This window comes from Niabella hirudinis (assembly GCF_051201075.1).
GTDB classification, from domain to species: Bacteria; Bacteroidota; Bacteroidia; order Chitinophagales; family Chitinophagaceae; genus Niabella; species Niabella hirudinis.
In genome coordinates, this window is record NZ_JBPEHJ010000003.1 from 115,343 (window position 1) to 346,028 (window position 230,686).

178 protein-coding genes, 1 tRNA gene and 1 riboswitch (2 of these 180 cut by a window edge) are annotated in these 230,686 nt (G+C 46.8%); of the genes, 101 read left to right on the forward strand and 78 right to left on the reverse strand.

The window, feature by feature from the left end; all coding sequences use genetic code 11:
- Together GGU45_RS07070 and GGU45_RS07075 are read left to right on the forward strand one after the other, a co-directional pair.
- A protein-coding gene (locus GGU45_RS07070; RefSeq protein ID WP_435223309.1) for a MarR family winged helix-turn-helix transcriptional regulator crosses the window boundary here: on the forward strand, positions 1-227 show its 3' portion. The gene continues 223 nt to the left of window position 1, outside the view; only the last 227 of its 450 coding nucleotides appear in the window; the start codon falls outside the window, past its left edge; the stop codon is at positions 225-227.
- 45 nt (positions 228-272) lie between these two features.
- Positions 273-1,493: a glycoside hydrolase family 10-like protein gene (locus GGU45_RS07075; RefSeq protein WP_435223311.1), complete on the forward strand. Its 1,221-nt coding sequence runs from the start codon at positions 273-275 to the stop codon at positions 1,491-1,493.
- Positions 1,494-1,553: 60 nt separating this feature from the next.
- On the opposite strand, the gene asnS is transcribed toward GGU45_RS07075, so the two are convergent.
- Complete coding sequence (gene asnS / locus GGU45_RS07080) at positions 1,554-3,005, reverse strand: asparagine--tRNA ligase (RefSeq protein WP_435223312.1); 1,452 nt, start codon at positions 3,003-3,005, stop codon at positions 1,554-1,556.
- 101 nt (positions 3,006-3,106) lie between these two features.
- On the opposite strand from asnS, the gene GGU45_RS07085 reads away from it, so the two are divergent.
- From GGU45_RS07085 to GGU45_RS07095, 3 genes are all read left to right on the forward strand, one after another.
- Complete coding sequence (locus GGU45_RS07085) at positions 3,107-4,159, forward strand: CapA family protein (RefSeq protein WP_435223946.1); 1,053 nt, start codon at positions 3,107-3,109, stop codon at positions 4,157-4,159.
- Between the two features lie 169 nt (positions 4,160-4,328).
- Positions 4,329-6,035 carry a transcription termination factor Rho gene (gene rho / locus GGU45_RS07090; protein ID WP_435223314.1) on the forward strand — a complete coding sequence of 569 codons (1,707 nt, stop codon included), beginning with the start codon at positions 4,329-4,331 and terminating at the stop codon, positions 6,033-6,035.
- A 194-nt stretch (positions 6,036-6,229) separates the two neighbouring features.
- Positions 6,230-6,937, forward strand: coding sequence for an NUDIX hydrolase (locus tag GGU45_RS07095; protein ID WP_435223316.1), 708 nt, complete (start codon positions 6,230-6,232; stop codon positions 6,935-6,937).
- Positions 6,938-6,951: 14 nt separating this feature from the next.
- On the opposite strand, the gene GGU45_RS07100 is transcribed toward GGU45_RS07095, so the two are convergent.
- Both GGU45_RS07100 and GGU45_RS07105 read right to left on the reverse strand, forming a co-directional pair.
- Positions 6,952-7,278, reverse strand: a complete 327-nt coding sequence (locus GGU45_RS07100) for a hypothetical protein (protein ID WP_435223318.1) — start codon at positions 7,276-7,278, stop codon at positions 6,952-6,954.
- A 56-nt stretch (positions 7,279-7,334) separates the two neighbouring features.
- On the reverse strand, positions 7,335-9,506 hold the full coding sequence (locus tag GGU45_RS07105; RefSeq protein ID WP_435223320.1) for a S46 family peptidase: 2,172 nt from the start codon (positions 9,504-9,506) through the stop codon (positions 7,335-7,337).
- A gap of 572 nt (positions 9,507-10,078) precedes the next feature.
- On the opposite strand from GGU45_RS07105, the gene nadA reads away from it, so the two are divergent.
- The 3 genes from nadA (at position 10,079) to GGU45_RS07120 (ending at position 13,401) form a co-directional block, all read left to right on the forward strand.
- Positions 10,079-11,089: a quinolinate synthase NadA gene (gene nadA / locus GGU45_RS07110; protein ID WP_435223322.1), complete on the forward strand. Its 1,011-nt coding sequence runs from the start codon at positions 10,079-10,081 to the stop codon at positions 11,087-11,089.
- 175 nt (positions 11,090-11,264) lie between these two features.
- A complete protein-coding gene (gene fabG / locus GGU45_RS07115) occupies positions 11,265-12,020 on the forward strand; it encodes a 3-oxoacyl-[acyl-carrier-protein] reductase (RefSeq protein ID WP_435223324.1) in 756 nt (251 codons plus the stop codon).
- 142 nt (positions 12,021-12,162) lie between these two features.
- Positions 12,163-13,401 carry a chromate transporter gene (locus GGU45_RS07120; protein WP_435223326.1) on the forward strand — a complete coding sequence of 413 codons (1,239 nt, stop codon included), beginning with the start codon at positions 12,163-12,165 and terminating at the stop codon, positions 13,399-13,401.
- Here GGU45_RS07120 and nadD read toward each other — a convergent pair.
- Positions 13,386-13,958, reverse strand: a complete 573-nt coding sequence (gene nadD / locus GGU45_RS07125; protein WP_435223328.1) for a nicotinate (nicotinamide) nucleotide adenylyltransferase — start codon at positions 13,956-13,958, stop codon at positions 13,386-13,388. The two genes, GGU45_RS07120 and nadD, sit on opposite strands and share 16 nt — an antisense overlap.
- A gap of 9 nt (positions 13,959-13,967) precedes the next feature.
- A complete protein-coding gene (locus tag GGU45_RS07130) occupies positions 13,968-14,210 on the reverse strand; it encodes a FeoA family protein (protein WP_435223330.1) in 243 nt (80 codons plus the stop codon).
- Between the two features lie 51 nt (positions 14,211-14,261).
- On the opposite strand from GGU45_RS07130, the gene ybeY reads away from it, so the two are divergent.
- The 4 genes from ybeY (at position 14,262) to GGU45_RS07150 (ending at position 19,595) form a co-directional block, all read left to right on the forward strand.
- Entirely contained in the window at positions 14,262-14,702 is a 441-nt protein-coding gene (gene ybeY / locus GGU45_RS07135) for an rRNA maturation RNase YbeY (protein WP_435223332.1), read from the forward strand.
- A 987-nt stretch (positions 14,703-15,689) separates the two neighbouring features.
- On the forward strand, positions 15,690-17,558 hold the full coding sequence (gene mnmG, locus GGU45_RS07140; protein WP_435223334.1) for a tRNA uridine-5-carboxymethylaminomethyl(34) synthesis enzyme MnmG: 1,869 nt from the start codon (positions 15,690-15,692) through the stop codon (positions 17,556-17,558).
- A 51-nt stretch (positions 17,559-17,609) separates the two neighbouring features.
- On the forward strand, positions 17,610-18,344 hold the full coding sequence (locus GGU45_RS07145; protein WP_435223335.1) for a DUF2490 domain-containing protein: 735 nt from the start codon (positions 17,610-17,612) through the stop codon (positions 18,342-18,344).
- A 126-nt stretch (positions 18,345-18,470) separates the two neighbouring features.
- Complete coding sequence (locus GGU45_RS07150; protein ID WP_435223337.1) at positions 18,471-19,595, forward strand: glycoside hydrolase family 88/105 protein; 1,125 nt, start codon at positions 18,471-18,473, stop codon at positions 19,593-19,595.
- A gap of 49 nt (positions 19,596-19,644) precedes the next feature.
- On the opposite strand, the gene GGU45_RS07155 is transcribed toward GGU45_RS07150, so the two are convergent.
- The 3 genes from GGU45_RS07155 to recQ all read right to left on the reverse strand — a co-directional run bounded on the left by GGU45_RS07155 (position 19,645) and on the right by recQ (position 23,848).
- Entirely contained in the window at positions 19,645-21,060 is a 1,416-nt protein-coding gene (locus GGU45_RS07155; RefSeq protein WP_435223339.1) for an AAA family ATPase, read from the reverse strand.
- 355 nt (positions 21,061-21,415) lie between these two features.
- A tRNA-Phe gene (locus GGU45_RS07160) sits at positions 21,416-21,488 on the reverse strand.
- 92 nt (positions 21,489-21,580) lie between these two features.
- Positions 21,581-23,848: a DNA helicase RecQ gene (gene recQ, locus GGU45_RS07165; RefSeq protein ID WP_435223341.1), complete on the reverse strand. Its 2,268-nt coding sequence runs from the start codon at positions 23,846-23,848 to the stop codon at positions 21,581-21,583.
- 184 nt (positions 23,849-24,032) lie between these two features.
- Between recQ and GGU45_RS07170 the strand changes: the two genes are divergently transcribed.
- Genes GGU45_RS07170 through GGU45_RS07185 form a run of 4 tightly spaced genes read left to right on the forward strand, consistent with a single transcriptional unit; the run spans position 24,033 to position 27,144 of the window.
- A complete protein-coding gene (locus GGU45_RS07170; RefSeq protein ID WP_435223343.1) occupies positions 24,033-24,995 on the forward strand; it encodes a KpsF/GutQ family sugar-phosphate isomerase in 963 nt (320 codons plus the stop codon).
- A 10-nt stretch (positions 24,996-25,005) separates the two neighbouring features.
- Positions 25,006-26,085 carry a mannose-1-phosphate guanylyltransferase gene (locus GGU45_RS07175; protein WP_435223345.1) on the forward strand — a complete coding sequence of 360 codons (1,080 nt, stop codon included), beginning with the start codon at positions 25,006-25,008 and terminating at the stop codon, positions 26,083-26,085.
- Between the two features lie 2 nt (positions 26,086-26,087).
- Complete coding sequence (locus GGU45_RS07180; RefSeq protein WP_435223347.1) at positions 26,088-26,810, forward strand: 3'-5' exonuclease; 723 nt, start codon at positions 26,088-26,090, stop codon at positions 26,808-26,810.
- Between the two features lie 7 nt (positions 26,811-26,817).
- Positions 26,818-27,144 carry an MmcQ/YjbR family DNA-binding protein gene (locus GGU45_RS07185; protein ID WP_435223349.1) on the forward strand — a complete coding sequence of 109 codons (327 nt, stop codon included), beginning with the start codon at positions 26,818-26,820 and terminating at the stop codon, positions 27,142-27,144.
- Between the two features lie 162 nt (positions 27,145-27,306).
- Here the strand turns inward: GGU45_RS07185 and GGU45_RS07190 are convergent, their stop codons facing one another.
- A complete protein-coding gene (locus tag GGU45_RS07190; protein ID WP_435223351.1) occupies positions 27,307-28,842 on the reverse strand; it encodes a GH3 auxin-responsive promoter family protein in 1,536 nt (511 codons plus the stop codon).
- Positions 28,843-28,979: 137 nt separating this feature from the next.
- Between GGU45_RS07190 and GGU45_RS07195 the strand changes: the two genes are divergently transcribed.
- Complete coding sequence (locus tag GGU45_RS07195; RefSeq protein WP_435223352.1) at positions 28,980-31,268, forward strand: GH92 family glycosyl hydrolase; 2,289 nt, start codon at positions 28,980-28,982, stop codon at positions 31,266-31,268.
- Positions 31,269-31,336: 68 nt separating this feature from the next.
- A complete protein-coding gene (locus GGU45_RS07200) occupies positions 31,337-32,215 on the forward strand; it encodes a glycoside hydrolase family 16 protein (protein ID WP_435223354.1) in 879 nt (292 codons plus the stop codon).
- Here the strand turns inward: GGU45_RS07200 and GGU45_RS07205 are convergent.
- Positions 32,212-32,982 (reverse strand): DeoR/GlpR family DNA-binding transcription regulator, encoded by a 771-nt coding sequence (locus GGU45_RS07205; RefSeq protein WP_435223356.1) that lies wholly within the window; start codon positions 32,980-32,982, stop codon positions 32,212-32,214. The two genes, GGU45_RS07200 and GGU45_RS07205, sit on opposite strands and share 4 nt — an antisense overlap.
- 178 nt (positions 32,983-33,160) lie before the next feature.
- Here GGU45_RS07205 and GGU45_RS07210 point away from each other — a divergent pair, with 178 nt between their 5' ends.
- The 10 genes from GGU45_RS07210 (at position 33,161) to GGU45_RS07255 (ending at position 50,653) form a co-directional block, all read left to right on the forward strand.
- On the forward strand, positions 33,161-34,726 hold the full coding sequence (locus GGU45_RS07210) for a glycerol-3-phosphate dehydrogenase/oxidase (protein ID WP_435223357.1): 1,566 nt from the start codon (positions 33,161-33,163) through the stop codon (positions 34,724-34,726).
- A gap of 23 nt (positions 34,727-34,749) precedes the next feature.
- Positions 34,750-36,087: a glycerol-3-phosphate transporter gene (gene glpT / locus GGU45_RS07215; protein ID WP_435223359.1), complete on the forward strand. Its 1,338-nt coding sequence runs from the start codon at positions 34,750-34,752 to the stop codon at positions 36,085-36,087.
- An 82-nt stretch (positions 36,088-36,169) separates the two neighbouring features.
- Positions 36,170-39,454 carry a SusC/RagA family TonB-linked outer membrane protein gene (locus tag GGU45_RS07220; protein WP_435223361.1) on the forward strand — a complete coding sequence of 1,095 codons (3,285 nt, stop codon included), beginning with the start codon at positions 36,170-36,172 and terminating at the stop codon, positions 39,452-39,454.
- 11 nt (positions 39,455-39,465) lie between these two features.
- Positions 39,466-41,037, forward strand: a complete 1,572-nt coding sequence (locus tag GGU45_RS07225) for a SusD/RagB family nutrient-binding outer membrane lipoprotein (RefSeq protein WP_435223362.1) — start codon at positions 39,466-39,468, stop codon at positions 41,035-41,037.
- Positions 41,038-41,063: 26 nt separating this feature from the next.
- Complete coding sequence (locus tag GGU45_RS07230; RefSeq protein WP_435223363.1) at positions 41,064-42,695, forward strand: DUF5689 domain-containing protein; 1,632 nt, start codon at positions 41,064-41,066, stop codon at positions 42,693-42,695.
- Positions 42,695-43,606 carry a glycerophosphodiester phosphodiesterase family protein gene (locus tag GGU45_RS07235; RefSeq protein WP_435223365.1) on the forward strand — a complete coding sequence of 304 codons (912 nt, stop codon included), beginning with the start codon at positions 42,695-42,697 and terminating at the stop codon, positions 43,604-43,606. Before GGU45_RS07230 ends, GGU45_RS07235 begins: the two co-directional genes overlap by 1 nt.
- A gap of 21 nt (positions 43,607-43,627) precedes the next feature.
- Positions 43,628-45,349, forward strand: coding sequence for a calcineurin-like phosphoesterase C-terminal domain-containing protein (locus GGU45_RS07240; RefSeq protein ID WP_435223366.1), 1,722 nt, complete (start codon positions 43,628-43,630; stop codon positions 45,347-45,349).
- Positions 45,350-45,634: 285 nt separating this feature from the next.
- Entirely contained in the window at positions 45,635-47,131 is a 1,497-nt protein-coding gene (gene glpK / locus GGU45_RS07245) for a glycerol kinase GlpK (RefSeq protein WP_435223368.1), read from the forward strand.
- A 92-nt stretch (positions 47,132-47,223) separates the two neighbouring features.
- Positions 47,224-47,934 (forward strand): MIP/aquaporin family protein, encoded by a 711-nt coding sequence (locus tag GGU45_RS07250; RefSeq protein ID WP_435223370.1) that lies wholly within the window; start codon positions 47,224-47,226, stop codon positions 47,932-47,934.
- Between the two features lie 22 nt (positions 47,935-47,956).
- Positions 47,957-50,653, forward strand: coding sequence for a GH116 family glycosyl hydrolase (locus tag GGU45_RS07255; RefSeq protein WP_435223372.1), 2,697 nt, complete (start codon positions 47,957-47,959; stop codon positions 50,651-50,653).
- Positions 50,654-50,773: 120 nt separating this feature from the next.
- Here the strand turns inward: GGU45_RS07255 and GGU45_RS07260 are convergent, their stop codons facing one another.
- Positions 50,774-51,481, reverse strand: a complete 708-nt coding sequence (locus GGU45_RS07260) for a Crp/Fnr family transcriptional regulator (RefSeq protein ID WP_435223948.1) — start codon at positions 51,479-51,481, stop codon at positions 50,774-50,776.
- Positions 51,482-51,608: 127 nt separating this feature from the next.
- On the opposite strand from GGU45_RS07260, the gene GGU45_RS07265 reads away from it, so the two are divergent.
- Both GGU45_RS07265 and GGU45_RS07270 read left to right on the forward strand, forming a co-directional pair.
- On the forward strand, positions 51,609-52,199 hold the full coding sequence (locus tag GGU45_RS07265) for a methyltransferase domain-containing protein (RefSeq protein WP_435223374.1): 591 nt from the start codon (positions 51,609-51,611) through the stop codon (positions 52,197-52,199).
- 37 nt (positions 52,200-52,236) lie between these two features.
- On the forward strand, positions 52,237-53,874 hold the full coding sequence (locus GGU45_RS07270; RefSeq protein WP_435223376.1) for a SulP family inorganic anion transporter: 1,638 nt from the start codon (positions 52,237-52,239) through the stop codon (positions 53,872-53,874).
- On the opposite strand, the gene GGU45_RS07275 is transcribed toward GGU45_RS07270, so the two are convergent.
- Together GGU45_RS07275 and lysS are read right to left on the reverse strand one after the other, a co-directional pair.
- A complete protein-coding gene (locus GGU45_RS07275) occupies positions 53,863-54,921 on the reverse strand; it encodes an aminotransferase class V-fold PLP-dependent enzyme (RefSeq protein WP_435223378.1) in 1,059 nt (352 codons plus the stop codon). The genes GGU45_RS07270 and GGU45_RS07275 overlap by 12 nt on opposite strands.
- A 95-nt stretch (positions 54,922-55,016) precedes the next feature.
- Complete coding sequence (gene lysS / locus GGU45_RS07280) at positions 55,017-56,540, reverse strand: lysine--tRNA ligase (RefSeq protein WP_435223380.1); 1,524 nt, start codon at positions 56,538-56,540, stop codon at positions 55,017-55,019.
- A 253-nt stretch (positions 56,541-56,793) separates the two neighbouring features.
- On the opposite strand from lysS, the gene GGU45_RS07285 reads away from it, so the two are divergent.
- The 6 genes from GGU45_RS07285 to GGU45_RS07310 all read left to right on the forward strand — a co-directional run bounded on the left by GGU45_RS07285 (position 56,794) and on the right by GGU45_RS07310 (position 67,619).
- A complete protein-coding gene (locus tag GGU45_RS07285) occupies positions 56,794-57,972 on the forward strand; it encodes a Pycsar system effector family protein (RefSeq protein WP_435223382.1) in 1,179 nt (392 codons plus the stop codon).
- A 16-nt stretch (positions 57,973-57,988) separates the two neighbouring features.
- Positions 57,989-60,013, forward strand: coding sequence for a polyphosphate kinase 1 (ppk1, locus tag GGU45_RS07290; RefSeq protein WP_435223384.1), 2,025 nt, complete (start codon positions 57,989-57,991; stop codon positions 60,011-60,013).
- Positions 60,006-60,842 carry an SdiA-regulated domain-containing protein gene (locus tag GGU45_RS07295; protein WP_435223385.1) on the forward strand — a complete coding sequence of 279 codons (837 nt, stop codon included), beginning with the start codon at positions 60,006-60,008 and terminating at the stop codon, positions 60,840-60,842. The genes ppk1 and GGU45_RS07295 overlap by 8 nt, the downstream gene beginning before the upstream one ends.
- A gap of 114 nt (positions 60,843-60,956) precedes the next feature.
- Positions 60,957-64,556 (forward strand): BamA/TamA family outer membrane protein, encoded by a 3,600-nt coding sequence (locus GGU45_RS07300; RefSeq protein ID WP_435223387.1) that lies wholly within the window; start codon positions 60,957-60,959, stop codon positions 64,554-64,556.
- Positions 64,557-64,607: 51 nt separating this feature from the next.
- The gene (locus tag GGU45_RS07305) at positions 64,608-66,914 is read left to right on the forward strand and encodes a GAF domain-containing protein (RefSeq protein WP_435223389.1); all 2,307 of its coding nucleotides are present in this window, start codon (positions 64,608-64,610) and stop codon (positions 66,912-66,914) included.
- A 327-nt stretch (positions 66,915-67,241) separates the two neighbouring features.
- A complete protein-coding gene (locus GGU45_RS07310; RefSeq protein ID WP_435223391.1) occupies positions 67,242-67,619 on the forward strand; it encodes a GxxExxY protein in 378 nt (125 codons plus the stop codon).
- Between the two features lie 364 nt (positions 67,620-67,983).
- Here the strand turns inward: GGU45_RS07310 and GGU45_RS07315 are convergent, their stop codons facing one another.
- The 6 genes from GGU45_RS07315 to GGU45_RS07340 all read right to left on the reverse strand — a co-directional run bounded on the left by GGU45_RS07315 (position 67,984) and on the right by GGU45_RS07340 (position 73,191).
- The gene (locus GGU45_RS07315; protein ID WP_435223392.1) at positions 67,984-68,316 is read right to left on the reverse strand and encodes a phosphoribosylpyrophosphate synthetase; all 333 of its coding nucleotides are present in this window, start codon (positions 68,314-68,316) and stop codon (positions 67,984-67,986) included.
- Between the two features lie 102 nt (positions 68,317-68,418).
- Entirely contained in the window at positions 68,419-68,790 is a 372-nt protein-coding gene (locus tag GGU45_RS07320) for a DoxX family protein (RefSeq protein WP_435223394.1), read from the reverse strand.
- An 80-nt stretch (positions 68,791-68,870) separates the two neighbouring features.
- A complete protein-coding gene (locus GGU45_RS07325) occupies positions 68,871-69,689 on the reverse strand; it encodes a sugar phosphate isomerase/epimerase family protein (protein WP_435223396.1) in 819 nt (272 codons plus the stop codon).
- Between the two features lie 10 nt (positions 69,690-69,699).
- Positions 69,700-70,977 carry a Gfo/Idh/MocA family protein gene (locus GGU45_RS07330; RefSeq protein ID WP_435223398.1) on the reverse strand — a complete coding sequence of 426 codons (1,278 nt, stop codon included), beginning with the start codon at positions 70,975-70,977 and terminating at the stop codon, positions 69,700-69,702.
- 159 nt (positions 70,978-71,136) lie between these two features.
- Complete coding sequence (locus tag GGU45_RS07335; protein ID WP_435223400.1) at positions 71,137-72,483, reverse strand: Gfo/Idh/MocA family protein; 1,347 nt, start codon at positions 72,481-72,483, stop codon at positions 71,137-71,139.
- A gap of 6 nt (positions 72,484-72,489) precedes the next feature.
- Positions 72,490-73,191, reverse strand: coding sequence for a 3-keto-disaccharide hydrolase (locus GGU45_RS07340; protein ID WP_435223402.1), 702 nt, complete (start codon positions 73,189-73,191; stop codon positions 72,490-72,492).
- A 629-nt stretch (positions 73,192-73,820) separates the two neighbouring features.
- On the opposite strand from GGU45_RS07340, the gene GGU45_RS07345 reads away from it, so the two are divergent.
- Positions 73,821-74,558, forward strand: coding sequence for a bestrophin-like domain (locus tag GGU45_RS07345; protein ID WP_435223404.1), 738 nt, complete (start codon positions 73,821-73,823; stop codon positions 74,556-74,558).
- Positions 74,559-74,578: 20 nt separating this feature from the next.
- Positions 74,579-75,214, forward strand: coding sequence for a Pr6Pr family membrane protein (locus GGU45_RS07350; protein WP_435223406.1), 636 nt, complete (start codon positions 74,579-74,581; stop codon positions 75,212-75,214).
- 7 nt (positions 75,215-75,221) lie between these two features.
- Here GGU45_RS07350 and GGU45_RS07355 read toward each other — a convergent pair whose 3' ends face one another.
- From GGU45_RS07355 to GGU45_RS07375, 5 genes are all read right to left on the reverse strand, one after another.
- Positions 75,222-75,650 carry a phage tail protein gene (locus tag GGU45_RS07355; protein WP_435223407.1) on the reverse strand — a complete coding sequence of 143 codons (429 nt, stop codon included), beginning with the start codon at positions 75,648-75,650 and terminating at the stop codon, positions 75,222-75,224.
- A gap of 677 nt (positions 75,651-76,327) precedes the next feature.
- Positions 76,328-77,071: a LytR/AlgR family response regulator transcription factor gene (locus GGU45_RS07360; protein WP_435223409.1), complete on the reverse strand. Its 744-nt coding sequence runs from the start codon at positions 77,069-77,071 to the stop codon at positions 76,328-76,330.
- The gene (locus GGU45_RS07365; protein ID WP_435223411.1) at positions 77,037-77,858 is read right to left on the reverse strand and encodes a sensor histidine kinase; all 822 of its coding nucleotides are present in this window, start codon (positions 77,856-77,858) and stop codon (positions 77,037-77,039) included. The genes GGU45_RS07360 and GGU45_RS07365 overlap by 35 nt, the downstream gene beginning before the upstream one ends.
- Positions 77,848-78,513: a hypothetical protein gene (locus GGU45_RS07370; RefSeq protein WP_435223413.1), complete on the reverse strand. Its 666-nt coding sequence runs from the start codon at positions 78,511-78,513 to the stop codon at positions 77,848-77,850. Before GGU45_RS07370 ends, GGU45_RS07365 begins: the two co-directional genes overlap by 11 nt.
- Positions 78,514-78,532: 19 nt before the next feature.
- A complete protein-coding gene (locus tag GGU45_RS07375) occupies positions 78,533-79,492 on the reverse strand; it encodes a hypothetical protein (RefSeq protein WP_435223415.1) in 960 nt (319 codons plus the stop codon).
- Positions 79,493-80,397: 905 nt separating this feature from the next.
- Here GGU45_RS07375 and GGU45_RS07380 point away from each other — a divergent pair.
- The 5 genes from GGU45_RS07380 (at position 80,398) to GGU45_RS07400 (ending at position 85,388) form a co-directional block, all read left to right on the forward strand.
- Positions 80,398-80,622 (forward strand): hypothetical protein, encoded by a 225-nt coding sequence (locus tag GGU45_RS07380; RefSeq protein ID WP_435223417.1) that lies wholly within the window; start codon positions 80,398-80,400, stop codon positions 80,620-80,622.
- 20 nt (positions 80,623-80,642) lie between these two features.
- Positions 80,643-80,735: a LuxR C-terminal-related transcriptional regulator gene (locus GGU45_RS07385; protein ID WP_435223949.1), complete on the forward strand. Its 93-nt coding sequence runs from the start codon at positions 80,643-80,645 to the stop codon at positions 80,733-80,735.
- A gap of 58 nt (positions 80,736-80,793) precedes the next feature.
- Positions 80,794-81,585 (forward strand): trypsin-like serine peptidase, encoded by a 792-nt coding sequence (locus GGU45_RS07390; RefSeq protein ID WP_435223419.1) that lies wholly within the window; start codon positions 80,794-80,796, stop codon positions 81,583-81,585.
- A gap of 6 nt (positions 81,586-81,591) precedes the next feature.
- Entirely contained in the window at positions 81,592-83,199 is a 1,608-nt protein-coding gene (locus GGU45_RS07395; protein ID WP_435223421.1) for a hypothetical protein, read from the forward strand.
- Positions 83,200-83,459: 260 nt separating this feature from the next.
- Positions 83,460-85,388 (forward strand): M64 family metallopeptidase, encoded by a 1,929-nt coding sequence (locus tag GGU45_RS07400; RefSeq protein ID WP_435223422.1) that lies wholly within the window; start codon positions 83,460-83,462, stop codon positions 85,386-85,388.
- A 226-nt stretch (positions 85,389-85,614) separates the two neighbouring features.
- On the opposite strand, the gene GGU45_RS07405 is transcribed toward GGU45_RS07400, so the two are convergent.
- The 3 genes from GGU45_RS07405 to GGU45_RS07415 form a co-directional block, all read right to left on the reverse strand.
- A complete protein-coding gene (locus GGU45_RS07405; protein ID WP_435223424.1) occupies positions 85,615-86,544 on the reverse strand; it encodes a M20/M25/M40 family metallo-hydrolase in 930 nt (309 codons plus the stop codon).
- A 397-nt stretch (positions 86,545-86,941) separates the two neighbouring features.
- Positions 86,942-88,471: a SusD/RagB family nutrient-binding outer membrane lipoprotein gene (locus tag GGU45_RS07410; protein WP_435223426.1), complete on the reverse strand. Its 1,530-nt coding sequence runs from the start codon at positions 88,469-88,471 to the stop codon at positions 86,942-86,944.
- Between the two features lie 33 nt (positions 88,472-88,504).
- Entirely contained in the window at positions 88,505-91,609 is a 3,105-nt protein-coding gene (locus GGU45_RS07415; protein WP_435223428.1) for a SusC/RagA family TonB-linked outer membrane protein, read from the reverse strand.
- 296 nt (positions 91,610-91,905) lie between these two features.
- Here GGU45_RS07415 and GGU45_RS07420 point away from each other — a divergent pair, with 296 nt between their 5' ends.
- The 6 genes from GGU45_RS07420 (at position 91,906) to GGU45_RS07445 (ending at position 98,849) form a co-directional block, all read left to right on the forward strand.
- The gene (locus GGU45_RS07420; RefSeq protein ID WP_435223429.1) at positions 91,906-94,803 is read left to right on the forward strand and encodes a triple tyrosine motif-containing protein; all 2,898 of its coding nucleotides are present in this window, start codon (positions 91,906-91,908) and stop codon (positions 94,801-94,803) included.
- 95 nt (positions 94,804-94,898) lie between these two features.
- Complete coding sequence (locus GGU45_RS07425) at positions 94,899-95,342, forward strand: IPExxxVDY family protein (protein WP_231005670.1); 444 nt, start codon at positions 94,899-94,901, stop codon at positions 95,340-95,342.
- 10 nt (positions 95,343-95,352) lie between these two features.
- Positions 95,353-95,583: a 4a-hydroxytetrahydrobiopterin dehydratase gene (locus GGU45_RS07430; RefSeq protein ID WP_435223432.1), complete on the forward strand. Its 231-nt coding sequence runs from the start codon at positions 95,353-95,355 to the stop codon at positions 95,581-95,583.
- 323 nt (positions 95,584-95,906) lie between these two features.
- Positions 95,907-97,487 (forward strand): F0F1 ATP synthase subunit alpha, encoded by a 1,581-nt coding sequence (gene atpA, locus GGU45_RS07435; protein ID WP_435223433.1) that lies wholly within the window; start codon positions 95,907-95,909, stop codon positions 97,485-97,487.
- Between the two features lie 180 nt (positions 97,488-97,667).
- A complete protein-coding gene (locus GGU45_RS07440) occupies positions 97,668-98,381 on the forward strand; it encodes a LytR/AlgR family response regulator transcription factor (protein WP_435223435.1) in 714 nt (237 codons plus the stop codon).
- A gap of 96 nt (positions 98,382-98,477) precedes the next feature.
- Positions 98,478-98,849: a hypothetical protein gene (locus GGU45_RS07445; RefSeq protein WP_435223437.1), complete on the forward strand. Its 372-nt coding sequence runs from the start codon at positions 98,478-98,480 to the stop codon at positions 98,847-98,849.
- A 186-nt stretch (positions 98,850-99,035) separates the two neighbouring features.
- On the opposite strand, the gene mtgA is transcribed toward GGU45_RS07445, so the two are convergent.
- The 4 genes from mtgA to GGU45_RS07465 all read right to left on the reverse strand — a co-directional run bounded on the left by mtgA (position 99,036) and on the right by GGU45_RS07465 (position 103,394).
- A complete protein-coding gene (mtgA, locus tag GGU45_RS07450; RefSeq protein WP_435223951.1) occupies positions 99,036-99,725 on the reverse strand; it encodes a monofunctional biosynthetic peptidoglycan transglycosylase in 690 nt (229 codons plus the stop codon).
- 127 nt (positions 99,726-99,852) lie between these two features.
- Positions 99,853-100,473, reverse strand: a complete 621-nt coding sequence (locus tag GGU45_RS07455) for a LysE family translocator (RefSeq protein WP_435223439.1) — start codon at positions 100,471-100,473, stop codon at positions 99,853-99,855.
- 39 nt (positions 100,474-100,512) lie between these two features.
- Complete coding sequence (locus tag GGU45_RS07460; RefSeq protein ID WP_435223441.1) at positions 100,513-102,042, reverse strand: GH3 family acyl-acid amido synthetase; 1,530 nt, start codon at positions 102,040-102,042, stop codon at positions 100,513-100,515.
- Positions 102,043-102,251: 209 nt separating this feature from the next.
- Entirely contained in the window at positions 102,252-103,394 is a 1,143-nt protein-coding gene (locus GGU45_RS07465; RefSeq protein WP_435223443.1) for a glycosyltransferase family 2 protein, read from the reverse strand.
- A 160-nt stretch (positions 103,395-103,554) separates the two neighbouring features.
- On the opposite strand from GGU45_RS07465, the gene GGU45_RS07470 reads away from it, so the two are divergent.
- Positions 103,555-104,358: an inositol monophosphatase family protein gene (locus GGU45_RS07470; RefSeq protein WP_435223445.1), complete on the forward strand. Its 804-nt coding sequence runs from the start codon at positions 103,555-103,557 to the stop codon at positions 104,356-104,358.
- Here the strand turns inward: GGU45_RS07470 and GGU45_RS07475 are convergent.
- Positions 104,326-104,967, reverse strand: a complete 642-nt coding sequence (locus GGU45_RS07475) for a hypothetical protein (protein WP_435223446.1) — start codon at positions 104,965-104,967, stop codon at positions 104,326-104,328. The two genes, GGU45_RS07470 and GGU45_RS07475, sit on opposite strands and share 33 nt — an antisense overlap.
- A 267-nt stretch (positions 104,968-105,234) precedes the next feature.
- Between GGU45_RS07475 and thiL the strand changes: the two genes are divergently transcribed.
- The 4 genes from thiL to GGU45_RS07495 all read left to right on the forward strand — a co-directional run bounded on the left by thiL (position 105,235) and on the right by GGU45_RS07495 (position 108,552).
- Positions 105,235-106,266 carry a thiamine-phosphate kinase gene (gene thiL / locus GGU45_RS07480; protein WP_435223448.1) on the forward strand — a complete coding sequence of 344 codons (1,032 nt, stop codon included), beginning with the start codon at positions 105,235-105,237 and terminating at the stop codon, positions 106,264-106,266.
- A gap of 162 nt (positions 106,267-106,428) precedes the next feature.
- Positions 106,429-106,647 (forward strand): hypothetical protein, encoded by a 219-nt coding sequence (locus tag GGU45_RS07485; RefSeq protein WP_435223450.1) that lies wholly within the window; start codon positions 106,429-106,431, stop codon positions 106,645-106,647.
- Positions 106,648-106,655: 8 nt separating this feature from the next.
- Positions 106,656-107,132, forward strand: a complete 477-nt coding sequence (locus GGU45_RS07490) for a hypothetical protein (protein ID WP_435223452.1) — start codon at positions 106,656-106,658, stop codon at positions 107,130-107,132.
- The gene (locus GGU45_RS07495; protein ID WP_435223454.1) at positions 107,083-108,552 is read left to right on the forward strand and encodes a S41 family peptidase; all 1,470 of its coding nucleotides are present in this window, start codon (positions 107,083-107,085) and stop codon (positions 108,550-108,552) included. The genes GGU45_RS07490 and GGU45_RS07495 overlap by 50 nt, the downstream gene beginning before the upstream one ends.
- A 156-nt stretch (positions 108,553-108,708) precedes the next feature.
- Here the strand turns inward: GGU45_RS07495 and GGU45_RS07500 are convergent, their stop codons facing one another.
- The 11 genes from GGU45_RS07500 to GGU45_RS07550 all read right to left on the reverse strand — a co-directional run bounded on the left by GGU45_RS07500 (position 108,709) and on the right by GGU45_RS07550 (position 119,221).
- A complete protein-coding gene (locus GGU45_RS07500; protein WP_435223456.1) occupies positions 108,709-108,864 on the reverse strand; it encodes a hypothetical protein in 156 nt (51 codons plus the stop codon).
- 115 nt (positions 108,865-108,979) lie between these two features.
- Positions 108,980-110,347 carry an alpha-L-fucosidase gene (locus GGU45_RS07505; RefSeq protein ID WP_435223458.1) on the reverse strand — a complete coding sequence of 456 codons (1,368 nt, stop codon included), beginning with the start codon at positions 110,345-110,347 and terminating at the stop codon, positions 108,980-108,982.
- Positions 110,348-110,950: 603 nt separating this feature from the next.
- Complete coding sequence (locus GGU45_RS07510; protein ID WP_435223459.1) at positions 110,951-111,700, reverse strand: hypothetical protein; 750 nt, start codon at positions 111,698-111,700, stop codon at positions 110,951-110,953.
- Positions 111,701-111,910: 210 nt separating this feature from the next.
- Positions 111,911-112,597, reverse strand: a complete 687-nt coding sequence (locus tag GGU45_RS07515) for a hypothetical protein (protein WP_435223461.1) — start codon at positions 112,595-112,597, stop codon at positions 111,911-111,913.
- A gap of 1 nt (position 112,598) precedes the next feature.
- Positions 112,599-112,931, reverse strand: a complete 333-nt coding sequence (locus GGU45_RS07520) for a PadR family transcriptional regulator (RefSeq protein ID WP_435223463.1) — start codon at positions 112,929-112,931, stop codon at positions 112,599-112,601.
- A gap of 108 nt (positions 112,932-113,039) precedes the next feature.
- The gene (locus GGU45_RS07525) at positions 113,040-114,392 is read right to left on the reverse strand and encodes an ATP-binding protein (protein ID WP_435223465.1); all 1,353 of its coding nucleotides are present in this window, start codon (positions 114,390-114,392) and stop codon (positions 113,040-113,042) included.
- Positions 114,393-114,551: 159 nt separating this feature from the next.
- A complete protein-coding gene (locus GGU45_RS07530; protein WP_435223467.1) occupies positions 114,552-115,346 on the reverse strand; it encodes an amidohydrolase in 795 nt (264 codons plus the stop codon).
- 18 nt (positions 115,347-115,364) lie between these two features.
- Positions 115,365-116,285 (reverse strand): sterol desaturase family protein, encoded by a 921-nt coding sequence (locus GGU45_RS07535; protein WP_435223469.1) that lies wholly within the window; start codon positions 116,283-116,285, stop codon positions 115,365-115,367.
- Between the two features lie 8 nt (positions 116,286-116,293).
- Positions 116,294-116,776 (reverse strand): regulatory protein RecX, encoded by a 483-nt coding sequence (locus GGU45_RS07540; RefSeq protein ID WP_435223470.1) that lies wholly within the window; start codon positions 116,774-116,776, stop codon positions 116,294-116,296.
- Positions 116,777-116,778: 2 nt separating this feature from the next.
- Entirely contained in the window at positions 116,779-117,879 is a 1,101-nt protein-coding gene (locus tag GGU45_RS07545) for a trypsin-like peptidase domain-containing protein (RefSeq protein WP_435223472.1), read from the reverse strand.
- Positions 117,880-117,889: 10 nt separating this feature from the next.
- Positions 117,890-119,221 carry a type III secretion system chaperone family protein gene (locus GGU45_RS07550; RefSeq protein WP_435223473.1) on the reverse strand — a complete coding sequence of 444 codons (1,332 nt, stop codon included), beginning with the start codon at positions 119,219-119,221 and terminating at the stop codon, positions 117,890-117,892.
- A 204-nt stretch (positions 119,222-119,425) separates the two neighbouring features.
- Here GGU45_RS07550 and dnaN point away from each other — a divergent pair, with 204 nt between their 5' ends.
- The 5 genes from dnaN (at position 119,426) to GGU45_RS07575 (ending at position 123,412) form a co-directional block, all read left to right on the forward strand.
- Complete coding sequence (gene dnaN, locus GGU45_RS07555; protein WP_435223475.1) at positions 119,426-120,541, forward strand: DNA polymerase III subunit beta; 1,116 nt, start codon at positions 119,426-119,428, stop codon at positions 120,539-120,541.
- 99 nt (positions 120,542-120,640) lie between these two features.
- The gene (locus GGU45_RS07560) at positions 120,641-121,888 is read left to right on the forward strand and encodes an NAD(P)/FAD-dependent oxidoreductase (RefSeq protein ID WP_435223477.1); all 1,248 of its coding nucleotides are present in this window, start codon (positions 120,641-120,643) and stop codon (positions 121,886-121,888) included.
- Positions 121,889-121,935: 47 nt separating this feature from the next.
- Positions 121,936-122,508, forward strand: a complete 573-nt coding sequence (locus GGU45_RS07565; protein ID WP_435223478.1) for a TPM domain-containing protein — start codon at positions 121,936-121,938, stop codon at positions 122,506-122,508.
- 278 nt (positions 122,509-122,786) lie between these two features.
- Entirely contained in the window at positions 122,787-122,981 is a 195-nt protein-coding gene (locus GGU45_RS07570) for a helix-turn-helix domain-containing protein (RefSeq protein ID WP_435223952.1), read from the forward strand.
- Between the two features lie 296 nt (positions 122,982-123,277).
- Complete coding sequence (locus tag GGU45_RS07575; protein WP_435223480.1) at positions 123,278-123,412, forward strand: hypothetical protein; 135 nt, start codon at positions 123,278-123,280, stop codon at positions 123,410-123,412.
- 923 nt (positions 123,413-124,335) lie between these two features.
- On the opposite strand, the gene GGU45_RS07580 is transcribed toward GGU45_RS07575, so the two are convergent.
- The 7 genes from GGU45_RS07580 to GGU45_RS07610 all read right to left on the reverse strand — a co-directional run bounded on the left by GGU45_RS07580 (position 124,336) and on the right by GGU45_RS07610 (position 131,850).
- Entirely contained in the window at positions 124,336-124,659 is a 324-nt protein-coding gene (locus GGU45_RS07580; RefSeq protein WP_435223481.1) for a hypothetical protein, read from the reverse strand.
- A gap of 608 nt (positions 124,660-125,267) precedes the next feature.
- Positions 125,268-125,939 carry a response regulator gene (locus GGU45_RS07585; RefSeq protein WP_435223483.1) on the reverse strand — a complete coding sequence of 224 codons (672 nt, stop codon included), beginning with the start codon at positions 125,937-125,939 and terminating at the stop codon, positions 125,268-125,270.
- A 22-nt stretch (positions 125,940-125,961) separates the two neighbouring features.
- Complete coding sequence (locus GGU45_RS07590; protein ID WP_435223485.1) at positions 125,962-126,708, reverse strand: sensor histidine kinase; 747 nt, start codon at positions 126,706-126,708, stop codon at positions 125,962-125,964.
- Positions 126,657-127,310: a hypothetical protein gene (locus GGU45_RS07595; RefSeq protein ID WP_435223486.1), complete on the reverse strand. Its 654-nt coding sequence runs from the start codon at positions 127,308-127,310 to the stop codon at positions 126,657-126,659. The genes GGU45_RS07590 and GGU45_RS07595 overlap by 52 nt, the downstream gene beginning before the upstream one ends.
- Positions 127,311-127,319: 9 nt before the next feature.
- Positions 127,320-127,685: a hypothetical protein gene (locus GGU45_RS07600; protein WP_435223488.1), complete on the reverse strand. Its 366-nt coding sequence runs from the start codon at positions 127,683-127,685 to the stop codon at positions 127,320-127,322.
- Between the two features lie 367 nt (positions 127,686-128,052).
- Positions 128,053-130,191, reverse strand: coding sequence for a peptidylprolyl isomerase (locus tag GGU45_RS07605; RefSeq protein ID WP_435223489.1), 2,139 nt, complete (start codon positions 130,189-130,191; stop codon positions 128,053-128,055).
- Between the two features lie 135 nt (positions 130,192-130,326).
- Entirely contained in the window at positions 130,327-131,850 is a 1,524-nt protein-coding gene (locus GGU45_RS07610; protein WP_435223491.1) for a GNAT family N-acetyltransferase, read from the reverse strand.
- A gap of 279 nt (positions 131,851-132,129) precedes the next feature.
- Between GGU45_RS07610 and GGU45_RS07615 the strand changes: the two genes are divergently transcribed.
- The 4 genes from GGU45_RS07615 to GGU45_RS07630 all read left to right on the forward strand — a co-directional run bounded on the left by GGU45_RS07615 (position 132,130) and on the right by GGU45_RS07630 (position 140,562).
- Positions 132,130-133,407 carry a DUF3472 domain-containing protein gene (locus GGU45_RS07615; protein ID WP_435223492.1) on the forward strand — a complete coding sequence of 426 codons (1,278 nt, stop codon included), beginning with the start codon at positions 132,130-132,132 and terminating at the stop codon, positions 133,405-133,407.
- Between the two features lie 730 nt (positions 133,408-134,137).
- A riboswitch (SAM riboswitch) is annotated at positions 134,138-134,241 on the forward strand.
- Between the two features lie 303 nt (positions 134,242-134,544).
- Positions 134,545-137,718 carry a SusC/RagA family TonB-linked outer membrane protein gene (locus GGU45_RS07620; protein WP_435223493.1) on the forward strand — a complete coding sequence of 1,058 codons (3,174 nt, stop codon included), beginning with the start codon at positions 134,545-134,547 and terminating at the stop codon, positions 137,716-137,718.
- A 10-nt stretch (positions 137,719-137,728) separates the two neighbouring features.
- Entirely contained in the window at positions 137,729-139,171 is a 1,443-nt protein-coding gene (locus GGU45_RS07625; protein WP_435223495.1) for a SusD/RagB family nutrient-binding outer membrane lipoprotein, read from the forward strand.
- A gap of 143 nt (positions 139,172-139,314) precedes the next feature.
- Entirely contained in the window at positions 139,315-140,562 is a 1,248-nt protein-coding gene (locus GGU45_RS07630; RefSeq protein WP_435223497.1) for a peroxiredoxin family protein, read from the forward strand.
- 141 nt (positions 140,563-140,703) lie between these two features.
- Here the strand turns inward: GGU45_RS07630 and GGU45_RS07635 are convergent, their stop codons facing one another.
- The 4 genes from GGU45_RS07635 to GGU45_RS07650 form a co-directional block, all read right to left on the reverse strand.
- Positions 140,704-141,717, reverse strand: a complete 1,014-nt coding sequence (locus GGU45_RS07635; protein WP_435223499.1) for a zinc-binding alcohol dehydrogenase family protein — start codon at positions 141,715-141,717, stop codon at positions 140,704-140,706.
- Between the two features lie 499 nt (positions 141,718-142,216).
- Positions 142,217-143,236, reverse strand: coding sequence for an aldo/keto reductase (locus tag GGU45_RS07640; RefSeq protein WP_435223501.1), 1,020 nt, complete (start codon positions 143,234-143,236; stop codon positions 142,217-142,219).
- Positions 143,237-143,341: 105 nt separating this feature from the next.
- Positions 143,342-144,379, reverse strand: a complete 1,038-nt coding sequence (locus GGU45_RS07645; protein ID WP_435223502.1) for a nucleoid-associated protein — start codon at positions 144,377-144,379, stop codon at positions 143,342-143,344.
- Positions 144,380-144,442: 63 nt separating this feature from the next.
- Positions 144,443-145,039 carry a transposase gene (locus GGU45_RS07650; protein WP_435223503.1) on the reverse strand — a complete coding sequence of 199 codons (597 nt, stop codon included), beginning with the start codon at positions 145,037-145,039 and terminating at the stop codon, positions 144,443-144,445.
- Positions 145,040-145,173: 134 nt separating this feature from the next.
- Between GGU45_RS07650 and GGU45_RS07655 the strand changes: the two genes are divergently transcribed.
- Positions 145,174-147,093: a peptide-N-glycosidase F-related protein gene (locus GGU45_RS07655; protein ID WP_435223505.1), complete on the forward strand. Its 1,920-nt coding sequence runs from the start codon at positions 145,174-145,176 to the stop codon at positions 147,091-147,093.
- A gap of 150 nt (positions 147,094-147,243) precedes the next feature.
- On the forward strand, positions 147,244-147,693 hold the full coding sequence (locus GGU45_RS07660; protein WP_435223506.1) for a styrene oxide isomerase: 450 nt from the start codon (positions 147,244-147,246) through the stop codon (positions 147,691-147,693).
- Positions 147,694-148,121: 428 nt separating this feature from the next.
- On the opposite strand, the gene GGU45_RS07665 is transcribed toward GGU45_RS07660, so the two are convergent.
- From GGU45_RS07665 to GGU45_RS07675, 3 genes are all read right to left on the reverse strand, one after another.
- Positions 148,122-148,787 (reverse strand): response regulator, encoded by a 666-nt coding sequence (locus tag GGU45_RS07665; RefSeq protein ID WP_435223508.1) that lies wholly within the window; start codon positions 148,785-148,787, stop codon positions 148,122-148,124.
- A 6-nt stretch (positions 148,788-148,793) separates the two neighbouring features.
- Positions 148,794-150,446: a tetratricopeptide repeat-containing sensor histidine kinase gene (locus GGU45_RS07670; RefSeq protein WP_435223509.1), complete on the reverse strand. Its 1,653-nt coding sequence runs from the start codon at positions 150,444-150,446 to the stop codon at positions 148,794-148,796.
- A gap of 179 nt (positions 150,447-150,625) precedes the next feature.
- Positions 150,626-150,790, reverse strand: coding sequence for a hypothetical protein (locus GGU45_RS07675; RefSeq protein ID WP_435223511.1), 165 nt, complete (start codon positions 150,788-150,790; stop codon positions 150,626-150,628).
- Positions 150,791-151,131: 341 nt separating this feature from the next.
- On the opposite strand from GGU45_RS07675, the gene GGU45_RS07680 reads away from it, so the two are divergent.
- A complete protein-coding gene (locus tag GGU45_RS07680; RefSeq protein WP_435223513.1) occupies positions 151,132-152,076 on the forward strand; it encodes a hypothetical protein in 945 nt (314 codons plus the stop codon).
- Between the two features lie 42 nt (positions 152,077-152,118).
- Here GGU45_RS07680 and GGU45_RS07685 read toward each other — a convergent pair whose 3' ends face one another.
- The 4 genes from GGU45_RS07685 to GGU45_RS07700 form a co-directional block, all read right to left on the reverse strand.
- Positions 152,119-152,274: a hypothetical protein gene (locus GGU45_RS07685; protein WP_435223514.1), complete on the reverse strand. Its 156-nt coding sequence runs from the start codon at positions 152,272-152,274 to the stop codon at positions 152,119-152,121.
- Positions 152,275-152,278: 4 nt separating this feature from the next.
- Positions 152,279-154,678, reverse strand: coding sequence for a S9 family peptidase (locus GGU45_RS07690; protein WP_435223515.1), 2,400 nt, complete (start codon positions 154,676-154,678; stop codon positions 152,279-152,281).
- Positions 154,679-155,083: 405 nt separating this feature from the next.
- Positions 155,084-157,285, reverse strand: coding sequence for an alpha-galactosidase (locus GGU45_RS07695; protein ID WP_435223517.1), 2,202 nt, complete (start codon positions 157,283-157,285; stop codon positions 155,084-155,086).
- 49 nt (positions 157,286-157,334) lie between these two features.
- The gene (locus tag GGU45_RS07700) at positions 157,335-166,022 is read right to left on the reverse strand and encodes a glycoside hydrolase family 94 protein (RefSeq protein ID WP_435223519.1); all 8,688 of its coding nucleotides are present in this window, start codon (positions 166,020-166,022) and stop codon (positions 157,335-157,337) included.
- A 240-nt stretch (positions 166,023-166,262) separates the two neighbouring features.
- Between GGU45_RS07700 and GGU45_RS07705 the strand changes: the two genes are divergently transcribed.
- A complete protein-coding gene (locus GGU45_RS07705; RefSeq protein WP_435223521.1) occupies positions 166,263-167,216 on the forward strand; it encodes an Rpn family recombination-promoting nuclease/putative transposase in 954 nt (317 codons plus the stop codon).
- Positions 167,217-167,223: 7 nt separating this feature from the next.
- Here GGU45_RS07705 and GGU45_RS07710 read toward each other — a convergent pair whose 3' ends face one another.
- Positions 167,224-168,462, reverse strand: coding sequence for a trans-sulfuration enzyme family protein (locus GGU45_RS07710; RefSeq protein WP_435223523.1), 1,239 nt, complete (start codon positions 168,460-168,462; stop codon positions 167,224-167,226).
- Positions 168,463-168,599: 137 nt separating this feature from the next.
- Here GGU45_RS07710 and GGU45_RS07715 point away from each other — a divergent pair, with 137 nt between their 5' ends.
- The 5 genes from GGU45_RS07715 (at position 168,600) to GGU45_RS07735 (ending at position 178,378) form a co-directional block, all read left to right on the forward strand.
- Positions 168,600-170,000 carry a M60 family metallopeptidase gene (locus tag GGU45_RS07715; RefSeq protein ID WP_435223525.1) on the forward strand — a complete coding sequence of 467 codons (1,401 nt, stop codon included), beginning with the start codon at positions 168,600-168,602 and terminating at the stop codon, positions 169,998-170,000.
- Positions 170,001-170,315: 315 nt separating this feature from the next.
- The gene (locus GGU45_RS07720) at positions 170,316-173,432 is read left to right on the forward strand and encodes a SusC/RagA family TonB-linked outer membrane protein (RefSeq protein WP_435223527.1); all 3,117 of its coding nucleotides are present in this window, start codon (positions 170,316-170,318) and stop codon (positions 173,430-173,432) included.
- Between the two features lie 10 nt (positions 173,433-173,442).
- Complete coding sequence (locus GGU45_RS07725; protein ID WP_435223529.1) at positions 173,443-175,401, forward strand: RagB/SusD family nutrient uptake outer membrane protein; 1,959 nt, start codon at positions 173,443-173,445, stop codon at positions 175,399-175,401.
- 25 nt (positions 175,402-175,426) lie between these two features.
- A complete protein-coding gene (locus GGU45_RS07730; RefSeq protein ID WP_435223530.1) occupies positions 175,427-176,698 on the forward strand; it encodes a DUF4959 domain-containing protein in 1,272 nt (423 codons plus the stop codon).
- 21 nt (positions 176,699-176,719) lie between these two features.
- On the forward strand, positions 176,720-178,378 hold the full coding sequence (locus GGU45_RS07735; protein ID WP_435223532.1) for a DUF4998 domain-containing protein: 1,659 nt from the start codon (positions 176,720-176,722) through the stop codon (positions 178,376-178,378).
- Positions 178,379-178,445: 67 nt separating this feature from the next.
- On the opposite strand, the gene GGU45_RS07740 is transcribed toward GGU45_RS07735, so the two are convergent.
- From GGU45_RS07740 to GGU45_RS07750, 3 genes are all read right to left on the reverse strand, one after another.
- On the reverse strand, positions 178,446-178,811 hold the full coding sequence (locus GGU45_RS07740) for a DUF6686 family protein (protein ID WP_435223534.1): 366 nt from the start codon (positions 178,809-178,811) through the stop codon (positions 178,446-178,448).
- A gap of 106 nt (positions 178,812-178,917) precedes the next feature.
- The gene (gene recA / locus GGU45_RS07745; RefSeq protein WP_435223535.1) at positions 178,918-179,946 is read right to left on the reverse strand and encodes a recombinase RecA; all 1,029 of its coding nucleotides are present in this window, start codon (positions 179,944-179,946) and stop codon (positions 178,918-178,920) included.
- Positions 179,947-180,162: 216 nt separating this feature from the next.
- Positions 180,163-180,846, reverse strand: coding sequence for a hypothetical protein (locus tag GGU45_RS07750; protein WP_435223537.1), 684 nt, complete (start codon positions 180,844-180,846; stop codon positions 180,163-180,165).
- Between the two features lie 95 nt (positions 180,847-180,941).
- Between GGU45_RS07750 and GGU45_RS07755 the strand changes: the two genes are divergently transcribed.
- The 3 genes from GGU45_RS07755 (at position 180,942) to GGU45_RS07765 (ending at position 182,775) form a co-directional block, all read left to right on the forward strand.
- On the forward strand, positions 180,942-181,307 hold the full coding sequence (locus GGU45_RS07755; protein WP_435223539.1) for a DUF3127 domain-containing protein: 366 nt from the start codon (positions 180,942-180,944) through the stop codon (positions 181,305-181,307).
- Positions 181,308-181,644: 337 nt separating this feature from the next.
- Entirely contained in the window at positions 181,645-182,355 is a 711-nt protein-coding gene (locus tag GGU45_RS07760) for a hypothetical protein (protein ID WP_435223541.1), read from the forward strand.
- Between the two features lie 42 nt (positions 182,356-182,397).
- Entirely contained in the window at positions 182,398-182,775 is a 378-nt protein-coding gene (locus GGU45_RS07765) for a pepsin/retropepsin-like aspartic protease family protein (RefSeq protein WP_435223543.1), read from the forward strand.
- Between the two features lie 138 nt (positions 182,776-182,913).
- Here GGU45_RS07765 and rpoN read toward each other — a convergent pair whose 3' ends face one another.
- Complete coding sequence (gene rpoN, locus GGU45_RS07770) at positions 182,914-184,398, reverse strand: RNA polymerase factor sigma-54 (protein ID WP_435223545.1); 1,485 nt, start codon at positions 184,396-184,398, stop codon at positions 182,914-182,916.
- A gap of 286 nt (positions 184,399-184,684) precedes the next feature.
- On the opposite strand from rpoN, the gene GGU45_RS07775 reads away from it, so the two are divergent.
- The 6 genes from GGU45_RS07775 (at position 184,685) to GGU45_RS07800 (ending at position 194,032) form a co-directional block, all read left to right on the forward strand.
- Entirely contained in the window at positions 184,685-185,293 is a 609-nt protein-coding gene (locus GGU45_RS07775) for an RNA polymerase sigma-70 factor (protein WP_435223546.1), read from the forward strand.
- Between the two features lie 80 nt (positions 185,294-185,373).
- Entirely contained in the window at positions 185,374-186,462 is a 1,089-nt protein-coding gene (locus GGU45_RS07780; RefSeq protein ID WP_435223548.1) for a FecR family protein, read from the forward strand.
- A 177-nt stretch (positions 186,463-186,639) separates the two neighbouring features.
- Positions 186,640-189,891, forward strand: a complete 3,252-nt coding sequence (locus tag GGU45_RS07785) for a SusC/RagA family TonB-linked outer membrane protein (protein WP_435223549.1) — start codon at positions 186,640-186,642, stop codon at positions 189,889-189,891.
- A gap of 11 nt (positions 189,892-189,902) precedes the next feature.
- A complete protein-coding gene (locus tag GGU45_RS07790; protein WP_435223550.1) occupies positions 189,903-191,438 on the forward strand; it encodes a RagB/SusD family nutrient uptake outer membrane protein in 1,536 nt (511 codons plus the stop codon).
- A 17-nt stretch (positions 191,439-191,455) separates the two neighbouring features.
- On the forward strand, positions 191,456-192,283 hold the full coding sequence (locus tag GGU45_RS07795) for a LamG domain-containing protein (RefSeq protein ID WP_435223552.1): 828 nt from the start codon (positions 191,456-191,458) through the stop codon (positions 192,281-192,283).
- A gap of 63 nt (positions 192,284-192,346) precedes the next feature.
- Positions 192,347-194,032, forward strand: a complete 1,686-nt coding sequence (locus GGU45_RS07800) for a glucoamylase family protein (protein ID WP_435223554.1) — start codon at positions 192,347-192,349, stop codon at positions 194,030-194,032.
- Positions 194,033-194,085: 53 nt separating this feature from the next.
- On the opposite strand, the gene GGU45_RS07805 is transcribed toward GGU45_RS07800, so the two are convergent.
- Both GGU45_RS07805 and GGU45_RS07810 read right to left on the reverse strand, forming a co-directional pair.
- On the reverse strand, positions 194,086-194,343 hold the full coding sequence (locus GGU45_RS07805) for a Txe/YoeB family addiction module toxin (protein WP_435223556.1): 258 nt from the start codon (positions 194,341-194,343) through the stop codon (positions 194,086-194,088).
- On the reverse strand, positions 194,336-194,605 hold the full coding sequence (locus GGU45_RS07810) for a type II toxin-antitoxin system Phd/YefM family antitoxin (protein ID WP_435223558.1): 270 nt from the start codon (positions 194,603-194,605) through the stop codon (positions 194,336-194,338). The genes GGU45_RS07805 and GGU45_RS07810 overlap by 8 nt, the downstream gene beginning before the upstream one ends.
- Before the next feature lie 249 nt (positions 194,606-194,854).
- Between GGU45_RS07810 and GGU45_RS07815 the strand changes: the two genes are divergently transcribed.
- From GGU45_RS07815 to bglX, 4 genes are all read left to right on the forward strand, one after another.
- Positions 194,855-196,153 (forward strand): glucoamylase family protein, encoded by a 1,299-nt coding sequence (locus GGU45_RS07815; protein WP_435223560.1) that lies wholly within the window; start codon positions 194,855-194,857, stop codon positions 196,151-196,153.
- Between the two features lie 2 nt (positions 196,154-196,155).
- Positions 196,156-197,403 (forward strand): glucoamylase family protein, encoded by a 1,248-nt coding sequence (locus tag GGU45_RS07820; protein WP_435223562.1) that lies wholly within the window; start codon positions 196,156-196,158, stop codon positions 197,401-197,403.
- 169 nt (positions 197,404-197,572) lie between these two features.
- Positions 197,573-198,229 carry a GDSL-type esterase/lipase family protein gene (locus tag GGU45_RS07825; RefSeq protein ID WP_435223563.1) on the forward strand — a complete coding sequence of 219 codons (657 nt, stop codon included), beginning with the start codon at positions 197,573-197,575 and terminating at the stop codon, positions 198,227-198,229.
- A gap of 12 nt (positions 198,230-198,241) precedes the next feature.
- Positions 198,242-200,566 (forward strand): beta-glucosidase BglX, encoded by a 2,325-nt coding sequence (gene bglX, locus GGU45_RS07830; RefSeq protein ID WP_435223564.1) that lies wholly within the window; start codon positions 198,242-198,244, stop codon positions 200,564-200,566.
- A 382-nt stretch (positions 200,567-200,948) separates the two neighbouring features.
- On the opposite strand, the gene GGU45_RS07835 is transcribed toward bglX, so the two are convergent.
- Genes GGU45_RS07835 through GGU45_RS07865 form a run of 7 tightly spaced genes read right to left on the reverse strand, consistent with a single transcriptional unit; the run spans position 200,949 to position 206,044 of the window.
- Positions 200,949-201,431 (reverse strand): hypothetical protein, encoded by a 483-nt coding sequence (locus tag GGU45_RS07835; RefSeq protein WP_435223566.1) that lies wholly within the window; start codon positions 201,429-201,431, stop codon positions 200,949-200,951.
- Positions 201,432-201,444: 13 nt separating this feature from the next.
- Positions 201,445-202,641, reverse strand: a complete 1,197-nt coding sequence (locus GGU45_RS07840; protein ID WP_435223567.1) for a leucine-rich repeat protein — start codon at positions 202,639-202,641, stop codon at positions 201,445-201,447.
- A gap of 12 nt (positions 202,642-202,653) precedes the next feature.
- Positions 202,654-203,424 (reverse strand): hypothetical protein, encoded by a 771-nt coding sequence (locus tag GGU45_RS07845; protein ID WP_435223569.1) that lies wholly within the window; start codon positions 203,422-203,424, stop codon positions 202,654-202,656.
- The gene (locus tag GGU45_RS07850; RefSeq protein ID WP_435223570.1) at positions 203,421-203,819 is read right to left on the reverse strand and encodes a hypothetical protein; all 399 of its coding nucleotides are present in this window, start codon (positions 203,817-203,819) and stop codon (positions 203,421-203,423) included. Before GGU45_RS07850 ends, GGU45_RS07845 begins: the two co-directional genes overlap by 4 nt.
- Before the next feature lie 17 nt (positions 203,820-203,836).
- The gene (locus tag GGU45_RS07855) at positions 203,837-204,412 is read right to left on the reverse strand and encodes a hypothetical protein (RefSeq protein ID WP_435223572.1); all 576 of its coding nucleotides are present in this window, start codon (positions 204,410-204,412) and stop codon (positions 203,837-203,839) included.
- A 23-nt stretch (positions 204,413-204,435) separates the two neighbouring features.
- Positions 204,436-205,674: a hypothetical protein gene (locus tag GGU45_RS07860; protein ID WP_435223573.1), complete on the reverse strand. Its 1,239-nt coding sequence runs from the start codon at positions 205,672-205,674 to the stop codon at positions 204,436-204,438.
- Positions 205,675-205,711: 37 nt separating this feature from the next.
- Positions 205,712-206,044: a hypothetical protein gene (locus GGU45_RS07865; RefSeq protein ID WP_435223574.1), complete on the reverse strand. Its 333-nt coding sequence runs from the start codon at positions 206,042-206,044 to the stop codon at positions 205,712-205,714.
- A gap of 317 nt (positions 206,045-206,361) precedes the next feature.
- On the opposite strand from GGU45_RS07865, the gene GGU45_RS07870 reads away from it, so the two are divergent.
- The 12 genes from GGU45_RS07870 (at position 206,362) to GGU45_RS07925 (ending at position 222,139) form a co-directional block, all read left to right on the forward strand.
- The gene (locus tag GGU45_RS07870) at positions 206,362-209,418 is read left to right on the forward strand and encodes a ligand-binding sensor domain-containing protein (protein WP_435223576.1); all 3,057 of its coding nucleotides are present in this window, start codon (positions 206,362-206,364) and stop codon (positions 209,416-209,418) included.
- Positions 209,419-209,425: 7 nt separating this feature from the next.
- Complete coding sequence (locus GGU45_RS07875; protein ID WP_435223578.1) at positions 209,426-210,193, forward strand: LytR/AlgR family response regulator transcription factor; 768 nt, start codon at positions 209,426-209,428, stop codon at positions 210,191-210,193.
- 156 nt (positions 210,194-210,349) lie between these two features.
- Positions 210,350-213,082 carry a DUF1553 domain-containing protein gene (locus GGU45_RS07880; protein WP_435223580.1) on the forward strand — a complete coding sequence of 911 codons (2,733 nt, stop codon included), beginning with the start codon at positions 210,350-210,352 and terminating at the stop codon, positions 213,080-213,082.
- 23 nt (positions 213,083-213,105) lie between these two features.
- On the forward strand, positions 213,106-214,614 hold the full coding sequence (locus tag GGU45_RS07885; protein ID WP_435223582.1) for a DUF1501 domain-containing protein: 1,509 nt from the start codon (positions 213,106-213,108) through the stop codon (positions 214,612-214,614).
- A gap of 31 nt (positions 214,615-214,645) precedes the next feature.
- Positions 214,646-215,581 carry a sugar phosphate isomerase/epimerase family protein gene (locus GGU45_RS07890; protein WP_435223584.1) on the forward strand — a complete coding sequence of 312 codons (936 nt, stop codon included), beginning with the start codon at positions 214,646-214,648 and terminating at the stop codon, positions 215,579-215,581.
- 6 nt (positions 215,582-215,587) lie between these two features.
- A complete protein-coding gene (locus GGU45_RS07895; RefSeq protein WP_435223585.1) occupies positions 215,588-216,988 on the forward strand; it encodes a c-type cytochrome domain-containing protein in 1,401 nt (466 codons plus the stop codon).
- Between the two features lie 89 nt (positions 216,989-217,077).
- Positions 217,078-217,275 (forward strand): hypothetical protein, encoded by a 198-nt coding sequence (locus GGU45_RS07900; RefSeq protein WP_435223586.1) that lies wholly within the window; start codon positions 217,078-217,080, stop codon positions 217,273-217,275.
- Between the two features lie 38 nt (positions 217,276-217,313).
- A complete protein-coding gene (locus GGU45_RS07905) occupies positions 217,314-218,852 on the forward strand; it encodes a family 16 glycosylhydrolase (protein ID WP_435223588.1) in 1,539 nt (512 codons plus the stop codon).
- Positions 218,853-218,911: 59 nt separating this feature from the next.
- The gene (locus tag GGU45_RS07910) at positions 218,912-219,208 is read left to right on the forward strand and encodes a hypothetical protein (protein WP_435223589.1); all 297 of its coding nucleotides are present in this window, start codon (positions 218,912-218,914) and stop codon (positions 219,206-219,208) included.
- Between the two features lie 172 nt (positions 219,209-219,380).
- Entirely contained in the window at positions 219,381-219,599 is a 219-nt protein-coding gene (locus tag GGU45_RS07915) for a hypothetical protein (RefSeq protein WP_435223591.1), read from the forward strand.
- Between the two features lie 18 nt (positions 219,600-219,617).
- On the forward strand, positions 219,618-220,718 hold the full coding sequence (locus tag GGU45_RS07920; RefSeq protein ID WP_435223593.1) for a metallophosphoesterase: 1,101 nt from the start codon (positions 219,618-219,620) through the stop codon (positions 220,716-220,718).
- A 68-nt stretch (positions 220,719-220,786) separates the two neighbouring features.
- Complete coding sequence (locus GGU45_RS07925) at positions 220,787-222,139, forward strand: flavin monoamine oxidase family protein (protein WP_435223594.1); 1,353 nt, start codon at positions 220,787-220,789, stop codon at positions 222,137-222,139.
- A 929-nt stretch (positions 222,140-223,068) separates the two neighbouring features.
- Here the strand turns inward: GGU45_RS07925 and GGU45_RS07930 are convergent.
- Positions 223,069-224,094 carry a beta-ketoacyl synthase chain length factor gene (locus GGU45_RS07930; RefSeq protein WP_435223596.1) on the reverse strand — a complete coding sequence of 342 codons (1,026 nt, stop codon included), beginning with the start codon at positions 224,092-224,094 and terminating at the stop codon, positions 223,069-223,071.
- A 133-nt stretch (positions 224,095-224,227) separates the two neighbouring features.
- Between GGU45_RS07930 and GGU45_RS07935 the strand changes: the two genes are divergently transcribed.
- Complete coding sequence (locus GGU45_RS07935) at positions 224,228-224,926, forward strand: SDR family NAD(P)-dependent oxidoreductase (protein ID WP_435223598.1); 699 nt, start codon at positions 224,228-224,230, stop codon at positions 224,924-224,926.
- 77 nt (positions 224,927-225,003) lie between these two features.
- Entirely contained in the window at positions 225,004-226,431 is a 1,428-nt protein-coding gene (locus tag GGU45_RS07940; RefSeq protein ID WP_435223600.1) for a BatD family protein, read from the forward strand.
- A gap of 35 nt (positions 226,432-226,466) precedes the next feature.
- Here the strand turns inward: GGU45_RS07940 and GGU45_RS07945 are convergent, their stop codons facing one another.
- Together GGU45_RS07945 and GGU45_RS07950 are read right to left on the reverse strand one after the other, a co-directional pair.
- Positions 226,467-227,333 (reverse strand): AraC family transcriptional regulator, encoded by an 867-nt coding sequence (locus GGU45_RS07945; RefSeq protein ID WP_435223602.1) that lies wholly within the window; start codon positions 227,331-227,333, stop codon positions 226,467-226,469.
- A 257-nt stretch (positions 227,334-227,590) separates the two neighbouring features.
- The gene (locus GGU45_RS07950) at positions 227,591-228,277 is read right to left on the reverse strand and encodes a zinc metallopeptidase (RefSeq protein ID WP_435223604.1); all 687 of its coding nucleotides are present in this window, start codon (positions 228,275-228,277) and stop codon (positions 227,591-227,593) included.
- 417 nt (positions 228,278-228,694) lie between these two features.
- Between GGU45_RS07950 and radA the strand changes: the two genes are divergently transcribed.
- Positions 228,695-230,080 (forward strand): DNA repair protein RadA, encoded by a 1,386-nt coding sequence (gene radA, locus GGU45_RS07955; protein ID WP_435223605.1) that lies wholly within the window; start codon positions 228,695-228,697, stop codon positions 230,078-230,080.
- A gap of 123 nt (positions 230,081-230,203) precedes the next feature.
- Positions 230,204-230,686: the 5' portion of a hypothetical protein gene (locus GGU45_RS07960; RefSeq protein WP_435223607.1), read on the forward strand. 45 nt of this gene lie beyond the right edge of the window; only the first 483 of its 528 coding nucleotides appear in the window; the start codon lies at positions 230,204-230,206; the stop codon falls past the right edge of the window.

The following is a 230,686-nucleotide window of genomic DNA, read 5'->3' on the forward strand; positions in this document are numbered from 1 at the left end:
TGAGCGATACCAGCCGCATTGTAGACCGGCTGGTATTGAAGAACCTGGTTACTAAATGCATCAACAGTGTTGACAACCGGCTGGTAGACATCCTTATAACCCCCCAGGGGCTCGAAAAGCTGGCCCTGCTCGACAAAACCGAGGATCGCATCGCAGCGTTTTTTAACCAGGTTACTACCGAGGAGGCAGAACATATCAGTCTGATGCTGGACAAATTACACGGCTGATAACGGGATTTTTTATTCCCCTCCATTGGGCTACATTTGTAGACTATGACATCGATCCGTTTTTCCCTCTTTGTTATTTTCACCCTTCTTTTGAGTAGTACCTGCATTGCCCAGCAACCTCAATATGAATTCCGCGGTGTTTGGATTGCTACAGTATTGGGTATTGATTGGCCTCCCCAAAATGTAAGTGTAGCGCAACAGAAAGCCGAATTTATACGCCAGCTGGATTTACACAAACGCAATGGAATGAACGCCATTATTGCCCAGGTGCGGCCCAGCGGCGATGCTTTTTATCCATCGCCTTACGAGCCCTGGAGCCAATGGCTGACGGGGGTGCAGGGGCGGGCGCCGGTACCATTTTACGATCCTCTGGCCTTTATGATACAGGAAACACATAAACGGGGCATGGAGTTTCACGCCTGGTTAAATCCATACAGGGCGGAGTTTTCTATTGGAAGATCCTCTGTCGCTTCGGATAATATGATCCGCAAAAGGCCGGACTGGTTTGTGACCTACGGTACTACCCGCTACTTTAACCCGTCCAATAAACAGGTACAGCAATTTGTGATCGATGTGGTAAAGGATATCGTACGGCGTTATGATATTGATGGCATCCATATGGACGACTACTTTTACCCTTATCCCATCGGCAATAAACCGTTTCCCGATGACTATGCGTACAAAAAATCGGGAACAACACTCAGCAAGGCAGATTGGAGAAGAAGCAATGTGGATTCCATGATCCGGAACCTGGACATTGCCATAAAAACACTTAAACCCTGGTGCAAGTTTGGAATCAGCCCCTTTGCCGTTTGGAGAAACGCTTCACAGGATCCGGATGGCAGCAATACGAAAGCCGGCATGACCAACTACGATGATCTTTACGCAGATATCCTGCTTTGGCTGAAAAAGGGATGGATTGACTACGTAACCCCGCAGCTGTACCGGGAGATCGGCGACCACCTGATCGCTTACGAAACCATGGTGGACTGGTGGAGCAAACACAGCTACGGACGCCATGTGTACATTGGACATGGCATTTACCGGTATTATGAGAACAATACGAACTGGAAAAAACCTGCACAGATCCCGGAGCAGATCCGGATATTACGAAACAACCCCAGGATCCAGGGTAGCGTTTATTTCAGCAGTAAGAGCTTTGATCGCAACCCTGCAGGATGGAATGATTCACTCCGTAATAATTATTACCGGCTCCCGGCAAAAATTCCACCGATGCCCTGGCTTCCGGAGCGACCAAAAAATTAGTGTATAAAAAAGGCAAGTTTATTAAGAACTTGCCTTTTATTTTTAAAATATCCTGTTCTATTAGAACTCTGCACTTTTGGGGGTCCGGGGAAAAGCGATCACATCCCGGATATTGCTCATACCGGTCACAAACTGGATCATCCGCTCAAAACCAAGTCCGAATCCTGCATGCGGAACAGTTCCAAAACGCCGGGTATCCAGATACCACCAAAGCTCTTCCTCGGATATGCCCATTTTCTCCATTTTTTCCAGTAACACATCCAGCCGCTCTTCCCGCTGCGAACCGCCTACAATTTCACCGATGCCCGGAGCCAGGATATCCATGGCTGCCACGGTTTTTCCGTCCTCATTAATGCGCATATAAAACGCCTTAATGGAAGCCGGATAGTTCATCAGGATCACCGGTTTTTTAAAATGTTTTTCCACCAGGTATCGTTCATGTTCACTTTGCAGATCCATGCCCCAGCCGGTGATCGGGTACTGGAATTTCTTTTTCTTATTATGATTGCTATCCTTCAGAATATCGATGGCTTCTGTGTAAGACAGGCGTTGAAAATCGTTGTTCAGTACAAACTCCAGTTTTTCGATCAAACCCATTTCACTCCGCTTGTCCTGTGACAATTGTTTTTCTTCATCGGCCAGGCGCTGAGCCAGGAAATCCAGATCTTCCCGGTTGTTTTCCAGCACATAGCGAATAATATACCTAATAAACTCTTCGGCAAGATTGGCGTTGTCTTCCAGATCATAAAAAGCCATCTCCGGCTCAATCATCCAAAATTCCGCCAGGTGTCGGGCGGTATTGCTGTTTTCTGCACGGAAAGTAGGCCCAAAGGTATAGATCTCACCAAAAGCAGTAGCACCTAATTCTCCCTCTAACTGACCACTTACTGTTAAATTGGTCGATTTTCCAAAAAAGTCTTCTTTAAAATTAACAGAACCGTCCTCGTTTTTTGGAGTGCTCTCGAACGGGAGTGTGGTTACCCGGAACATTTCGCCCGCGCCTTCAGCATCACTGGCGGTAATGATAGGAGTATGCAGATATACAAATCCTTTTTCATTAAAAAATTTGTGCACGGCAAATGCCAACGCATGCCTTACACGAAAAACCGATCCGAAGGTATTAGTCCTGAAACGCAGGTGCGCCTTCTCCCTCAAGAATTCCAGCGAGTGTTTTTTGGGCTGTAAAGGATATGCTTCTGCATCCGAATCGCCCAATATCTCAATGGTCTCTGCCTTTACTTCCAGCCTTTGCCCCTTTCCTACAGAGGGGACAACAGTTCCTGTTATTTTCAGCGATGCCGATGTAGTGATCCGTTTCAATAAGGACTCATCAAACATCCCCAAAGTAGCCACTACCTGCAAATTGGTATTGGTAGATCCGTCATTCAAAGCTATAAACTGGTTATTCCTGAAGGTACGTACCCATCCCATTACGGTTACTTGCTCTGCTTCCCGATAGCTATCGGGATCCTGCTGCAGGAGTTCTTTGATTTTGATCCTTTTGTTAAACATAATACTTTTCTTGAGCGGCAAAGATAATCACAAGATCCGTTCTTGCTATCTTTGTATCAATGACGCGCCTGCTTTTTGTTATAACAGCTAGCTTTTTGATTATGGGATGCAATGATCCCCGGCCAACACCAGCTACACCCGTTACTGCACAAAAAGAGTTACCCGCAAAAAAAAGAGCGTTAATAACCATTACTGCCGTTGGCGATATGATGCTGGGCTCCGATTTTCCAAATGCTTTGCGGATGCCTCAGAAAAATATATTGCTGCCTCTGGCAGATTCATTAAAATCCGGCGATTTCCTCATCGGTAACCTGGAAGGTGTGATTACCGATGCCGCTGTTCCCGAAAAAAAATGCAGCAATCCAAAAAACTGTTATGCGTTCCGGATGCCTCCGGGTACTGAAAAATATTTTAAAGACGCAGGCTTTGATTTTCTCAGCCTGGCCAACAATCATTCCGGCGATTTTGGAACCATCGGGCTAAACCAGACGATGTCCCTCCTGAAAAAGGCCGGGATTGGTTTTGCCGGTGTCAAATACCACCAGGCACACCGGATCATCCATAAAAATGGTCTTCGCTATGGTATCATCGCAGCAGGGTTTGGCTGGCGGCATCTTCATATAAGTCGCCCCCGGCAAATAACAGCGCTCATTGGCAACATCAGGGATAGCGCAGACCTCGTAATCATTTACTTTCATGGCGGCGCAGAAGGCGATGGTATGGATCGCGTATTAAAGCAAAAAGAAGTGTTTCATGGAGAAGACAGGGGCAATGTACATGCATTTGCCCGGGCCTGTATCGATGCAGGCGCCGATCTTGTTTTAGGAAGCGGCCCCCACGTTGCCAGGGGGATCGAATTGTATAAAAACAAGCTGATAGCCTATAGCCTTGGAAACTATGCTACCTATGGTTCTATAAGCCTTAGAGGACCGATGGGAGTAGCCCCCATACTCAACATACAGCTAAACCAAAATGGAGACTTTGCCGCAGGAAGGATCATTTCGACCATTCAATTACCGGCAAACGAACAGACACCAAGGCTGGACCCGGCAAAAACCGTAGCTATCCGGATGGAAGCATTAAGCCAGGCCGATTTTCCGCAGAGCCCGTTAAGAATTACCAAAAATGGGGAGATAATTATTAAAAATTTTTGATTTTACTGAAAAGATAGTAATTTTGCTGAAGAAATGACCTTATAACATATGATCATCTCTGCTGAATGATAATATCAATTATCGTTTGTCAATCCAAAAAACTTGAATTCTTTACCAAATTATTACCCCATTTAAGATTTAATCTTTTGATTAATCCCACACATTTTTTATGTATGATATTTTACAATTGAACGACATGCTCGTTCCGGAACTGTTGGACATTGCCGAACAGCTAAAGATTTCTAACGCCAAAAAATTGAACAAACAGGACCTGATTTACAAAATCCTGGATAGCCAGGCTGTAACAGGATCCAAAGCTTCCTCTGAAGAACGCCCCAAAAGAAAACGTATTGTAAAAGCTACCACCTCTATTGGTACAGAAGAAGCCTTTGTTGAAGAAGAAGGTAAGGAAGAAGAGGCCGATAAAGCAGCAAAAACACCAGCTAAACCGGCCCGGTCGGCTGGTACAAAAGCTCCGGCCAAAAAAGCAGCTCCTAAAAAGAAAGCAGCAAAAACACCGGTTAAAAAAGAAGAGCTACCAGCCGCAGAAGAAGTACCGGCTACCAATGATCAGGGTGAAGCAGAAGAAGAAACAGTCTTTAAAACAGATGCCGCTACGGAAGCCTTTATACTACAGGCTTTGAAGGCAACCGAGAAGTATGACGCGCCTCCCCCTGCCGCTATAGAAGAAACCGATTTTCCGGTAGAGAATAAAGTATATGCCACAAAGAAAGATCAGAACCCTTCATTCAATGTGGAATTTGACGGAATGATCCTGAGTGAAGGCGTTTTGGAAATGATGCCGGATGGATATGGGTTCCTGCGGTCCTCCGACTATAACTATCTTTCCAGCCCGGATGATGTATACGTTTCTCCATCGCAAATAAAATTATTTGGTTTAAAGACCGGCGATACCATCCATGGCGCCGTACGTCCTCCAAAAGAAGGCGAAAAATATTTTGCTCTTCTGAAAGTAGATACCATCAATGGCAAAAAACCGGATGAAGTAAGAGACCGGGTTCCTTTCGACTACCTGACTCCATTATTCCCCTACGAAAAACTAAATCTCTTTACCCGTCCTTCGGATCTGTCTACAAGGATCATCGACCTCTTTACACCCATTGGTAAAGGGCAGCGCGGATTAATTGTGGCTCAGCCAAAAACCGGTAAAACCATGTTGTTAAAAGCGGTAGCCAACGCCATCGCCGAAAATCACCCGGAGTGTTACCTAATGGTGGTATTGGTTGACGAGCGTCCGGAAGAAGTTACCGATATGGAGCGTAGCGTACGGGCAGAAGTAATCGCTTCCACATTTGATGAGCCCGCTGAAAAACATGTAAAGGTTTCTACTGTTGCATTGCAAAAGGCAAAACGGTTGGTAGAGTGTGGTCATGATGTGGTAATTCTTCTTGATTCCATTACCCGGCTGGCGCGTGCGCACAATACCGTGTCACCCGCGTCTGGCAAGGTATTGAGCGGTGGTGTGGAAGCCAACGCCATGCAGAAACCCAAACAATTCTTTGGTGCCGCCCGTAAAATTGAAAACGGCGGATCATTAACCATCCTGGCAACCGCCTTAATTGATACCGGTAGTAAAATGGATGAAGTGATCTTTGAAGAATTTAAAGGAACCGGTAACATGGAATTGCAGCTGGATAGAAGGCTCTCCAACAAAAGAGTTTACCCGGCCATCGACCTTACCGCGTCTTCTACCAGAAGGGATGACCTGTTGCTGGATAGAGACGTTTTACAACGGATGAATTTACTGCGCGTGTACCTGGCTGATATGAAGACGGAAGAAGCAATGCAGGAATTGCTACGCCGGATGAAAGGTACAAAGAGCAATGAAGAATTCTTGGCAAGTATGAATTCATAAGCTTACGCTTTTAATATTTTTAAGAACGAATGCGATGACTTTGGGTCATCGCATTTTTTTTGCATATTTGGATTTTTCGTGGAGCCGGACTTCCATATTTTGGAATACACCCTTTTTATTCATCTGCAGAACCGTTACATTTGCCGTTACAATAACATTAATTGTCATATTGAAAATTATAACCCGGTGCATTTATGGCGGCAAAATACAGTAACCAATCGCGTTATACCGTTGCAGTGGACTGCATCGTCTTCGGATATGATGGACAAAACCTGAAGATCCTGCTTGTAAAACGTGCACTAACACCACTAAAGGGAAGATGGAGCCTGATGGGAGGTTTCGTTTCAAAAAATGAGAGTGCCGACCAGGCGGCTGGCCGTATCCTTGCTTCCTTAACCGGCTTAAAAGATGTATACCAGGAGCAGTTTTATACCTTTACAGATCCCGGAAGAGACTCTCAGGAGCGCACCATTTCTATCGCTTATTTTTCGCTAATCGATATTAAAAAATATAAGGAATTTATAAGCGATGCTTACGAGGCCGAATGGTTTTCAATAAAAGATTTTCCAAATCTGATATTTGACCACGAAGAAATGGTAAAGACCGCGCAAAAACGGCTGCAGTATAAAGCCACGTCCCACGCTATTCTTTTTGAGCTGCTTCCGGATAAGTTTACACTGCCGCTCTTACAAAGTCTTTTTGAAGATGTTTATGAATCCAGTTTCGACAAAGGCAACTTCAGCCGTAAAATGCTCTCGACCGGGCTGTTGCTGAAACAGCGCGACAAAGACAAAACCGGATCAAAAAAAGGGGCCTATTTCTACAAACTGGATCGTAAACATTATCAGCAGAACCTGCATAAAATTTTAAAGCTGGTACCCAACCCTAACAATATTCTATAGCTTTTTTTCGGAGCCTATGAAGGTGAGGCCTCTGTTTTTCCCGCATCTGCAGCCGTATCAGAGGTATCAGCGCTCTTACTTCCAAAAAGGTCATGCATCCATTTTTCAGCACCCGGAAAATGTTCCTTTAAAGAATCCATTCCTTTTGTTGCCAGTTCAGAAAAATAATCCTTTGCCTGATCGGCAGAATTTGATGCGTCCTCTTTTAATTTGTTCGCCTTTGCTTTCAGATTATTCATCATCTGTTCCTTCTCCTCATCACTCATGCTGGTATACTTTCCTGCAGCCAGGCCCGCAAGTGCCCCCAGTATAAAAGTGGCAATGTGTTTGTTATTTACCATGAAGAATCGGTTTTAAATGAATCAATAGATATTTAAATATACAAAATAATGTCGGTCTACTTTCCGGCATCAACAAGCTTCATTTCCCGGATCAGATGACCGGCTCCGGCATACTTTTCAATAATAAACAACACATACCGGATATCTACCATAATGTTACGGCAAATGGAAGCGTCATAGCTGATGTCGCTCATAGTACCTTCCCATACCCGGTCAAAATTGATGCCAGTCAGGTTACCATTTGCATCCAGCGCCGGGCTGCCGCTGTTGCCTCCCGTAGTATGGTTTGAGGCAATAAAACATACCGGCATCCGGTAGCCACCCAGGCTGTCCCTTACACCATAGTGACCAAAATCTTTTTCCCGGTACAGCCGGCGTAGTTTTTCCGGAACATCAAATTCATAGTCTCCCGGAATATATTTTTCTATAACTCCATCGAGATAGGTATAATAGCCATAGGTGACACCATCTGCCGGGTTATAGCCGTCAACCTTGCCAAAACCCACACGCAGTGTGCTATTGGCATCCGGATAAAAAGTTTTATCGGTAAACACCTCTGTTTGCGCCTGCATGTATCTTCGCTGCAAACGGTTGATGCCTGCCTGCAATTCATTTAATTTTGGAGTTACTGTATTATTATACAGATCTGCCATTCCAATGATCAGTTTCGCTGCAGCGTCTTTTTCAAATAATTCGTAAAGCACCGAAGGATCAGATCTTACGCCTTCCAGTACTTTTGCAGGATCCAGAAAAATACTGTTTGCATACAGCGCCGCCGCCCATTGCTGATAGTCTTTTCCATACTGTTCAAATTGCTGCTTTGCAACCGGCGCTATATATAAGGGTTTCTGTTTTTCCATATAAACCGGCAATAATTCTGCAAAAATGTCTTTATCCACATCAATATTCAGGTTTTTATATAGAGCGGTCAACTTTTCTAATTGTGCAGCACGTTCTTTGGCATAATCAGGTTTATTTGCTGCATCCTTCAAAGTTCTCAAGCGGTTGATGATGCCAAATAATTCAATTTTCCCGGTAATTTCAAGATAATAATCGCGCGTAAGCGCATAAGGTTCTATTGCCTTATATACCTTGTTCAGCTCCCCTAAAACAGTACGGTACTTGCCCAGGTTACCAGCTTCCAGCCGCTTTTGAAAATCGGCTTCATAGTTCAGCTTTTTTTGAACCCCGTTCGTGCGGGTGAGCCCCAGTATTTCTCCCTGCCACTTTTTCCAGGCATTGGCAATGCCGGCATATTTGGAAGCATACTTTATCTTTAATGCCTCATCCGCCTGCATATATTTTTTCATGATGGCCAGGGTCTTATCCCTGATCATAATTTTTGCGGGATCATTTACTTCCACGATCTGGCGTACTGCTTCACTGGGAAGGTATTCAGAGGTACGTCCGGGAAAACCAAAGATCATAGTAAAATCGTCCTGTTTCATTCCCCTTAGAGAAATTGACAGCGCTTTCTTAGGTACATAAGGAATATTATCCGGTGCATATTCGGCCGGCCGGTTATCCCTCCCCGCATAGATCCTGAAAACACTGAAATCGCCGGTATGCCGGGGCCACATCCAGTTGTCAGAGTCTTGCCCGAAATTGCCTATGCTGGAAGGAGGAGCGCCTACCAAACGCACATCTTTAAATGTTTCCGTTATAAAAAGATAGTATTTATTACCTTCAAAAAAAGGACTTACAAAAGCATTTTCAAAATTGCTGAGCTTTGTTGTTTTCTTAAGCATATTGATATTCCGGTCGACCATACTCTGGCGTTCATTTTCCTTCATATCATCGCGTACGCCATTCAATACCTGGTCTGATACATCATCGATCCGCACAATAAAAGTTACAAAAAGCCCTTCATTAGGCAATTCTTCCGCCTGATTGCGTGCCCAAAAACCATCCCGGATATAATTGCGGTCAAGTGTGGAATGCTTTTGAACAGCCTCAAAACCACAATGATGATTAGTAAGTACCAACCCTTTTTCAGAAACAACCTCACCTGTACAAAAGCCTCCAAAACTTACAATTGCGTCCTTTAAGCTTCCTTTATTAATATCATAAATATCTTTTGCCCCGATCTTCATACCAAGCTGCTGCATTCGCTTCTCATTCAGGTTTTCAAGCAGCTGGGGTAGCCACATTCCCTCATCGGCCTTTGCCAGTCCCATACATAGTAATCCGGCCGCCAGGCCGAAAAATTTTTTTAAAAAACTCATCATTTTAAAATTATTGATGGGGCAAGATAAAGCAAATTTTATCGCTTACTTACATTCGTTTCTAAATAATCTTTCTTTATTTTTTCCGTTATCCGGGGCCTTTTTGTCCCCAATACCCTGTGAATTACCACTACATAATGTGTATAACCCTGCGTGAAACGTGTATGTGAAATGTATTACTGGCTGAAAGATTGAACGAAAAATTGCTTTCTTCCATTTTCGGTGAACAGCCATCATTTTATACCAAGAATATTAACATAGTGTAAATTTAATATGTCTTAAATTTCTTGTAAACATTCCTTAATTCACATTTCTGTTAATAAGCCGGCGTAGCTGCAAGATCTATGCTTTTCATTATGTGGATATCTGTATTTTTATTGTGAGTAAGTGATAAAATAGAAAAACAGAACCTTTTTTAAATTGAGGTTATCCACTAATACACAGCCGTAATAATAATAGGTTATTTTAAATAATTAATTAATATAAATATTATTAAAAGAAAAAAGGAAAATAGAAAAAAGTTTGATTTTTTGTTTAGCTTGGTTGTATCATTGCAACGATAAATTTTTTCAACTATGAATTCAGGTATTTTGGAAACAGCGAAGAATGATTTGGATCAGAATGGTTTTTTAGACCTGGCCGTTGATCCTAAATTGGATTTGTTTGTTGAAATTGAAAAATTAAAACGGGAGAAGAATGCGGTGGTGCTGGCGCATTACTACCAGGAGGCAGACATCCAGGATATAGCGGATTATATCGGCGACAGTTTGGGATTGGCTCAGGAGGCGCAAAAAACCAATGCCGGTATGATTGTTTTTGCAGGAGTGCATTTTATGGCCGAAACTGCAAAGATCCTGAATCCCACAAAAAAGGTGGTGATCCCCGATTTTAAGGCCGGCTGTTCATTAAGCGATAGCTGCCCGCCTCCTTTGTTTCAAAAATTTAAAGAGCAGCATCCGGATCATGTGGTGGTAAGCTATATCAACTGCAGTGCGGGAATTAAGGCATTGAGCGATGTAATCGTTACCAGCAGTAACGCCCGGATTATTGTTGAGAGCTTTCCAAAAGAGCAGAAGATTATTTTTGCGCCCGACAAGAACCTTGGCGCTTATATCAATAAAGTAACAGGAAGGAATATGTTGCTTTGGAATGGTGCATGTATGGTGCACGAGATCTTCAGTCTTGAAAAAATAACAAGGTTAAAACACCTGCACCCGGATGCTAAACTGATTGCACATCCGGAGTGTGAGGAGCCCTTGCTGCGGTTGGCAGACTATATTGGTTCAACCACCGGGTTATTGAAATACACGAAACAGGATGATGCAAAGAAATATATTGTAGCAACAGAAACGGGAATTCTGCATCAAATGGAGAAGGAAAGCCCTGATAAAACATTTATCCCTGCTCCTCCTGATAATAGTTGCGCCTGTAACGATTGTCCGCATATGAAACGGAATACTCTGGAGAAGCTTTATCTCTGCATGAAGTATGAATTGCCCGATATCATTATGGAAGAGCCACTGCGGCTTGCAGCTAAAAAGCCCATCGACCGGATGCTTGAAATCAGTGCTGCTGCAGGGCTGTAAGTTTTTGCAGCGATATTATGCACCCTGGGGTGCGTATTTATTTTTTATAGCTGATGATAAAAATGGGGTGATTTGTTTTTCGATAAATGGTAAAGTAATACCCTTGTGCTTTATTAAACTTTATTGTAACAAAATAATTAACTTTATTTGCAGCTGTTAATAAACCATTTGTTTTATGAAATTACTGGAGAATAAAATTGCCATTGTTACAGGTGCAGCGCGGGGAATTGGGGAAGCGATTGTTGAAACCTTTGCGGCGCAGGGTGCCGCTATCGCTTTTTCTTATGTCAGCGATAGCAGTGCAGATAAGGCAAATGCGTTGATAAATAAATGGAGTAGTAAAGGAGTGCGTATTAAAGCCTGGCAAAGTAATGCCGGCGATTTTTCCGCCTGTGAAACTTTCGTTTCTGAGGTTTTGAAGGAGTTTGGAACCGTGGATATCTGTGTTAATAATGCCGGAATTTCAAAAGACAACTTGTTGTTAAGGATGACGCCTGAGCAGTGGGAGTCTGTTTTACAGGTAAATCTGAACAGTGTGTTTTACATGACAAAACAGGTAATCAGACCGATGATGAAGGCGAAAAGCGGAAGCATTATTAATATGAGTTCTGTAATTGGTATGATGGGAAATGCAGGACAGGCCAGTTATGCGGCCAGTAAGGCCGGGATTATTGGGTTTACAAAAAGTATGGCAAAGGAATTGGGAAGTCGGAATATACGTTGTAATGCTATTGCGCCGGGATTTGTAGAAACGGATATGACGAGTTATCTGCATGATGGTGAGGGATCTTCCAGGTATCTTGCAGATATTCCACTGGGAAAATTTGCAACGGCTACGGATATTGCAAATAGCGCTTTGTTTCTTGCTTCTGATATGGGGTCTTATATAACCGGGCAAACTATTAGCGTTTGTGGCGGGCTCAATATTTAATTTTTTATCCGGTTGTTTTTTGCCGACACGTTGGTGTAGCTTTTAATTATTGCAATCTCAAGTGTAATAGCTTTTGAAATAGTTTGGTTGTGGTATCTTGTTGTTTGTAAAGTTTCAGAACTGAATATTTGAATTATTGGAAATGTTGTTAAGGCATTTGCATTTTTTAAAACTGGTTTTGCTGCATGGCCTTACAGCTTTTGGCGGTCCGCAGGCGCATCTGGCCATGATGATGAAAACATTTGTGAAGCAAACTCCTTATGTAACGGAGAAGGAATTGATGGAGTATAATGCATTTTGCCAGTTGCTTCCGGGAGCTTCGTCTACACAAACATTAACATTGATCGGGTTCAAAAGGGGAGGAGTGCCGTTGGCGATCCTTACATTGTTGGTGTGGATTCTGCCAGCTTGTGTAATCATGGGAGCCCTTTCTTTTATTGTAAACTATCTGACGGGTGAAGAGAGCCTCAATGTTTTTCGGTTTATTGTTCCAATGGCGGCTGGATTTTTAATTTACGCCTGCGTTTCAGCTTTTCCTTATTCTGTTAATAATACGATTACGCTTGTAATTGCGCTTACCGCGGGGTTGGTTACTTTCTTCTTTTTTGGACGGCCTTTTATAGTTCCCTTGTTGATCATTGCGGGGGGAGTTATTACCAATTTGAGCAGGAAGCGGATTCCGCAAATGGAGGTAAGGCCGGGGAAGATCCAATGGTGGAATATCTGGCTTTTTGCAATCATTTTTATTTTTGCGGGTATTTTTAGTGAACTGGCACGTAAGAATGAATGGCAATACCGCAAGCCGGTGAATCTTTTTGAAAACACCTACAGGATGGGAAGCCTGGTTTTTGGTGGAGGAAACGTGCTCATGCCGATCATGTATGAGCAATACAGCGTAAGGCCAGACGAAGTAAAAGAGAAGAATCCCAACGCCATAAAGATTGATAAAGGAGAAATGCTTACGGGTATTGGCATGGTGCGGGCTATGCCTGGGCCTGTTTTTTCTATTGCTTCTTATACGGGAGGGTTGGCGTTAAAGGATATGGGCTATTCCATGCAGGTGTTGGGTGCGGTTATTGGAATGGTTGGAATTTTTTTGCCAAGCGCCCTGCTGGTATTATTTTTCTTTCCGATATGGAATATGCTAAAAAAGTATTCGGTAATCTACCGGTCGCTGGAGGGTATTAATGCAGCTGTTATGGGCATAATGATGGGTTCTACGGTTTATATAATAAAGGATCTTTCCATACTTAGTTTTCAGCCAGGAGCATTTATCAACCTGGGTGTGCTGGCGGGTACTTCTGCAGTACTGATATTTACAAAAATACCGGCGCCTGTTCTGGTATTTGTTTGTTTGCTATTGGGCTATTTTCTGAAATAACCTGCTTTTTCTATTTCTTCAATTACAGTTTCGGGAAGTAAATACCGGATTGATTTTTTTGTTTTAATCAATTGGCGTATTAAGGTTGCGGATAGCTCCAGCAGCGGAGCATTGAGAATGGTAAGCCGGGTGCTTAAACGGCTGTCTATATTGAAACCAGGTCGGTTATAAATTAATATATTAAAATTTTCTAATATATATTTATAGTTTTTCCATTTTTGGATGTTTTGAAAGCTATCTCCCCCTAATATTAAGGAGAATTCATGTTGCGGGTATTTTTCGGTTAGGTGAGCCAGTGTTACAGCGGTATAAGAGGGCCGTGGTAAGGTAAATTCAATATCAGTTGCCTGCATGCGGGTATCATTATCAATGGCAAGTCTTGTTAAGTGCAGGCGTTGGTTTTCATTGAGCAGGGAAGCGGTTTCCTTTAAAGGGTTATGAGGAGAAACCACAAACCATACTTTGTGTACCAATGCCTCGTTAAGGATATGACTGGCGATGATGAGGTGAGCGTGGTGAATGGGATTAAAGGAGCCAAAGAATAATCCAATTTTCATAGTTTGGGTTTAGTTAATGGTGTTAACAACAATAAACCGTGCTTCATCTAAGCGTAGACTGAGGATGTAGCCGGCAACGGCGATGGAGATAGGATCGTTGAGGGGAGCTACTTTAATAACTTCGATTTCTTCGCCAGGAAGGCAACCCATTTCCATTAGTTTCAAAAAGATTTCTTCTGTTGTGAATTTTTGAATACGCGCACGTTGCCCCGGCTTTAGATCTGATAGGAGGCGTTCTTTTTGTTGTTCCATATTGCAAATCTAACTATTGTCGGTTGTCTTTTATTTACGAATTTTGAAAATATGACAGTCAATCAATCACCATCGGTCGGTTTTTCTTTTCATAAAGCGGTTGTGCTTAAAGACCGGAAACGTCTAAAGAGTTTTTTAACAGGCTTGTTTCGGGATAATAAACAGGAACTGGAGCGGCTGCACTATGTTTTTTGTAGCGATGAAGAAATAATAAGGATAAACCGACAGTACCTGGAACATGATTATTACACAGATATTATAACTTTTGATTTACGCGAGAAGGCTACTGACGCCATGAACGCCGATATTTTTGTAAGCGTTGATACGGTGCGCTCTAATGCACATGGGTTAGGAGAGCGTTTTTATAAGGAATTGCACCGGGTTATTTTTCATGGGGCGCTTCATTTGTGTGGGTATAATGATAAAAATAGTAGGGAACAGCGGATTATGAGAAAAATGGAGGATCAATGTCTGTTGGAATATGGGTTTTAAAATGTTTCACGTGGAACAAGTGTGTGTTTAATAATAAAGACCCCTTGGTTTTAGTGGTAGATGTTTTATGGCAGATTGCGTGGGATTGTTCCACGTGAAACTGAGGTAGATTTATTTTCTGATAGTCTTTATGTAAAGGTTTCTATGTGAAACGCCAGGGATGGGCTGAAAAGAATGAATCTGTTGATTATTAGTTGAAGAGAGTAGGTATAATAGGAAGATAGGTTTTTGCCAAGCCAGGATAAATCTTGAATCTTTAATACCGCTTCTTTAGTTATGTTACATTGTGGAGAAAGCAATAATGCTTGAAAACTGAGACCTCTATTGGAGGACGGGCCTTATGATGTTAGAGACGGCGGTAAGCAATATCTGTATACCGGAAGATATATTTTAGTCGCTTTTTGTTGTTTTGGGAGGGCTTAATTTAATCTTAGGTTTTGTTTCACGTGGAACAATGAGATGCAGGGAATGGGGAGTTTTTAGAGGGTTATTTGATTACGGAATGTTCCTGCTACCCCATTGTTGGAACTGTTGGAATGTTTGCTGGAAATTTAGCGGTTAAAGGATCAGTGTTGCTGCTCTGTGTTTGCTTCTACGAATACACTAAAAGAGATTTGATTGGGGGCCTTTATAAGAGTGATGTTTAGAAATGATGGTTTATCATGTAGAGAATTAGCCTCAGAGTTGTCTTCAAGACCGTCTGGTATCTGTTTTTCTTTTTTTATACTGTAAAGCAGATAATTTCTCTTTGTTGTTATTTTAAAGTGGGAATGCATTCCTTGTATTTTTATGAACTTATCAGATATAAAGAAGTTTTTAACGCGCTTATAAAGTGTACACTTTCGGGAATCTCCATCCCAGTCGATCAGAAAGAGTATAAAAATGGATACTGTTTCACGTGAAACAACTATTTCTGAGGGATATCTATAATAACAGAACTACCGGCAAGAGTGCAGTAAGACAAGGGAATGGCGTAATTTTGCACCCATGTTTCCAGAATATGATGTAATTGTTGTGGGTGCCGGACATGCAGGCTGTGAAGCAGCTGCGGCTGCAGCCAATATGGGTTCAAAAACCTTATTGGTAACCATGAATATGCAGACTATTGCCCAAATGAGTTGTAACCCGGCAATGGGTGGTATTGCAAAGGGACAAATTGTACGGGAGATAGATGCATTGGGAGGATACTCCGGTATTGTGACGGATTTGTCTATGATCCAATTCCGTATGCTGAACCGGTCGAAAGGGCCGGCTATGTGGAGCCCAAGGGCTCAAAGCGACCGTATGTTGTTTGCCGCAAAATGGCGGGAGATGCTGGAGCAAACCGCAAATCTCGATTTTTATCAGGATATGGTGAAGGGACTGGTTGTTAAAGATGGGAGAGTTGCCGGCGTGATAACTGGTTTGGGACATGAAATACGGGGCAAAGCCGTTGTACTAACCAATGGTACCTTTTTGAACGGAATTATTCATATTGGCGAAAAGCAATTCGGAGGAGGACGGGTTGCGGAAAAAGCTGCCAGCGGCATTACCGAGCAATTGGTGAGTCTTGGGTTTGAAAGCGACCGTCTGAAAACAGGCACCCCGCCAAGAGTTGATGGACGAAGCCTGGATTATTCAAAAATGGAAATCCAGGAGGGAGATGAGGAAATTGTAGGTTTTTCATTTGCAGATACGCCCAAGATAGATCCTAAAAAACAACGGGGCTGCTGGATTACTTATACCGACCATAAGGTTCATGATATGCTAAAAACGGGCTTTGACCGGAGCCCGATGTACGCGGGTAGGATTGATGGAGTGGGCCCCCGGTATTGCCCCAGCATTGAAGATAAGATCAATCGTTTTGCAGATAAAGAACGCCACCAGCTTTTTGTAGAACCTGAGGGATGGAATACGGTGGAAATTTATGTAAATGGTTTTTCTACTTCTTTGCCGGAAGAAGTGCAGTATGCCGCTTTACGAATGGTTCCTGGCTTTGAAAATGCGCGCTTGTTTCGACCAGGATACGCTATTGAATATGATTATTTTCCTCCAACCCAGCTTAAAAACACATTAGAAACAAAGATAATACATAATTTATACTTTGCAGGTCAGATCAACGGAACTACGGGTTATGAAGAAGCGGCCTGCCAGGGAATTATGGCGGGCATTAATGCACATTTAAAAGTACAGGAAAAAGATCCGTTTACACTTCGGAGAAGTGATGCCTATATCGGCGTACTCATAGATGACCTTATCAACAAAGGAACCGAAGAACCCTACCGTATGTTTACCTCCCGGGCAGAATATCGTACCCTGCTGCGCCAGGATAATGCCGATGCCCGGCTAACTCCTCTTAGTTATAAACTGGGATTGGCTTCAGAAGAAAGAATGAATAAAATAAGGCAAAAAAATGAAAATATTGCCAATATAAAAACAATATTAAAGAATTTATCGATACGGCCCGATGAAATAAACGAATTTCTTTCAGATCATGAATCATCGCCCATACAGGAAAAACAACGGGTAGAAAAGATCTTGCTGCGTCCGGATATTGAACTGGAGAACCTCGTGAATGCTATCCCCTTTTTAAAGGAGCAGGTTAAAAACTATACAAAAGAAGAACTGGAGCAGGCCTCTATCCTTACCAAATATGAAACGTATATTGAGAAGGAACGGGAGCTCGTAAACCGGATGAGTGAAATGGAAAATCTAATAATACCTCCCGGGTTCGATTATTTCCGGTTAAGCTCTCTTGGAAATGAAGCCCGCGAAAAATTGAACCGTATCCGGCCCCAAACCCTGGGTCAGGCCAGCAGAATTTCAGGAATCAAGCCCAGCGATATCCAGATCCTGATGGTGTATATGGGCCGCTAAATTTCTTTCAGGCTTTGTAAATAATTAATGAAGTAGTAGTAAAAAACAATTATGTTCCGCAACATTATAGTATTTACATTTATATTAATGATCAGTGGCAGGGCTATTGCCCAGTCTCAGAATAATGAAGAACACCTTTCGGGTTTTCTGATGACTTCAATTACCTACAAGTTTAGTCCCAAATGGATGGCCTATACCGAATTGCAGACGCGTTCCATTGAACATTTTTCGCCGCTGGATTATACGGAAACCAAGGGAGGAATCGGGTATAATATTAATAGGGGCAATCAGGCTTTCGTTGGTTTTGGCCGGTACGCCACACGCCGGCAGCAAGAGCTTTACCAACGGGAGTTGCGCTTGTGGTTGCAGTATACATTTACCAACAACATTGGAAAGCTGAAACTGGATCACAGGGGACGTGCCGAACAGCGTTTTTTCCATTTCCCGCAAACAGCGGATAATAAAACAGATCAGCGATTCCGTTACCGGCTGAGTGCAACATTACCCATCAATAAAAAGAAAGTGGAAGCACAAACTTTTTTTGTAAATGGGTTTGAAGAACTTTTTTTGGGCCCTAAAGCAGACCTGGTAAAACGAAACCGTCTCTTTACAGGTTTTGGGTACCAGTTTACCAAAGCAGTGGGAGCTTCTACAGGCTATATGTGGCAGCGGGAGCTTGCACCCTCCGGAAACAGGAACCTGCATTTTATGTACCTGGCCTTAAATTTTATATTGGATAGAAAAAGTGATAATAATCGACATATTGATATTCCAGTTGCCGATTAATAGAAAAATACGATACATGTCGTATTTTATATATACTTTTTGATCAGCTTTTTTTGATGCCGAATGGGGCTTTTCCCCGCCCTTTTCTTATTTTCATTCTTTTTAATAACGATTAATACTGTACAGATGCTTAGTTCCCTATTCAAAAGTTTGCCCGTTTTTTGTGCCCTGTTCTTTATTTCGATAACGGGCCGTTCGGCACGTGCACAGGATCCCCGGCCCAAAGATGTTTTGAAGATTATGCACCGGGTGGCCGACTGGCAGCTGGACAACTGGAAAACCAAGGGTTTTAAATATGCTAAATCCGACTGGACAAACGGTGCCTGCTATACCGGGTTATATAGTGCGGGTACACTCAAAGGAGGAAAAAAATACCTGCAGGCCCTGGTGCACATAGGGAGTGAACTGGGGTGGAATACCGGCCGCCGCCGTTTTTTTGCGGATGATTATTGTGTGGGTCAAACTTATGCACAGCTGTCTATGAAGTATCATGATAAAAAAATGATTGCCCCCTTTGTGCTGCTGGCAGACAGTATTGTTGCAAAACCGCATGACGAACCATTGAACTGGAAAAACAGCATACAGTTAAGGGAGTGGGCCTGGTGCGATGCATTGTTTATGGGGCCGCCTTCGCTGGCCTATCTAAGCTCGGCAACAAAGGACAGCCGGTATCTGGATATGGCGGCAAAGCTCTGGTGGAAAACGACCGATTTTTTGTACGATCCATCTGAACAACTGTATTTCAGGGATGAAAGCTATTTTAATAAAAAAGAAAAGAACGGACAAAAAACATTTTGGTCCCGGGGCAATGGCTGGGTATTAGGAGGGTTGGTACGCATGCTCGAAAACATGCCGGCAAATTATCCTGATAAAGCAAAATTTGAAAAGCTTTATAAAGACATGATTGCAAAGGTTGTTTCGTTACAGCAACCGGATGGCAGCTGGCATGCATCGCTTCTGGATCCGGAGAGTTTCCCGATAAAGGAGATGAGCGGCACCGGTTTCTTTTGCTATTCCATCTTGTGGGGATTGAATCATGGTTTGCTGGATAAAGCTGTTTACTGGCCCGCAGCAAAGAAAGCATGGGCGGTTATGGTGTCCTCAGTAAATGCGGATGGAATGTTGGGTTATGTGCAACGCATAGGAGCAGCGCCGGACAAGGTAAATGCGGAAAGCACAGAAGTTTATGGTGTTGGAGCTTTTTTGCTTACGGGAACGCAGTTATATCATTACCTGAAAGGCGGCCGGTAAAAAATGTAACTGTTCGTTTAGCTGAAAGGGCCTGTTTTTTAATGCCGGTTTATTGGTCTGCACCAGGGTGGAAAAGTACATCCATACTTAAACTGTTTTGAACCAGGGCACCTGCATATTCGTTTGAAGCCAAACCATAGGTGGTAATCATCGTTATAAATAGTGCTTTCCGGGTGTTTGTTGTTTCGCGGAACGCAGCAATTTTATTTCTCAATTCTCCGGCGTATTTTTTTGTGATCTTAAAGTCATTGACTGAAAATTTCATTTCACAAAGATTGATCACCTGGTCCTTACGGTCGATTACCAGGTCTATTTGTGCACCATTCCCAATCCAGGAAGAAGCGGTTGTTTGCACCCCGCTAATACCAAGTGCCTGTTTGATTTCTTTTATATGTGCAAGGCATACCTGTTCAAACGCATAGCCGCTCCAGGCGCGGTGTTTAGGATCGTCCAGCCCATTGATCCAATTATTTTCATCCCGCCGGTTTACAATAAAACGGAGATAGAAAAGGGAATAAAAGTCAGACAACTGGTACAAACTATTTCGCTCCTTTTTACCAAAGGAATAATATTTGCGGATAAAGCCGCTCTCCTCCAGCTCTTTTAATATACGGGTAGTGCTGCCGGCATTCGGCAGTTTTGTTATGACAATAATTTCATCTCTTGTAAGACCTTTTGCTTTTTTACTCAGGGCTTCAATGATCAGGATATGTTTTTCAGCTTTATTAAACAGGGAGCGGTAAAGGTCATCGAACTCTGTAACCAGGAGGCCGTTTTCGCTAAAGCAGATCCGGTCAATGTTTTGGGCAGCACTGCTGCCTGGCTCTACCTGGTTCAGGTAAAAGGGAATACCTCCCATGACCATATATAATTGTATGACCTGGTACCGGTCAAATACAGTGTTCCGGCTTTTTAAAAAGGTCTCGCATTCTGCCAGGGTAAAGGGTTCCAGTTTTATGCGGTGGGTGACCCTGTTGTGCAGACCTCCGGTATTATGGATCAGTTTATTGATCATCCAGGAAGCCGCCGATCCGCAAACGATCAGTATAATATCCTTTCTGCTGCTTGCCCAGGAATTCCAGAAATGCTCCAGTGCAGACATAAAGCCGGATTGGGCGGTATCGAGCCAGGGCAATTCATCAAGGAACACGGTTTTCTGATCGTTAGCTTTTAGCTCCAACAGGGATATCAACCGTTGAAAAGCCATCAGCCAATTCTCCGGAAGTGCATTTTCCTTTGCTGCAGGATCGTATTTTTTAAGGGCCAGGTGAAAGTTCAGCAGTTGCTGCCGGGTATTTACATTGGCCATGCCGGTAACATAAAAATCAAAATAGCCATTAAAAGCTTCCCGTATTAAAAATGTTTTTCCTACGCGGCGGCGGCCATATATGGCGACAAATTCCGATTGCGTGGATCCGCAGATCTTCTTTATCTGCTCCAGCTCCTTTGTACGTCCGATAAGCATGAGGGTATATTTAGCTTTAAGTTATATAAACGGCTATATAAAGCCAAATTTATTTATTAAATTGGCTCTAAGTATAAATTTAATACTATTAAAGCCAAATTTAATATACTGGTTGCCGGTAAGAGCCGTATCCGATACAGCGTAAAACCCTGTATTATATATTACAGCAATTTTTGTTCAGGACAAATAGTTTCTCCGACATAGAACCGGTCGTAGATCGTGTTGTATAAAATATATACGAAGTGCATAGCGTAAAGGTCCCTCGATTTTGAATTGTCCTAATCCCGGATCCTGACGGGATAGTATCAACTATTTTTCATAAAAAATCCCGAAGTAAAAAACTCCGGGATCTCTGTGGTGTGGGCCGGGATCGAACCGGCGACACAAGGATTTTCAGTCCTTTGCTCTACCGACTGAGCTACCGCACCATCCTTTCCGCCTTAGCGGGGTGCAAATATAGCGGATATACAGTATATTGTCAAAAATATGTGGAAAAACTTCAAAAAAGTCTTAAACCGGATCACATACCGTATTCGCTCAAAAATTTGATCCGCATAATTTTAAGCTGTTCCCAATTAAAGTCGAAATCGGCCAGTTCTTCCTGCGCCAGCTGCAGGGATGAGGTTTCACAGCTTTTGAAGTATTCAATAATCTCGTCCTGTTCTTCTTCATCCAGCATTTCATCGATGGCATAACCCAGGTTGAGCCTGGTACCACTGGCAGCGATAGTTTCCATTTCTTCCAGTAATTCATTCATCTTCCAGCCTTTGTTTTTTGCAATGGTTTCCAGCGGGATCTTTTTGTCGGTTTGCTGAATGATATAAACCTTGTTCCCGCTTTTATTTACCACGCTCTTCATCACAAAATCGTCTGGTTTTTGGATATTGTTATCCTCTACATAGCGGGCAACTAACTCAACAAAAGGTTTACCATAGCGGATCGCTTTCCCTTTGCTGACCCCCTGGCATTTTTCCAGTTCAGCCACGGTGGTTGGGTACAGGGTGGCCATATCCAGTAATGAGTTCTCCAAAAAGATAACAAAAGGAGGCAGGCTTTTTCGTTTGGCTTCTTTCTGACGCAGTTCTTTCAGCATTTCGAAAAGCTGTTGATCGGTTGCAGCGCCGTCGTTATCTTCTGTACCGGTTGCCTCATCATCATCCCAGGCTTCTTCAAATTTATTATTAAGAACAATGGAAAAGGTTTTGGGCTTCTTTAAAAACCCTGTTCCTGCGGTCGTTATTTTTAATACGCCGTATTCTTCGATATCCTTTTTGAGCAAGCCTTCCAGCAGCATCTGGCGAATGAGGGAATTCCAAAACAGGGGATCCTGACCCTTTCCGATGCCAAAGGAGGATAATCCCTCATGACGAAACATCTTAACCTGTGGCGTTAACTTGCCAATAAGAATGTTTACGGTGTAGTCGGTTGCAAAACGCTCATCCAGCTCCTTAATCGTTTTTAACACCAGTACGGCCTGTGCCTTCGCTTCCATGCGTTCCTTCGGATGTTTGCAATTGTCGCAAAGTCCGCAGTTTTCCACTTCATATTGTTCGCCAAAATAACTGAGGATCACTTTCCGGCGGCAGACTCCGCTTTCAGCATAGGCAACGGTTTCATTTATGAGCTGGGCGCCAACTTCCCGTTCGCTAAGCGGTTTATCGCGCATCAAATGCTCCAGTTTGCTTACGTCTTTATGTGAATAGTAGAGCAGGCATTTTCCTTCCAGCCCATCGCGTCCTGCGCGTCCGGTTTCCTGGTAGTAGTTTTCGATGGATTTGGAAATATTATAATGAATTACAAACCGGATATCCGGTTTATCGATCCCCATTCCAAAGGCGATGGTGGCCACAATAACCTGCACGTCTTCATTCAAAAACTGGTCCTGCCGCTCTGCCCGCAGTTTACTGTCGAGCCCCGCATGATAGGCCACTGCTTTAATGCCGTTGGCCATCAGTATTTCGGCAAGTTCTTCGGTTGTTTTCCGGTTTAAGGTATAGATGATACCGCTTTTGCTTTTCATACTTTTAATAAAGCGGACGATACTTTCATTGGTCTGCTTCTTATTAACCTTGGGCACTATTTCATAGTAAAGATTATCTCTGTTAAAAGAAGACACAAAAATATTTGCGTCTTTAAGCACCAGGTTCTTAATAATATCGCTTTGTACTTTTGGGGTGGCCGTAGCGGTTAAGGCAATAACGGCGGCATTGGGGTTGATTTGATTCATCATTTCCCGGAGGCGGCGGTATTCCGGCCGGAAGTCGTGTCCCCATTCCGAAATACAGTGTGCTTCGTCAACGGCAAAAAAGGAAATATCCAGATCGCTGAAAAAAGCAAGATTTTCCTGTTTGGTAAGCGTTTCCGGCGCCACATACAACAACTTCGTTTTGCCGGATAGCAAATCGTCATGAACCTCCTTTATTTCTTTTTTATTTAATGTAGAGTTTAAAAAGTGCGCGATCTCATCATTGCTGTTATAGCCCCTTACCAGGTCCACCTGATTTTTCATCAACGCGATCAGCGGAGACACAATAATGGCAACGCCATCCATGATCACAGCCGGCAATTGGTAGCAGAGGCTTTTACCGCCTCCGGTGGGCATAATAACAAAAGTATCTTTTCCTGATAAAAGCGATTGGATGATGGCTTCCTGTTTCCCTTTGAATTTTTTAAAACCAAAATTTTTCAGTAATGCACTATTTAAATCTGTCTTTGTTTCTGTTTTCTTTGAGCGGCTGACCGCAGGTTCCTTTTTTGGGGTGGCCTTCTTTTCGCTTTTCACTGCCATTTCTGTAATATAAGATTTAATTGTCGTTCAATATCCTTAAAAGATACGCAGGATATTCAAAAAAAAAAAATTTTCGGGTAGCGAATTTAACTAAGCTTGGTCTGCTTTTAAAATATTAATGGTTAAAGTTTTTTGTGCTATATAAATAATACATTTGTGTTTTCTTAACGAGGCTGATATATAAATGAGTGACAATATTTTACAACGCGCCAGAAAGACATTCCAGTTAGAGGCCGATGCGCTTGGCGAAGTACAGTTGTTATTGAATGATGATTTTAAGCAGGCTGTTTTGCTGATTCAGGATTGCGTGGGGCGTGTGGTATTTAGTGGAATTGGCAAGAGCGCCCTGGTGGCGCAAAAGATTGCGGCTACGTTTAACTCTACCGGAACGCCGTCTATTTTTATGCATGCCGCCGATGCCCTGCATGGCGATTTGGGAATGGTACAGGAAGCGGATGTGGTGATCATTCTTAGTAAAAGTGGTTACAGTCCGGAAATAAAGGCCCTGGTACCCCTGGTGAAAAATTTCGGAAATAAGTTGATTGCGATCGTGGGCAATACAGGTTCTTACCTGGCCCAGCAGGCGGATCTTATATTAAATACCACCGTTAGCCAGGAAGCCTGTCCTAATAACCTTGCACCTACGTCGAGCACCACCGCCCAGATGGTAATGGGTGATGCCCTGGCTGCCTGCCTGATGGATCTGAAGGGATTCAGGGATGATGATTTTGCAAAATTTCATCCCGGGGGTACATTAGGAAAGAAATTATACCTGAGTGTTGCAGATGTTTTTCCGGGAAATGACCGGCCCCTGGTTTATGAAAACCAATCTTTGAAAGAGGTTATTGTTGAGATTACACAAAAAAGATTGGGTGTTACGGCTGTTGTAAATGAACAAAAAGAGCTTGAAGGAATTATTACTGATGGAGATCTCCGGCGGATGCTGGAAAAGAATACGGACATTGAAGGCACTGTGGCACGGGATATTATGACGCATAACCCCAAAACCATAGAGCCGGGTGAGTTGGCTGTTTCGGCTCTTGATATGATGCGGAAAAACGCCATAACCCAGCTGGCTGTAGTTGAGGGAAAGAATTATTTGGGAATTATTCACATTCACGACCTGTTAAAGGAAGGGTTGATTTAAAAAAGAAGGTATGAGTAACCGCTATGTGGCAATAATGGCCGGTGGCATTGGAAGCCGGTTCTGGCCCAAAAGCCGGACCGACTATCCGAAACAGTTTTTAGATATTTTGAATACCGGCAAAACGCTGATCCAGTCTACCTTTGTACGGTATAACCAGGTTGTTCCCGCCGAAAATATTTTTGTAGTCACTTCTGAAGAATACAGGAATATTGTAGCGCAGCAGCTGCCGGAGTTACCGGTAGAAAATATTGTAACCGAACCCTTCCGGAAAAATACGGCGCCCTGCATTGCTTATATTGCGTTTAAGATTCAGAAAAAAGATCCCGAAGCTATTATGATAGCAGCGCCTTCGGATAATTTAATACTGGAGGATGATGCTTTTAATGAAACCGTTGAAAATGCATTTCAGTTTGTGGAATCCGTAAATGCGCTGGTAACCCTGGGCATAAAGCCCCGGACCCCGAATACCGGCTACGGTTATATACAACATGAAACCAACGAAGCGGCACCAGGGATATTCAAAGTAAAAACATTTACAGAAAAGCCCAACCTGGAGTTGGCAAAGGTATTTGTAAAAAGCGGGGACTTTTTGTGGAACTCAGGTATTTTTACATGGAAGGTAAAGAACATCATTGCCGCATTTGAAAAATACCTGCCGGAGATCCACGAAGTATTTGCTGCCTACCAGGATCAGTTTAATACGCCGGAGGAAGCAAAAGTTATCGGGGATATTTATGCACAGTGCTCCAATATATCGATTGATTTTGGGATTATGGAAAAAGCATCCAATGTGTATGTAATACCGGCTTCATTTACCTGGAGTGATCTGGGAACATGGAAGAGCGCTTTTGAAAATATGAGCAAGGACTATTTTGACAATGCCGTTGTAGGGCAGGATGTAATGGTGTATGATACGCACAATTGCATGGTGCATGTACCTGAAGGAAAATTAGTGGTACTGCAGGGGTTAGAAAATTTTATTGTTGTAGATACCGATGACGTGCTGTTGATTTGCAAAAAAGACCAGGAGCAGGAAATTAAGAATTACGTTGCGGATGTGAAGCGCAACAAAGACGAAAAATATCTTTAAATATGCTTTCGCAATATCCCATTCACTCCATTCTTTTTCTCGACATCGAGACGGTGCCGCAGTACGCTTCCTATAATGAGGTTCCGGAAGCCTGGAAGCAGCTGTGGGAGCGAAAAGCAGGCACTTTATTACGTAACAGGGAGGAAGAAACGCCGGAAGGTATTTATGAACGGGCAGGCATCTATGCCGAGTTTGGCAAGATCGTTTGCATCAGCTGTGGCATCGTTCAGGGCAGCCCCGGCCAGCGAAAGATGGTGATGAAATCTTTTTACGGAAACGATGAAAAACAATTGCTGCTAGCCTTTTCCGAAATGCTGCAGAAGTTTTCTGCAAATGAACAGAAATACCTGTGCGCGCATAACGGCAAAGAGTTTGACTTTCCCTATTTGTGCCGGCGAATGCTGATTAATGATGTTTCCATTCCGCTGGTGCTGAATACGGCGGGAAAAAAGCCCTGGGAGGTAAGCCATCTGGACACCATGGAGCTTTGGAAGTTTGGGGACTTTAAAAGTTATACTACGCTTAACCTGCTGGCCCACGCATTGGGCGTACCAACGCCAAAAGATGATATTGACGGAAGCATGGTGGCCGATGTTTTTTATAAAGAGCAGCAGATCGAACGGATTGTAACCTATTGCCAGAAAGATGTGATTACCGTAGCGCAGATTTTTTTGAGAATGAACGGAGAGCCGCTGATCAGCGAACAAAACATAGAATACAAATAACCAGGGTATGAACATTGAAACGCTTCGGGAGTATTGCCTGCAGCACCCGTTTGTGGAAGAGGGGTTCCCGTTTGGGCCGGACACCCTGGTGTTTAAGGTAAGGGGTAAAATATTCCTGCTTACCGGGCTGGATAATGATCCGCTGCAGTTCAACGTAAAATGTGATCCGGAAAAGGCGGAGATGTTGCGGGAGCAATATTCATCCGTATTACCCGGCTACCATATGAATAAAAAACACTGGAACACCGTTGTGGTAGACGGATCAGTACCGGGCCGGTTATTAAAGGAATGGATAACGGATTCGTATAACCTGGTGGCAAAGAACAAAAGGTAAATTTCTAGAATCCTAAAAAGGGATTAAAAATAAGTTTATTAAAAACCATTGAGGAATTAAGCATAGTTTAGTAGTCGCGATTCTTAATGAATCTTAACTTAATGGTTTTTGAGGGCACTAATGTCGCTACACGGAATTGAATAGTGAAAATTTAAACAGCGTCTAAGACAGAGAGGGCTCTTCTTTCCTGCTTTTGTAAAAAGAAAGAACTTCTTCGAGCAATGTACGGTCGTTGCTTAAACGCGGCACTTTGTGCTGACCACCCAGCTTGCCTTTATAGTGTAACCAGTCTATAAAAAAGCCTTTTGGCAATGCATGAACCACCGGCATTTTTAAAGCAATATCTTTATGGCGTTTGGCCTCATAATCGCTGTTGATGGATTGCAGCGCCGCATCAAGATGTTGCACAAACGCCTCCAGGTTTTCAGGCGTTTTTTCAAACTCGATCAGCCACTCGTGTCCGCCATTTCCTTCATTGGAAAAATAAACCGGTGCAGCGGTGTAGTCGTTTACAATGGCACGGGTTTGCTGACAGGCGATCTGTATGGCCTTGTCTGTGTTGTCAATGATTACTTCTTCGCCAAAAGCATTGATAAAATGCCGAACTCTTCCGGATACAACGATCTTGAAGGGGTCCTTGGAAATAAACCGGATCGTATCCCCCAGCAGGTATCGCCAAAGCCCACCGTTGGTGCTTATTACGGGGGCATAATTGGTATGCAGGTCTACATCTTTTAAACCAATGGTGAGGGGCTGGGCGCTGCCATATTCGCTTACCGGCATAAACTCCATAAAAATGCCATGGTCGGTAAATAACAGCATCCCTTCTTCACCCGGCGCCTGCTGGGCGGCAAAAAACCCCTCGCTGGCGTTATAGGTTTCCAGGTAATGAATGTCTTTACCAATGATCTTTTTAAACTGGTCGTGATAAGGAGTAAAAGAAACACCTCCATGCATATACAGTTCAAGCCCCGGCCATACATCGGCAATGGATGCTTGTCCGGTAATTTCAAGAATCCGTTTAAATAACACCAGGGTCCAGGTAGGCACACCGCTTACAGAGGTTACATTTTCATTAATGGCCTGTGCCGCTATTTTTTCGAGCTTCGTCTCCCAGTCGTCCATTAACGCAATACTTAACTCGGGAGTCCGGAGCCAGTGCCCCCAAAAAGGGCTGTTTTGTAACAGCACGGCGCTGAGATCGCCAAACTGGGCTTCTTCATTTAGCGCATTGATATTATGGCTTCCTCCAAGTACCAGCCCCTTGCCGGTAAGCATGGTGCTATCCGGTTTAAACTGGTAATACATGGTTAGCACGTCTTTTGCCGCCTTGTAATGACAGTCTACCAGGCTTTCTTCGCTAATGGGGATGAATTTGCTTTTATCGCCGCTGGTGCCGCTGCTTTTGGCAAACCAGACAATCGGCGAGTTCCAGAGCAGGTTTTGTTCACCGCCCATGCAGCGCTCGATGTAGGGCTTCAGATCGTTGTACTCATGAATGGGTATCGCTTTTTTGAAGTCGCGGATATTAAACAGGCTGCCAAAATTATATTTTCTTCCAAACTCGGTATATTGTGCAGAGGAGACAAGATTTTGCAATACCTCCCGCTGCGCATCCAGCGGGTGGCTGCGCCAGCCATCGATGCGCCATTGACGCATGCGGGCAAGAGATGATATGGCCGGACTTAACAGGGGCATCTGAAAGCTGCAAAAATAATCACAAAGTAATAAAAAAGAACCGGGTGTCTTTTTTTTCCCGGCTGCCCCAACCGGGACTCACCCAAAAATCAGCGTATTGTTTTTAAATGATCTCCACAGGCTGTAATTTTATGAAAATGAAAAATCGATTTTACCTTTGTACGCTGATCGTTTTGCTGGCGCAAACCGGGATGGCCCAGAATCAATGGATCCAATATGTAAACCCCCTGATCGGAACCCGGAAGATGGGGCATACTTTTCCGGGGGCTACGGTTCCTTTTGGCGCCGTGCAGCTTAGTCCGGATACGGACACCCTGCCTTATGATATTAATGGAAAATATAACGCGGATGTGTATAAGTACTGTGCGGGTTACCAGTATGATGATCCCACGATCGTGGGGTTCAGTCATACCCATTTTAGCGGTACCGGTCATTCGGACCTGGGAGATTTCCTGATCATGCCCACCACGGGGGCGCTTCAGCTCAACCCGGGTACTGCCACTGATCCCGAATCAGGCTATCGCAGCCGGTTCCGGCATGCTGCGGAGACCGCAGAACCCAACTATTACAAAGTAAAGCTGGATGATAACAACATCCTTGCAGAGTTGACCACCACCACCCGGGTAGGGGTACACCGGTATACCTTTCCGCAATCAGACGATGCGCATATTATCCTTGACCTGATGCATGGGATCTATAATTATGAGGATAAAAATGTATGGACCTTTGTGCGGGTAGAAAATGATACGCTGATTACCGGTTTTAAACAAACGAATGGCTGGGCGCGCACCCGTACCGTATATTTTGCAATGGTTTTCTCAAAACCCTTCCGTTCTTATGGATTTGCCAATTTTAAAAATTATCCGTACAAGGGATTTTATAAACGGTTTGATCAAACAAAGAACTTTCCCGAGATGGCCGGGGAACAGATCCGTGCACATTTTGATTTTAAAACCAGTGCAGGAGAACAAATTGGGATCCGCTTTGCACTATCTCCTGTGAGCACCAACAATGCCTTTGAGAACCTTCGGGCCGAGACCTCGGGCCAGGATTTTGAAACGATCAAAAAGAAAGGGCAGGACCAATGGAATAAAGAACTGGACCGGATCAGGATAGAAGCGCAGGACCGGGAAGCGCTCGTAAATTTTTATACGGCCATGTACCATGCTTTTTTAAGCCCAACGGTTTATATGGATCAGAATAAGGAGTACAAGGGCCTGGATCAGAATGTTCATAAAGCAGATGGGTTTACCAACTATACAACCTTTTCGCTTTGGGACACTTACCGGGCATTACACCCGTTTTTTAACCTGGTACAGCCTCAACGGAATAGCGATATGATCCGCAGCATGCTGGCACACCAGCAACAAAGCGTGCATAAAATGCTGCCCGTGTGGAGCCATTATGCCAACGAAAACTGGTGTATGAGCGGGTACCACAGCGTGCCGGTGATTGCCGATGCCATTGTGAAAGGAATCGCGGGTTTTGATGCTAACAAGGCGTTGGATGCCTGTATCCAAACGGCCAACGTAGTCTATTATGATGGACTGGAGGCCTACCTGCAAAAGGGCTATGTACCGGATGACGTAAGGCCCAATTCCGTATCCACCACCATGGAATATGCCTTTGACGACTGGAGCCTGGCGCAGGCCGCAAAAAAGCTGGGAAGGATGGAAGTCTATGAAACATTTATGAAACGATCGCAAAGCTGGAAAAATGTGTTTGATGCATCCATTGGGTATATGCGGCCGCGGCTCAGCGATGGAAGCTTTCGTAAAGAGTTTGATGTGCTTTCCACGCACGGACAAGGCTTTATTGAAGGGAATGCCTGGAACTTTAGTTTGTTTGTTCCCCAGGATCCGGAGGGGATGATCCGCCTGATGGGTGGCGAAAGGCGGTTTTTACCGCACCTGGATTCCCTGTTTACCATGCACCTGCCGGATAAATTTTTTGAAGAAACGGAAGACATTACCCGCGATGGCATTATTGGCAACTATGTACATGGAAATGAACCTTCGCACCACGTGGCCTACCTGTATAATTTCACCAGCCAACCCTGGAAAACGCAGGAGCGGGTGCGCATGATCCTGAAAAAACAATACCAGCCGGCGGTTGACGGGCTGGGCGGAAATGATGATTGCGGGCAGATGAGCGCCTGGTATATTTTTAGTACGCTTGGGTTTTATCCTTTTGCCCCGGGATCCGCATCGTACCAATTGGGAAGTCCGGCTATTAACAAAGCCGTGCTCACATTAGAGAATGGGAAAACGTTTACGATTGATGTAAAAAATCAAAGCGATAAAAATGTGTATGTATCAAAAGTGTTTTTAAATGGAAAACCGGTTAAAGGAACTGCCATAAAACACAGCGATATCATGAACGGCGGAGTACTGCAATTCGTAATGGCGGCACGGCCTGTTAAATAGGGATTATCCAACTTTATTATCTTTAAGTTTGACGGGGTATGATCAATGAAATGTTTAATAACAGCAAAATGATAAAACACAGGACAGGTATTATACTTATTGTATCGTGTTTACAGCTGGTAGCCGGGGCAGTATGGGCACAAAAAAGGAGCGTCAGCTCCGGACAAAAGGTTCAAAAGGGGTATAAGTTAGTATGGGCCGATGAGTTTAATAGGGCCGGTGCGCCGGACAGCGCCAACTGGAATTATGAAACCGGGCTGGAGCGCAACGAGGAATTACAATGGTATCAAAAGGAAAACGCCTGGTGCGAAAACGGCAAACTTGTCATTGAAGCCCGGAGAGAATTGCGGCCCAACCCGCTGTATAAAGCGGGCAGTACCGGGTGGAGAACAAAAAGGGATTCGATCCATTATACCTCCTCCTGTATTAAAACACGCAATAAACAAAGCTGGTTGTACGGCCGGTTTATAATGCGCGGTAAAATCGATATCCGGGACGGCTTATGGCCCGCCTGGTGGACCCTGGGTGCGCATCGCCCCTGGCCGGCCAATGGGGAGATCGATATTATGGAATACTACCGCCATAAGCTGCTGGCCAATATTGCCCATAAAGGCGCCGATGGAAAAGCCCGCTGGTTCAGCACCATTAGTGACATCGATTCTTTGGGCGGCGCCCGCTGGGCGGCACAGTTTCATATATGGCGTATGGATTGGGATGAGGAGGGTATTGCTTTATATGCGGATGATCAGTTGCTGCTGCAAACACCTATGGACAGCCTGGTAAACCAGGACGGCAGCGGAGAAAATCCATTTAAGCAACCGCATTATATGCTGCTGGATTTTGCCATTGGCGGGCAGCAGGGGGGAGATCCTTCAAAAACAACCTTCCCTGCAAGATTTGAGGTAGACTATGTAAGAGTGTATCAAAAAAGCAACGGGGTGCGTTAAAGTGGTAACACGGTTACTTCTATTCCGCCGGCCCTCAGTTCATCAACAATATGGGGCGAAATATTGCTGTCCGTGATGATCTGTTCAATGTCATCGAGCCCACAGATTTTTCCAAAGCCCCGTTTTCCAAATTTGCTGGAATCTGCCAGTACGATTGTTTTACGGGAGGCGGCAATCATTTTGCGGTTGAGTTGGGCTTCCATCATATTGGTGGTGGTCAATCCAAATTCGGTGTCGATGCCATCCACTCCCAGGAAGAGCTTGCTGCAGGAGAAGTCCTCCAGTATTTTTTCTGCATAGATGCCTGTAACGGAAGACGATGTTTTGCGCATGATACCCCCCAGCTGGATCACTTCAATTCCCGGGTGATGGGCAATTTCCATGGCCACGTTTAGTGCTGCGGTAATAACGGTTACATTTCCTTTCGGTTGAATATGTTTGGCAAAATAAAACACGGTAGTGCCGGATGCAATCAAAATGCAATCATTAGGTTCAATAAGACCCGCCGCATATTGTCCAATTTTTTCTTTTTCGGTCGATTGTATGCTAACTTTTTCCATCACCGGCCGGTCACCAATATAAGGATTGCTAAGCGTAGCCCCTCCGTGGGTACGAAAAAGCTGGTTTTTATCTTCCAGGAATTGCAAGTCCTTTCGGATTGTTACGGATGAAACATCCAGTTCCTGGCAAAGATCCAGCACCTGTACCATTCCCTTTTTCTTCAGGGAATTCATTATATGCTGGTGGCGTTCAATCAGACTACTCATAGAGCCAAAAATAACCATTTCTTTTATTTTAAACGAAATAAAAAACCCTTTAAAACTGCGATAAAATAATTATTTAATTTTTCATTTTACATGGAAATGTATTATTATTGCTTTCGAATTCTTTTTGTTTTGTTTTGAAACGGAGAATCTCGAAAATAAAAACGGCTGATTGTATAATATGGAGCGCGGAATTATTGATAGGGATCAATTGGTAAAACGGGCAACAGAAGCCGGTGTGCTTTGGGATGTGCTGGTGATCGGGGGCGGGGCCTCCGGTTTAGGTATTGCCCTGGAGGCGGTTACCCGCGGGTATAAAACATTGCTGCTGGAACAATATGATTTTGCAAAAGGCACTTCCAGCCGCAGCACCAAGCTGGTGCATGGCGGCGTGCGGTACCTTGCCCAGGGCGATATTGCCCTGGTGCGGGAAGCGAGTATTGAGCGGGGGCTGCTGCAGCAGAACGCACCGCACCTGGTAAAGAACCAAACCTTTATTGTACCAGTTTACTCGTTTTGGGATCGTATTAAATACACCATCGGTTTAAAGGCCTACGACTGGATTGCCGGCCGGCTGTCATTGGGCGCTTCCGTTTTTATTTCACGAAAAAAGACCATGGCCGCTATTCCGGATGTACAATCGAAAGGGCTGGTAGGCGGCGTGCTGTATCATGACGGGCAGTTTGACGACTCAAGGCTGGCGCTGAACCTGGCGCAAACAATCATTGAACAGGGCGGTGTGGCCGTAAATTATATGAAGGTAGTGGGGCTCCAAAAAGGCCCCGGCAATAGACCCTCCGGCGTGGAGGTAGAAGATACGGAGCAGTCGGCATTGTATACCATCCAGGCAAAAACAGTTATTAATGCTACGGGGGTATTTGTAGATGATGTGCTGCGGATGGACAATCCTGTTGCCTCCAAAAGCGTGGTAGCCAGCCAGGGTATTCATCTTGTTTTGAATAAGGAATTTTTTTCCTCTTCCCATGCATTGATGATCCCCAAAACCAACGATGGCCGTGTGCTGTTTGCCGTGCCCTGGCATAATGAGGTGGTGGTGGGCACCACGGATACGCTGGTAGGCGCACCATCCGTAGAGCCCCGCCCGCTGGAAAAAGAGATCGAATTTATACTGGAAACAGCCGGAACCTACCTGGTAAAAAAACCGGTGCGGAAGGATGTGCTGAGTGTATTTGCCGGCCTGCGCCCGCTTGCGGCGCCAAAAGAAGGCGCGCAAAAAACCAAGGAAATATCCCGCAGCCATAAGATCATGATTTCTGAAAACGGGTTGTTTACCATTATCGGAGGAAAGTGGACCACTTACCGGAAGATGGGTGAAGATATGATCGATTGTGTGGAGAACAAACAGGGGTGGATAAAGAGGGGCTCAAAGACCCCGAATCTGCGGATTCATGGTTTTGCCACCGGCATGGATTGGGCCGATCCTTTTTATTTCTACGGCAGTGATGCTCCCTTTATAAAGGAAAAGAGCAATGGCCACTGGATTAGCGAACGATTGAAAATTAACAGGGCCCAGGTAGAGTGGGCGGTTACCCATGAAATGGCCCGCACGGTAGAAGATGTGCTGGCCCGCCGGACGAGGGCTTTATTGCTGGATGCCCGCGAAAGCATCAGGGTGGCCGGGGAGGTAGCGGCAATCATCGCCGGAATCCTGAACCGGGATGTACACTGGGTAGAAGAAGAAGCCAAACGATTTGAGCAACTTGCGCGGCAATACATTTTAACCTGACTTTATTTAACGATTGATATGCCATGAAAGCGATGAAATTTTTAAGGCCTGCGGCGCATAAGGAATTATTACCGGAGAGTGCCGTTGACCCCGCTTACCGGAAATTAAGGCTCCAGGTTTTTCTGGGTATTTTTATCGGGTACGCCGGTTACTACCTGGTCCGCAAAAACTTTTCGCTCGTCATGCCCGACCTGGAAGAAAGGGGATTTAGCAAAGGGCAGCTGGGGCTGGCGCTTTCCGCCATTTCGATCGCTTACGGATTGAGCAAATTTGTAATGGCCACCATCTCTGACCGGAGCAATGCAAGGGTCTTTCTGACATTGGGACTGGTTTGTTCTGCACTGACCCTGATCCTGATGGGACTCCTTCCTTTTGCTACGGCTTCCATTGGTATGATGTTCGTGTTCTTATTTATCAACGGATGGTTCCAGGGGATGGGCTGGCCGCCTTGCGGAAGAGTAATGGTACACTGGTTTTCTGTAAAGGAGCGGGGCACCAAAATGTCTATATGGAATGTTGCCCACAATGTGGGCGGAGGCATCATGGCTCCGCTTGCTATTTTGGGCTTTTCGGTTTTTGGAGTATGGCAGGGCAAGTTGTATTTTCCTGCTATTGTAGCGCTTTTGGTGGCCTTCATTACTTATATGCTTGTGAGAGATACCCCCCAATCCTGTGGGCTACCCTCAATTGAATCTTATAGCGGCACACAATCGCGGGAATACAATCAATCTCATGAAAAGGAGCTGAGCACAAAGCAGATCCTTATGGATTATGTTTTGGTTAACAAACTCATCTGGTATATCGCCCTGGCCAATGCCTTTATATATTTGGTGCGTTATGGTGTATTGGATTGGGCGCCCACCTACCTCAAAGAGGCCAAAGGCTTTTCTTTAAAAGAAACCGGGTGGGCCTATTTCCTTTATGAGTGGGCAGGAATTCCGGGAACGCTGTTATGTGGGTGGTTAAGCGACAAAGTGTTTAAAGGCCGCCGGGCCCCCGCTACGGTCATTTATATGGCCCTGGTAGCAGTGGCCGTATTGGTGTACTGGAAAAATCCGCCCGGGAACCCCCTGGTAGATAATATTGCGCTTATCGCAATAGGGTTCCTGATATATGGACCCGTTATGCTTATTGGAGTTCAGGCGCTGGACCTGGTTCCCAAAAAAGCTGCGGGAACAGCGGCGGGTCTTACCGGGCTTTTTGGATACCTCGGGGGCGCCCTTTTTGCGAATGCGGCAATGGGGTATGTGGTGGACCATTGGGGTTGGGACGGCGGGTTTCTGGTACTGATGGCCAGCTGTGTCCTTGCGATCCTGTTTACTGCCATGACCTGGCGCAAAGAAAAGACGAACCTGTCCTGAATGACTATACTTTGTCCCGGATAAAATCCGATGCTAAGTATAAACGGGGCGTTGCAATTATTGAGTAAAACTGCAAAATAATATGACAGAAAACAGCAAACTGAAGACCTGGCTCAAAGCACACATGACCTGGTGTGCGCTGCTGCTCTTACCGCTGCTTGCACAGGCCCAGCAGAAAACGGTAAGCGGGCTGGTCACTTCCCGGGAAACAACGGAGCCTGTTGCCAATGCCTCTGTGGTGGTAAAAGGTACTTCCCGGGGGACTACTACCAGGGCAGACGGACACTATTCTATTTCAGTAAATGCCAATGAAACGCTGATATTCTCCGCGATTGGGTTCAAGGAAACGGAACACAACGTGGGTAATCAAACAACCATTAATGTTTTACTGGAAAGCATCGGAAAACAGGAAGAGGAAGTAGTGGTAACGGCACTGGGCATCAGGCGGCAGGAAAAATCGCTGGGCTATGCGCTTACAAAAATTGACAGTACACAGCTTACGGACGCCGTGTCTTCGAACTGGACGGATGCGCTTTCCGGGAAAGTGGCGGGTTTAAACCTGATACGCTCCGGCGCTGGCCCTGCGGGGTCCAATAAAATTATTCTGCGCGGGGAAAACAATCTTACCGGCGATAACGAAGCCCTGATTGTAGTGGACGGCGTGGTGATTAATAACAGTAGCGGCAAACGCTCTGCCAACGGATCGGATAATGTATATGCAACAGGATCGGATAACCTGCCGGCGGACTACGGTAGCTCGATGAATGACCTGAACCCACAGGATATCGAAAGCGTTTCGGTATTGAAGGGGCCCGCCGCCGCCGCCCTGTATGGGCAGCGGGGTGCCAATGGCGCCATTATTATTACCACCAAATCGGCGTCCGCAAAAAAGAAAGGAAAACTAAACATCCGGTTTACTTCAAACGGATATATCGAAATGCCCAACAGGTATCCCGATCTGCAATATGAGTATGGCCAGGGGCTGGATGGCGCGCTTTATTACTCTTATGGTACAACCCCGGATGGGGCCAGTACCAGCGGTACCAGCTCGGCCTATGGTCCAAAATTTGACGGGCAGTCATTTTATCAATATGACCCGGTACGTCAGGCGGTGGGCTTAGAACGTACACCTTGGAAGGCGTATGATAATATCAACGATTTTTGGGATATGGGAAAAAACCTTACCAATAACCTAAGTCTGAGCGGCCATATTGGTACTACAGCGTTCCGAGTTTCGGGCGCCATCCAAAATAATCGGTGGGTGATCCCTAATACGGGTTTCGATCGTAAGTCGGCCAGCCTGTCGACCAGCACCGATATTACTAAAAAACTAAAATTAGCCACCAAAATCAATTATGGTTACCGCTCGAGTGACAACCTTCCTGCAGCGGGCTATGGAAATCAGTCGCTTATGTATTGGTATATTTTTTGGCAGCCCAATGCCGATTATAACTGGCTGCGCAATTACTGGATGGGCACACCGGGCAGCATTTACAGCAGCGACAGCTTATACCGGCGGATTCGTTATCCCTACTCCTCCTTCCCGGAGAACCCCTTTGCCATTGTAAACGAATTTATAAACAAAACAAGGAGAAACAATGTAACGGGAAATGTGCAGTTGAATTACGAGCTTAGCAAAGAGTGGAGCTTTATGGTGCGCGGAAACCTGGATTGGTCCAAAGATAAACGGGAACAGGACCGGCCCTATGATGCCGGCTCCAGGCTGCCGCTGGGATCCGTAAGAAAACAAGATGTTTATGCGAGGGAGTTGAGTTATGACTTTTTGGTGCGTTATCATAAGGATCTGTCAAAAAACATCAAAATAGGCGCTTCGTTTGGAGGAAGCCAGCTTCGGAATGAATATAATAAATCGGATATAAGAGCGGATGGGTTAAAGTTTCCGGTTCTAGATTCTTTGAAAAATTCACCCTACCCGGGTATGTATAATTTAGACAGCAGCCTGTACGGGCTCACCTATTTGCCGGACACCAGCCGTTACCAGATCAACAGTTTTTATGGCATACTTAATTTTAGCTACAAGAACTACCTATTTGCCGAACTGACGGGCAGGCAGGACTGGAACAGCGTGCTCGCTACAGCCAACCGGACTGATAATGTGGGCTTTTTTTACCCCTCTTTAAACACCAGTTTTATACTATCTGATTTTACCCAGTTGCCCTCCTTTATCAGTTACGCTAAACTGCGGGCCTCAATCGCCCAGGTAGGAAGTGGTGCTACGGTGCCCTATAGGACGGCCTATACCTACCTCCTCGCCAGAACCAACGGGTTGTATCCGGATAGCGCCGTTGCTAACCCAAGAACCCTGCCCAATGATAACCTGAAGCCTTTAAAGACCACCACCTTTGAGCTTGGAACGGAAGTGCAGCTGTTTCGTAACCGGCTGAGCTTTGACCTGGCCGTTTACTGGGGCAACACTAAAAACCAGATACTTACCAGAACTCTGGACCGGTCATCGGGGTATGACTATGCAATTATTAATGCCGGAAGGGTGAACAACAGCGGGGTTGAACTGTCGCTGACCGGAAAACCCGTTGTAAGTAAAAACGGGTTTAACTGGGAGGTGTCTGCTACTTTTGCTTCCAATAAAAACAGGATCGTATCGATGCCGGACAGCGTGGTATTGCTTCGTGCCGGTCAGATTGCCAGTGGCCAGATCGTAGCTTCCATCGGCGGCAGCATGGGCGATTTGTATGGGCTGGGCTATCAGCGCGCACCAGACGGGCAGGTGATCTTTGATCCGGCTACCGGCTTCCCAAAAATTACCAGCAATATTATTTACCTGGGCAATACAACGCCCCGCTATAAAATGAGCATCGGGAATACGTTCCGGTACAAACAATTTAATTTAAAAGTATTATTTGATGCACAGGTGGGTGCTGTGGGCTACTCGCTGACCCACTATAAAATGATTGAACAGGGAAAACTGAAAACCACCCTGCCGGGAAGGTATAACGGCATCATCGGCAATGGGGTGCTGGAAGTGCTGAATGACAATGGCGAGGTTACCGGTTACCGCAAAAATGATGTGGTGGCTTATGATGTAGATCAGTATTATCAAAACAGCATGGGCTCGCTGAATGCGGAAGGAAGTACTTTTAGTACCGACTTTATCAAATTTCGTGAAGCATCCTTAAATTATGCCTTTAAACCCCGGCTGTTGAAAAAAATAGGACTGAGCTCCGCGACTATTGGTGTTTTCGGACGCGATCTGTTCATTTGGAGCCCCTGGCCCATATTTGATCCCGAGTTTGGCACGCTGAGCGGATCGGATATTGTTACGGGGTTTGAAGTAGGGCAGTTCCCCTCTACCCGTACCATTGGCTTTAACTTATCTATCGGACTTTAATTGATATCGAAATGAAAAAACAACTGATAAGCACAGGTCTTCTTTTGTTGGTGTTAATAACCATCTATTCCTGTAAAAAAGGGTTTGAGAAATTAAATATCGATCCCATTAATATCCTGCATACCAGCGCCGACAAGCTGCTGGCGCCCACGCTGGTAAGCTCTATATGGCCGGGCATGACCCGGAACCGGAGCTTTAATAATGAACTGATGCAGGTTACGGTGAGCCTGAGTGATGGCGAAAACACGGTGTTTCGCTATGCCTTCCGGGCCAGCCAGTCGGACTATTTATGGAACGCCTGGTATGTGCAGCTCACCAATTTCCGGGATATCGACAGCCTGGCAAGCCGGGGCGATAGCATGAATACCTCTTACCAGGGTATAGCCCGGATTGGAGAAGCCTGGTTGTTTTCGAACCTGACCGATACCTACGGAGATATCCCTTACACCGAGGCGCTCAAAGGAAAGGAAGGTAATATGCAGCCCGCCTTTGACCGGCAAAAGGATGTTTACGAGGGCCTGTTTAAAAAACTGGAAGAAGCCAATGAATTGCTGGCTAAAAACCAAGCCATTGTGGTAACCAGCGACCCTGTTTATAATGGGGATATTTCAAAATGGAGGAAGTTTGGAAACTCGCTTTATTTAAGGCTATTGCTCCGTGTGTCGGGAAAAGCGGAGGTGGCGCAGCAATGCCAGGATAAAATCAAGGAAATTATACAAACCCCGGGCCGCTATCCCATTATGACCTCCAATGACGATTGTGCAAGAATTCTTTGGAATGGAGGCACCAGCAGTACCGATCCTTATACCTCTCCCTATGTATATAATGTAAGGGTGCAGGATTTCAGAAGCCCGGCTATCTGTAGTTACTTTCTGGATAGTTTGGTGAGCTGGACGGACCCGCGGTTCGCTTCGGGCAAACCTTTTGGGTCGGGCTCCATCGGCAGTATTGGTATTGCGCAAGCCAGCGGCGGCGGCTGGCGCGGTGTAGAAAGCGGGTATGAACCGGGCAAAGGCGAGGTAAAAGGCTGCTATTTTCAAAGCTATGATGATAAAACTTCCGGCGGAGTATGGTCCCTGCAGCAAAACCCCAAAACCGGCATCATTATGCAGTATGCCGAAGTACAACTCATCCAGGCCGAAGCGGCCTTAAAAGGCTGGATCGGCAGTAATCCCAAAGATCATTTTTACCAGGGAATTGCCTCCGCCATCAATTATTGGGTAGCTGCTTTTCCGGAAGATACCGCTTCCGCTGAATTTGATTTGCATCTGGAGAACCTGGCGGCAGGCGGCGTTGTTTGGAATGATACGCTTTCTACAGAAAGAAAAATGGAGATGATACAGGTACAAAAATACTATGCCCTGTTTTTAACCGACCTGCAGCAATGGTTTGAGTACCGGCGCACCGGGTATCCCAACCTGCATTTGTCCCAGCTGCATGGCCTGCAAAATGGCGGTGTAATGCCGGCCCGCCTGGTATACCCCGTGTATGTACAATCTGCCAACCCCACCAGTTATAAGGCTGCAGTAGCCGCACAGGGGCCGGACCAGATCAATACCAATATATGGTGGCAAAAGCCTTAAAGCAATCACGTTTAAAAGAATTACTGATGAAACATGTATTCAACCTTTTTTTAGTGCTCGGCGCAGTTGCCACAATCAGCAGCTGTACTAAAAACACGTACGAAAATTATCCGGGTGGTGTGCCCTACGATGTGGTATCCATTTTGGATGTGCGGCCAATTTATAAAGGACAGGATGTAACGCTCACCAAAGAAATGTTATATGGGGGCACCCGGCTGGAGGCCGTTGTAATATCGGACCATACGGAAGGAAATTTGCCCGAAGGCCTGCTGGTGGTACAGGATAACCATCGGCTCAACACACTGCGGGGCATTGCAATCGATTTGGGTGCGGCCGCAGCGGGGTATCATCCCGGCGATTCGGTAATGATCGATATTCTCGGCAGCACCCTTACCCGTAAAAATGGCATTTTAACGCTTACGAATATCGTGGAATCGAAAGTGACTCCAAAAGGGAAGGGCATTTTAAACGTGAACATCATAACCACAGCACAGCTGGAAGCAGATCCGAATAGCTACGAAAGCTCGCTTTGTGTTATTAACAAATCCTGCTTTAACCCCGCTCCGCAACCCGGCGATGAAATTGGAGGCGTCAAAACGATCAATGATGGTTTTGGAGATCTTACGCTGTATACCGACCCATCTGTTAGCTATGCCCAGGATGCACCGTACCTACTGGCGGCTTATGTAGGGATACCGTTTTCGAAAAGAGATGGATCGATAGAGTTGAGGACAAGGGATGGGGATGATATCTTGAACATGGGATCTTCCAGGCAGGATTTGATCATTTCCGGGTTTATGGGGGATCCGAAAGGGGGCGATGGAGGTAATGAATATGTACAAATGATCGCTACCAGGGATATCGATTTTTCGATTACTCCCTACAGTATTGTATTTTGCGCCAATGCCGGTACTTCTACCCCCGCTCACCTGGATAACGGCTGGGCTACAGGGGGCCAGAGGACCATTAAATGGAATATTACTTCGGGGAGTACAAAAAAAGGCGCCTATTTTTATTTTGGTTTTCAAAACAAGAAAATTAATGGGAATGCGGGCACGGTTTCGTTTCCGGCAGAAACCAACTGGTATCAAAAAAACTTTGCTACCAGTGGCACCAATAAAGGCGATGGCGGATTGTTTCGCGCTAGCTCGTTTTCCACCTCAGGGCCCTGGCCCAATAATGGCAACGCCTGTGGGGTGGCGTTGTTTAAAGGAACAACGGTTAACAAAACCTCTGTGCCCGAAGATGTATTATTTGTAAGCGGCGGCGGAACTATTTATGAGCCCAACAATGACCCCGTATATGGTTACCTGATCTGTAATAATGATTGGTATTCTATGTATTCAATCGCAATAGACCAGACTACCTATAAACCAAAGGTTGAGAACAGCTTCTATTATCGATCCCTTGGAAACGCCACCAATATGCCCTATGCCGTAAATGAAGCCCATCCCACAGCTCCGGCAGATGGAGGATTGTTCAATATGATGGGAGGCGTATATAATATTCCTCTGGGTAAATGGACCACAGCCCGAAAGCAGACGGTGGTAGAGCTATTCCAGAAAACGGAAGATGACCACGAAGCGGCTACTATTGCTAATATAGAAGCCGGCCGTGGAGGTCCCAATGATTCGCTGATTACAAAAATTGTGGAATAATGAAATTACAACTATTAGGTACCACATTATTGCTGGCGGCCGCTATGGGAGCCCATGCTCAAAAAAAGATCAGCCTGCCGGCAAAGTACCGTCACTTCGATATGGAAGCTCACCGGGGCGGTAAGGGCCTGATGCCGGAAAATACCATCCCGGCCATGCTGCATGCCATCGATATGGGAGTTACCACCCTTGAAATGGATATGCAGGTAACAAAGGACGGGCAGATCGTTGTATCGCATGATGCCACGTTTAACTACGGGTTTACAACCACCCCGGAAGGAGATACGCTTACGCCCGCGGCGGCAAAAAAGCGGATCCTTTATAGCATGACCTACGACTCCATAAAAAAATATGATGTAGGCAAAAAGTTTTATGACGCTGTTCCGCGCCAGCAAAAAATGGCGGCTGTAAAACCGCTGCTCAAAGACCTGCTTGTTACTACGGAGGCCTATGCAAAAAAGAAAGGCGTAAAGATCCAATACAATATTGAAATAAAATCCAACCCGAAAGGAGAGGGCGTTTATTGCCCGCCGGTAGCGGAGTTTACCGATCTGGCGATGAAAACCATCCTGCCCTTTAACATTGGCAAGCGCATGATCATTCAGTGTTTTGACGAGCGGGCATTAAAGATCATGCATCAGAAATACCCGCAGGTGCAAACCTCTTTTTTGGTGGGCGATAAGGAAACGGAACCTCTGGAAGCACAATTGAAACGCATTGGCTATACCCCCGAGTATTACAGCCCCAATTATAAAATTGTAACTCCCGAACTGGTTAAAGAATGCCACCGGCGTAACATCAAAATAGTACCCTGGACGGTAGATGACATTGAAACCATTAAGAAACTGGCGGATATGGGCGCCGATGGTTTGATAACGGATTACCCGGATTTATTTTACCAGCTGAAATAATTTTTGCAAAGCGCGGTGAACATGAAAAACAAAATGATCCGGGCCGCCGGAATGTTTTCGAGGCGACAGTTTATCCATGCCGCCGCACTGGCTGGCGCCGGCTTCGCTGCCACGGGGTGCAGCAAAACCAATGCTGCTGCAGATCCGCAGGATCCTGCCGGAGACGGAAACAGTGCCCTGCCCGATATGGCCGGTATGACGGTTAAAGGCCGGGTAACCTGTGCGGGTACCGGTGTGCCCGGCGTAGTTGTATCTGATGGGGTGGCGGTTACTACTACCAACGCCGATGGTATCTATTACCTGCCATCGGCAAAAACAAAAAATTTTGTTTTTATCTCCGTTCCGGGAGGCTATGAGGTAGGTGCCGCCAATACCATACTGCCGGCTTTTTACCAGGCCTTTAAGGCTGCGGCATCCGTGGTGGAAACCATGAACTTTACATTAACAAAAACGGATAATGACCGCCATGTGGTGCTGGCCCTGGGTGATATGCACCTTGCAAACCGGAATGATGATGTGGCCCAGTTTCAGAACGGCTTTTTGCCGGATGCAAAAGCCACCATCGAGCGGTACCGGCAACTGGGATACAAAGTATACGGGCTTACCCTGGGCGATATGACATGGGATGCTTATTGGTACGCCAACAAGTATGGTTTTGCAGAATACCTGTCGGTAATGAAAAACATCAACATCCCGGTTTTTCATACGATGGGTAACCATGATAATGATCCTTATGTGGCCGCCGATTGGGCTGCCGAAGCCGGTTTCAGGGCATCGCTGGGCCCCACGTACTACTCATTTAATCTTGGAAAAGTGCATTATATTGTACTGGACAATATTGAGTATGTAAATACCGGGGGCGCCCGGGGCACCGTGGGCGACCGGTCCTACAATGAAACCCTTGTTGCCAGCCAGCTGGCCTGGTTAAAAAAGGACCTGGCTGCCGTTGCCGATAAATCGGCCCCGGTGATCCTGGCCATGCACATTCATTTAAACAACAACCCCTCTGCTTCGGAAACAGCATCGCTGAATTTAACCAATGCCGCAGATTTGATCAGCTGCTTTTCCGGGTTTAGCAATGTACATGTACTAACGGGGCATACGCATATCTGCTATGCTTACGAAAACACGCCAACACTGATGGAGCATAATTCCGGCGCCGTTTGTGCCACCTGGTGGTGGACTGGGAAAAACGGGTATGCCGGAAACCAGGTTTGTAAGGATGGCGCCCCTGGCGGATATGCCATCTGGAAATTTGACAACACTGATTATGACTGGCGGTATAAAGCCATTGGCTATGATGAGCAGTACCAGTTCAGGGCTTACGATCTGAACCAGGTTCATATTACAGCAGCAGATTATGCACCTAAAACTACCGATGCCCTCCTGGCGGGTTATGCGGATGGCTACGCCACCAAAAACGCGGGGAACGAAATACTGGTAAATGTTTGGGGTTATGATAAGCGCTGGAAGGTGGAGCTTTTTGAGAACGGAACAACCCCATTGGCTGTTACGCGTGTAAAGGTAAAAGACCCGTTGCATATTATTTCCTACGAGGCCCTGCGTTTAAATGCCGGGGCAACGCCCACAAGTGATTTTTGTACTACCACATCGGCGCATCTGTTTAAGGCAACTGCTTTGAGCCCGGTATCGCCGGTATTGATAAAGGTAACCGACCGCTTTGGCAACGTGTACTCCGAAACGATGACGCGGCCCAAAGCGCTTACCCTGTCTATGAAATGATGGGAAAAGGCGGTTGTTCTTTACCACAAAGATTCTGTGTCGTTGCCACTGAAACGCAGAAACACCGTTTTTTTAGAAAAGCTTAAGCCCTCCGTGTTTCAGAGCCTCTGAGGCAAACATAGGGGGAGGCAGTGTAGTAGAAAAATGTTATGCATACTAAATTACAGGGATGACTATTTAAAGCGTATTTTTAAGCGGCGATTTGTGGTAGTGGTTTGTGAAGGCACAAACCACCCACTACACAATAACCAGATTTTTTTAGATAAAATATATAAATGATTCGCTATGCCAGCATACATTCTCTCTTTTGATGCGGGTACCACCAGTTCCCGTGCTATTATTTTCGACAAAAAAGGATCGATCGTGTCCGTTGCCCAGAAAGAATTTACCCAGATCTTCCCCCAGCCCGGCTGGGTAGAGCATGATGCCAATGAAATATGGAGCACCCAATTGGGCGTAGCCACCGAGGCCATCGTAAAGGCCGGGCTCACAACCCAGGATATTGCCTCCATCGGAATCACCAACCAGCGGGAAACAACGGTGGTGTGGGATCGCAGTACATCGCAGCCTATTTATAACGCCATTGTATGGCAGGACCGGCGCACTTCGGATTATTGCGACAGCCTGAAGAAAGATGGTTCTGCAGAAAAAATAAGGGAAAAAACCGGGTTGGTTACTGATGCCTATTTTTCTGCCACCAAAATAAAATGGATCCTTGATAACGTGGATGGCGCCCGTGCAAAAGCGCAAAATGGCGAGCTCTGCTTTGGAACCATCGATTCCTGGCTGCTGTGGAAACTGACCAATGGTAAAGTACATGCAACGGATGTAAGCAATGCTTCGCGTACCATGGCATTTAATATTCATACGCTGCAATGGGATGAGGAGTTGCTGCGGCTGTTTGGCATTCCGCAAAGCATGATGCCCGAAGTGCGCTCCAGCAGCGAAGTGTATGGTCACACCCAGCAGCTGATTACAGCGGTGCCCATACCCGTAAGCGGCATTGCCGGCGATCAGCAATCGGCCCTGTTTGGGCAAATGTGTACCCAGTCCGGGATGGTAAAAAACACCTACGGTACGGGCTGCTTTATGCTGATGAATACCGGCAATCAGCCGGTACCTTCAAAAAACAACCTGCTTACCACCGTGGCCTGGAAAATTAATAACGAAGTAAGTTATGCCCTGGAAGGGAGTGTATTTATTGCCGGTGCTGTGGTGCAGTGGCTCCGTGATGGATTAAAGCTGATTCAAAAATCGGGCGATATTGAAGCCCTTACGGCAACGGAGGCCGACAATGGCGGCGTATATATGGTGCCGGCTTTTACCGGGCTGGGGGCTCCTTACTGGAACCAGCACGCCCGGGGCACTATTACCGGGCTTACCCGGGGCAGCTCCGATGGACATATAGCCCGGGCGGCGGTTGAGAGCATCGCCTACCAGGCCATGGATGTGCTGAAGGCCATGGAAGCAGATGCCGGGTTGCGAATTAAGGAAGTGCGGGTAGATGGGGGTGCTACGGTAAACAATTACCTGATGCAGTTTCAGGCCAACCTGCTGAATACTGCGGTGATACGCCCAAAAATTACAGAAACAACAGCCCTGGGCGCGGCTTATCTCAGCGGGCTGGCCGTTGGTTTTTGGAAAGACCTGGATGAGATAAAACAATACTGGCAGGAAGATAAGCGGTTTGAACCTTATATGAGTGAGGATGTGCGGGAACAACTGAGCCAGGGCTGGAAGCGTGCCGTACGTGCGGCCCAGGTTTGGACGGAAACAGTCTAATTTGAAAATGTGGGAAACCAACTTGAAACTTTGAACCTGGAACGTTAAACAAAAACCTTCGGCGTTTAGCATGAAGCGATAAATAAAACCATATGAATATTTTTACAAGTGAATTGGTGGGTACTTTCTTCCTGATCATTCTCGGGAACGGGGTGGTGGCCAATGTGGTATTAAACAAAACAAAAGGAAACAGCAGCGGCTGGATCGTTATCACCATGGGCTGGGCCATGGCGGTTTTTGTCGGAGTGTTTGTTGCTTCAAAAGCCAGCGGGGCGCATCTGAATCCTGCGGTTACGGTGGCGCTGGCCTATCTTGGAAAAATTGGTACGGCAACCATTCCGCAATACCTGGGGGGGCAGTTGCTGGGTGCTATGCTGGGTCAGCTGGGCGTTTGGGCGGCCTACCGGCAACACTTTATCGAAACGGACGATACAGCGGCAAAGCTGGCGGTATTCAGCACCGGGCCGGCTATCCGCAATGCGGGGCATAACCTGGTAACCGAGGCCATCGGAACCTTCCTGCTCATTCTTTCCGTACTATTTATTATTGCGCCTTCCAATAGCCTGGGCGCGTTGGATGCATTACCGGTAGCGTTTATCGTGCTGGCCATCGGGCTTAGCCTTGGCGGCCCCACGGGGTATGCCATCAACCCGGTGCGCGACCTGGGCCCGCGCATTATGCATGCGCTGTTGCCCATTGGTAAAAAAGGCAGCAGCGATTGGAGCTACTCCTGGGTTCCCATTGTTGGTCCCCTGATTGGGGCGCTGCTGGCAGCCATTGTTTTTCAGCAGCTGAATCCATAAAAGATAACACGTATATTAGCAAATGAAGCAGCAGCACCCATCGCGCAGAAAATTTTTAAAACAAGCAGGATTAACTACTTCAGCCTTGCTGGCGTTTAACGGGCTTTCCTGGGCAAAGCAGCTTTCGGCACTGGCAGGGAGCCCCCTTCACAATATACCGGCAGATAAGGGCCTTGATCCTAAATGGGTGCAGTCGCTTTATGAAAGAGGCATGCCCGGCACCTATTTAAAAAGCAAAAATGAACTAAAGTATATTGGCATGCCCGCCGGCGGGCTGCATACAGGAACCGTTTACCTGGGGGGTGATGGGCGGCTGTGGCTTTGGGGCATCTATAATGATGACCGGGAAGGCGTTGATCCAAAGACGGTATCGTGGAATGATGGCAGCAAAGAAGTGCCGGTACGAAACCGGGATGGAGCCAATTATGTAGAACCTACTATTGCCGATAACAAACGCGTGCTGGCACAGGGCTTTGCCATAATGGTAAAACACAACGGCCAAACCCTGATAAAAGAACTGAAGGAAACCGACTGGGAAGAGATCCGGTTTGAAGCCACTTATCCTGTAGCCACCATCCGCTACAGCGATTCAAAATTTCCGGTAGATGTAATTGTAAAAGCCGGCGGGATCTTTATCCCGCTGGATGCCGAAAATTCCGGCCTTCCCTGTACCGTGTATTCCATAGAAATGAAGAATAAAACCGGTAAGCCGGTGCAGGCATCTGTAGCCGGCTGGTTGGAGAATGGTGCCCATAAAATAAGCGGCACGGAAAAAAATGGCAGCCGCTACAATACGGCGCTGAAGGATCCGGAATTTGTAAGTGTTTATGCGGCGTTTAAACCTGCCCGGCCGGAGGCCCCCCTCCAACGGGACGCCGGCACTACCTGCCTTACCTACGTGGGTAGCAATGCCCTTGCAAATACCGATGCCCGGCCCTGGCCGCTTTCACCGGGGCTGTTTACGAGCTCAAATGATACAGCAACATCCCGCGAGGCGGAAAAACTGGTTGGCAGCATCGCAACGGCGCAGGCAATACCTGCGGGAAAAACCACTACCCACAATTTCGTGATCAGCTGGCATTTTAACCACCCCCTGCAAAAACTCAACAAGCTGAAGGAGGTAACCAGCAACGAAGGATATTATTATGGGGCGGCCTACAAAAACGCGGCAGATGTAGGCGCTTATGTGGCACGAAATTTCAAAATGCTTCACGGACAAACCCTGCTCTGGTGCAAAACCTATTACGATGCAACCCTGCCCTGGTGGTTTTTGGAGCGCACCCTTTTAAATATTGGTACCCTGGCTACCGCCAACACCTACCGCTTTGCCAATGGCCGTTTTTGGGGCTGGGAGGGGGTAAATGCTTGTGAAGGCACCTGTACCCATGTATGGCAATACGCGCAGGCTATGGCCCGGATGTTTCCCTCCCTGGAGCGGGACACCCGGCAACGGACAGACCTGGGCATTGCGATGAAAGAGGACGGAGGCATTATTTTTCGTGCCGAATACGAAAGCCGGCCGGCCATTGACGGACAGGCGGGAACCATCCTGCGCATTTACCGTGAGCACCAGATGAGCCCGGACGACCGCTTTTTAAAAGAAAACTGGGACCGGATCAAAAAAGCCACCCGGTTTATGCTGGCACAGGACCGCAATGGTGATGGTATGACGGATACTCCCATGGAAAACACGCTGGATGCCGTGTGGGAGGGAGAAATTGCCTGGATCGTGGGCCTCTGCATTGCGGCGGCAAAAGCAGCACAGCTGATGGCAGAAGAAATGAATGACCAGGAATTTGCCGACACCTGCAGCGCCTATGTGCAAAAGGGCGGCAGGAATATGGAGGAACATTTGTTTAATGGCGAATATTTTATACACCGGCCGGATCCTGTACAGGGAAGAAAAAAACTGGGATCCTATAATACCTGTCATATCGACCAGGTGTATGGTCAAAGCTGGGCCCACCAGGTAGGTATGGGCCCGCTCTGGAACCCCGAAAAAACACGGCTGGCCCTGCGCGCATTGTGGAAATATAATTTTACCCCTGATGTAGGTCCGTATATTCAAACACATACCGGCGGCCGCCCCTACGCGTTGGCGGGCGAAGGGGGAATGATCATGAATACCAATCCAAAAAACGAAGCAAAACCCTACGGGGACCATGTTACCTGGCAGCTGGGATATTTTCATGAATGTATGAGCGGCTTTGAGCATCAGGTGGCCAGCCATATGATGGCGGAGGGAATGACGGATGAAGCCCTGGTGCTTACCCGGGCCATTCACGACCGCTACCATGCCGCCAAAAGAAACCCCTTTAATGAAATTGAGTGCAGCGACCATTATGCCCGCGCTATGGCCAGCTACGGAACCTTCATCAGCGCCTGTGGTTTTGAATACCATGGTCCCAAAGGATATATGCGCTTTGCGCCACGTTGGAATGACGGCAACTTTAAAGCTCCCTTTACTGCTGCCGAAGGCTGGGGTACTTACCGGCAGCAGGATAAAAACGGCAAAAGAATTCACTCCATACAGGTGCTTTATGGAACCCTGCAGCTGCGCACCCTTTCTTTCGCGGGTAAATCCGGAGAGGCGGCCCTGGTACAATGGGGTGCAAAAAAAATACCGGCGCGCTTTAGCCGTCAGGGAGCAGATATGACCATTGAACTGGAAACGCCGGTGAGGATTGCAGCCGGTGAATTATTAACCGTAATAATTTAAAACAACCAATGAAAAATATAAAATGAAAGAGGAGTATTCTTTAATGAAAGAGAACCTGCCGGTTTAAACGGGATCTGCTTACACACCCCTCCCGGCCAGAGTGGCGTTGCCGGGCTGGCGTCACCGGTAATCCGCAATCTTTACCAGCCGGGTTACGTCATGGATGAATATCTTCCGGCCTTTGGTTTCAAGGATGCCCGCTTCTTTAAATTCAGTCAGGATTCTTATTGCGTTTTCCGTAGCCGTTCCCACCAGGTTGGCAAGGTCCTCACGGCTTATATTGATTATGACAGGTTTATCCGGCTCAAAATTTACTTTAAATTTTTCCCTCAGCACCACCAATTGAAGCGCCAGGCGCTCCCTTACTGATTTTTGAGTAAAAAGACTCAGACCGTTAATAAGCACCGCAAACTCATGGCTTAGTGTTTTCAATAACCGGCCATTCAGACTCGGAGAAGATTGCAGCACGTTTAAAAAATCTTCCTTGGGTATAAAAGCAATCCTGCTTTCCTCCAAGGCAGTAGCCGAATCTGGATACCTGTCTTCCGATAGCAGGGCATGATAACCGATCAGCTCGCCGGTATGCGCCACATAAAAGATCTGCTCCTTTCCGGCATCGTTCATTTTAAATTTTTTGACAACGCCATCTGTGATATAGAAAATACCCTGGGGAAACCGGCCTTCTCTAAAAATAGGCTCCCCCTTTTTATATACCTGCTCCAACCGGTGCGCCATCAGGCATTCCAGGTCCTCCGGCGACATTCCCGCAAGGATTGAATCGCTTCTGAAATTCCATTTTTCAATTGGGAAAAGCCCGTTAATACTCATGGAGTACAAAGGTACTTCATTTTAGACTGAGCGGGGGGCGAAGTATAAGACTGATAATTTTTAGTTTTCAGGATGATATAATGCAGCCCTTTCTCAATAGGTAAATCCGATCTTTGTAAAATTGTACATGGAGCATACTATAACAAACTATTTTGAGTCGGATGAAAAATTTCATGAATTATATCCAATGCCGGTTACCGCATTGGCCAGCCGGCATTGGAGTCCTCTGGAGGTATCGCACAAAGCGGCAGCCTTCCTGGCAACACATAAAGGGGTGCGTATATTAGACATTGGTTGCGGAGTAGGAAAATTTTGTCTTTCGGCAGCTCATTATGCTCCCAACGCTACCTTTTACGGTGTAGAGCAAAGGAAAAGATTGTTGGAGTATGCCGAAAATGCAAAAGACGTTTTGCAGGTTGAAAACGTCCATTTTTTGCATGCCAATTTTACCCAACTGGACTTTAAGCACTACGATCATTTCTACTTCTTTAATTCCTTTTATGAAAACCTGGGAGTGGCCGACAAAATTGATGACAGCATCGATTTTTCCGAGGGGCTGTTTAACCACTATAACCGGATGTTATACTATCAGTTAAAACAAAAACCCAAAGGTACCAGGATCGTTACCTATCATAGCATGGAAGATGAAATTCCGCCAGACTATTATGTAGTAAAAACTGTTTCGGGCAACCTGTTTAAATGCTGGCAAAAAGTATAACCCCCGGAGTGCTATAAAAAAATAATCCTAAAGAACCATGTTTACGCCGAAGCTTTTTACAACGCTAAAAGACTACAATCCACAGCAATTGGGCAAAGACCTGATGGCCGGTGTTATTGTAGGCATTGTAGCGTTGCCGCTGGCGATAGCATTTGCCATTGCCTCGGGTGTCTCTCCGGAAAAAGGGCTATATACCGCCATTATTGCGGGCTTTATCATCGCGGCCCTCGGCGGCAGCCGGGTGCAGATCGGCGGGCCTACCGGAGCTTTTATCGTTATTGTATATGGGATTGTACAAACCTATGACGTTAGCGGTTTGATCATAGCCACTTTTATGGCGGGTATTATGCTGATGTTGATGGGCTTTGCGCGCCTGGGCTCTGTAATAAAGTTTATCCCCTATCCGTTGATCACCGGTTTTACCAGCGGTATTGCGCTCATTATTTTCGCCTCACAGATAAAAGATCTCCTGGGGTTGCAGATGGGCGTTGTGCCGGCAGATTTCGTGGAAAAATGGATCGCTTATTTCAGGCATATTGGCTCTGTCAACTTTTACGCGATACTGATTGGGCTTGTTACGATACTACTCATCTGGCTTTCGCCAAAATTCATCAAAAATATACCAGGCTCATTACTTGCGCTGCTGCTTACTACAGCCGCCGTTCACCTTTTTCGCCTTCCGGTGGAAACGATAGGGTCCCGGTTTGGAAAAATTGCGTCAACGCTGCCCGCCCCGTCAATTCCGCCGTTGGATTATGAGACCATAAAAAACATGATACGGCCAGCGTTCACGATAGCCCTGCTGGGAGGTATTGAGTCGCTGCTGTCCGCAGTAGTAGCGGACGGCATGATCGGCGCCCGCCACAAATCCAATATGGAACTGGTGGCACAGGGAACCGCCAATGTTTTTTCTTCGGTATTTGGCGGTATTCCGGCTACCGGAGCTATTGCACGTACCGCCACCAATATTAAAAACGGGGGGCGCACACCCGTAGCCGGTATCGTACATGCGCTTACGCTGCTGATCATTATGCTTTTTGCCGGAAAATGGGCAACGCTGATACCGATGTCAACCTTAGCCGGGATATTAGTAGTGGTGGCTTACAATATGAGCGAATGGGAAAGCTTTGTTTCTGTGCTTAAAGGTCCTAAAAATGATCGTGTCATATTGCTGGCCACCTTCCTGCTCACCGTTTTTGTGGACCTGACGGTAGCTATAGAAATAGGAATGATACTGGCTGCATTTCTTTTTATGCGCCAGATGATCCGTAGCAGCAACGTGAGCCGGGGGTTGGTAGAAAACGAGGACGATGACATTGAAGAAACCATAACGCTTCCGCCGGGGATTGAGGTTTTTGAAATATCAGGGCCTTTATTTTTTGGTGCCGTTTATAAATTCAGGGACGCTATGAAGTTTATGGGCCATCCGCCAAAAGTATTGATCATCCGGATGCGTCAGGTGCCCATTATTGACGCTACGGGCATTAAGGCACTCCGTGAAATTCACAGAGATGCGCTGCGGCACGGAACCCGGCTCATACTATCAGAAATAAACAGCAACCAGGTTATTGAAGAATTGAGGGCAGCGCGGCTTCTTTTTGCCATAGGAAAGGCGAATGTAACGGCCAGTTTTGAAAAGGCCGTACAAAGAGGCGCTGATTGTTTAAAGGGATAAACAGGATACCAGCATTTGGATATCCGCCTCCGTATTGTAATAATGGATACTGATGCGGACCATACCGTTGCGGCCGGTGGTAACAATATTGTTTTGTGTTAAACGCTGGTGCAGGCCCCGCTCGTCTTTTAATACCAGGATGGAACAGCGGTTTTCCCAGGCCGCAGGCCCCACCAATGTTACCGGAAGGCCGGAGATATGATGCAGCAGTAGTTTTGCAAGCCCGGTATTGTGCGCTTCAATGTAAGCCAACCCGGTTTTGTTTTTTTCTTCAATAGCTTTGTTAAGAAGGGTGAAGCCCAACATATTCAAACTTCCGGGCTCATAGTTGGCGATACCCCGGTCAAAGCTAAAGCCGGTTTCCGTCATCCTAAGCGTGCCGCTGTTAAATCCGTTTATTTTGGCCGGATACCGCTGCGCAAAGGCGTCATTCATATATAAAATGCCGTTGCCAAAACCCGCATTCATCCATTTGTAATTGCTGGCTATTAGAACATCGGGCTGTATTTCGGGAATCTGAAGCTCCATCGCACCCAGGCTTTGGGTTGCATCAATAATGCTCAGCGCCTGGTGCTGCCGGCAGATGGAACAGAGGTCCCCCAGGTCCAGCCTGAACCCGCTATGCCATTGCACATGACTGATGGCAATAATATCTATTTGCTGTTTTTTAATGATCGATGCTATCTGGTTCAGATCAATGGTGAACCCATCGGTGTCATCGATCCAGACGATATTAAAGTTATTAATAACAAAGGGCGCGTAAACAGAGGGAAAATCTTTTTTGTACAGGAGTATCTTTTCCTGCCCGGTCAATGCCTGCACAATACTGTTTAGCGCGTGTGAAAAATTAGGAACCAGGGCAATATTGCCCGGAGCGGCGCCCATAAATGCCGCTACGTTCTTTTTTATTTGCAGCACTTCCACATCCCGCCAGTGTTCGGCGGCAGCGGAGCTATTTTGTTCAAACCCCTGGTACAATTGTGTGCCCGCAGCCGATACTGATGGCGGAATAAGGCCGCAGCCGGCAGTGTTGAGGTAAGATGTCATATCAAAGCCTTTCCTCCAAAGTTAGGAGATAAAAAGACAATTAAAAAAGCGCCCGCAACAGGCGCTTAAATAAATGGATCGGCTAGCCCATCTGTTTAGTCCATCTTCTCCGGCCGCATTTGCGGAAAGAATAACACATCCTGTATAGATGGCTGATTGGTCAGCAGCATCACCAGGCGATCTACTCCAAAGCCGATGCCGGAAGTAGGCGGCATGCCATATTCCAGTGCCCGTAAAAAATCGTAGTCGATATACATGGCTTCTTCATCGCCCCGCTCCAGCAGTTTAGCCTGCTCCTCAAAGCGGGCGCGCTGTTCTACAGGGTCATTAAGCTCAGAATAGGCGTTGGCTATTTCCTTTCCGTTGATCATCAGCTCAAAGCGCTCTACCAGGCCCGGTTTGCTGCGATGCTTCTTGGTAAGCGGGCTCATTTCTACCGGGTAATCAATAATAAATGTAGGCTGTATATAATGCGCTTCACATTTTGCGCCAAAGATCTCATCGATCAGCTTGCCCTTACCCATGGTTTTGTCTACATGAATATGCAGCTCGCCGCAAACGGCACGCAACCCTTCTTCATCCAGCGCGCTTACATCGTGACCTGTATGTTCTTTAATAGCATCATAAATGGATACGCGTTGGAACGGAGCTTTGAAAGAAATGGTTTTTTCCCCAACCGGAACATCCGTGCTACCGCAAACATCCAGGGCCGCTTTTTCCAGTAGCTTTTCGGTGGTTTCCATCATCCAGTAATAGTCTTTATAAGCCACATAGAACTCAAGGATGGTAAATTCCGGGTTGTGTGTGCGGTCCATCCCCTCGTTGCGGAAGTTGCGGCTGAATTCATATACCCAGTCGAACCCGCCCACGATCAGTCTTTTTAAATAGAGCTCATTGGCGATGCGCAGGTAAAAAGGTACATCCAGCGCATTATGGTGCGTTTTAAACGGGCGGGCAGCAGCGCCTCCGGGAATGGATTGCAGCACCGGCGTTTCTACTTCTAAGGCGCCCTCTTTGTTCAGGAACTCCCGGATGGAGTTCACCAACCGCGTGCGCTTCAGGAAGGTTTCCCGCACGGCCGGGTTAATGATCAGGTCGGCATAGCGCTGCCGGTATTTGAATTCCGGATCGGTAACTTCATCAAATACGTTTCCTTCCTCATCCCGCTTTACTACAGGCAGGGGCTTTAATGATTTTGCCAGCAGGGTAAGGGTTTGTGTATGGATCGAGGTCTCCCCGGTTTTAGTAATAAATACGAACCCGGTTACGCCGATAAAATCACCCAGGTCGAGCCCATGCTTTACCACGTTCTCCCAAAACGATTTATCCTCACCGGGGCAAAGCTCATCCCGTTTTACATAAAGCTGGATCAATCCCTGTTTGTCTTGTATCTTGATAAAAAAAACCTTGCCTTTGTCATTAATACTCATAATACGGCCGGCAACACATACCTGGGCAAAAGCTTCCTTGTTTTCCTCGGTAAACTGATCTTTTATATCGGCAGAAAAATGACTTACCGGAAACAAAGCTGCAGGATAGGGATCAATGCCTGCGTCTATCAGTTTTTGCAATTTTTCTCTTCTTATTTTTTCCTGTTCGGAAATGGTTTGTACACTCATGATACGGCTCCAGATTTTTATGAGCGGCAAAGATACTTTATCATTCCGGAATACTTCTTAATAGTTACGCTGCATTCATTTGAGCAATCTGCGGAAAACAATCGCCATTGTTATTTGATGCTTTACAGGCGGTCTTCTCAGCTATATTGTGGGTTTGAATGAGCAACGGACTTTTACAACACTGTCCTCCCTTTTTTTGAGCGCGGCATCGTATCTTTAACTACTATATCAGCGGTATATTTAAAAAAATAGAATGGAGTACACTGCCTTATTGCCCGATGTGGAGCATTATGTGAAGCAATACATTGCCGATCATGCTCAGCCCGGGTTGTATTATCACAACCTGGAGCATATTACCCACGCGGTTGCCGCAGCAAAACAAATTGCCGATCATTACCAGCTTCCGGAATCAGCGTATGCGATCGTTGTGGTTGCCGCCTGGATCCATGATCTGGGCTATTATGCCGGCGGGCGGGATGGACATGAGGAAACGGGTGCCCGCATGGCGGCCGGTTTTCTTGCTTCAAAAAATGCGGATCTCTCATTTATTAAAGCCGTTGAGGGTTGCATACGGGCCACAAAAATGCCGCAGGCGCCGGCCGGCCAGCTGGAGGCCATCGTGTGCGATGCCGATCTTTTTCACCTGGGAACCGCCGGTTTTGAGGCGTTTAACAAACGGATGCGAAAGGAAGAGGAAGCTGTTTTCCAGAAAAAGATCTCTAAGGAGGAGTGGCGCAGCAGCTCCATCCGGCTGCTGCAGCAACACCAGTATCAAACGGACTACTGCCGGTTGCTCTTAAATGATAAAAAACAGGAGAACCTGGAAAAGCTGCTCGCCAAACAGCAGGAAACAACCTTGCCGGCAGCGGATCATAATGCGGAGCCCGGCAAAAAGAACCCAAAGGATCCGGGCCGTGGTATCGAAACGATGTTCCGGATTACCTCTACCAACAACCAGCGGCTGAGTGATATGGCCGACAATAAAGCTCAGATCCTCATTACCGTAAACTCGATCATCCTTTCGGCGATCATTACGCTGTTGCTACGGAAACTGGATGCCGATGACCCCCTGGTTTACCCAACATTCCTGATCCTTGCCACAGCGGTGGTCACCATGGTAGTGGGCATCCTGGCCACCAGGCCCAGCCTGCCCAACGGCGTTTTTACACAGGGGGAAGTAGATTCAAAAAAAATAAACCTTCTGTTCTTCGGTAACTTTTACCGGATGCACCTGGATGAGTATGCCTCGGGTATGCGGAAGATCATGGGCGACAGGGACTTTCTGTATGATACGCTGATCAAGGATGTGTTTTCGCAGGGTGTGGTTTTGGGAAGGAAATACAAATTACTGCGACTGGCATACAATATTTTTATGTTCGGGATCATTTTTTCGGTGATCGGTTTTGTGATTGCCATGACTCTGAATGATTAACGGTCAATAATACCTGATGAAAATTTTGCAACAATGGAACGACCGTGATATCAGCTGGCTGCAGTTTAACGGCCGCGTGCTGGAAGAGGCTGCAGGACCGGAAGTTCCGTTGCTGGAACGGATCAATTTTTTGGCTATTTACTCCTCTAACCTCGATGAATTTTACCGGGTACGCATGCCGGTGATAAAAGCGATCGGAAAGCTGGAACCTGGCTCGGCCACGCAGATAACGGATGTGGTAAAAGAGCTGATCAACCAGCAACAGCAACGGTTTGGCGCCATCCTGGGGGAGCAGATCCTTCCCGCGCTCCGGCTTCAGAAGATCAATCTTGTGTATAACGAACCCCCGCCCGAAGGGATTCGCGCAATGCTGCAGGCCTGTTTTTTTGACCTGCTGGCCGCTTATATTGTGTTGGTTCCGCTAACGGCCGCGCAACCGGCATTTCTTGAAAACAACAAACTGTATATGCTGGCAGACCTGGAAGAGGATGCCCGCCGGAGCTGCTACCTTGTAAGCATTCCTTCAGACAAAACGCCCCGTTTTTTACATACCGTTTATGAAGGGATTACCTATGTGGTTTTTATCGATGATATCATCCGGATGCACCTGGGCCTGATTTTTAAAAATGCGGTGATAAAAGGCGCCTATAATATAAAAATTACCCGTGATGCGGAGCTGAACCTGCAGGATGAATATGAGGGTGACATTGCCGTAAAAATAGAAGAAGAGATCAGGAAACGGGATTTCGGTCTGGCCACCCGCCTTTTATACCCACCCGGTATGCCTCCGGAGCTATTGCATACCATTGTTGATACTTATGGACTACAGGGCGCCAACACCACCGCTGGCGGCTATTATCACAACCTGAAAGATTTTTTTTCATTCCCGGTAAAGCCGCCCGCACTGCTTTATCCTCCGGAGCCCCCTTTTTCGCTGGTATCAAAATGGACCTCCCTGTTTGAGCTTATTGCCCGTAAGGATTTTATCGTACACACACCCTACTGCTCCTACGATGCTGTATTACGGTTTTTTAATGAGGCAGCCATCAACCCGGAAGTGCGGGAGGTATATACGACCCTATACCGGGTGGCAAGGGATTCAAAGATTGCGAATGCGTTGATCACCGCTGCAAAAAACGGCAAAAAAGTAACCGCCTTCGTTGAACTCAAAGCCCGTTTTGATGAAGAAAACAATATCCGTTGGGCCAAAACCATGAAAGCGGCAGGTGTCAAAATCATTTACAGTATTCCCGGGCTTAAAGTACATGCTAAAGTAGCCCTGGTGCGGATCCATAGGGAGGGGCGGCTAAAGGATTTTGGCCTTTTCTCCACCGGTAATTTCAATGAGGCCTCCGCCCGGGTCTATACCGATCATATCCTGTTTACCGCAAGGCCGGAGCTGCTCCGGGAGCTCGAACTGCTTTTTATCTTCCTGGCAAAACGGCGTAAACCATTGCCGGAAGAACAATCGCTGTTTAACACACTGCTGGTAGCGCAGTTTAACCTGAAGCAGCAGTTCCTGCACCGGGTTGATGTGGAGATCAATAATGCGAAAAGAGGCCTTCCTGCCGGCATTACCATAAAATTAAATAACCTTGAGGAGGAGGCCATGATCTCCAAGCTCTACGAAGCCAGTTGCGCCGGGGTAACCGTCAACCTGATCATACGTGGTATCTGCCGGCTGGTGCCCGGTGTGGAAAACTTAAGCGGGCGGATTAAAGTAAAAAGGATCGTGGATCGTTATCTGGAACATGGGCGCCTCTTTTTGTTTGAGAATAACGGAGACCCGCAGCTGTACCTGGGATCGGCCGACTGGATGAACCGGAACCTGTACCGGAGGATCGAAGTTTGTTTTCCCGTGTACGATCCTGGGCTTAAAAAAGAGCTGATAACAATTCTGCAGATGCAGTGGGAAGATGAGGCCGCCGCGGTTTGGATCGGGGACGAAGCGCAGGGTATACCCTTACGGGGCAATAAAACTGCCTTCAGATCGCAGACGGCTATTTACCTTTACTTAAAAGAAAAATACGAAAATGAATAAGCTCGGTATGCTGTTCTTTACCCTTGCAGCAGTTGCCTGTATGGGTCAAAAGGAATATACAAGCCCGGCGGGATACGATCTTTCCCACCCATCCACCCTTGAACTGCCGGCCGTACTGGATGAAATTTCCGGTATCTCCTTTGCCGCCGAAAGCGATACGGTTTATGCCATCCAGGATGAGCGTGGTGTTGTTTTTCATTTCAAACCAGGGGATAAAAGACTGATAGCTGCAAAATTTGCCAAAAAGGGAGATTATGAGGATGTTTCCCTTTTTAATGATCAGCTGGTGGTGCTGCGCAGTGATGGCAGCCTGTACCTGTTTCCGGTGGCGGAAACCAACCAGGAGGAGGCCGCTCAGGTAAAAGAATGGAAAAAGATCCTGCCGGAAGGGGAGTATGAAGCGCTGTATGCCGACCCGGAAACCCATGAAATGGTAGTATTGTGTAAACAGTGTGCGGCCGATAAAAAAACGGGCAAGGTAACCGGGTATGTGCTGCAATGGGCCAATGATTCCCTTTTTATAAAAAACAACATTACGCTCGATGCATCCGCCTTCAGCAAGGGCTCTTCGGGATATAAAGGGGCTTTCAAGCCAAGCGCCATCGCCCGGAACCCCCGTAGCGGTCAGTGGTATATTTTATCATCTGTAAACAAAATGCTGGCGGTGGCAGATAAAAACTGGCAGATCACAGAAACGCATACCTTACGTCCCTCATTGTTTTCGCAACCGGAAGGAATGGCGTTTGATAAGGAGGGAAACCTGTTCATCAGCAATGAAAGAGGCGGCGCTGGTAATGCAACGCTCCTGAGGTTTGAACGTAAGTTATAGCCACACAAAAGACATCGCCCCTGAAGAATATTATTGGATGTTTTGGCGCACTTTGCGAGGTCCTGGCGTTCCTTGCGGTAAAATAGCTAAGAGCAAAAAAGAACAAATTGGTACATGTTTAAAAGAACCGTTATCTGCCTGGTATTGTTCCTGCCGCTGTATAAGATACAGGCCCAGGACACCCTCATCAGCCGCCTTATTTTTATTGGCGATGCCGGTGAGATCAATGCGCATCAATCCGATGTGATCGGGGCCGCCGCTGCACAGGTTCGGAAAAATAAAACAACGGTTTTTTTCCTGGGAGACAATATTTATCCCAGTGGAATGCCGCTGGAAAATGAGGTAAAAATCCGCGCTGCGCAAAAAATCCTGGAAGCGCAATATGAACCCGTGCTCCGCAGCGGCGCAAGCGTATTCTTTGTACCCGGTAATCACGACTGGGACCGGATGGGTAAAAAGGGGTATCAAAAAATCCTGGCCCAGGGAGCCTTTATTAACGGGCAAGGCAATCCTGGCCTGAAACTGGTACCCGGCGCAGGCTGCCCCGGACCCGTAGAACTCCCCATCTCCAACGAAATAACGGTGGTGGCCTTCGATAGCGAATGGTGGCTTTTTCAACACGATAAAAGCGCTGCTGATTGCGAATGCAGCACAAAAGAGGATTTCCTGGAAAAGCTTTCGGAGATCGTAAACCGTAACCGGGATAAAATGATCTTTCTTATTTGCCATCACCCATTTCAGAGCTATGGTGTGCATGGAGGGTACTATAATCTTAAAGACCATATTTTTCCGCTTACCAGCCTGAACAAAAACCTTTTAATACCGCTGCCGGTGGTAGGATCGCTGTATCCGCTGCTTCGCAGCAGCATTCCCAACCCGGAGGACCAGGGGCACCCGGACTATAAGGAAATGATTGCGCTTATCGACAGCGTGTTCAGCGGGCACCAGCAACTGATACATGTGGCTGGACATGAACACGGGCTGCAGTTCATAAAAGGAAAGCAAATCCAGGTTGTTAGCGGTGCCGGGGCAAAAAATGCCTATGTAAAAAAGGGCCGAAACAGCCTTTTTGCCAAAAAGAACAGCGGTTTTGTTGTGGCGGATCTTATGGCCGGAAACCAGCTGCAGATCCGTTATTATGCACAGGAAAAGGGAAGACTGCAGCAGGCATTTGTCTACGATCTGCCATTTATTTCGCTGCAGCAGCAACGCGCGCATGTACAGGACAATAAGCTGGCTGCAATGGATAGCGTGGTGGTGCGCACCAATGCTGCGCTGGATAAGCCGGGGCGCGGACACCGGGCCTGGTTTGGAGAAAATTTTCGTAAAGAGTGGGCTGCCGAAACAAAATTGCCGGTACTAAAGATCTCCGCTATAGAGGGCGGGCTCACCCCCTTAAAAGAAGGAGGCGGTTCTCAAACCAAATCACTGCGACTGGAGGATTCTTCCGGTAAAGAATGGGTGCTGCGCAATGTGAATAAAAATATGGAAATCCTGCTGCCGGAGGCCCTGCAACAGACTTTTGCCAAGGATGCTATTACCGATGCGCTAAGCGGGCAGCATCCTTTTTCGGCACTTATTGTACCGCCCATTGCCAATGCGGTGGGAGTGCCCCACGCCAATCCCATTATCGGAGTAGTGGCGCCGGATACCGCCTTACTGCCCTATGCAGAAAATTTCTTCAATAAGGTTTGCCTGCTGGAGGAGCGGGAGCCTCTTGGAAAATCGGACAACACCCCCAATATGTACAAGGCCCTGCTGAAGGATAATGATAATACGGTGGATACGGCTACCTATTTTAATGCCCGGCTGCTGGACCTGCTCATTGGCGACTGGGACCGGCATGAGGATCAGTGGCGTTGGGCCTACAATAAAAAGAAAAAGGATCATCGCTATATACCGGTGCCCCGCGACCGCGATCAGGTATTTCATGTGGTACAGGGGGTATTGCCCACCATCGCTTCGGGCCCTTCGCTGATGCCGCGGCTGCATGATTTTTCCGGAAGGATCAAAAAGATCAATGCTTATTTTATGGCGGGCCGGGGGCTCAACGGAAATTTCTTTAACCAGTATGATTATGACCAGTGGATGCAACGGGTACATGCGTTTACCGCAGCCGTTACAGATTCGGTGCTGGAGGCGGCCCTGCAGCGGCTGCCGGCCGCTTCTTACAACATCCGGCACGATAAATTGTTAAAGATCCTTAAAGAGCGGAGAAAAAATCTCCCGGAGGCAATGACAACCTATTATCGTTTTTATAGCAGGGTGGTAGATATCCAGACGTCTGACAAAAAGGAACTGGTACAGATAACGGATGCGGAAAACAAGGGCCTTGAAGTGCGCATCCATAAAATAAACAAGGAAGGTGCCGTTGCAGACCAGTTGTTTCAACGGGTTTTTTCGCCTGACGTTACCAAAGAGATCCGGTTGTATATTCATTCCGGTAAGGATAGTATAGTCATCAACAGCCACTCCGGAATCCGGCTTCGTATTATCGGCAACAATGATGAAAAGCAGTATAACGTCATCAGCGGAAGAAAAAATATAAGCGTATACGGGAAGAAGCAGGGGGTATCCTTTACGGGAGCCGCTGAACAGGTACGGAAACGGCTCTCAGACGACAGCAGCAATACTGCATACGTACCAACCGATCTTTATAACCGGTACTTTATCCACCCCAATCTCGGGTTCAACCGGGATGATGGCATCCTGCTGGGCGTTGGTGTAAAATTTGTAAACCAGGGCTTCCGGAAAAGGCCCTATGCCAACTCGCACCAGTTCTCTTATCTGCATTCATTTTCCTCCGGGGCCAATAGTTTTCGCTTTAAAAGCGATTGGCTGCACGCATTGGGCCGGGCCGATGTGGTTGTTGCCGGCAACCTACTGGCTCCTGATAATGTGCAGAATTTTTTTGGCCTCGGCAACCAGACGGAATATGATAAATTGAGGGGCGTGGGCTACTACAGGGCAAGGTTTACGCTTTTTGAAATAGCGCCTGGTCTGCGCTGGCGCTATGGTAAAACAAAAACCATTTCAGTGGCGCCTTTTTATCAGTTTTACAGGTACCACCGGGATGATAACCAGGGCAAGCTTATTGCAATGCCTTCACTGGTAGGCAGCTATGATAGTGCCCTTGTGGATAAAAGCAAAAGTTATACAGGGGTTATTTTGAATTATGAACTGGACGCAAGAGATGATAAAATGCTGCCGGCCTCCGGGGCTCTTTTCAATATAAAGCTCCGGGGCTTCAAAAGGCTTAATACTGCGGCAAGAGACTTTGTTCAATTGCAGGCAGGACTTTCTGTTTTTAAAAAACTGGAGGAAGGAGGAAATGTGGTGCTCTCCGACAGGGTCGGCGGGGGGGCCACCTTTGGTAATGCGCCCTTTTATCAATCCCTGTTTTTGGGTGGCCAGGAAAATCTTCTGGGGTACCGGAAATTCCGGTTTGCGGGAGCACAGCTATTGTTTAACAACCTGCAGCTGCGGATCCGGATAGCGGATATCGGGAGCTATATACTTCCCGGACAACTGGGCTTTTCGGGCTTTTTTGATGCCGGAAAGGTTTGGGCAAAAGGATATAACAGTAATAAAGTGCATACCGGGGTTGGGGGCGGCCTGTATTTCGTGCCGGCGCAAATGGCCGTAGTACAACTCCTGGCCGGCTACTCAAAAGAAGGCTGGTACCCCCATTTCAGTATTGGATTCAGATTTTAAACTACCATGCAAACCAAATTACTTGATTTAACAAAATGGCAGGCTGTCCGGATGGAAGGAATTGAAAATGTACTTTCATTTGGCCCGCTTATACAATACCTGAAAGAAAGGATTGACCGGGAAACGACTATAAAGAAACATTTCTTCGAATTTGTGCTCAACAAATTGCTGGCAAACCCCCACCTTAAAGAGGAGCTGACCGTGAACGAAATGGGATATTTCAAAGATGAACTGGAACTCATTTATTGCCTGGTGGAGCCGGCTTTTGCAGAGGAGGAAAAAACGATCTGGGCCATCAGCGTACCATTGGATCCGCTGGTGATCTGTGGTACAGATGCTTTTTATGAGATGATGCAGGGAGGCAATGACCTGCTGCACCGGTCGGTGATCCAGTCAACACAGGATAAGTCCGTGGTGCAGACAAGGATGGAGTTTGTTTATTCCGTGATCTTTGAAAAGCTGTACAACCAGAAAATCCCTGTTGGCAATGACGTGAGCTATGCGCTTTCCTTTTTGGAAAAAGGGCTGCCCCGCTATTTTAAAATAAATATTGATACCCGTTTTATAGAAGTGGTGGCCCGGGGTCCGCTACCGCCGTTAAACCTGATCGAATGGGCAAAGGATATAAGAGGAGAGGATTACGACTGGGGCCAGGGGATCAAACAACTGCCGCTTTCATTGTTCAGGTTCCGGGGGCTGGCCATTATTACGGTTACGGATATTACACAGGAGCAGGCGGTGGATAATATTAAAGAAATAGCGCTTAGCCGGCACGGGTTTGCCTTAAAAGAAGATACACAGCAGGTGATCCATTCGCTGAAAGTGCTGATGGGCAGTCCTGAAACAGAATTCGGACTGCTGCCCAATTTGCGGGTAAATAATAAACTGGTTTTTACCCTGGAAAGCGGAAACAACAGCATTCTGCTGCAACCGAATCATTGTATCGACAACGGCAAGAGTTTCCAGAAACTTGCAGAGGAATACCTCAATCATCCCAAACCGGTGCTTATTGATGACTCCGTGCAGGGAGAAGATCCCCGGCAGCTATTACAATTCCTGAATATGGCCGGTATCCAGGCCTATGCGTTATTTCCGATTTTTCATAGTAATGAAGTGGCCGGAGTGCTGGAGATTTATTCCTATAAGAAGGGGGTGCTGAATTTGCAGAGCCTGGTAAAACTGAAGGACGCATTACCGGTGATTGCACAGTTGCTCAAAAACGCTATTGACGAGTTCAACAATCACCTGGATAATATTGTAAAAGATAAATTTACAGCGTTGCAGCCGGCGGTACAGTGGAAGTTCAATGAAGCCGCCTGGAACTACCTGCGGGAGAACCGCCTGTCGAACCAAAAGCGCCCTATTGAGAAGATCGCGTTTAAAAGTGTGTTTCCATTATATGGAGCAATTGATATACGGAATTCGACTATTGCGCGTAATAAAGCGATGGCGGCAGATGCGGCCTTTCAGCTGGAACTTTTGATCAAACTGCTGGAGCGTATCCGGCAGCAGACCGGGCTGGTGCTGGTAGATGATATGATCGTAAAATGTAATAAATGGCTGTCCGGCATCCACGGGGACATCCGGGATTCAGAATACGGGAAACTGAATGAGTTCCTGGATAACAAGATCACCCCGTTTTTACAGGATCTGAATGAAAAGGATAGCACCCTTCAACCCCTTATCCGGCCTTACCTTGAAGAAACGGAGGCCAGTACCGGAAGAGCGCTCAATAATATAAGGGTATTTGACAATGCCCTGAAAATACTCAATAATACGATCAACGGCTCCCTGGAGCAGTTTAACAACGAGTTGCAGACCTTTTATCCGTATTATTTTGAAAAGTTCAGAACCGATGGTTTTGAGTTTGACATTTATGTGGGTCAGGACATTGCCCCACAAAGACCCTTCAGCAGGTACTACCTGCAAAACCTGCGCCTGCGGCAGCTGCAGGTGATGGCAGAAATTGCCCGGGCAACCCATGCGCTTTTACCAAAACTGGAGATACCGTTGCAAACGACGCAATTGATCTACATCCGATCGGCACCCATCGATATTGTTTTCAGGCAGGATGAGCACAAGTTTGATGTAGAAGGCAGTTACAACATCCGCTACCAGGTTATTAAAAAGAGGATCGATAAGGTGCGGATCCTGGGTTCAGACGAGCGGCTTACGCAGCCCGGGAAGATCGCGTTGGTATACCTGAATGAAAGCGAGGTCCGCGAGTACAGGGATTATATAGCCTATCTGCAGGATCAGCAGTTGCTGCTGGATGATCTTGAGGTGGTTGAGCTGGAAGAACTACAGGGAATAACCGGGCTGCGGGCGCTGCGGGTAGGGGTAAAGGTTGACGTTTAACCGCAAAGTTCGCCAGGAATCCGCAAAGCCCGCGGAGAATATTAGCCAAAGTGTTAGCGCCCCTCGCGTGGCCGTTGCGCTCCTTGCGGTAAAAAAATCTGCGGTAGACGCCAAACCGCAAAGTACGCAGAGGATCCGCAAAGCCCGCGGAGAATATTAGCCAAAGTCCTAGCGAACTTAGCGTGCCCCTTGCGTTCCTAGCGGTAAAAAATACTTCGGTAAGAAATCCTGCATCTTTTGCGTTTTTTAAATTACATTTACGATGCTGCGCGAGACCCACCATCGCATTAGCGCAAACCTATTTGTTTAACACTAAAATTGCAACCTATGACAGAAAATGAACTATCCCGAATTGTATTTGATGCGGCATTAAAAGTTCACCGGAATTTAGGACCAGGGTTATTGGAAAGTGCCTATGAAGCATGTTTGTTTTATGAGCTATGCAAAACCGGACTTTTTATACGAAAACAAGACGCATTGCCGCTCATTTATGAAGAAGTGAGGCTGGATGCGGGTTATCGCGTGGATCTGCTGATCGAAAATAGACTGATTGTGGAAGTAAAAGCCGTAGAAGCGCTAAATGATATTCATCTGGCGCAGGTGCTTACATATTTAAAACTTTCGGGCTGTAAACTTGGACTATTGATCAATTTTAATGTAACGCTTATTAAAAATGGAATAAAAAGGATTGCGCATCATTTATGATCTGATGGGCATTTTATTCCTTTGGAATTTAACCGCAAAGTACGCAGAGGATCCGCCAAGCCCGCGAAGAATATTAGCCAAAGTGTTGGCGCCCCTCGTGTGGCCGTTGCGCTCCTTGCGGTAAAAAAATCTGCGGTAGACGTCAAACCGCAAAGTACGCAGAGGATCCGCCAAGCCCGCGAAGAATATTAGCCAAAGTCCTAGCGAACTTAGCGTGCCCCTTGCGCTCCTTGCGGTAAAAAACCCTGCGGTTAACACCTAACCGCAAAGTGCGCCAGGAATCCGCAAAGCACGCGGAGAATATTAGCCAAAGTGTTAGCGCCCCTCGCGTGCCCCTTGCGGTAAAAAACCTGCGGGTTAAACACTAACCCCTGTGCTGTTTCAAATGTGCTACCAGCTTGGATGAACGGTACCCGAAATCAGCGCCAAAGCTGTTGATCACCGTTCCCTTGATGTTGTGCTTTTGAGAAGAGATCGCAAATACAATGCTTTCATCTGCAGGATCCGTCATTCCTTCAAAACGGTAGATCTCATCAATCTCAAAATCTTCCGGTGACAGTTCAAGGGAATGCTGATTGCAGTAAAGGCAATCTTTATCTTCCATTGCCAGGAAGTCTTCTGTATATCCCCGGCGGCCCAGGTCATCCACTGCTTCACTCAATGTGTCGTAACTATAATGCGGTTTTTCGGTATTCATAACAAGGAGCTTTTGTATACCAAAGTTACTCCTTTTATACGTAGCCCTGAAATGCAATGCCGGCAGCAGGACTACGCAACTGCCTTTTGCTATACGGATACATTATTGCACCATCGGCAGATACTTTCTCCTGTTGTCGGTGATGATCCAGACCAGGATCACGGCCAGTACCAGGGCCACCGGTAAGCCGGAAGGATCCATTGTGGCATGATGCAGGCAGATGCCCGTCATGATCGGAAACAGGATCAATGCACCCAATGCCCGTGTTTTGGGAATGATCACCAGTATACTGCCCGTGGTTTCCATAGTTGCCAGCAGGGGCATCAGCCATTTGATTTTCATAAAGGCGCCAAATGCTTCCATTTGCCCCGGGGTAAGCTTGGGGGACGGCATATAATTAAAGAACTTGTTGAGGCCGGCATTGAGGAACATCAATGCAAACAGAGTAAAGACGATCTGTTTTACAATTTTCATTTTGCTGGTTTTAGAGGCTCAAAACTAAAATTGCCCGTCTGCAAAAAGAGCATACTACCGGCTGCTATAGTTAGTATACTCTAGTAAAGCTGCTCTCTCCTGATATAGTTAAAACTGGCGATCACGCGGTTCAATCCATCGGCGGCGGCCGAGGGCGTTTCTACAATTCCGTACAAAAACCCGGCCTGTTTTTTCAGCGGCTGCAGCGAATGAAAATCTACAATGCCATCGCCGGCATTTACGGGTGTTCCATCAGCGTTTACGTCCCGCAAATGCCATAGCGGAAAGCGACCGGGGTATCTGTTAAAAAGCGTCTCCGGGCTTTCACCAGCCTGTACTACCCAGCCGAGGTCCACTTCAAAAGCTACCAGCGCCGGATCGGTGTTTTTCAGTAGGATATCGACAGGGCGCTCACCCTGCAGGGGGGCAAATTCAAAATGATGATTATGATATCCGAAATGAATGCCGGCATTTTGGGCAATACTCCCAATATGATTATAACTTCTTGCGATCCGGTAATAGTCGTTTGCATTCCGGTTTTCATCGGGATGCATGTAGGTAACGAGGTAGGCAATAGGCATGGGCGAAAGATCGTTCAATATCTGTTCGATGCTATCCGCTGCAACAGGAGCGTGAACCCCGATGCATTGCATCCCGGTTGCTTCAATTTTTTGTTGAAAAACCCCGGGTTTTAACCCGAAGAGGGTGCCGCTCTTCAGATCATAGCCCGCTGCTTCTACATAGCGGTATCCCGTATCCGCAAGGGCTTTCAGCGTGGCATCAAAATTCCGGAACAGGTCATTTTTTACCGACCAGAGCTGAACGCCCAGGGGGATGGATGTGCTATTTAAAAAACCGGATCCCTGGGATCCGGTTTCTGAAAATGGTGCTGCTGTCATTTTACTACTGCTAAAATTTGTTGAAATCCCATTCACCCCGGTACGCGCGGCTGCGCATCATGTTGGCATAGGGATTGTCGAAAGCTTCTTTTGCGGGATCCCATTTCAGATCCTTTTGCAGTTCGTAAGCGATATTTACCGCATTGCAAACTGAAGCGGTCCGGTGCCCGACTTCCACATCACAAATCGGTTTGGAGCGTTTTTTAATAGCATTTACCCAATCCTGATAATGGTTATCGCTAAAGTACAAACGTTTATCACTGGTTTTGAATTTTAGCGATGCCAGGTTTTCGGGGTTGCTTCTTATAAATCCTCTGCTTACCTCTATCTTGCCCTTATCACCTATAAACTGGATGGCATTTCCACTGCCCCAGTTTTTATGATTGACTTTGATCCCGTTTGCGTAAACGAAGGACAATCCCTCTTTTGCGCCCGGCTCTTTTGGCGGAATAAATTTCACGGGTCCGGAATTGTCCATGCCCAATGCCCATTGTACAATATCAAACATGTGTGCGCCCCAATCGGTAATCAGGCCGCCGCCAAAGCCATAATATCCGCGCCACCAGGCCCAGTCTTTGGATTCCAGGGGCGGAGCAAGGATGGCATTGTACCCGCGAAACAGGGAAGGCCCTACCCAAAGATCCCAGTCCAATCCCTCGGGAACCGGTTCGGCAGGCAGGTCGCATTGCTTAACGGGTTCGCCTACAGAAACATTGATTTCACTCACCTTCCCGATGTATCCGTTGGAAACCAGTTCTGCTGCCTGCCGGAAATTAAAGGAAGAACGCTGCATGCTGCCGGTCTGGAACACGCGTTTGTATTTACGGGTGGCATTAACCATGGCGCGTCCTTCGGCAATGGTGAGCGCCAGTGGCTTTTCGCAATAAATATCCTTGCCGGCCCTGGCTGCGTCTATTGCAATTTGTGCATGCCAATGATCCGGAGTAGCAATTACGACTGCATCAATGTCTTTACGATCCAGCAGCTCCCTGTAATGTTTGTACCCTTTTACATCAGCAGCTACTTTTTTTTCATTGGCCTTCCGGGCCAGCCCCATAAAGTGTTCCAGCTTTTTTTCGTACACATCACAGGCGGCCAGCACCAATGTTTCCTTTGGCCCATTAATGGCATTCACCAGGCCATAAGACTGTTTCCCCGTTCCAATGTATCCCAGGTTGATGCGATCACTGGGCGCAACAAACCCGTTACCTCCCAAAACGGAGCGGGGAATAATGGTAAATGCTAATGCGCCTTTAGCAGTTTGGCCAATGAAGTTTCTTCTTTTCATACAATCTGTTGAATTTTTTAGATGAACAATCAACCGCGTTTCAAATATATAATATAAAATGAAACCGTGTCCATTTTCAAACGCGGCGTCTTTATGAATCAACCAAAGGGGCGGTTATTTTTTAGGAAGAGTTATTAATAAATCCTATAGCGGCCTTTATTAAAGTTTTGGTTCCCATCCGTTCTGGTAGGTCCGTTTCCAGAGTTTTTGAGCTTCCGCATCGTTGATAATATGCCCGTTCTTCGCATCAAGTTTAATATCCCGCCCTACACGCCAGGAGATATTTCCCAGCTGCATGGCCATAGTACTTTTATAACCGGCTTCCACATCGCAATTAGGTCGTCTGTTTTCCCTTATCGCATTAAGAAAATCGGCTACGTGCAGGTTATCAAGACCCAGGCTGGGGCTGGAAGTGTTCCTTCCATCCATTTGTGCTTCGCCGGAGCCGGGTTTTACTTCTTTTACCAGTTTCCCGTTCAGGTCGTACACCTTGTATGCATCGCCGCCGGTGTCCAGGCTTCCGTTTTCCCCATAAAAAATAACACCCCGGTCGCCACCCTCAATCTTTCGTCCATTGGAGCTCCGGTTTTCCCATAGCAGCATAACGCGTCCGGGGTATTCCAGCGTTACAATTTGTGTATCGGGTGTTTCCCAATCATCTTTATACTGGTAGCGCCCGCCCATTGAAGACACCCTGATGGGGAAGTCTACCCCCAATCCCCAGCGGGCCACATCCACCTCGTGCGTACCGTTGTTAAGGGCTTCCCCCGTACCCCAATGCCAGAACCAGTGCCAGTTGTAATGGATCAGGCCGTCTTTATAGGGCACACGGGGTGCCGGTCCCTGCCACAGGTCGTAATCCAGCCAGGAGGGCACTTCCGCCGGTTTTAAAAAATTGGTTTTACGGGTATTGGTGTACCAGGTTTTGGCCATGTATACCCGGCCGATAATGCCCTTATGCAATTGCTCAATACCCTGTGTAAGTATGGGGGCAGAACGGCGCTGGGCGCCCATCTGAACCACCTTTTTGTACTTGCGGGCTACAGCTACCGCCAGCTCTCCTTCATGAGGGTTATGGCTCAATGGCTTTTCTACATACACGTGTTTTCCTGCCTGGCAACCCATGATGGTTAACGGTGCATGCCAGTGATCGGGGGTGGCAATATAAATGGCATCAATATCCTTGTTTTGAAGTAGTTTGCGACAGTCTTTTTCCGTTTTGGGCGTTGTTTTCTGATTGCTTGTGCCCAGGGTCTTAATCGCTTTTGAAAAAGTACGGTTGTCTACATCACAAAGCCAGGATACTTCAGTGTTCTTTTGATTGGCAAAAACTTTTGCCATTCCGTTTCCTCTTCCGTTTATACCAATACAGGCTACAGAAATGCGGTCATTGGCGCCGATAATGTTCCGGTAGCTTTTGGCAGACATTCCCAATACGGAGGGACTGAGGCTGATCCCTACAGCCCCGAGGCTCATATTTTTAATAAAATCTCTTCTGCGGGTCATAAAAATTTATTTTAAAATTAAAAGTTTTATATTTTTAAAAGAAGCGGTTCCTCCATGTTCCTGCAGCAGGATCTTTCCTTTGTCAAAGGATCCAAAAGCGGGTAAGGTTTTACTAAATTTACTTTTACTAACGGAGCTTAAAAAATTTTCATCGCCACGGGTAAATTTGAGAATGCGTTTACCGTTTAGCCAGTGTTCTACGGATTTGCCTTTACATACAATTTTGATGGTATTCCATTGCCCGGGAGGGTTTACCTGTTTTTTGGAATTATCGGGCGCCATTACATCATAAAACGATCCGCAAAGATGGTTGTCCTTTTTATTGTCTTCTGCTTCGGCATCATCCAAGATCTGGTACTCAAACCCCAGGTTGCCGCCTGTAGCGTATTTCGTATAAAAGTACTTAACTCCGCTGTTGCAGGTTTTTTCAATAGTAAAATCCAGGGTCAGTATGAAGTTGCTGTATTCATTTTCTGTAACAATATCTCCACCGCCGCCACCGCTTTTTGTAGACAGGAGTCCGCCGCCAACCTGCCATCCTTTTGCTACGGGTTTCCCCTGTGTTGTGGTCCATCCGTTGGTTGTCTGGCCGTCGAAAAGCAGGATCCAGCCCTGTTTTTGTTCTGCCTTTGTAAGCGTGTTATCAGCCTTCTGGCAAAAAGCAGTGTGAACAAAAAGAAGAAAAAGCAATGTGTAACTGGTTTTCATTGTACTGATTATTTTAGTTTTTTAGTTTTAAACGGTTTAAAGTGTTCCGGTTGTGTTTGTCTGCTGCTGCAAACAGCAGCTCCGGACTTCCGCCAACGTTGCTGTTGTCCTGGTATATAAAGATCTCGTTTGGTGCGTGCCATGGATGTTGATTGCTTTTAGCCCAATGGCCGGTTCCCACAGAGGGGGAGGACAAGAGGGTATATTGAAGCGTAGCAGAGTAGACAAAATCGTTATTGTGAATCGCTGATATAAAAATAGAGCAGGCGGCTATACGGATGCTGAATATCTACGAAAACGTTATAGGGCGGCACCATCGGACCGCTATTTTTTTAGAAAGCTTTCTGCCGGCAAAAGTGCTGCGTGAGGACTTCTATCAAATGAAAGGATTTAAACAGATAAGGAGTATTTACAGAGCCCGCCGGGCTGCCGGTATCTTCGCACTTTGCAGTAAAAGACTACAATGTGGCTGAGTAAGCGGCCCCGATGTATACCGGTTCATCCGGTTTGACGAATACGGCGAATTTTTGTAAATTCGGAAAATACATATCACAGGGGAGGAGCCGCGAAGGACGGTACCGGCTTCAGACCTTTTCGTTTTTATTGTAACGATCAAATCCTGTCAGGTTATGTTGGACTCTCTATGGGTGATCAGTCTTTATATTGTTTTATTATTCTTCAGCATTGCCGGAGGCATCTGGTATGCGGCGTACTACCGGAAAAGATCACGTTGGGAGAGCTCCGGCGTTGAAAATTCCATCGTTGGTATATTTGGCCTGATCATTTCGTTCACGTTCCTGCAGGCAGGAAATGCCCACCGGGAGCGGTATGCCTATTTGCATAAAGAAGCCAATAGTGCAGATGCGCTTTACCGTTACAGCCGGGATATGCCCGATTCCTTCCGCTTGTATACAAAAAAAATGCTCCAGGTATTTTTAAACGATCAGCTGGCTTACGAGCAATCCGGCGATATCCGTTTTTTTTATGACGCAAAAAAGCAAAGTGATACGTACTGGGCAAACCTCACTGCCTTGAAAAAGCAGGGTTATAATGGCCCGGTTGATAAAATAGAAGAATATTTTGACCAGTTGCAGGACACGGTGTCCCTTTTTGCCTATTCCAATTATGAAAGAACCCCTGCATTTGTGATCTTCCTGCTGGTTATTGTATCGATGCTGATCGGGATTTTAGTTGGGTTTATGAATGGGGTGAGAGAAAAGATCCATTATATGGTTCCCGTTATTTATTTTGTAACCGTTTCGCTGACCATGCTCGTCATTAGCGATCTGAATAATCCCCGGCTGGGATTGATAAAGCCCAGCTATTATCATCTTCAGTTAACACTGGAATACATCCGCAACAACTAAACGCTCATGCATCTGCTGTTATGAATAATCCAATAAAAAGAAAGTGGCTGGTGGTCCTGGTAGCGGCCGTTGCCTGGTTTGCGGTGATCCTCCAGCTTTACCTCATGTTGCTCCATACAAAGAACCCCATAGGAGAAACGCTGCTGCGCTTTTTTAGCTACTACACTATCCTTACCAATGTACTGGTTGCCGTTTATTGCACGGTGCTGCTTCTGAAACCATCGGGCCGGCTGGGTCGCTTTTTTTTAAAGCCGGCATCGGCAACAGCTATTACTGTTTATATAACGATTGTAGGACTCGTCTATAACCTGGTGTTGCGTCATTTGTGGAACCCGGCTGGCTGGCAATGGATGGTGGATGAGTTGCTTCATGTAGGGGTGCCGCTGCTATTTATACTATATTGGCTGATGGTAATACCAAAGTCCGGCCTGCGCTATAAAAACGCCGGAGCCTGGCTCATCTACCCCGCGGTATATGCTGTTTGCATCTTTGTCCGTGGTGCAGGCTCGGGCTTTTATCCCTATCCTTTTGTGGATGTTGTATCGCTGGGCTATCCGCGTGCTTTGCTGAACAGTGCTTTGCTGGCCGGCGGTTTTCTGCTGGTGTCGGTCCTGTTTGTAGCGTTGGGCCGGTTGTTATCCAGGGGTGGTCGCTGACCGGGATTTACAGTTGTACAACGGTAAGCCCCTCGTGGGTAAGCTCCAGGCTTTCCATTGCCGGCTGTCCCGTTCCTGCATAAAGCACGGGCCCTGTGTATTTTACCGGGAAGGCATTTTTAGCCCGCCATACAACGATGGGCTCGTGATTTTCATTCAACAGCGAAATGGTAATATCCCTTCGCTGGATATTGTTCATTTGTTTGGTATTGATCCAGTCAAAAAAATCATTATCGCCTTTGAGGATATTTCTTTTTAGTACGATGTTGGAGTAACTGCGCAGACCGGGTATTTTACGCATCTGATCTTCGGGGCTGGCACCTTCGCGGAAAAGAACGGGTTCTATTTCAATATTCAATCCGGATATTTCGGCAAAGCCATTGCGGGAACCGCCCCAGTCGGCAGTAAAGTGATAGCGGGAAATGGGTTGTTGCATGGTATGTTGTTTTTAAACCCGGCTCTCCGGGCAAATAAAAACCCAATATACAATAAACAGGAACGGTTGGGGATCGCTAATTTTATGGATATACCGGCAGAAGGGAGAAAGTTTTACGTTTCACGTTTAAAGTTTGACGGTGGTGTCTTGTTTATACTTGATGAGAGGTATTTTTATATAGCTGTTTGTGCAGGGGTTAAGTCTCTGTTCTCTCAAATCTCCCCCGAAGTTTCGCATAAGCGTCAAGTTAATTTTGCTAACAAGAAAGCTGCAGCGCAGCGTTACTCTCTTTAGCAACGAACACAAGAGAAAATGGAGGTGCAGCGCACCGGCAATAACGCTCCGTGCATGAGCTTACCGCCGCGCTGCGGCTGGGAATATCCGTTGTGTTGCTTCAAGTTACAGATGCAATCGGCGCTCTGCGCCTTGGCCAAACTACCCAAACAACTAAAACTGCCCGTTGCCTGAGCATTTTATGTCAAAATAGTCTTTCTTGACCTGACGTAAATGCGAAGTTTGGGGGTTCATATCTCTCTGCTTCGGGCTGAAGGCTTATAGCTAAAAGTTGATAGCAGGCAGCTGAAGGGGGTGGACGTACTCCTACCCTTATAGAAGAAATGCTTTTAGTCCGCAGACCGTCCCCCTCCGGAAGGGGATATTGTAATTTCCTTTATCCGCTACAATTTGCCAAAGCGGGCCAGCAGCTTTTCTTTTTGCGCGCGGGCAACCGGCAGCTGCACATTGTTATCAAGGGTAATAATAAAATCCACCCGGTCAAAGTGTTTTATCTTGTTAAGATTAATGATGTATTGGCGATGAATACGAAAAAAATGCGCTTCTTCTAAAAGGTCCTGTACTTCTTTCAGCGTTTTAGACACTATAAAGCGGGAGCCATTTTCCAGCAGAAATACGGAGTAATTACTGCTGGCTTCGGCATATACAATCTCGCTTAAGCTGATAAATGAAATGCCTGTTTGGGTAGAAACGGCAATTTTGGTAATGGCATCGCCCAGCACCTGGCGCTGTACCAGGCCAAGCTGGGCATCAGAGGGCGCGCCTGCGGCAACGGCTTTATCTACTGCTGCCATCAGGTCGGTAGCCAGCACCGGCTTTACCAGGTAGTCCAGCGCATTGTACCGGAAGGCCCGGATGGCATATTGATTATACGCCGTCACAAAAATAACCGCGGGACGAAAAGGGGCCAGCTTTTCCAATAGCTGGAAGCCGTTCAGCCGCGGCATTTCAATGTCCAAAAAAAGCAGCCGGGGCTGTAAGGCAATAATGGCAGACAATGCCTGCTCCGGGTCGTTCTCTGCGCCCAATATCTGCAGCTGCGGGCAATGCCGGCCCAGCTGCAGCGCCAGCAGATCGGTGCTGTCTTTTTCATCATCCACCAATAGGGCGGTCAGTTGCGGGTTCATTCAGCGGAAGTTTAATAGTTACCAATGTGCCGGCCGGCCGGTTATTCGTATCATATAAATCGGTAGTGGTTACTGTGGCGCCCATACCATATTTTTCGTTGATCAGTGCAATGCGCTCCCCGGTTATTTGTGTGCCGTAGGATTTATGCGGCTGTCCGGCAGCCGCTGTCTTTATTGCGGCAGATCGCTCCCTTCCGATGCCGTTGTCCTCAACGGTTATTTGCAATACGGCATTGTCTGCCACCTGCAAAAAGCCGATTTTGATGGCGCCGCCCTCCTTCCGGTGCATCAGCCCGTGCCAGATGGCGTTTTCAATATAGGGCTGCACCAGCATGGGCGGTATTTCTATAAACTCGCTGTCCACCTGATCGTCTACCAGCAGTTCATAGGCCAGTTTTTCTTTAAATCGCATGGCTTCTAATTTAAGGTAGAGCGCCAGGGTATCGATCTCCTCGCTCAGGGTTACTTTTTCCCTGCGGGCATTGTGCAGGGTAACGCGTATGAGGCGGGCAAACATACCCAGGTATTCGCCCGCCGCCTCGCCGTTGTTTTGCTCCGTGTATAAACGGATACTGTTAAGACAGTTAAAAATAAAATGCGGGTTCATCTGACTGCTCAGTGCGGCAAAGCTTACATCGGTAATACGGGTTTGCAGCTGCGCCTCCTTCAACTGTTGCGATAGTTTTTGCCTGCGGGCAAGGAGGATAACGGCTACGATACCTATTACAAGTACAAATATCACCAGTGTAATGGCAATAATGGCAGAAAAAAAGCCGCTAACCTGCATTTGACCAATGTTGTTTTTTATCACTATTGCGAAACAGGAAGAATGCATAACCTATAAAAAGATACCGGATTGCCGTTATATAATTGAGGCACACCAGCAATATCCTGTTTTGATCCCTATCCAGATAAACCGGTAAATAATCCCGCACAGAAAAATAGACAAAGCTGCATCCGTAAAATAAAATGGAGCCCACACATAACCAAAAAACCGCTCCTCTGTATAAGGGTCCGCGCTCTTGCATTGCATAAAAGTACAGCAGGATAATAAATCCAATAAGCAAAAACAGGAAATCCGCAATAAAGGCAAATTTTAAATACCCGTTTACCCCCTTTGCCCATACGGTATTAAGCGCCCATACGATCATAAACAGGGCTGCAAACCCATTGCTTGTTTTCCTTACAAAATTATTCGGGACCAATCCTTTTATTATTTTCAACTGCAGCAGGTTGTCGGCAACTAAATATAAGTTATAGGTCCAAAAAATATTTATCCCTGCCCTTGTTGTAAAAAGTCCCAGCAACTCTACCGTGCAGGTGATGGCCACATACAGGAGCAACAATTTAAACGGTTTGTTTAGCAGGCGGTAGCAGACCAGCCCTGCTAACAACGCAATTAACTCGCTGATCAGGCCTAATAGTGCGTTAAACGAGAGCATAAATTAATTCCTTAAGTAACTATTTTGCTGCATTTAAATTAATAGTTTTTACTCCTTCCGGAGGCATTTGCGTAAAATCGGCCCCGTAGTTCTTAGCTCCGATGGTTATAGGTTTGTTGCCTTTACCATCAAGGTTATAATGGGCTATAACGTGTAGTTTGTGGTTCTTGGCTTTCGTCCTGTTTTTTCCGCCCCAGTAGAAGTAATTCGATGCAACAATTGAAAATGTAATGGCCGGATCACCTTCATTTTTAATTTTTAGTCGTTTCATCATTTGCGTAAGATGGCTAAATGTAAAAAGACAGTAGCTTACATCTTCTTCTTCTTTTTCAAGCCTTGTTCTGCTTGGAGTATAAGCCCCAACAAATTGAGTAATATCCTTTGTGCTATCTGTATTATGTATAATATACATATCAGAAGAGTTGGTATAATTTCTAATTATTGAGTCTCTTTTTGCGGTATCTAAAAATTCCTCAAATTTATTGCTGTCCGGATTAATCCAATAATAGGCGTTCGTTGGATGTTCATCAATGCTAAATTTACGTCTTTTATCACCGATACGGGTAAAAGCTACGGGCTGGTAAAATATGACCAATTTTTTATTAACTCTGCCGAATATCATTTTTAACAGGCCGATCGAATTGGGTTTATCTGCCATATTTAAAGAGTTGTATAGCTTGGTCAAATCGCTTACTTTGATCTGATCATGCGTAGCGTCCAGTTCGGTGTCTTTATTTTTATATTTAAAATGTGCATGAAAACCGTCCAAAGCTTTTTCCAGTTCTTTGGATGTATAATAGTATTTCCATTTTTTTGACAGGCGCGTTGTAATTTTAGGGTTTCCAAAATTCAACGTTATTTCTTCATTCTTTGGAAGGCCTGAAAATATGGTTAATGATGCCTGGCACAAAGATTTCATAGGCCAGGACAGCAGTATGAAAAATACAATAAAAGTGAGGCCTGCAAAAATTTTCTTCATAACAATTGTTTTAAAGGTTTAAGGAAATACATATAGTTCTGCCAGGATCAATCAGGGTGCTTTTCATGGCCAATCGATTCAGCTTTTATACAGAGCAGCCTGACGAAATATATCCCTTGCTCAGCATAAAATTATGGCGGCAGCACTCAGGCCTAAGAGCATATTGAGCAGAACCCTTGTTTTTAATGATCAACGGTGCCATTGGTATATTGGAGTCAAAGGGGTATACGCAGTACATGGTTTGGCTTTTAATCTATACAGGAAGTTACAATTGAAAAATGCAAGCACCAAAAATCCTTTTCTCAGAGGCAAAAAATCACCCTTTGTGGGTATCAAAATTCTTTTGTAGTCCGGTTTTAACCGCAAGGAACGCCAGGATTTCGCGAGGTTCGCCAGGATGTTCAACCGCAGGAGCCCACCATTGCGGCCGTTGCGGACCCATCGCGCACTTTGCGGTAAAAGGAATGCTCCATTAAAGAACGGAAACTTCCGCTTTTATAGAACGCAATTCTACATTTTACATTGGATATTTAATGTTCTGCATTCCCCTACGGGCTTTTTACACACCGGATCCTGCACTTCATCCGTTAAACGCCCGGCCTCGCTCAATGGCTTCCAAACCCGGCAGCACGCAATAGTATCTTAGCATTGAGTATAAAAGGAAGCATACCCACAAAATACCCACCAGGGGGTATTGCAGGTAGACGCGGCAAAAAATACTTTTGAACAGGAATGATGACCCGGACTAACTGCTTATGAGATTGTTTGAAAATTCGGATACAGTTCCTGCTGAGCAAAGACGATACAGAGCAAAGACGAAGTATAAAACCTGTATTCCTGCGTAAATCTGGGTGATCTGCGGGAAACGTTGGCCATATCAACCAGATAAAACCAAAACCTTACAAATGGAACCCCGGTGGAAAATAGAGCGCCTGAGCAGTAACGATATTTTAAGAGTGACCATCGATATCCGTGTGGAAGATATTGCCACCCTCCTGGTAAACGACCGGAGCAAGATCGACCTGGCAAAAAAAATGATCCGCATCCGGCAGCCCTTGTTTGATACGCTGTCTGTACGGGAAAAAGAGATCCTGCGCCTGCTCATACGTCCCCGTCCAATAAGCAGGTAGCGGTAGAGCTCAACATAGCGCTGGACACGGTAAAGACCCATCGCAAAAACCTGATGCGGAAGCTGGAGTGTAAAAACAGCGCAGAGCTGATGATATATAAGGTGTTTATATAATACCCGGATGGCAAAGGGGGGATTTTGAGTAAGGAAGCAACCTTTAAAAATTAAAATTATGAGAGCCGAAATTTTGTTTACAGGAACCTTGTTATTGTTTGCTGCGACAGTCAGCGGACAGAAATGCGTCTGCATGCCTGATGCTCTGAAAGATAAAAGGATAAACATTATAGGAGAAGATTTAAAGAAAAGGCCCAATAATGCGATTTGTAAGATACAGGTATCTCGATGGTACAATTTGGGGATTTGTAAAGGGGTTGGAACAGCCTCATTTATTAATGATTCCGTTTTAATAACAGCTAATCATTGTTTGCTTAAAAGCCTCTTTATTTATAGAATCGTCTTTCTGGGACGGGGAAAAGCGGATAGTTCTTTTAGCCGTAAGGATTTTAGAATTTATCACTACCCACGATCGCTTTTCGCAAAAAAGTATAAGGACATAGCGATACTGGTATTAACAAAACAAGGTAAAGATAAGATTAGAGGCTTAGAACACTCAGCTTTTGAAATAAGTGATTTTAAAACTCTAATCGGAAGGGATGTGGATGTGCACGTGACAGGCTTTCCCTGTGATGTGCCGGAAACGCTTGTGGATAAAACCTGCAGCGCCAGGTCGCTAATTTTCAATGATGAAAAAGGAGGAGGAGGTCGTATAGATAAAACTGCGGTAGCATATCCAAAATTATGTACGGTAAGTGGAGATAGTGGTGCGCCATTGTGGTATGAAGCAGATGGCGTTTTCAAAGTTGTGGCAATACATCATGGCCGGGATACCCGCAGAGGAAATTGGGGGGTCAGGATTTCTGACGATGTAGTAGCCTGGATTGGCAATAAAATTTCAAAAAAATAGATAGCAATGAAAACAAAACTGCTTTTTGCAATTGGATTGCTGATGATTTCTGTTGGAGGTTTGGGGCAAACATTTAATGGCTCCGGCATTAGAATAACTGACAAAGATTCTGCCTGTAGGTACATAAAACAATTTTTCAAATCCATTTCAATAGATTCAGCATTGTTTAATAATTTGAGAAGAGCATTAGATGCAAGTGATATACGCTTGCATGCGCTTATTACAAAAATAAAAAACCAAGAATATCATATTGGTTATACAAGTGAAAAATCATCTGATGGGCATGAGTATTTAATCGTATGCAGAAGAGATAATGATAATATCTCATTTTACCAAGAACAATGCAATAGAATAAATCCGATTAATTTATCCCGTTGGATAATGTATCAGTTAATCATTGTATCTAAGCCAAATCAAATGTTAAATATAGATAGTAGTCGTAATCCAATTGTTGCTGAAAAAATTACAGAAATCTATACTGACTACCTAAACACTATCATAATCCCAAAACCTAAATTAAGTCATATTGATTTTGAAATTGAGTGTAATCATAAAATGATACCTTCCGATGATTTTGATGCTTTAGTGATAAGAGATGCCTCTTATTTGATGGGAGGGGAAAGCGGTAAACTAAAACAATCAAAAGTAGCTCTAAATTTGTTTAACCCTACTATTCAAAGTTTTGTTCAAACTTTAAATTCAGCAAACAGTCTTTCTCTTCAAATAGGTGCAACAGCAAAATTAGACCAACCGGTAGATTTTTCTAATTGGAATAGAGCAAACTTTAAAGGCATATTCTCATTGCAATTGGATAAAGTGCTTGGTAAGAATATATATCATTTTTATGCAGATAGTTGCATTAATTGTATTTTAGATAGCTACGGTAATTACAATTTAAACAAAAGCAATGCTTATGATTCATTATATAGTAAAATAGAATGGAATGCAAAATGTGTTACTTGGATTAGCTTCAAAGCAGATGGTATTTTCAAGTCATACAATATTTATTCTCCATCACAAAATGATACATTGCTGAAAGGAGCGCAGGGCGGATTTTCTGGAGAGTTAAGTTACAATATACACCATTATATAAATCCTAAATTTAAAAAGAGGAGCACAGGAAACAGCTACTTAAAAATTGGAGCAGCTTTTTCATTGGCGAATAAAATAGACAATGAGAATTTAAAAGCGGTTGAATTTGAGACTTATGAAAATGCTGCCGATTCAACAAAAAAAATCACAACACGATTAAATGCGTTTGATGAAAATGATTTTAAAAATCAAACTTTCACACTTAGTCCATTTGCGGACTTTTATATTATGAATAAGAAACGAAATTTAGGCGCTCACGTTTTCGGGAAATATAATATGCCGTTTGACAAAGGCTTAAATCAAAATCAATCTTTAATAACAGCATTCGGAATTTTTACAAGTATACCCCAAAAATTCACTACTGAAATGTTTCGTAAAACCGAAGGTTCTGTTTTGAATATAGAGCTGCTATTTACAAGCGGAAATTTGTTTGATAAAAGCGTTAAAACCCAATCATTCTTTGGAGGAATTTTTAGACCTGAAATGAAATTTGAAATTCCATTCAAACTTCTTGACCATTAGATATAATCACTGTTTCCGCCGTTGTTTGTTTTGTCTCCAATTACAAAATGACAGAAAAGTCCTTGTTTGCTATAAGATACAATAAGGACGGAAAGAAATATTCCCGCTCCGGTACGTTTCCTCATGCATTGTAATCAAAAGTCTTGTGAAGGATACGAACCATAGCGAAGGTTAATAGAAATTATGAACAAAATACATCAACGATCTCTCCCGCACAGGTCTCCCTGTTTGTGCGCATTCATTCAATCAAAACAATTAAAATGAAAACCAATTTTTTTTTGGGGCTGATGATTCTTTCTTTGTTCATTTCCTGTAAAAAGACCGATGACAGGAAGATCATAAAAATTCTTCCGGTTCTTACAACGAATGTAGTTAATGTTTCGATCACAACAGCTACCCTTGGCGGAAACATTACAGATGCCGGAACGCCGGCATACACCGAACGTGGCATATGCTATGCTACCACCGAAAAGCCTACAACAGCTAATAATAAGCATGTTGTTGTCGGTTCCGGAACAGGAAACTTCAGTGTCATTGTAACAGGATTAACGGAGAACACAACCTATTATGTGCGGGCCTATGCGGTTAACAGTGACGGAACGGTTTATGGAGAACAGGTGAGTTTTAAAACCAATGCATTCGTTTTGCCCTCGCTTGTCACGAATGCCGCAGCAGATATTACCACCAGCTCAGCAACTGTGGGCGGTAATATTGCCAATGCCGGGGTGCCTGCATACACTGAACGGGGAGTGTGCTATGGTACCGCCGAAAATCCTACAACCGCCGATAATAAGGATATTGTTGCCGGTTCCGGAACGGGAAACTTCAGTGTCATTGTAACCGGGTTAACGGAAAACAAAATCTATTATGTGCGGGCCTACGCCGTTAACAGTGCCGGAACGGTGTATGGCGAACAGGTAAGTTTTAAGACCAATCCTTTTGTACCGCCTGTGCTTACTACTGAAGCCGTAAGCAATATCAGCTTCAGAACGGCAACCTTTGGGGGAAATATTACGAATGCGGGAACGCCCGCATATACTGAGCGCGGGGTATGTTATAGCACCAGCCCCAACCCAACCATTGGTAACAACAAGAAAACGGTTGCAGGTAACGGCATGGGTGTCTTTAATATCGGTGTAACAGGATTAACGGAAAATACAGTTTACTATGTGCGGGCCTATGCCACTAACAGCACAGGAACGGTTTATGGCGAACAGGTGAGTTTTAAAACGGAGATTCTTGACTTTCATCTAAACGGGGATGTAAATAGATTGTCCTATGTTGGAGAAAATGCAGTAAACCTTGTGATATTGGGCGATGGCTTTGTGACTGAGGATTTAAAAAAGGATGGATATTTTGATAGTAAAGCAAAAGAGCTGGTAGAATACCTTTTTACTGTAGCCCCGTTTAAGCAATATCGTAAATATTTTAATGTTTATATTGTATATGCAGTCTCCGCCAACCGGGGGGCGGCCCAGGGAAATATGGTGCCGGGACGAACAACTTTTGGGTCCTATTTTTACGGTCCAACCGACCGGCTTTTAGTAACCGGCAGTTACGATTCCTGTATGGTTTACGCTCGTAAAGCGGTACCGGCAAACAAGGAGCACATTGTGCTTTTAGTGGTAAATGAGGATCAATACGGGGGCTCGGGAGGTAGTGTTGCCGTGGCATCCACCAACAAATATTCCAAATACGTTGCGGTACATGAAATCGGTCATAGCTTTGCGGCTCTGGGAGATGAGTATATTGAAGAAGCTGTTGCAAATAACTACCCATTGTCTCGCTTGCCATATATGGCAAATATTGATGATAAAAACGATCTCAATACCGTTAAATGGAAACACTTTTTTAAGTACCCTGTTTATAACGGAAAGATAAGTGCTTTTAATGGTGCATATTATAGAGAAAATTTATACCGGCCCGAGCAAACCAGCCTCATGCGGGATCTTAATACAATTAGCTTTAACGGCCCGAGCAGAGAAGCTATTGTGAAAAAAATATGTGCTACTGTTGGGGTGCCTTACGACCAGGAGGCTTTTTTTGCGGAAGATGCTGTTAATGTTAATCCTATTAGTATCCAAATGAGCGCAAAATGGAATCCCCCGCCCCTTATTAATGATTTTATTATCACTCCAGTATTTCTGCAAAAACATCAAAGTATTATGCAGAAATTAAAGGTTAAATAAAACCCATCTCGCGCAGGTCTCCCTACTCTTGCGATGGCTTTCCAACAATTATCGCCCCTTGCAGGTGAGAACTTAACCGCAATGAACGCAAAGAATCCGCAAAGGGCGCGAAGGGGGAATAAAAATCTTAGCGTACTTCGCGTGTCCCTCGCGTCCCTTGCGGTAAAAAGTCCAAATGGTGAAAAAACCGGAACTCACACCGGTTCTGTTTAAAAACTCATGGTGTTTAATTCGTCCAGATAAAATCCATCTTCGGCACATTCATAGACCGGTCAATAACCCGGATCTCTAATTCCAAAATAGATTTGAGGGCTTTAAAGTCTATTTTACTTGCATCATCCCCTGTTTTGTGATAGTCGGGGTGACCCCCTGTATGAAAAAACAGCACGGGGATATTCTTTTTGTAAAATGAGGTCTGGTCCGAACCGCCGTTCCCATCCCTGCCGGTATAGAATTTTATATCGGAGGTAATTCCTTTAAAAATTTCAGGGAAACAGGAGCTGGTGCCGTATCCTATTACCGCCACTCCATTGCCTGGGTTATATCTCCCGATCATATCCATATTCAGCATCCATTGAATGGTATTTAAAGCAACCGTAGGATGCTCTGTAAAATATTTTGAACCCAGCAGCCCCAGTTCTTCGGCTCCAAAGGCAATGAAAAGGAGGTTGAACCGTTCTTTGATCTTGTTTTTAGCATAGTGTTTGGCAAGTTCCAGGAGCCCGGCTACCCCTGATGCATTATCGTCTGCGCCATTATGTATTTTGCCAATATTCAGCGAGTCTTTACTATTGCCCAGGTCTCCATACCCGATATGGTCGTAATGCGCCCCCACCACAATGGTATACGCAGCACCGTTATCTAAAAACCCGATGATATTAGCGGCTTTCCGGATGCTGTCCGCGACCACCACTCTCCTAACCCTTGCTTCAAAGGGCTGGCGGTATCCGTCTGTACCCTTTGGCGTGAGACCGTATTTTTTAAAATACCGTTCAATATAGGTTGCAGCTGTTTCAACTTCCTTACTTCCCGTTTGGCGCCCTTTCATATTATCTGCTGCCAGGTAATGGATATGCTTTTTCAATTTTTTTTCAGACGGCTGGGCATTGGCAACTGAAACGGCCAATAAGAAAATAAGCAAAAAATACCTGTTCATAAATCCTGGTTTTAAAAGCGCCCATGAAAAAGCCACAGGCATTTTGATCATTTCGCACGAAGATCGGGAAATAGCGCCATCAACGGCTATTGCCATGCCGCCAAAAAGATCGCATCTTTTAATGGCAAACAGGCGCAGCGCGCCGTTGACCCTTATAACGATGAACCTCCAAAACCTCCCGTAGCCGCAGCGCGGCGGTAATTTCCTGTGCACGGCTTGTACAAACCGCAATGATTACCGGTGCGCTGCACCTTTATTACCCGTATTGTCGTTTACTAACAGGATCAGCGCTGCGCTGCAGCTCCCGGAGCAAAAATTAACCTGACGCGCATGCGATCGCCATCGGGACGGCATGACAAAACAGCGACTTTTGATACAGCCTTTTTTTATTGCCTGTTTATTTTAGAAGCCACATTACTTTATTGATTTCATCTACGCCACTGTACTGGCGGTTCAGTGCCTCAATCAGGTTGGCCTTATTGTAACTGACCTCAGACGAAGGATATAACCAGCGTACCGGGATGGCATTTTTGTTATTTTCATTTAAAGAGGTAGCGGGGTTTATGGGAAACGCCGGGAATTTTGTTCTGCGGTATTCGAAGAAGGCTGTTCGCGGATCCTGCATAAAATTGAGCAGGTAACGCTGCGCCCAAATCTGTTGCAGCTGATCATCGGGGTTGGATTTAAACGCGGCCTCACCGGTAAAATACCCGTCAATATATGCTTGTGTAACGGGCATACCGTGTGCATAGGAGGCTTTTGCGTTCAGCATTGTTGCCAGGGCGGCTTTTACACCGGATTCATAGTACTCTTTAGCAGTGCCGGTGGTAATCCAGCCCAGTATGCGGGCTTCGGCCAGTACCAGCTGTTGCTCTGCATAGGAGATCAGTATCCGGGGATCACCCACTGCTTCTTTGAGATAGCGGGAATTGATCAACGCATATTTATTGGCAATGAGGTTGGCCGTAATATCGTTATAATCGGCAGATACATCGGCTCCCACATAGGCTGCCGGGTCCGATTCGGGAACCCCATTGGTGATCTGGGCCTTTGCCGGATCAGCAAAATAATAGAGCCGGCGGTCGTTCAGTTGCTTCAGCTGGTTGATGACCAGGGAGCTGATGATGGTACGGCTGGTAAAAAGATCGTTGGTCCCGGATAGCGGATGTACATTGGTGGTGGAGTAATTAAGCCCGAGGAAACCGGTATTGTTTTGCAGTAGCGCACCGCTGTTGGCAATGGCGGCAAAACGGTTTTTGATATCAAGCGATGCCGTACCGGCTTTCGGACTAAGGGATAGCAGTACTTTCAATGAAAAGGCGTTAACAGCGCGGCGCCATTTATCCGGGTCGCCGGCATAGGGACTGGGGTCCCCATCGAACTTAACCCCCCGGGCAAAATGCTGGTCGGCCTCTTTGAGCTCGTCCAGGATCCCGAGCAATACTGCTTCCTGTGTATCGTAGGTTACCCGGATATTCCCCGAGCCTCCCTGTCCTGTGGCACTATAAGGAATATCGCCCACCTGCATAGTGAGGTTGTAAAACATATAAGCCCGGGAAAACTTTGCAAGACCTTTATAGGAATCTTCCATTACACTTCCCGCGGCATAATTTACCATGCTGGCCGCGTTTGTAACCAGGAGCATGGGACCAAAGTCCGCTGCACCCAGGTAGTTGTACTGGGAGGCAAGAATGGTTTCATTGCCATAAGCAATGTATTTTGCCAGCCCGTTATCAGAAAGATAGGCCTTGGCATCACGCCCCTGGAATTTCAGGTTTTGTAAAATAATATTGGTGGCCAGCAGGGTGGCATTCACTTTTTCCGTTGCATCGGGGTTGGTATTGATCTCACCAAACTTGCTGCAGGAGCTTAGCAGGAGGATGCCGGATAAACAGAACAGCCCTGTCTTTTTTAGTATTTGTTTCATATCTATTCTTTATGAAGAAGGATCAAAAAAGATTTAAAAATCAAGTTTAATGTTCAACCCGATGTAGCGCATAGACGGATCTGTAAAATTTTCTGTTCCGCCGTCGATATCAGAGTACTTAAATTGTTTGGCCCAGTACACCAGGTTCTGTCCGATGGCCGCAACCGAAACTCCCTTTGAATGGATCTTTTGCGTCCAGGCAACCGGGAGGCGGTAAGTAAGCGACACCTCTCTCAGTTTTAAAAAGGTAGTGCTGTAAAGGTCGGCTGCAGAAGGTGCACCACCCCAGGCGGTTCCTTTATGAAGCCCTTCCAGGTACGATTTGTAGGTGGTATAAACATCGTTCGGCGCAAACTCGCGGGTATCGCTTACTACATTATTATTAGCATCGTAGGTAATGCTGCCGGAAATCACTTTTACGCCCTGCCCCAGGTAGTTCTTGGTGCCCGGCTTGGTTGCATCCAGGTAACGCTCTTCTGTTAAGGATAGGGGGTGGTTGCCGGAGCGCCACATATACATTTCGGTAACGGACTGTGCCAGGCCGCCAACTCTTCCATCCAGTGAAACGGCAAAGGAAAGGCTTTTATAGTTAACGCTGGTATTAAATCCCCAGATCCAGTCGGGATCAGCATAACCTGCTATAGAGGAAATGGGCTGATAGGTGGGCACGCCGTTATTGAATACCATATTGCCGGCATGGTCTGTTTGATAGGCATTAATAAGGTAATAGTCTGCCCGTTTGCCCACGTCTGCCCAGGACCGGTTATTTACAGAGTACTGGGTATCGATCTTTGTAAAATAGGTTGCATATTTCGACCAGTTCAGCCCCAGGTTCCACGAAAAATCGGCTGTTTTTACCGGAGTGGCATTCAGGCTGATCTCAACACCTTTGCGGGTCCGTTCTTCCCCGCTGTTGGTGTAAACGTACTGGTAGCCGGTGGTTGGGCTGATGGGCGCCTTTACAATATAATCAAAACCCCGCTTGCGGTACAGGGCCACATCAAGGTGAATGCGGTTGCGCAGGAAACTGAGGTCGGTACCCAATTCGGTTGTGGCAGACCCTTCGGAGAAGATGTTGGAGGGGCGGATGCTGGTAGGAAAGGCTGCAGAGCTCAGAGATCCCCATTGATTGGTGGCAATGGTATATACATTATTGATATCATAGATGTCGGCCGGTATGCGGTAGGCCGTCCAGGATCCTCTTAACTTCCAGTAAGAGAGCCAGTTATTGCGGGGAAGCAGTTCACTGGGTATAAAACTTCCGGCCACGCTGGGATAAAAGAAGGAGCGGGTATCTTTGGAAAGGGTAGATGCCCAGTCGTTCCGGAATGTTCCTTCAATAAAGGCCAGGTTGCGCCAGCCGGCACCCAGCTTTCCGTAAATGCTGTTGACCTGCTTTTTCGAAATAAGGGAGGCCACGCTGGCTGGACCAACAGATGCTTTTAACGAATAGTAGGCGGGAATGGACAGGCCGCTTTGGGTACGGGCTTCCATTCCTTCGTCCTGTTTGTAAAAAACGGAAGTTCCAAGAAACCCGTCAAAGGAAAAATCGCTCCATTTTTTTTGCGCCATCAGCATAGCGTCCGTGTTGGTGCTGAATCCACGGCCGATACCAATATTGTAGGAACCTTTCTGCGACTCGCCCCAGATCTCGGTACCGCCGGCCAGTACCTTACTGCTGCCCCCTCCCTGGAAAGAACCTTTGGATACCCGTACTTCCTGCTTATTGCTATAAGTATCATATCCCGTTCTTACCATTGCTTTGAGCCAGTCGGTAAATTCGTAGTTCAATGTAAGCTGACCATTGAAAATGTCTTTTTTATAAGGGTGAAGCCGCTCATAGCGGTCGAAGTAGGGGTTGTTATTTCCCGCGGTATAGCTGCTGTTCTGCACTTCATTCGGCACCAGCCAGTAATCCTTATAATCCCTGATATCCCAGTCCGGAGATCCCCATACCAGCATACTGTACATCGGGTCATACCCCGTATATCCGTTAAACCCGATATTGGGTGAAGCGTGGTTATTATAGGAAAGGGTTGTTGAAAGGGAGAACCGGTTGATCTTTATATCACCGCCAACACTGTAAGTGATCTTATCAAAACGGGCATTGGGATAAGTGCCTTTGTTTTCCATCCAGGATGCGGAGGCCCTCAGGCTACCCAGGTCCCCGGTTTGGACGATGCTCAGGTTATTATTTAAGATATAGCCCTGTTGCTGGAAATTTTTAAAGTTGTCTTTACCGGTTGGCAAAAAGGGCATGGGCTTCATGGTTTTGCTGACAGGGTCCCACTGGGTCACTTCCCGGCCATCGAGTGGCGGCCCCCAGGAGCCGTCTGCAGACCGGACATAGGCGTTGGTTGCGGTATTTACCACCCGGCCGTACCTGCTTTGCATTTCCGGTATAGCCAGGTAGCCTGCTTCAAACAGGGTGCTGCTGTTTAATGTTACTGCCAGCCCTTTCTGGCCGCCGCCTCTTTTGGTGGTGATCATTATGGCCCCGCTTCCTCCCCTTTCTCCATACAATGCGGAAGCGGTAGCTCCCTTCAGAAAGTTAATGGATTCGATATCATCGGCAGGAACATCTCTTAATGTCATGTTGCCATAAGGGATCCCATCGATTACTAAAAGTGGTTTTTCACCACGCAGCGTTAGTTCGGGTTCCGATAGAAATTCCGCGCTGTTCTTTACCATAAGACCCGAAACTTTTCCGGTGAGGGAGGTCCCCACATCAATGCCTTTAACGGTTTGCAGGGTGTTGCCCTTTACCTCCTGTGTGGAGTAGCCCAGCGAGCGGCTCTGCCGTTTCAATCCAAGGGCCGTAACAACCACAGTTTCCAGTTTCCGGTCATTTTCCACGCGCATTACGATCCGGATATCCTGCGTTGCTCCGATGGTGTGCAGTTGCGTCTCATAACCAATATAAGATACCTGCAATTGCTGGCTGGCATTGGCCACAACTGAAAAGATCCCTTTTTCATCTGTTTGTGTACTCATTCCTGTTTCCACTACCATTACGGTGGCTCCGGCCAGCGGCTCCTCCGTTTCATTTACCACTTTGCCGGTAATTTTTCCCGCCTGCGCCGCCGCCAGGTTACAAAACAGAACAAGTCCCAAAAGAAACCCTGAAAATTTACTCATAACATTTAAATATTAATAAATGGCCAACTTTTTAAACCCGGAAGAGCAGGCAATCATTTTCTGAAACATACATGAAGCGTACGCGTTTTGTTTTCAATTGCTGGCAAAAGCTCCCCGCAGGCAATAATAATGCGCTTACAAAAATGCAATAGAAAGGGCTGTTTATAAAATCCGCTGGCCCTACATCTACACTACATACGGAAAAAACATTATTGATTATCAATTGTTTAAATCCCCACAAAAGCAGTTGTAGAAAAAGAACGATCTTTAACGATTAAAAACAAGACCTTGAACTTTTGAAAAAATTATCAGCTTGCTTTTTTGTACTTTTTCCCTTGCTTGTGGCTGCTCAAAACATTATCGGGTTGCCCAATACCGTCAATTTTTCTCATAAATCAATAGGCGCGGGTGCACAAACCTGGCAGGCAGCACAGGACCGTTTCGGAACCCTTTATTTTGCCAATAACTCGGGGCTGCTGTCCTACAATGGCAAGGAATGGAAACTATATAAGCTTCCTAATAAAACCATTGTCAGGTCCTTATTGATTGCCGCTGATGATAAAATATATATAGGAGGGCAGGGGGAGTTTGGTTATTTCTTTCCGGATCAGGCCGGCAATCTGGTATATCATTCATTAGTTGAGCAGATCAGGCCGGAAGACCGCTTATTTGGAGATATATGGAAGATCGTATTGTTTGAGAACTGCATTTTTTTCAGAACATATAATAAAATATACCGGCTGGATCTCAGAAACAACAAGGTAACCGTTTTTTCCACCCCCCATCAGTCCAGGTGGGATTTCCTGGAGGCCGGCCACGGATTGCTGTATGCGAAAAACGATGAGAACGGGCTGGTAGTGTTCAGGGATCAGCAATGGCAGCCGCTCAACGGGAATGATCTGAAAAAATCGGTCATTACCTCCATGCTGACATTTGGCCGGGATTCACTGCTGGTGGTTACACTACGCGAGGGTATTTTTTTGCTCCGGGATAACCGGCTGACACCCCTGCCGGTGAACCCGCTGGTTAAAAAAGCCCAGATATATACCGCCTGTAAAATAGATGAAGCATCGTATGCCGTGGGTACGGTTTCGGGGGGCGTTTTTTTCCTGGACCGGTCCGGGGCCCTGTTGCGCCATTTTTCAGTTAACAACGGCCTTCAGAACAATAATGTGCTAGCGCTGTTTAAGGACCGGCGATCGGCGCTTTGGGTGGGGCTGGATGAGGGGATTGACCTGATCAATTATGATGCCCCGCTCCAGTTGATCAGTCCTGATGCAAAAGTTCCCGTTGCGGCCTATACCGCTGCCGTGCATGAAGGCAATTTATATATCGGAACTTCTGATGGGGCCTATTTCACAAAGCTTTCCGTTCCGGAGTTGGCCGATCAAAGCTTTTCACAAAATGAGTTTCAAAGACTCGGCCCTACGGCCGGGCAGGTATGGAGCATCAGTACGCCGGCAAACCAGGTATTGATTGGTATGAATGACGGGGCTTTTATGGTAAAAAACGGCCGGGCGCAATTGCTGAACAATGGGATCGGGGGTACCTGGCTTTACCGTACGATACCGGGACAGCAAAAAGTGGTTGCGGGCACCTATGCCGGCATAGAGCTGTTTATACCGAAAAATGGGGGGCTTCGTCGTGATCTTTCCTTTAAGACCACTCTTAAACAATCGCTCCGGTTTATTGAAACGGATTCCCTGCATCATACGATCTGGGCTTCACATCCGTACCGGGGTATCTACCGCATCCGGATGGATGCCGGTTATGAGCGGGAAATGGCAGTGGATCAGCTAACCACACGTGAAGGGCTGCCCAGCAACAATAATAACTTTGTTTTTAAAATAGACGGGAATATTGTTTTTGCCACGGAGCAGGGAATTTATGAATGGGATGATTCCGGTAACCGGTTCCGGCGATCAGCCCGGTATCAGCCTGTTTTTGGATCACTTTCCATAAAATTTATGACCCAGGATGCTGCCGGCAGGATCTGGTTTGCTACCGAAAAAAGAATGGGTGTGGCAGTGCACAACAAGGTGCACTATTTTTCAGAGCTGGATGGGCAACTGATTGCCGGTTTTGAGAATATATACCCGTTTAACGACAGGAATATTTTTATTAACTCTTATAAAGGGATCCTGCACCTTAATTATGAACAATACCTGCGGGAACAACCCGGTATAGCTGTTCTGCTCAGCAAAGTACAAACGATCGGACAAAATGATTCGGTTCTTTTTAATGGCTATTTTATGTTAAAAGGAAGACCGGCTGCCCGGCAGGATACAGAGCAGTTTTTAAAACTGCTCCCCCGCTACCGCTCTGTTCATTTTGAATTTGCTGCGGATGATTATGCCTATGCCGATAAGACCCAGTACAGCTACCAGCTAAAGGGGTTTGATGAAACCGCCTCTCTCTGGTCGTCAAAAACAGATAAGGATTATACCAATCTGCCATACGGGCGCTACACCTTTGAGGTAAGAGCAATGGACCACAGGGGCCGCATCAGCGCACCGGTGGCGTATACCTTTGAAATACTTCCGCGCTGGTACCAGACCTGGCTGGCCTATAGCAGCTACCTGTTACTGCTGTTACTACTGTTTTTCCTGGTGCATAAGATCTACCAGCGCCGCCTCCGGAAACAGCAGCAGGTGTATGAGTATGAGCAGGAGCAGCTCCGGTATATTCATGAGCTGGAGCGGGACCGCAGCGATAAGCAGATCATACAGCTTCAGAAAGAGCGGCTGGAGACCGAAGTGATGTATAAGAACAAAGAGCTGGCCACCACTACCATGCACTTATATAAAAGAGGCCGGTTGCTGGGCAAGATAAAAGAGGAGGTTTCTGACGGCATCAAGAAGATCAGTAACCATGAAGAAAAAAAAGGCTTTAACAAGCTGCTGAAGCTGATCATGGAAGAAGAAAAAAAAGAAAGCGACTGGAACCAGTTTTCCATTCATTTTGACCAGGTACACAATAACTTTCTTCATAAGATAAAAGCGGCCTATCCGTTGCTGACGCCCAGCGATATGAAGATCTGCGCCTATGTAAAAATGAACCTTTCCTCAAAAGAAATTGCACAGCTGCTGAATATTACGTTAAAAGGAGTGGAAATAGCCCGGTACCGGCTGCGCAAGAAATTTGGCCTGCCCCAGGAAGTGCCGCTCTCCGGCTTTATACAGGAGTTTTCGTAAACGAACATGCAGCCGGCGCATTATTTGCTACCTTTACGGCGTCATTTCGGCAAGAGACTACTTTGTTGTGCTCTTACCGGAAAAACCGATCATTCATGGCCACCGTAAAATTATCTTTAAATACCGAGCAGATCACCGAAGAGTTTTTTGAAGACACAAAACTCCTGGGGATCGTAACAACGGTAAAGGATTATAAGTTTTGCTGGAACCTGAACAATTTACTGGAGCTGGATTTCCGGATCAACCATGATATTGAGATAAAACTCAAGCGGAAACGGCGGCTCTACTTTTTTTCGGTATATGAATACCGCGATCCTAATAGCTCGTTATGTCATTATTTATATAATAACCTATATGATGGGGAGTTTTTGCTGCCGGAATTTAAACACCTCGATTTTCTGTGGCTGATGAAGAACGACACCGTAACCGATGAGTACCTGGAACAGGTAAAAGCCTGGTTGCGGGAGATCCCCGGGGTGCAGTTGATTACTGAGCTCACCAACGAAAAAATAAAGAACAAGGATTATCTGATCTTTTAAAACATTTGTTATGTGGACAGAAAACGACAACAAACTCTACCGGAAGTTCTCCTTTAAGGACTTTAGTGAGGCCTTTGGCTTTATGACCCGCGTGGCGATGGCCGCCGAAAAAATGGATCATCATCCAAGCTGGACCAACACGTATAATGTGGTGGAAGTCTGGCTTTCGACCCATGATGCCGGAGATGTGGTCACTGAAAAAGACCATAAACTGGCAAAAAAGATTGATAATTGTCTTTAAGCTTTAATTTGAGAAAGCTCTTTGTTAGCCACGGCAGCTGTTTGCGGGAATATTTATTACTTTACATTTCCTGCAGCCTTTTTGAAAGAACGGTCTTTTATAGCAGATCGATTCACTTTTTTATCCCCTGACCAGTATAAAACCCGGTTTTCTCATAGCCAGAAAGCGATAAGATGCCCCCGGCTCCCGGAATCATCGTGCCCGGGCGAAAATTTTCGCCTCCTTATTTTTTGTTAGGAATGTGGTAATACACTACTTTTGCAGCCTGAAAACGGGCGTTAGGCCGCGTTTGTATACAACAATCGTATTAAATATCAGTATTTATGCCGGAAATAAAACCAGACGAAATAAGTGCCATCCTTCGGGAGCAGCTGAGCAACTTTAATGCCCAGGCAGATTTAGAGGAAATTGGCACCGTACTACAGGTGGGTGATGGTATTGCCCGTGTTTATGGCCTTGGAAATGTAAGGTATGGTGAACTTGTTGAGTTTGAAGACGGTGTACGCGCCATTGCCCTTAACCTGGAAGAAGACAATGTGGGTGTGGTATTGATGGGTGAAGGCAAGGATATTAAGGAAGGATCCAAAGTGCGCCGCACCAATCAGATCGCCTCTATTAAAGTAGGTGAGGGCATGACCGGCCGTGTGGTAAACACACTGGGACAGCCGATCGATGGTAAGGGCCCTCTTTCCGGAGAGCTTTATGAAATGCCGCTGGAGCGGAAAGCCCCGGGGGTTATTTTCCGGGAGCCGGTAAAGGAACCGCTGCAAACCGGTATTAAAGCCATTGATGCCATGATTCCCATTGGCCGTGGCCAGCGGGAGTTGATCATCGGCGACCGCCAGACCGGCAAAACCGCGATTGCCATTGACACCATCATCAACCAGAAAGAATTTTTCAAAGCAGGCAAACCTGTATATTGTATTTATGTAGCCATCGGGCAAAAAGCATCCACTATTGCTGGTGTTATGAAAACACTGGAAGATAACGGCGCCATGGAATATACCACTATCGTGGCCGCTTCTGCTTCTGACCCGGCTCCGCTGCAGTTCTACGCTCCGTTTGCAGGTGCCGCCATTGGCGAATACTTCCGTGACACTGGTCGCCCGGCGCTGATCATTTATGATGATCTGTCCAAGCAGGCCGTAGCTTACCGCGAAGTATCCCTGCTGCTGCGCCGCCCTCCTGGCCGTGAAGCTTACCCTGGTGACGTATTTTACCTGCACAGCCGCCTGCTGGAAAGAGCTGCGAAAGTGATCAATAATGATGAGATCGTAAAGAACATGAACGATCTGCCGGACTCCATCAAGCACCTGGTAAAGGGCGGTGGTTCTTTAACAGCACTCCCGATCATCGAAACACAGGCGGGTGACGTATCGGCCTATATCCCCACAAACGTGATCTCCATCACCGATGGCCAGATCTTCCTCGAATCATCCCTGTTCCTCTCCGGCATCCGTCCGGCTATCAACGTGGGTATTTCGGTAAGCCGTGTGGGTGGTAACGCACAGATCAAATCCATGAAAAAAGTAGCCGGTACCCTTAAGCTGGATCAGGCATTGTACCGCGAGCTGGAAGCCTTCTCAAAATTCGGTGGCGACCTGGATGCTGCTACCAAAAATGTAATTGACAAAGGTGCGCGGAACGTAGAAATCCTGAAGCAGCCGCAGTACTCTCCATATTCCGTTGAAAAACAGGTAGCTATTATTTACCTGGGAACCAATGGTCTTATAAAGGAGGTGCCGGTAAATAGAGTAAAAGAATTTGAAGAACATTTCCTGCTGGAAATGGAAAATAAATATCCCGAAATTTTGGCGGAGTTTAAAAAAGGAAACCTGCCGGAAGAAGGGCTGAAGAGCATGGTGGACCTGGCAAACAGCATTATCCCCCAGTTCAAAAAATAAGATCAGCATTAAGGAACTACTTTCTGGGCCATCCAAACGGATGGCCCTTTTTAATGGGCTAAAACCGTATTGATCCTGGCAGATTCGCCCATTTATGACCTGCCTCTTCCTGAATTTAACCCGAATCAATTTTTCAAATGACAAATTTTTCGTATCTTTAGGCTACCTTAGACTACATAAATGAACATAAATGGCCCTCTTATATGCTTATTAGTTGACGATAACAAGGTAGCGCGGGTCCTATTGAAGAAGATTCTTTTAAATGTAAATAGTATAAACGTTATTGGCGAATGTGAGAGTGCATTGGAAGCCAAGCACTTTTTGGAGACCAACCATGTTGATATTATGTTTCTGGATGTTGAAATGCCGGAAATGAGCGGACTGGATCTGTTAAAGTTGTTGCCTAACCGGCCGCACACCATTTTAACAACCGCAAAAGAAGAATACGCAGTAGAAGCATTTGAGTTAAATGTGCTGGACTATCTGGTAAAGCCGTTTACACTTACCCGGGTACTGGCTGCTGTAGACAGGGTGCTGGAACTGATCCGGTTTAAGCAGTCGCAACAGCCCGAAGCCATAACACCCAAACATCTTTTTATAAAAGAAAACAAGGTGATCCGTAAAATAAATGTAGACGATATTTTATGGATGGAGGCAAAAGGAGATTATGTGCAGTTTAACCTGCCGGATAAGATGTATATGGTGCATGGCAGCCTCAAGACGATTGAAGACAAGTTTTCGCCCGATAAGTTTGTAAGAGTACACCGGAGTTATGTGATTGCGATTGACAAAGTGGAGTATATTGAAAACCGGCTTGTGTATATAAAGAATCAACCAATACCCGTTTCAGAAAGCTATAAGGATGCACTGCTGGCAAAGCTGCACCTTTTGTAAAGATCCCGATGCAGACAACGCTTTTTACACCTGTTTGCAAACACGCCCAAAGAACCCGTAACCATAATAAAAGAGATTGACAAAATGCCCCTGATCATGACAGAACCCGTTTTGGAGAATGCGGAACCCTCCTATAATAATCTTACTTATCTAAAAGAATTGCTGGGCAATGATGCCAGTGCCATAAATGATATTCTAAGAGAAATAAAACTGCAGTGGAAGGAAGATCAACTTCATTTAGGACAGGCGCTGGCGTTGGAAGATCTGTCTGAGGTAAAACGGTTATTACATCGCATTAAATCTACATTTTCTCCTTTAGGCCCTGGTCATGTGCTATACCTGGAGGTTGTTAATAAGGGAGAAGCCTTTTTGGAAAAAGAGGAAAACTTCGATGGCGCTGCTGACTATTGGCAAAATTTCATTGGCGATATTGAGCAAATGGTAGGCGATTTGCCCCTTCATATTTAGGCAGGAGCTGCCGTTTACTAAACAAGGTGTAAAAAAAGGATTACAAAAAATGTTATGCACCCATCCCAACTTTAACGTTCATCCCGGTTGAATGAAGTACAGCCTCAAACCGTACCTTTTTTCGTCAATTATCCGCCTTCAGCGGGATTCGTGCAATCGATCAAACCAAAAGCCTTCCCGTCCAAATTATTGAATGAGTTTTTGTATATCCCGGTCGGGCTTTAGAAAGTTCATTTGCTGTACGATTTCCCTGGCCCGTTTTGCCACTTCGGGGGCCATGGGTTTTATCTTACGTTTCAGGGGGTTGGGCAATACAGCGGCAATAGCAGCGGCTTCAAAAGCGGTCAGCGATTTGGCTGGTTTATTAAAATAGGTTTGTGCCGCCTGCTCAATTCCAAAAATACCACTGCCCATTTCTGCAACATTCAGGTATACTTCAAGGATCCTTTTTTTGCCCCAGACGTTTTCGATCATAAAGGTAAAATATACTTCAAGGCTTTTTCTTATCCAGCCACGGCCCTGCCACAAAAACACATTTTTAGCTGTTTGCTGGCTAATGGTGCTGGCTCCGCGGATCCTTCCGGGTTTTCGCTGGTTGTATTCAATCGCTTTTTGTATCTGCTTCCAATCGAAACCATTATGATCCGGAAACAGCTGGTCCTCCGATGCAATTACCGCCAGGCGGGCGTTTTCAGAAACGGAGGCCGCCGGCCTGTTTTGCTGATGAAACCCGCGGCCATGCAGCAGGCTGCCAATTTGCGTAAAAGTAATGGGCGGGTTCACCCATTTCAGCAATACCACATACACCAGCTGGCCCACAAACAGTATAACAAATATTCTCCTGCCCCATTTCCATATGCCTTTCAGAACCTTCATCTTATTCAAACAGATCCATTATTATATAAAAATAACAGATTATTCTTTACTTTTTATATACGGGGAAGAGATCATTCCGATAACAGATCAGAATCGTAAAGGAATTAAGGAAATTTTAAGAATCGTTTTATATGGCCAGCCTTATGATCAATGCAATACCAAAGCTGATCAGCACAAAACCGTTGACGCGGTTCATCAGATGAATATTACGGGGCGTAAGCCGGGTCCGGATCTTGTTGGCCAGCATTACCTTAACAATATCGGTGGCCAAAACGATGGCCAGCGCCGTTACAAAAATAACAATACGCTCATTGATGGTATGAGTGATAACGGAGGAAGACGCGGTGAGCCAAACAAGAAAAATACCGGGATTGAGGGTATTTAGGAAAAACCCCGAAAGAAACAGCTGCAGATAATCCCGTTTCCGGAATACCGGCGGCGTCCTTTTGATACGGTCCCGGATGCGGATCTTTTTAAAAAAAGCGTAGTAAATACCCAGTACAATAAGAAAGGTACTTCCTATAATACTGATGGCCACTTTTTGGGAACTGAGACTGATAAAAAACTGCGAAAAGAAATTACTGATGAAAGCAAGGGTGGTATCGCTGGCCGAAACGCCCAACACAAATGCCAGCCCTCCCCGGTGACCTACATTGATGCTGTGCTTGATGACTGAAAAGAACACGGGCCCTACTGCAAGACAGAGGATCAAACCCATGGATGCTCCTTTAATAAAGGCTTCAATCATAATTGGATAACAAGATAGCCGAAGTTTTTAAAAAGGGCACTAAATCTGCCCGGTTTTTAAAAAATTTTCCCAGTCTAAAAGCATCCGCCCCTTCATTACCCGTGGAAATTTGTGCTGGCTACCTAATTTTCCTTTTAGCTCCATAAATTTCATAAAAGTTTCGGGAGGTAATACTTCAATAAATACTTCTTTAAGAGCACTGGTGCGCTCCGTTGCATAGTCATCATTGATTTCCCGGAGCTTATTATCGATGAAGGCAATCAGCTCACCGGGGTTTACCGGGTCGCTGGTGGCCACATACCATCGATGTGCAAAGTAGTCCTTATGGGGTAAACCGATAACGGTATATTCCTGGATGCTGATATTGAAATGATCGTTGGCATCCTGTATGGCCCGGTTCATATTCTCTACGCTCAGATGTTCGCCCACCAGGCTTAAAAAATGCTTGGTGCGGCCGGTAATGATCACCTCTGCCTTGTCTATATCAAGGAATTTAATGGTATCTCCAATCAGGTAACGCCAGCTGCCGGCATTAGTACTCATCAAAAGGGCGTATTCTTTTCCAACCTCCACCTCATCAATCAGTTTTGCTTCTGGTTGATCAATCATGGTACCTTCCGCATCAAAATTGCAATTGTCGAAGGGGACAAATTCAAAAAAAATATTATTGTCCGTCACCAGCTGAATACCCCGGTCTTCCTTCATTTTATATCCGATGAAACCTTCGCTGGAGAGGTAGTTTTCCACATAAACGATGGGTTTACCAAGAAGCTTGTCAAAAGATTTTTTATAAGGTTCAAACGCGACTCCTCCATGAACAAAAATGCCAAAATTTGGCCAAATTTCATGAATATTGGCCAAATTGTAACGTTCAATAACCATTTCCATACACATCTGACACCAGGCCGGCACTCCTACAATGTAACCGATATCCCATTTATGTGCATTATCAACGATCTCATTTAATTTCTGGTTCCAGTCGGCGATAGCAGCAATCCGGCCTCCGGGTTTATAAAAGGTTTGAAACCAAAAGGGGCGCTTTTTTGCCAGGATGCCGCTCAGATCGCCGGCAAACCAGCCCGCTTCTCCCCGTTGAAGGTTGGTAGCACCGCCGATAATCAGGAAGTCTTTTGTAAGGGATTTTTTGTTGGCCTGTTTGTAACCAAAAACGCTGATCAGTTGTTTGATGTAATTGATCGTATTGCTTTTCAAAAGGTCGTTGGTAACGGGAATATATTTGCTGGCGGCCTCCGAGGTGCCCGAACTCAATGCATAATATTTGATTTTGCCCGGCCAGGTAATGTCGGACTTGCCCTCCAGGGTTTTAACCCACCAGCGGTCATAGATCTTGTTATAATCATATACCGGAACCAGCTCCTGGAAGCTTTTATCTATATTTTTGGAAAGCAGGATCTCGTCAAACCGGTATTCCTGACCAAATTCTGTAAATCTTGCCTTTTTTAATAATTTTTTTAATACTTTCTGTTGCTGTGTTTTTGCATTACGCTTGGGAAGCCGCAGTGCACTGGCAATCGATCGCGGTAATTTAATATCTATTATTGATGCCATATTCTACTAACTACTGTAACCTGCAAAGATACGCATTTGCCGGCCTGCAAGGTAACAATAAAACCAATAGTAACCGTACGGTTGTTAGCGACGCTATTGGGGCTGTTTCAGGTTTAATGTTCAAAGTTCAACATCCGATGCAGGATCTCCGGGCCCAGAATTAATCGGCTGATTGCTGAAGGCTAAATGCTGAACGCTGAATGTTAACTTCAGCTTCCTGAAATGATGCTGTTGCCGCTGAAGAAATATAAACAGGAATGCCGGCTTTGACCAACAATGCGGATCAGTTCGACAAAGCGGAGGTCCTGCTCGCAGATATATATGGGAACGGAGGAATGTTCCCTAAGAACCTTTATCAGCTGCGTGTCCCCGGGAGCAAGGAGGGTAAAGGAGTTGTTTTCCGCTGCCGGCAATAAAGGGATAAGGGCGTTTGCCGATGCCGGGGTGCCAATGATGATCCCTGAACTTTCCGGCCGGGTTGTTTTTTGCTGCCGGGCCCGGAGCAGGTCCGCAATATATTTGAAGGGGGCGTGTACTCCAATGCCGGTATGCACCAGCAGGCGGAACCCCAGCTTTTTAAATCCCGTATAATGCTTTTTTACGAAGATGCTCATGGCTCCATAAAAGTTCCGGATATAGGCCAGGCTTTTTTTGGAAGTGCTTTCGCCTTTAAAATGAATAATGGACGGGGACGACAGGTAGTAGTTTTTATAGCCGGTTTTATAAACCCGGTAACTAAGGTCTATATCCTCTCCATACATAAAAAAAGCTTCATCAAACCCCCCTGTTTTTTCCAGCACCCCCCGGGAAATCAGCATAAAGGCGCCTGCAAGCGCTTCGGTAAACTGGTCCTTTTGGGCATTCAGGTGTCCCATATAATACCGGTTAAAAAAACGGGAGCGTGGAAAAAGCCGGTTGATACCGGATAGTTTGAAAAAGGCGGCCGAAAAGGAGGGAAAACCCCGCATGGATTCCTTCAGAAAAATACCCTGCCCGTTGATCATGCGGATGCCCAATGCGCCCACTTCTTTATGCCGTTCAAAAACCTGCAGGCATTGGGAAAAGCAATCCTCCGGAACCAGTGTATCCGGGTTCAGAAACAAAACAAACCGGCCGGTGGACTGGTGTAACCCCTGATTGCAGGCCCTGCCAAAGCCGGTATTTTCCTTGTTGGCAATAAATAATACCCGTGGAAACAGGGGCTGCAGGTACTCCAGGCTGCCATCGGTAGAGCAATTGTCGACCACAATCAATTCTGTTGCTATATTCCTGGCAGCCCGTTGTGCGGATAACAGGCAGTGCTCCGCAAAATATTTAACGTTATAGTTGACTATGATGATGGACAGGGTCATTTTTTTAAAAAGCAGGAGCTGGTGCAAAAATAACTGAATTCGGCCATCAGTCTCAGGTTCCGGAATGAAAGTACTGTCCGCCATTGAGAAATTCCTTACTTTAAAATTTTATATTTCATATTGGATATTTTAAATTCCCCGATGGGGTATCTTTGAACCTATGTTAGCAACTGTTTTAGAAGAAGCCGTGCGGGCGGGCGCGGCGGAACTAACCCGATATTTTCAGCAGTCCTTTTCGATACAACACAAAGAGGGCCGCAATAACCTGGTTACGGATGCCGACCATGCATCGGAAAAAGCGATCATCGAGGTGATCCGAAGGCATTACCCCGATCATTTTATACTGACCGAGGAAAGTGGGGCCCTGGCAAAGGAGTCTGATTATAAATGGATCATCGATCCGCTGGATGGCACTATTAATTTTGCACACGGAGTACCCATCAACTGCGTATCCGTTGGGGTAGAATATAAAAAAGAGATCATTTTGGGGATGGTGTACAACCCGCACATGAACGAGTTGTTTTTTGCGGAAAAAGGCAGGGGGGCCACACTAAACGGACAGCCAATAAGCGTAAGTAAGGAAACGGAGGCGATGCGCTCCTGCCTTGTAACCGGTTTTCCGTACGTCTATATTAACATGGAAAATGGTCCGCTGCAGGTTTTTGAACGGCTGATAAAAGAGGGCGTCCCCGTGCGCCGGCTGGGTGCTGCGGCCATTGACCTGTGCTGGGTAGCCGCCGGCCGGTTCGATGGGTTTTATGAGCATAAACTGGAGGCCTGGGACAGCGCTGCGGGCTTTTTGATTGTGGAAGAAGCCGGGGGCAAAGTGACTGATTTTAATGGGGATCATTACTCGCCCTATCAGCATCGCATATTGGCAACAAACGGATTGATACATGAACAGATGCTGAACATTATTAATGACAGGGTACTATCTCCGGGCGTAGGGAAATTTTTTGGATAAGTTCCGCATCAGGTTATCAACCAATTTTCCGGTTGAAGATCCCACACCACCATTGGCTTCATAATCGTATTTCCATAACAGGTTGCCATTACTAGCTTCTTTTATATTTACAGAAGTTTCCACCTTATTGGTGCTGCCGTATGCGCCCACCAAAACAGCCACAACAATTGCGGCTCCGTCCGACATAGGCTTATCTGATCTGATATTGGTTTGAATCAATGCATCCACGCCCAGGATCTTAGCGATTTCTTTAGCCTGTTTTTCTGTTAGCCCGTTGTAATCGATTCCTGCCTTTTTCAATAATACATTGGTTTCAGCGGCATCCTGGATCGTTACCGAGTAATTTTTTTTGTCGGAACGGCGCAAAAACCAGGAGTACATTTTATCCTGTACATCATAGCCGGTTTTTTCCTCCATATTCCTTAGCTGTTCTGCACTGGTTTTTTTCATTTCGTTTGGCCGTAGTTTTATCGAAACATTGGCCGGTAAAATGGCTACTACCCGGTGATTTTGAATCGTACGATTCAGATCGGTTGATTTGTAGATGGCAGGTCCGCAGGAGCTGAACAGGGCCACAAGGGCCGCAGCAATTACTAATAGTTGTTTCATATGTTTATTTTGTGTTCAATTTAGTTTTAGTAGGCGATAGGCGTTAGTCCATGTTTTCCAAACTCATCAGCTGTTTGTCGGATTTTGAAATTTCTGGCAAAATAGTAAAATAAAGTCAAATTTCTCTGCAAACCGTTTAAATTTGAGCCCGTATAACATTTAGTACTGGTGATTATTTTCCCGTTCCCATGGGAGTCATCGGGATGCAGGAAAAGAACGCATCGGCGGGCAAAAATCAGGGTCTATAAAGATGGTAATTACATTGATATGAGCACAGAACGCACAGAACTATCCGAATTGGGTGAATTTGGTCTGATTGATCATTTGACCAAAAACATAGAATTGCAGAACGTTTCCTCCCTGCTGGGCGTGGGCGATGATGCAGCCGTGATTGACCATTTTGGCAAGCAAACGGTCATAACAACCGACCTGCTTTTGGAAGGGGTTCATTTTGATTTGATGTATACCCCGCTGAAGCACCTGGGTTACAAATCGGTGGTGGTAAACCTCAGTGATGTATATGCGATGAATGCCGTACCTACCCAAATTACCCTGGGCATTGGCATCAGCAACCGCTTTAGCCTGGAGGCCCTGGATGAATTTTATGAGGGGGTATATGCCGCCTGCAGTCATTACGGGGTGGACCTGGTAGGGGGCGATACCACTACCTCTCAAAAGGGGCTGGTGATTGCAGTTACCGCCATTGGGGAAGTTGCCCCCGATAAATTTGTAAAACGAAGTACCGCAAAAAAAGGGGATCTGCTTTGTGTAAGCGGCGACCTGGGGGCGGCCTATGTGGGCCTGCTCTTCCTGGAGCGCGAAAAGAAAATATTTCTCGAAAGCCCAAAAGTGCAGCCGGATCTTGAGGGGGAAAACTATGTAATCGGGCGCCTGCTGAAACCCGAAGCCCGCAAGGATATCGTTGAGTTTTTTGCGGAAAGCTCCGTAATGCCCTCCGCCATGATGGACATCAGCGATGGTTTAAGCTCAGAAATTTTGCATATTTGCAAGGACAGCGACCTCGGCTGTGTGTTGTATGAAGATAAGATACCTGTTGCGGAAGAAACCCGCAATGCGGCATTTAAATTTGAAATAGACCCCACGGCCTGTGCCCTGAGCGGAGGAGAAGACTATGAATTGCTGTTTACCGTTCCCCAGTCGGATTATGAAAAGATCAACGCAAACCCGTCCATTAGTATTATCGGGTATATGACGGAGGCAACCGAAGGAGCGCATATCATCACCAAGGGCGGCAGCCGGCATGAAATAACGGCCCAGGGCTGGAACCCGATCGGGTAATAATTTAATGCCAATCTTCTCCTGCCAATTATTATTATGAGTTAATTTTTCAAGGCAATACGAAACTTTTTTGAACACCTTGTGTCGTTTTTAGAAACAATTGCTGTAACTTGTATTTGAATTGAGTGCACGCTCATTTTGATATTGAAATCTTCTTTTATTATGTACAAAATCCTGAAACAAATATTCTTTGCTGCTGAGGGTACTTTACAAGAATTGTTTGGCTCAGATTCCGACGTAGTGAGTCCAGAGGTAAAGAGGATTTTATCGAACCCCAAAGACCGGGATGAATACATTGAAGCTCTGCAAAAACTCGAAAAAGAAAAAAAAGAGGTAACTATACAACTTTCTGATGGAGATACGCTAACTTTAGTTAGCTAATATTTCTTATGGAAGTACCTGTTACTCTTTTTAGTATAATTACGCTTGTTTTAACCTATGTTCCGGGATTAGTTTTTAAGCGCTTTTATTTTACCGGCGAATTCACCAAACAATTTGGGGCAGGGATCTTTATTGAGCGTTTTATAACTTGTATTTTTACAGGCATTCTTATCCAATTAGTTACCTTTTTACTTGCCAGGAACGTTTTGGACATTGATACGAATTCAACTATTGTATTGGTGAAATCGTTTTACAGGCAATTGACATCAAACGATATTCCCGGAACATTCGAAGATTATAAATCCATAACACTGTACCTTCTAATCTCGTTGTTGATTGCAGGTTTCTTAGGAATTGTTGCCCACAAATTGGTGAGGCTTTTAAAGCCGGATAAAAAATCTATTTTTAGAGCATCAATAAAAAATAGTTTCCTGCATGAAATGGTGGATGAGTTTGTTTATGGGCGTTCTACTGTGTTCCTGTAAAACGGGAAGGGAGGCTTTTAACCCCCATAAAAAATTCAGTCCGCAGCAGCTGCAGTCGGACTACCGGCTCTTTAGAAAGATATTGGAAGAGCGGCACCCTTCTTTGTATTGGTATACCACCAGGCCCGCGATGGATAGCGCCTTTGAAGCCGGAAGCCGCCAGTTGAAGGATAGCCTTACAGAACAGGAATTCCGCAGGGTGCTGGCAAAGGTTATTGCTGCAGTCCGGTGCGGACATACTTCTGTAAGGGCTTCCAGGGGCTATACAAAATATATGGATACATTGAAGACAAAAACGCTGTTTCCTTTGTATATAAAGACCTGGAATGATACAGTGGCGGTGGCGTATAATATTTTTAAAAACGACAGCAGCCTGGTCCGGGGGGCACTGATCGATTCGATTGGAGGCAAGCCCGTAAAAGCAGTGCTGGACAGCTTGCGCGGCTATATACCGGCAGACGGCGGGAACAGGATTGCACAGGACCAGCGCCTGAGTACCGGCACCTATTTTGGATCATTATATACCTGGATCAATGGATGGCCAAAGGACCTGAGCATCCGGTTTCGCGATAGCTCCGGGGTGCCTGGCACCCGTGTGATAAGGCCCTACAAACCCCCGGCGGATACCAGCCATAAACCGGGCCGTATATCCCAACGTAAACAAAGGGAGCCCCGCCGGAAGCGGTTGCAGGAGGAGCGCTCCCTGCAAATAGATAGCAGTGGGCGCTTTGCAGTAATGGAGCTGAACAGCTTTTCCGAAAAGCTGCAACTGCGCTCGTTTTTCCGGCGCTCCTTCCGGAGGTTGCGTCGAAAAAAAGTAGAAAACCTGATTGTGGATCTGAGAAGCAATGGGGGTGGAAGGGTCAGCAACTCTAACCTGTTTATGAAATACCTCAGTAACCAGCCGTTTAAACTGGCCGATTCATTGTATGCGCTTACCCGCAGCTCTGTTTATAGCAGGTATATCCGCAATGACCGGGCATTGAAGTGGTTCATGCGTTTTGTAACACATAAAAAAGCCGATGGCCGGTTTCATTTTACCTGGTATGAAAAGCATTATTTCCGCCCCAGGAAAAAAAATCACTACGAGGGCGCCGTTTACCTGCTAAGCGGCGGCAACTCGTTTTCGGCTACCGCGCTGGTAATGGGGGGCTTGCGCGGCCAGGAGCATATTATTGTGCTGGGTGAGCCCACTGGCGGCGGCGCCTATGGCAACAGCGCCCTGCTGATACCGGATGTAACCCTGCCTGCTACCCAAATCCGGTTCCGGCTACCGCTTTTCCGGCTGGTTACGGATAAAAGTATTTCTAAGGACGGACAGGGTGTACAGCCGGAGATCCTGGTGCAGCCTACGGTTGAGGATATCCGCCAGGGGAGGGATTATAAAATGGAAAAGGCAAAGGCGCTGATAAGGAGGTAGTTGTTGTCAACTTTAACGCAAGGTGGATTAGGTAATGCTATGGTCCTTTTTTTGCGGTTTTATTGAGCTAACAGATAAACAGGTTTTGCGATTATCGCAATTTCCGAAAATGGGACGTTCCCGCAATAACAGATATCCCAATATCAGCTTTTTATTTTATGAATTCGGGTATTGCCCGGCTTTTTTATTATAGACTTTGATCGCTTTTTTTAGATTATCATTACCTGCAATTTTTTCCGCCCTGGCGTTGCCTTTAACTAAATCGAGTACGATACGTTTGTTTGCAGGAACAATTTGCCCCTTATACTCCATGGGAAAGTTGTTCCAGGTATTGGTGGGGTTAAATAAAAAATATCCCTCCAACGCACGATACGTTTTTATTTTATCATCAGGATTATCAAAAAGTGGTTTAAGGAAATAGTTATTGTTAAAATACACCGTCTATCTGGTATACCCACGCATAGGGACTGGGATTATTGGCCGGCGTAACATGCGGCGCACGAATGGTAATGCCCCCGGCTGCCGACCGAAAGCTGAGTTTTTCGGGGACGCCCAGCATTTTGATACCTGATGCCTTTTTTATGCCTTTGATGGTCAATGTCTCCTTCCAGGTGGTGGCAATGGCATAAAGGGTGCTGCCTTTCCGGGTAAAACGGATAGTGGAATCGGCCTGCAGGGGCTTATCCTTCCAGGCGGTGGTACCGTAAATGGCGGCCCCGTTCACTTTGAGCCAGTCGCCCATATCCTTTAAGCGCTGCTGCATGATAACGGGGATTGTGCCATCGGCTGCGGGCCCTATATTGAGCAGCAGGTTGCCCCCGCGCGAAACAATATCAATAAGCATCTGCACCAGGCTTTTACTGCTTTGATATTGCTCCAGGTTTTCGTTACGGTTAAAACCAAAGGACTCACCAATACCCCGGCATTCTTCCCAGGGCTTATGCAGGCCCGCATTTCCTTTTCCGTATTCGGTAGAGTTAAATGTGCCATAATGTTTGTTGCCGGTTCCCCAGCGGTCGTTGGTAACTACCGTATTTTTTACCGGCGATTCGTTATACAGCCAATCGATAAAGGAACGGCTTTTCCATACCGTGTCGGAGTGGTCCCAATCCCCATCGGCCCAGATAACATCCGGCTGGTACCGGGTTACAATATCTTTTAATTGGGGCAGCATGTGCTGGTCTACGTATTTTGCAACGTCCGTTTTATACAGCGGGTTGTACCATTCGTACAGCGAATAGTAAAAGCCCATGTGCAAACCGGCGTCTTTTACGGCTTTGGAAAGATCCCCGGCCAGATCGCGATGCGGTCCCATATCCACGGCATTCCAGTTCCAGGCTTCACGGCTGGGCCAAAGTGCAAATCCATCGTGGTGTTTGCTGGTAAGCACCACATATTTTGCCCCGGCGTCTTTGAAGATCTGTGCCCATTTTGAAGGCTCAAATAATTCCGCTTTAAAAAGCGTGGCAAAATCGGGGTATTTAAAATTGGGGCCATAAACCCGGTTCTGGAAGTCGACGAATTCCTTATGGATCTTCAGTTTGGTATTGTTGAGCCGTTCCCAGTACCATTCGGCATAGTTACTGCCAAAGCCATCGGCATTGGAATTGGTGGCCCAGGCCGGAACGCTGTACAGGCCCCAATGGATAAAGATTCCGAATTTGGCATTGGTATACCATTCCGGTACGGGCCTCGATTCGAGCGACTCCCAGGTAGCCTGGTTTTGCTGGCTGCTGGCCGTAAAAGCGATGAGTATTGCCGGGAGCAGGGCAAATTTTGAAAGGATCCTTTTCATGCCGGCAAGTTAGGAAAGCCCGGCGAGAATTTGAAAATTTGAGAATGTGAAGATGTGGAAATTTGGAAACAGTCAATGGTTAACCAATGCCGTTTCCTTAAGCCAGATGTTGAGCCCCGAAGACGTAAAACCGGGAAGCGTATTGGGTTTTGGCGCATCATGCGTGTCAAGTAAATTTTGCCCCCGGGGGAAGCTGCAGCGCAGCGCTGATCCTGTTAGTAAGCAACAATACGGGTAATAAAGGTGCAGCGCACCGGTAATTATTGCAGTTTGTATAAGCCCGGCGTACGAAATTACCGCCGCGCTGCGGCTGCGGGAGGTTTTGAGTGCTCATCATTATAAGGTTTAACGGCGCGCTGCGCCTGTTTGCCACTGGAACATCTTTCTTATCTTGACGTCTATGCGATGCATCGGGAATGAGCCATATAATTAGACATCCGCGCGCTAAGGAAACGACATTGAATGGTGAATGGTCAATAGATCATCGGGTATCAAAACGGATCTGACGTGAAACGTTAATCCTTATCAGAATTTGAAAATATGGAGATGTGGAAATGGAGATCGATTGCCGTTCGATATGCTTTGTTTTGAGGAGAACATAAATTAGTATCGTTTAAGATCAACCCCTTTAAACAACTGCGGTTCTTTTCGTACTATTTCGTGTAAAATCTGTTCTGCAGTATATTCGCTATCATAACTGGGGTATTTGTCTTTTGTAGTGCCAAGCTCCTCCTCGCCCCTGCTGTCTGTGTATTTTTTTATTCGGTACCTATGATATCCAAAATGGCCATCATCACCCGATCCCCATATCCCATCTAAGAAAATAATTTCGTTTTCGTCCTTACTATGCACGGCGAAAGTAAGTTCATTACCCTGAGAAATTTCGGATATATGAATGTTTTGATAATCGTAGGTGACCTCAAAAATATCTTTTAAATACCCCGACCCGCCGGCTGTTTTGATACGCTTAATATACAGGCGGCCAACATCGCTCAATTTGCGCCCGTTTGCTTTAAAAAGGATGCAGGGCTGGCTCCAGTTTTCGTTGTCCGAACTCAGGCGGTACGCATAAAACGCAGTGTCTTCTCCCATTTTAGTAAAAACCAATGTGGGAGTGGAAAGCCCATCATCTTCTTTGAATTGGGACGAAAACTGAAAATAATTGTTGAACCGCTCCCGTAATATTTTTACAGAAAATGGTTGCAGGCCAAGCACTACAGTTTGGTAAACCGTGTCCACATCAAATAACTCCCGATCGTTGTAAAAAGCCAATAATTTTTGTTTGGGACTGGGGGCCGGTTTTTGACAGCCTGCAAAGAGTGTGATGGCACAAAGAAAAAGCAGCGGTTTCATCTCTTAATCGTTTTGATATCTTATGCGAGAGACGAAAGTTTCGCAGTATTTGTTGCATTAGTTTTCAAAGGACAGCGGAAAGCCCGGCGAGAATTTGAAGACGTGGGAATGGGCAATCGTGAATAGTTAACAGGCAATGGTTAACAGATCATCAAGTGTAAAACAGGATGTGCGTGAAACCTTGAACTTTAAACGTGAAACAACTCTGTACTAAAACGCCAGCGGGTATTGCCGGCGCGCATCTGCATAAATGGCCCTGTAGGCATGGTACCGGGCAAGGGTAAACAGGATGGCGAGCGTGCAGAATGCAGCCATCGCCAGGTTGAACCAGGGGGTATGGTTCACATCGATGTCAAAACCGTTCACCGCCAGGTTAAAATAAAGGTTGGGCACCTGGAAGAGGCCCACAAAGACGGTAAAACTGCCGGTATGTTTTAACAACAACAATTTTTGCACAGGGCGTTTAAACCGGATGCTTACAAAAATGATCGCAAAAAGAGCAAAGGCGAATAAAAAAATACAATAAGCCTTGTAAACCGCGGCGGCATCCCGTATTTTAAATAATGCAACAGGTGCGCTTAGCAGCAGGAAGAGCAGGAGCGACAGGGCGATTTTTGGAAATGTAAAATAAGCCTTGAAATACTGGCGCTCCTTTTTCCGGGCGCGTTTACACGATGCTTCTTCCCGCTGCCGGATCACGTTGGAGAAACCCGTAATGCCAAAACCACTGTATACCTGCTGCAATGCAGTTTTAAAGTCTGTTTTGGGATCTGCAGCTATCCGGCCTTCTATACCTTCGGCCAGGTGATCAACCAGCTCCTGCCGGAGATCGTAATAGTGTACCCCTTTCTTTTGACAAAAGGAATCAAGCGTTGTTATTTGTTCATCAGTAAGCATCTTATGCCAGTTTAGGATTAAAGATCAGTTGCAGAGTATTTTTAAAGGCTTCCAACTCAATCATGGCCTTTGCCTGCTCTTTTTTACCGGTTGGTGTCAGAGAGTAGTATTTACGTACCCGGTTGCCCAGGTTTTCCATTTCCACTTCCAGTATACCTTCCGCCTCCAGCCGGTGCAGCAGGGGATATAAAGCGCCTTCCGTGATCTTTAATTCGCCGGCAGTAAGTTCCTTTACCCTTTGAGTGATCTCATAGCCATACATCCGCCCGTTTTCCTTTAATAGCTTCAGCAGGATGGGCTCCAGGCAACCTTTATATAAATTGGTTTTATTCACAGTAAAACTGATTTCTCTATAAAGATACATAAGAAATCAATACATAAGTAATTTAGGTATGTGCTTTTTCCACTCACTGCAGTACTATAACCAGAAAAGTAGACAATCTTAGTTTTTGAAGATCTTTGTCCAGCTCAGATATTCTTCAATTCGTGAGGCCAGATAATACGGAAGATTTAACAGGGTATATTCTTTGCCGTTGGGAGTGATAACTTTATCACGCTTTATTTTACCGTTGTATAATCTTACAGATAGGTGGTGAGGGGCAGCATCCATGAAAAGATGGAGTGAACGTAATGTGCCGCTGGCTCCGGATTTTACTTCAACAGGAATAATTTTACTATCGTGCTGGATTACAAAATCAACTTCGGCAGTGGCGTCTGTTTTTTGTCGAACCCAGAAACTGAGGTTATTTAACAAATGAGGTTTGGCTGCCAACAACTCTTGTCCTACAATGTGTTCGGCTATTCTACCTTGATATATATTGTCCAGGTTATTGGTTCCGATAATTTCCTTTTGTAATCCGGCAAAATGATTCATCATGCCCGTATCTAATACCTGTAACCTGGGAGATTTTTTGAGATCGGGGATTATGGGTATACTCGTATTGGTGGTAGGATAAATGAGCTGAAGAAGCATCACTTTCTCAAGCGCACGCATGGCCTCGCCTACTTCCTTTGAAGCGTAGTTCGAATTACCAAAATGGTTGAATTTTATGCGGCTTCCCGCTTCCAGATACGTGGATTGTATAACATGCCGGATAACCCGAACAAGGTTGGTAGTACGTCCATATTTTTCAACATCACTGATGTAAGAAATGATCAATGACTCATAAATGCTACGCAGAGCGGTAAGGTTTCTGTGCTTGAGGTAGTGATCCACAATGGCTGGCATACCTCCAATCAGGGTATATGTATGAAAAAGGTCGAGTAGTTTCTCATGCGCGTATGCATCTCCCGGCGTTTTCCTGAATTGTTCTAAAACAGCCTTGTCTCCATTTGCTTGCAGGAACTCATCAAAGCAAAGGGGACGTACAACTTTGTATTCAACTCTTCCCACAGGAATTTTTACGTCGCCATTAAGTGCTGTTTCCAGAAGGGAACCGGCGGCGATCACATGAAGCTCCGGAATCTGTTCATAGAAGTACCGCAGAATATTGATGGCCGCAGGTACTTCCTGAATTTCATCAATAAATAGTAAGGTGTCATTGATTTTATTCATGTCCTGGTCCCTTAGAAAAAAAAGTTGTTCTACCAGTTGACGAATGTTCCTGAATGTTTTGAAAGGGTTGGCATCCTCCTGCAACTCCAGGTTGAGGCTAATGAACTGGGCATAATTTTGACTAAAAATTTCTACAACGGTGGTCTTCCCTACCTGCCGGGCGCCTCTCAATATCAATGGTTTGCGTAAGCTGCTGCTTTTCCATTGATCCAGATCCTTCAGAATATTCCGGTATAACATTTCCTTGTTTTGGGGGTAAATTTATGAATGTTTATACTCATTTTGGGGGTAAATTTATGAATATTTATACCTGTTTTGGGGGTAAATTGTTTTCAAAGGACAGAAGGGGGCTTTTTAAAATGAGAATTCCGGTTGCCCTTAAGGGGCTAAATGTTCAATTTAAGAAATCAGGAACCTATCCGCATCCCTCCAGAAAGGAAACCGGCTGCGTACTTCTTCCAGTTTTGTTTTGTGCAGGGTAATCGTAAAAACGTCTTCCTCATCTGCTTTATGATAAAGCGTTTCGCCCAAAGGATCAATAACCATACTATCCCCGCCATGGTAAATGCCGTTGCCATCATCGCCTACCCGGTTTACGCCCGCTACGTAACACTGGTTTTCAATAGCCCGTGCCTGTAGCAGGGTTTTCCAGGCCAGGCTGCGCCGTTGAGGCCAGTTGGCTACATTAATAAGCAGGTCGTATTCGGGTGCAGTTTCGGAGGCTTCCGGGTTGGTATTTTGCCGGCCCCAAACCGGGAACCGGAGATCATAGCAAACCTGCAGGTTTATCTTCCAGCCATTTACCGAGGCAATCAGCCGTTTATTGCCTGCGGCATAATGCTGGTCTTCCCCCGCAAATGCAAACCGGTGGCGTTTATCATACACACCGTATTGACCATTGGGCAGCATCCAGATGAGGCGGTTAAAATAATCGGTACCTTCCCGGATAATGAGGCTGCCGGTCAAAATGACCTTTTGCTTTGCCGCTACTTCCTTCATCCATTGAACGGTGGGGCCATCCATGGTTTCGGCCAGCGGTGCCGGGTTCATGGAAAAGCCGGTGGAAAACATCTCGGGCAATATCACGATCTGCGTTTGCGGAATGCTTTCAATTTTTTGCCCAAGCATGGCAAGATTGGCTGCTTTATTTTCCCAGTGGAGCCGGGTTTGTATCAAGGTAATACTAAGCGACATAAGAAACCTAAAGTTCGGTTATTTTGAAGAAAGTTGGGCCTGCTCTTCTTCTTTTTCCATCTGTCTGCTGGTTTTGCGGCTGCCGTCATGGCTGTAGCCCGGAGGTCCAAAAAGGTAGCCCATCCGCTGTTTCCAGTTCAGCCCTTTTTTAGATACGTCTTTACAAACCTGTATCCATTCGTGAAAAATCAGCGTGAACGGATTGGGATTTTCCAGGTTTTTTGTAAGGCCGTATTGAATGGGGGCGTATTCATTTTCCGACAACTCTTTTTGAAATGTGCCAAACAACCTGTCCCAGATGATCAGGAACATGCCCATATTTTTATCAAGATATTTTGGGTTGGAACTATGGTGCACCCGGTGGTGCGAAGGAGTAACAAATACAGCCTCCAGCCAGCCCAGTTTGCCTACCAGCTCGGTATGTACCAGGGTTCCCCATATTTGTGTGGCGGAATACATAAGAAAAATATCCAATGGCCTGAAGCCGATCCAGGCAAGGGGCATAAAGAAGATAAACCGGTACAGGGGCTCAAAAACAGAGGAGCGGAAACCTACGCTGAAATTGAATTTTTGCGAACTGTGGTGGGTGACGTGTACGGCCCACAGAAAACGGGTGGTATGATCAAAGCGATGCAGCCAGTAATAAACAAAGTCCTCCAGAACCAACAACAGGAGCCAGTAAACGATCCCGTTCTCTAAAGGCGGGAACAGGCGGTGGTTGTACACCTGCACCAATACCCACAGGTAAGAGAGCTTAAACGCCATATCAACGAGCCCGTTGGCCATGGTAAGATAAATATTGGTAAGGGTATTCCTTAAGGTGTAGGTTTTTTTATGAAAATGGAAATTAGACAACAGGATCTCTGTGCCAATGATAATGATATAAAACGGAGTAGAAAATAACAGCAGTAATTGTTCGTGGTAACTAAAACCGTGCATGACGATGGTTATTTGATGGTATGAAGCAGCGGCTGAAACAATTCCGGCTCATACCCCCGCTGAATAAGGAAAATGGAGGTTTTTTTCATTTTTACAAAGCGGTTGCGCTCTCCTTTGAGACTATCCCATTTTTGCTGCAGTAATCCGGTCATAATCTGTTCGTATATTTCTTCATCAATCTCCTTCATTCCCGCTTTAATGCAATACGGGCTGATTTGCTTTTGCTGCAAGGCCGTTTTTATCTTAATGCGTCCCCATTTTTTTTGACGGAAATGGCCCCCGGCGAAGGCCCTGGCAAAGCGTTCCTCATTTAAATAGTTTTCCTCAATCAGTGCAGCAATGATGGCGTCCTGCTCTTTCTTCCATACGCCCAGCTCAAAAAGTTTATTGACCACATCGCTGTGGCAACGCTCGCTGTAGGCGCAGTAGTGCTGCAGTTTTTTGAGTGCCTGTTCCGGGGAAAGTTTGATGTTTGAAGTTTCAGGTTTCATGTTCACTCCTCTAAACGCGCGGTACAGCCAAATTCGTTTTTGAGATAATCGTCATAATGATCGGCCTGCTCAAACAGGGTCTTAAATTCTTCAATACCCGATTCCAGGGTCATATCCAGGTCGTACAGCAGGCGGCTTAGCACAATGTTGTTTTTTGTGCAGCTCAATACCAGGCCGGTCGATTTGTTGTTTTCCTGCAGCAGGTATTGGTACAGGGGCTTTATTTTAGTGGCTTCCAGCGGCATCTGGCACAGGTAGGCATCGCCGGCTATAAAATAGTTATCAGCGTTATAGCTGATGTTGATCTTTGCCGACCCCTGTTTTACGCTCCATTGGTTGGCGCCATCGCGGGCCAGCCGCACGTCCTTGCCCAGGTCCTTTAATATATCTTCAATGAGCTTGGCAACACCCATTAATTCTGCTTCCTTTTCCGGAACCTGGAGCAGTGTTACCTCCGAGCCGCAATTGGGACAGTATTTATTATTGTCGATATTAGCTGCAGTAACCAGGGAGTCGCAGCTGGAGCAGCGGGTGGCTTCCCCGCCTTTAAACGGCATATAAAGATCGATGGCTTCTTCCAGGTAGCTGGCGGGGAGCGCAAAGCCCAGGTTGTCGCCGCCTTTTATGATAAAAGAGTTAACGCCGATTACATCCCCGGCATAGTCTACCAGCGGACCGCCGCTGTTGCCGGGGTTAATGGCTGCGTCAATCTGGATGTATTTAAGGCCATCGCGGATACGGTCTACCTTGGAAATAACGCCCTGGGTTGCAGAGTAGCTCAAATTATAAGGATGACCAATGGCAATAACATAATCGCCATCCTTCATGGCTTCATAGTTGCCGATGTTGATTTGCGGCAGGTCAACGCCGGCCGGCGATTGTAAAAATGCCAGGTCGTGTTTCTGATCGGTATACAAAACCCTGGATAGCTGTTTTTCAAACAGTTTTCCCTGTATGGTTACTTCCGGGGTATTGTTCACAACGTGATTATTGGTAACAATCAGGTCGCAGGTTTTCAGATAAAACCCGGTACCGGTGCCCGTTTGGGTGGCAATCTGTATAATGGCCTGCTGGTATTTGTTAATGATTTCCTGCGTGTTCATAAATGCTTCGTTATGCCGGTATGTCCATATTCAGTTTCTCTATCTGGGTGGTAAAGCTATTATTAAAGGCGGTAAGACCCGAAAAATTCAAGGCCTCCGTTCCAAAACTCATATAGGGATAGCGCTCCCGCCACTGCCCCTCCACATTACGGATATATTTGATCACTGCATCTTCTTTAAAGCGGTTGGTTGCCGTATCAAAATAGGGCTCGTTATAACCGAGCGCTTTAAAAAAGGAGGGATAGTTCACCTCCATAAACAGCTTTATCAGCAGGGTAATGGGCCTTGGCAGGCTATAGGAGTACTGGCAATAGGAGAGGCCGTATTCCATCAGCCGGTTGGCAAAATACTCGTACCCATTGTCGCGGTACCAATGCATGTTTTCATTGGCCTCATGAATGGCGTCTGCCATTACCTTGTGCACCTGGGGCGTAACAATAGAAAAGGTATACTTGGACCGAAACAGGGTTTTAAAAATCTCTTCCTTCGACCTGGCCTGCAGCTGCCGGAGTGTTTCAATCATCTCCCGGTTTTTATCAACAATAGAGCGCTCGTCCTTTTTAAAATAGATGGCCCCGATTTTTTCCAGCTGGTTCAGCAGCTGCCCCTCGGGAGTGATCAGGAAGTCGATCCGGTAAACGAGGCTCAGCAGGAGGTAGGAGATGCCCCCTGAAAATTTATCGGCATCCACTGCTGCAATTTTATCCAGCGTTTCTGCAATCCAGTGCTGCAGGAAATCATACTTCACCTGTTTCTCCGCATCCGACAGTGGGGTAATATGCTCCAGGTCCACCGCCTCAAGAAGTGCAAAATCTTCTATTAAAAGGTCGTCCTGTTTATCCGATTTGGTGGCCAGCTCCTTCAGGCCATAATAAAGTTTGTTGGGGTTGGCGGTGTTCAGGTCGGTATCAAAACGCATACACAGCTCCTTGTTATTGAGTGCAAAACGGCTGTAGTAAAGCCCAAAGTTCATTTCCAGCAAACGGCGCATTACCGGCACGGAGGGCTCTGGCATCAACGCCAGTTTTACATCGGCGGAAAGCCGGTTTTCCCGGATGGCTCCCCGGATGATCTTAGAGCCCTGGTATAATTCAAAAGTGGCCGTGTCACCGTTGCGGGTGTAACGCACATTCTGGATTCCATCGTCTTTCAGGTAATCAAAAAATGCGTCTACAGATGCGGCATAGTTCTTTTCCTTAAACAGGTTGTCGGCCTCCTTCCAGCGGCGCACTTTTCCGGGCACCTTATTATTATCAGAATACCGGCCAAAATCGACGGCAATATTGTTTTGTGCCGCCGGTTCTTCTTTACCCCTGACCCAATTTAAAAATTTATTCAACATAGGCCCCTTTTTTAAGTCGGGGAAGTTACTAAACCTTATCAAACTACCTAAAAAAATTTGCTTCGGGGAAAATCTTCGTTTTACCCCTATATTTACCAAAAAATGGGCATAGATTTTTCGAAACTTTAGCTAATAAAATAGTAGTTTCGCTACCTCCATTTTGCCTAAAAAGGAAACAGAAACGTAAAAATTAATATATAACGGATGAAATTTATTGCATCATCATCGGCTTTACTGAAACAGCTTCAAAATATTTCAGGTGTCATTAATGCGAATAATGTATTGCCCATTTTGGAAGATTTCTTGTTTGATATTGATAAAAACCGTCTGACTATTGTGGCTACAGACCTGGAAACGGTTATGAAAACAGAAATGCAGATAGAGGCAAAGGACAGCGGCCGCGTATGTATTCCTGCAAAAATCCTGATTGATTCGTTAAAAAATATCCCCGAGCAGCCGCTTACGTTTAATATTGATAAAAATTACAGTGTTGAAATTACCAGCGACAATGGTAAGTACAAAGTAATGGGCGAAAACCCCGATAATTTTCCAAAGGACCCCACGGCCGATGATGCTTCCAGCTTTACCATGACGGCTTCTGCGCTGGTAACGGCCGTTAACAAAACCCTGTTTGCCACCAGCACCGATGACCTGCGCCCGGCCATGACCGGCGTTTATTTTGAGCTGGATCAAAAAGGGATACAATTTGTGGCTACCGATGCGCACCGCCTGGTTCGCTATAAAAGAACTGATGTAAGCTCGCCCAACACGGATACGTTTATTGTGCCGCGCAAACCGCTGAACCTTTTAAAATCGGCCCTGCCGGATAATAATGACGAAATCACTATTAATTATAATACCAATCATTTTTTTGTGATCCATGGCACTACCCAAATGAGTTGCCGGCTTATTGATGCCCGGTTTCCGGATTACAAGGTAGTGATCCCCACGGAAAACCCTTACCGGCTTACTGTAAACAGGACCGAATTTTTAGGAGCGTTGCGGCGGGTAAGCGTATTCAGTAATAAAAGCACCTACCAGGTGGCGCTGAACATCAGCGGCAGTGAGCTGCAGCTGGCGGCGCAGGATGTGGATTTTAGCTTTGAGGGAAATGAGCGCATGAAATGCCAGTATAATGGCGAAGACCTGGTAATTGCCTTCAACGCCAAATTCCTGATCGAAATGCTGAACGCCACCGACAGCGATGAAGTATATATGGAGTTAAGCACGCCTACAAAAGCCGGTTTAATAAAACCGGTGGATCAGGATGAAAATGAGGAACAGCTGATGCTGGTAATGCCCCTGATGCTGAACCAATAAAAAGATATTATTTTTTAACCGGCCTTTTAGGGCCGTTGGGCCTGACTGATTTATGCCTTTGGCAAAGTGGTCAGGCTTATTTTTTCAGAGCCTTTTGTAATGATTGTTACCAACGTTTGTATTATTGGCGCCGGCCCGGGAGGGGCTACTGCGGCCCTGCAGCTGAATAAGGAGGAGATCGGTTGCGTGGTGATTGACAAAGCGGTTTTTCCGCGGGATAAGGTTTGCGGCGATGGGCTGAGCGGCAAAGTGCTCACCTGCCTTAAAAAGATTGATCCCTCCGTAGCCGAAAGGCTCAGGCAGGCCGGCTTTAAGCTCAACAGCTGGGGCGTTAGTTTTATAGCGCCCAACCGCCGGGTGCTGGAGGTTGGCTACCGGCCCGATTTTGATGCAGCAGACCTCCGGCATAAGGAAGTGCCCATCGGCTATGTATGCAAGCGTTTGGACTTTGATCATTTTCTGGTGCAGGAGCTAAAGCGTTGTGCGCATGTAACCCTTTATGAGGGCGTTGCTGTAACGGAGTATACGTCCGGGGCGGATGGGTACCTGGTAAGTGATGGAAGGGGCTTTGTGGTAAAGACCAGCCTGTTGATTATTGCAAACGGCGCGCATTCCTCTTTTACAAAACAAGTGGCCGGCATCCGGATGGAGCCGGAGCATTATGTGGCCGGCCTGCGGGCCTATTATAAAAATGTAGAAGGCCTGCACCCTCAAAATTTTATTGAGCTGCATTTTTTAAAAAGCCTGCTGCCGGGCTATTTCTGGATTTTTCCGCTGCCCAACGGGCAGGCCAATGTTGGGGTAGGCATGCTTAGTGAAACCGTAGGCCGTAAAAAAGTAAACCTTAAAAAAGAGCTGCTCCGTATAGTGGCGGAGGACCCCGTATTTAAGGAGCGGTTTAAGAATGCGCAGCTGCAAGGGGGTATTGAAGGGTACGGCCTGCCGCTGGGGAGCAAAAAAAGAGTGCTTACCGGCGAGCGGTATATGCTGGTGGGCGACGCGGCATTTCTTATAGACCCGTTTACCGGCGAGGGCATTGGCAATGCGATGGGCTCCGGCCGGCTGGCGGCATTACAGGCGGTAAAAGCCATCCGGGCCGGCAATTTTTCGGCAGCCGGCCTGGCGGCCTATGATGAGGATATAGAACGGGTGCTGGGGCCGGAGCTGCGGCTGAGCACCCGCATTCAAAAACTGGTTAATTATCCCCGGTTGTTTAACCTGCTTATCAATATCAGCGCCCGCAACAAAAAAGTGCAGGAGCTGCTCTCCTGTATGTTTTACGAGGTAGACCTGCGAAAAAAATTAACAAAGCCATCGTTTTATATGGGGCTCCTGTTTAACAAATAAAAACGGCGTTAATTTTGCAGTGTTACAGTATACTTAAAAAGATTTAAATGCTGCAGAAACTATTTTCGGGTATGTTGTTATTGCCAATTCTGTTGGCGCTGGCCTGCAGTTCCGGCAGAAACCTGGATACGCAGGTACATAAAAGAGATGGGGATGGGAGGGATGTGCACATAAAATATCCGCAGCAGCCCACCGAAACCCCGCAAAACATCAATATGTCGTACGATTTTGAGCAACTGTTTACTGCTGCTCAAAATAAAAAGATCGACAGCCTGTTACGGGTATTTGAAAAAAGCAACCTGATCGCTGTTAAGCTAACAACTATTGGGGCCAATAGGGTTACGGCGGCTTCTTTTAATACGAATAATAAAACCCTTTTAAAGGACTGGGCGGCGGTGCATGGCAACACCGGTAAAGCCATCACAATTTCCATGAGCAGGGAGCTAAACAAGGTAGCCATTGACTATGGCCCGTTTGTGGGTAAATTATTATCCGCCGGGGAGGCAGCGCATAGCATCAGCAATGATTTTCTTCCTGCCCTACAAAGCGGCTCTGTTTATGAAGGTACAGTAAAGGGGCTCAATAACCTGATGGATGTAATCCGCAGCAATATTAAATGATGAAAGGAGGGCTATGCCTCCTTCCAAAAACGCTCCAGATCCCGGGCCTCATTCCCCGTTTTAAAGGTTTCGTCAAAGTTTCGTTGTACAAAGTTATACGGTGTCCGGCTACTGTACAAATCGGATCGTGGATGGGGACAAGCAGATATTATTGCCAAAGGCAATAGCTTAACGACACGAGGCTACAAGCCTCATGCAGCGGTATGCTGAATGGCGATATGCTTCGAAGAGCTTGACAGACCGACCTTGGCAAGGCCGCCGGCGTATCCCGCGAGATCATCGGACGCTACGAACGCTACGAAGCCTCTCCATCTATTGAAGTGGCTGCCAAAATCGCCGATACACTCGATGTGTCTTTAGATTACCTGGCCGGCAACACCGACCTGCTGCTCGAAAAAAATGTAGTCAATAAAATTATTCGACATCCAAAAACTCGGAGCCGAAGACAAAGCCCATGTGTTCGCTATACTTGACGCATTTCTGCGCGATCATAAAACCAAAAGGCTTACGCGCAATAAGAATAAAAACACACTGAGAAGCCATTAACAACGGAACGCCCGAGCAATTTGGCCACTAGCCTTGGCTCTTCGAAGCATGTCGCCCTGCCCAATGTCGCTGCATGAGGCTTGCAGCCTCGTGCCATTCGTCATTGCCTTGGGCAATACTATTGTTTTGTTCTTCGTAGTTTTCCATTTGATAAAAAATTATTAGTCGAACAATCCCGCTGAAAGCGGGAACGATCCATTTGGTTCCGATAAATCGGAAGGAAATGGGCGGCCAAAACTACACCGATGCGGATGGATATCGATACGGTTACCAGAGCCTGTCCTGCCAGCGAAGCTGCGAAGCGTGGTGGGAGCAAGTACGCCGAAAAGGATCCGGAAACGGGCTGGAGCAGTTTTGAGTTAAGGATGCCTGCCCGTCCGTAACGAAGTGGAGATGGGCATGGTAGCAGACTGGGTAGATGGTCCTTCTCGCGCAGGTCTGCAGCCGGGCGGTATGTGTTAGCTGACCTGTGCTTCACTGTTACTGATTACTCTTGGCGCTGCCGGCGCGGAGACCCAGAACTATGAGTACAATGTACGGGAGGCATGAACCGGGGCTATGTCAACAGTGTATTCTGTGACACGTATGTAACTCCCGATCATTGGCATGCGCGTCAGGTTAAGAACAGATCATGTTGCCATGGAATGTAGTAGGGGTAAGCCTTTCACGCCAAAAAGATGGCAGCTTTTAATGGCAAACAGGCGCAGCGCGCCGTTGACCCTTATAACGATGAGCGCTCAAAACCTCCCGTAGCCGCAGCGCGGCGGTAATTTCCTGTGCACGGCTTGTGCAAACCGTAATGATTACCGGTGCGCTGCGCTGCAGCTCCCAGGGCAAAAATTAACCTGACGCGCATGCGATCATTGGGGGCCATACTATGCTGGCGGGAGCCTTTATGTTGAAGTGTCTGTTCCCCATAACGGAAATTTTGATTTCCCCTCTTGCGCAGGTTTGTAGCTTTGGGCAGGCAGTGGAGATGCAAATGGCTTACCAATTTTAAAATAGTGCCCAATTACATCAACGTAAAAGAAAAGGTGTTTGTATATAGAGAAGATTTGAAAAATGTAACCTCTGAAAAGGATATGAAAGTGAAAAAAGAAATTGCCTGCACGATAGATTCTGAAACAAGAATAGATCCCGCGTCAGGCCCGGGATGACATCTTCAGAACGACATCATGCTGTAAAGCTCATCCAGGCTGGGAGGGGTAACTCACTAAGTTGGCTATGGGTACATGGAACGTTTATGGGATTTCTCAACCCGTTTTTTTGCGAAACAGGGCTTTATATTTCCTTCTTATTATGCGCCCTTAGCTGCTGCTGTTTTTGCTGGTAGGCGATAAATTTTTTTTCATCCGCTTTGGAAACGCCCTCATAATAGGTGGCAAGTGCTGTATAGGAAATTTTTAGTCCTTCGGCAATAGCAATTTGAGTGGATAGCGTTACATTCCGGTTTCCGTTGGCAATAAGCTGCATGTGCGATTTTTCTATACCACATTCCAGCGCCAGTTTGGTGGGGTTTGTTTGGGCGTCAATCATTGCTTTATGGAGGCCAACGGCAAACTGAAACAGGATCCTGTTCTTTTCTTCTTTTGTATACGCTTTCATTGAAGCAAGCTGAGCGAATTTCTAAAAAAACGTGGCCTATTATAATAGGTCTATTGAATTTTTTATTATATTTGTCTCAGAGTATTAGTTTTGCGATTACTTCATAAAAATATTTGAAGCATTCGCTTTGAGTCTCGCTTTTGAAACCTGAGAAATTTCTGTAGCAACGAGATGAAGAGTAGAATAGCTCACGTTAAGGCGTGAGCTCTCTTATTCGTTGCTGGGCTTCTCAGGGCCTCAAAAGCGGTAAGTTGAGTGTCACGCCTTCTTATTGCTTGTGGCGTAAAATAACTTGCCGGCAGACTCGTCCAACCCAAAACGGATGCGTATTTTTTTGTCATATTATTTATTAACCGCATCACCCTGCTATATCGGGTGCAGGGGTGCTGCTAATCATAACCACCGGTACGCAACCCGGATTAAATTTTTGCCGGGCGGCGGGCCGGGTTACTCCAATTAAGCAACGGTCCTGCCAGCTCCGGCATTTTGTTGGGCGTCAAAAGCATAGCCTTCCAGCGTGTATTGCAGTCCGTTAAAGGGCCGGGTACATTGCAACTCCGGCACTGCAGGCTCCGTTACTTTTATATTTATTTTATAAACCGTATCTATTATTTCCGGAGCTGTTTTTCATTGTCTTTATCTGGCCGGCAAAGCCCGTTTTTGTAGGCATACGCTACCAATTCAGCCGCATTCTTTGCCCCGGCCTTCAGGAAAAGGCCCGCCCGGTATTTCTCTTCTGTTTTAGTGCTTATAAATAGGGCAGCGGCTATTTGCTGCGATGTGCACCCTTCACTAATGAGCCGGAGCATGGCCTTTTCTACATCTGTAAAAGGGGCGGCTGCTGCGGTATAGCTGCGGGTATGTCTTTTAATAAAATGCAGCATGGTTTCCGAAGCGCTGCTGCAATAATAAGTGCCGCCCTCCATAACCGTAAAAATGCCCTGTACCAGGGAGCTGCTACCGCCTGTTTTCAAAACGTATCCTTTAGCCCCCGCATCCATCATTTCAATAATCCGGTCTTCCTCGCCAAAAATGGTATAAGCCAGTATTTTAAGATGAGGGTATAATTGCAGGGCCAGCCGGGTGGCTTCCACACCGTCCATCACCGGCATATTTATATCCATAAGTACTACATCCGGGTTTAGGGTCAACAACTGTTCCAACAGGTCAACGCCATTGAGGGCGCTGCCGGCTATCTTTATTTTTCCGTAGTCATTTAGCAGCAGGCTGATGGCCTGGTGGCAAGCCGGCTGATCATCTACCGAAAGAATTCTTATCATAGAAGTTGAGTACATAAAAAAATCAGGGGGTTAAAGGGATAGTAATAAAGTAGCGGAGTCCTTTTCCGGCCTCGGTTTTAAAAGTACCACCCAGCCGGGCCGCCCGGTTCCGCATGCTTCTAAGCCCAAGACCGGTTCCTGAAGTTTTTGGATTCATGCCATGACCATCATCTGCATAATACAGGTAAAGCAATTGCTGATGCTGGCGAATCCTTAATTGAATATTCCGGGCGCCTGAATGCCGGAGGGTATTGGAAAAAAGCTCCTGTACCATCTGAAAAATGGTATAGGTTACCAGTGGGGGCACCGGAGCAAGCATTTTATAATCAAAATCGATGACAGGCAGGGTATTCGTGTTTTGGTAGCGGCCAATCATTAACCGAAGACTGTTTTGCAGGCCCTGCCGGATGATTTTTTCATCGTTCATATTTTGCACAACATGGCCCATGCCTGCAATTGCTTCCCGGATAAGGGCACTGACCTGCTCCAGGGGTTGCCCGGGGTTTTCCTTTTTTATGGATTCCAGCATGACCAATGCCAGGTAGAGCGTGGAGTTTGTGGTGTCATGCAGATCCGTCATAATGCGCTTGCGTTCTTCGGTCAGCAAAGAAAGATGCCAGTCGTAAAAGTGCTGATTGCTACGGAATTGACTTTGCTGTCTTCGTATGACCACCAAAGCAAATCCACCCAGGGTTACACCCATGATGACGCAACTGATCAATACCGGAATATATACCGGAAGCTGAACGGAATAAAACAGATAGCCCATGTAAACAGCAGGTTGGTTAAAAAATTGATGACAGACAGTACCACCATAACCAGCCCCCCCATTTGATGATCGTGCATCACTCCAAAAATTAAAAAGAGTTCGGCTATAGCAGCGCATGTATGAAACAATATCAAACCGATACAGATAACAAATATCGCATTTTTATACAACGCGGGTAAAACAGGAACCAGCTGCTGCGTGAGCATAATCATTGCAAAAAACACAATGCAGAGGGCAAAAATAACGGTAGCAGGAGAAACAGTGTACCGGAGCGAGCCCCAATATGCCCACTCACTACCCCATAACAACAAAAATAAAAGCACCCAAAAAAAATACCAGAGGCTGTTTTTTCTCCACAGTTTCCAGCAATAGAACTGTAAAAGCAACAATTGACTTTCCACCAGGCCAAATACATTGTAAAGCACGGTATTGTTGTGGTTGCGGTAAATAAAAACGATGCTGACAGCCTCTTGTACAAAAGCCAGTGTAAGTAATAGCAGGAATGGCATAAAGGAACGGTCGATACGATAAATCCGGCTCCATCCTAAAACGGCACCGGCTCCTACAAGCAGACTGGCAGCAGCGTTGAGTTGAAAGATCATAACATTAAATTATGATCCGAAAGGTGTGTCAGGATCCGGGCAAAGAGGCGGGCAACGATTAGCCCGATCAATAATAACAGCCTGGCCTTCTTCTGCATTGGCGTCAGCAACGGCGGGTGGCAGCAGATTCTTACCTGCGGCATCAACAGCTACAAGGATCGCATGTACTTTCAGCGCTTCATCCATACCATAATAGATACGTATTTTGCTACAGCCTGTTACCTGCAGCAAGCTTTCAATTGCCTGGCGGGGCAGGGTTTCGCTGATGGCAAGCAAATCCTGGTTTTGGTGCTCAGGCAGCAGGATGGAATTGCGGTTGGCTGCATAGCGGCTCGTCATAGCAGTGGCTTCTTCACGTGAAATGTTGTGAGACATAGTATTATTTTTTAATTGCAGCTAAGTAACGTTTTTCATCCGGAACGACCGTAGGGATTTCCCTATTTTTTCCGCAGCCTGTTTTTAATGCGTTAACAATGCTCCGGTGCCGGTATAGCTGAACAATGCAGTTTGAGTACCGTTACAAACAAGCTGAAAATTATTTTGGATTTGTGCGGGGTGCTGTCTGAAATAATTTGTACCATGGCTCATGGTAATTTTTAGCGCGGTAACTATTAAACTACCAAAAGGGGCGACTTAACAGCCGCCCCTTTAAATTTTTTGTTGGATAACAGTGGAATTTTTATAAAAAAACGCTAAAAGTCAGTACATTGATGTCGAACTCCCGTTATCTTAAATTCTGCTATTAATAAAACTTGCTCCTGTAATCTTTGATCGTGGCAGCTTCCCGCAGGGCCTGAATCGATTGAAACTGGGCCTGCTGCTTGGCTTGCATGTAACGCATGTTTCGGATTTCTGTTACATTTTGCACCGGAGCGGGGGTGCTCATCAGATTGTCTACGCGTACCACATAAACGCCTTGCGACCCGGCTATGGCCTCAGGCACCACCTTTTGCAGGCTGGCTTTATTAAAGGCTGCTCCAATTACTTTGGGCTCAAAACCAATGGCAGAAGGGCTTTGACCATTAAAGCGGATGCTGTCAGCTGTTTCAACCTGCTTTTTCAGTGTAGCCGCCACAGCTTCCAATGTGCTGATCTTTCCTATCTTATCGGTAATGATTTTTGCCTTTTTTTGATTGATGAGCAGCGGCTCTACCATCATGCGCGCTTTTGCAACGCTCATGGTGCCTTCCCCGTTAATTTCGGTAACCAGTCCTACAACATAATAGTCGCCTACTCTTTCGGGCTGTACCACATCACCCAGTTCTGCCTTGTAAACATTTTTTACAAAAGCGCGGGAAGCGCCCAGTCCCTGGATCATGGCGCCGGTGGGCGGAATGTCAGAAGCGATGGATTTCAGGATCCCTTTTTCTGCCTGCAGCTTTTCGGCTGCGGCGTTAAAGGTTTTTTGATTGGTAGCCTGCGCTGCAAAATGCGTGGCTGCATTGCTGGCCGTATTATCCGTTTCCTGGCTGGCTTCAATGGGCTTGGTTACATAAGCAATTTTATAACCGGTAGCACTTCCTTTGGTGCTCAGCACTTCAATAATATGATATCCGTAATCTGTTTTTACAATGCCCTTGCTGCCGGCAGGATGCGTAAAAATATAATCATTGAAAGAAGGCATCATTTGTCCCGAAGGCACATTGTCATAAACACCACCGGTTTGTATGCTTCCCTGGTCGGTAGAAAACTTTGCCACAAGCGTGTCAAAATTGGAACCATTCTGTATTGCGGTAAATAAGCTATCGGCCAGTTTACGCGCTGTAGTGGAGTCTCTCAGTGGAATCTGCTGACCCGTTTGGGGGTCCTGGGTGGCTAACCCGATAAGGATATGCCGAACTTTTACCGTATCGGGCATGCTGGTAGTAGCAACAATTTTTGCCAGGGCATAACTATTGGCGTCTACATAAGGGCCATAGATATTGCCGGTTCCCACTCTAAGGATGGAATCCTTCATGGGTACCTGGATGCGGTTGCTGCTGATAAATCCATCATAATAATTATTGATGCCCTCGCTTACCAGGAAGTCTTTTACATTATGTGCGCTATCAAAAGCTGGTTTCAGATCCAGCAGGCGCTGGCGGGCTGCAGTGCTGTCGGCGGCATTGGGCTGCGCATTAAAGGCAACATAGGATATGCTGCGGCTCTCCTGTTGTTTGAAGTCGCTCTTATGTTTGTTAATATAGTCCTGTATATCGCCATCGGAGATCTTAACGGCCGAATCGGAAATGCTGGTATAGGGCTCTCTTACAAAAGAAACCTTCGACATCAGGGCATCATCGGCATTTTGTTTTTCAATCATCCATTTGGGAAAATTGATGCTGGTGGTTAACAGGGCATCGTATTTTTCTGCCTTGCGCTGCAGGGCCAGCTGATCCAGGAAGAGGTTGATCTCTGTTTTTTGTTCAGGTGTTCCCTTGGTCCTGATTTGATCAATCTGGCTTTGTGCCGCGGCGGCATTGAATTTTCCCGTTTGGGGGTCTGTAAAACCTTGTGCCAGCTCCCGGGGTGGGTTGGCGCCAAAAAGCAGGTCGTTCAGTTCTTTGCGACCAACTTCAAGCCCCAGCTTACCAGATTCCTGCGAAAGCAGGATGCGGGATACTTCCTGACCCCAGGCCATTTCGTTGGCCTGTTGTGCAGCGCCTTCACCGCCGCTCATACCCTGGGATTGCATCCGCTGTGTTTGCTGTTCCACTAAAGCGCTGAATTGGGGGAATTCAACTTTTTCTCCATTCACTTTTCCAATGGTGCGTACGTCTCCGGTAAAAAGGCTGCCGCCGTTCTCAAAAGCAAGCATCACTACAAATATGACTAACGCAAGCCCAATGATTACGGCCATTACCTTGCCATACTTGTCCTGGATCTTCTGTATTACTGACATGTTATATAAGATAGTTAATTAAAAGGTTGGCAAAAATAGCGTTTTTAAAGATATTAACAAACTGTGGAAAAACGGCGGTAAACGGCCTGCGAACCGGCCGTCCGGAAACGGAAAATAAAGGGATAAACTGCCTTTTTAGCCTTTCCGGACCACTTCGTATACGTCTTTTCGCCGGTCTGCCAGGTTTTTAACACTTCCGAACCTGTGTAAGTGCCGCAGGAGGTCGATATCCACATCGCCGATCACCACCATTTCTGTATTAGGGGTGGCTTCTGCCTCAATGCCATTGGATGGAAAGGAAAAGTCGCAAGGGGTCAGGATCATGGATTGTGCGTACTGGATATCCATGTTCTGTACCTGGGGCAGGTTACCCACATTGCCGGCAATGGCCACATAACATTCATTTTCAATAGCACGGGCCTGTGCACAATGCCGTACGCGGAAGTAGGCGTTTTGTGTATCAGTAAGAAAAGGTACAAAAAGGATGTCCATGCCGTCATCTGCCAGCAGACGGCTTAGCTCAGGAAACTCGGAGTCGTAGCATACCAGGATGCCCACTTTGCCGCAATCCGTATCAAAGGTCTTTACCTGGTTGCCGCCCACCATGCCCCATACCCGCTCTTCATCCGGCGTTACGTGGATTTTTTCATATTTATCTATGGAGCCATCGCGTTGGCAGAGGTAGCCCACATTGTAAAGGCGGCCGTCCACTACCTCCGGCATACTGCCGGTAACAATATTTATATTGTAGCTGATAGCCAGCGCCGCAAACCGGTCCCGTATAGCGGCGGTATATTTTGATACTTCTTTTACCGCATCAGCAGCAGAAAGATGATTGTACGCTGCCATCAGCGGAGCGTTAAAAAATTCGGGAAACACTGCAAAATCACACCGGTAGCCGGAAACCGTATCTATAAAATATTCCACCTGGGTCATCATTTCCTCCAGGTTCTTATAAAGCCGCATCTGCCATTGTATGAGCCCCAGCCGCACCACCCGCTTTAGCGGAAAGGCCTGTTCGCTCTGGTCCTCGTAGTAAATATTATCCCATTTCAGGAGCACACCATATTCGTTCGACTGCACATCGCCATGCAGGTAGTTTTTTATAATACGCACCGGGTGAAAATCATTGGAAAGCTGAAAGTCCAGGACCGGATCGTGTAGCTCTTTTTGCTTTACTTTCTGAATATACTCGCTGGGAGTCATTTCCCGGGCATATTTGTGGTATCCGGGTATCCGCCCGCCAAATACGATACCTTTCAGGTTCAGGCGTTCCGCCAGTTCCTTGCGATAGTCATATAAGCGCCGCCCCAGGCGCATGCCACGGAACTGCGGTTTGATAAAGACATCAATACCATATAAGATCTCGCCTTCCGGATCATGCGAGTTAAAGGAATAATTGCCGGTAATACTTTTATAATTATGCCGGTTGTTCACCTTTTTTTCATCCACGATGATCGAAAGCGCACAGGCGGCCATTGCTCCATTTATATAGATTACGATCTGACCTTCGGGAAAAAGGTTGATGAGCCGGTTGATCTGTTCCCGTTGCCAGTAGCTTTCGGGCATGCTGGGGTAGGAGGCAATCAGGGTTTCTTTAAGGGCTTCGTACTGGTCCTTTTCAAGTGTTTTTATTTCAATATTGATTGGGTCTGTCATACCAACAAATTTACTATAAATATCTGCCTGATACGGTATGCATCAGGGCAACGCATAAATCTAAAAGATCGCCGCAAATGCGCGAATTGAATTAGCTATTGTATCCCTCACCCAAAGAAAATAAACACGAATTCCATGCGCCGCCGACGCTATTTCACCGTTTTACGAACAAAATAATCATTTTATTCGTGCATTCGTGGCTTCATGAATGCAATCGGTTGTGCAGCCGAATCACCGGGTTTCACAATATATTCGCATACACACGAAAAATTACGCTTTATGAACCGTTCCATAAAAGGATTGTTTGCAGGATTGCTGCTTTTTGCTTCTGTTATCAATGCCCAAACCATAACCGTTCCTATGGGAGGCAACGCCTGGGCTCTGGAAAGGACCGGGGATGGAGTGAGGGTTCGCAATAACGGGGTGTCCAACTGGACAAAAGCCGGTGATGGTTTTACGGCTTATATACGGGTAACACAGCCCGGCACCCTTAAATTGTGGTTGGAAACCGGCGCGGTTACCGGCAACCCCGAAATTGCCGTATCGCTGTTTAAGCAAACCCGGAAAATAATCCTAAAGGGAGATGCCAGTTCCTTTTATATGGGCGAATGGAATATAAAAGACAGTGGCTATGTGCCCATTGTAGTAAAGGGATTAAAGAAAGAAGGCTGCTGTTTTCCGGATGTTACGGCTATAAAGCTGGAGGGAACTGCCCTTACTGATAAAGCCAGTTATACAAAGAACAACGATGGCAGCTTTTTTCATTGGGGAAGAAGAGGACCTTCTGTACACATGGGTTACCAGCTACCCAAAGATGTGGATGCCGAGTGGTTTTATAATGAAGTAACCGTGCCGGAAGGTAACGATGTGATCGGATCTTATTTTATGGCAAACGGCTTTGGAGAGGGCTATTTTGGAATGCAGGTGAACTCCGCAACCGAACGCAGGATCCTGTTTTCTGTTTGGAGCCCCTACCAGACAGATGATCCCAAAAAAATTCCGGAGGAGCAGAAGATCAAAATGCTGAAAAAAGGCGAAGGCGTTTATAACGGTGAGTTTGGCAATGAGGGATCCGGTGGTCAAAGCATTCTGCGGTACAACTGGAAGGCCGCTACTACTTATAAGTTCTTGCTGCATGTAGTGCCGGATGGCGATAGCCATACCATTTATACGGCTTATTTTTATGATGGGGCAAAGAACACCTGGTTACTGGTGGCCAGCTTCCGGCGGCCCAAACTGGCTACCTACCTGAAGCGCCCCCACTCCTTCCTGGAAAATTTTAGTCCTGACCAGGGAGATATTGAACGGAAAGTGTTTTTTGGAAACCAGTGGGTACGGGATACAAAGGGCAACTGGCATGAGCTCACCAAAGCACGCTTTACTGCCGATAACACAGCGCGCGTGGGCTATCGCAAAGATTATGCTGGCGGTGTAAAGGGGCAACAGTTCTACTTAAGAAACTGTGGCTTCTTCAATGATTATGTTCCCTATGATACCATGATAGAGCGCCGGCCTACCGGCAAGGCGCCCCAGGTGGATCTGAATGCATTGCCATAGGCGGATCTTATCTTTTTATCAGAAGGCTGTATCAAAAGTCGCTGTTTTGTCATGCCGTCCCGATAGCCATCGCATGCGCGTCAGGTTAAGAACAGATCATGTTGCCATGAAATGTAGTAGGGGTAAGCCTTTCACGCCAAAAAGATCGCATCTTTTAATGGCAAACAGGCGCAGCGCGCCGTTGACCCTTATAACGATGAGCGCTCAAAACCTCCCGTAGCCGCAGCGCGGCGGTAATTTTCTGTGCACGGCTTGTACAAACCGCAATGATTACCGGTGCGCTGCACCTTTATTATCCGTATTGTCGTTTACTAACAGGATCAGCGCTGCGCTGCAGCTCCCAGGGCAAAAATTGACCTGACGCCTATGCGAAGGCTCGGGATTATTTCAGCATCTATGCATATTGTCGTTCAATAGACCCTGAAACAAGAATAGATCCCGGGTCAAGCCCGGGATGACATCTTCGGCCCCGGGATGACATCTTCAGAACGACATGATGCTGTAAAGCGACTTTTGAGACAGCCCTTTTTTATGCCACTTACCAGGGTTATGGAACATTGCACAATAGGAGCGGGCAGATCTTTTATCCATAAAAAAGATCCGCGCTTATCTGCAGCGATGCTGCAGGAATAAACGAACATTCTGCTTTTCAATAATAGTCTACCTGTTTTGTAGAAATTTATTTTGTTAATAATCTTTTAGCAATTACCTTTGCCCTGTCTTAACGGACAACTTATCAAGAAAGACTGAGGGAGATGGCCCTGGGACGTCTTAGCAACCGCCTTTAAAGGGACTGGTGCTACATCCATCCGCCAGAAGGCGGAAAGATAAGTGGTCGTCAATGTTTCTGCATTGTCTTTATCCACGATTTTCTTTCCATAACTAATTTTTTAAACGGCAATTTTTGAACATGAACACAAAAATGCAATCGTCGGGGTATGGCCATGCGTCTCCCAATTGCCGGCAGATGAACTGTCGTAACATACAAGCACTGCAATCCACAGCCATAATGATGGCGTGTTGTTGCTGCTGATCTTAACTCCTTTCATTATAGTTTCAAAATAACGGCCTGGAGCCGAAAGGGATTTTTATGCTTCGGCCGCAACCATCCAAATATTTCTAAAACATAACGTAACGATGAACCAATTTCTAAAAAGACTTATTTATGCAGCGCTCGTTCTTTTTCCCTTGCTGGGGGCTGCACAGTCGGTAACGATCACAGGCACTGTAAAGGAGCTCCAATCGGGCGCACCGCTGGCCGGGGTAACAGTGGAAGTTTCCGGAACCAACCGGCGCACACTCACCGGCGAACAGGGAACGTTTTCCATTGAGGCCAAACCGCATGCGATCCTGCTCTTTTCCTACGTAGGATACGCTAACCGCCAGGTAAATACTGATACCATTAAAGGGAGCCTGCTGGTACAATTGCAAAGTTCAAATACGGCGCTTGACGAAGTAGTGGTAACGGCGCTGGGTGTTTCCAAGTCCAAAAAATCCCTGGGATATGCCACTCAGGAATTAAAAGCAAAAGATATTTCCGAAGCCCGCGAAACCAATATCGTAAATGCAATGGCGGGAAAGATTGCCGGGGTGCGGATTACCAATACGCAGGGCGACATGGGATCCTCGCGGATCGTAATACGGGGTGAAACCTCCATCGCCGGAAATAACCAGCCCCTTTTTGTGGTGGATGGAGTACCTGTGGACAACTCACAGCTGGGTGCCGGAGGATCACGGGATTTTCGCAATGCTATTGCAGACCTTAACCCGGAGGATATTGAAACGATCAGCGTACTGAAGGGGCCCAATGCGGCGGCACTTTATGGCTCGCGGGCTGCACAGGGAGTAGTGCTGATCAAAACGAAAAACGGAAGGAGTAAAAAGGGGCTGGGCGTAACCCTCAACTCCAATGTAAATATTGCCAAATTACTGATCCTGCCGGAATACCAGAATGTTTTCGGACAGGGATCTGAAGGCAAGTTTAGTTATGTAGACGGTAAGGGTGGTGGCACCAATGATGGCGTTGATGAAAGCTGGGGCCCGAAGCTGGATGGCCGGTTGATTCCGCAGTTTTATTCCAACGGTCAGCCCGTGCCCTTTGTAGCCCATCCCAATAATGTGCGGGACTATTTCCGGACGGGGCTTACGTACAGCAATGGAATTGCATTGGCCAATGCCGGGGATAATTACGATTACCGCATCTCTTATAACAACGAGAAGCAACGGGGTGTGGTGCCCAACAGCGAGGCTAAAAAAGACAATGTTTCCTTTAATGCCAATTACAATGTAACACCTAAATTAAAGGTAGGCGTGAATGCCAATTACGTAGTAAACGATGCACCCAATCTGCCGGGAGCAGGTGGTAAAAGAGCCACCAGCACCATGCTGCAGTTTACCTGGTTTGGCCGGCAGGTAGACGTGAACCAACTGAGGAATTACAAAGACGCCAATGGTAACGGCATCAACTGGAACAATAGCTACTACAGCAATCCCTATTGGATCGCTTATGAAAATACCGTAAGCCAGCGCCGTAACCGCATCATCGGAAATGTGAATATTAATTATACGATCCTTGACGGGTTAAGTGCCAACTTCCGCTCCGGTACCGATTATTATAATGACCGGCGCAAATTAAAAGTGGCCTACGGTACCAGTGGTACGCCATTCGGATCTTACGGGGAAGATGCCTTTGCGGTGAACGAAAACAATACAGAGGCAACGTTGCGCTACAATAAAAATATCAATAGCGATTTCAGTCTGGATGCATTGGCCGGATGGAACCTGCGTACCAGGGTATACGAGGAGAATATTCAGCAGGCGCCGCGTTTGGCTGTGCCGGCGGTATATACGCTGGCCAACTCCAGGGATCCGCTGGTTTCTTCCAACTATTATTCGAAGCTGAAAACATATAGCGCCTTTGCTTCGGCGCAACTGGGGTATAAAAATTTCGCTTTTATAAACCTTACGGCGCGTAATGACTGGTCATCAACATTACCGGAACAGAATCTTTCCTATTTCTACCCCTCTGTAAATGCCAGCCTGGTATTAACCGAAGCATTGGATATCAAAAGCCATGCGTTAAACTATCTGAAATTAAGAGGCGGCTGGTCTAAAGTGGGCAGTTCGGCGGATCCATATCAGCTGATCAACATTTTTAATTTCAACGCTCCTTTCTTAAGCAGCCCGGAACTGGTGACTTCGGGGGTGGATCTGAATCCGAACCTGAAATCAGAAAGTACCAGCTCTACAGAAGCCGGGTTGGAAGCAGCATTTTTTAATAACCGGGTGCGGCTGGATCTGAGCGTGTACAATACCAATAGCGTAGACCAGATATTGAAGGTGGATGTTACCGCAGCAACCGGATATAACCAGAAATTAATGAATGCAGGAAAGATCAATAATAAAGGGATTGAAGTACAACTGGGTATTATCCCCGTAAAAAAACAGGACTTTCAATGGAATATCGACCTGAACTATGGTGCGAACAGAAGCCGCGTACTGATACTGGATTATGAAAAGCGTTTGCAGAATTATGTGCTGGGATCCTATCGGAGTGTACAGGTGCTCGCTTCTGTAGGAAAACCCTATGGTACCTTATTTGGCAACGCTTATCTTAGGGATGCCCAGGGTCATATTGTGGTGAACAATAGTGGTATTCCGCTGGCGGATCCGAATAAAAAAGTACTGGGTAAATTTACACCCGATTGGGTGGGTGGCATCAGCAACAGTCTCTCTTATAAAAATGTCAGCCTTTCCTTTTTGGTGGATGCCAGCATCGGGGGCTCGCTGTTTGCAGGAACCAACTCTACCGGCAGCTACACGGGCGTGTTGGCACTTACGCTTCCCGGGCGGGATGCGGAGCATGGAGGCCTTAGTTATTATTACCCCGATAACAAAAAGACAAATGGTATAAAGGCTGGTTCCAGCGGACCCAACGGGGAAACCGTATATGACGATGGAATGATCTTTAACGGGGTAACCGCCGATGGTCAAAAGAATACCGCCATTATTCCGGCTTCCCAGTATTATAAAGCAGCGCGGAGTATTGAAGAGGAGTACGTGTATGATGCGTCCTATGTAAAGCTGCGCGAAGTAAAGCTGGGATATAACCTGCCCGCGCAGTGGATCCATAAGATTGGTTTTCAGGGAGCTTCCTTTTCTGTGGTGGGCCGTAACCTCTGGATCATTCATAAAAATGTACCCAATATCGACCCAGAAGTGGCTTTTAATACCGGCAATGCACAGGGACTGGAAGACCTGACGCTTCCTACTGTGCGCAATATCGGATTTAACCTGAACCTTAAATTTTAAAACGGCAGTCATGTATAAAAATATATTCAAACTATTTGTGCTTCTTCTTACGCTTTCTTTTACTGCCTGCAAAAAGAACCTGGCGGAGATCAACCGGAACCCCAATGCGGTGGAAGATCCGCAACCGGATTATTTGCTGACCGCAGCCGAGAAGATTGCGGCTGATGCCTACTGGGGGGCAGATAATAACTTCAACTCAAGCCTGCTCATCATTCAGCATTGGGCTAAAATACAATACACAGAACCCGATCGCTATATTTTTAGTAACAGCAGTTTTACCTCACTTTGGAATACCGGTTATGCGCAGGTGATCACCAACCTGAATACGATCATCCGGTTTCCGGATGAGAAGGCGAATGCGAATTATAAAGCCGTTGCCACCATCCTGAGGTCCTGGATATTCCAGTTGCTTACCGATGCTTATGGAGCAATACCGTATAAAGAATCCGGAAAGATCAAACAGACCCTCACGCCTGTATATGATTCGCAGAAAGAGGTCTATTTGGGCCTGCTGGATGAACTGAAATCGGCCGCGGCTGCACTGAATCCTGCTGCCGGCAGTGTTGCCGGGGATGTGCTATATGGGGGAGGGTTAGCCAACTGGAAAAAATTTGCGGGAGCGCTCCGGTTGCGGATCGCCTTGCGGATCGCCGACCGGGAACCGGAAAAGGCCAAACAGGTGATTAGTGAAGTAACCGCTGATCCTGCATTGCTGATCGGCAGCAATGCAGAGATTGCGCAGCAATCATACGATAAGCCGCCCTTGCAAAACCCGGTGGCAGCCTGGTTTTCCACCAGGGATGATTACCGCGTGGGGAAGACGATCATCGACAAACTGTATGCATTGAATGATCCGCGCCTGGCTGTATTTGCCGATAAACCCACCGATCCTTCTGTTGCCAGCTATGTGGGTGTACCCAGCGGCCTCACCAACAGTGATGCCAATAACCTTGGGTTTTCTAAAACGTCCAAACCGGGGTTCACGTTTTTTCGCTCAGATGCCAATCCTGCGGTGATTATAAGCTATGCAGAAGTATTGTTTGCAAAGGCAGAGGCGGCAGCCCGCGGTTTACTGGCCGCTGATGCAGCAGATCTGTACAAGCAGGCGATTACGGCATCGCTCAATCAATACCAGATCCGGGACAATACGGTGATCAATAATTATCTCAATCAGCCGGCAGTGGCATATAATCCTGCTAATTTTAAGAAGTCCATTGGTGAGCAAAAATGGATCGCATTGTATGGCCAGGGCCTGGAGGCCTTTGCTGAATGGCGCCGGCTGGATTATCCGCAACTGACGCCCGGAGCTTCCGGTGTATTGGATGGGAAGATTCCGGTACGGTTTATTTACCCGGGTACGGAACAATCGTTGAATGGTGTGAATTATAAAGCCGCAGTGACCGCCCAGGGTACGGATAACCTGTTGACAAAATTGTGGTTTGATGTAAATTAATGTTTAAATAAAATTTTTGCTACAGGAACATTGAGGTGTCGTTCTTTTGTTGCTGTGGCAAAACTGTGATAACCGTACAAATGCAGCAAGCCGGCGAACTTTGCGCTAAAGGATTTTGTTGTATTTCAACAGATTTTAAAAGCATGCAGAAAATATACCGATACCGTTTTTTGATACTGGTTTTGCTGGGGGCATTTACAACCGGTAATGCCCAGCGTGTGAAGCCCGGCATCTGGCAGGGCGTATTACAGCGGCCGGATGGGCAAAACATCATTTTTAATTTTGAATCAGCTGCACGTAAAGGCAAGCCGGTATGGTATGTAATTAATGCCGGAGAGCGCCTGCTGGTAGATGATATCCGGCAAAAAGGCGATTCGCTCTGGATCCGGATGCCGTTTTTTGCCTCCGGTTTTGCATTGCAGGTAGCAGAGGACGGCAACCTGAAGGGGCTGTATATAAAAAACTACGGAGCACGTAAAGAGGAGATTCCGTTCTACGCGGTGCACGGAGTAGCTGAGCGGTATCCTCTTGCCCAACCGGCAGCGGTGGATATCAGCGGGCGCTGGGCGGTAGCCTTTAATTCCGGCAATGGCAAGACCCTGCAGGCTATCGGCGAGTTTGCACAGGAGGCCAGCGGACGGGTTACGGGTACCTTCTTGACCCCTTCGGGCGATTACCGCTATCTGGAAGGATCTGTCAATGGCGATTCGCTACACCTTTCCGGTTTTGATGGCGGACACGCCTTTGTATTTACGGCTTTACTGGATGACAAAGACAGGATAAGCAAGGCGGCGGTATACTCCGGGCTAAAAGCTACGCAAAGCTGGACGGCCCAACGGAACGATACGGTGCAGCTCCCCGATGAAAATACCTATACTAAATTAAGGGAAGGCGAAAGCCGGCTGAATTTCCGCTTCCGGTCAACCTCCGGTGAATGGATATCCATTAATGATGCCCGGTATAAAAATAAAGTGGTCATCGTACAGATCCTGGGCTCCTGGTGCCCTAATTGTATGGATGAAACCGCCTATCTCAGCGATTTTTATGCCCGTAATAAAGCACGTGGAGTAGAGATCATCGGGCTGGCCTATGAGCGTACCGGGGATTTTGAGACCTCGCGGAAGGCGCTGGTCCCTTTTCAGAAACGTTATAATGTAAAATACCCCTTCCTGGTAACGGGCGTTTCGGTTTCGGATGAACAGCGGACAGAAAAAACATTACCGCAATTGGAAAGTATTAAGGCTTTTCCTACTTCCATTGTGATTGATAAAAAGGGAAATGTCCGTAAAATCCACTCCGGGTTTAACGGACCGGGTACGGGAAAGCATTACGAAGCGTTTAAAAAGGAATTTGAGGCCTTTATTGACGGGTTGCTGAAGGAACCATCTTAGAAACTGTTTAAATTTTCACAATTAAAATTCCGTATAACAGACATTAAGGCCCTCAAAAACCATCAAGTTAAGGTTCATTAAGGACTGCGGTCACTAAACTATTCTTAATGGTTTTTAATCATTCTATTTTAAAACTGCTTCTTAAAACTGCACCATCGCCTTGATCACACCCGTGGCGGGGTTGAGCCAGTTTTCAAACTGCGCGGGTACTTCATCAAAAGCCACAGTATGCGTAATATAGGTCTGTGGCCGGATGGCACCCTCCTTCATAGACCGGATCACCAGCTCAAAGTCTTCTTTTACCGCATTGCGGCTGCTCATCAGGGTGCTTTCCCGTTTGTGAAATTCCGGGTGACTGAATGAAAAAGCTTCTTTCTGCAGACCGATCAGTACATAGCGGCCACCATGCGCCAGGTACTGAATGCCATTGTTAATGGCCCGCAGGTTACCGGTAGCATCAATAACCACGGTAGGGAAATCGCCGTTGGTGATGGCTTTCACCTGTTCCACCGCATCCGGATTTGTTCCTTTTACAACGGCATGCACCGCCAGTTGTTCTTTGCAAAAACGCAACCGATCGGTATTAATGTCCAGGGCAATTACATGGGCGCCCGCAATACGGGCCAGTTCCATAGCGCCCAGTCCGATAGGCCCGGCGCCGATCACCAGCACATATTCGCCAGGTTGTACACCAGCCCTATTTACTCCGTGGGCGCCGATGGCAAGAGGTTCCACTAATGCCAGTTCGTCTGCGCTCAAACCCTGGCTGTGCAGCAGACTGCTGATTGGCACCACAATCTCTTCCCGCATGCCGCCGTCAATATGCACTCCAAATACATTGATAGTGACACAACAATTGGGCTTGCCCATCCTGCAGGCGATACAGGTGCCACAGCTGAAGTAAGGGATGATGGTGACCAGTTCTCCCGACTCAAAACCTTCGGCTCCGCTGGTATCAAGCAGCTCCCCGGATAGCTCATGTCCCAGGATGCGGGGGTAGCTGAAGAAGGGCTGGGTGCCTTCAAAGGCATGGAGGTCTGTGCCACAGATACCTACCCGTTTCAGGCGGATACGGGCCATACCGGCACCCGATTCCGGAACTGCGTCTTCACGGAACTCAAAATGACCGGGTGCTGTGCAAACAAGAGTTTTCATGATGCAAAATTAATTGTTATTTTGACGATTGATAACGAGTTGTGCATTTAATGAGACTGATCTGATGATCGTGTCAGAAAATCAAAAACCTGGCAGGAAAATCATCGTTTTTGTTGTTCTGCATAGAGCGGAACAACGGCCCCTCCAACAAAGGCGACATCATCGCGTAGATTTGCCAGCCCTTTTGATACGATACGTATCCTGTACAGGCTATCCTGCACTATTTAAGTATTTATCCAGTTCTTCAATAGCAGCTTTAACTTCTCTTGCTTTTCCCATACGCAATGTATCTATGATTACTAATAACTCGTAAAGCTGGTGGTCTTCTTCAATAATTTTCGGAACCGTTTTGTAAAGGGGCGACAAAGAGAATCCTCTGGCAGTCCCTTTTGAAAAGGGCCAAACATATATATCCTGATTATTTCTATGCCAATATTTACGATTTACAAATTGTAAATATTTCTCATAAATATATAATATGCATTGTATTAAATATGAATCATAAATACGGATAATCTTCTGCGATCAGCCCATCTTCCTTCAGCCTGTTCCAGAAATCAACGGGAATTTCCAGCTGTCCCATTTCCACGTTCTTACGCACCCGGGCGGGATTGCTGCTGTTTAAGGCAATGCTTTTTACCCCTGGTACATGCAACCCAAAATAAATAGCGGCGGCGGCGGGGTCAATTTCAAATTTCTTGCAAATTTCATAGTACCGGTCGCGCCAATGGTAGTAGTGCGTATGCTCGGGGTTATTGCGGTCCAGCAGGATATAGTTAAAATAGTCACTTCCCATCAGGAAACCACCATGAAATACGGCGGAATTGATGATGGTGATGCCCTGCCGGTGCAGGCTTTCCATAAAGGCGATCAGGTCTTTGGGATGCTGGTATATGGTAAAACTGTTGGCGATCATCACCCAATCGAGCTTTACATCTTTTGCAATTTTTTCAATGGCCTTCCAATCTTTTGCACCGATCCCGATCCCGGCCACTTCGCCCTTTTCTTTTAATTCCGTAAGCGCCTGGTAGGCGCCGAGGATATCATCGTATCGTTTCTGGTAATCGGCCTCATCCGCAGCGGCGGCCAGGTACTCATCCGGATCGTGTACAGAAACCAATTGCGGTATATAATGATCCAATAATTCATTTCCCTGCCGGAAACACTCCAAAATTCCTTCGTAGCTGATCTTTTGTTCAGCATCGTTTTTCAGGCCATGCCAAATGCCTTTTTCAAAAGTGGGCTCGGGCGTTATTAAGGGCTTTTGCACCCAGGCCAGTTTATTGCTGATCAGCACCTCATCTTTTGCAATGCCGAGGTCTTTCAGGCATTTTCCCAGTTCTTCCAAAGCCAGTCCCGCGCCGTATTTGCCGGCAGAGTCAAACAGGGGTGTATCCCCCGCGGGTGTGGCGGCAATATATTCTTTTACAATGGCCAGCTTCTCATCATAAGGCAGTTCCCTATACAGGTTGCCCAGCAGGCTGGTGCCGGAACATACAACGGGTAATTTTATTTGCATCCTTCAAAATTATCTGAAATGGAGAATATTAAATATTCTATATTGACTGATTTCTATATTTTATTAACCTTTTTAACATCTTTTGAGGGAATGAAGCCTTCCGCCTTATTCTTCATTATGGAAATATAATTTATAGAACCGCCCTTTGTCATCCTCCCCATGCTCAATCATGTTCCGGTCGCCGTGAATGTAGATATGGAAATTCTTATCCAGCTTAATTATACTTTTATACGCCCGGTTCTGGCGTTTTACCGCTGCCGGCGAGATAGAAAAATTGTCTGCTATTTCAATATCCCGCTCGGCGGAATAGTGTTGTTTGTAACGGTCAAAGCTTTCTACATATTCTTTATGATGCAATACCTCGTTATTAAAGGTTTCCTGGTCAAAATGCTGTTTCTCTTTAAAAAAATTAAGACTCCGGTTCAGCAGGTCGGCCTGATCTGCCCGGGTCACATTGTATTGCTCGGGCAGGTGGTCTACTACGTAGGATTTGTACAAAGCCATGGTACTTTCTGTATTAAAATACTGGTCCTGGCGCTGTTGGATGCGCAAAAAACTGTCTGTCCAGTAACGGGCCTCCGGCGATTTGTTCTTCGTATCTACAATAGAAATAATATAACCGTTTTCCTTGTCGGTATTAAAGATCATGCAGCCCTTGTCCAGTTTATTGATGTTGATGCCTTCCTCGCTTTCCACTTCAAACGCATCTTCTATGGGGAGTACTTTTAAAAAGGGTTCCTTATTTTCGGATTTGAACAACCCGATAGCATCCACCGTTTCACCATTCAGCAGCCCCTCCTTAAAATACACTATGTAAAATTCACCCCCTTTGATGCTGGGGTGGGTGCCCTGGTTGTACAAGTGCTGGGCCAGGTTTTTGGACTGGGCCAGGGTTTGCTCCGGGTTTTCAAAAATGGCGGAAACATAGTTCCATGCCTCGTTGGCGCTGATATGTGTTTCGTTGTAAAACTGGAAATATTCTTCTGATTTGAAGGGATTCAGAAAATAACGGGTCATCAGCTCCTTTACCTCCGGGTCTACCGCCAGTTCTTTTTTAGAAAGTGTCAGGTACTCGTCTTCCGACTGGTTGCCTACTTTATGTACGGCAATATGGGTAATGGCCGATCCTTCGAAATACTGCATGCTGCTATTTTTAAACGGGCCGTAAAGTAATGCAAAATGCGGGAAATTGGATATTTGCGCCAATTAATGGCTAAACCGGTCCTCTTTCCAATTCGCAGGATTGGAAATAATATATTGCGCAATGCGCTGATATGCTGCGTTGCTGCGGATGATGTGATCATAATAATCGCGTTGCCATACCCTGATGTTGGGTGTAAAATCATTTTCCGGACTGTGAAACCATTTGGTAACGCCGATTTTGAATCCGCGGACGATGGAACCAATGGTTTGTGATGGTGAACGAAATGGGGTAACCCGTTGGGGTGAATCAATATTCACCCCAATATCGGGCGAACGTTGATTCGCCCCGATTCCGGGCGAAATGTTTTTCACCCCAATATCGGGCGAATGTTGATTTGCCCCTGCGGTTATTTCAATAATACCATGGATATGATTGGGCATTACCACCCATTCGTGCAATGTTGTTTGTGGAAAATGTTCGGGTATGGCCTGCCAACAATCTGCGGCGATTTGCCCCGCCGTGTTTAATACCATTTGTTGTTGAATAATCTGGCCAAACAAATGGATCCTGTCTTGTGTGCAGATGGTAATAAAATACAATCCTGCCTGTGCGTAATCATATCCTTTCAGGCGAATGGACCGGCGGTTATTAGTGCTCATAATTGATAGGTTAGAACACTATAAATATACAAAAAATGGTCATGTATTTATTGTCTGATTGGATTTAACCGGTAAAAAATTGCTGAATTATTCTACCTTCGGTTCTGACTATAAAATCGTTATTCTACCAGTTTATGAAGTTAAAATCGATCTTATTCCTGCTGCTGCTTACAACTGCGCTGATAACCCGGGCACAAAAACCTGTAGTGCATCATGTCATCACCCATAACCGCACAACGGTTATCTGTGATCCGTCCAAAGGGGAAAAAGCGTATCCTGCCTGGGGCGTATTTCCTAAGGAAAATGCGCCTGTACGTAAAATAACCATGCATCTTACGTTGGGAAGTCCGGATAATTTGCTGACTGCACATTGGGATTACCTCGATCATATTACGTTGCGCAGGAAAGGAGGAGCGAAGGGTACGGAACTGAATTATGAGCTGGGCAGAATGCTTACTCCCTATGGAAGCATCTATAATAAAGGCTGGAGCTGGCAGTGGCAGGTTGATGTTACCGACTTCTCGCCCTGGCTGCGCGATAGCGTGGAGATTGTATACACGCATTCCGGTTACGAAGGCAATACCGTGGGCTGGGCCCTGACCATTGATTTTGAAATTGTATCCGGTCCCCCGGTTGTAACACCGCTGGGTATGGTACCGCTCTGGAACAAGGGGTATAAATATGGCGATCCAAAAGCGAAGATCGAAGACAGCCTGCTTTCGGTTAGCTATACATCGGCAGCAGGTTCCGCTATTAACCGCATCCGTATCCAGCATACGGGGCATGGGATGGATCGCCCGCGTGGATGCAGCGAGTTTTGCAGCCGGTGGCGGGATTTGAAGCTGGATGGGAATATAATTGATCATCGCAATATGTGGAAGGATTGCGGCGGTAACCCATTGTATCCCCAGGGAGGTACCTGGGTTTATGACCGTGCCTACTGGTGCCCGGGTGATCTGCAGGAGCCTGATGTGATTGATGTATTTACAAAACCCGGCCGGCATGAAGCGGCGCTGCAAATGGAACCCTATACGGCCACCGGCAATATACAGGCAGTGGAAAATATTTCGGCATACCTGTTCCAGTATTCCGCGCCCCGTCAAAAAACGGATGCGGCGGTGGAAGCCATTATGGTTCCCAGCGATGAGCAGCGTTTTTTCCGGCTGAACCCGGCAAGTTTCAATCCGCGGATCTCCATCCGAAACCTGGGAGCCGATCCGCTGCGGTCGCTCACTGTTGTGTACGGAACGGATGGCTTTGAAAAAAAGACCTTTCGCTGGAAGGGCTATCTTTCATTTAATAAAACAGAAGAAATAATACTGCCTGGCGAGATCCGGGAAAAAGACGGCCTTAATACCTTTAGTGTAGTACTTGAAAATCCCAATGGGAAAAAAGATGCCTGGGTTGGTGATAATGCATTGCAGGCAACCTTTACTGCCCCGGTAAAACTGCCTTCGGAATTTGTAGTGCAACTGCTTACCAATAACAAGCCGAAGGATAACGGGGTATACCTGCTTAACAATAAACCGGACACCCTTTTTCAAAAAACGCCGGCGCAACTGGAGCCAAGAACGGTTTATACAGATACCCTTCGTCTTGCCGAGGGTAAATATTCCTTATATCTTACGGATACTGCGGGTGATGGACTGGAGTTTTGGGCGGAGCCCCGGAACGGCGATGGTTACCTGCGCCTGTTTGATATGAAGGGAAACCTGATTCATGCTTTTGAGAGCGATTGCGGCAATGGTGAAATGTTGAGCTTTAAAGCGGTGCCGGGCTTTGTGCCGGATACTACCCAGGCAAAACATGCGTTCTCTCTTTACCCCCGCTCTGTAGTTGATCAAACGCAGCTGAGTGTGGTGTCTAACAAGCTGAGTGATATGAAAGTGGTGATTACCGTTGATGGCGTGGTTTGGCAAAAGCATGAGTATAAAGGCATAAAAAATGCCCTGTTCAGCTATGACCTTACCCATATGCCGGCCGGTAGAATTGTATTGGAAGCCTTTATGGATGGGGTAAGCTGCTTTAAAGGAAGGATCAATAAAAGAAAGTAGCGCAACGGAACAGGATATATATACAGGTTGACAGGGATAAATTTGTGAATGTTAACAGGATGGGATCACGCTCTTTTTATCCCCCGATTTATCGGGGCTCAGTATAAAAGAAAAATGTGTAAATTCACATTGTCCAAAACCTGATCACAAATGGAACGTCATGCTTCGCCAAAACAATCCGGCAAACTCCTGTTTTTGGGGTTACTATTGTTTTTATTAGGACTTATTATCGGGCTCTTTGTGCATCAAACAGCTAACCCTCGTATGGCGCTTTCTGCGCATTTGGAAGGAGTGATGAACGGGATCTTTTTAATGGTCCTCGGATTGATCTGGAAACGGGTCCGGCTTTCAAAAAGAGCACTTGCCATAACCTTTTGGTTGGCGGTGTATGGGACCTTTGCCAATCTTGCGGCTGTGATCATTGCAGCCATTACCGGTTTTGGCAAAATGATGCCCATTGCGGGCGGGCAGGCCGGGCCGGCATTTTTAGATGGGGTCATTTCGTTTTTGCTGGTATCTCTTTCGCTATGTATGATAGCGGTTTGCATTCTTTCACTGATTGGTATTTACAGGCATTTGAAAGAGGATGATGCGGGGTAAATGAAATAGATAATCAACACTGATTTTAGCATCGAGAAAGAGGTTCACCGCTCCCACTTGCAAAGTGTTCGCTCACTTCTTTGGGCACTATCCAGCGTTATTTTTATAATATGATAGTTGCAATTGCTTAACCCCCGGCAGTTTTCCCTGTAATGATATCTTATGGAGGTTTTGCTGCTGCAGATATATACAGTTGGTGAAGTGCAGCCGGAACTGCTCATGATCAATAAGGGTATAAAAATAAATCGCACTTATCCGGTTTTTTTAATCCGATCACCAAACGGGTTGATTGCGTCCGTAAAACTCATAAGCAGATAATTTTGGCTGCGCCCCCAATCGATGCTGTTTGATTGCCACTCAAAAATACGATCGGGGGTCGGATGTTTTTTACGGGAAACCGTAAAGCAATAATTATTTTAACCAGGGACTTAAACGATCCCCATTTTTACGCAATGTGCAATCAGCTGCTCATTGGTAGTAAAATGGAGGGCCTCTTTTATGGAATTCAGGCGTTTTTCGATGGTGCTAAGCGCAGAGGGCCGGATATTGTTTTTTTTGAGGAACTCCGAAATCTCCTGTTGCCGCATTCCCTTTGTCATTAAGGATAAGATCTCTATGTCGAAGTTAGAAAACTCATAGGCATTCCTTTGTTTCACCTCCTGTACAAACTGGCGTGGAAGGTGACGGCGATTTTCTGAAATGGCATCGATCGCCTGCTTTAGCTCTTTGGTATCGTTTCGCCCTTTGTACACATAGCCATCGATGTCCTGTTGACCAAAAAGCGCTTCAATAGTGGAAGGCCTGCCCGTTGCTGAAAAGACAAGGATCTTCAGGTCGGGCTGTATTTTCCGTGCTGCGGCAATCAAGGCTTCACCATCGGTGATCTTTTGTTTGCGATGATCTTCTTCAAAATGCAGGTCGGTGATCAGCAGGTCGTACGACTGACGGACCTGCAATGCTTTCTGAAGGCGTATCAGTGCGTCATCGCAATAGTATACGTAGTCAGGATCATGAATCCCGAAAGATTCAAGGGTTTTCTGTAGCGAAAGGTTCACGCTTTCATAATCTTCGGCGATGAGTACTTTTTTAATCATTTTTATTCAGGTCAGTGGAAGACATAGTTCCAGTTTCAGCCCTTGGGTAACTGAGGTGTCAAAAATAAGACGCCCGCCGATACTCTTGATACGGTTTTCCGTATTCTTTAGCCCGTTCCCATAGGTGAAGCCCGGCGGTATGCCGATGCCGTCATCGGTATACCGGATCCTTAGCTGTGTTTGCTGTTGCTCAAACCGGACCACAACATTTCCGGCCCGGCTATGCTTTTTCATATTGATCATCAATTCCTGCAAGACATGCCTCAATTCTTTTTTGGCCTTTGGCGTTATACGATCCCATAGTTCTTTTGAATGGCCTACAATGGAAACCCGTATATCCGGAGCGCTGAAGGAGGATAATAAGGCAACGATGGACTCGTGAAACGGAACCGTAGTGGTTTCGGGAGATTCATAAGAGATGTTGCGTGATTGTTCATACAGATCCGCCATTTCGTTTAATAAGGACTCTTTACCGCCCGTCTTATCGTGCTCTATTTTTGACATCAGGTTGTAAATGCCGTTGGCCACAATGTCATGAACTTTTTTTGATGTTTTCAGCCGCTGTTCTTGAATTGTCCGCTGTTTCTTCTTTCTATACCAGATGAAAAAAACCAGGGTGAAAAGAATGACACCGCTTATTATGGCCCAAAGCTGAATGATCCGGGTTTTTTTTTCGATGTTCTCTTTCTGTAAAATAAGATTCTCGGCCTTGTTTTTTTCTGCTTCGTAGCGGATAAGGATAAACTGGTTTTTGGCATTGTTGCGGGCTGTTTGAATGCTGTCGTTAAGGAACTGGAAGCGGAGAAAGTATTTTTTTACCGCAGTCGCTGATCCCAGCACCATAAGCCTTGTAAGCGCCTGCAGCTCATCGCCCGGGCTATTGATTTTTTGCGCAATGCCAAGCATTTCATCAGCGTAGATCAATGCAGAGTCGGAATGCAGTCGGGCGTAATAGTCTGAGAGATGGGCATAGCTTGCATTTAACCCCGTATCATCGCCCCCGGCTTTGCGGATCTGCATAGCGGTTAATAGTTCCGCTGCCGCCGGGTAACTGGAATCCTGTAACCACTTTAGCCGGGCAATATTGGACAGAATGCGGGCATATTCAATTTTGTTGTTCTGGCTTTTATAGAGGATGGAGCGGTAGATGGCAAGGGCCTGGCTATACCGTTGCTGTCGCTGGAAGGCAAGTGCTTTATTGTTGAGGATCACTGCCCGGAAGCTATGATTGCTGAGTTTTAATGCATGATCATAATAGCCGATGGCCGCATCAAAATTTCTCAGATCGGCGCTGCTGTACCCCAGTTCATTGTAAACGGAAGAAAGGGTTTGCCAGTTGCTGTTCTTTTTTTCATCCAGAAATTTCAGTGCCTGCAGCAGACTTTCCTGGCAACCAAAGGGATCGCCGGCGCCGGACTGGATTATTGCCTGGTAGGTATATGCTTTTGCAACCAGGAGGCTATCGCCGGGGCTGGCCGTTACTTTGTTAAAATAATAGAAAGCCGAATCGTTTTTTTTGCCATAAAAGGACTTCCCCTTTTCATAATCCGCGGATGAAGGCAACGGGCGCTCTTTGCGCAAGGAGTTACAGCTGGCAGCCAGGGCCAGGAACAGCAACAGTAGTAATAGCTGGCTAAAATCGTTATTTGACTTTGTCATGCGAATGGAACAGACGCATAAAATTAATAAAATAAGGCAAGCCAAACGCTTGCCTTATGAGGAGCAGCCCTATTGTACTGAACAAGGGATATATGCTATCCTGTTGTTCTGCATAAAAGGGGCGAATGGGCTGGCTATAAAAAAACACTAATTTATCCCAGCCGAGGTATAACCACCTGCTATGGCCGGGGGGGAACATGTCCCTTTTCTCCGCCGATATCGGTGGAATCTCCCAGGCTGATGTTGGTGGTGTAGGTAAGTACCGGCCCCGTATTTTTTGCCGGCATGGTATCCGCGTGGCCAGGCCATATAGACATGAAAACTGCGATCATGAATGAAATCATAATAATATTTTTTAAAATTTTTAATGAATCTGCATCCGGGTTTCAATCCTCCGGAGCAGCTGATGAAATGCGGTAAGAAGCGCTTCTTACACGTTGGGAAGGGGTTTGAAACAGAATCGCGGAAGCCGGTAAACGCTTCCCAAACCGGTTATCTGCCGCCGCTTTTGCTGCTTCGTAAAACCAGTTTTGTCTCTTAGCAAAGGAGAAGGCCGCTGGTTTCGGGGATGAAGGTAGATTGATGTAAGAGGCTGGTTAACAAACAATTCCAATAATTCCGGACATTCATCCGGAATTCCAGGAATTCCCCGAAATCCAGTAGTTTTACCGGATAATTGTTGAAAATGTTTCCGGATTACACCAAACTTGTTTTGCGGGATTATGAGAAGAAGCGGGCTGCAAACCAGCTCACCTTAAGACTGAGTCAGCCCACTACCAGCCGTCTCAAAGAGGAATGTATTGAGGTTTGTACGAGAAGATACTCCCGGAGGGACGGCGGAGCATTGAATCTTTTTTTTGGAGAGGGGGACGATCCTGCGGTGGTTTTGAAGAAGATTGAAAGATGCGATCCCGACCGGCTAAAACCCCTGTTGAATTTTATAAAGGGGAAAACGGCAGGTACGGATCACAAAAATGTGGAGCTGCTGGCCTGGCTGATTGATTTTGAGCTCCGGCCCTTTCAAATAGGGCGGCGGTATGATACGGATGTGCAGGAACAAAAGGGGGTTGAACTTACGGAAAGGAACGGGAATGATGGTACAGAAGCGGAAGATCCGCCAACGACGCCCGTAGAAGCAGGGCTGGCCGTGGCGGTAAAAGAACAGGATACTGCTGAAAGCCCGGAGCCGCCAAAACCGGTGGCAGCCAAACCCCGCTTTAATCTTAAACCGGCAGGCGCCGTTATTGTGGCGGCCTTGGCGGGCATCGCTATTTATTGGCTCGTAAAAACTAAAGAAGCACCCATACCCATGAGGTTGGGCATGGAAGCCTGCATGTACTGGACGGGCGATTGCTACCGGCAGGTGCCTTGCAATCAAAAACGGGGCGATACTTTAATTGTAGCCCTGGATCCGGAAAAACTTAAACACTTTAGAAAAATAACCCGTCCGGATACGATCACAAAAAATGCAAAAGGAAGGGTATGGTATTTAAAAATAAATGGCGCCATTGAGTTTTACACCGGAGGCGGCTACCATCCGGTTGACCCGCGGCTGCGGTTAAAACCCGTAACCGATTATATCATCCGGAAGTATATTGTGGGGGATCGGGAGTCAATGTTGTTGCATTAGCACACAGATATCCAATATCTTGTTCACCAACTACACAGATTTTCACGGAACCGTTGCAGCTACCGGGGAATTTATGACCAGGCGTTGTTTATAGCTGATGGGCTGCCGGGCGCGGAGGGGCAGCCCATGCAAAGCAGGGCCGTAGCCCGCAGCGGCCGGAGCTGCTGATGCCTCCTGCATTGCAGCTGACAGCCCCAAAAAATCATTGCCCTTTTTTCACATATTTTTCCAGCCATTGATATTCCTCCCAAAGCAGGTGCAGCCGGTTTTCCCTGGCCGCATAACCATGCGATTCAAAAGGAAGCTGCACAAAGCGCACGATGCCGCCATGGCCCTTAATGGCATTGAAGAGCCGTTCGCTTTGAACCGGGAAGGTACCCGGGTTGTTGTCCGCCTCGCCGTGAATAAGTAAGAGGGGTGTTTTTATTTTATCGGCATAGCTGAAGGGGCTCATGCGGTTGTACACCTGCGGAGCCTGCCAGTAAGTACGCTCTTCGTTCTGAAATCCAAAGGGGGTAAGGGTTCTGTTATAGGCTCCGCTGCGCGCGATGCCTGCCTTAAACAGGCTGGTATGGGCCAGGAGGTTGGCCGTCATAAATGCACCATAGCTATGACCTGCAACAGCTACCCGTGTGCTGTCTCCGATGCCCATGGAGGCGATTTTGTTAATGGCTGCTTTGGCGTTCCACTCCAGCTGCTCCACAAAATTATCGTTGGGGTAGTTGCTGCCCTCGCCCACAATGGGAAACTCGGTATTGTCCATAACCGCATAGCCTTCCAGCGCAAAGAATACAAAACTTCCGTAGTTGATCTGTGTAAAAGTGTTCTTACTGCCGCGCACCTGGGCGGCATCGGAGGCCTGTTTATACTCCCGCGGGTAGGCTACAATGATTACCGGGAGTTTGCCATCTTTTGCGGGATCGTAGTTTTTTGACACATATACATTGGCGGTAAGCTGGATGCCATCCCTGCGGGTATAAGTGATTTTTTCTTTTTTAAGATCGCGCAGCTCCGGCTGTGGGTCGGGGAAGTTGGTGAGCGGTGTTTCTTTTTTGCCGGTAGTAATAAAATAATTGGGTGGCTGGGTATTACTTTGACGGCTGGTTACAAGGGATAGGCCTTTTTGCTGCGGCAACAATTTAACCGGTACTTCATAGTATGGATCTTTTGCCTGCCATAGCTTTTGTTTTTTTAAGGAAGTAAAATCGAAAGTACCCACAAAGGGATAATCGCCTTTGGGTGAAGCCCCCTGTCCGCTCATGATGAATTTTGTTTTCTGGTAGATGAGCGGTACCAGCCGCCCGTATTCGTTTCTTATGGTGAAGGGTGCACCCGGGTCATTATACGCATCATTGGTACTGCGGTCGTCGAGCGTAGTGAGTGTTTTGGTTGGCAGATCCAGCCGTTGCCAGATGCGTTTTTGTTTTGCAGAAGAGCCCTGGGTTACCAGCGCCATATCTTTATTGACGAAGCTGACATTGTACATGCGCATGGGTGTGGCCACCACAGTTTGCGGGGCATCGGTAAATGGCGCCTTGAGGGTTACATACTGGTCGTGATTGGGCACATCGTGTTTGATAAAGCCACTGTCCAGCGGCTCGATCCAGCCCAGGGTGGCGGGTTGGGTGGCGATCCAGTTATGACCGCGCGGGGCGTTCAGTACGTTATCAAAGCCACTGGGGGCCAGTTCGGATGAGGGGATCTTTGCGATGGTTTTTACCAGGTTGCCTTTGGCATTCCATATTTCAATAGTAGATGCAAAACCATAATAAGGCACCAGGTAGGAAAGGTCGCCCGTAAGGCGTTCTACCAGCAAATAATTTTTGTCGGGCGAAAGCTGGATAGCGGCATACAGGTCCGGCTTGCCAATAGGGGTTTCTACACCATTGTTGTTGAGCATGGGCTGCGCTGTTGCAAAAAAGCGGAACAGGGTTTCATCGTATTTATTTTTGATGAGGTCCTGGTAGGTGCGGGAGGCTGCCACTTTGCCCAGGTTCTGCTGGATGACCGGTCCGTCCGGTGCAGCTGGCTTTTGAGGCAGGGCTGAGGGAGCGGCTGTAGTTGCCTGATAGAGCAGCTGGTCATTGTCCCACCAGCTAAAATCGTGGCCTGTAGCGGTGTTGAGCGGCGTACGGTTTATTTTAACGGCCTGTGCCGTCTTCGTGTCCACCACGTAAAGATCGATTGCTGTCCGTGTTTCCTGCAGGAAGGCCAGTTTATTGCCGGCGCGGTTCCAGGAAACGGAGGAAGCTCTTAATGGCTCCGGCAGCCCGCTGATGGCAACCTCTTTGCTGGTGCTCAGGTTTTTTAGCGTGAGCCCGGTATAGTAGCTGCCCCTGCTGGGGCTAAAATTGGCTGGGTTGATGCGCAGCCCGGCGATCCTGAGCTCCGGCTGTGCCAGGTCTTCTACAGTAGGGCCGGTACTGCGCTGCATGAATATCATCCAGGAGCCATCGTCGTTAAAGCTGACACCGGGATTAAAGGTGGCAAGGAGCAGCTTTTCTATGAGAGCGGGGGGCTTTTGATAGCTGCTGCTTTCCTGGGCCGGCAAAGTGGTAACATAAAAGAGCAACGCTAAAAGCGGCAACAGGCTTCGTTTCATTATTTTGAAGGTTTGGTATTCCTGCCGAAAATAGCAAAAAAAACCGGGGAACGGAGCGTAGAAAAACCGGGGTCTGTTTCTTCAAAATTATCGGGAAGGCTGCGCGGGTGATACTAACGGAGCAGGTCGAGTAAAACATAGATAAACAATACGACCGTAGCTACTGTACCGCAGATAAAAAAGCCGCCTAAAAATTGGAGGTATCCATTTTTTTTGTGCTTTAACGAAAATTGATGTTTAGGAGACATAATGCTTTTGTTTTTTTCTGGTATAAAGTTCCCATCACCAGCAGGCTTATCCAAGCGTAAAAGCACGTTTTTTTATAGGGTTTTTACGGTAATGGAACTTTTGACTGTGAGCAATCAGGTAAAAGGCAACGGCTGATTGCTCACAGCGAAGGGCTGACTACAACGCCTCAATACTCAGTACCACGCTGGAGCGGCCTGATGTTACATTGGGATTAAACCCGATGGTCATCAGGAAATCACCGCTGTAGGTTTTGCTTTCATCCAGCGTTGTTTTCTGCTTATCATAGAGATTGAGCTCTTTGATCCGGTATTTTCTGGCAGGATCAAGGCCCTGGAGCTTAATGGGATTCACAGCGGCTTGGCTGATATACCTGGCATTTGTAAGATAGTTGAACATAATGGCTCTATCCCGTTCTTTGTTAACAAACATCAATGAAGCCAGGTCCTGTTCATAAGGATTGGCCAGCCGGTACAGGTCGCCGTGCCATACAATGTCTTTAAAAGCATTGTAGTTCTTAACCGCCTGCTGGCAAAAAGCGCGGTCTTCGGGCTTAAGCTCATTGGCGCGGATGTCGAACCCGAGCTTACCCATGGAAGCCACATCCACCTTGTATTTCAGGGGTTGCCTGCCCCAGTCGGTTACATGGTTGCACATAGCAATAGCCGGGTAATAGTAGGAATAGTTCCATTGAATAAACACCCGTTCCAGCGGGTCGGTATCATCGCTGAGCCAGAACTCGGTAAAATATTTCAGGGAGCTGTAATCCGATCGGCCACCGCCGCCGGAGCAAAGCATCATGGGTACGGTGGGGTATTTGGTGCGAATGCGCTGTAGTACTTTTTCCAGTCCGCGGGTGTACTCCACATATAGATTCGATTGCGGAATCTTGTTCTTTTCCAGGTATTGGGAGTGTCCGTTAAAGATGGGCGCGTTGCAATCCCATTTTATAAAGGCCAGGGCCGGGTTCTTTTTAAACAGGCCATCTACCACGCCAAATACAAAATCCTGTACCTGCGGGTTTGTAAGATCCAGTACCAGCTGGTTTCGGTAGTAGATCTCCGGGCGTTGCGGCTCGCGCAGCACCCAATCCAGGTGTTTTTCATATAGTTCGCTTTTAGGGTTGACCATTTCCGGCTCGATCCAGATGCCGAATTTGATGCCTTGTTTGCCGGCTTCGTTCACCAGGTACGGAAGGCCATCGGGCAGCTTCTTTTTATTCTCCTGCCAGTCGCCCAGTCCGGCCTTATCCCCGTTCCTCGGGTATTTGTTGCCAAACCAGCCGTCATCCAGCAGGAAGAGATCTACCCCCAGGTCTTTAGCGCCTTTAAAGAGGCCCACCAGTTTTTCCTGGTCAAAATCAAAATAGGTAGCTTCCCAGTTGTTCAGCAGGGTAAGCCGCTGGCCTTTGCCATCCAGCAACTGGTGGTTGCGCAACCATGCCTGCAGGTTACGGCTTCCGGTACCGGTGCCGGTAAAAGACAGGGTATAGGTGAACCGGGGCGTTTCAAACGGCGTATTGGGTTTGAGGTCGTAGGCCGACTGGTAGGGGTTGATGCCTGCTACCAGGTGCATTTTTTTATTGATGTCGGTTTCAAACTGTATGGAATAATTGCCGTTCCAGGCGATCTGGCCCAGCATAACGGTACCGCTGGTTTCTGTGGCCGGTGCATCCAGCGCCAGCATAAAATTGGGTGAGCCGATGAGGTTTTCGCGGGTCCCCAGCCGGGATTGGATGGTATGCATGCCCTGTTTTAGTTGCGTTTGTTCCGGCTGCATTTCTTTTGCCCAGTTGCCGTTATAGCTGGTGAGGTAATAGTCCCTGTTGTAGAAATAAAGATTGGCAGAGGCGTATTTATTGAGCGTGACAGCTCCTTTTTCCGCATGCCGGATCACGCTCCATTGTTCAATAACGTCTTCATCCTTCCAGGCTTTGAAAAAAAGATCCACATAAAAGGGATATACTGCATCCTTTAGGGTGATCTTCGTGAGTGTGGCGCCGCCTTCACTGGTAACGGTTTTGTTCTCATAGCGGAGATCGAGTGAGTTATTACCGTCTGTATGAACCACGGCTATAGCGGGTTCCGAAAAATTATTATCAATACCCGCTACCGCAAAGGCGCTGTTATTGGAGCTGCCGCCATCGCCTGTAAGACGGTACATCCGGCCGGCAGCAGCATATTCATCGGAAGTTTGCAGGGCTTTGCCGGTATGGATGATTTTAAGATGGTTGTTTTTATCTGTTTGCAGTACGATGGCTACATTCCTGGTTTCGACAGGGATGATGGTTTGTGCGGCAATCGTTGCAGTAAGGGTATTGATGATGGCAATACCAATAGTTAGTAAGCATATTTTTTTCATACGAACGAATTCAGTATTTGTATACCGTGCGAAAATACTTTATTCGTGGTTATAACAGTACGTCTATATGGTGCTCGTTGCCATCATCCTGTAGTGTGATAAACGGATCGCTAAAGGTCTTTCCGTTTTCGCTGTAGCGGATTCCGCCCGCTTTTTTTTCGTTTTTAACCTGTAAATAATAGTAGGTATTGCCAAAACGGTATCGCACCTCGTACCCGGGCCACGCATCGGGAATACAGGGATCCAGGTAAAGGCGATTGCCTTCCCTGTGAATGCCAAGTATGGAACCGATTGCCAGCTGGTAGGTCCAGCCTGCAGAGCCGGTGTACCAGGTCCACCCGCCGCGGCCTTCGTGGGGCGGCGCTCCGTAAATATCTGCTGCCATTACATAGGGTTCTGCCTTGTATTTTTCTACGTCCTGCGCCGTGCTGGTATGATTAACGGGGTTTACCATGGAAAACAGCTCCCAGACCCGCTCTTTATCTTTCAGTGCGGCAAAAGCCATAATGGTCCAGATGGCTGCATGGGTATATTGCCCGCCGTTTTCCCGTACGCCGGGCACATATCCTTTGATGTAGCCGGGGTATAGGTCCGATTTGTCGAAGGGTGGTGTGAGTAACTTGATGATTTTATTTTTTCGATCGATCAGCTGTTCGTTTAATGCCTCCATGCCCTGCAGGCTCCGTTCGGGATCTCCGCCACCCGAAAGCAACGACCAGCTTTGTGAAATGGAGTCGATCCTGCATTCTTCATTAGTGGCGGAGCCCAACGGTGTGCCATCATCAAAATAAGCGCGGCGGTACCATGCCCCATCCCAGGCATGCTGATGGATATGATCTTTTAATTTTTCACTTTCTGTGTGGCACAATGTTGCAAAGTCCTTGTCGCCATAGTCTGCGGCGATGGTGGCAAAATGCGTAAGCACATCATAGAGGAAAAAGGCCAGCCAAACGCTTTCGCCTTTGCCATGCTCCCCTACTTTATCCATACCATCGTTCCAGTCGCCGGACCCGATCAGGGGCAATCCGTGTTGTCCGAATTTTAACCCATAATGGATGGCGTGCTTACAGTGATTGTAAAGGGTTTCCCAATGATTCAGGAATACCGGCAGGTCGTAATAGGATTCTTCATCAGGCTGCAGGGGGCGCCCGTCAATAAAGGAAACATATTCATTCAGCACTTCTTTGTCGCCGGTGGTAACCAGGTAGCGGGAGGTAACATAGGGCAGCCATAGATAATCATCGGAGCAGGTGGTGCGTACCCCGCGCCCGGTAGGTGGATGCCACCAGTGCTGGACATCGCCTTCCTTAAATTGCCTTGAGGCTGCCAGTAGCAGTTGGGCCCTTGTAATTTCGGGGGTGGTATGCATGAGGGCCAGCACATCCTGCAGTTGATCCCGGAAGCCAAAGGCGCCCCCGGACTGGTAAAAACCGCTGCGCCCCCATACCCGGCAGGCCAGCGCCTGGTACAGCCACCAGCCATTGGTCATAATGTTCATAGCATCATCCGGAGTGTTTATCAAAACGGCACCCAGTATATGGTTCCATTGATCATGAACTTTCAGGCGGGCCTCATGGGCATAAGCGCGGCCTTTTATGGCCGTTACCAATTCCCTTGTTTCCTGTTCGTTCTTACCGGCGCCTAAGCGGAACACGAGTTCCTTTTCCTCATCGGGCGCCAACTGCACCAGCACCTGCAAGGCGGTGCAGGGGTCAAGGCCGGCCCCGGCTCTTCCGGATAAGTGTTTTCTTAACAAGGCCTCGGGGTTGCGGAGGCTGCCGTTTCTCCCGATAAACTCACTGCGGTCGCAGGTAAATGTTTTTTCGCTGGCATCCGTATCGAAAAATGCGGTCTTTTCAGTAAACGCGGTATTATAGCGGTTCCTGGCAAAAAGCACATTTGTTTGCGGATCCTTGTCCACTACAACAAACATTTTGTTTTTGTGTACCAAATCGCCCAGTACCCATTCCACGTAGCCGGTTACAGAAAGATTACGGTTCTGGCTGGTAAGGTTGTGCAGCTTTAGCACCATGTATTTTACAGGCAGGTCTTTATCCACATATACCCATAGCTCAGAAGCAATACCCTGGTGGATGTGCTCATAAACGGAATAACCGAATCCGTGCCGGGTAATATAGGCGTTTTTACCGGGGGCGGGCAGCGGGGTGGGCGACCAATAGCTGCCGGTTACCTCATCGCGGATATACCATGCTTCGCCACATTTGTCCGATACCGGGTCGTTCTGCCAGGGGGTAAGGCGGAAGGCCTGGGCATTGTCTACCCAGGTGTAGGCCGATCCGCTTTCGGAGAGCATCGATCCGATTTCGTTATTGGCAATGATATTGCACCAGGGAACGGGCGACTTTTTTTGCTGATCTGTGATCTGAATATATTCTTTTCCATCCTGGGTAAAGCCTCCCGTTTCATTGTTGAACCGGAGATAATCCGGCAATACAACCCTGTGCTCCGGCAGCATTTTAAACGCGGACGTTTGTACGGGGAGTAGTTCGGGCAGCCCCTTAGCCGCTTTCTTTTTCAGCACCTGTTCCGACAGGCTGCCTTTATCATCATCAAAAATAACCCGGGCAACGGTCTGGAACAGGATGCGGTCTTCATTGGATATCTGGTCACCGGCTCTCACAAAAATACCTCCCGGCTGATCCAGTACGCCTCCGCTGGTTGCGGTAATAAAACCAATCACCTGGTCGTGGAACACCTGCCGGTAGGAGCCAAAATCATCGTTCCAGATAACAAGGTCTACCCGCAATGCTTTCAGCGACCAATAGGAATGTGCTTTAATCAATTGTTTAACGAGGTCGATATTATTGCTGTCTTTTACCCGCACCAGCACAATGGGCAGGTCGCCCGAAATGGCATAACTCCACAGGCCCGATTGCCCTTTCAGATTGCTTTCGATCACCGATGGTGCTGCCCGAAAGCTGTTATTGGCATAGATAATAGAACCTGCAATGGCATTGAAGAGCTGTGCTTCAACTTCCGTGGCGTTGATCTGGCGTAACAGAACCTGGCTATGGGTCCAGGCCAGCTCAAACACCCGGTTTTTGATATAACGATCCCGGTATTTGACGAGCAGGGATTTGCAAATGGCCTCTGATTCCCCAATGCCAACGACAAGGTCGAGTGTTATGGTTTGCCGTGCCCTTAGTACGATCCGGTGCCGGATGGCCATTACCGGGTCCAGCACAGAACCCTCTGTACCGGAAAGCGGGCCGTCCTGCTGCAGGGCGGCAGGGGTTGCTATGGACCGGCCGCGGCCGATGAACCGCATCCGGTCGGTTTCGTAGGACACCGACTCGCTATTGCCCCCCTGCAAAATAAGGGTATGAAACATCCAGGGCGGGGTTTCCTGCCGGGCCCTGGGTCTTCGCGAACAAAGGATAGCATCTGTATCCGTGTCAATTTCCGTTTGTACAAATAAATTGCTGAAAGCCGGGTGCGCTTCATCCGCTCCCTGATCCGTAAGGACCACTTCGCCAAAGCTGGTTACTTCGATGGTTTTTGACGAGGCAGACCGGTTGGTGATGCGGATGCGGCGGATCTCCACGTCGTCCTCGGGAGAAATAACCACATCCGTTTTAGTTTCAAACCCGTCATCTACCCGGCGAAATACCACGTGCCCCTGCGAAAAGATGGTTTCATAGGACTTGCTTTTTCTTAATGTAGGCTGGTAGGTGTTGGACCAGAAGTGACCGGTGCTCAGATCCTTTATATAACAAAACAGGCCCCAATCGTCTTTAATGGTATCTTCCCGCCAGCGGTTGAGCGCCACGCCCTTCCAACGGCTATAGCCACCCCCGCTGTTGGTGATGGCCAGGGAATAACGGCCATTAGAAAGTAGCTGTACCTCGGGTATGGACGTGTTGGGAGTGCTGAGCACCCGCATATGTGATTCATGAGACACGGTTTGCCGGGCGCTTTCATCCTCTGTATGCTCATAAAAATTAGTGGAACGCGGCGCTTTTTCCTGGAGCAGCAGGAGGGCCGACTGAAATTGCGGATCCCGTGCAAACCGGTCGTGCATCTTCCGGTTCAGCAGCAGGTAGGCCAGCGAAAGAAAGCTCATGCCCTGGTGGTGCACCATAAAGGATTTGATGATGGCGTAAGATTGCCCTCTTGGCATACGGGAGGGGGTATAGTCGATGGCTTCATAAAAACCATAGCGGCCTTCAAATCCTTTTGAAGACAGGGTTTTAAGATTGTCCAACGCCTCTTCGGGCGCTACCATCAGGGCCATCATGGTGGCATAGGGCGCAATAACAAGGTCATTGGCCAGGCCCCTTTTTAAGCCAAGTCCGGGAATGCCAAAGGATTGGTATTGATAATTCAAACCAGTGTCTACCAGGTTATAACCCGATTCCGAAATGCCCCAGGGAACATTGTTCTTATTTCCGTAATAGATCTGGTTCTTAACGGCGCCCTTCGTGCTGCGCTCCAGCAGGGTATTTTCATAAACGGGCATCAGCAGTTGCGGCATCAGGTATTCAAACATGGACCCGCTCCAGGAAAGCAACACGGGGTTATTGCCCAGGTTGGTTACCAAACGGCCCAGGGTAAACCATGCAGCCTGTGGAATCTTACCCTGTGCAATGGCCGTATAGATACCGATGCGGGCTTCTGAAGCCAACATGTCATAATAACTTTTATCTGCAACGTCCTCACTTACATTGTAGCCAATATGAAAAAGATTTTGCGATTTATTATACAGGAATTCATAATCTGCCGTGGCAAAGTCTGCGCATCGCTGTTTCATTTTTTCAACGCCTGCTAAAAGGCTGGTGGCAGCGGATGCTCCTGTTTCGAGGCTTTTTTGCAGGAGGGTCAGTAATTCTTTTTCGTCATGGTCGCTTGCTTCACCCAGGTATTCGTTTATATGTGCGGGCAACACCCGCTGTAATTCCAGTATGTTATTGAGCGAGGGGATTTCATGGAGTACCTGCAGCCGGGCAAACCGGTCCGGTACCGGAAGATGGGCTGCCCATGGGCAAAACATGCGGATACAGCTGAGCAGGTCTGTTAACTGAAGGTCCAGCCGCCCTATCCAGTTTAATGCTTCTGTGTTTTGGGAAATACCGGGGCTGTTTTTAAGAGCTTCGGTTTGGTCCCGGAGCGTAATTAGCTGAAATAAAAGTTCTTGCAGCGTAAGGGGATACCCGGCTTTAAGCCCGTTGATGATTTTATCGGGCACGCCGGCCTGCTCCACCTTTTTACCAATAAGGCGTTTGATTACAGAAAAAGTATCCAGGAGGCCATTTGCATGCTGCTCCTTAAATAATTTTTCCTGCCGGATCTCATCAAGCCCTTCTCCCAGCAGAACCATGCCGGTAATAAAGTTTCCGCTGTCAACGGTAGAAACATATTTGGGATGCAGGGGTACCAGCGACACGGTATCATACCAGTTATAAAAATGTCCTTTGTAGCGCTCCAGTGCCGCCAGTGTTTCAAAAGTGTTACGTGTCCGCTCCGCCAGCTTGTTAACAGAGAGGTAACCAAAATCGTAAGCCGCCAGGTTGGAAAGCAGTGCAAGGCCGATATTGGTTGGAGATGTGCGGTGGGCCAGCACTTCAACCGGGTGCTCCTGGTAATTGTCCGGCGGCAGCCAATTATCACCCCGGGTAACAAAATCTTCAAAATAAGCCCAGGTTTTACGGGCGTAAAAGTGAAGCGTATCGATGTTCTTTGAAGAAAGCGCAACTATTTTTTTATACGAGGGAATACTAAAACGCCAGGCTATCACCGGAGCCAGTGCCCATGCCGCCAGCAAAGGCGCTGCCAGCCATAGGGCGGAGGAGTTGGTTGCAATCAGCAAAGCGATAACGCCCACGGGAAGGAGCACCGATGGCCACATATACAGGTATGCCTGGATGAGATTTTTTTGTTTGCTACCGCCGGATGCGCCGGAAGGGGTCCATTGCAGCAGCCGCCGGTGAGAGATGAGCATGCGCCAGTTGGCACGAAAGATAGCATCAAGGTTTTTGACGGCTTCAAAGGGAAGACAAATAATCCCAAGCAAGATATGGGTAAGACCCGAAAGCACATGATCCTTTGCTTCGGAAATATGTGCCCGCCAGTGCATGCTTTCAGGCTTATGAAATAACTGCCAGAGCGTGGTTGCTACCAGCGGCAGCAGCCATGTTGCCAAAAATAATAAGGTCCATAGCCAGGCATCCGGCAGCAGGGCCCAGCCCATAGCTAAAAAAGCAACCATGGCCGGGGCTACCAGACTTCGGCGGATATTGTCCCAGATTTTCCAACGGGAGAGACTGGATATAAAATTTTTACGAAGTTTGTTTTCCCTGCCTGGTACAAAAGGAGTGCCCCAGCTGGCAATCTGCCAATCGCCCCGGATCCAGCGATGGCGGCGGCTTATATCGGCCCAGTAGGTTTCGGGATACTCTTCAAACAACTCCACATCCGTTAGCAGGCCGGAGCGTACATACGATCCCTCCAGCAGGTCATGACTTAAAATGCGGTTGGGTGGAAATGTATCGCCCAGCACTTTTTCGAATACATCGATGTCATAGATACCTTTGCCAACAAAGGAGCCTTCAGAAAAAAGATCCTGGTACACATCAGAAACCAGTCTTGTGTAGGGGTCCAGGCCGGAGTCGCTGCTGTGCATCCTTGCGTAATAGCTGCTGTTGGTACGGGGAATACTTACCGAGGTACGGGGTTGTAAAATACCATAGCCTTCTACTACACGGGTTTCGGGGGCATTCAGCACCGGCTTGTTGAGCGGGTGGGCCATCGTGGCCACAAGCTTCCATGCAGCTTCACGTGGAAGCTGGGTGTCGGCATCCAGGGTAATAACATAACGAACCTGTTTTAGGGCATTGGTATTGCCGGTGATCGTCATAAAATCATATTGCCCCGTATTTCTCAGGAAGCTGTTCAGCTCGGCCAGTTTACCCCGTTTACGCTCCTGGCCCATCCATATTTTTTCACGGGGATTCCATTTACGGGGCCGGTGAAACAGGAAGAACCGGCTTTCCTCCGTGTTTTCCTTATCGTAACGATGGTTCAGCGCCTCAATGCGTTTAACGGCATAGGTGAGCAATGCCTCATCTTCAGGCATTTTTTCTTCCGGTGCATCGGTAAAATCGGTCAGCAACGCAAAATACAGATAGGCTTCGGGGTTGGCGAGGTAACGTACTTCCAGTTCATCGGCCAGCTCTTCAATAGCCTTTTCGCCGGAGAGCATGCTGGGTACGGCAACCAGGGTACAACCGGATTCGGGGATCCCTTCCGAATAATCCATTTTGGGCAACGGGCGGGGTTTTACAATCAGCGTTGCGGCCCAGTTAGTAAGGATCACAATGGCCTGGCTCAATGCAATAAAGGATACGAGGCCAAACGCAATGGCGCGGTAAATGCCCGGTATCTGCTGGTGCACATAGATGCTGGCCCAGATGCTGAGCAGGAGGGTAAGCACCAGGGCAGAGCCGGCGTAGGACAGGAGCCGGTTGTACTTCAGCAGGTTTTTAAGACGGTGTTTTACCGTTATCCGCATGCCCGATTTTTTGATTAGTACACGTTGCCCTTTTTCGTCAACCAGGTAATACCCCACATGGTGTTGCCGGGAGGGATCTTCTTTTTGGGCGCTTTCTTTTGCCAGGTCAATGGCCAGTTGTGCTACCTGGTATTCCTGCAGGCTGCTGTTTTTGCCCACCCATTCCACAACGTGGCGGTAGCGGTCGCGGGTTACAAAATCCATCTGTTTGTAAATGCCATCTATATCGGTACCCAATACCCGTTCCACAATGCTGACTTCCTCAACAAAACTGCGCCAATCAGTACTCCGGATCAGCCGGATACTTTCGATAGAATTCCGGATGGATACCTGGTCGGTGGCCTGCTTCTGGTTTTCGATATTGACAAGTTCAACAGAGGAGCTCCCGGTTTCTGCCAGCCGGTCTTCCAGCCAGGTAAGCGGCAGGGCCAAACCCTGCCCCCTGCCTTGCAGCCGCCGGATAAATTCCGCCACAAAAGCACTGTCCAGCTTCAGTTTTGACCGTGCCATATCAGCGATAATGATGATAATATCGCGTGGTTTTTTTTGAGCGGTTTCCAGTAATTGTTCTGCCCAGTAAACCGCCATATTCTTGTCCAAACGGTCAAGGGCAACGCGGGAGGCGATGCGGCGGATATTTTCAATAATAGCCAGGCGCAGCATAATGGGTATGGCCCACAACTCTCCCAGGGTCAATTGTGTTACGGTCTGGTACGATTCGATAAACGCGGTGAGGGTGGCAATGCTGATGTGCCCATCGCTGTGGGCGATCAGCTCCAGTGCTATATCATAAACACGCGGAAACCCGGCCGATCTTCCTTTTGCAAGGATGGGGAGGGTTTCGCTATATCCTTTTGGTAAATGGGTGCGCCCCAGGGCTATCTGCTCTTTAACCAGGTAGTAATTATCAAGAAACCATTCGCTGGCAGGGGCAACTGGCTGTTTGGAATTTGCAGAATCGTTGAGCAGGTCATATACTTTTGCAATAACGACTTCGTTGTCGTCCAACCTGGGTAATACTTTGTCTGGCGGATGGCCGCGGGTTACCAGGTGTGCGTGTGCTACTGTTGCGCCATGCTGCCGCATCTGATCATGGCTGAACAGCTCTAACCGGAAGGGCTCTTCTTTCTGAAATTCAGGTGTGGCGTCTCCTGTAAGGAGTTCGCGCATGCGCACTACGAAATCATCAACGGGTTTCGAAATTTTCATAGTATGCCAGGTATAAAAAATTAAAGACCCCAAAGGGGGTATAAAGTTAATTTTTATTCCACAGAAGCCGGGCAAAATACAAATAAGCCCCACGCAATAGCCGCCGCGGGCAGTCAACGGCCTGTTGAAAAAAATATCTGTGTACAACAACCAAGAAGCATGCCATAGGGTGTGAATGCTTGTGGTTTATTTATAGTTGTTTTTTTGTATATTTGAAATGCGCCTTTAAATAAAACAGATATGAAAAACACTATGGAAATACCTTTGAATCGGTACATCGACCCCTTAACTGATTTTGGTTTTAAGCGAATTTTCGGATCGGAACCGCATAAAGAGTTACTTATTGCATTTTTGAATGAATTATTTAAGGGACGTAAGATAATACGGGACCTTGTATATGATCCGCAGGAAAACGGCGGCCCGGCGAAGCATTACCGCAAGGCCATTTTTGACTTAACCTGTACGGGTGCAAATGGGGAAGTCTTTATTATTGAAGTACAAAGAGTTGATCAGAAGTTTTTTACGGATCGGGCCCTGTTTTACACCGCCAGCAAATTACATGAGCAGGGTCCAAAAGGAAGTAAACATTGGAATTTTGAATTGAGGGAAGTGTATTTTATTGGATTGATGAATTTTTATTTAGACAATACCACGCCTGGCAAATACCTGCATTGGGTACGGCTGACTGAAGAAGAAACCGGGGAAATATTTTATAAAAAACTGGGTTTTATATTTTTAGAAGTACCTAATTTTAGTCTGGAGGAAAAGGATATAAAAACGGACCTGGAACGCTGGCTCTATGTATTGCGCAATATGGCTAAACTAGAAAAAATTCCGGTAATTTTACATAAGAGAATATTTCAGAAACTATTTAAAATTGCTGAGGTAGCCAATTTAAAACCGGAGGAATTTATGTTGTACCAAAAAGATGTTTTAGACAGATGGACGGAATATGCAGTGCTAGAAACTTTGAAAGAAAGAGAAATGGCCAAGGGCTTGGCGGAGGGCATTGAACAAGGCATTGAACAAGGCATTGAGCAGGGAATTGAGCAGGGAATTGAACAAAAAAGTCGCGAGGTTATAAAAAAAATGCTGATCGCAGATCGGTTTACTATTGCCGAAATAGCAAATTTCGCAGGAGTTGATATTTCGCTTGTAGAAAAAATAGCACAGGCTCCAGACAAGGAAAAATAGCATTGAGCTAAGCCGGTGACCCCGAAAGAGCCTGCTCCAGGTCGGCAAGAATATCTTCTGCAGCTTCAATACCTACGCTCATCCGGATCAATCCATCGGTGATGCCTGCTTTTAGTCGCTCCTCAGGCTTCATGATAGCGTGCGACATGGAGGCAGGGTGCGAAATCAGCGTGTCTACGGTGCCCAGCGATACCGCCCGGGTGCACATCTGCAGACGGTTGATGAATTGTTTGCCGGCGGCAATGCCTCCCTTTAATTCAAAGCTGAGTACCGCACCGGGGTGCCGCATCTGGCGGGTACTTAGCGCATAGTCAGGATGTGTTTTCAGTCCGTTATAGTTCACTTTTGCTACGGAGGGGTGTGCATCCAGCCAGGCGGCAATACGTTCTGCATTAGCGCTGTGCTGGCGCATTCGCAGGGGAAGGGTTTTGATGCCGTTGATCAACAAAAAGGCATCAAATGCGTTACTATTTGCACCCAAGAGTTTATAGACCTTTGTGGCAGTGGTGTTCATAAAATCCAGGTCTTTTCCTACCAGGGCGCCTCCAATAGCCGTGCCATGGCCATTTAAGAATTTGGTGGTGGAGTGGTAAACAAAGTCGGCCCCAAAGGCGAAAGGCTGTTGCAGATAAGGAGTGGCAAAGGTATTGTCCATACTCACTTTGATACCGTAAGGAGCCGCCAGTTTGCAAAGGGCTTCAATATCGGTACAGCCCATCAGCGGGTTAGTAGGCGACTCAATATGAACAAGGCGGATCTGCGGATGCTGTTTTAATGCCTGGTCTACGGCATGCAGGTCCGCAAGATCGATGAACAGGGTATCAATGCCGGACCTGGCCAAAAGGTAGGCAAAGAACTCATGCGTGCCACCATAAAGCGCAGTGTTGGTTAACACCATATCCCCGCTTTTTAATAAAGAAAAGCAAAGCGTAGAAAGAGCCCCCTGCCCGCTGGCATGAAGCAATGCTTTCAGTTGCAGCGGTTCGCCTGCTTCATTTTTTAATCCAAAAGCCTCCAGGGAAGCAACCAGCTTTTCGGCAGCCGTAGTAGTAGGATTGGCAAAGCGGGAATAAATATAGCCCGGCTCCTTTCCGGCAAAGCGGTTCATACCCTGCTCGGCACTGTCAAACACAAAGGTAGATGTGGCATGGATGGGGATTGCGTGGCTATGCAGGCTTCCTTCGTCCTGAACTCCGTGGATAGCCGCGGAGCAAAAGTCTTCGAAACGGGGTTGATCGGAACTCATCTTTTTATATTCATGTTTTAAATCCGGAGCCACTTTTTTATACATGCTTCCTATACTTAGGAAAACTGTGCAATCGTTTGTTCGATAGTTAAGCACAATTTTTGTTGAATCATTATTCAAAAAACTGCATGTCAAGTATGAAATTAACGGTAATTCAGATGCCCTGCCTTATCTTCTGCTTTTTGATGTTAACAGCCCCTGGTTGTCAAAAGGCCGCCCCGGTAAAAACGGAAAATACCCTGGCTAAGGGTGGGGAACCCGCTAATTCTCCAAAACGGGATGTTCCGGTGAAGGTAGCAAAAAATGCCATTGGCTCCAATGTACAGGAGTTTAATGAAAAAACCGATGCCTTTAAAGAGTCCATAGACCGGCTGCGACAGGGCAACCCCTGGTCTGATTTTGAACCTACGGGATTTTACCTGCCACCGAATACAGCATTGACGTTAAAAGTGGAGCAGCTTGCCGGAACCACGCTTCCAAAGCTGCTGATAGGGACCTACTCTTTTGATACGCTTCGCTGGGATCCGTTATCGGTGCAGCTAAAATCCGGAGCCAACACCATTACCGCCGATCCGCTGGGAGGATTGCTGTGGATCCGTTATACTACCACCGGCACTCCTTCGGCAAAAGTGCGCGTTACGTTTCAAGCAGGTATGGTAAGAACTCCCATATTTATAAAAGACCAGACTACCGATTGGCAGGCGCAGCTGAATACCTATACGCAATCGCCGGCCGTATTGCTGCTCAACAAAAACGTGTACCTCGTTTTTAAAAGAAACCGGGCGCTGAACACCAGCGGGGATGCTGCGAATTTTATTTTGCGCACCATCGACAAAGGAGTCGATGCGGGCGAAAACTATATCAGCGGGTTAGATGGTTCTGCACCCGAGCACCAGTTGCCCGTACATAAAATACTGATGACCGAGTCCAACAAACGCAATATATGGGGTGTGGCGAGTTATTACCGCACCTGGTTTGCCCCCGGCTTAATGGATGAGGCATTAAACGCTCAAAAGATCATCGCAAGCGGCTGGGGCGCCTGGCATGAGCTGGGGCACATGCATCAGCAGCAGGCCTGGAAATGGTCGGTATTGGGAGAAGTAACTGTAAATGTATATACGATGGCTGCGGAGCGGGCCATTAATGGTGGCGGTGCCACGCGGCTTAAAGGGACAACGACAACAAATGCGATGAATTTCCTGGCGCTAACCAACTCCGACAAAGATTTTAACTCCAATATCCAGATGGCGGATGGCAATTTTACCCGGCTGTTTATGTTTCATCAGTTGTGGCTGGCATTTGGCGATAATTTTTATATTAAACTGCATCAGCAAACCCGTATGGAAAAACCCAATTTATCTGTGGATGCCGATAAGATGCGTTATTTTATGTTAAAAGCCTGCACGATTTCCGGTAAGAACTTAAGCCGGTTTTTCAGGAAATGGGGCTTCAGGGTCAATGAATCCGTCTATACCGAAATGGCAGGTCTGGGTTTGCCCGAACCCGAAACGGATCCTGCTTCTCTGAAAGACAGCTGATGCTTGCGTTAGGTTTTCCCGGCGAAAGCGATTTAAAAAGATTTTATAAGCTTATCTGTTTTTTGGCTGGTAATAATTCAATCGCAGGCAATATACCCCCTCATTATTGTTGAAAAATCGATTTTTCAACAATTTCTTCAATTTCATTTAACAATGGGTTAACATTCATGAAATATTTTTAATTTTTATTTAATTCTTAAAAATATTTCATTTTGTTTCATTTTATTTTAGTTATTTGCAGCTACGATTGCATCACCTTCGCCGGTGTGCGAAATCTGACCAGTATATAATAAGTAAACTTAAACTAAACAGTCAATGTTTCTAAAGAGATTATTGGGCGCTCTTTTGCTGTTCTTTTGCTTTGCAACAGGATTTGGGCAAAACAGGAGCATCACAGGAGTCATTAAAAGTGCAGATGATGGTACCGTTATTGTTGGCGCTACCATTACCAACCTCAAAACAGCCTTTCAGGCGGCTTCCAACCAAAACGGTGAGTTTAAAATTGATGCGGCCAAAGGCGATTCTGTCTTGTTCTCCCATGTAGGAAGAAAAGACCTGACGGTTGTGATTGGCGAAAAAAGCATCCTCGAGATTATCCTGTATGCCGGTAAAAGCGAAATGGATGAGGTAACAGTAGTTGCCTTTGGTAAACAGAAAAAGAATACCGTGGTGGGTGCGGTTACTACGGTTAATGTAAAGGATCTGCGGATCCCATCTTCAAACTTCACCAGCGCATTTGCGGGCCGGGTGCCGGGGATGATATCCTTTTCCCCTTCAGGCGAACCGGGCGCAGATAATGCCCAGTTCTTTATCCGGGGGGTAACCACCTTTGGGTACCAGAGCGCCCCCCTGGTTTTGATTGATGGGTTTGAGTCGACCACGGATGTGCTGGCCCGTCTTCAGCCGGACGATATTGAGTCCTTTTCTATTTTAAAAGATGCAACGGCCACGGTGCTTTATGGCGCCCGGGGTGCCAACGGTATTGTTATGGTAAACACCAAGTCCGGGAAAGAAGGCCCGGTGCGGATGAATGTTCGTTTTGATGTGAACTCATCTGTTTCAACCCAGATTCCTAAGATGCTGGATGGTATTTCCTATATGAAACTCTATAACGAAGCACGTATTTCCCGCGACCCGGTTTTGGGTACTTATTACTCCGAGCAAAAGATCCAGTCAACGGCCAGCGGGGAAAACCCGATGATCTTTCCCAATGTGGATTGGTATAACACTTTGTTCAAAAGCACAACGATTAACAAAAAGCTGAATGTAAATATTTCCGGCGGCGGTCAGGTGGCTACCTACTTTGTTTCCATGGGGTATGATAAAGATATGGGATTGCTGAAGGTAGATAAGCGAAATAATTTCAACAATAATATTGATATCAACCGGTTCTTTATCCGGTCCAACGTGGTTTTTAAATTGACGCCTACCACCAAGCTTGACACAAGGATCCAGGGCCGTTTTGAACGGTACAACGGGCCTTTTGTATCGGCAACCGATGTGTTTAACATGGTGATGGATGCCAACCCGGTAGATTTTCCGGCCACCTACCTGCCGGACGAAAAGCGCTCCACGGCCGATTATACATTATTTGGGAATACGTACCTGAGCGGGTCCATCAAAAGAAATCCCTATGCGGAAATGGTAAGGGGCTACGAAGGACGTAATGAAAGCGATATCACTACCAATGCAACGCTTTCCCAGGACCTGAAATTTATTACGAGAGGGTTAAAGGCCGAAGTACGTGCATCGGTTGATACCTGGAGCAAGTACACCGGGCGCCGGAGTTATAATCCCTATTATTTTGACCTGCAAACCTATAACCAGGTTACGGGCGCCTATACCCTGTTTGCACTGAACCCCAACAGCGGCAGTCCTTATCTTGGAGATGTGATTCCCGGCAGAGATGCGAACGGGCATTATTACTTCCAGGCACTCTTAAGCTATGATCGCACCTTTGGAAAGCACAATCTTGCTCTGATGACGGTTGGTATGTCCGATGAAAAACTGCTTACCGCCGGTAACAGCGAATCGATTTATGAAACCCTGCCCGAACGCAACCTGGGCAATTCCGGACGGGCCACCTATAACTATGACAGCCGATACTTTTTTGAGTTTACCTACGGCTACAATGGCTCCGAAAAATTTGCCAGCTCCAAACGATACGGGTTCTTCCCGTCTTTTGGACTTTCCTGGATGCCCTCCCATGAGCGATTCTGGGAGCCGGTAAAAGATGCCGTTAGCTCTATGCGGCTGCGGGCCACCTGGGGATCCGTGGGCAACGATGCCATTGCGGGCCGCAGCGGCCGGTTTTTTTACCTGTCGGATATATCCCTTGGCGGCGGCGCCTACCGGTGGGGCGCTTCATTTATGAACGCTTACCCCGGCTATAGTGTAAACCGCTATGCTAACCCGGATATTACCTGGGAACTATCGCAAAAATGGAACTTTGGAATGGACGCCGGCTTTTTGAATGAAAAGCTGAAACTGGTAGTGGATGCCTACCGTGAAGTGCGGAGCCGGATTTATATGCAACGCCAGAATTTTCCGGCCACAGCGGGCCTGGAAGCCTCTATTAGCGGTAACGTAGGTAAAGTGATCTCCAAAGGAATGGAAGCCCAGCTTGATTATACAAAGGATATCAATAAAGACCTTTGGCTTCAGCTGCGGGGAAATTTCACCTACGCCACCAATAAGCTCGTAGAGATTGATGAAAAAAATTACCCGGATGCCTATCTCAAACGTCTTGGGCATAATATCAACCAGCAGTGGGGCCTGATTGCAGAGCGTCTTTTTGTAGATTCAGCTGAAATCGTAAACTCGCCCAAGCAGGACTTTGGCCGATATATGGCGGGCGATATCAAATACAAGGATTTAAACGGCGATGGGGTTATTAACGACAACGACCGGGTGGCCATGGGATATCCTACGGTACCCGAGATCCAGTACGGGTTTGGCGCCTCTCTTATATATAAGACTGTGGATTTTGGCTTTTTCTTCCAGGGAAATGCCCGTGTGTCGTTCTTTATAGACCCAACAACCACCCGTAACTCAAGCACCGCAGGGATAGCGCCGTTTGCCGGTCGCAGAAACGCCCTGGCCATTATTGCTGAAGATCATTGGAGCGAAACCAACCCCAATATTCACGCCTTTTGGCCCCGGTTGTCTACAGACCCGTTGGACAACAATACACGGCAGTCCTCCTGGTGGCTGCGCGATGGATCCTTCCTGCGTATGAAATCAATAGAGATCGGTTATAATCCCAAGCACCTGGCGCGCTTCGGTATTAAGCCGGGAGGCCGGATATATTTAAGCACCGAAAACCTGGGTGTTTTTGGTCCGTTCAAACTCTGGGATCCGGAAATGGGACGTAAGGGACTGGGATATCCTCCCAACCGGAGATTTAACCTTGGATTTCAATTGACTTTTTAAAAAACGAATTATGAAACTATATAAAACGATCTTATCTGCGGTATTGGTGGGGGCCCTGGTTTCCTGCTCCAAGTTCCTGGATGTAGTTCCGGACAATACCATGCGGCTTGAAAATATTTTCCAGAAAAAGGAAGATGCCTGGAATGCGCTTGCAAAAGTATACAGTTATATACCCCAGGATGATAAAACGCATAACACTTCCTGGCTGCTGGGTGATGAGTGGATCGGGCGCCTGGATCTGAATGATGACGCCAACCAGCTGCACGGAATCCGGGTGATGCGCGGATTGCAATCAAAAAGCTCGCCGCAGCTGGGCTACTGGATGGGCAGCAATGGCGGCAAGCCCCTGTACCAGGCCATCCGTCAATGTGATGTGTTTTTGCAGAATATAGGTAATGTGACTGACATGACCGAACCCGAGCGGAACGACTGGATTGCACAGGTAAAAATGCTGAAAGCCTACTATGTTTTTTTATTAATCCGTTATTACGGCCCGGTAGTGCTGCCCACCAAAATGGCTACGCCCGAATCTTCCAAGGATGAACTTTTTGTTCCACGCTCCAAAGTGGAGGACTGTTTTAAATATGTGCTGGACCTGATGGACGAGGCCATTCCCCAGCTGAAGGAACGGGCTGCGGTAAACGACCTGGGCCAGATTGACAAAATGGTGGCGCTGGCAATAAAAGCAAGAGTTCTGTTTTTCCGTGCCAGCCCTTTTTACAATGGCAACCGGGAGTATTTTGGCGATTTCCTGGATAGCGATGGAAAGCCCTTCTTTTCTATGGAGTTTGACAAAGAAAAGTGGAAACAGGCCATCGATGCTATCAATGCCGCCATCCAGTCGGCCGAGGCAAACGGACACGCTTTGTACACCTACGAGAAGCAGCCTTATCTATACGATTCTGCCGCAGTACGGCAAAATCCGGATCTTATGAAGACCTTGTATGACCTACGCATGGTAATCTGCGATCCCTGGAACAAGGAAGTGGTTTGGGGTTATTCTAACCTGGACTATTACGCCCAGGGTGAAATTGCACATGCTTCCAATATCCGACTTCCGGTGGGTTACGGAGATGGGGTTACCAATACGGCCACTTTTTCCTGGCAATGGCTGGCGGCCACCTACCAAATGGCGGAACGGTACTATACAAAGAACGGATTACCCCTGGATGAGGACCGCACATTTGATATGAACCTGAAGAGTGAAGTGGTAACCACTCCCGGCGAATTGGATCAAACATATAATCCCTTAAGAGGATATATGCAGCCTGGCGCCGAAACCATCAACCTATACCTGGACAGGGAGCCGCGTTTTTATGCAAACCTCGGCATTACGGGAGGCTATTGGAGGGCGCATACGGTACGGATCAATACCAAAATGTTTGCCAACTCAGATGGTGGATTTAATTCATCGGTAAATGCTACGGATTACCTTACCACCGGGATCGGCGTTCAGAAATTTGTGCACCCCGAATCGCAGTCCGGAGCCTGGCAGCGTACCGTAAAGTTTCCTTACCCGTTGATCCGGATGGCCGATCTGTACCTGATGAAGGCAGAAGCATTAAACGAATATTCCGGGCCCGGCGCAGAAGTATATGCTGAAATTAATAAGATTCGCCGCCGTGCAGGCATCCCCGATGTGGAAGTTGTATGGGCCGACCCCAGCCTTACGCGCGACCCCGGTAAACATTTAACAAAAGAAGGGCTCCGGGATATTATTCTTTACGAACGCTCCATTGAACTGGCTTTTGAAGGGCAGCATTACTGGGATATGCTTCGCCAGAAACGGGCGCCAAATTCTTTTTCAGCTCCTATTTGGGGATGGACAGTTACCGGTGCCGACTCCAAAACCTTCTTTAACCTGGAAGTAAAACAGCAGCGGAAGTTTACAATTACGGATTGCCTGTGGCCCATTGATCTGAACGAAATGAACACAAATGGAAAATTGATTCAAAACCCCGGATGGTAACCCGCCACTGAAAACTGAAAGTAACATGAAAACAAAACTCCTTATTATACCGATACTGTTATCCATCGGACTGATAACTGCCTGTAAAAAACAGGAAGGCTTTAAAACCCAGGGAAACGATAAAACGCCCCCCGGCGCCATCACATTAAAAACGTATACACCCCTGTATGGAGGCGCCCGCTTTTTCTACAATATCCCCTCTGATGAAGACCTGGTAGGGGTGGAAGCCGAGTACACCAACTCAAGAAACCAGGTGTTTAAGTTTATGGCCTCCTATTTTCAGGATTCGCTGGATGTTTATGGATTTGGCAGCGCAGGAACGCATAATGTAAAGCTATACGCCGTGGATCGTTCGGGAAACCGGTCGGCGCCGCTGGATGTAAGTGTAGAGCCCCTGGAACCTGCTTACTCAAGGGTGGCCAATTCTATGACGGCAAGAGCCGGGTTCAGCTCGTTTTTTGTGGATTGGAAAAATGAACTGAAACAAAACATCAATGTGTACGTGGATTATGAGTTTCAACAGGGTGGTGCAGATCGTAAGCTTACCACGGTATTTTCTTCCAACCTGGAAACAGACCGCCGGTTTGTGAACGACCTGGTCCTGGGTACCAATGGCAAAGTGCGGGTAAAAGTACGGGTAGAGGATAAATACGGAAATATGACAGACCCGATCGACAAGGGAGAATTGGTGTTATTGGAAGACGAGCTAATCCCCAAATCCGCCTGGAGGCTCCCCAATGCCAATGATACTATCGGAGGGGTACCCATGATGTTTGGTGATGGTTTGGAAGGCCGCACCGCCAAGGTTATTGATGGCATCATCGACCAGGGCGATAATCTGAATTTCTTGCATACCCATAGCAGGGGACGTACCGGGAGAGCGGCAGATGGAAACATGCCCTGGAACCTGATGATTGACCTGGGCGATTATTATGAGATCAGCCGTATTGTAACCGTGCAACGCCATTCCGGTGGTTTAGCCAATATCGCAAGGGGACAGTATTACCGCACAGAAAATGTGGGTATTTACAGGGTTTATATATGGGATGAAACCAAGAGCGCCTGGGATAGTGTAACGCAGAACAAAATTGACGTTCCGCTGGGCCTTACCGATCTTGAATTTGTAAAGAAGGGGGAAGCCGGCGATATGGCGTATATGTATCCGGACAATCCGCAATATACAAAGCCAACCCGGTGGATCCGTTACGAAGCCGTAAAAGGGTTCTCGGGTAATTATACGCTGGAGGATGCCAACTGTCTTTCGGAAGTTACTTTGTTCGGCAGAAAAAAGAAATGATCATTACCAAAATAGAAGGTTATGTTTAAAAAAAGTTATATAGGTCTTCTCATCGGGCTGTTGGCTATTACTGCCTGCAGCAGGATGTATGATAATATTGAACAGTATGCCGGTGAACTGGTTTATCCCGGTAAATTTGATACCATTGCGGCGCGGATCGGGTACGAGCGGGTAGAATTAGACCTGGTGAAGGCAGGCCGGATCCCATCGTCCCAAATGAATATGGGAAAATCAAAAAAAACCATTGTTGAATACGATGACAAAAAAATTGTGATCGACTCCCTGGTTTCCTGGGTAAATGTAACAGAACTGACCCAGTCAAAACTATATCGCATTAAAGTATATACGCTGGATGAGTTTGATAACAAATCGGTACCACAGGAAATTGCAGTGATCCCCTATACAAAACAGGATCTGGATCAGCTGGAGGTATCTGCCCCAAGGGTGCTGGCCTCGCCATCCAATGTGGTGCTCGACTGGCCGGCCGGCCTGTCATCCATTTTGCTGGACTACTATGGAATGAACTTTTCCTATAAAGATAAAGACGGGGCAGCAAGAGATGGCGTGCGGGCGCAAAAGCCCCGTATATTTATGGGTAACCTGGCCCCGGGCTCAACCGCACAGGCAAGCCTGCATTATAAAATAGTTCCCAAAGTAAACAATGCCCCTATTTTAGATACGCTGATACTGGACCGGACCGTGCAGATCAACACGCCCACTGCTACTACTGTATTTAAGCCGGCGGAGCTGGACATTCTTAAGGCCAATGGCGTTACAGAATTTACGGCAAACGGAACAGCGTCCACTCAAAAGCTTACTTTCCCTGCGAATACCGGTTCATTGCAGGATCTTTTTTATTTTCCCGGTGTAAAAGAAATTGATCTTACCGGGGGAACCCTGTTTCAAATGACCACGACTACGTACAACGCCAATAGCGTTAAAGATACCGTTGGTGGCGGCGATATGGTTTATTTTGCAAGGCGCGTGGGCGATATGCCCGAAGCCAATGCCTCTTTCCTGGTAGATCTGCTGGAACTGGGGCAGGTTACCAAAGTGAAGTATATACCCAATTCTCTTGGTATTGACGCCTTGCTACAGCCTTATGTAGACAAAGGTGTGGTAGAGCTGGCAACCATGCCGGATGAGCCGCTGATACCTTTTGATCGCTTTTTTGTTGATGGAAGGATACAGACCAATAATTTTAATACAGAATCCAAAGCACTAAGCTCCGGTTATCCGGCGGGAACCGATTTGCAAAATGTGTTTCAGGCGTCAATCAAAGCCAAAGATGCTTCTGTTGTAATGATGCTGCCCAAGGAGTATGAGTTTAATGTGAGGGAGTACCCTTACATCCGCTTTAGTATATACTGCCCGCCCAAGAGCAGTTTATCCGGCAGTTACGCGCCGTACCAGTCTCTGTGGCCCCGGTTTATGAACTACCTGTGGAATTTCAAAACGGAAAGTCCGTTTGGACAACAGGGCTGGGATCTTGGAAAGGCCAACAAAATACCGGATGCATCGCTCCAGACCTGGTACGAGATGAAGCTGGATCTTTCCCAGGCATTAAGCAGGCATAACCGGGTATTGGTGCTTAATATTGGCGGAGAACCATCTTCGTTTACGGCACCCGCTCAGCCATTGGTGTATTATTTTGCCAATTTCAGGTTCAGTAAGAACTAAGGACTACTATATTTTTATCAATTTTCTGCCGCAGCAAAAACGCTGCGGCAGTTTTTTTTACAGCCTCTCAGCTGCCGGCTGTTTTGAACAGGTTTAGCAGGCACTCAGCTTTGAAGTTTACTTCTGCGGTTTCGAGCAGCTGGTAGAGGGCTTCCAGTTCTTTGCCGTTCAAAATAATACCATGGCCTTCCAGCGGGGTAGGGATGTAGATGTTTTTCCGGCCTGTATGGGTCTCCGGAGGGTTGTATTCCCGGTTTTCTTTCACCAGGGTGTGAAATACCTGCAGGTCCCGGGCCGTCATGGTCAGCAATGTTGTTTGAAATGCCAGTTGAAAATGCCGGCATTCATTGCAAACGATCAGGTATCCATCGGGTGCATAGCAAAGTGTTTTAAAGTTGCACATGGGCTTTTTTTCAAAAATAGCGCTGTGCATCCTGTCCGGTTTTCAAAAACGGGAAAAGTGATTACGCGATCAGGAAAAATAAAAACGCCCCCGCTACAGCGGGGGCGCACTTACTAACCTGTCTATATTCAAAAAATCATCCCTGCATTTCTTTGATCTTTTCACGGATCTTTGTTTCCACTTCGGCGGCCATTTCGGGGTTGTCCAGCAAAAGGGCTTTTACGGCGTCACGCCCCTGCCCCAGCTTATCATTGTTATAGGCGTACCAGGAACCGCTTTTTTGCAAAATGCCCAGTTCAACGCCCATATCAATAATTTCCCCGGTTTTTGAAATTCCTTCGCCAAAGATGATATCAAACTCGGCAGCGCGGAAGGGGGGCGCTACCTTATTTTTCACCACTTTTACTTTTACGCGGTTGCCAATTGCGGCGTCCCCGTCCTTGATCTGGGCGGAGCGGCGGATGTCCAGCCGTACCGAGGCGTAGAATTTCAACGCATTACCGCCTGTGGTTGTTTCCGGGTTGCCAAACATTACCCCGATTTTTTCGCGCAGCTGATTGATAAAAATGCAGATGGTATTGGTTTTGGCAATTGTTGCGGTCAATTTCCGCAATGCCTGGCTCATCAGGCGGGCATGTAATCCCATTTTGCTATCACCCATTTCTCCTTCCAACTCACTTTTGGGTACCAATGCTGCTACAGAGTCAATTACTACTACATCCAGTGCCCCGGAAAGAATCAGGCGGTCGGCTATTTCCAGCGCCTGTTCGCCATAATCCGGCTGGGAAATCAAAAGATTGTCGACATTTACCCCCAGTTTTTTGGCATAGCTGCTGTCGAAAGCGTGTTCCGCATCGATGATCGCGCACATGCCGCCCTTTTTCTGGGCTTCGGCAATTACATGGGTGGCAATGGTTGTTTTACCGGAAGACTCGGGCCCATAAATTTCAACGATACGCCCGCGGGGCAGTCCGCCAATACCAAGGGCCGTGTCCAACCCGATAGAACCAGTGGAGATCACTTCCTGTGTTACTTCGGCTTTTTCATTCATAAGCATTACGCTGCCTTTTCCATAATCCTTATCAATTTTATCCATTGTAAGGCGAAGCGCTTTCAGCTTTTCGCTGTTCATGTCTATCTCTGTTGTTTTATCTGTTTTTGCCATAACCAAAATTACAATTTAGCCCAGTCCGTTTGAATGAATTTATCAACAATACAAAGCTAATAAATTTAGTAATATACCACTAATATTTTTGGATTTATTTTTGAAAATGCCACAGAGATTCTGAAACACTGAGTTTTATGTGGCTGGAATCCAATCCAAATGTTACCAACCAGGGCTATCAGCATTCCATTCGGTACCTTAGTACCTCAACGGCTATTATCCCGCCACCATATTGGCGATCAGTAATCCGGCCAGTCCGGTAAGCAAACCAAAATAGACCTCTTTGGCCGTATGGTCCGAGAGCAGGAGCCTTGCGGTACCAACCAGCCCGGTGATAAAAAGGGCCAGGATGATGTAAATGCCCATACCCTGCCCGTATTCAAAGCCCAGCAGGCACAAAAAGGATACGGCTGTGCCCAGGGCAATACTATGCATGCTTACCTTCATGTATATATTCATCAGCAGGCCAATGGAAGATGCCATAAATACGCCCATGGCGAAAATGACCATTTCCCGGGGCATGCCCTCCAATCCCCGCCATACATACCAGATCCAGAAATACCAGATGTTGCAGATGATGAACGGGATGATCCGGTCTTTCCGGTCCTTCAGTTTTATAGAGGGGATAAATTTCAGCCCTCTTAAAAGGAGCACGGAAACCAGGGGGAAAAACGTGTAATTTACAATTCCCTGCAGCAATACCATCAGTCGCCCGTCTTCTGTTGTACCATAAAACAGGAAGGGTTCTATGTACAGCAGGAAATAAATAATATATATCGGAACAAAAACAGGGTGAAAGATATATGAAAGGATGGTTGCAATAACCCGTTGTACTTTTGGCTGCCGGTTAATTGTTTCCCGCAATTCATTGTCGCTGTCTAAAACCATTCTGGAATCCATATAGTGCAAAGTAACAGATTATTTCCAACGCCTTTGAAGGAACGCTGCTATATTTGTAGCATAAATTTTGTTTACTATTTAAATAAAGCAGTGAAATGATGCAGTTGACCGGTACTTTGGTTCAGGTATTACCCTTACAAAAAGGGATGGGAAAGAACGGCGAGTGGAAAAAACAGGATATCATCGTGGAAACACAGGCGCAGTATCCCAAAAAAGTGTGTGTATCCATCTGGGGCGATAAAATCAATGAAAGCCTGTTACAGGTAGGTAAGCCGCTGACGATCTCTTTTGATGTGGAAAGCCGGGAGTATAATGGTCGCTGGTATACCGATATAAAGGCCTGGAAATTAGAACCGGCTGGTGGCGCCGCCGGAGCCACCGGCGGAAATCAATTTACAGATAATGCCCCCTCGGATTCCTATTCCGACCTGAATGACGGGGCCGATGATCTTCCCTTTTAATTAAGCGGGGCCCCGATACATCGGGGATAAAAAAGTGAATCGATTCGCTGTAAAAGATCGTTCTTTCACAAAGGCTTCAGAAAATGTAAAATGCAAAAGCGGATCCAGTCAAAACAGACAAGCTCCTTTTCCTGAACGAATACTCCTTTTACATTTTACATCCTTCATTTGGTGTTGTACATTTATACTGGGTTCCAATGCATCGGAGATGAAAAAATGAACTTTTGGGATGTGTAAAAGTCACTAATTCACCCTCCCCGGTTTATCGGAGCGAAATATAACAGGCGCGCCCCGGATGCGGAAGCAGGTATGGAGATTCAAAAAACGGACAGAAGATATGAAGAAACAATTGTTATGGTTAACCGGTTTCGGGTTAGTTATGGGAGGCATCATAGCCGGGTGTAATGGTTGCAAAGGAAAGAGCGGAAAACCCGGGTCGGACGATAACGATACCAGTGGTATCGATATTTCTGAACGGCATGACTCCATGCAGCTGGTGGGTACCGACACCGTTACTTTGTTTCAGGTAACGGAGGCGAACAAGGACAGTGTGCTCGCCGCAACGACAAAAGAGATTCTTACCCTTTTTAAAAATAAAGAATACGCAAAACTGGACTCCTTTATTCATCCGCAGGAAGGCATCCGTTTTTCGCCCTATGCTACCGTTGAACCGGCCAGCGACAAAAAGTTTACCCGCGAGGCATTCCTTGAGCTAACTACTACAAACAGGAATAAGAAAGTAAATTGGGGTAGCTATGACGGCAGCGGGAATCCTATCGTGCTTTCTCCCGCGGAATATTTTGGGAAATTTGTATATGATGGAAATTTCCTGAATGCAAAGCAGGCCGGGGTAAATACCATTTATGGAAAAGGGAATTCCATCAACAACCTGAAAACGGTTTACCCCGGTGCAGAGTTTACGGAAAACTACCTGGGTGGCACAAAAAAATACGGAGGCATGGACTGGAGGTCGGTACGCCTGGTGTATAAACTGGAAAACGGCCGGTATTACCTGGTGGCTATTGTACACGATCAGTGGACGATCTGATCTTGTTGTATTATTTTGTACCTTTAATAAAAGATATTCAGTATGTCTGTTATTAAGCTACCCTTATTATTTGTAGGCTCCAAAGGAGAAAAACACCTGTACACCTTGTTTGACAGTGGGGCCAATCTTTCCTGTATTGGGAAGGAGCGTTTAAATGAGTTAGAGGAACCCATAAATTTAGGACGGGTAAGGCGATTATCCACCGCAAGTGAGGGGCATTATATAGAAATTAGCGAGAGAGTTACACTCGATTTTTATATCAATGATGTGCTGCTCTCCGATGAATTTTTGGTAGTACCTGGTTTAAGCGAGGAAGCTATTATTGGGGCCGCCACACTTCAGAAATGGAGGATAAAGCTGAATTTTGAACATGACCTGGTGGAAGTAGATCCCAAAGTGGCAAAGCTGCAATTGGTATAAATGCCCGGTTTCCGGTTACCACCAGCTTGTTTAACGTTTGATGTTTAAGCTTTAAAATTATGATGCCGGAAAGGTTATGATGGTCGGCGTGCAGCCCCAACCTGAAACTTTAAACCTGAAACTTCAAATGCCGAAGGCCTAAACCAGCTCTTTTCGTAACCTTGCCACGGGAATATTCAGTTGTTCGCGATATTTGGCCACGGTACGGCGCGCGATGTTGTAGCCTTTTTCCTGCAGCATTTCCGTTAGTTTCTCATCGCTGTACGGGTGTTTTTTGCTTTCGCTTTCGATAAGATCGGTGAGTATTTTCTTCACCTCACGGGTCGAAACCTCTTCACCGCTATCGGTGCTCAGTGATTCGCTGAAGAAGAATTTTAACCGGTAGGTACCAAACTCCGTTTGAACAAACTTGCTGTTGGCTACACGGCTTACGGTAGAAATATCCAGGTTGGTTTTTTCCGCAATATCTTTCAGGATCATGGGGCGCAGCGTGGTTTCATCGCCGGTAAGAAAAAATTCTTCCTGGTGGTCCATAATGGCGGACATGGTATCCAGCAGGGTATGCTGGCGCTGGCGGATGGCATCAATAAACCATTTTGCCGCATCGATCTTTTGTTTGATGAACAGTACCGCCTCTTTTTGCTGTTTGTCTTTTTTAGAACCGCGGTCATACTCCTTCATCATATCGCGGTAGCCTTCGCTGATGCGCAGCTCCGGGGCATTGCGGCTGTTGAGGGTAAGCTCCAGCTTGCCATTATTGTTGAGGATAAAAAAGTCGGGGACCACATAACTCTCCGCCTTATTTACCGCGCCAATATTGCCGCCCGGCTTGGGGTTCAGCTTCACAATCTGCTGCATTACCTCCTTCAGCTCATCCTCGGTTAAGCCAAGGCCACGCTGTATTTTTTCATAATGTTTTTTGGTAAACTCGTCAAAGTACTTTTCAATGGCCAGGATGGCTTTATCTACATCTTTGCCCTCGTGCTTCTGGCGTCTCAACTGCAGGAGCAGGCATTCTGTAAGGTCGCGCGCACCCACACCCGGAGGGTCAAATTGCTGGATCTTCTGGATGATGCTTTCCACTTCCTCCACGGTGGTTTCTATATTCTGACGAAAAGCCAGGTCATCTACCAATGCCGGGGTATCTCTCCGCAGGTATCCATCTTCGTCAATGCTGCCAATGATATGCTGTGCAACCTGATGTTCTTTATCGGAAAGGGAAAGCAGGCCCAACTGGTTTTCCAGAGTATCGTAAAAGCTGGTCTCTGTTTTTACGGGCAGTTGCCGGTTTTCGTCATCCCCGTAATGATCTTCCCTGGTTTTATAGTCGGCGATATCGTCATCCCCATCATGCACATAATCGCTTACGTCAATGGTATCGTAATCGTCCTGCCCATGCTCCGAGTCATCCAGGGAGTCGGACCCATCAGTGAATTCATCTTTCAGTTCCCCGTCATCGCTGTGCTTGCCTTCATCCAGCTCCAGGGCCGGGTTCTCTTCCATTTCTTCTTTGATCCGCTCTTCCAGGTTGGCTGTAGGAACCTGCAGCAATTTCATCAGCTGAATTTGCTGGGGCGATAACTTTTGTAAAAGTTTTTGTTGTAGTGATTGTCCTAAAGCCATATTTAAAAAAAATCAGGGGCATCTCAAAAATCGAGCCGTAAATTACAAATATATTGTTTTGAATAGCAATAAAACTTCACCTCGCCCCTTTTTCACCCAAAATTAACGAATAAATATTTGATTTATAAGAGGCTGCACTGAATTTTCTTTATAAAAAAGAAATAAAATGGCCGCACATATAAAATAATTTAACAAGTCTGCCGCCTTATTAGAGAATATTTAAATATAGGGCGCCCGATGTTTTCTAACGATTGTTAGGGAATGATTACATTTGTGCTGACAACTTTTGAAAACAATTAACAGTCCCGACCATATTGAAGATGAATGGCCTCTGTTGCGGCAGCGGATCATTAAAGGTGATGAAATTGCGTTTACCCGTTTGTACAGTTTATTTTATCAACGGTTATACCATTTCTCGCTCTCGCTGGTGCGGGTTCCGGATACTGCCCAGGAAGTAGTGGAAGACGTGTTCACAAAGCTGTGGATCAACCGCTCGCGGATAACGGTGATTGTAAATCCCTCGGTGTACTTATATGTAGCTGTAAAGAATCAATCGCTCAACCGGCTGGCAACAAAGGCGCAGGAGTGGAGGGTTGCCGGGCTTGACGAAACCATTATTTCGGTTGCCGCTATTGGCAATGATCCTTTTTCCCGGCTGGTGACTGCTGAAATGCTCAGCCGCGTAAATGACGCTATAGAACGACTACCCTCCCGCTGCAAAATGGTCTTCAAACTGGTGCGGGAAGATGGACTTCGTTATAAAGAAGTGGCTGAAATTTTAAATATCTCGGTAAATACGATTGATGTGCAGATGGCTATAGCCGTGCGGCGTATCAGTGAGTCGTTGGGCGTTGCTAAAAATATCCGACAGAAGCCCTTTGTGAAAAAAAAATAAAAAAATCCTATTTTTCTTTAGTAGATCGTTAACAGGTTACTGTCCTTATAAGTATATGGGCAATCAGTTGCCGGTTATACATGAGAAATGATGATTTTATATGGAATCTGATGGCGCGTGCGATCTACGGAGAAGCCAGCGCGTCCGAAAAGCAGGCATTGCAGGAGTACCTTGCGAAAAATTCCGAGTTACAACAGCAATATGAGCTGTTGCATCAGCTGTTGAGGCGAACCGAAAGCAGCAGCCCTGCACTGCAGGACGATTATACGGAACAGGTGCAGCTACTCCTGACAAAGACGGAATCCCCCATTTTGCACCAGGCTGTAAAGAAGGTCCGGCGGCGGTTATTTTATTATGGAGCCGCGGCTGCTGCAGTGCTCGCTGTGGCGTATTGGGGCTTTACACAGTTGTATACTCCTGCCGGCAGGCTGCCTCTGCAGGATATCTACAAGCTGGCACTGGATGCTCCCAAAGGGGCCCGGAAACAATTGTTGTTGCCGGATGGCAGCAAGGTCTGGCTGAATGGGGGATCCCGCCTGTTTTACGTAACGGATTTTAAAGGACGCTCCCGGGAAGTAAAACTGGAAGGAGAGGCTTTTTTTGATGTGATGCCTGCCCAAACTGCAGGAGGAGCCCGGCGTCCGTTCATTGTTCATGCCGGTAATATTGACATCCGGGTATTGGGAACGGCATTTAATGTAAAAGCGTATGCCAATGACCCGGTAACTACTGCCGTACTGTACCGGGGCCTGATCAGCCTTACCCGGCATGATGGAGCAAAGGACTTTCAGCCGGTATTGCTGTACCCCAATCAGAAACTGGTGATCCCCAACACCCCTATAGCAGCGCCGGTGGTAGCGGGCAGTTTACAGGAAGCTATAAAAATTGAATCGATTGATAGTACAAAAGCGATTGCGGAACGGGTAGAAACGGCCTGGATGTATAACCGGCTTGAGTTCAGGGGAGATGATTTTGTAACCCTGGCCCATAAAATGGAGGCCTGGTACAATATAAATATTCATTTTACGGATGAACGGGTAAAAGGGCTAAGTTTTAACGGTTCTTTTGAAAAGGAAACCCTGGTACAGGCCCTGGAGGCGCTGAAGCTTGCCAATTCCTTTGAATACAGGATTGAGCATGATGAAGTATTTATCAGTTCGTCGCGGTAAATGACGGTATCCGGCCAGAAGAAACGGCGTGGCGGTGCCATATAAAGATGCGTTAACTTTACATGAAGCTATATAACGAATGCTTTATGTGATATTGTTTAAATATGCAATATTTATCACATGAGATGCTTAACTAAGGAGACCTCGTCTCCACAAACAAAAAAAGTACTACTTGCTATGAAATTGACGATGCTGTTCCTGCTGTTCTTTACGTTTCATATTCATGCCAGTGGTTTCGGGCAGCAGCGCATCAATTTAAGAGTGAAAAAGACAGAACTGGCAGAAGTGCTTCGCTCTATTGAAGAGAAGACCTCCTACCGGTTCCTGTACAACAATGAACTGCCCGCCCTCAGGTCCAAAGTGACCCTCAATGCAAAGGCGGCAACAATTGAAGAAGTGTTGCCCGTGCTGCTTTTTTATACAGACATGACCTTCCATGAAATGGAGAATAACCTTATCGTTATTAAACCGGATCCACTGACGAAAAAAGATCTTTCTGTTACGGGTACGGTTACAGATAGTTCCGGTGCTCCGTTATCAGGCGTGTCGGTACAGGTAAAAGGATCTACCATCGGAACGGCTACCAATGCAGAAGGGAACTTTACCCTTGCCGTACCGGATGCCAACAGCACGCTGGTATTTTCCGCAGTAGGGTATGAAGAGCTGGAGTACCCGTTGAACGGAAGCACGCATATAACCGTTTCATTAAAAGCATCGCAGCTGGTGATGGACCAGGTGGTGGTGATCGGGTATGGTACGGCCAGTAAAAGGGATCTGACAGGGTCTATAGCCCGGGTTGATGCAAAGGAGATTGCAGACAGGCCATCGGCGAATCCTTTGAACCTGCTGCAGGGAAAGGTATCCGGTGTATCAGTGGTAACCTCCGGCAGGCCGGGGTCAGAGCCCGATATCAGGATCCGGGGAACAAACAGTATCAACGGTGTTAAACCCGTTTACATAGTAGACGGTATTTTGAATGATAATATCAACTTTTTGAACCCGGCGGATATTGAATCCATAGAGGTTTTAAAGGATGGATCGTCGTTAGCGATATTCGGTGTAAGAGGGGCAAATGGGGCAATCGCCATTACCACCAAAAAAGCCAAAGCCGGCCAGCTATTGGTAAATCTTAATACGTCTTTTGGTATAAAGGATGTTCAACGGCGAATTAAAGTTACCGATGGGCCTACCTTTCTTACATTATACCAGGAGCAAATGGCAAATATGGGGACCTCCTTTAACGATGCAGCCTATACCGCAAATACCGATTGGCAGGATGTTATCTTTCAAAAAGCAAAGATCAATTATAACAACATCAGCATAACGAGCGGTACTGAGAAGAATAAGTTTTACCTGGGCCTGGGCTATATGACGGAAGAGGGGGTTATAAAAAATGAAGCATATAAAAAGTATACGATTAATTTCAGCGATGAGCTGAAGGTGTCGAAGAACCTGAAATTTGGCGCCAACTTCAGCGGCTACTATGCAGAGCCTGCTTTTGGGCGCGATGTTGCTTCTGCTGTGATTGCGGCACCCATTGCCCCGGTGTATGCCCCGGATGGTTCGGGCCTTCTGCATAGTCTTCCATCCTTTCAGCGGGCGCAGGTTAATAACCCCCTCGTGTCAATCGATCTGCTCAACGGAACAAGGATCAACAAGGAATACCGGGTGGTGGGTAGCGTATTTGGGGAGCTGACCTTTCTGAAGAATTTTACTTTCAGAACGCAATTGTTTGCCGACTATGGGTTTAACAGCAGCAGAAGCTACAGCCCGATTATTACGGTTTACAATCCTGATATAGCAGGGGCCGGTAAAATTGATTCACTTGTAAGAAAAACTTCGGTCAATCAAAGCCAAAACCGGTATCCCAAAACCCAGATGGATTATTTGTTAACCTATAAAAAGAAAATAGACAAACATGACCTGACAGTATTGGGGGGTATTACTTCCTATTATTCCGGCTACGAAGGCGTTTCCTCATCAGTACAGCAGGGTACTGCAAGTATTATTCCCAATGATCCCCGGTTTTGGTATGTAGATGCGGTGGGTGATCCGGCTACCAAACAGGGCTCAGGCAGCGCCTGGGAGGATGCATCGATATCCTACCTGGGCAGGGTGCTCTATAACTTCGACAGAAAGTATCTTCTGAATGCATCATTCCGGCGCGATGGCAGCAGCCAGTTTTATAAAATCGGAAACCAATGGAAAAACTTTGGTGCTGTTGGTCTGGCCTGGGTTGCCAGTAACGAAGACTTTTTGAAAGGGGTTAGCGAAATAAGTAATCTTAAGATCAAAGGATCCTGGGCGGTGCTGGGCAGCAAAAATATCCCCGAAGCGTATCGCTATCCTGCCTACCCGGTTTTAACCAATGCGGATGCCGGTGTTTTTGGGGAGAATGTTGTGAATGCGCTGCAACCTTTATATATGACGTCTAAAGATCTGAACTGGGAAACGGTAAGGACTACAGAGGCCGGTTTTGAACTGGGTTTGTTCAGGAACAAACTGAATTTTGAGGCGGTTTACTACAACAAAAAAACAGAGGATGTAATTACATTGGTGAATCAGGGATCCGGTTTACTGCCATTGCTGGCTAATTTAGGAACCATACAGAATTCGGGATTTGAGTTCTCTTCCTCCTGGAACAAGGATATTGGCGAAGACCTCACCCTTTCCCTGAATGCCAATTTTACCACCATCAAAAACAAAGTATTAAAACTGAACCTGGAGGGATTCGAAATTGTTAACGGACCCGCCCGGACCACGGCGGGCTATCCCATCGGGTATTTTTACGGTTATCAGCATAATGGTATTTATCAATCCTATGCAGATATACTTGCCAGTCCCAATAGTACCATCGGCGCCGTGCAGCCCGGTGATATTAAATACAAAGATGTAGATGGCGATGGTGCTATTACCACCAAAGACCGTACAATCATCGGTAACCCCACTCCTGATTTTACTTATGGCGGCGGCGCCAATCTTACTTACAAGGGATTGGATTTTGGTGTTGATGTTCAGGGTGTATATGGTAATGAAATTTACCGTACCTGGAACCAGGGCACTTTTGCAGACTTTAACTACCAGGTTAACCGGATTGACCGGTGGAGAGGCGCAGGCACTTCTAACTGGGAGCCGATCCTGCATTCCGGCAGGGCAAATAATTATCAAAACTCAAGTTATTGGATTGAGGATGGCAGTTTCTTCCGCATAAGAAATGTACAATTGGGCTATCGTTTTCATACAGACCTGCTGAGCAGGATTAAGGTTAAATCGCTGCGTGTTTATCTGAACGCTCAAAACCTTGCCACTTTTGCTAATAATACCGGGTATACCCCGGAGATCGGCGGCTCAGCAACCAGCTTTGGTGTAGATAATGGAACCTATCCGGTTCCGGCTATATATACCGTGGGTCTTAATCTTAACTTCTAAATATTATTTCTATGAGCAATAAACTGGTTTATAAAGCTTATTATATACTGCTCTTTGTATTGGTAACAGGAGCGTTTACCTCCTGTCAGAAAAACTTTCTGGACCGGGAGCCGCTGGGCAGGTATACAGAAGAGGACGTACCCATCGGGGCACTTGACAGCAAAGTATTTGGTATGTATGCAATACTAAGACGTGCTGGGTTTAATCAGAATACCTATCTTGCCATACAAAGTTTCAGGGCAGATGATGCACAGAAAGGCAGCGCTGCCAGCGATGGGGCAGCCTATGCTTTAATGTACGATGATTTTCAATATGTGGCCAATAATGGGGCCCTGCAAACTTATTGGACGGATCATTATGCTGCTATTTTAGCGGCTAATAAAATTATTGAAGACGTAGATTCCGTAGGTGCTGCTGCAGATCCTGCTACGTTGATCAACCGGGCGGAGGCACAATTTATCAGGGCATTTTGTTATTTTGATCTTGTCCGGACCTTTGGCCGGGTGCCGAAGATCGATTTTACCGGTGATGCTGCCGCATTAAATATTCCCAAAGTTGGAGATGTAAGCGAATTGTTCGCACTCATAGATGCGGACCTTAACAATGCGGTAAATGTATTGCCGGTAGATTGGGAGCCTAAATATATTGGAAGGCTCACAAAAGGAGCGGCGCTTGGTTTGCAAACGCGGGCTTTTATGTGGCGCAGTAACTGGGCGGCGGCGCTGGCGAGTGCTAAGGCGTTAATGGGATTGAATAAGTATCGGCTTGTTTTAAATACTCCCGCAACCAATAACAATGGCTACCGGTTCCAGTTTACCAAAGAGGGAGAGAATGGTTCGGAATCCCTGTTTGAGATCCAGGCTTATTATGTGCCCACCAACGATCAGGGTATTGAATATGCTTTGCCACAGGGTGTAAGGGGGGCCGGCAGCTGGAACCTGGGCTGGGGATGGAATACGCCAACCAGTGTATTGGAAAACGAATTTGAGACCGGTGACCCCAGAAAAGCCGCCACACTTTTATACTCAGGGCAGGCAGACCCCTACTACGGAGCCGTCCTGCCGGCCTATCCCGGTACCGTAGCACAGCCTTACTGGAATATGAAGGTATATACCAATCCTGCAGACAGGATCACATTGAACAATAACTTTGGTAAGTGGATGAACCACCGGATCATCCGGTATGCTGATATTTTGCTGCTTGCTGCCGAAGCTGCAAATGAACTGGGCGGCGCTCAGAATACCACCGATGCGTTAGCCTACCTCGAAATGGTGAGGGCCCGGGCCCGGGGCAGCAATGCGGCCATTTTGCCAAAGGTTACCACTACTGACCAGGCCCAGCTTCGCGATGCCATAAGACATGAACGTATGGTAGAACTGGGTATGGAAGAACAGCGTTTCTATGATATTGTAAGATGGAAAATTGATGTAGTTGTTTTACCCGCAGCCGGTAAAATAAACTACCAGGCAAAGCACCGGCTGCTGCCCTTACCCCAGGGTGAAATTGATAAGTCTGGCGGCGTATTGATCCAAAACCCTGATTACTAATTCCAAAATTGTTTAAAATGAAAAAAATATTCTATAATTTATCGGGCGTTTTAATGCTTTCAATAGCCTTTGCCGCTTGTCAGAAAATGGATCATCCGGCTTTGGGCAGCTATCCCAAAGACGCCGATGAGCCGGGAGGCCCGCTGAAGTTTTATGCCGCTTTTGATGGAACCTCCAACAACCCTCAAAGAAATGCTGTGGATAGTGTCAGGGCCAATTTTCCCTCGGATAATCCGCTGGCATCAATAGATGGAGTGAGTGGAAAAGCTGTACAAGGGAAAAAGTATAAATATATCAAATACTCAAGTGCGAACGATTTTGCGGCTACAGCAGGAAGTTTCACCGTTTCATTTTGGCAGAAAAGAGGATTGATGAGAACGGAGCATGTTTTTAGTATGCCTTCAACGGGTAACGGGAGTATGTTTTTATTGGAAGAGGGGTCTGTTGCCACACCCGTTTCAAAGCTGTATGTAAAAGATGCAACGGCAGAAAAATGGTTCGAATGGTCGGGCGCAAACGCAGTAACCGGGCTGTATGATGATCAATGGCACCACCTGGCCTTTGTATATGACGGAAGCAGCTCTAAAATGACCCTGTACAAGGATGGTGTTGCGCACCCGTTCGTGTCTGAATGGACCGGGCACGGCAATGTGAAGCTGGAGGCCGCCAAAATAACGGCTTTAAAAATGGGTGCGGGGCCACTGGAGTTTACGCAGGCGCAGATTGACGCAGGCGCAGATGACTGGCTTAGGAATTCATGGACAGGAGCAATTGATCAGTTTCGGTTATACAATATAGCACTGGGAGCGGGAGAAATTAAAGCGTTATACACCGGTAAGAAATAACTTTTAAAACCTATACTTTTAATGGTGGCTGTGCTTTTTTGATGCAGCCCCCTTTTTTCAATAATGTCAGATAAACTAAAATCTGGACTTGTATTTGCGGTATTATTGCTACTATCCATTTCCTGTGGTAGCAAAAAGGATGCTGTTGCTCCTCCTCCTGCCGATACTAAAAAGAATCCTTCTCTGAATGGTATGATGCTTAATGGAGCTGCTTTTAATACAACGATCGTTGATGTATCTGCTATTCCTCAAATCAGACTCACTTTTTCCCAGCCTATAAGGGCCGCTTCTCTAAATGCTGTTTCGTTGAATGACAATAACGGAACAAAAATTCCGGTAGAAACACTGTTGTCTGGTAACGACTCTGTCGTTGTGGTTCAGCCGGCGCAGGGCCTGTCTTATCTTACAAAATATACGATCTCAGTAAACACTTCACTGCAATCTGCCTCAGGAGGAAGCCTTCAGCATTCCATTAATGGCAGCTTTGTTACCGCACTTGATTCTTCACGCAAGTTTCCAGTTATTGCAGCCAACGCATTATTGGATACAATTCAAAAGAGAACGCTTAAATATTTCTGGGATTTCGCACATCCTGTTTCGGGTATGATCCGTGAAGGTTCGAAACATCCACCGAATATCGTAACAACCGGGGGCACCGGCTTCGGTATTATGGCGTTGCTGGTGGGTATAGAACGGGGGTTTATAACAAGGACTGAAGGTCTGCAACGGATAAAAAAAATAGCCGGCTTTTTAGAAAATAAAACGCAAACTTTTCACGGGGCCTTTCCTCACTGGCTCGATGGCTCATCCGGTAGCGTAATACCTTTTAGCCAGAACGACAATGGTGCGGATCTTGTGGAAACCGCGTTCCTGGTCCAGGGACTTATTTGTGCCCGGCAGTACTTTTCAGGGACAGGAGAAGAAGCGCTGTTAAGAACTACTATCAATGCAATAGTTGACAGCGTGGAGTGGAACTGGTTCCGGCAAAACGACCAGCAGGTACTGTACTGGCACTGGAGTGCAGATAAAGGCTGGGTTATGAACCTGAAGATACGGGGGTGGAACGAAAGCCTGGTGACCTATGTGCTTGCGGCGGGCTCAAAAGATCATGCCATTACCAGGTCGGTTTATGATGAGGGCTGGGCTGGAAACGGCGCCATAAAAAACGGCCAATCCTTTTATAATATTCGCTTACCGCTGGGGCCTGATTACGGCGGTCCGCTGTTCTTTGAGCATTATTCATTTATGGGCATCAACCCCAATGGCTTAAGCGATGTATATGCCAGTTATGAAGCGCAAACAAGGAATCATAGTTTGATCAACTATAATTATTGCAGGACCAATCCCCAAAATTATTTTGGTTACAGTGATTCTGTGTGGGGATTAACCGCCAGCAATACAAAAAATGGCTATGCAGCAGCTTCACCCACAAATGACCAGGGATTTATAGCTCCTACCGCAGCTATTGCCTCCCTGCCCTACACGCCGGCGGAGTCTATGGCGGCACTTCAGTTTTATTATTATGTGCTGGGCGATAAATTATGGAAAGAATACGGATTTGTAGATGCTTTTTCGCTGGACGTACTGAAGAATAATGGCGCCTGGTTTGATGATGCTTTCCTGGCTATTGATCAGGGTCCCATTGTAGTCATGATTGAAAATTACCGCACAAAGCTGTTGTGGAACCTGTTCATGAGTGCACCGGAAGTGCGGAACGGGTTAACAAAGCTGGGGTTTTCCGGTTTTTGATCTCCCGTGTAGTCCCGGACCCTGGGCCTGCCGATGGAAGTTCTTTGAATAATCTATTTCTTGTAATGAAAGCGGCAGGAGTGAATAATGACCTGACCATCAGTAATTTTATAAATAATACGGTGCTCTTCAGTTATACGGCGACTCCAGTAGCCCTTAAAGTCTCCTTTTAAGGGCTCCGGTTTGCCGATGCCTGTAAAATGGTGACGGCTGATGGCCTCAATCAATTCCATTGTTCGGGCAGCAATTTTCCGGTCTTCAGCAATCCAATGGTGCAGGTGTTCCATAGCGGTTGGCGAAAAACTAATCATTGATCATGTTTTTAAGGTCCTTTAATGTATGGGCAGTTGTGTTGCCGGTTTCAATTTCCTTTTTTGCCTTATACATCATCGCTTTATTAGCATCATTGCTTAACAGATACTCCGTTTCATCATAGCTGTTAAAATCATCCAGCGAGATCATCACCACGGTTTTGCCGCTGCCGGTTACAATCAGCGTATCATTATTATCAGAAACCTGGTCGATATAGGATTTAAGATTTTTCCGGAATTCAGAAATATTTGCTACTAACATGGTATAATAATTTGTACAAAATTATGTACTTTTTTTATTAAAAACTATAATGTGAGCCCCAGGTTATCCCATTATTGCTGTATGTTGCTGGTACTTACCAGCTTAGGTATGTATCACAGGGGATATTTTATAAACGGGACCGGCATTATGGGGATTATATTGTTTTTTTAAAGAATAGTTTAAACCATGTATACAACAAGTTCCCGTACGCTTTTTTTAGCAGTTCTCTTCTGCACATGCAACGCTGCAATGGCCCAGCGGCCTGCGGCCAGGTCGGAATACAGCATTCCTTATTCCTTAAAGATCGATAAAGAGATCTCAGATTCTGCCCTGGTAAACCTGGTACAAAAACAAACCCTGCGCTATTTCTGGGACTTTGCACACCCGGTGAGCGGTATGGCCCGCGAACGGAGCAACCGGTCATTTGACTATGGACAGGAAGTGGTAACCACCGGGGGAACGGGCTTTGGAGTAATGGCTATCGTGGTGGGTGTGAACCGGGGATGGATCCAGAGAGATACCGCTGCCCGGTTCCTGCTGAAGATGGTAAAATGGCTGTCGAAGGCCGACTCCTATCATGGCGTATTTCCGCATTGGTACAACGGTACAACCGGCAAAACCATTCCATTCAGCAGGAAGGATGATGGGGCCGACCTTGTAGAGTCTTCCTTCTTATTGCAGGGACTGTTGTGCGTACGGCAGTATTTTAACAAAGACCTCCCTGTAGAAAGGGACTTGCGCAACCGCATCAACGGACTATGGAATGATGTGGAGTGGGACTGGTTTACGCGTGGCGGCCAGGAAGTATTATACTGGCACTGGAGCCCGAACAACGACTGGGCCATGAATTTTCCGTTAAGAGGATTTAATGAATGCCTGATCACCTATGTGCTGGCGGCTTCTGCAGAGCGCTACCCGGTAAGCCGCAAAGTGTATGACCGTGGCTGGGCGCAAAGCAACTTCTTTAAGAACGGGAAACAGTTCTATAATTACACCCTTCCGTTGGGATTTGATTACGGTGGTCCGCTCTTCTTTTCCCATTATTCCTTCCTGGGGCTTAACCCAAAAGGATTAAAAGACCAGTATGCTGATTACTGGGTACAGAACCAGAATCATACCCTGATTAATTATTCCTATTGTGTAGACAATCCAAAGGCTTTTAAAGGATATAGTAAAAACTGCTGGGGACTTACAGCCAGCGATGACCCCGGGGGTTATGACGCCCATCAGCCGTCTAATGACAACGGAACCATTACACCTACTGCGGCATTATCCGCTTTTCCGTACACGCCGGAAAAATCGATGAAAGCGCTGCGCTACTTTTATCAAAAACTGGGCGATAAAATATGGACGGAATATGGTTTCACCGATGCCTTTAATGAAACAAAAAACTGGTATGCAAAAAGTCACCTGGCCATTGACCAGGGCCCCATTGTGGTGATGATCGAAAATTACCGCAGCGGTCTGCTCTGGAACCTTTTTATGAGCTGCCCCGAAGTGCAGGCAGGATTGAAGAAATTAGGTTTTATAAGCAGCGATCATTCATAAACATGATAAAGCAAACGGCCTCTATGCATTTAACAGACGATGCGTTGCTGGAACTGGTACAGCGGCGGACCTTTTCCTATTTCTGGGACTTTGCCCATACCGGTTGCGGCCTGCCAAGGGAGCGGGATCATGAGCATTACAAGGATGTTGTCACAACCGGTGGCTCCGGGTTTGGTGTCATGGCCATCATTATAGCAGTAGAGCGGAAATGGATCAGCCGGGAGCAGGCGGTAATACGCTTTTTGAAAATCATTGCTTTTTTAGACAAGGCCGAAAAGCATCATGGTGCTTTTTCGCACTGGCTCAACGGGCGCACCGGCAAAACCATACCTTTTGCAAAAAAAGATGATGGAGCCGATTTGGTTGAAACAGCCTTTCTCTTCCAGGGGCTGCTTACCGCGCGGCAATATTTAAACCGGAAAAATAAGGCCGAACAAACCATCCGGAACACGATTACCCGGCTCTGGCGCCAGGTAGAATGGAGCTGGTTTACAAGGGGGCGCGATGTGCTGTACTGGCACTGGAGCCCCCGGCATCGCTGGGCAATGAATTTACGGATAGAAGGATATAATGAAGCGCTGATCACGTATGTGCTGGCGGCAGCAGCGCCGGAACATTCCATTTCCAGGAACGTTTATGAAAAAGGCTGGGCCCGGAGCGGCGCCATGAAGAACGGGAAATCTTTTTATAAAACAAAGTTACCCTTGGGCCCTGACCTGGGCGGCCCCCTGTTTTTTGCCCACTATAGTTTTACCGGGCTTGACCCCCGGGGATTAAAGGATGCCTTTGCTGATTACGAAAAACAGAATAAGGCACATACAGCGATCAATTACCGCTACTGTGTGGACAACCCGGGGAACTATAAAAATTATGGGAAACATTCCTGGGGGCTATCGGCCTGCGACTACAAAAGAAGGTACCGGGAACATTCTCCCGTAAAGGATAATGGAACCATCTGTTGTGCGGCGGCGCTTTCCAGCCTCCCCTATCTGCCCAAAGAATCCATGGCGGCCCTGCGCTATTTTTACGGGGAGCTGAAAGATAAAATTTGGGGAACGTACGGATTCTCGGAAAGCTACAATGAAACAAGAAAGTGGTATGCTGCCTCCCACCTGGCTATTAACCAGGGGTCCATTATTCTGTCGATTGAAAATTACCGAACGGGACTATTGTGGAGATGGTTTATGAAAGACAAGGATGTGCAGCGGGGACTGATGAAGCTCGGGTTTAAGAGCCCGCATTTGAAGTGAGGTTAAACCACAGGTGGACAGATTAAAGAAACAGAAGGTCATATAAGATAATCAGCGAATCTGTGGCGATAATTATATCAACAAAACAAACGAAACGACACGTTAAAATTAAACGGGCTTCTGGCAGGACATCCTTATACAGTTTAGTAAATTTGAAAAAAAGTAGAATATGAAACAAATAAGCCTATTGATTTTTTTGCTTTGCATGATTAAGGTTTCCGTTTGGGCCCAAACTCCGCCATTTTATAAGGACATTCAGCAATTTAAAACATTGGATCAGCAACAGGCTCCTCCTAAAAAAGCCATATTGTTTATCGGGAGCTCCTCGTTTACCAAATGGAAAGATGTAAACGCGTATTTTCCGGGATATACCATCATCAACCGGGGGTTTGGCGGATCCACATTAAAAGATCTGATCTATTACTTTAATGACCTGGTGCCGGTTTACCGTCCGCGGCAAATAGTGATCTATTGCGGGGAAAACGATCTGGCTAATGATGCAACCCCGGCCGATAGCGCCGTAAGCCGTTTTAAACAGCTATATGGTCTAATAAGAGCCTACAATAAAAAAGTACCGGTTGCCTTTATTTCAATAAAACCCAGCCCGGTTCGCGCAAAATATTTTACCAAAGTGGAGGAAGCTAATGCCGCTATCAGGACTTTTATAGCCCGGCAGAAAAAAGCACGCTATATCGATGTTTTTCCATCTATGCTGGGAGCCGATGGCCGCCCTATGCCCCGGATTTTCCTAAGTGATAGTTTGCATATGAACGCAGGCGGCTACCAGATCTGGCAAAAGATCATGCGCCCCTATCTTAAAAAATAAAAAGCCGGCATCATGACAAAGCAAAACAAGTTTAACAAAAACAGGTGGAGGTTGGCAATAGGGTTATTGCTGACCGTTGTATTTACGGGAGCATCTGCACAGGCTGGTACCGATAAATCCGGTAAAGGGATGGATGCCTTTATAACAACGCTGATGAGCAGGATGACCCTGGAAGAAAAGATCGGGCAGTTGAACCTGCCAAGCGCCGGCGAATTTACAACAGGGACGGCCACCAATTCGGACATTGGCAAAAATGTAAAAGAAGGCCGGGTAGGCGGTCTGTTCAATATCAAAGGTGTAGACAAAATAAAAGCGATTCAGAAGGTTGCGGTGGAGGAAAGCCGCATGAAGATCCCGATGCTGTTTGGTATGGATGTGATCCATGGCTATGAAACCACCTTTCCTATTCCCCTGGGTTTATCCTGTACCTGGAATATGAAATCCATAGAACAGTCTGCACGGATTGCGGCTACCGAAGCCAGTGCCGACGGTATTTCCTGGACCTTTAGCCCCATGGTAGATATTGCCCGGGATCCCCGCTGGGGCAGGGTATCGGAGGGCAATGGTGAGGATCCGTACCTGGGCTCGCAGATTGCAAAAGCGATGGTAAGGGGCTACCAGGGCGATTATTCGCAAAACACCAATATCATGGCCTGTGTAAAACACTATGCGCTATATGGCGCTGCTGAAGCGGGCCGCGATTATAATACGGTTGACATGAGCCATCTCCGGATGTACAATGAATATTTTCCGCCTTATAAGGCCGCGGTGGATGCGGGCGTAGGTAGTGTAATGGCCTCTTTTAACGTGGTGGACGGTATTCCGGCCACCGGAAATCGCTGGCTGCTCACAGATGTGCTGCGAAAACAATGGGGCTTTAACGGCTTTGTAGTAACGGATTATACAGGTATTAATGAGATGACCGATCATGGCATGGGAGATCTGCAAACCGTTTCGGCCCTGGCGCTGAAAGCCGGTGTGGATATGGACATGGTAGGAGAAGGCTTCCTGAAAACATTGAAGAAGTCGCTGCGGGAAAAAAAGATCACATTAGCGGAGATCAATGCCGCCTGCCGCAATGTATTAGCGGCAAAATATAAACTGGGCTTATTTACCGATCCGTATAAATACTGCAATGCGGAACGTGCAAAAACAGAAATTTATACTCCGGAAAATCGCAAAATAGCCCGGCAGATAGCCGCGGAAAGCTTTGTATTGCTGAAAAATGACAAAGGCGTACTGCCACTAAAAAAAGCAGGTAAGATTGCGCTGATAGGCCCCCTGGCAGATGCTGCCAATAATATGGCCGGAACCTGGAGTGTGGCTACGGTGCAGAACCGTTCGGTTTCGGTACTGAGGGGCCTAAAAAATGCACTAGGTAATGCTGCAACAATTGCATACGCAAAGGGCTGTAACCTTACGGGAGATGCGGCCCTTGAGGAGCGGGTTACGATGTTTGGAAAAACCCTGAATCGCGAGCGGGATACGCGTACACCTGAAGTCATGAAGGCCGAAGCGCTGAAGATCGCCAATGAATCGGATGTGATCATTGCCGCGATGGGGGAGTCGGCCGAATTTAGCGGAGAAAGCGCCAGCAGAACGGACCTGGATATTCCGCCGGTACAACAAAATCTACTAAAGGCGCTGGTAAAAACCGGCAAGCCCGTGGTACTGGTACTGTTTGCCGGCCGCCCCCTCACATTGAATTGGGAGCAGCAAAAACTGCCGGCTATCCTGAATGTATGGTTTGGAGGTTCAGAAGCCGGCGCCGCCATTGCTGATGTATTATTTGGAGATGTAAACCCTTCCGGGAAACTGACGATGTCGTTTCCGCAAAATGTTGGACAGATCCCGCTGTACTATGCGCACCTGAATACCGGTCGCCCGCTGCCGGAGGGCAAATGGTTCCAGAAATTCCGCTCCAATTACCTGGATGTATCCAATGACCCGCTGTATCCTTTTGGCTATGGGCTCAGCTATACCACATTCACCTATAGCGCCATAACGATAAGCAGCAAATCATTAAAAGGGAGCCAGGTGCTGAAGGCTTCGGTCACCCTTACCAATGACGGAAAATACGATGGGGCCGAAGTGGTACAGCTTTATATTCGCGACCTGGTGGGCTCAATAAGCCGGCCGGTAAAAGAGCTCAAAGGCTTTCAGAAAATATGGCTGAAGGCCGGTGCGTCCAAAACGGTTACGTTTGATATTACCCCGGAGGATCTGAAGTTCTATAACAGCCAGCTAAAGTACGACTGGGAGCCGGGTGCATTTGAGATCATGATTGGCGGTAACTCCAGGGATGTAAAAAGTACGCAGGTTAACTGGGAGCGCTGAAGCAGTATGTAGCACAGGCAAGCCTTTCAAACCAAAAAGGATCTGATCTTTTAATGGCAAACAGCCGCAGCGCGTTGTTAGTCCTTATAACTATGAGTCCACGAAACCGCCCGTAGGCGCAGCGCGGCGGTAATTGCGTACACCCGGCTTGTACAAACCGCAATGATTACCGGTGCGCTGCACCTTCTGGTGACAAAGATCAACCTGATGCACACGCGCTTCGAGAGGTATCCGGTCTGCGCCCGCTTACCTTGACGCACATGCAATAGGTCATCGGGATCAAAAAACGCGGAGGCAAATCCTTTGAATCCGCACAGATCTGCGTAATCAGCGGGCAATAGTCGTCACTATTATTTTTTGCGAACTCATTTTTAGACGACTCTTAGCCGTGAACAATTTTTGAAACAATAAAAATCAGTACAACCAAAACCGGTATGCCGATGATCAGCGCTAAAAGAATACGGATGGTATTGGATGGTGCAGCCACACCTATCTGCTTTAGAGCCATTGCCGGTGGTAGGTGCAGTAGATCCGCCTTGGGACATTGCTTTTTTAGCTCGTTCAGTAATCGTTTAAATGTGTCATCGTTACTGTCTACAAAGATTCTTTTAATGGCTGTTTTTTGACCCTCCCGGTATGAAAAAATAAATTCCGAATCATAAGAATGGTCGCCCGCCGATTTGCTGTTTTGAAGTTGCTGAACTCCTATTACCGGAACTAAGCAGAAGTTCTTTAAATCTGAAAATAGAATATCAATAATCTTTTGCTTATCCAATACTCCGTTGCCCCTGGTGGTTGCGGTAAAATGCCCGTTATCCATGGTAAGGTGTACCGTGCCGGTTGTATGGTTCAAAAAGTAATGCATGTTTTTTTGTGTTTTAATACACGATGTTGTTGTCAAATGCAGCGCGCCATGCTGCACCATTCACTGATGATGGGAGTGTGTATAAATCATGTGCATTATAAGAAACTTTAAGTTCATCGCCAACGGCGTCAAAATTTCGTGCGCCCAATGCCGGTGGAAAGAGCGCATCACAACGCACATTTTTCAAAGCGGGACAAAACCTGAAGGCGTCCTCCCCAATACTGGTAATACCCGAACCAATGGTGGCGCTTCTTAGTTTGATGCAGTTATTAAATGCGCCCTCACCTATCTTTTTAACGCTGTTGGGTATAGCGACAACCTGTAAACCGATACAATTTACGAATGCCCAATTTCCAATAGTTGTCAATCCGTTGTGCATATCAATAGTTTGCAAAGCAGTACAACCCGAAAAAGCTTCCACACCAATGGTTTTAACCGTGGCCGGGGTGGGAACGCCTCTTAAAGCAATGCAACCCGAAAAAGCATAGTTTCCAATGTCTTCAATATAAACTCCGTTGACGGTTGCAAAGGAAACGTCTGTTAAAGCGGTGCAGCGGGAAAAAGCATAGTTGCCAATATTCTTTATGCCGCTGACGCGCACCTTTTTAATCTGCGCGCGGTATGGATACCATGGCGCACTGTAGGGGCCAAAGTTGGGCATGGCGATGCCTTGTGAAAAAGACAATTCGCCACTGGATGTCAATGACCATTTAAGGTCGAGGTATCCCGCTCCAAGTGATAAATCTCCCATCGCATTCGCATATATTTCGCAACCTGCCGTTTTGCTCCCATCGGCCGTAGTAGCTGTAATAATGACGGTACCAATTTTTAAAGCGGTTACTTTGCCATTGGCATCCACCGTGGCAACATCGGTATTGCTGCTGCCCCATGTTACGGCTTGGTTGGTGGCATTTGCCGGGGTAATAGTGGCAATCAGTTTTTTCGTGCCACCGGTTTCGAGATTAATATATGTTGTGCTTACATTGAGTGTAATCCCACTTACGGGCGTATTGATGATGGATGGCGTGTCGTTACTCTGCTGGCTTTCTTTATTACATTGTGCCATAAGTAAGGCGATCAATACCAGGTTTGCAGCGGTTATTATTTTTTTCACATTAGAAATCTTTAGGGAATGAGTGAGCAACTGCTCTGTTTTATCAGGATATCCCTGAAATAGTTTTCTGTGTTTGGCCACGGAATGCTTGGCCATGTGGATGCGGATTTAATTACACTGGTATTCGTAGGTGTAGGTAGATGGGTTGCTATTGCCTTCTCTGCTTGCCGTCATGGACGAAATGGTTCCATCGCCGCCAAAGGTGTAAGTATAACTGTCTGCTTCTTTTTCAACAGTGGGTGTGCCGGGAGGATCAGTAGGGCTGGGATTTCTGTAGTCTGAAAAAGTGCTGCTATACTTCTTTACGAGATTTTTATTACGGATGGTTTCTACCCCGTTTTCCAAAAGATCCCAGGATTGCACGTCTCCGGGACGGGACGGTTTGTCCATGTAATATTCATAAGCAATGTCCTGGGTGTATAAGTTTCCTTCGGTGTGTTCCAGCATCATATTTCCATTGCTCCAGGTATAGGTTCTTGTAAAACCTTCCGAGTGAGATTTTTTTGCCGTGAGTTTTTTCAATTGCATTCCATCGTACTCATAAGTGCGGGTTTCCCATTCGGTGCCACTACTGTTATATTCCCTTCTTTCAAAAGCCAGCAGCCCATTTGCATTTAAGGCATATACTGATTTCCAGGTGCCTTGTTTTATGATTGAGTCTCCTTCGTAAGTGAAGCTTTCATCGAAGTTGCCATAATTTACAGACAATATCCTGCCCTGTGCATCGTAGCTGAATATTTCCGTGCTTAGGGGTCCGGTTATTTTTACAACCCGGCATTTCGGTTTTTCTTCTACATTATTTTTTTTGCATCCGGCAAAACCGAAAACCAATAGCGATAGGCCGGCAATAATCAAAAGTCTTATCTGTTTGTTTTTCATTGTATAAAATTTTTGTTGCGATCTCGTACTTCTGTAATTGTATAGAGCTTTTTTTTCCATAAAAAAATGGCCGTGACCACTTCTGCCATTGCAAAAAATTTTACCGGTCCGTTGTATTCCCGGCCGCTTAACGGGGCCATCACAAAAAACAAAAGAGCGCAAAAAACAAGGATGAAAATCAGGATACGGAATACACTGTTTTTTTTATCCAGCACGGCTGCGCTTTCTGTTAGCCCAAAACAAAATACGGCGGTAAACACGCCCGCTACTGCAAAGCAGGCAATGGTGAGGGCTTGTGAAGAAAGGCGTAGCAGCACGGCCGATACAATAATGTCGGCAACTGCGGCAGCAAAAAGTACCGCCAGGTTAATGCCGGCGCATCGCAGTAATGTCAATATGCTGCTTTTAAAAGTCATGGATTTTGATGACGGAACCGTACCTCTTTTTCCATGCAGGGTTTTATGAGGCTGAAGATGGAATCCCTTCTTTCGGTATTGTTTTTATAACTGTCTTCCATATTTTGTTCAAACATTGTTTTGGCGGCCACAATGCTTTTTAAATAGGCATCCGTTCCGTTCTTTGCAGCAGCAATGGATTGGTCCGTTAGCGTGCAATAAGTTTTTGCAACGGTAGCGGCATCGCTGTACGCCAATGGCAGCATCGCCAGAAGATCGTCCTCCGTGGCGGTAACGTTTGTGGTTGCGACGGTTTGCGTGCTGTTGGAAAGCGCCTCATCGCATTTTTTCATCCCGTCCATCATAAGCGTGTAGGTTTTACTATCCTTAAAATATTGGTCGTCCACTTCCTTCACATAGGCTTTTTTTTCGGCGGCGGCTGCATCTTTTTCAGGGCCGGCGGGCGCGTTGTGTTCTTTTGCATTCAGTGCGCAATATTTGTCGATTACGGCCTCCGCGTCATGCATATTGGGGCCGCAGGAAGCCATTAGTAATAGAGCGGTAACCGGTAAACACAGGGATTTCTTTTTCATTCGTATATCTTTTATAGTGATGGTTATTTTATGGCGCTGCAATCAATCAGGTAATCGTTCCATAATCCCTTAAGATAGGGCGATCCGTAGCTGCCGCCGCCTGCATAGCTTTCATCAAGGGTAACCGATGCAATATGGCAGGTGCCATCTTTATCTTTATATAAAAGATAAATTTCGGCATTGGACCGGCGTGATACCGGCAGCCCCGTTTGACTATCGGTGTAAAGGGTCCAGCCGGTACCACTGTTGGGATATATTTTGTGCGAAATATAGGTAAGTCCCCATTGGCTGATATAGGATTTAATCATGGGAGTAAGTTTTGCCGCGCTAAACATAGCGCCGGCCGGAGTATAAGAGGTTTTCCACCAGTCGGGCAGTTTGGTGAGTTTGCTTTTCATTTTCTCCTTTGTTTCAAGAGCATCGGTTCGCCTTTTTATATCATTGCTCAGTGTAGCAGCGTCTTTTGTGCTGAATTGATAGTCAAATGCGCCCAGGCTTACAATGTTCTTTTCATATTCCAATGGCTTTCCCCAATCGTCAAAAGAATAATTCCATAACAACACCTGTACTGTGTATTCGCCGTTTGCCGGGAAATACTGCCTTATATTAAGATCGCTTGTGTAGAAATCCATTCCTGCCGGGAATTTGAAATCGCTCACCTTGTCCGGCGGCGTTGTAATTCCCTGCAGTGTGGTAATTTTAGAAGGCTCTGGCAGCACATCAAAATTGAGAGCAGTGTTTTTCAGTTCTTCTTCTTTTATTAAAATAGGCCTGCTCCTGTTATAAATGGTGTACTGGATGGTTTGCGTATTTTGCAGCTCATCTTCGCTTTTTCCTTTAGGAGTTATCAATATCCCGTAGTTCAGGCAGTGAAATCCTTTGGATGGCTGGGCATCCAGCTTAAAAGCTTCCGAAAGGGTTTGGCTCCCCAGCTCCAATCGCCCATAAATAAAATCCTGTGAAGTAAAATGGGCTTTGGCGCCGGTATTATTGTTGATGAAGGGCTGGGTGGAGAAGTAGAATTTGGCACCGGACAATAGGGTAAAGGGATATTTCATGTTGGTTTTAGCGGGGGTTGATGGGGTGGCTGCTGAAGCGGGTATGCCTGCTTCTGTATTGCCAGCCGATGTATTTTTTGATGAAGGCTCCGTTGCTGTGGTAACCGCTGCTGAGGCTTTCTGCTTCAGCTTGTTTAACAGCTGCGCATGACTGTTTATGCAGACAACCATACCAGACAGAAGCAGGAAGGAAAAGATTTTCATGTCAGATGCTATTTTCGGGTAAGGAAAAATAAAGATGTTAACTGTTTTGTATGGCTGCCAGTAATTTGTCAATATTCATAACACCATAATTGAAGGTGTGCAGCGAATCATCCGCCATAGTAATGAGCACTTTTTTAGATAAGAAACTTTTTTGGGGCACTATTGCTTTCATATCGGATTTGTCCAGCACAATAAGGCCCTTTCTATTATAAACAGACAGGGATAAAGAATCGGCTGCGTTTTGGGGTAGGAATAACAGGCGCTGGTTGGTAACGGTTAGTTTACCGGTTGCAATCCGGCTGTCGGGCCCAACATAGTTGATGGACCAGGTATCAATTGCTGTTTCGGTGGGTTGTAGTTCTATTTTCATATTTACAATGTTTGATAGTAGTTTTAGACAGTGTTTCTGAGTTAAAGCTACACCCCCGCAAGGCCCGGCGCTGCCGGTATTGTATTATCGGCGGCTTTGTTTACACCAATGGCAAAGTCTGCCGGATTTTTTTTGATGCTGTGGTTGAGCCAACGGAGGTTTTTGGCCGGTTAAAGGGGGGACTGCGCGGGCTACCGGCGGCTAATGGATGCAGCAGGCTATATGACAAAAAATTTGTTGGAGCGGAGGCGTAACTTTACCGGGAAATTGAAAAATTGGGATACGGTCTGCAACGCTATATAACCATACCTGCAGCTTTGCGCTGTAGTATAACGCTGGCCAGTTTGCTGCTGCTGCTGGCGGCCGGGGCCCAGCCGGGTGCGCTCAGCTTTGAAAACTACGCTTCAGAGCAGGGCCTGTCCCAAAACAGCTGTTACAGTATTGCCCAGGACGACCTGGGTTTTATGTGGTTTGGTACGCAGGACGGTCTTAACCGCTATGATGGAAAATCGTTTAAAGTATTGCTGCCTCAGTCCGGATGGGGAAGTAAACTGCCCGCGCACTATATATCGTCGCTGTTTTTTGATCCGGACAAAAAAATGTTGTGGATAGGCACCATTCGGGGCGCCTGTATTTATCATTCGGCTGGCGACTCGCTGATGCGCATCAGCGAACTGTATCCTTTTGCTGCAATGCTTGAAACAGCGTCTGTAAAAAAGATTGTTTCTTTTAAGACGAATGAATACTGGATTGTAACCTATAATAAGGGACTGATTTGGCTGAATACGAAAACGCGTTCCATAAAATCGTTTTTTGACAATGATGATGACCGGAACAATGTCAATGATATCGTTTTGCATAAGGGGACGATCGTTGTAGCGCTTGCCGGGAGGCTGATGGTTATGCGGCCCGGAACTGCTGCTTATACTGTTAGCCCCTTGTACAATAATTATCGCTTTCCGGAAATAAAAACCCTGTTTTCCTTTGACGATATGCTTTGGGTGGGTACGTTGACGGAAGGGTGCTATACCATCCGGGAGCCGCTTGGGAACATTGCGAACATTTTGCGGTTGGAGATCAACGCACTGGGCATTGGCTGCTTTACCGCGGACAGTGCCGGGAACATCTGGATCGGTACCCGGGGCAGTGGTATTATCCGCTATGATCCGCGCACAGGGCAGATCCGGTCTGCGGCGCATAATAAATATGACAACCGGTCGCTGGGGAAGAATTTTGTGCTGTCGTTGTTTTGCGACCGGCAGGGTATTGTCTGGTGCGGGGTAAGTGGAAACGGTGTTGCCAAATATGATCCGCTCCGGTACCAGTTTGGAACGGTTAGTAATGAGCCGTCAGAAGATGGATCCCTGCCGGATAATATGATCTTTCGTATTTACAGGGCCGCCGATGGTGAGCATTATATTGGCACCCAAAACAGCGGGGTGGTGAAGTGGGACCGGCCAACGCACCGGTTTCAAATGCAGGCCGGCACCGCAAAATATGGCCCTTCTAACAATACGATCTATGATATGACAGAAGATGCGCAGGGCAACCTCTGGATTGCCAGCTGGGGTGGGCTGATGCAGTTGAACCGGCAATCAAAAAAGATCAGCTATAAACCAGGGACACTGCCAGTGGCGCAAAAATTGTATGCGCTTATAAAATTAAAAAATGCCGACAGCCTTTTTATAGCTTCAGAAAATGGCCCTGGGTTCTTTTCGATAAGGGACGAAAAATGGCATGCCTGCCCCGATACAATTTTGGGGCACTCCGGCCGCTGGAGCCCGCTAACGGGACGGTACCTGTATGAAGGGGCTGGTAGTGAGCTCTGGATCTGTACAGTAGGCGCCGGGCTTGTGCGGTACAATTATAAAACACAGGCTTTTGAGGTCATTAAACCCATCAGTGATATTTCTATGTATGTCCGTCATCTTTTTCCGGACGGGGATCGTTTTTGGGTGGCTACCGATAATGGAGTGGTGGTATATGATTTCAAAAGAAAACAGGTTATAAAACATATTACCCCGGGCCCTGCAGAGGCATCGAAAGTATGTTATGCCATTCAGAAGGATACAGAAGGCTTTTTTTGGGTGAGCACCAATATCGGGCTGTACCGGATCAATCCGCATAGCTTTGAAATACAAAAGCACTATAACCTGGGCAACGGGCTCAGTTTTCTGGAGTATAATACGGCCTGCGCACTCACAGATCCGGATGGTACACTCCTGTTTGGGGGGGTGGGGGGTATTACGGTTTTTAACCCGTTGCAGCTTCGGCAAAACCATTTCAGCCCTGTGCCGCTGATCACAGCTGTTAAAATAAACGAAGCAGCCTGGCAGCCCGGCGGAAATCCTGCATTGATAAAAAGGATTACGCTGAATCATACCCAGAATTTTATTGCTATTTATTTTGCGGTTAATAACTTTTCAAATGAGCGAAACAACCAGTTCAGTTACCGGCTTAAGGGGCTTAACGAGCACTGGAGTGCACCCGGGCCGGCAAATATTGCCAGTTTTACCGGCCTGCCTCCGGGGAAGTATGTATTTGAGCTGAAATCCGCCAATAGCGATGGCAAGTGGAGCAATGGCATCTCTACGCTGGGCATTACCATCCTGGCGCCCTGGTGGCAAACGGGATGGTTCAGGGGTGGCATGGCCCTATTGCTTGCAGGGGCCGTGTTCCTGTTGGTACGCCGGAGGGAACGGTCGATAAAAAAAGAAGCCACGCTTATGAAACAAACCGCTGAAGCGGAAATGACGGCGCTGCGGGCGCAAATGAATCCTCATTTTGTGTTCAACAGCCTCAACAGTATACGGGAGATGATCCTGAGCAACGAAAACAAAGAAGCTTCGCATTTCCTGGGGAAGTTTGCAGGCCTGATCCGGGCAACCCTCGACCAGTCGGGGAAGCCCTTCGTTTCGCTCCGTCAGACGATTGACCATCTGACCCGTTATATTGAGATGGAGCAGATCCGCAACGGTGAGTTTACCAGTCGCATCCTGGCGGATGATGATCTGGATCCCGATGAAGTGCTGGTGCCTTCGATGCTCGTACAGCCCTTTGTGGAAAATGCACTTTGGCATGGCACCACCGCAGGCCGAAGAAATATTAATATCCGGATCGATTTTAAAAAACAGGGCGGGCAATTGCTGTGTATCGTGGAAGATGATGGCATTGGTATCCGTCAATCGCTGAAGAATAAAGTAAACGGAAGTAAAACCCACCATTCTGTTGGTATTGAGAACATCGCCAAACGCATCCGGCTGCTGAATGAAAAGTATGCCCTCAGCTGCAGTGTTCACATCCATGATAAAGCGGATCTTGATAGCTATACCGGCAGCGGAACGGTGGTTCAATTATTATTACCCTTCCAATAAAAAAATTATGAATCCGATAACCGCCTTACTTGTAGATGATGAGCCCAGGGGCCTTTCCTCGTTGCAAAAGCTATTGCACCTGAATTGCCCGGAAGTAAATATCCTGGCCTGCTGCCAGAATATTGAAGATGCCTCCGATAAACTGGAACGGCTGCACCCGCAGCTGGTATTCCTCGATATTGCCATGCCGGGCAAAAATGGATTTGACCTGCTGCGCAGCCTGGATCAGATATCGTTTGAGATCATTTTTGTAACGGCCCACAACAGCTATATGATGCAGGCCTTCCGGTTTAGCGCGGTGGACTACCTGTTGAAACCCGTTGAAGAGGAGCTGCTTGCCGAAGCGGTGCAGCGGGCAGCAAAAAGGATTGCCGATAAAAGCGAGGGTATGCAGCTGAACGCTTTTTTACATAACCTGCAACAGAACGGGGCGGTAAAAAAAATGAAACTCTGCGTTCCCTCGCTGAGAGGCGTTAAGGTAATTGAGATCCCCGATATTATTTATTGCGAGGCGAGCAGCAATTATACCAATTTTTACCTGGTCAACGGCGGCACATTGTGTTCCAGTAAACCCATTTTTGAGTATGAAGCACTGCTGGAGGACAGTTCCTTTGTTCGGGTGCACAAGTCCTTTCTTGTAAACCTTGAGCATATTAAGGAATACATCAGGGGTGAGGGAGGAAGCGTTATGATGACGAACAACCATGAAGTTGAAGTTTCCCGCAGAAAAAAAGAGTTGTTTATAAAAAGGATGCGGGAGTATTATAAGTATTAGCAGGAGGCGTTTGCCGCAGACTGCTATTGATAAAAAAGTATCGGTTTTGGATAAAATCATATCAGTTTTCCCCGTCCTGATTTGAAAGCGTCATTTTTTCTTTAACGAAACCCCAAACTTTAGTAAGTTTGAAAGGAAGAATGATTGCATAAAACGATGGTTCATATTTATTACAACAGGAAAATGCTGCTGGTACTGGCCCTTTTGGCAGCTACGGGTATTGCCGCATGTTGGAGCGGCCGTTCCCGGCAGGTAGATTTTAGTGCTGATGTAAAGCCCATTCTGAACAAGAAATGCATTACCTGCCACGGAGGCGTAAAGGCCAAGGGGGGCTTCAGTGTATTGTTCAGGGAAGAAGCCCTGGCAAAAACAGAATCCGGAGAGCCGGCCATTATACCGGGCGACCCGGACAACAGCGAAATGATCCGGCGGCTAACATTGAAGGACCCGGAAGAGCGCATGCCTTATAAACATGAACCGCTGAGTGAAGATGAAATTGATATTTTGCGGCGCTGGGTTAAACAGGGGGCAAAATGGGGCGACCACTGGGCCTATCTTCCTGTAAAACAAACGCCGGCGCCCGATGAAGACAATACCTGGATCCGCAATGATGTAGACCGGTTTGTTTTTGAAAAGCTGGATGCGCAGGACCTGGAACCGGCGGCAGAGGCCGATCCGGAGACCTTGCTGCGGCGGGTAAGCCTCGACCTGATTGGTATGTATCCCCCCCGGGAGGTGGCAGATCAGTATTTGAAAAACAGCGACGATAAGGGGTATGAGCGGCTGGTAGATGCCTTGCTGGCATCTACTCACTTTGGCGAAAAATGGGCGTCCATGTGGATGGACCTGGCGCGGTATGCAGATACGAAAGGATATGAATCGGATGGAGGGCGCAGCATCTGGCGGTACCGCGATTGGCTGATTGATGCCTTTAATGCCGACAAGCCCTACAATGTTTTTTTAACCGAACAAATCGCCGGCGACCTGTTGCCCAATGCCACCGATGCGCAATACATTGCCACCGCCTTTAGCCGAAACTCTATGACCAATGATGAGGGAGGCACGGATAATGAAGAGTTCCGGATTGCAGCGGTTATGGATCGTGTCAATACCACCTGGGAATCGGTGATGGGCACTACTTTTTCCTGTGTACAATGTCATAGCCACCCCTACGACCCCTTTCACCATGATGAGTACTATAAATTCATGGCCTATTTTAATAACACAAGGGATAATGATATTCCGGGAGAATACCCCGTGCTGAGAGAATACAATGATTCTTTGAAAAATGAACTGACACAACTGATCAGCTGGATCAAAGAAAAAGGAACCGCCGAACAATCCGAACGTGTTCGCCATTTTTTGAAAACACTGCAACCTGCATTTTACGCCACCACCGCTGATAGTTTAAAAAATGCGCTGCCCACTAATAAAAATGGCCCGCTCAATATGCGCAACCAATCCCACGCCCGCCTGAAGCACATACAGCTGGATGGAATTGGCCAGATTGTTTTTATGTTCTATTCCAATAAACCGGGAGGTAAGATCATTTTCAGGAAAGATCATCCATTGGGAGAAATATTGGGCACTTATGTGGTGCAGCCGGAGGGCGGGTGGCGTTATGGTATAATGGGCACCGCAGCAGCAACCGGAATTCATGATGTATATGTTACCTATCAGAATCCTGGCGACAAAACTACGGATATTATGGCCACTTTTGACTGGTTCGGTTTTCTTCCGGAGTTACCGGCAAAAGGCACTCCGGACTATGCGGCGCATGAAAAAACATACCAGGACCTGCTCAATGCCCGGCCAACCTCAACGCCGGTGATGGTAGAAAATCCCGTTTGGATGCAGCGTGAAACGCATGTATTTGAGCGTGGCAACCGGCTTACGCTTGGGAAGAAGGTTACCCCCGCCGTTCCGCAATCCCTTGGATTTGCCATGCCGGCCAATGCACCTAAAAACCGCATGGGGCTGGCCATGTGGCTTACCGATAAGCGGAACCCGCTGGTGTCCAGAACCATGGTGAACCGCCTCTGGGAGCAACTGTTTGGCATGGGGATCGTAGAATCACTGGAGGATCTGGGCACACAGGGTATCACACCCACACACCGCGAACTGCTGGATCACCTGTCCTGGAAATTTATGCACGATGATAACTGGAGTATTAAGAAGTTGCTGAAGGAGATGGTGATGAGCGCTACTTACCGGCAGGATTCCAAGCTGACCGATGAGCTCAAAGAAAAGGACCCAACCAATAAATGGCTGGCACGGGGTCCCCGGGTGCGGCTGAGTGCTGAGCAGCTGCGGGACCAGAACCTTTGCATCAGCGGACTGATGAGCGCTAAAATGCACGGGCCGGGGGTAATGCCCTGGCAGCCGGATGGCATCTGGCTGTCGCCGTACAATGGGGCGCGCTGGAGAAACAGCACCGGGGAGGATCAGTACCGAAGGGCCGTGTATACTTACTGGAAACGCACAGCGCCTTACCCTTCCATGATCTCTTTTGATGGGGTGCAGCGGGTACTGTGTACCGCCCGGCGCATCCGGACCAATACGCCTTTGCAGGCGCTTACCACCCTTAATGATTCCGCTTATATTGATATGGCGCGGCACCTGGCCTCCCGCATGCAGCAGGAAGGGGGGAAGGATGTGGCTGGCCAGATAAAGAAGGGATATCAGCTGATGCTTTATAAGCCCATAAAGGAAGACAAACTAAAAGTGTTTGAGGATCTGTATCAGCAGGCCTTAAAGGAATTTAAACCCGGATCAGCAAAGACAAAAGCCATGATGGGGGGGCAGGAAAATGCAACGCCGGCGGCAGCAGCAATGGTAGTGGTTGCCAATGCAATGCTGAATCTGGATGAAGTAGTCGTGAAAAATTAGCGTTGCTCAAAAAACAGATCGCAATGACAAAAAAAGACCTTATTGATCAACGGTTGGTAAAGGAAGCCGAACAGATGGTGATGCAAACGCATACCCGGCGCCACTTTTTAAAAGAAAGCGCTATGGGATTGGGGGCGCTGGCTATGGGATCGCTCCTGGGTAGCTGTGGCGGTAAAAAGAAAGCCGCCCATTCCATCGTATTTGACCCGGCGCATCCCTTGTTGCCAAAGGCGCCACCCTTTGTGGGCAAGGCCAAAAGCGTTATTTTTTTACATATGGCCGGGGCGCCGTCACAGTTTGAATTATTTGATTATAAGCCGGAGCTGGCAAAGATGGATGGGCAGGATTGTCCGCCCTCGTTCCTCGAAGGGAAACATTTTGCCTTTATTACCGGGGTTCCGAAAATGCTGGGGCCACAAGCGGCTTTTTCCCAACATGGTCAATCGGGCGCATGGGTGAGCGAATATCTTCCGCATTTTTCAGCGTTAGCGGATGAGGTATCCTTTCTCAAAGCCGTTACCACCGACCAGTTTAATCATGCTCCGGCGCAGCTGCTGGTGCATACCGGCAGCGCCCGGCTGGGGAGGCCCAGTATCGGCAGCTGGGTAACTTATGGATTGGGAACAGAAAATCAGAACCTGCCGGGCTTTGTAGTGCTCACCAGCGGTGGCAGTTTTCCCGATGCCGGTAAAAGCGTATGGGGAAGCGGGTTTCTACCCTCGGTGTACCAGGGTGTGCAATGCCGCAGCGAAGGCGACCCGGTACTGTTCATCAAAGACCCCGATGGTATGAGCCGGGATCTGCGCAAAGCATCTATCGAGGCCGTCAATAAGGCCAATATGCAGGAGTACAAAGAGTATAACGATCCGGAAATCCTTTCCCGCATCTCTCAATATGAAATGGCCTACCGGATGCAGATCACAGCACCGGACGTGATGAATATTAACGGTGAACCGCAATACATTCATGAGATGTATGGTACAAAACCGGGCAAAAGCTGTTTTGCTAACAATGTGCTGCTCGCAAGAAAACTGGTGGAAAAAGGCGTTCGATTTGTGCAGCTCTTCGACTGGGGCTGGGATGCGCATGGCGATAGCGCCGGCAACGCACTTAATATCGGCATGATCAATAAATGCCGGAGCGTGGATAAGCCGGTAGCCGCACTGCTACTGGATCTGAAGCAGCGGGGTTTGCTGGATGAAACCCTTGTGGTATGGGCCGGCGAGTTTGGCCGCACCCCCATGATGGAGAACCGCAACGGAGCGCAGAACCCCTTTAAAGGGCGCGATCATCATACAGAAGCCTTTACCATCTGGATGGCCGGCGGTGGTATCAAAAAAGGAACAACGCATGGCGAAACCGATGAAATCGGGTATACCGCCCTGAGCGGCAAAGTGGATGCCTTTGATATACAGGCAACCATCTTGAACCAGCTGGGGTTTGATCATGAGCAGTTTACTTACCCCTACCAGGGGCGCCCCTTCCGTCTTACTGATGTAGGAGGAAAAGTGATACAGGAGATTGTTGCTTAAATTTGGATTGTTCACAAACGATTGCAGGATTATGAACCATAGTAGAAGAAACTTCTTAAAATCATCATCCGCTGCGGCTGCAGCGGGTTTATTTTTCCCTTCCGGGGAAGCGGCTTCAAAGCCGTCATCATTAAATGTGCCGGCAAAACCCGGTTTTCGCCTGGTTATAATGGCCACCAACTGGGGCTTCAACGGATCCATGGATGCTTTTTGCGCAGCAGCAAAAAAAGAGGGGTATAATGGTATAGAAGTATGGTGGCCGGCAGAAGCTGCGCAACAAAAGGAACTGTTTGATGCATTAAAGAAATATGGCCTGGAGGTAGGCTTTCTTTGCGGCGGTTATCAGGCTAACCCGGCAGCGCACCTGGAATCGTTTAAAAAGTCTGTAACGGCCGCCGCCCGAAACCTGGCGCAGAAGCCGGTTTATATCAACTGCCACTCCGGAAGGGATCATTTCAGTTATGATGAAAACAAAGCATTTATCGATACGACTGCCACGCTCTCCACGCAAACGGGGATCACCATCTGTCATGAAACACATCGTTCCCGTATGTTGTTTGCGGCTCATGTGGCACGGCAGTTTATTGAAAAGAACCCTTCCTTAAAGTTGACACTGGATATTTCGCACTGGTGCAACGTGCACGAAAGCCTGCTGGCCGATCAGCAGGAAACTGTTGCCCTGGCTTTGTCGAGGGTGGAGCATATACATGCCCGCATCGGGCATCCCGAAGGTCCGCAGGTTAATGATCCGCGGGCACCGGAATGGGAGGCCGTGGTTAAACAACATTTTGACTGGTGGGATGTAGTTGCAGAACGCAAGCGGAAAGAGGGAGCGGTAATGACCGTGCTTACGGAGTTTGGTCCGCCAACCTATATGCCCGTGCTTCCCTACACCCAACAGCCCGTAGCTGATCAATGGGCTATTAATGTACATATCATGAAAACACTTAGAAACCGGTATCAATAACAGCTTATGACCCTTTGTGCCCTTGTGGATTTTATTGGAAGATTTCACCCGGTATTGGTGCACCTGCCCATTGGGGTACTGTTGGCTGCCTGTTTGCTGCAGTTATTTGCAAAACGCTTTCCCCTCCTAAAGCCATCCATACCTGTATTGTTATTTTGGGGAGCTATAGCCGCTATTGCTTCCTGCATTACCGGTTACCTGCTGTCCGGTACCGGGGATTATGATGCGGTTTTGGCAGCACAGCACCAATGGCTGGGTATTGCAACAGCAGTAACCTCGCTGGTTTTTTACCTGCTGATCCGGTTTTCACTGGTTTCAAAATATACCCGCCTGCTGGCTGGATTCGTTATTGTGTTGATTACGGTTACCGGCCATCTGGGTGGCTCGCTGACTCATGGTTCCGGTTATTTAATTCCGGAGGCGGAGGTTGATCAGACTATGAAACCCATCCCTAATATCCAGGAAGCGGTCTTGTATACCGATGTGGTGCAACCCATCCTAAAGCGGAAATGCTATACCTGCCATGGCAGCACTAAGCAAAAGGGGAAATTACGTTTGGATGCGGAAAACTATATTTTAAAGGGTGGAAAGGACGGTAAAGCGATTGTGAGCGGTAAGCCGGATGAGAGTGCCCTGGTTAAACGGCTGCTGTTACCGCTAAATGATGATGATCATATGCCGCCCAAAGAAAAGCCACAGCTAACGCCCAATGAGGTGGCCGTATTGAGCTGGTGGATCAGCACCGGCAACAGCTTTACCAAAAAGGTAAAGGAATTGCCGCAAACGGAAAAGATCAAACCGGTACTGGCCGCGCTGCAATCGGGCAGTGCCGGCGGCGGCAAGCCAAAGAGTACGGATGTACCGGATGCAGAGGTAAGCGTAGCGGATGTGGATGCTGTAAAAAAACTGAAAGATGCCGGCGTAATGGTGGTTCCGGTTTCAAATGAAAAAAATTACCTGTCGGCCAGTTTTGTCACCGCCGGAGGCCAGGCGGGAGAACTGGTCAGGCTGCTGGCACCCATAAAAAAACAATTGGTATGGCTCCGGCTTGACAACAGTAATATTGACGATGAAGGCCTTTCGGAAATCGGCCGGCTTCAAGGGCTTACCCGGCTCTATCTCAGCAACACGGCAATAACGGATGCCGGCTTACAGCACCTGAAATCCCTGAAGCAGCTGCAGGTGCTCAACCTGGTAGGAACAACCGTTACAGAAAAAGGAGTTGCTGCACTAAAAGAGCTGCCGGCGCTGCGGGCCATCTATCTTTATAAGACTGCCGTAAACAGGGCCGCCTGGATGCAGTTAAAACAGGCCTTTCCAAAAACTGTACTGGACTCGGGTGGTTACAGTGTTCCTACCCTCGTTACAGATACCACCCTTGTAACTGCAGACCAGCAGAAGAAATGAACCATTGCTATGCGGTATCCGGATGGTGCCCTGCTTCAATAAAAGACGTATCAAAATTATTTTTTGTAGCTTAGAAGCCAATATTACTGATGAGGCGGATTCGCTTGCTATTGATCGGTACAGTTCCGCAGTTGGCCGCTGTGGCTCAATTGAAGCCTTTGGCGGGGACGGTTTTTGGCGCTTCTTATTGGGACGATCCGCAGGAGAAAGTAGTAGCATTGCTGTTTGTACAGCAGTGGCCGTTGTCGCACGGCGAGCTCGCAGATAAATTTAAAGCCCTGGTGTAACAGGCATTGAAATAAATAATACATATCTTTTACAAAACATGAAGCAATTTTTATTCCCGGCGGCGCTGGTGACTTTTATTTTAAGCAGCTGCAGCGGACCGGCAAAAACGCAGCAGACAGAGAAAAAAGTAACATTTGCGGCAAACCCCATCGTTGCCCACAGGGGCGCATTTAAGAAAAACCAGTTTCCGGAGAATTCCATTGCCTCATTACAACACGCCATCGCATTGAGATGTACCGGATCAGAATTTGATGTACAGATGACGGCAGATGATTCGCTGATCATAAACCATGATCCGCATTACAATCAGCTGGCGATTGAAAATACCCGCTATGCCGATCTGGTCAAAACGCCCTTGTCAAATGGGGAACAATTACCCACGCTAAGGGCCTATCTCCTGGCGGGGTTGAAAAATAACCGGTCAACCCGCCTGGTGCTGGAAATAAAACCATCGGTCATCAGCAAAGAACGCGGACAATTGATTGCCCGGCGGGTGGTAGATCTGGTGCACAGGCTGGGTGCCGCTCCCATGACAGTTTATATCAGCTTTGATTATGAAATCTGCAAAAAGGTAAAAGCGCTGGATCCACAGGCGCATGTGCAGTATTTAAATGGCGACAAATCGCCGGAAGCAATCAGGGCCGATGGGCTGGACGGGGTAGATTACCACTACTCTGTTTTTCAAAAACATCCGGATTGGATCGGGCAGGCCCGGCAACACCAGGTGGTGCTGAATGCCTGGACGGTAAATACGGCCGCTGAAATGGATTGGCTCCTGGCCAACGGCTTTGAGTTTATTACCACCAATGAGCCGGAGCTCCTGGCGGAGCGAATCAAAGCAACACCCGCTTCCAGAGGGTGGAAGCTGGTGTGGAGCGATGAGTTTAATCAGAATGGCTTGCCCGATGAGAGCAAATGGGGCTATGATGTAGGGGGCAATGGCTGGGGCAACCGCGAGCTGCAATATTATACGAAGGCCGATAGCAATAATGCGCTTGTTAAAAAAGGTAAACTCATGATCACGGCGCATAAAGAAAAACGGGAACAGAACACCTATACCTCTGCCCGCCTGGTTACAAAAGGAAAGGGCGACTGGTTGTATGGCAGAGTAGAAGTAAGCGCCAAATTACCCGCTGGCCGTGGCGTATGGCCGGCGATATGGATGCTGCCCACTGAATGGAAATATGGCGGCTGGCCGGCAAGTGGCGAAATAGACATTATGGAAAATGTAGGCTATAACCCGGATACCGTGTTTAGCAGTGTGCATACCCAATCATTTAACCATGTGGCAGGCACGCAAAAAACAAAGGGTTTATTTTTAAGGGATGCTGCCACAAATTTTCATTTGTACGCCATTGAATGGGACAGAGACCAGATCGATTTCTTTGTGGACGATCAATTATTCTTTTCATTTAAGAATACCGGAAAGGGGTTTAAGGAATGGCCCTTTGATCAAAAATTTCATCTGTTGCTAAATATTGCTATGGGTGGAAACTGGGGCGGCGTAAAGGGCGTAGACGAACAACTTAGCCATGCCGTTATGGAAGTTGACTATGTACGGGTTTTTCAAAAATGACCGGCGCCCGTTAAAACGGAAGCGTCCTATAAACGGAAGGCTAATTATAAAATGATCGTATGAAAAAAGGATTGCTGTTACTTGCCGCTGTTTTACTTGCGGTGATAATTCATGCACAGGACTATTTATTATTTCAGAAATTCCGGTTCATACAAAATGGCGATACCCTGCCCTACCGGTTGTTATTGCCGGAAAACTATAACCCGCAGCAGCAGTATCCGCTGGTGTTGTTCCTGCACGGACGGGGTGAGAGCGGAAACGACAACGAAGCGCAATTATTGCATGGAGCCTCGTTATTTTTAAAAGAAATGATAATTTTAATAAAAAGCCCAACAAATAATTCCTACCCGTGTTAATTTATTATGAATTAGCAGTTGGTTAATGACTGGCGTTGCTGTTCATCGATAGATTTGCAGGAGATAAATGGAAAGAGGTTGCTAACACTCATTCGTTTTTAAATGATAAAAAAGCAGGCAACTTTTGCCATTTATTTCATATCTTACGGTTATGAATAAATAGTTTAGAGTGATGAAGAATACGTATCGTTTAATAGGATTTGTGATTTTAGGTATTGCTGCATCTGCAGTTACAGGTGCGGTATGTGAAGCACGCAGAAGAAATGCGAAGAAACGATTGCTGGATACAGCGAATGAGGGCTATGAAACCGCTCATGATATTATTTACCCCGGAAAAGGGCATCATCGTGCCAAAAAGCTTCGTTACGGACCTGTTTACCCGGGTATGTAACCATTCCCTTCTCAAACTATGCAGCGGTTACTCCGGTATCTGTTATTAAAACCTGTTCTTTGGGCTGCCCGGAGATTTGATTCCAGTCCCGATAAGTCCAGGATTTACGATGCGCTTACCCGTCTATTCAATCATATTATAAATAATCCCGGGAAGCAGGGACCTGTAATCCATTTTGACGCACAAAACGGGAAGCTTGTTGTTTTTTCAGATCAGCATAAAGGAGCGCGTAACGGGGCCGATGATTTTACCATGGCTGCCCCGGCTTACCTGGAGGCCCTGAAGTATTATAACGAAGCGCAGTTTCTTTTTATAAATCTTGGCGACTGTGAGGAGCTTTGGGAGAACACCCTTTCAAAAGTTAAAAAAAATAACGAAGCGCAGTTTGCAGCGGAGAGGGCGTTTGTGCAGCGGGATGCCTTTGTAAAAGTGATCGGCAATCATGATCTGTACTGGGCTAATGACCCCCTGGCGGGGTTAGAACTGGAGGCGCTGTACGGCCGGAAAATAAAAGCCTGGGAAGGCGCTATCCTTGATACCCGGGTTAACGGCGAATCATTACGGATCTTTTGTACACATGGCCACCAGGGCGATGCCAACAGCGATGGAAACTGGTTTACAAAATTTTTTATTTCGAGGATTTGGGGACCATTGCAATCTTACCTGCGGATCAACCCCAATGAGCCCTCGAACAATGCCTATAGAAAGACGGTTCATAATGAAATTATGTATGAGTGGTCTGCCGAGCAGGATCATATCCTTTTGATAACCGGGCATACGCATCAGCCGGTATTTGAATCACTCACCCATATTGAGCGGCTGTACCGCCAGATGGATGTTGCCAAAAACAATAAGGATGAAGAAACGATCAAAAACATACAGGAAGAAACCAATCTTTACCGCGACCGGTTCAACAACCTGGCCCTTGATTACCAGAAGATACTGCCAACCTATTTTAATACGGGCTGCTGTTGTTTTTCAGATGGGGACATTACGGGTATTGAAATAGAGAACGGGATGATCCGCCTGGTAAAATGGGGAAAGGTGAACCAGGGCGGTGGCAGAATGGTACTGGAGGAAATGCCGCTTGCAGCCATAACAGCAGCCATAAGAAATTAACTACTCGCCAGATTCAGGTATGTGTACCTGTTGCAGGTGCTCCTATCTTCACGGTTCAAATTTATTGCATGGATCGCCGCCGTTTTATCCGCCAGGGCGCGTTGTCTGCCGGAGCCCTCGTTATTTCGGGGCATAGCCCTTTTAAACAGTATCCGTTAAAGAAACCGGAGGTCATTGTTATTGGTGCCGGCCTTGCCGGCTTAGCCGCTGCTTACCAACTAAAGAAAGAAGGATGCGCAGTGACGGTAATCGAAAGCCGCAGCAGGATCGGCGGGCGTGTTTTTTCGCACCGGATCAGCAATGATCTGGTTATTGAGCTGGGAGGCGAATGGGTAGGCAATTCTCATAAGCGTATGCAGGAGCTTTGCGCAGCATTTGGACTTGAGTTGGAGAACAATCAAATGGATACGCACCTCATCTATAAAAACACCTATCAAAAACCGGGCGCCTGGGATTACAGCGATGACTGGAATAAAAAGTTTAAAAAGATTCTGGAAGCCTACCCGCATTTAAAGGAGGCCGACAAACGGCAACTCGACCGGTACGACTGGTGGCGCTTCCTGGTGAACAATGGCTGCAGCGGCCGTGATCTCGACATCCGGGAACTGCTGGACAGTACCGACTTTGGGGAAAGCATCCGTCATGTTTCTGCCTTTGCAGCTTTAGCGGAATATGCGGAAAGCAGTGAGAAAAACGAAATGGATCTTAAAATAAAAGGCGGCAATGCGCGGCTGGCAGATAAGCTTCGGGAACAGATAGGCGCAGCGAACATTTATTGCAATCACCACGTTTCGAAGGTTGTTCAGAAGAACAGTGTGGAAGTGATGTGCAGCAATGGCAAACGGTTTTCGGGCGACCGGCTGATCTGCGCCATTCCCACTTTTTCTGTTCAGAAAATCAACTGGGACCCTGGCTTGCCCGCGCACTTATCTGCCGCAATAAATGCGCTGCAATATGCGAGGATCAACAAACATGCCCTGCATTTTAAAGAGCGGTTCTGGAAGGACGAAGCTTTTGACCTGGTGTCGGATCAGTCGCCACATTATTTTTACCATGCTACCAAAAACCAGGCATCTGCAGAAGGAGTTTTGATTGCATATAGCATTGGGGATAAGGCGGCATCCAATGCCAACCAGTCAGACAGGTTTCTTGCAAATGATGTGTACCGTTGTCTTGAATCTCATTTCGGAAACATCAGTTCCCTGTTAAAGGGGCAGGCAAATTATTACTGGGGCAATGACGCCTATTCGTACGGCGCCTATGCGCTTTATGGAATCGGTCAATGGTTTGAGCTGATGCCGGAGTTAAAGAAAAAATTTCTGCATACTTATTTTGCCGGTGAGCACCTGGCCGATTGGCAGGGGTTTATGGAAGGGGCAATTAATACGGGTGAAGCCGCCGCCGATGCGGTTATGGGATAAGGATGTACCGGGAATCGGCTTATGAGGTGTTGCCATCCTGCCCGGAAGGTATGGAGTTTACCCAGACTCCCCGCAGATTGATCTCTGATATTTGTCAATGAAGATTACGTTATGTATTGAAGATCAATTATACTATTGACAAGAGGATGTCTCAAAAGTCGCTTTACAGCATGATGTCGTTCTGAAGATGTCGTCCCGGGTCCGAAGATGTGATCCCGGGCCTGACCCGGGATCTATTCTTGTTTTAGCATCTATTGACGAACAATCATCTTTTGATACCGAAACAATCCCGAAGGTTCGCATACGCGTCAGGTTAAGAACAGGTCATGTTGCCATGAAATGTAGTACGGGTGAGCCTTTCACGCCAAAAAGATCGCATCTTATAATGGCAAACAGGCGCAGCGCGCCGTTAACCCTTATAACGATGAGCGCCCAAAACCTCCCGTAGCCGCAGCGCGGCGGTAATTTCGTACGCGGGGCTTGTACAAACCGCAATGATTACCGGTGCGCTGCACCTTTATTACCCGTATTGTCGTTTACTAACAGGATCAGCGCTGCGCTGCAGCTCCCAGGGCAAAAATTAACCTGACGCACATGCGATCGCCATCGGGACGGCATGACAAAACAGCGACTTTTGAGACAGCCCCTTCTATATGCAATAGTCCTGAAACAGGAGATCCCTGGACAAGCCCGGGATGACATCAGGGTGACCGGAAGCAGGTATTGTTATAGCCCCATTATGTGTTTGCACGCAGCAAATTCCAGCTACCATATATACTTCGACAATGATTTTCCCGCTTTGGCGTAGGCTTCGGAAATTCTCCAGCTGGTATCAAAATCAACGCCCATAGCATCCCGGCCCGGGGCATTATCCATGGAAAGTATTGCAATAACATTGTCCCGGTTGGCGGTTTCAATAATAGTGACAGTTATTGTTTCGAAACTACCAGGAAGCTGTGTTGCATTCCATGGTAATGGTTATAAATGATCACCCGGTCAATGCCGGGAGGTACGGCTCCTTTTTTTACAAAAACCGCCGGTACTTCCTGTTTTTGCAGGATATCAGCCGCCAGCCAGGTAGCAAAAGAAGTGGCCGTAGGATATTCGCCGGTTAGGTGTTTAAACCGGAGCACGGTTGTTAGCGGCAGCAGTGTTTCCAGGTTGTCATAAAAAAAACGGTAGCGTTTATCTCCGTTGTCGCCCGATAGGAGCAGGGTGTTGGGTGTAACAGGGTAGTTGGCCAGCAGTTGTTCAAACCGTTTGGCCACGTTTTGCGGATTTGCGGTGTGCAGGGTTTCAATGGCCTCAATTTTGGCAAGCGCCCCATCGGGCTTGCCGCTTAGCAAAAAAAGGGCAGCGCCTTCTCCTGCAATAGTTGCGGCATGGTCTGTATCAAAAAGGCTTTCGTTTGTCAGTGCGGGATCGTACCAGCCCGCCAGCCGGTCTATATTATAATTGTATGTAGATATTTCATCTACGGCCCCCGCCAGGTAAACGCGCTCGGGGTGGTCGTTCAAAAACATTTTTGCATCCAGCAGCGCATTTTCAAAAGCCAGTCCGAGGTGCACATGGGTGGCATTATAATTCCGGTTTTTGGTAGCCAGGCTCAGCTGGCCGGCAATAGCATTGGGTGTGCTTTGTACAAAGTTGCCCGGGGTAAGCATTCCCTCTTCATAATCAATGATCTGGTTCAGAAACTTGATACAGTCTTCCATGCCGCCGTTTGCGGTTCCTATGATGATGCCGTCCGGCACCGTTGTTTTTAGCAAAGGCAACCCGGCCCCAATGCCCATGCGTACCGCCTTGCTCATCCTGCGCAGCATACCGGGAGGCACGCCTTCCAGCACGGGCTCAAGCGCCACCATCTTACCATCGGCAGCGGAATTAACCGCATCCAGGTTTACCGGCGCCACCGTATGCTGCGGCGAAATACAGATCTGCTGATGAATATACAAGGTATAATTTTGGGGCTAAGATAGGTAAATTAGTGATCAGCCTTTAGCCCCCGGAACAGGATCGCAGGCTTTTTCTTTAACGAAATCATAAAAAAAATTATACGTACTTCGCAGCAATCAAATAGTGTGGAATATGAATATTTTAATTACCGGCGCTTCGCAGGGAATCGGTTTTGCCATTGCAGAAGTTTTTGCAAAAAAAGGGAACCGGGTCTGGATCACTTCAAAAAATGAAGTACGGCTTTACCAGGCATTGGCTACCCTGCAGGCAACATACCCCGATGCCGCCTTTGGTGCAAAAGCATTTGACCTTTCCGTTAAAGAGCAGGCAATAGCCCTGGGCAAATGGGTGCTGGAACAGGGGGTTCCTGATATACTGGTTAACAACGCCGGGCTTTTTGAACCGGGAAATATAACCGATGAAGCGGATGGTGCGTTGGAAAGCCAGATGACAACAAATTTGTACAGTGCCTATCATCTTACCCGAACGCTGCTGCCGGCCATGAAGGAAAAAAGGCAGGGATTTATATTTAATATCTGTTCCGTTGCCGGGCTGCAGGCATATCCGGGCGGCGGCTCTTACAGCATCAGTAAATTTGCGCTGAACGGGTTTAGCCAGAATCTCCGGGAGGAATTAAAACCCCATGGCATAAAAGTGACCGCCTTGTTTCCGGGGGCTGTAAAAACAGCTTCCTGGGGCGATTTTGATAATACGGGGAAAAGGATTATGGAGGCAGGCGATATTGCGGCGCTTATCGAAACAACCACACGCTTATCGGATGCTGCTTGCGTAGAAAGTATTATCTTAAGGCCCCAATTGGGCGATCTGTAAGGCCGGATATGGCCTGTATTATTTTTTGCTAAACCCTAAAAAGAATCCCGTAGGCGGGAACGCATATTAAAAGATACATGAAACGGTTTGGTTTATTAACGGTCCTGTTGCTGGCGTCATTGATCATGGCAGCCCAGCGAAATGTACTGGAGGCAAGATTAAAGAGCAGCATTTACCTGAATGTTTATGCTAATAAAACCATTTGTTATGTGGGAGAGCCCATCATTGTAACGTATAAATTATACTCTTCGCTCGAATCGGTTTCTGAAGTGGTAAAAGATCCGGCTTTCGCGGGCTTCGAGTTTCGTGACCTGATAAGCTCCGGGGATGGAATGGTAAGCCGGGAAACGGTTAACGGGGAAAGTTTTGATGTACACACCATCCGCAAAGTACAACTGACACCGCTGGAGGCCGGCAAGCTGGAGCTGGATCCCATGGTAATCAGTAACCGGATCAAGCTCGCCAATGGAGCGGGCAACCGTTCGGCTATACTGGACGGTATTGATGATAATATTCCCCTCAAAAACGGAGAATACCGGATGACCATTTCATCGGTGCCCATTACTATTAACGTAAATGACGCACCGACCAATGCCCACGCCCCTGTATACAATGGCGCGGTTGGAGATTTTAAAATGAATATCCATCTTTCAAAGATTAACTTTATCCCCGGCGAAAGGGGAACACTACAGATCACTATTACAGGCGCGGGCGATTTTAACCAGGTGACCCAGCCCGCTGTAACCTGGCCCAGGGAAATGGTGGTTTATCCTGCCAACGTGCAGGAGCAATACAACCGGAACAGCAGAACAGGACCGGGAACCAAAATTTTTACCATTCCGTTTACAACCGGTAAAGTGGGTACTTACACGCTGATGCCCATCCGGTTTTCTTATTTTGACGCAAAACAGAACCGCTATAATACGATCAACAACCCGCCTATCACTTTTTATTCGAGGGAGCCAGGCGCAACCCGGCGGGGAACAGGTGTTACAACCACACAAACTGAGCGAACCGATAATTTTGGTGCGCTGCTGGCAGGGCTGGGTATTGTGGCATTGCTATTGCTGATATTGATGTTGGTGCGCCGGTCAGGAAAGAAAGGTATTGCCGCAAAAGCAAAAAAAGGAGAAGGCCCTTCTACCGCGATGGTTGCTGTTTCAACAGAAGCACCCCGGCAAACGGTTCCACAGCCGGCAATGACCGTGGATATGCTGTTGCGGCCTGCTGAAAATAATGTATCCAAAGCGGGCAGTTCCTTTTACAGCCAGTTAAAACAAGGCATGCTGCAGTTTTTTGAACAGCGTTACCAGGTTTCTGCAGCACTGTTTAATAAAGCAGCCTTAAAAGAGAATATGACATTTCGAAATGTTCCGGAATCGCTCCAGGAAGAAGTATTTCACACGCTTACCGAAATTGAAATGAATATTTATTCGGCCGGGGGCATGGACAGTGACCGCATAAAGATGCTGGAAAAAACAAAAGCCGTACTAAACAAGTTATAACCACCCCGGTACTGTAAACCGGTTTAAAAAATAGCTTAGGCAATAAATTCCCGCTGGTACATCATTGGGCTCTTGCCGGTAATGATCTTAAAATATTTATGAAAACTGGTAAAATTATTAAAGCCGCTTTCAAAACACAGCCGCTTCAGGCACTGGTTCGTTTCGATCAGCAGTTTACAGGCATACCCCACTCTTAATTCAATCAGGAACTGGGAATAGGTTTTCCGGGTGCGCGATTTAAAAAAACGGCAAAACGAATTGGGGCTGATATTCGCAATATCTGCAATTTCTTCCAGGCTTATTTTGCGTTTGAAATTTTTGATGGAATAGTCAAAAACGGCTTGTATCCGTTCATTGTCGGTGGTAACGCAATCCGGTTTAAACCCAATAGAAGATAATTGTACACAGTTTTTTTCTTCCGATAGGATTGCCAGAGCCTCCAGCATCAAAATGATTCGCTGGCTGCCTTCGATGGTCAGGAGTTTTTCCAGGATGATCGCCACTTCCCGGTTAGCCTTTCCAAAGACCTGCAACCCTCTGCGGGATCGTTCCAGCAGGTTGCGGATGCCGCTGTTTTCCGGCAACTGCAGAAATTGCCCGCCCAAAAAGGTTTCGCTAAAATGAGCTACCCGTACATCGGTGGAATGACCGGGAGCCTCTTCAAAAAAAGAGGCATCAAATTTCCAGTAATGCGGCAGGTGTGCGCCCACCAGTACTACGTCCCCACCCCGGAACCGCCGGATACTGTCTCCAATAAACTGGGTACCTGCTCCTTTTTTTATGTGGATCAGCTCCAGCTCCGAGTGCATGTGCCATTTGTTGTTGATATGCGGAACCAGGTCTCGCCGCACGTTGAAAGAACGCTGCGGTTCATTTGAAACTTTAAGCAATTGCGGCCTCATGGTTATATGAATTCGTCAAACAATAGTTATTACAAGCGGGGATATAAAATTAGACGTTTATAAACATTGCTGAAAAAAAACTACGCAATCGTTGTAGCCGCCGGAAACTCCTGTCCCGGATCCCGGTGATGCCGGCACAAAAAAAAGGTTGCCCCAAAAGCAACCAGTTTTGAGGCAACCCCGGGGAAGCTGTTTCCCGGTAAAATACTAAGGATGACTGTCTTTCCCGGCCCGATGTCAGGCCCCGGGCCGTAATGCTAATCGCGGCGACCCGTAAATATAGAAATATACTGCAATAGCATCACCACGGCGGCCAGGGCTGCTACCACATAAGTGGTTGCCGCCCATTTCAGAGCGTCCTTCGCCATGGGATATTCCCTGCTATCGGTAACATTGGTATGGTTGAGCCAGGCCAGGGCCCGCTTGCTGGCGTCAAACTCCACTGGCAGCGTGATCAGCGAAAACAAAACGGTGATAGCCATTAAAACTATACCTGCCAGTAGCAGGGTATAACTGCCGGAGGCGGCCATTACCAGTCCTGCCAGGAGCACCCAGTTTACGATTGTAGAACTAAATTGTACCGCGGGTACCAGTTTGCTGCGCATCTGGAGCGGGGCGTATTGCGTGGCATGTTGCACGGCATGGCCACATTCGTGAGCCGCTACGGCTGCCGCTGCCACCGTGTGCCCGTCATAAACCTCGGGGCTCAGATTCACCGTCTTTTTTGCAGGGTCATAGTGATCGCTTAAAAAGCCCTGCACAGAAGTTACCTGAACATCATAAATCCCGTTTTCACGGAGCATTTTTTCGGCCACTTCCTTTCCGCTTAACCCCGCAGAAAGCGGAACTTTGCTGTAACGGCTGAATTTGCTCTTCAAAATCATCGATACCACCATGCTGATGCCCATGAATAGCAGCGATATCATCATAATTCCTGGTGTCATAATTCCTGTTTTTTATATTTGTCCTGCAAATCTCTCTCCAATAGCAAGATAAAGACCCGAACCGACTTTTTGTCATGTAGATAAGTTTTTTTAAGAATATTTTAGGGGTTGTTTTTTTATTAAATCACTAATAATCAGTTAATTGATTAATTTAAGAGCCCTGAAATTTCATCAGTTTTTGATTTGTTAATACCATTCTTCCCGAATTTGATTTTTTATTTCTAAGCCAGATTTGTACCTTAGTATCAGAATTTAATGGGTTAGTAAGTATTAAGGTCAGTCGAAAGATTGGCCTTTTTACTTTTTAGAGATTTGTTTGCATTAAAATACGGAGCCGGTTTATTTCAAATCGCTGATTGCTGAAAGCTGATGTCCTGATGCTTGATGCCGGATGCTGAATTCTGTTATCTTTACTTCATGGCTAAGGTTAAGAAATCTTTTTTTTGTCAGCATTGCGGGTATGAGAGTGTAAAGTGGTTGGGGCAATGCCCATCCTGTGCGCAATGGAATACATTTGTGGAAGAAGTGATTGATAAAGGATCTGATAAAACGGACTGGAATCAATATACGAACACCGTAAAGCGCGGCAATAAAACGATTCCCCTTCACGAGGTGATCAGCCAGGAGGAAGAACGCATGATAACCAGCGATGTGGAGCTGAACAGGGTACTTGGCGGCGGTATTGTAAACGGAAGCATCATCCTGGTTGCAGGAGAACCGGGTATTGGTAAGAGTACCTTGTTTTTACAATGCGGTTTAATTTTTGCAGATGCAAAGGTTTTATATATAAGTGGGGAAGAAAGTGAGCAGCAGATCAAGATGCGTGCAGACCGGTTGATGGCGGGCGGTGTCAAAAAGATCAATGAACAGTTTTTTCTGCTTACCGAAACCTCCACTCAAACCATTTTCCAGGAGATAAAAAAACTAAAGCCGCAACTGGTCATTGTGGATTCGGTACAAACATTGCAGTCTCCTGTTATTGATGCTTCACCGGGGAGTATATCGCAGATTAAGGAGTGTACATCCGAATTTCAGCGGTATGCCAAGGAAACGCACACGCCGGTTTTCCTCATCGGCCATATTACCAAGGAAGGAAGCATTGCCGGACCAAAGATTCTGGAGCACATGGTAGATGTGGTATTGCAGTTTGAGGGCGATCGCCATTATGCCTACCGTATCTTGCGTACGTTAAAGAACCGGTTTGGCAGTACCTCCGAGCTGGGGATTTATGAAATGACCGACCGGGGGATGCGGGGTGTTTTGAACCCCTCCGAAATACTGATCACTCAAAAGGAGGATCAGCTGAGCGGCATTGCCATTGCTGCAACTATAGAAGGGGTACGGCCCTTGCTCATTGAGGTGCAATCGCTGGTAACGCAATCTGTATATGGCACTCCTCAGCGAACCGCTACCGGTTTTGATCTTCGCCGGCTGCAGTTATTATTGGCGGTACTGGAAAAGCGCGGCGGTTTCCATTTTGGGGTTAAGGATGTATTCTTAAACATTGCCGGAGGTATAAAGGTAGAAGATCCTTCCATTGACCTGGCTGTACTTTGCTCCTTATTATCTTCCTATGAAGATGTGCCGCTGGCCCAAACCATTTGCTTTGCCGGGGAAGTGGGGTTAAGCGGTGAAATACGCGCGGTGAACAAGATTGACCAGCGTATCGCTGAAGCCGAAAAGCTGGGCTTTGAAAAGATTATCGTTTCCAAATACAACCAATCGCTGAAAGATGTTAGCCGGTTTCAGATTGAAGTGATCCGCATGAGCCGGGTAGAGGAAGTATACCAGTATCTTTTTTAAGCCGCTCACATCAATATGTGATAGTATAAATTTTTTAGTGGCCGCTAATTCTTCCACTTTTGCTGTTAGAATAGGAAACTATCCTGCTTAGAAATTGAATTTCTCCTCTAAAACTTTGTACGAATGCACAAAACAACCAAAAACAGGATCGTGCTGGCCGTATTTGCCATTTGCATGATCAGCACTGCACAAGCCCAACCCCAATTAGCGGATGTGACGGTTAAAGTAACATTAGCGGATGTGACATCCGTATCTACAACGGCCCCGCTGGGGGCAGCCAACGTTGATTTTACCTACGATGATGCCGGAGATTACAACACCGAACAGGTTAAAGAGATCGTTGACCAGTTTCGCGTTACCAGCACCGTCAGCTATGATGTGAGTGTAAAAGGAAGCAATGATTTCCTTCCCTCAACCGGCACTTCATTGTCTTTGGGTATTTTAAGGCTGGCCACGCGTACAACAGGTTCCGCAAACTATTCGGCCGATATGACGCCAACTACATTGCCACTGGTGCTTATTTCAACATCGCCGGCTGCCCTTGACCAGGGGTTTGATGTGCAATATAAAATTCCCGTAAATGCAGCATTAATTGCCGCCGCCAAA

What these genes read in the sequence shown, in the direction of transcription:
- GGU45_RS07400 (WP_435223422.1), top strand. Translation starts at nt 83,460, where the DNA reads ATGAAAACCAATTTTTTTTTGGGGCTGATGATTCTTTCTTTGTTCATT.
- GGU45_RS07350 (WP_435223406.1), top strand. Translation starts at nt 74,579, where the DNA reads ATGAATAATCCAATAAAAAGAAAGTGGCTGGTGGTCCTGGTAGCGGCC.
- GGU45_RS07680 (WP_435223513.1), top strand. Translation starts at nt 151,132, where the DNA reads ATGTTTCCGGATTACACCAAACTTGTTTTGCGGGATTATGAGAAGAAG.
- GGU45_RS07835 (WP_435223566.1), bottom strand. Translation starts at nt 201,431, where the DNA reads ATGCATTACTTTTTGAACCATACAACCGGCACGGTACACCTTACCATG.
- GGU45_RS07370 (WP_435223413.1), bottom strand. Translation starts at nt 78,513, where the DNA reads ATGCTCTCGTTTAACGCACTATTAGGCCTGATCAGCGAGTTAATTGCG.
- GGU45_RS07720 (WP_435223527.1), top strand. Translation starts at nt 170,316, where the DNA reads ATGTTTCTAAAGAGATTATTGGGCGCTCTTTTGCTGTTCTTTTGCTTT.
- GGU45_RS07875 (WP_435223578.1), top strand. Translation starts at nt 209,426, where the DNA reads ATGAATCCGATAACCGCCTTACTTGTAGATGATGAGCCCAGGGGCCTT.
- GGU45_RS07415 (WP_435223428.1), bottom strand. Translation starts at nt 91,609, where the DNA reads ATGAGTAAATTTTCAGGGTTTCTTTTGGGACTTGTTCTGTTTTGTAAC.
- GGU45_RS07575 (WP_435223480.1), top strand. Translation starts at nt 123,278, where the DNA reads ATGGGCGGCCAAAACTACACCGATGCGGATGGATATCGATACGGTTAC.
- GGU45_RS07410 (WP_435223426.1), bottom strand. Translation starts at nt 88,471, where the DNA reads ATGAAACAAATACTAAAAAAGACAGGGCTGTTCTGTTTATCCGGCATC.
- GGU45_RS07445 (WP_435223437.1), top strand. Translation starts at nt 98,478, where the DNA reads ATGACAGAACCCGTTTTGGAGAATGCGGAACCCTCCTATAATAATCTT.
- mtgA (WP_435223951.1), bottom strand. Translation starts at nt 99,725, where the DNA reads ATGAAGGTTCTGAAAGGCATATGGAAATGGGGCAGGAGAATATTTGTT.
- recQ (WP_435223341.1), bottom strand. Translation starts at nt 23,848, where the DNA reads ATGGCAGTGAAAAGCGAAAAGAAGGCCACCCCAAAAAAGGAACCTGCG.
- GGU45_RS07155 (WP_435223339.1), bottom strand. Translation starts at nt 21,060, where the DNA reads ATGCTTATCGGACGTACAAAGGAGCTGGAGCAGATAAAGAAGATCTGC.
- GGU45_RS07635 (WP_435223499.1), bottom strand. Translation starts at nt 141,717, where the DNA reads ATGAAAACTCTTGTTTGCACAGCACCCGGTCATTTTGAGTTCCGTGAA.
- GGU45_RS07150 (WP_435223337.1), top strand. Translation starts at nt 18,471, where the DNA reads ATGCTTAGTTCCCTATTCAAAAGTTTGCCCGTTTTTTGTGCCCTGTTC.
- GGU45_RS07755 (WP_435223539.1), top strand. Translation starts at nt 180,942, where the DNA reads ATGATGCAGTTGACCGGTACTTTGGTTCAGGTATTACCCTTACAAAAA.
- GGU45_RS07170 (WP_435223343.1), top strand. Translation starts at nt 24,033, where the DNA reads ATGAGTGACAATATTTTACAACGCGCCAGAAAGACATTCCAGTTAGAG.
- GGU45_RS07675 (WP_435223511.1), bottom strand. Translation starts at nt 150,790, where the DNA reads ATGATTTCATTCATGATCGCAGTTTTCATGTCTATATGGCCTGGCCAC.
- GGU45_RS07325 (WP_435223396.1), bottom strand. Translation starts at nt 69,689, where the DNA reads ATGACAGCAGCACCATTTTCAGAAACCGGATCCCAGGGATCCGGTTTT.
- GGU45_RS07195 (WP_435223352.1), top strand. Translation starts at nt 28,980, where the DNA reads ATGAAAAATCGATTTTACCTTTGTACGCTGATCGTTTTGCTGGCGCAA.
- GGU45_RS07900 (WP_435223586.1), top strand. Translation starts at nt 217,078, where the DNA reads ATGAGGCGGATTCGCTTGCTATTGATCGGTACAGTTCCGCAGTTGGCC.
- GGU45_RS07545 (WP_435223472.1), bottom strand. Translation starts at nt 117,879, where the DNA reads ATGAACACGCAGGAAATCATTAACAAATACCAGCAGGCCATTATACAG.
- GGU45_RS07465 (WP_435223443.1), bottom strand. Translation starts at nt 103,394, where the DNA reads ATGACCCTGTCCATCATCATAGTCAACTATAACGTTAAATATTTTGCG.
- GGU45_RS07295 (WP_435223385.1), top strand. Translation starts at nt 60,006, where the DNA reads ATGAATAAGCTCGGTATGCTGTTCTTTACCCTTGCAGCAGTTGCCTGT.
- GGU45_RS07390 (WP_435223419.1), top strand. Translation starts at nt 80,794, where the DNA reads ATGAGAGCCGAAATTTTGTTTACAGGAACCTTGTTATTGTTTGCTGCG.
- glpK (WP_435223368.1), top strand. Translation starts at nt 45,635, where the DNA reads ATGCCAGCATACATTCTCTCTTTTGATGCGGGTACCACCAGTTCCCGT.
- GGU45_RS07505 (WP_435223458.1), bottom strand. Translation starts at nt 110,347, where the DNA reads ATGAAAAGGATCCTTTCAAAATTTGCCCTGCTCCCGGCAATACTCATC.
- GGU45_RS07455 (WP_435223439.1), bottom strand. Translation starts at nt 100,473, where the DNA reads ATGATTGAAGCCTTTATTAAAGGAGCATCCATGGGTTTGATCCTCTGT.
- GGU45_RS07785 (WP_435223549.1), top strand. Translation starts at nt 186,640, where the DNA reads ATGAAATTGACGATGCTGTTCCTGCTGTTCTTTACGTTTCATATTCAT.
- GGU45_RS07320 (WP_435223394.1), bottom strand. Translation starts at nt 68,790, where the DNA reads ATGAAAATTGTAAAACAGATCGTCTTTACTCTGTTTGCATTGATGTTC.
- GGU45_RS07915 (WP_435223591.1), top strand. Translation starts at nt 219,381, where the DNA reads ATGAAGAATACGTATCGTTTAATAGGATTTGTGATTTTAGGTATTGCT.
- GGU45_RS07425 (WP_231005670.1), top strand. Translation starts at nt 94,899, where the DNA reads ATGGCCACCGTAAAATTATCTTTAAATACCGAGCAGATCACCGAAGAG.
- GGU45_RS07820 (WP_435223562.1), top strand. Translation starts at nt 196,156, where the DNA reads ATGATAAAGCAAACGGCCTCTATGCATTTAACAGACGATGCGTTGCTG.
- GGU45_RS07500 (WP_435223456.1), bottom strand. Translation starts at nt 108,864, where the DNA reads ATGGAGTATAAGGGGCAAATTGTTCCTGCAAACAAACGTATCGTACTC.
- lysS (WP_435223380.1), bottom strand. Translation starts at nt 56,540, where the DNA reads ATGAGTGTACAAACCATTTCCGAACAGGAAAAAATAAGAAGAGAAAAA.
- nadA (WP_435223322.1), top strand. Translation starts at nt 10,079, where the DNA reads ATGAATTCAGGTATTTTGGAAACAGCGAAGAATGATTTGGATCAGAAT.
- GGU45_RS07205 (WP_435223356.1), bottom strand. Translation starts at nt 32,982, where the DNA reads ATGAGTAGTCTGATTGAACGCCACCAGCATATAATGAATTCCCTGAAG.
- GGU45_RS07890 (WP_435223584.1), top strand. Translation starts at nt 214,646, where the DNA reads ATGAACCATAGTAGAAGAAACTTCTTAAAATCATCATCCGCTGCGGCT.
- GGU45_RS07655 (WP_435223505.1), top strand. Translation starts at nt 145,174, where the DNA reads ATGAAGTTAAAATCGATCTTATTCCTGCTGCTGCTTACAACTGCGCTG.
- atpA (WP_435223433.1), top strand. Translation starts at nt 95,907, where the DNA reads ATGCCGGAAATAAAACCAGACGAAATAAGTGCCATCCTTCGGGAGCAG.
- ybeY (WP_435223332.1), top strand. Translation starts at nt 14,262, where the DNA reads ATGACAGTCAATCAATCACCATCGGTCGGTTTTTCTTTTCATAAAGCG.
- GGU45_RS07475 (WP_435223446.1), bottom strand. Translation starts at nt 104,967, where the DNA reads ATGAAACAACTATTAGTAATTGCTGCGGCCCTTGTGGCCCTGTTCAGC.
- GGU45_RS07735 (WP_435223532.1), top strand. Translation starts at nt 176,720, where the DNA reads ATGTTTAAAAAAAGTTATATAGGTCTTCTCATCGGGCTGTTGGCTATT.
- GGU45_RS07580 (WP_435223481.1), bottom strand. Translation starts at nt 124,659, where the DNA reads ATGAAAGCGTATACAAAAGAAGAAAAGAACAGGATCCTGTTTCAGTTT.
- GGU45_RS07345 (WP_435223404.1), top strand. Translation starts at nt 73,821, where the DNA reads ATGTTGGACTCTCTATGGGTGATCAGTCTTTATATTGTTTTATTATTC.
- GGU45_RS07375 (WP_435223415.1), bottom strand. Translation starts at nt 79,492, where the DNA reads ATGAAGAAAATTTTTGCAGGCCTCACTTTTATTGTATTTTTCATACTG.
- GGU45_RS07535 (WP_435223469.1), bottom strand. Translation starts at nt 116,285, where the DNA reads ATGCACGGTTTTAGTTACCACGAACAATTACTGCTGTTATTTTCTACT.
- GGU45_RS07460 (WP_435223441.1), bottom strand. Translation starts at nt 102,042, where the DNA reads ATGGCATCAATAATAGATATTAAATTACCGCGATCGATTGCCAGTGCA.
- GGU45_RS07105 (WP_435223320.1), bottom strand. Translation starts at nt 9,506, where the DNA reads ATGATGAGTTTTTTAAAAAAATTTTTCGGCCTGGCGGCCGGATTACTA.
- GGU45_RS07730 (WP_435223530.1), top strand. Translation starts at nt 175,427, where the DNA reads ATGAAAACAAAACTCCTTATTATACCGATACTGTTATCCATCGGACTG.
- GGU45_RS07800 (WP_435223554.1), top strand. Translation starts at nt 192,347, where the DNA reads ATGTCAGATAAACTAAAATCTGGACTTGTATTTGCGGTATTATTGCTA.
- GGU45_RS07650 (WP_435223503.1), bottom strand. Translation starts at nt 145,039, where the DNA reads ATGAGCACTAATAACCGCCGGTCCATTCGCCTGAAAGGATATGATTAC.
- GGU45_RS07590 (WP_435223485.1), bottom strand. Translation starts at nt 126,708, where the DNA reads ATGGGCTATCTGTTTTATTCCGTTCAGCTTCCGGTATATATTCCGGTA.
- glpT (WP_435223359.1), top strand. Translation starts at nt 34,750, where the DNA reads ATGAAAGCGATGAAATTTTTAAGGCCTGCGGCGCATAAGGAATTATTA.
- GGU45_RS07705 (WP_435223521.1), top strand. Translation starts at nt 166,263, where the DNA reads ATGAAAAACACTATGGAAATACCTTTGAATCGGTACATCGACCCCTTA.
- GGU45_RS07855 (WP_435223572.1), bottom strand. Translation starts at nt 204,412, where the DNA reads ATGAAAAAGAAATCCCTGTGTTTACCGGTTACCGCTCTATTACTAATG.
- GGU45_RS07230 (WP_435223363.1), top strand. Translation starts at nt 41,064, where the DNA reads ATGAAACATGTATTCAACCTTTTTTTAGTGCTCGGCGCAGTTGCCACA.
- GGU45_RS07395 (WP_435223421.1), top strand. Translation starts at nt 81,592, where the DNA reads ATGAAAACAAAACTGCTTTTTGCAATTGGATTGCTGATGATTTCTGTT.
- GGU45_RS07240 (WP_435223366.1), top strand. Translation starts at nt 43,628, where the DNA reads ATGAAAAACAAAATGATCCGGGCCGCCGGAATGTTTTCGAGGCGACAG.
- GGU45_RS07670 (WP_435223509.1), bottom strand. Translation starts at nt 150,446, where the DNA reads ATGACAAAGTCAAATAACGATTTTAGCCAGCTATTACTACTGTTGCTG.
- rpoN (WP_435223545.1), bottom strand. Translation starts at nt 184,398, where the DNA reads ATGGCTTTAGGACAATCACTACAACAAAAACTTTTACAAAAGTTATCG.
- GGU45_RS07550 (WP_435223473.1), bottom strand. Translation starts at nt 119,221, where the DNA reads ATGTTGAATAAATTTTTAAATTGGGTCAGGGGTAAAGAAGAACCGGCG.
- GGU45_RS07180 (WP_435223347.1), top strand. Translation starts at nt 26,088, where the DNA reads ATGCTTTCGCAATATCCCATTCACTCCATTCTTTTTCTCGACATCGAG.
- GGU45_RS07075 (WP_435223311.1), top strand. Translation starts at nt 273, where the DNA reads ATGACATCGATCCGTTTTTCCCTCTTTGTTATTTTCACCCTTCTTTTG.
- mnmG (WP_435223334.1), top strand. Translation starts at nt 15,690, where the DNA reads ATGTTTCCAGAATATGATGTAATTGTTGTGGGTGCCGGACATGCAGGC.
- GGU45_RS07220 (WP_435223361.1), top strand. Translation starts at nt 36,170, where the DNA reads ATGACAGAAAACAGCAAACTGAAGACCTGGCTCAAAGCACACATGACC.
- GGU45_RS07880 (WP_435223580.1), top strand. Translation starts at nt 210,350, where the DNA reads ATGGTTCATATTTATTACAACAGGAAAATGCTGCTGGTACTGGCCCTT.
- GGU45_RS07935 (WP_435223598.1), top strand. Translation starts at nt 224,228, where the DNA reads ATGAATATTTTAATTACCGGCGCTTCGCAGGGAATCGGTTTTGCCATT.
- GGU45_RS07210 (WP_435223357.1), top strand. Translation starts at nt 33,161, where the DNA reads ATGGAGCGCGGAATTATTGATAGGGATCAATTGGTAAAACGGGCAACA.
- rho (WP_435223314.1), top strand. Translation starts at nt 4,329, where the DNA reads ATGTATGATATTTTACAATTGAACGACATGCTCGTTCCGGAACTGTTG.
- GGU45_RS07360 (WP_435223409.1), bottom strand. Translation starts at nt 77,071, where the DNA reads ATGAACCCGCAACTGACCGCCCTATTGGTGGATGATGAAAAAGACAGC.
- GGU45_RS07715 (WP_435223525.1), top strand. Translation starts at nt 168,600, where the DNA reads ATGAAATTAACGGTAATTCAGATGCCCTGCCTTATCTTCTGCTTTTTG.
- GGU45_RS07300 (WP_435223387.1), top strand. Translation starts at nt 60,957, where the DNA reads ATGTTTAAAAGAACCGTTATCTGCCTGGTATTGTTCCTGCCGCTGTAT.
- GGU45_RS07765 (WP_435223543.1), top strand. Translation starts at nt 182,398, where the DNA reads ATGTCTGTTATTAAGCTACCCTTATTATTTGTAGGCTCCAAAGGAGAA.
- GGU45_RS07380 (WP_435223417.1), top strand. Translation starts at nt 80,398, where the DNA reads ATGGAACCCCGGTGGAAAATAGAGCGCCTGAGCAGTAACGATATTTTA.
- fabG (WP_435223324.1), top strand. Translation starts at nt 11,265, where the DNA reads ATGAAATTACTGGAGAATAAAATTGCCATTGTTACAGGTGCAGCGCGG.
- GGU45_RS07630 (WP_435223497.1), top strand. Translation starts at nt 139,315, where the DNA reads ATGCAGAAAATATACCGATACCGTTTTTTGATACTGGTTTTGCTGGGG.
- GGU45_RS07665 (WP_435223508.1), bottom strand. Translation starts at nt 148,787, where the DNA reads ATGATTAAAAAAGTACTCATCGCCGAAGATTATGAAAGCGTGAACCTT.
- GGU45_RS07330 (WP_435223398.1), bottom strand. Translation starts at nt 70,977, where the DNA reads ATGAAAAGAAGAAACTTCATTGGCCAAACTGCTAAAGGCGCATTAGCA.
- GGU45_RS07940 (WP_435223600.1), top strand. Translation starts at nt 225,004, where the DNA reads ATGAAACGGTTTGGTTTATTAACGGTCCTGTTGCTGGCGTCATTGATC.
- GGU45_RS07365 (WP_435223411.1), bottom strand. Translation starts at nt 77,858, where the DNA reads ATGCAGGTTAGCGGCTTTTTTTCTGCCATTATTGCCATTACACTGGTG.
- GGU45_RS07225 (WP_435223362.1), top strand. Translation starts at nt 39,466, where the DNA reads ATGAAAAAACAACTGATAAGCACAGGTCTTCTTTTGTTGGTGTTAATA.
- GGU45_RS07095 (WP_435223316.1), top strand. Translation starts at nt 6,230, where the DNA reads ATGGCGGCAAAATACAGTAACCAATCGCGTTATACCGTTGCAGTGGAC.
- GGU45_RS07740 (WP_435223534.1), bottom strand. Translation starts at nt 178,811, where the DNA reads ATGCACAGCGCTATTTTTGAAAAAAAGCCCATGTGCAACTTTAAAACA.
- GGU45_RS07920 (WP_435223593.1), top strand. Translation starts at nt 219,618, where the DNA reads ATGCAGCGGTTACTCCGGTATCTGTTATTAAAACCTGTTCTTTGGGCT.
- GGU45_RS07285 (WP_435223382.1), top strand. Translation starts at nt 56,794, where the DNA reads ATGGAGTACACTGCCTTATTGCCCGATGTGGAGCATTATGTGAAGCAA.
- GGU45_RS07565 (WP_435223478.1), top strand. Translation starts at nt 121,936, where the DNA reads ATGCTGCAGAAACTATTTTCGGGTATGTTGTTATTGCCAATTCTGTTG.
- GGU45_RS07355 (WP_435223407.1), bottom strand. Translation starts at nt 75,650, where the DNA reads ATGCAACAACCCATTTCCCGCTATCACTTTACTGCCGACTGGGGCGGT.
- GGU45_RS07905 (WP_435223588.1), top strand. Translation starts at nt 217,314, where the DNA reads ATGAAGCAATTTTTATTCCCGGCGGCGCTGGTGACTTTTATTTTAAGC.
- GGU45_RS07485 (WP_435223450.1), top strand. Translation starts at nt 106,429, where the DNA reads ATGTACAAAATCCTGAAACAAATATTCTTTGCTGCTGAGGGTACTTTA.
- GGU45_RS07305 (WP_435223389.1), top strand. Translation starts at nt 64,608, where the DNA reads ATGGAAGGAATTGAAAATGTACTTTCATTTGGCCCGCTTATACAATAC.
- GGU45_RS07120 (WP_435223326.1), top strand. Translation starts at nt 12,163, where the DNA reads ATGTTGTTAAGGCATTTGCATTTTTTAAAACTGGTTTTGCTGCATGGC.
- ppk1 (WP_435223384.1), top strand. Translation starts at nt 57,989, where the DNA reads ATGAAAATTTTGCAACAATGGAACGACCGTGATATCAGCTGGCTGCAG.
- GGU45_RS07440 (WP_435223435.1), top strand. Translation starts at nt 97,668, where the DNA reads ATGAACATAAATGGCCCTCTTATATGCTTATTAGTTGACGATAACAAG.
- GGU45_RS07315 (WP_435223392.1), bottom strand. Translation starts at nt 68,316, where the DNA reads ATGAATACCGAAAAACCGCATTATAGTTACGACACATTGAGTGAAGCA.
- GGU45_RS07525 (WP_435223465.1), bottom strand. Translation starts at nt 114,392, where the DNA reads ATGTTATACCGGAATATTCTGAAGGATCTGGATCAATGGAAAAGCAGC.
- GGU45_RS07490 (WP_435223452.1), top strand. Translation starts at nt 106,656, where the DNA reads ATGGAAGTACCTGTTACTCTTTTTAGTATAATTACGCTTGTTTTAACC.
- GGU45_RS07945 (WP_435223602.1), bottom strand. Translation starts at nt 227,333, where the DNA reads ATGAGGCCGCAATTGCTTAAAGTTTCAAATGAACCGCAGCGTTCTTTC.
- GGU45_RS07625 (WP_435223495.1), top strand. Translation starts at nt 137,729, where the DNA reads ATGTATAAAAATATATTCAAACTATTTGTGCTTCTTCTTACGCTTTCT.
- GGU45_RS07895 (WP_435223585.1), top strand. Translation starts at nt 215,588, where the DNA reads ATGACCCTTTGTGCCCTTGTGGATTTTATTGGAAGATTTCACCCGGTA.
- GGU45_RS07530 (WP_435223467.1), bottom strand. Translation starts at nt 115,346, where the DNA reads ATGTCGCTTAGTATTACCTTGATACAAACCCGGCTCCACTGGGAAAAT.
- recA (WP_435223535.1), bottom strand. Translation starts at nt 179,946, where the DNA reads ATGGCAAAAACAGATAAAACAACAGAGATAGACATGAACAGCGAAAAG.
- GGU45_RS07815 (WP_435223560.1), top strand. Translation starts at nt 194,855, where the DNA reads ATGGCCCAGCGGCCTGCGGCCAGGTCGGAATACAGCATTCCTTATTCC.
- GGU45_RS07470 (WP_435223445.1), top strand. Translation starts at nt 103,555, where the DNA reads ATGTTAGCAACTGTTTTAGAAGAAGCCGTGCGGGCGGGCGCGGCGGAA.
- GGU45_RS07175 (WP_435223345.1), top strand. Translation starts at nt 25,006, where the DNA reads ATGAGTAACCGCTATGTGGCAATAATGGCCGGTGGCATTGGAAGCCGG.
- GGU45_RS07430 (WP_435223432.1), top strand. Translation starts at nt 95,353, where the DNA reads ATGTGGACAGAAAACGACAACAAACTCTACCGGAAGTTCTCCTTTAAG.
- GGU45_RS07950 (WP_435223604.1), bottom strand. Translation starts at nt 228,277, where the DNA reads ATGACACCAGGAATTATGATGATATCGCTGCTATTCATGGGCATCAGC.
- GGU45_RS07495 (WP_435223454.1), top strand. Translation starts at nt 107,083, where the DNA reads ATGAAATGGTGGATGAGTTTGTTTATGGGCGTTCTACTGTGTTCCTGT.
- GGU45_RS07695 (WP_435223517.1), bottom strand. Translation starts at nt 157,285, where the DNA reads ATGAAAAAAATATGCTTACTAACTATTGGTATTGCCATCATCAATACC.
- GGU45_RS07600 (WP_435223488.1), bottom strand. Translation starts at nt 127,685, where the DNA reads ATGTCTCACAACATTTCACGTGAAGAAGCCACTGCTATGACGAGCCGC.
- GGU45_RS07265 (WP_435223374.1), top strand. Translation starts at nt 51,609, where the DNA reads ATGGAGCATACTATAACAAACTATTTTGAGTCGGATGAAAAATTTCAT.
- GGU45_RS07275 (WP_435223378.1), bottom strand. Translation starts at nt 54,921, where the DNA reads ATGACATCTTACCTCAACACTGCCGGCTGCGGCCTTATTCCGCCATCA.
- GGU45_RS07825 (WP_435223563.1), top strand. Translation starts at nt 197,573, where the DNA reads ATGAAACAAATAAGCCTATTGATTTTTTTGCTTTGCATGATTAAGGTT.
- GGU45_RS07260 (WP_435223948.1), bottom strand. Translation starts at nt 51,481, where the DNA reads ATGAGTATTAACGGGCTTTTCCCAATTGAAAAATGGAATTTCAGAAGC.
- GGU45_RS07190 (WP_435223351.1), bottom strand. Translation starts at nt 28,842, where the DNA reads ATGCCCCTGTTAAGTCCGGCCATATCATCTCTTGCCCGCATGCGTCAA.
- GGU45_RS07185 (WP_435223349.1), top strand. Translation starts at nt 26,818, where the DNA reads ATGAACATTGAAACGCTTCGGGAGTATTGCCTGCAGCACCCGTTTGTG.
- GGU45_RS07865 (WP_435223574.1), bottom strand. Translation starts at nt 206,044, where the DNA reads ATGAAAATAGAACTACAACCCACCGAAACAGCAATTGATACCTGGTCC.
- GGU45_RS07310 (WP_435223391.1), top strand. Translation starts at nt 67,242, where the DNA reads ATGACAGAAAATGAACTATCCCGAATTGTATTTGATGCGGCATTAAAA.
- GGU45_RS07255 (WP_435223372.1), top strand. Translation starts at nt 47,957, where the DNA reads ATGAAGCAGCAGCACCCATCGCGCAGAAAATTTTTAAAACAAGCAGGA.
- GGU45_RS07805 (WP_435223556.1), bottom strand. Translation starts at nt 194,343, where the DNA reads ATGATTAGTTTTTCGCCAACCGCTATGGAACACCTGCACCATTGGATT.
- GGU45_RS07795 (WP_435223552.1), top strand. Translation starts at nt 191,456, where the DNA reads ATGAAAAAAATATTCTATAATTTATCGGGCGTTTTAATGCTTTCAATA.
- GGU45_RS07335 (WP_435223400.1), bottom strand. Translation starts at nt 72,483, where the DNA reads ATGACCCGCAGAAGAGATTTTATTAAAAATATGAGCCTCGGGGCTGTA.
- GGU45_RS07615 (WP_435223492.1), top strand. Translation starts at nt 132,130, where the DNA reads ATGAACCGTTCCATAAAAGGATTGTTTGCAGGATTGCTGCTTTTTGCT.
- GGU45_RS07145 (WP_435223335.1), top strand. Translation starts at nt 17,610, where the DNA reads ATGTTCCGCAACATTATAGTATTTACATTTATATTAATGATCAGTGGC.
- dnaN (WP_435223475.1), top strand. Translation starts at nt 119,426, where the DNA reads ATGAAATTTATTGCATCATCATCGGCTTTACTGAAACAGCTTCAAAAT.
- GGU45_RS07595 (WP_435223486.1), bottom strand. Translation starts at nt 127,310, where the DNA reads ATGATCTTTCAACTCAACGCTGCTGCCAGTCTGCTTGTAGGAGCCGGT.
- GGU45_RS07925 (WP_435223594.1), top strand. Translation starts at nt 220,787, where the DNA reads ATGGATCGCCGCCGTTTTATCCGCCAGGGCGCGTTGTCTGCCGGAGCC.
- GGU45_RS07840 (WP_435223567.1), bottom strand. Translation starts at nt 202,641, where the DNA reads ATGGCCAAGCATTCCGTGGCCAAACACAGAAAACTATTTCAGGGATAT.
- GGU45_RS07560 (WP_435223477.1), top strand. Translation starts at nt 120,641, where the DNA reads ATGATTGTTACCAACGTTTGTATTATTGGCGCCGGCCCGGGAGGGGCT.
- GGU45_RS07130 (WP_435223330.1), bottom strand. Translation starts at nt 14,210, where the DNA reads ATGGAACAACAAAAAGAACGCCTCCTATCAGATCTAAAGCCGGGGCAA.
- GGU45_RS07515 (WP_435223461.1), bottom strand. Translation starts at nt 112,597, where the DNA reads ATGCTTACTGATGAACAAATAACAACGCTTGATTCCTTTTGTCAAAAG.
- GGU45_RS07540 (WP_435223470.1), bottom strand. Translation starts at nt 116,776, where the DNA reads ATGAAACCTGAAACTTCAAACATCAAACTTTCCCCGGAACAGGCACTC.
- radA (WP_435223605.1), top strand. Translation starts at nt 228,695, where the DNA reads ATGGCTAAGGTTAAGAAATCTTTTTTTTGTCAGCATTGCGGGTATGAG.
- GGU45_RS07610 (WP_435223491.1), bottom strand. Translation starts at nt 131,850, where the DNA reads ATGACAGACCCAATCAATATTGAAATAAAAACACTTGAAAAGGACCAG.
- GGU45_RS07235 (WP_435223365.1), top strand. Translation starts at nt 42,695, where the DNA reads ATGAAATTACAACTATTAGGTACCACATTATTGCTGGCGGCCGCTATG.
- GGU45_RS07340 (WP_435223402.1), bottom strand. Translation starts at nt 73,191, where the DNA reads ATGAAAACCAGTTACACATTGCTTTTTCTTCTTTTTGTTCACACTGCT.
- GGU45_RS07270 (WP_435223376.1), top strand. Translation starts at nt 52,237, where the DNA reads ATGTTTACGCCGAAGCTTTTTACAACGCTAAAAGACTACAATCCACAG.
- GGU45_RS07860 (WP_435223573.1), bottom strand. Translation starts at nt 205,674, where the DNA reads ATGAAAATCTTTTCCTTCCTGCTTCTGTCTGGTATGGTTGTCTGCATA.
- GGU45_RS07725 (WP_435223529.1), top strand. Translation starts at nt 173,443, where the DNA reads ATGAAACTATATAAAACGATCTTATCTGCGGTATTGGTGGGGGCCCTG.
- GGU45_RS07640 (WP_435223501.1), bottom strand. Translation starts at nt 143,236, where the DNA reads ATGCAAATAAAATTACCCGTTGTATGTTCCGGCACCAGCCTGCTGGGC.
- GGU45_RS07885 (WP_435223582.1), top strand. Translation starts at nt 213,106, where the DNA reads ATGACAAAAAAAGACCTTATTGATCAACGGTTGGTAAAGGAAGCCGAA.
- nadD (WP_435223328.1), bottom strand. Translation starts at nt 13,958, where the DNA reads ATGAAAATTGGATTATTCTTTGGCTCCTTTAATCCCATTCACCACGCT.
- asnS (WP_435223312.1), bottom strand. Translation starts at nt 3,005, where the DNA reads ATGTTTAACAAAAGGATCAAAATCAAAGAACTCCTGCAGCAGGATCCC.
- GGU45_RS07910 (WP_435223589.1), top strand. Translation starts at nt 218,912, where the DNA reads ATGAAAAAAGGATTGCTGTTACTTGCCGCTGTTTTACTTGCGGTGATA.
- GGU45_RS07700 (WP_435223519.1), bottom strand. Translation starts at nt 166,022, where the DNA reads ATGAAAATTTCGAAACCCGTTGATGATTTCGTAGTGCGCATGCGCGAA.
- GGU45_RS07690 (WP_435223515.1), bottom strand. Translation starts at nt 154,678, where the DNA reads ATGAAACGAAGCCTGTTGCCGCTTTTAGCGTTGCTCTTTTATGTTACC.
- GGU45_RS07845 (WP_435223569.1), bottom strand. Translation starts at nt 203,424, where the DNA reads ATGAAAAACAAACAGATAAGACTTTTGATTATTGCCGGCCTATCGCTA.
- GGU45_RS07760 (WP_435223541.1), top strand. Translation starts at nt 181,645, where the DNA reads ATGAAGAAACAATTGTTATGGTTAACCGGTTTCGGGTTAGTTATGGGA.
- GGU45_RS07750 (WP_435223537.1), bottom strand. Translation starts at nt 180,846, where the DNA reads ATGGATTCCAGAATGGTTTTAGACAGCGACAATGAATTGCGGGAAACA.
- GGU45_RS07405 (WP_435223424.1), bottom strand. Translation starts at nt 86,544, where the DNA reads ATGAACAGGTATTTTTTGCTTATTTTCTTATTGGCCGTTTCAGTTGCC.
- GGU45_RS07790 (WP_435223550.1), top strand. Translation starts at nt 189,903, where the DNA reads ATGAGCAATAAACTGGTTTATAAAGCTTATTATATACTGCTCTTTGTA.
- GGU45_RS07250 (WP_435223370.1), top strand. Translation starts at nt 47,224, where the DNA reads ATGAATATTTTTACAAGTGAATTGGTGGGTACTTTCTTCCTGATCATT.
- thiL (WP_435223448.1), top strand. Translation starts at nt 105,235, where the DNA reads ATGAGCACAGAACGCACAGAACTATCCGAATTGGGTGAATTTGGTCTG.
- GGU45_RS07810 (WP_435223558.1), bottom strand. Translation starts at nt 194,605, where the DNA reads ATGTTAGTAGCAAATATTTCTGAATTCCGGAAAAATCTTAAATCCTAT.
- bglX (WP_435223564.1), top strand. Translation starts at nt 198,242, where the DNA reads ATGACAAAGCAAAACAAGTTTAACAAAAACAGGTGGAGGTTGGCAATA.
- GGU45_RS07585 (WP_435223483.1), bottom strand. Translation starts at nt 125,939, where the DNA reads ATGATAAGAATTCTTTCGGTAGATGATCAGCCGGCTTGCCACCAGGCC.
- GGU45_RS07085 (WP_435223946.1), top strand. Translation starts at nt 3,107, where the DNA reads ATGGGATGCAATGATCCCCGGCCAACACCAGCTACACCCGTTACTGCA.
- GGU45_RS07660 (WP_435223506.1), top strand. Translation starts at nt 147,244, where the DNA reads ATGGAACGTCATGCTTCGCCAAAACAATCCGGCAAACTCCTGTTTTTG.
- GGU45_RS07100 (WP_435223318.1), bottom strand. Translation starts at nt 7,278, where the DNA reads ATGGTAAATAACAAACACATTGCCACTTTTATACTGGGGGCACTTGCG.
- GGU45_RS07510 (WP_435223459.1), bottom strand. Translation starts at nt 111,700, where the DNA reads ATGAAACCGCTGCTTTTTCTTTGTGCCATCACACTCTTTGCAGGCTGT.
- GGU45_RS07620 (WP_435223493.1), top strand. Translation starts at nt 134,545, where the DNA reads ATGAACCAATTTCTAAAAAGACTTATTTATGCAGCGCTCGTTCTTTTT.
- GGU45_RS07200 (WP_435223354.1), top strand. Translation starts at nt 31,337, where the DNA reads ATGATAAAACACAGGACAGGTATTATACTTATTGTATCGTGTTTACAG.
- GGU45_RS07710 (WP_435223523.1), bottom strand. Translation starts at nt 168,462, where the DNA reads ATGAGTTCCGATCAACCCCGTTTCGAAGACTTTTGCTCCGCGGCTATC.
- GGU45_RS07780 (WP_435223548.1), top strand. Translation starts at nt 185,374, where the DNA reads ATGAGAAATGATGATTTTATATGGAATCTGATGGCGCGTGCGATCTAC.
- GGU45_RS07605 (WP_435223489.1), bottom strand. Translation starts at nt 130,191, where the DNA reads ATGTCAGTAATACAGAAGATCCAGGACAAGTATGGCAAGGTAATGGCC.
- GGU45_RS07645 (WP_435223502.1), bottom strand. Translation starts at nt 144,379, where the DNA reads ATGCAGTATTTCGAAGGATCGGCCATTACCCATATTGCCGTACATAAA.